Consider the following 228,055-nt stretch of genomic DNA (forward strand, 5'->3'; position numbering starts at 1 on the left):
CCTGCGTCCGCAGCAGAAGCGTGCGAAAGAGCATAAAAAGCTGATGGATTCCATCTCCAAAGGCGATGAGGTGTTGACCACCGGCGGTCTGGTAGGTCGCGTGACGAAAGTGGCGGACACCGGCTATATCGCTATTGCCCTGAACGATAACAATGAAGTGGTTATCAAACGTGATTTCGTGGCTGCCGTCCTGCCGAAAGGTACGATGAAGGCGCTGTAATTATTTGTTTTCCCTAAGGGAACTGCCGTGTTAAACCGTTATCCTTTGTGGAAATACATTATGCTGATCGTGGTGCTTGCCGTCGGTCTGCTGTATGCACTTCCTAACCTGTATGGAGAGGATCCGGCCGTTCAGATCACTGGCGCGCGCGGAAGCGCCGCCAGTGAGCAAACGCTGGACCAGATCCAAAATGTATTAAAACAAGAGCATATCCAGAGCAAATCCATTGCGCTGGAGCAGGGCGCCATTCTGGCGCGTTTCGCCAATACGGATGTACAGCTGCGCGCCCGTGAAGCGCTGATGAAGACGCTGGGCGAAGATTATGTCGTGGCGCTTAACCTCGCCCCGGCCACGCCTAAGTGGCTGGAAATGCTGGCGGCGCAGCCGATGAAGCTCGGCCTTGACCTGCGCGGCGGCGTTCACTTCCTGATGGAAGTCGATATGGACACCGCGCTCGGCAAGCTGCAGGAGCAGAATACCGACAGCCTGCGCAGCGACCTGCGCGATAAAGGCATTCCTTACACCAACGTGCGCAAGATTGATAACTACGGCGTGGAGATCCTGTTCCGCGACGCCGCCGCGCGCGACAACGCCGTCAGCTACCTGACGACCCGTCATCGCGACCTGGTGATCAACAGCCGCGGCGATAACGCGCTGCGCGCCGTCATGAGCGATGAGCGTCTGCGTGAAGCGCGCGAATATGCAGTTCAGCAGAACATCAACATCCTGCGTAACCGCGTCAACCAGCTGGGCGTCGCCGAGCCGCTGGTGCAGCGTCAGGGTTCCGACCGCATCGTGGTTGAACTGCCGGGCATTCAAGACACCGCGCGCGCGAAAGAGATTTTGGGCGCGACCGCGACGCTGGAATTCCGTCTGGTAAATACCATCGTTGACGCTAACGCCGCCGCCAAAGGCCGCGTGCCGGGCGATTCTGAAGTGAAGCAGACGCGCGAAGGGCAGCCGGTCGTGCTGTACAAACGCGTGATCCTGACCGGTGACCATATCACCGACTCCACCTCCAGCACTGACGAATACAATCAGCCGCAGGTTAACATCTCGCTCGACAGCGCGGGCGGCAACATGATGTCGACCTTCACCAAAGACAACATCGGCAAGCCGATGGCGACGCTGTTTGTCGAATATAAAGACAGCGGCAAAAAAGACGCCAACGGCCGTGCGATTCTGGTGAAACAGGAAGAAGTGATCAACGTGGCGAACATTCAGTCGCGTCTGGGCAACAGCTTCCGCATCACCGGCATCAATAACCCGAATGAAGCGCGCCAGCTTTCTCTGCTGCTGCGCGCCGGCGCGCTGATTGCGCCGATTCAGATTGTTGAAGAACGCACCATCGGTCCGACCATGGGTCAGCAGAACATTACGCAGGGGCTGGAAGCGTGCCTGTGGGGGCTGATCGCCTCCATCGTCTTTATGGTGGTTTACTATAAAAAGTTCGGCGTTATCGCCACCACCGCGCTGGTCGCCAACCTGGTCCTGATTGTCGGCATTATGTCGCTGCTGCCTGGCGCCACCCTGACGATGCCCGGCATCGCGGGAATTGTGCTGACACTGGCGGTCGCCGTCGATGCGAACGTGTTAATAAACGAGCGTATTAAAGAGGAGCTGAAGAATGGGCGCACCGTTCAGCAGGCGATTCATGAAGGCTATAAAGGCGCGTTCTCCAGTATCATTGACGCCAACGTCACCACGCTGATTACCGCCATTATTCTTTATGCGGTCGGCACCGGCTCCATTAAGGGCTTCGCCATCACCACCGCGATTGGCGTGGGCACCTCGATGTTCACGGCGATTGTCGGTACGCGTGCCATTGTTAACCTGTTGTATGGCGGCAAACGCATCAACAAGCTGTCTATCTGAGGAGTAGGTTGTGGCACAGCAATATAGTGTTGAACAATTAAACTATGGCCGTAAAGTCCATGACTTTATGCGCTGGGATACGCTGGCCTTTACCCTTTCGGGGCTGCTGCTGATCGCGTCGGTGATCATCATGGGCGTGCGCGGCTTCAACTGGGGGCTCGACTTCACCGGCGGCACCGTGATTGAGATTACGCTGGAGCAGCCGGCCGACCTCGATACGCTGCGCGGTTCGCTGGAAAAATCGGGCTTCGTCGAACCGCAGGTGCAGAACTTCGGCAGCAGTCGCGACGTGATGGTGCGTCTGTCGCCGAACGCCGGTAACGCGGGTCAGGAGCTGGGCAACAAGGTCGTCTCGGTAATTAACCAGGCGGCGGGTCAGAACGCCACCGTGAAGCGCATTGAGTTCGTCGGCCCCAGCGTCGGCAGCGATCTGGCGCAGGCGGGCGGCATGGCGCTGCTGGTGGCGCTGATCTCTATCCTGATTTACGTCGGCTTCCGTTTCGAGTGGCGTCTGGCGCTCGGCGCGGTACTGGCGCTGGCGCACGACGTGATCATCACGCTCGGCATCCTGTCGCTGTTTCATATCGAGATCGACTTAACCATCATCGCCTCGTTGATGTCGGTTATCGGCTACTCGCTGAACGACAGTATTGTGGTCTCCGACCGTATCCGCGAAAACTTCCGTAAGATCCGTCGCGGCACGCCGTATGAGATCGTCAACGTCTCGCTGACGCAGACGCTGAGTCGTACCATCATGACCTCGGCGACGACGCTGGTGGTGGTGCTGATGCTCTTCATCTTTGGCGGCGCGCTGCTGGAAGGCTTCTCACTGACCATGCTGATCGGCGTTTCCATTGGTACTGTCTCTTCAATCTACGTAGCTTCGGCGCTGGCGCTGAAACTGGGTATGAAGCGAGAGCATATGCTGCAGCAGAAAGTGGAAAAAGAGGGTGCCGATCAGCCTTCGATTCTGCCGTAATCTCTACTCAGCCGTAATAAAAAGGCCGCGCAAGCGGCCTTTTTTATTGCGCCAGAGGCAAGGCATCGCCTCAGATTACGGCTGCGCAGAAGAAGCCGCCCCGTTTTGTTTGACAGCGGGCGCGCTGTTCGGCGCGGGCGTCAGCGGCTCGATGTCATGCACCCGCACGTAACCCAGCTGTTCCGGCGGCAGCCCGCTCAGGCGCAGCGGTACTGGCTGCTCGCTTTTCGGCAGCAGGGCATTGCGCACTTCAATGGTTTGCGACAGCGCGCCAGTGCTGAGCGGTTTGCCGGTGGCGGCGTCCAGCTCGCCCCATTCCACCTGCATCCGCAGGTTCTGCAGCGGCCTGTCGCCGGCGGCGCGCAGCGTAAGCAGGGCGCGCGTGCCGCTGGCTTCCGGCTCGATGCGCGTCAGCGACAGCATCAGCGGACCGGCGAGGCTTTGCAGCTCGACGCGGGTGCTGGCGGCAGGCAACAGCCAGGCGCCCTGGGTTGAGTGGCTGTTAAGCTGGTTTTGCAGCTCCAGCGCGCTGGCCTGACGCGTAAGCTGCGAGACCTGTTGGTTCAGCTGGCCAACTTCGCTATGCAGCGCCTGTGTGCTGGCGGACGGCGGCGCGGCGCAGCCGTTCAGCAGCGCGGCGCTCAGCAACGGCAGCAGGAAAAGCCCTTTTCTCATCTTCGTTCTCCTTTTAATGCGTTTACTCCCATAAGCTTAGGCGAAAGCGCGCAGGAGGGCGAAAAGGGCGGCAGGACGTGTCCGGACGCGCAGAAAAATGCGCTGACCACCCGCCGAGGCTTTGGTTGTCAGGGGCTTCAGGGTACACTAAGGTTTAATTTCGTGAAGAATCAGGATACGTCATGCATTGCCCATTCTGTTCCGCTGTGGATACCAAAGTGATTGATTCCCGTCTGGTCGGCGAAGGCACTTCAGTACGCCGTCGTCGTCAGTGCCTGGACTGTCATGAACGTTTTACCACCTTTGAAGTGGCGGAACTGGTAATGCCGCGCGTGATCAAAAGCAACGATGTTCGCGAACCCTTCAATGAAGATAAGCTGCGCAGCGGCATGGTGAAGGCGCTGGAGAAGCGTCCCGTGAGTTCAGACGCGGTTGAAAACGCCATCAGCCATATCAAAACGCAGCTGCGCGCCACCGGCGAGCGCGAAATCCCCAGTAAAATGATCGGCAACCTGGTGATGGACGAGTTGAAAAAGCTCGATAAGGTCGCCTATATACGCTTCGCCTCCGTTTACCGCAGCTTTGAAGATATTCGCGAATTCGGCGAAGAGATCGCCCGTTTACAGGATTAAGCCATGCGTGATGAAGAGTTTATGGCGCGCGCGCTGGAGCTTGCGCGGCGCGGTCGTTTTACGACGACGCCTAATCCCAACGTCGGCTGCGTGATCGTGCGCGACGGCGTTATCGTCGGCGAAGGGTGGCATCAGCGCGCCGGCGAACCGCACGCTGAGGTGCATGCGCTGCGCATGGCGGGCGACCGCGCGCGGGGCGCCACCGCCTACGTGACGCTGGAGCCATGCAGCCATCATGGACGCACGCCGCCCTGCTGCGACGCGCTGATCGCTGCCGGGATAAGCCGCGTGGTGGCGGCGATGCAGGACCCGAATCCTGAAGTGGCCGGCCGCGGTCTTTATCGCCTGCAACAGGCGGGCATCAACGTCAGCCACGGCATGATGATGGCGGAAGCGGAAGCGCTGAACCGCGGCTTTTTGAAACGGATGCGCACCGGCTTTCCCTTCGTGCAGCTAAAATTAGGCGCGTCGCTGGATGGCCGTACGGCGATGGCCAGCGGCGAGAGCCAGTGGATAACTTCGCCGCAGGCGCGACGTGACGTGCAGCGCCTGCGCGCGCAGAGTTCGGCGATCCTCAGCAGCAGCGCGACCGTGCTGGCGGACGACCCGGCGCTGACGGTGCGCTGGGACGAGCTGGGCGAACGGATTCAGGCGGACTATCCGCAGGAGAATTTACGCCAGCCGGTGCGGGTGGTGATCGACAGCCAGAACCGCGTGACGCCGCAGCATCGGTTGCTGCATCAGCCGGGCGAGACCTGGCTGGCGCGCCTTGAGGCCGATGAGAGCCAGCCGTGGCCGCCGACGGCGCGACAGCTGCGCGTGCCGGCGCGCGACGGCCGCGTTGATCTGGTGTCGCTGATGATGCTGCTGGGCAAGCAGCAGATTAACCACGTGTGGGTAGAGGCGGGCGCGCAGCTGGCGGGCGCACTGCTGACAGCAGGCGTGGTGGACGAGCTGATCGTTTATCTGGCGCCGAAATTATTGGGCGACGGCGCGCGCGGCCTGTGCGCGTTGCCGGGCCTGGCGCGTTTACAGGATGCGCCAGCCTTTCGCTTTAGCGAGGCAGTGCAGGTGGGTCCCGATCTGCGCCTGACGCTCCGACCGGTTTAGCGCCCTGCGGAAAAGCGGAAGCAGAGTGCGAAAGAGTATGATAGAATTCGCCCCCCTGCGGGGCCAATCAGAACCCTGAAAGGAAAACTATGAAAATTATCGAAGCTGCTGTTGCCACGCCAGAGGCGAAAGTCGCCATCATTATCGCGCGTTTCAACAACTTCATTAATGAGAGCCTGCTGGATGGCGCGATCGACGCACTGAAACGCATCGGTCAGGTGAAAGATGAAAATATCACCGTTATCTGGGTGCCGGGCGCCTATGAATTACCGATGACGGCGCGCGCCGTCGCCAATGCCGGCAAGCACGACGCGGTTATTGCCTTAGGCACCGTGATCCGTGGCGGCACCGCGCACTTCGAATATGTTGCCGGCGAAGCCAGCTCTGGCCTTGCCAGCGTCGCGATGAACAGCGACATTCCGGTCGCCTTCGGCGTCCTGACCACGGAAAATATCGAGCAGGCGATTGAACGCGCCGGCACGAAAGCGGGCAACAAAGGTGCGGAAGCCGCACTGACCGCGCTCGAAATGATTAACGTATTGAAAGCCATTAAAGCCTGATTTTTGTAAGGGGATTTTTGTGAAACCTGCTGCTCGTCGCCGCGCCCGTGAGTGTGCTGTCCAGGCGCTTTATTCCTGGCAGTTGTCCCATAATGACATTGCTGATATTGAATATCAGTTTCTCGCGGAACAGGATGTCAAAGACGTTGATATCAACTATTTCCGCGAGCTACTGGCTGGCGTTGCGACCAACAGCGCATACCTTGACGGTCTGATGAAGCCTTACCTGTCGCGCCAGCTGGAAGAGCTGGGACAGGTGGAAAAAGCTATCCTGCGCGTTTCTCTGTATGAACTGAGCAAGCGTAGCGATGTGCCCTATAAAGTGGCCATCAACGAAGGTATTGAGCTGGCAAAAGTATTTGGCGCTGAAGACAGCCATAAGTTTGTTAACGGCGTGCTGGACAAAGCCGCTCCGCAAATCCGCCCCAACAAGAAATAATCTATCGAGGCCGGAGAATATCCGGCCTTTTTCATTCAGGTTTAGCGGAAATTCATTATGTCATGTGGCGAATTTGAACTGATCGCGCGTTATTTTAATCGCGTGACAAGCTCACGTCGCGATGTGGAAAAGGGTATCGGCGACGACTGCGCATTATTAAACGTGCCGGAAAAGCAGACCCTGGCCATCAGTACCGATACGCTGGTGGAAGGTATCCACTTCCTGCGCGACATTCATCCTGCCGATCTCGGTTATAAAGCGCTGGCGGTCAACCTGAGCGATCTGGCTGCTATGGGCGCCGATCCCGCCTGGCTGACGCTGGCGCTAACTTTGCCGGACGTGGACGAGACGTGGCTGAAAGCCTTCAGCGACAGCCTGTTTGAACTGCTGGATTATTACGATATGCAGCTGATCGGCGGCGACACCACGCGTGGGCCGCGCAGCCTGACGCTGGGCATTCACGGCCTGGTGCCTGCGGGCAGGGCGCTGCGACGCAGCGGCGCGCGGCCGGGCGACTGGATCTACGTTACCGGCACGCTGGGCGACAGCGCGGCGGGCCTGGCGCTGTTGCAGCATCGCATGCGCATTACCGATCCGGCGGCGCACGAGGCGCTGATTAAACGCCATCTGCGTCCCATGCCGCGTATTTTGCAGGGCCAGGCGCTGCGCAACCTCGCCAGCGCGGCCATCGACATCTCCGACGGGCTGGTATCCGATTTAGGCCACATCCTTAAAGCCAGCGAGTGCGGCGCCCGCGTTAACCTTGACGCGCTGCCGCTCTCCACCGTGCTGCGCGATCATTTTGACAGCGAGCAGGCGCTGCGCTGGGCGTTAAGCGGCGGCGAAGATTACGAGCTCTGCTTTACCGTGCCGGAGATTAACCGCGGCGCGCTGGATGTGGCGTTGGGGCATCTTGGCGTGCCCTATACCTGCATCGGCCAACTGGGGCCAGAGTCGGAAGGGTTGGTGCTGTTACAGGACGGGAAGCCGACGACACTCAATCTGAAAGGATTTGATCACTTTGACGCGCGATAAAGATTTGGCGAAAAGCCGCCTGCGCCTGAGCAACCCGTGGCATCTACTGGCGACCGGCTTCGGCAGCGGCTTAAGCCCTTATGTGCCGGGCACCATGGGATCGCTGGCAGCAATTCCGTTCTGGTGGCTGATGGCCTTTCTGCCGCCGGATATCTATTCTCTGCTGGTGATGTTCGGCATCTGTATCGGCGTCTATCTTTGCCATCGCACGGCGAAAGATATGGGCGTTCACGATCACGGCAGCATCGTCTGGGATGAGTTTATCGGTATGTGGATCACGCTGATGGCGATTCCGGCAATGACCTGGCAATGGGTGCTGGCCGGTTTCGTGATTTTCCGCATACTGGATATGTGGAAACCCTGGCCGATCCGCTGGTTCGATCGCAACGTGCATGGCGGCATGGGAATTATGGTGGATGATATTATCGCCGGCATTCTTTCCGCCGTGCTGCTGTGGTGGATGGGTCTGCACTGGCCGCTATTTTGATGAAGGTATGCGGCGAATCCTGCTCGTCGCATACCCGTTACTGACATCCTGCCTGGATGCTTCTGATAATCTGTTCCCGCTATTTACTCTTCTGTTTCTAAAACGATTTTCTGTAGTCACGAAAAAAAGCGATGAGTTCTTCCGCATAGAGCTCAGGTTCTTCCATGGCGGCAAAATGACCGCCGCGAGGCATGTCTCTCCAGCGACAGATATTGTAATTTTTTTCTGCCCAGCTTCGCGGCGGCGGCAGAACATCGGCAGGGAAACAGGCTATGCCTGTTGGCACCTCGCTTTTTTGCAGCGGGGGAAGCGAATGGAGGTTTTCATAATAGATATTGTTGGACATTGCTGGCGAGCCGGTGAACCAGTACAACGAAATATTGGTCAGGATGTCATCCCTGCTGAAGCGGCTGAACAGGGCTTCATCGCAACCGCTCCACGACCCGAATTTTTCAACTATCCATGCGGCAAGGCCGGCTGGCGAATCATTAAGCCCGAAGGCCAGGGTACGAGGTTTGGTGGCTTGTATGGACATATAGCCACCTTCCTGGCTGATCCATCGAATCGCCGAGCGGCGATATGCCTGTTCTTCTTCCGTCAGCGTTTCCGGTTCCGCATGCGCCATCAAATCTCTTACGATGCCGATATCCGTAAGATGTATTGCGGTAAGGCGCTCAGGGTAGAATGCTGCCAGGTAACGGGTTACGCCTGAACCCAGGTCGCCGCCAGCGGCATAAAATTTTTCGTATCCGAGGATGTCTGTCATAAGCGTTAGCCACAGGCTGGCTACCTGGGCGTTATTGAGCCCTTCAGGCTGCGGACAGGAAGAAAAACCAAATCCTGGAATAGAGGGAACGATAACATCAAAAGCCTCTTCCGGGCTCCCGCCGAAGCGGGCTGGATCGGTTAACCGCGGGATAATCCTTTGATAACGTATAAATGAGTCAGGCCAGCCATGCGTAAGAATCAGGGGAACAGGCGAGGGGCCTTTTCCTCGCATGTGAATAAAATGGATAGGGTACCCATCTACTTCGCTACGGTAATGAGCAAAACGATTTAATTCGGCTTCCTGCTTACGCCAGTTAAATGCTTCTCGCCAGTATTCCACTAGCGGCTTCATAAAATTTACCGGTGTGCCTTTCCCCCAGGTTTCTTCAACTGGCCAGCAAGGCCACCGGGTATTTTTAAGCCTGAGGTTGAGATCATCAAGCTGTGATTGCGGAATATCAATCGTAAAGCGCTCTATAGCCATCATTATTCTCCTGCCGCCGATTTCAGCACGCCGTGAAAGGGAATATTGCTGCATTGTCAGTTCAGCTTAAGCGCGCCGAAAAATAAGAGCAGGACATTCTGGCATCATTTCAGGACAACTTTTCCGCGCCGAAGCGTTGGCGGTACTCGGAAGGCGTTAATTTCAGTCCACGCTCAAAGGCGCGGCGCATCTTCAGCACATTTTTGAAACCGGTTATGGTCGCTACCTGCTCTATTCTTAACGGGCTTTGTTCAAGCAGCGCTCTTGCCGCATCCAGTCGCGCAGCCTCAACATACTTTGCCGGGGTGGTGCCGGTTTCGCGGGTAAATACGCGGACGAAATTGCGCGGGCTCATCGAAACTCGACTGGCAAGAGAATCAATCGTCAGATTTTCAGCAAGGTTTTCCAGTATCCAGACCTGAAGATCGCGCACGGGCCCAGGCTGAACGGCCTGATTAACCACATACCGGCTAAATTGTGATTGCCCTCCGGGACGCTTCAGGAACATAACCATATCCTGAGCAACGCTACGTGCATGCTGAAAGCCGTAATCTTCTTCAATCAGAGCCAGCGTAAGATCGAATCCCGCGCTAACGCCTGCCGAGGTCCATATTTTACCGTCACGGGTATAAATAGAATCCTCATCCACCTTTACGTTGGGAAAACCGGTTTTAAGTACATCCAGAAGCTGCCAATGCGTGGTTGCCTTGCGCCCGTCCAGCAATCCACTTTCAGCCAGTAGCAATGAACCACCGCATATGGATACCACCCGACGCGCATAAGGCTCAGCTTGCCTGAGCCAGTTTGCTATCAGACGACGTTCATCCTTATCCATACCCCGACCGGTCACAATTATCGTGTCCCAACCCGCGTTTACGCTGAGATCGGAAAGGTAATGATTAACCGAGAGGCGAATGCCTGAAAAGCCTTTTACCGCCGTGTTGCTTTTACCCGCCGTTATGCTCACCTGGTAGGCTTCTCCGCCGCCTGTAAACCGACCGGTGCGGCTGGCATGCGATAAAATTTCAGCAATCCCCGCGGCCTCAAACAGCATGCCGCCTTCAGGAATAATAATAAGAACTTTTATCATGAGAATTTCGTCATGAGACATTCGAGGGCCATTCAGAACGCCTATTATACTCGGAAACGGTATCCATTATCGTCAGCGCGAGATGGTTGCATGCTGAAGAGAGTTGCTTCTGCGCCCGTACTGGCTTTACCAAAAGGAAGGCGCGTGGGAGAGAGCAGGGACGCTTCGCGTCTGAAACGCCGGCTGGCTTATTGCGACTCCGATGCTTCGTAGGGCAGCATGCTTGTCATGCGCAGGCGGAGAGCGAAGAGGGATGTGGTAGCAATACAGGAAAGGGCCGACGCGTGGCGTGCGAATAAAAGGCTGCAAAAAACAAAGCCAGGCATAACGCCTGGCTTTTTACTGTGTTGCGGCTGTTCGCTTTTAGCTAACTGGCGGCTGAGCATTTGCAGCGCCAGTCAGCATAGCGGCGAAGTGACGCGTACCGGACAGGCGATTACTGCGCCAGCCAGCGCTCGATCTGCTGCTGAATGCCGACGGCGTCAAGCTGGTAGTCATGACGGATCTCTTCCTGGGTGCCCTGCGGGATAAACTCATCCGGCAGGCCGAGATTCAGCACCGGCGCCAGCACGCGCTTCGCCATCAGCAGCTCGTTAACGCCGCTGCCAGCGCCGCCTTTAATCGCGCCTTCTTCCAGCGTCACCAGCGCTTCATGGCTGGCTGCCATCTCCAGCACCAGCGACTCATCCAGCGGCTTCACGAAACGCATATCCACCAGCGTGGCGTTCAGCGCTTCCGCCGCCGCCCGCGCTTCCGGCAGCAGCGTGCCGAAGTTCAGGATCGCCAGCTTTTCGCCCTGACGTTTCACCACGCCTTTGCCCAGCGGCAGCGAGGCCAGCGGTTCCAGCGTTGCTCCGGTGCCGGTGCCGCGCGGATAGCGCACCGCGCTCGGACCGTCCTGATAGTGATAGCCGGTGTAGAGCATCTGGCGGCATTCGTTTTCGTCGCTGGGCGTCATGATCACCATGCCCGGAATGCAGCGCAGGAAAGCGAGGTCGAAGGCGCCCTGATGGGTTTGCCCGTCGGCGCCGACGATGCCGCCGCGATCGATAGCGAACAGCACCGGCAACTGCTGAATAGCGACGTCATGGATCAGCTGATCGTAGGCGCGCTGCAGGAAAGTGGAGTAGATCGCCACTACCGGCTTGTAGCCGCCGATCGCCAGCCCGGCGGCGAAGGTAACCGCATGCTGTTCGGCGATGGCAACGTCGAAATATTGTCCCGGATACTGGCGTGAAAAGCCGACCATGCCGGAGCCTTCACGCATCGCTGGCGTCACCGCCATCAGCTTATCGTCGCCCGCGGCGGTTTCACACAGCCAGTTGCCGAAGATAGTGGAGTAGCTCGGCAGGCCGCCCGCGCTTTTCGGCAGCGCGCCGCTGGCGGGATCGAACTTCGGCACCGCATGCCAGGCGATCGGATCGTTTTCCGCCGGCGCATAGCCTTTGCCCTTTTTCGTCATGATATGCAGGAACTGCGGACCTTTCAGGTCGCGCATGTTGCTCAGCGTATGCACCAGCGTCAGCACGTCGTGTCCGTCCACCGGACCGATATAGTTAAAGCCCAGCTCCTCGAACAGCGTGCCCGGCACCACCATGCCTTTCAGGTGCTCTTCAGTGCGACGCACCAGCTCTTTAATCGGCGGCAGGCCGGTCAGCACTTTTTTGCCGCCCTCGCGCAGACGCGCATAGGTTTTGCCGGAGAGGATCTGCGCCAGACGATTGTTCAGCGCGCCGACGTTTTCTGAAATCGACATTTCATTGTCATTCAGGATCACCAGCAGGTCGGCCTTGATATCCCCGGCGTGGTTCATCGCCTCGAACGCCATGCCGGCGGTGATCGCGCCGTCGCCGATAATGCAGGCGGTGCGGCGGCCTTTGCCCTCTTTGCCGGCGGCGACCGCCATACCGAGGCCCGCGCTGATAGAAGTAGAGGAGTGGCCGACGCTCAGCACGTCATACTCGCTCTCGGCGCGCCACGGGAAGGGGTGCAGGCCGCCTTTCTGCCGGATAGTGCCGATGCGATCGCGGCGGCCGGTCAGAATTTTATGCGGGTAGGCCTGATGACCCACGTCCCAGACCAGATGGTCGAACGGGGTGTTATAGACATAGTGTAGTGCTACGGTCAGTTCAACCACGCCGAGGCCGGAGGCAAAATGACCGCTGGAGCGGCTTACGCTGTCCAGAAGGTACTGACGCAGCTCATCACACAGCGCGGGCAGTTTCTCTTTTGGCAGTTGACGTAGTTCTTGCACGGAATCGGCAAGCGCCAGCGTCGGGTATTTTGCAGTATCAAAACTCATCAGAGACTCATCGTGGAGGTTATTTATCACGTTCGATTACGAAGCTTGCCAGAGCACGCAGCGTGGTCGTATCCAGGGAAAGCGCGGTCAGTTGATCCAACGCATCCAGCGCTTCCTGATACAGCGCCTGGGCCTTCTGACGGGCGTTATCCAGCCCCATTAACGCCGGGTAGGTGCTTTTTCCCAGCTGCTGGTCGGCGCCCTGCTGTTTACCGGTGACGGCGGTGTCGCCTACCACGTCGAGGATGTCGTCCTGCACCTGGAAAGCCAGCCCAATAGCGTTCGCATAGCGGTCAAGCAGCGGCAGCGCATGACGCCCGCGTTCGCCTGCCGCCAGCGCGCCAAGCCGTACCGCAGATCGAATCAGGGCGCCGGTTTTATGACGATGAATCGCTTCCAGCGCCGTCAGGTCGATCTGCTCTCCTTCAGCCGCCAGATCCAGCGCCTGACCGCCGCACATGCCAGCCACGCCGCTGGCCTGAGCCAGCTCGGAAATCATCGCGATGCGATCCTGCGGCTGTACGTTGCGCATCGGCGCATCGGCAAGAATGGAAAAGGCCAGCGTTTGCAACGCGTCGCCCGCCAGGATAGCGGTATCCTCGCCAAATTTTATATGGCAGGTAGGTTGCCCACGACGCAGGCTATCATCATCCATGGCGGGAAGGTCATCATGAATTAATGAATAGGCGTGGATGCATTCAACGGCGGCGGCGGGGGCATCAAGGCTCTCTGCATCAACGCGCAGCATATCGCCGACAACATAAACCAAAAAAGGGCGCAGTCTTTTACCGCCCAATAATGCCCCATATTGCATAGCATTAACCAGAGGAGAACTCTGAAAGGGCAGGGGAGAAATAAAGCGCGCCAGCGCGCCGTTCACCCGTTCATGATAGTGGGCGAGTAATTGAGCGAAATCCATTATTCAGCGTCCGGCGTGAAAGGCGTCAGGGCAGCGTCTTTATCATCGTTAAGCAGGATCTGCACGCGCTGCTCCGCCTGCTGCAGCGTTTTTTGTCCTACCCTGGCCAGTTGCACGCCGCGCTCAAACTCGTTCAGCGCCTCTTCCAGCGGCAGATCGCCGCTTTCCAGACGGGTGACTATCTGTTCCAGCTGCTGCAGGGAAGTTTCAAAACTGATCGGCTGTTCGGCTTTTTTTGGCATAGTGATTTTTGGCTCACAGGTTTTTTATCTTATAGCAATCGGACATGGTAGCCGACTCGAAATGATTAGCAAAATAATGATAGAGCATGGCAGTAAAACAGGCAGCCCGCAGACAAAGGTGATATACTGTCGCGCCTCGGAAGCAAAGGACACTAGTTACTTTGCAATTCATTGATTTTATCAGTTAAGTGCTGCCTTTTTTAGCACTTAATTGTCTCAGAGCTGCGCTGTCATGAAGTTTATCATTAAATTGTTTCCCGAAATCACCATCAAGAGTCAGTCGGTGCGTTTGCGCTTTATCAAAATCCTTACGGGGAATATTCGCAACGTATTAAAAGATCTTGATGAGACGCTGGCTGTCGTGCGTCACTGGGACCACATCGAAGTCCGTTCTAAAGATGAAAGCCTGCGTGAAACCTTTATTGATGAGCTGACGCGCATTCCCGGCATTCATCATGTCCTGGCGGTGGAAGATCGCGTCTGGACCGATATGCATAATATTTTTGAACAGGCGATGGCGGTCAACCGCGAGCGGCTGGAAGGGAAAACCTTTTGCGTACGCGTGAAGCGTCGCGGGCAGCACCCGTTCAGCTCGCAGGATGTGGAGCGTTACGTCGGCGGCGGCCTGAATCAGCATATCGCCAGCGCGCAGGTGAATCTCTCGAACCCGCAGGTCACGGTGAGTCTGGAGATCGAAAACGATCGCCTGCTGTTGGTGACCGGTCGCTATGAAGGATTGGGCGGCTTCCCGATCGGCACGCAGGAAGATGTGTTGTCACTGATTTCCGGCGGCTTCGACTCGGGCGTTTCCAGCTATATGCTGATGCGCCGCGGCTGCCGCGTACACTACTGCTTCTTTAACCTGGGCGGCGCCGCGCATGAGATCGGCGTGCGTCAGGTGGCGCACTATCTGTGGAATCGTTTTGGCCGCTCGCACCGCGTGCGTTTCGTCGCTATCAATTTCGAGCCGGTAGTCGCGGAGATTCTGGAAAAGGTAGACGACGGTCAGATGGGCGTGGTGTTGAAGCGCATGATGGTGCGCGCCGCTTCGCAGATCGCCGAGCGCTACGGCGTGCAGGCGCTGGTTACCGGCGAAGCGCTGGGCCAGGTTTCCAGCCAGACGCTGACCAACCTGCGACTGATCGATAACGCCTCCGATACGCTGATTCTGCGTCCGCTGATTTCACACGACAAAGAACATATCATCAATCTGGCGCGTAAGATCGGTACGGAAGATTTCGCCCGCACCATGCCGGAGTATTGCGGGGTGATTTCCAAAAGCCCGACGGTAAAAGCGGTGAAGGCGAAGATCGAAGCGGAAGAGGAAAACTTCGATTTTACGGTACTGGATCGGGTAGTGCAGGAGGCGACCAATGTCGATATCCGCACGATCGCCGAGCAGACGCAGGAGGAGGTAACCGAAGTAGAAACCGTCGCCTCTTTCTCCGCCAACGATGCGCTGTTGGATATTCGTTCACTGGACGAGCAGGAAGATAAGCCGCTGAAGGTCGACGGCATTGAAGTGACCTCGCTGCCGTTTTATAAGCTCGGCACCCAGTTTGGCGACCTCGATCAGAGCAAAACCTGGCTGCTTTACTGCGATCGCGGCGTGATGAGCCGTTTGCAGGCGCTCTACCTGCATGAGCAGGGCTTTAAGAATGTGAAGGTCTATCGCCCGTAACCTGCATTAATCAGGCCAGCCGTCAGACTGGCCTTTTTTATCCTACGCCATCGGCGTTTCGCTTATTCGCGATAGTCGTAAATGCCCGCCGCGAGCACCAGCTGCGAGGCGACCTCCGCTGCTTTCTCTTTTCCCACCAGCAGGTCGATAAGCTTCAGCGCAAAGTCCATCGCGGTGCCGGGCCCCTGGCTGGTCAGCAGATTAACGCGCGGGTCCCAGACCACGCGCTTTTCCACCCACTTATCTTCCGGGATGGTCTCTTTCAGGCCGGGAAAGCCGGTCATATTGCCGATGGGAAACAGGTCGTGCGGCACCAGCACCGTGCCTGCGGCGGCGCAGATCGCCGCCACGATGCGGCCCGACAGATGAAACTGCTGCACCGCTTCCACCAGCAGCGGACTGTCGCGGAACGCTTCCGCGCCTTTCAGACCGCCCGGCAGCACGATGGCGTCATAATCGTTGTCCGCCACGTCCACCAGCCGCGCATCCGCCAGCAGCTTCACGCCGCGCGAGCAGACAATCTGCCGATCGCCGTCGCCGTTAACGCTGGCCGTGGTCACCGTAATACCGGCGCGCACCAGCAGATCGATCACGGTCACCGCTTCGATCTCTTCAGTGCCATGTGCCAGGCAGACCAGCGCCGATACGTTCGCGCTCATAATTTTGCTCCTTTCGCTTAATCAGTTCGTACAGCCGGGTATTTTCAGGGACGGCAATGCCCTGCGCCCGCGCCCGTTGCAGTAAATAGCCGGTGATATAGTCAATTTCCGTGCGGCGCTGGGCGCGCACGTCCTGCAGCATCGACGAAACATTCTGCGCGGTGCTGGAGATAACCGCATAAACATAGTCCCGCAGCTGCTGCGCGCTGGTATGCACCCCTTCGCGCGCCATCACCGTCGCGACCTCATCGCACAAACGAGTAATCTCCTCCGGCCAGGCGACCAGATCTCCGTTCAGACAGTCGTGCAGCGCGCTGAGCGGATTGATGACGCAGTTTACCGCCAGCTTTTGCCAGCAGGCGGCCAATACGTCGTTGTGCCAGGCGACATCCGGCAACGCCTGATGCAGCGTTTCCGCCAGATCGCTCTGCGCGGCGCTTTCCGGCGAACCGGGGCCGATATGGGTGATGCCGCTGGCGACATGGACAATGACCGTGCCGTCGCGTTTTGCCGCATGCGTCGTGACGCCGCGCAGCAGGGGCTGGGTTAAACCGCGCAGCTCCTCCAGCGTGCCCATGCCGTTATGCAGCAGCAGGATGGGACACTGGGCCGGCAGCAACGTTTGAATATTTTTGATGGCGCCTGAGATCTGCCAGGCCTTAAGCGTGACCAGCAGCAGATCGCTGCTACCGAGAAACAGCGGATCGTTGGCGATAAAGGTTTTATTGATCGCGGACCCCTCGGTATCGATAAGGTTAACCGAACAGTAAGGCTGAGGTACGCGTAGCCAACCCTGAACCTCATGTCCCTGTCGATCGAGCGCGGCCAGCCAAAGCTGACCCAGCGCGCCGCATCCGAGCACCGTAATTTTCATGCGTCCTCCCGCGGGCGCTTACCGGCGAGTTAATTGAGTATAGCTGTGCATATGGGCTGTTTTCTTTGCCGTACACAAGCAGGTATTATGCATGTCACGTTGGAGTCTGGAGAAAAAATTATGCCATCTTTCGATATCGTTTCTGAAATCGACATGCAGGAAGTGCGAAACGCCGTTGAAAACGCCAACCGCGAACTTTCAACCCGCTTCGATTTTCGCAACGTTAGCGCCAGCATCGAGCTGAATGAAAAAGCGCAAACCATCAAAGTGACCACCGAGTCCGATTTTCAGGTGAAGCAGCTGGTGGATATCCTGCGGGAAAAACTACTCAAGCGCGGCATTGAAGGCGCGGCGCTGGACGTGCCGGAGCAGATTGAACATAGCGGGAAAAACTGGAGCCTCGATCTCAAGATGAAGCAGGGCATTGAGGCCGATATGGCGAAAAAAATCGTCAAGCTGATTAAAGAGAGCAAAATCAAGGTGCAGCCGCAGATTCAGGGCGAAGAGGTGCGCGTGAACGGCAAATCGCGCGACGATCTGCAAAGCGCCATTGCGCTGATTCGCGGCGGCAACCTGGGGCAGCCGTTCCAGTTTAAAAACTTCCGCGATTAATTCCCGCCGCGGCGGAATGCGGCCTTCAGACTGCACTGAAACTTAAGGCGCAGGAAGACCAGGCCGGGGAGTAAAGCGTCCCACGCCAGGGATGGCGCGGGCCGAGCCGTCAGGGATGACGTTTTTGCGTCTTTACGATCGGACTGGTCTTCCTGCGCGGGAGCCATGTCCTTGTCTGAAGGCTGCACCGTGCGGCGCTGGCGATATATGACCCTCAGGCGCTGGCGATCAACGCCTCCAGTTCAACCCGACTGGTCACCTTGCTGTCGATTTTAACGTAGGCGCTGCGCTCTTCCGGCACGATAAATACCGATGAAACGCCCGGCTGCGCCTTCAGCTTCTGTTCCAGACGCGCGTCGTTAAGCGCGTTGTCGTCCAGCACGATGCGAAGGCTGCTGACGTACGGCGGCTCCTGCATCGTGGTGCTGAGCAACAGCCACAGCGTCGCTACCACGGCGCCTAATAAGAACACCGTCTGTGCGTCAAAGCTGTCGAACACCCAGCCGCCGAGACTGCCGCCGATCGCCACGCCGAGAAACTGGCTTGTGGAGTAGATGCCCATCGCGGTGCCCTTATAGCCCGCCGGCGACTCTTTACTGATCAGCGACGGCAAAATCGCCTCCATCAGATTGAAGGCGAGAAAAAAGAGCTGTACGCCAATCGCCAGGGTCCAGAAATGGTTGCCGGAACCCCACAGTACAATTTCTGCGATCAGGATCAGCGCGACGCAGGAGATAAATACCCGTTTCATGCGCCGTTTGACTTCGGCATAGATAATGAAAGGCACGACGGCGACAAAAGCCACCAGCATGGTCACCAGGTAAACCTTCCAGTGCTGCTCCGCCGGGAAGCCTGCCTGTTCAAACTGGCCGGGCAGGGCGACGAAGCTCGACATCAACAGAATATGCAGGCAGAGAATGCCAATATTGAGCTTCAGCAGGCGCGGCTGCATTAGCACTTCACGAATACTGCCTTTCACCATGCCCGATTCGCGGTTCAGCATATGATGCGGCGCGTTAGGCACCACCAGCAGCGTAATGACAATGCCGCAGCTGGCCAGAATCGCAATCATCCAGAACAGCGCATGCAGGCCGAAAGCATGAGTGATAATCGGCCCCAGCACCATGGCGATGGCGAAAGTAATGCCAAAGCTGATGCCGATAAACGCCATCGCCTTGGTGCGATTCTGCTCGCGGGTCAAATCGGAAAGCAGTGCCATTACCGCGGCAGCGATAGCGCCGGAGCCCTGCAGCGCGCGGCCGAGAATGACACCCCAGATAGAGGTGGTGCTGGCGGCGATCACGCTGCCCAGCACAAAAACCAGCAGGCCGCCGACGATCAGCGGCTTGCGGCCGATGCGATCGGAGAGCAGGCCGAACGGAATCTGAAAAATCGCCTGCGCCAGGCCATAAATGCCGATGGCCAGGCCAATCAGCGATTCGCTGGCGCCCTGCAACGCCATGCCATAGGTCGTTAGCACGGGCAGGACCATAAACATGCCCAGCATGCGTAACGAGAAAACGGTGCCTAAACCCCAGGTTGCTCGCAGTTCAACCGGTGTCATTTTATTATCGTTCATTACAACCTCAGTCTTATCACTGACAATATTTTAAGGAGCGGGGCAGGGCGGGTAAAACAGAAGTTTTTAAGCAGTCGTAACAAAAAGAAAGGGCGCACGAAGCGCCCTTGATGATGTAGCTTGCGGTTAACGTACGTAGGTCAGTAGGTTCTGTGAAGCCGGGGCCATAAAGTCCACCGACATCATCACGCTCAGCGCGGTAATGGCGACGATGGAGAACACAAACAGCTTACGTGCCCAAACGCGATCGTTTGAGGTTTTGTAACCTGAAAGCGCCATGCCCAGCCACCACACGCTGACTGCCGCCGCAACCACCAGATATTTGTAGCCAGCGTAGCCGCCCAGTGACAGCATCAGCGTAGCGATCATAAACGCCAGAATGTAGAGCGTAATATGATTCTTCGCCACGGAAATGCCTTTTACCACCGGCAAAACCGGAATGTTCGCTGCCTGGTAATCTTTAAAGCGGAAGATCGCAATCGCATAGGAATGCGGCATCTGCCACAGGCTAAAGATAGCCAACAGGATCAGCGCGCCAGCATCAAACTCGTTAGTCACCGCACAGTAGCCAATGACCGGCGGCGCAGCGCCGGAAAGACTGCCGATCAACGTACCGTAGACTGATTTACGCTTCATGTAGAGGCTGTAAATGCCGACGTATACCACGAAGCCCATCACCGCCAGCCACATGGCCAGCGGGTTAGCTCCGAAATACAGCAACGCAAAGCCAGCAATACCTAATGCGGTTGCATAAACCAGGCTTACTTTCGGAGAGATGAGGCCTTTAACCAGCACTCGATTCTTGGTTCTCTCCATTTTTCTGTCGATGTCGCGGTCGATAAAGTTGTTGTAAACACAACCTGATGCGACCACCAGTGAAACACCAACGAGGGCGGTGAGAAACAGGGTGTAATCAATGCTGCCTTTTGACGCCAGCAGAAAACCCCCGATAACAGAAATTAAATTCCCGAAAATAATTCCTGGTTTTGTTACTTGCAGGTATTGCTTAATCATCACGTACGACTCTTTAGTGGGACATCATCATGTTGTAGTTGAGGTTCCACATGATCCACAGCGAGCCGACGACGACAATCAGGATAATGATGGCGGCAAAGACAATCGCCACCATATTCCAGCCGCCTTCAGATTTGGTATCTAAGTGCAGGAAGAAGCCCAGGTGAACCAGCACCTGAACTACCGCGCACACCAGAACCACGCTGAGAATGGTGCCATGCGAAGCGCCGCCATCCATTACCATCCAGAACGGGATGCCCGTCAGGATGACAGAGAGGATGAAGCCGATCATGTAAGACTTCACGCTACTGTGAGGAGTGACGCCATGTTGGTTAGCAGAATGACTCATTACATGACCCCCATCAGATAGACAATGGTAAATACGCAGATCCAGACCACATCCAGGAAGTGCCAAAACAGGCTCAGGCACATAACGCGGGTGCGGTTGGTCTCGGTCAGGCCGTTTTTCGCCAGCTGGAACATCAGCACCAGCATCCAGATCAGACCGGAGGTAACGTGCAGACCGTGGGTGCCGACCAGCGTAAAGAAGCCGGACAGGAAGCCGCTACGATCCGGACCAAAGCCTTCCGCGATCAGATGATGGAACTCATAGATTTCCATCGCGATAAAGCCGAGACCGAACAGGAAGGTCAGCGCCAGCCAGCGGTTAACCGCGCCTTTGCTGCCGTTGTTCATGCCGATAACGGCCATACCGTAAGTAATGGAGCTCAACAGCAGCAGCGCGGTTTCGGCCAGTACAAACGGCAGTTCGAAGATGTCTTTACCTGCCGGGCCACCGGCAGTGTTGTTGACCATAACCGCATAGGTCGCAAACAGCGTTGCGAAGATAATGCAGTCACTCATCAGGTAGATCCAGAAACCAAAGATTTTATTGGCTCCTGCATCGTGATGCCCATGCTCCGCATGAGCGTCGTGCTGTTTAGACAGTGTTTGTGCCATTATTTCAGACCTGCTTTGCTGATGTCTTTGAAGTGCTGATTTTCAATTTCTTCGATCTGTTTGACCGGAACATAGTAATCAACATCTTCGTCGAAGCTTTTAACGATCCAGCTCACAATCATCGCGACAAAAGACAGACCCAGCAGCCACCAGATGTGCCAGATGGCGGCGAAACCAAAGACCGTGGCGAACAGGGCGATAATCAGACCTGCACCGCTGTTTTTCGGCATATGGATCTCTTCGTAATGCGCAGGCTGCTTGTACGCCTCGCCTTTTTCTTTCATTTCCCAGAAGGCATCGCGCTCGTTGATGTGCGGAACCACTGCGAAGTTATAGAACGGCGGCGGAGAGGAAGTTGACCACTCCAGCGTACGGCCGCCCCACGGGTCACCGGTCAGATCGCGGTTTTCGTGACGGTCACGTACAGATACCCAGAACATGATCAGCTGGCAGAGAATACCCAGCGCGATCAGGCCAACACCAACGGCGGCTACAACCAGCAGCGGATGGAACTGCGGATCGATATCCTGGCTCAGACGACGGGTCATACCCATAAAGCCCAGCGCGTACAGCGGCATAAAGGCAACGAAGAAGCCGATAATCCAGAACCAGAAGGCGCGTTTACCCCAGGTTTCGTTCAGGGTGAAGCCAAACGCTTTCGGGAACCAGTAGGTTACGCCAGCCATACAACCGAACACCACACCACCGATAATTACGTTATGGAAGTGCGCGATCAGGAACAGACTGTTGTGCAGAACGAAGTCGGCACCCGGAACCGCCAGCAGAACACCGGTCATACCACCTACGGAGAAGGTGACCAGGAAGCCTACGGTCCACAGCATGGCAGAGTGCATCTGAATGCGGCCCTGGTACATGGTGAACAGCCAGTTAAAGATCTTAACGCCGGTCGGGATGGCGATAATCATCGTCATAATGCCGAAGAAGGCGTTAACGTTCGCGCCCGCACCCATAGTGAAGAAGTGGTGCAGCCAAACGATAAAGGACAGTACGGTAATCACCACGGTCGCCCACACCAGAGAGGTGTAGCCAAACAGGCGTTTTTTCGAGAACGTCGCAACCACTTCTGAGAACACGCCGAAGACCGGCAGAACCAGAATGTATACTTCCGGGTGGCCCCATACCCAAATCAGGTTGACATACATCATCATGTTGCCGCCCATATCATTGGTAAAGAAATGGAAGCCCAGATAACGGTCAAGGGTCAGCAACGCCAGCGTGACGGTCAGCACCGGGAACGAAGCGATGATCAGCACGTTAGTACACAGAGACGCCCAGGTGAACACCGGCATTTTGAACATGGTCATGCCCGGCGCACGCATTTTCAGGATAGTAACGAAGAAGTTAATACCTGTTAATGTCGTACCGATACCGGAAAGCTGCAAACTCCAGATCCAGTAATCAACCCCTACGCCCGGACTGTATTCAGCCCCCGACAGCGGCGGATAAGCCAGCCAACCGGTCTGCGCGAATTCACCCACGCCCAGAGAGAGGTTAACCAGGATCACGCCAACGGCGGTGAACCAGAAGCTCAGGTTGTTAAGGAAAGGGAACGCCACGTCGCGCGCGCCGATCTGCAGAGGAACAGCAATGTTCATCAGACCAACAACGAACGGCATCGCTACGAAGAAGATCATGATAACGCCGTGGGCGGTAAAGATCTGATCGTAGTGATGAGGCGGCAGGAAGCCTGCTTCCCCGGCAGAAGCCAGCATCTGCTGGCCGCGCATCATGATGGCGTCGGCAAAGCCACGCAGCAGCATGACGAATGCCAGGATCACATACATGATACCCAGCTTTTTGTGGTCGACTGAGGTCAGCCATTCCGTCCACAAGTATTTCCACTTACCGAAGTAAGTCAGCGCAGCGACAAGGGCCAGACCACCAAGAATGATGGCGGCCACCGTAATCATGATAATGGGTTCATGATACGGCACTGCATCCAGTGTTAATTTTCCGAACATCGTATTATTCCTCGGCTCCCGCGTGAGAGGCTTCACTCATGTCCATGCCTTCATGACCTGACATGTCCATCTTCCCGTGGCTCATCTTGAATTTTTCAATAACCTGCTTGAACAATTCAGGATTCGCGTTGGAGAAATACTCAACCGGATGATTTTCGCTTGGCGCTGCCAGTTTCTCGAATTCATCCATGGTGGTTAAGGTATTCGGTGCCTGTTTGACTTTCGCTACCCACTGCTCAAAACCTGCCTGATCGGGGGTGGCAATCGCCTGGAACTTCATTCCTGAGAAACCGCGGCCGCTAAAGTTGGACGAGATACCTTTAAAGGTTCCCGGCTCGTTGGCGATCAGGTGCAGTTTGGTCTGCATCCCAGCCATGGCGTAGATCTGGCTGCCAAGGGTCGGAATGAAGAAGGAGTTCATGACGGAGTTAGAGGTGATCCTGAAATTCACCGGGGTGCCTTTCGGGAACGCAATTTCGTTAACCGTCGCAATACCCTGTTCCGGATAGATGAACAGCCATTTCCAGTCCAACGCCACAACTTCGATCTCAACCGGTTTCACGTCAGAAGCGATAGGCTTGCCTGGCTCCAGAGCGTGGGTCGATTTCCAGGTCAACACGCCAAGGAAGAGAATGATTAGGATCGGAACGGTCCAGACCACCGCTTCCACTTTATTGGAGTGGGACCAGTTAGGGCTGTATTTTGCATTCGTGTTGGACGCACGATATTTCCATGCGAACACCACGGCCATCAGAATTGCGGGTATAACGACGATCAACATCAAGCCAAAGGCTGTCAGTATCAGCGAACGTTGCTCCATTGCAATCTGTCCTTTGGGATTTAACAACGCACTGTCACAGCCACTTAACAATAAAGTGCCTGCAATTAATGACAAAATCCCCAAACTTTTATTGTATTTCCTGAGTCTCATTTAACGACCTCAATGACAAGGGCTCTATTGTCGTTTAAGTGTGGCGGCATTTTACGGGAAGGTTTATGCAGTGTAAACCAGCTTAAGAACGTGTCAGAACAGTGTTGACACCTTTTGCCAAGGGTGTCACATCTGTTGCGGAAGGTAACAAATTATTAATGAGGGCAGGTATTTGGGTTAATATAACGAAAAAAGATGACTCTAATCGTCTATAGGAAGGGATGAATCTAAACAACGTAATCAAGCCTCAATAGTTTAACAATTTTGCATCATTTAGGTGATGATTATTAAACATAAATAATTACGCACCGTTTTTTAATATTAGACAGGGATTGTTAAACCGGCTGGATAATTTTTTGGACTGGGTCGGACAATATAATTTACATGCGGAGATTATTTTCACCACCGGACGACAATTTATTTTCGCCGTCCGGTTTTATTTGGCTTAGGCCGCTTCGCGCTGCGCCAGATAGTCGAGCAGCGTGCCGGTAAATATCCCAAGCAGCATGACGATGCATCCTGTGTTAAATAACGCATAGAGCGGCAACGACAGCGCAACCAGGCCGCTGGCGTTCAGCGCCAGCGCGAGCAGCCAGAGCGCTAACAGCGCGGCGCCGCCCGCCAACAGGCGCAGCGCCCAGCGATAACCGGATGCCCAGCGGCGACGCAGGGCGAAGCGCTGCGCCTCCTGCGACTGTTGCAGGCTGTTTTTACCGGCGGCCAGCAGCAACAGTCCCGGCAGCGCAGCGGCTACCGAGAATGCATAAAAGGTGGGCCATCCCCAGAGTTCCACCAGCCAGCCCGCCGCCGGACCGACATAAACGCGGCCCACCGCCGACAGCGCGGAAAGCAGCGCGAACTGCGTGGCGGAAAATGAGCGATTGCAGAGGCTCATTAATAGCGCGACAAACGCGGCGGTGCCCATGCCGCCGCACAGATTTTCCGCGAACACCGCGCTCGCCATGCTCCACATATGGGGCGGCGTGACCGAAAGCAGCCACCAGGCGAGGTTAGAAAGCGCCTGCAGAATGCCGAACAGCATCAGCGCCCGAAACAGGCTCAGGCGCTGCATCAGCATCCCGCCGTACAGCGCGCCGATAATGGTGGCCAGCAGCCCGAGCGATTTATTGACCAGCCCGACGTCGCCCGCGGAAAAGCCGACGCCGCGTATCAGGAAGGTGGTGGTCAGGCTGGCGGCGAAAGCGTCGCCCAGCTTATAAAGTACAATCAACGAGAGCATCAGCCAGGCATTGTCGCGATTAAAGAAATCACGCAGCGGCGCGATGACCGCTTCTTCCAGCGTGTGCGGGCGCGCGATCGTATCGCCGGGCTCGCGCGCCAACAGCGTGGCGATCAGGCCCGGCAGCATCATCAGCGCCATCAGCCAATAGGTCGCCTGCCAGCCCAGGTAGCGATCCGCCAGCCACAGCGCCAGCCCGCCGGAAACCAGCATCGCCAGGCGATAACCCAGCACGGTAATCGCCGCACCGCTGCCGCGCTCTTCCGGCGACAGAATATCGGTTTTCCAGGCGTCGAAGACAATATCCTGCGATGCGGAGCAGAAGGCGATCAGCACCGCCAGCGCCGCCAGTAGCGTTAAATGACGCGCTGGCTCCATACAGCCCATCAGCGCGATACCGCCAATAAGCAGCAGCTGAGTGAGAAGAAGCCAGCCGCGACGCCGGCCCAGGAAAGGCGGCGTATAGCGGTCCATCAACGGCGACCAGAGAAACTTAAAAACATAGGCCTGTCCAACCAGCGAGAAAAAGCCGATGGTTTTAAGATCCACGCCCTCTACGGTCATCCATGCCTGCAGCGTGCCGGAAGTCAGCGCAAGGGGAAGGCCGGAGGCGAAACCCAGCAGCAGCAAAACTGCCGCGTTGCGCTGAGTGAAAATACGCAAGAGTGAATTATCCATAACTGCCTTTTTGTGTAGACAGGCCCGGCGATCCTGCCGGGCCGTTAAAGATGATTAACGTGCGTTCTGCTTGATAAAGGCGCTGACGCTGGTGTCCTGCGCCATATCGCTGATAACGTCGCTCAGCGTTGCGTTGACCGCTTTAGTGATTTTATCGTTAGTGGCGTTGAACGCCCCTTCGATGCTGTAGGTCTGACGATAGTTTTTCACCTGTTTATTGCCATTTTTCGCGCTGGCGATAATGGAAATATCCGCCTTGGTGGTGATGCTGTAACGCAGGTTGCCCTGAGTCACGTCGGCATAAAGATTGTTAACCACGATCTGCAGATCGACCGCGCCGTTCGGGCCGACCATATAACCGCGCGCGGTCATCTGTTTCTCCAGCACTTCCTGCAGCAGAAAACGCAGGTCGCGGCTCGGCGTCAGGGTCACCAGCTGGTTGTCGCGGGTGACTTTCGCCAGCGCCTGGTCGGCGCGTTGGTCGGCACCGTTAATGCTGACCGTTACGCCCATCAGGCCAGGGTCCTGTTGGGGAAGCTGAATCGTCGGCTGTACATCAAGCGTATTGCTGTTGGTGGCACAGCCAGCCAGAATAAAGGCAGCCAGCAGGGGGAAAAGGAGTTTTTTTAGCATGCTTATTTTCTCATAGGTCTGAAGGATATTGCTGACAAAACAGCGGCCATCATATCATCGCCTCTCTGTGAAAAAAGCCCTGACGGCGCGTAAATTCATCATCCTGCTTGTTTTTTCATCGGGGTTAAGGGGAGCACGCCGCTGAGCCTGTTGCGACGGCGGCGTTGATAAAGTAACAAGCGGGACAGTTTTTTTCGCCTTATGCAGGGAAACGGGTGAAAACCGACTAATATTTAAAGAGATGAGGCGTAGCTCTCTGCCGTAGAGGAGTGGAAGTCATGATTCGCGAACAAATAGAAGAAAAGTTAAGAACGGCATTTCAACCGGTTCACCTGGAAGTTCATGATGAGAGTTATCGTCATAATGTGCCTGCGGGATCGGAGAGCCATTTTAAAGTGGTGATCGTCAGCGACAGCTTTGCCAACCAGCGCTTTCTGATGCGTCATCGTGCCATTTACAGCACGCTGAGCGAAGAGCTGGCGGGCAGCGTTCATGCGCTGGCGCTGCATACCTATACCCTGAAGGAGTGGGAAGGGTTGCAGGATACCGTACTGGCCTCGCCTAACTGCCGCGGCGCCGGCATGCTGGTCTGAACCTCACTGAATGGTTTTAACGAAACGGCCTGCGGGCCGTTTTTTTTATCTGAATTTTTGACTTTTCGCGGCTGCGTTTGCGCGTTTTCCGCTTATTTTCCGCCAAACTGCGGGTCGGTGCCCGGTTTGCGTTCTCGACGCGGTAAAATGATGCCGCTATAATGCGGCGTCTATTTTTCCGGAATTGCTTCGGGACGCTTCTGGTAACAGGGAATGGGTTCTTCATCAGAGGCCGTCCCGGTTGTTGGATAGCGCAGGCGATGACAGCGTGCGCTATCTGAAGTTGACCGAGCTCGTGATTTTTTGAGGTAACAAGATGCAAGTTTCAGTAGAAACCACTCAGGGCCTGGGCCGTCGCGTTACGATTACTGTCGCTGCTGACAGCATCGAGAACGCTGTGAAAAAAGAGCTGGTCGAAGTAGCGAAGAAAGTCCGTATCGACGGTTTCCGTAAGGGCAAAGTGCCGATGAGCGTAGTGGCTCAGCGTTACGGCGCCTCTGTTCGCCAGGATGTGCTGGGCGACCTGATGCAGCGCAACTTTGTTGACGCCATCATCAAAGAGAAAATCAATCCGGCCGGCGCGCCGAACTACGTGCCGGGCGAATATAAGCAGGGCGAAGACTTTACTTACTCCGTTGAGTTTGAAGTTTACCCGGAAGTTGAGCTGAAAGGTCTGGACACCATCGAGGTTGAAAAACCGATCGTTGAAGTGACTGACGAAGATGTGGACGCCATGCTGGACACGCTGCGCAAGCAGCAGGCGACCTGGAAAGAGAAAGAAGGCGAAGCGGCCGCTGAAGATCGCGTTACCATCGATTTCTCTGGTTCCGTAGACGGCGAAGAGTTTGAAGGCGGCAAAGCCTCTGATTTCGTTCTGGCGATGGGCCAGGGCCGCATGATCCCAGGCTTTGAAGACGGCGTCGTGGGTCACAAAGCGGGTGAAGAATTCACCATCGACGTGAAATTCCCGGAAGATTACCACGCGGAAAACCTGAAGGGTAAAGACGCGAAGTTCGCTATCGTGCTGAAGAAAGTTGAAGAGCGCGAGCTGCCGGAACTGACCGAAGAGTTCATCAAGCGTTTCGGCGTGGAAGATGGCTCCGTTGCCGGTCTGCGCGCTGAAGTGCGTAAAAACATGGAGCGCGAGCTGAAAGGCGCGGTGCGCAACCGTGTTAAAACGCAGGCGATCGACGGTCTGGTGAAAGCGAACGAGATCGACGTGCCTTCCGCGCTGATCGACAGCGAAATCGACGTGCTGCGTCGTCAGGCTGCCCAGCGTTTCGGCGGTAACGAGAAGCAGGCGCTGGAGCTGCCGCGTGAGCTGTTTGAAGAGCAGGCGAAACGCCGCGTTGTCGTGGGTCTGCTGCTGGGCGAAGTGATTCGCACCAACGACCTGAAAGCCGACGAAGAGCGCGTAAAAACCCTGATCGAAGAAATGGCTTCCGCGTATGAAGATCCGCAGGAAGTTATCGAGTTCTACAGCAAAAACAATGAGCTGATGAACAACATGCGCAACGTCGCTCTGGAAGAGCAGGCGGTTGAAGCGGTGCTGGAAAAAGCGAAAGTGACTGAGAAAGCCACAAAATTCCAGGATCTGATGAACCAGACCTCTATGGCCTGATTTTCACGCTTTGTCTGCTGAAAGCCCGCTGCCGTAAGGAGCGGGCTTTTTATTTATCGTTTCCAAAAATGTCTTTTTGTGCGCCTGTTTGGCTAATTAAGCGCCAGAATATCCGGTATCATATTATTCCTGGTTAGCGATTGAAGAAAACGTTGTTATGCTTGAAACAGCGGGGGCACGCCCCCAGATAGCTTTTCGAGTATCTTGAAGAATGTAAGGCTGGCTGATTAACCGTCCGGGTAGCGTCGGAGAGTGGCAGCGTGAAGCGTGGTTTTCATGTTCTCACTTAAGTAGAATCGGTACAGTGCCAATGAAATTTATCCAGGAGACGGTAATGTCATACAATGGCGAACGTGAATTTTCCGCACCTCAGATGGCGCTGGTGCCCATGGTGGTCGAACAAACCTCGCGCGGCGAGCGTTCTTACGACATCTATTCCCGCCTGTTAAAAGAGCGCATCATTTTCCTTACCGGTCAGGTTGAAGATCATATGGCGAACCTGATCGTCGCCCAGATGCTGTTTCTGGAAGCGGAAAACCCTGAGAAAGATATCTATCTGTATATCAACTCCCCAGGTGGCGTGATCACCGCCGGGATGTCGATTTATGACACGATGAAGTTTATCAAGCCGGACGTCAGCACCATCTGTATGGGGCAGGCCTGTTCAATGGGCGCGTTCCTGCTGACGGCGGGAACCAAAGGCAAACGCCACTGCCTGCCTAATTCCCGCGTGATGATCCACCAGCCGCTGGGCGGTTATCAGGGCCAGGCGACCGATATTGAAATTCATGCGCGTGAAATTCTGAAAGTGAAACAGCGCATGAATGAGCTGATGGCGGAACATACCGGCAAATCGCTTGAACAAATCGAGCGTGACACCGAGCGAGATCGTTTCCTCTCGGCGAGTGAGGCAGTAGAGTATGGTTTAGTCGATTCCATACTTACGCATCGCCAATAAGACTCCATCCCGCAGCATGCGCTATAGTTAGAGCGGATAACGGGTGAAGAGTGGCACGAATGAGGGCAGTCAGACTGGCTGCCATCGCCGCATACAGTGCGGACGAAGATAAAAGAAGAGGTTAGCTGATGACAGATAAGCGCAAAGACGGTTCAGGAAAGCTGCTGTACTGCTCTTTTTGCGGTAAAAGCCAGCATGAAGTGCGCAAACTGATTGCCGGGCCGTCAGTGTATATCTGCGACGAGTGTGTTGATTTATGCAATGACATCATTCGCGAAGAGATCAAAGAAGTTGCGCCGCATCGTGAACGCAGCGCGTTGCCGACCCCGCACGAGATCCGCCAACATCTTGACGATTACGTTATCGGTCAGGAAAGGGCGAAAAAAGTGCTGGCGGTGGCGGTCTACAATCACTACAAACGCCTGCGCAACGGCGACACCAGCAACGGCATCGAGCTGGGCAAAAGTAATATTCTGCTGATTGGTCCGACCGGTAGCGGTAAAACCCTGTTGGCGGAAACCTTGGCGCGGTTGCTTGACGTGCCTTTCACTATGGCCGACGCGACGACGCTGACCGAAGCGGGCTATGTGGGTGAAGATGTCGAGAATATTATCCAGAAACTGCTGCAGAAATGTGACTATGACGTGCAGAAAGCGCAGCGCGGCATTGTCTATATCGATGAGATTGACAAAATCTCCCGTAAGTCGGACAACCCGTCGATTACGCGTGACGTTTCTGGCGAAGGCGTGCAGCAGGCGCTGCTGAAACTGATCGAAGGCACCGTCGCGGCCGTTCCGCCGCAGGGCGGACGCAAGCATCCGCAGCAGGAATTTTTGCAGGTTGATACCTCGAAAATTCTGTTTATCTGCGGTGGCGCTTTCGCCGGCCTGGATAAGGTGATTTCCCAGCGTGTAGAAACCGGCTCCGGCATTGGTTTCGGCGCGACGGTAAAAGGGAAATCGCAGAAGGCGACCGAAGGCGAGCTGCTGGAGCAGGTCGAGCCGGAAGATCTGATCAAATTTGGTCTGATTCCTGAGTTTATTGGTCGTCTGCCGGTCGTGGCGACGCTCAGCGAGCTGAGCGAAGAAGCGCTGATCCAGATTCTGCGCGAGCCGAAAAACGCCCTGACCAAGCAGTATCAGGCGCTGTTTAACCTGGAAGGCGTGGAGCTGGAGTTCCGTGACGAAGCGCTGACGGCGATCGCCCAGAAAGCGATGTCGCGTAAAACGGGCGCGCGCGGTCTGCGCTCCATCGTTGAAGCGGCGCTGCTGGACACCATGTACGACCTGCCCTCTATGGACGACGTGGAAAAAGTGGTGATTGACGAGTCCGTCATCGAAGGGCAGTCAAAACCGATGCTGATCTACGGCAAGCACGAAGCGCAGCAGGCATCTGGCGAATAATTCGTCAACGCAACCAGCAAGTTAGTCAATAAAAGGGGGAATTTGTCCCCCTTTTGTTTTTCTCACGCTACTGACATTGAATGTCTGGCAAACATCCCCATATACTCAAATACCTGTGGGTTCCCTGGCACATAGCCTGCACTATGCGGTACCCATCACCTGGCGGACTTTAAACTAAGAGAGAGCTCTATGAATCCTGAGCGTTCTGAACGCATTGAAATCCCTGTGTTGCCGTTGCGCGACGTAGTGGTTTATCCGCACATGGTAATTCCGTTGTTTGTTGGTCGGGAAAAATCGATTCGGTGCCTCGAAGCCGCAATGGATCATGATAAAAAGATCATGCTGGTCGCACAGAAAGAGGCTTCAACGGATGAACCTGGCATTAACGATCTCTTCTCTGTAGGGACCGTTTCCTCTATTTTGCAGATGCTGAAGCTGCCGGACGGCACGGTAAAAGTGCTGGTGGAAGGGTTGCAGCGCGCACGCATTACCCAGCTTGCCGACAATGGCGAGCACTTTTCCGCACAGGCGGAATATCTGGTATCGCCGGAGATTGAAGAGCGCGAGCAGGAAGTGCTGGTTCGTACGGCTATCAATCAGTTTGAAGGCTATATCAAACTCAATAAAAAAATTCCTCCTGAGGTACTGACCTCGCTGAACAGCATTGACGACGCCGCGCGTCTGGCCGATACCGTGGCTGCGCATATGCCGCTTAAGCTGGCGGATAAGCAGTCCGTGCTGGAAATGTCCGACATTAATGAACGTCTGGAATATCTGATGGCGATGATGGAGTCGGAGATTGACCTGCTGCAGGTTGAGAAACGCATCCGTAACCGCGTCAAAAAACAGATGGAAAAAAGCCAGCGCGAATACTATCTGAATGAGCAGATGAAGGCGATTCAGAAAGAGCTGGGCGAAATGGATGACGCGCCGGACGAATATGAAGCGCTGAAGCGTAAAATCGAAGCGTCCAAAATGCCGAAAGAGGCGCGCGAAAAAGCGGAAGCCGAGCTGCAGAAGCTGAAAATGATGTCGCCGATGTCTGCGGAAGCGACGGTCGTGCGCGGCTACATCGAATGGATGGTTCAGGTGCCATGGAACGAGCGCAGCAAGGTGAAAAAAGACCTGCGTAAAGCGCAGGAAACGCTGGACCGCGACCATTACGGCCTGGAGCGAGTTAAAGATCGCATCCTGGAATATCTGGCGGTCCAGAGCCGCGTAAATAAAATCAAAGGGCCGATTCTGTGCCTGGTGGGGCCGCCGGGCGTGGGTAAAACCTCGCTGGGACAGTCCATCGCCAAAGCGACCGGACGCAAATATGTGCGTATGGCGCTGGGCGGCGTGCGCGACGAAGCGGAAATCCGCGGCCACCGCCGCACCTATATCGGTTCAATGCCGGGCAAGCTGATTCAGAAGATGGCGAAGGTCGGCGTGAAAAACCCGCTGTTCCTGCTGGATGAGATCGACAAAATGTCATCCGACATGCGCGGCGATCCGGCTTCCGCGCTGCTGGAGGTGCTTGATCCAGAACAGAACGTGGCGTTCAACGATCACTATCTGGAAGTGGATTACGATCTCTCCGACGTGATGTTTGTCGCGACCTCTAACTCGATGAACATCCCGGCGCCGCTGCTGGACCGTATGGAAGTGATTCGTCTCTCCGGCTATACCGAAGATGAAAAACTGAACATTGCGAAACAGCATCTGCTGCCGAAACAGATTGAGCGTAACGCGCTGAAAGAGAATGAAATCAGCGTTGATGACAGCGCGATTGTCGGTATCATTCGCTACTATACGCGCGAAGCAGGCGTGCGTAGCCTTGAGCGTGAACTGTCGAAGCTGTGCCGTAAGGCGGTGAAAGCGCTGCTGCTGAATAAAGATCTGAAGCGCATCGACATTAACGGCGATAACCTGAAAGATTTCCTCGGTGTACAGCGTTTCGACTACGGCCGCGCCGATAGCGAAAACCGCGTAGGCCAGGTGACCGGCCTGGCGTGGACCGAAGTCGGCGGCGATCTGCTGACCATCGAAACCGCCTGTGTGCCGGGCAAAGGCAAACTGACCTACACCGGCTCGCTGGGCGAGGTGATGCAGGAGTCGATTCAGGCGGCGTTGACCGTAGTGCGCGCGCGTGCGGAGAAGCTGGGCATCAACGGCGATTTCTATGAGAAACGTGATATTCACGTTCACGTGCCGGAAGGCGCGACGCCGAAAGATGGCCCAAGCGCCGGTATCGCCATGTGCACGGCGCTGGTCTCCTGCCTGACGGGCAACCCGGTGCGCGCCGATGTCGCCATGACTGGCGAGATCACGCTGCGCGGTCAGGTATTGCCTATCGGCGGCCTGAAGGAGAAACTGCTGGCGGCACATCGCGGCGGTATTAAAACCGTTGTGATCCCGGATGAAAACAAACGCGATCTGGAAGAGATTCCAGAAAACGTGCTGGCGGATCTGGATGTCCATCCGGTTAAGCGTATCGAAGATGTGCTGGCGCTGGCCCTGCAAAATGCGCCGTACGGCATGCAGGTCGCTACCGCAAAATAGTGATTTACGACAAAATCATTTAAAAAGCGCAGCTGGCAAGTCAAATCAGACTTGCCAGCTTTTTTTTGTGCCGCTAATTTAGAGGGCTGTTGAAGCAGCGACCAAGAGGATTCCCGTTGTTTCGGCTCAACAACCTTGATATAACTGGCTGCGCGTTCGCGGCTGGCTGGAAGCCGCCGCGATAGTGAATAATAAAAGAGGGGATGAATAGAGTGAATAAGTCACAATTGATCGACAAGATTGCCGCAGACGCTGATATTTCTAAAGCGGCAGCTGGACGTGTTTTAGATGCTTTTATTGGTTCTGTTTCTGATTCTCTGAAATCAGGCGAGGAAGTAGCACTGGTTGGCTTTGGCACCTTCTCGGTACGCGAGCGCTCTGAGCGCACCGGCCGTAACCCTCAGACAGGTAAAGAAATTACCATTCCGGCAAGTAAAGTACCGGGCTTCCGTGCCGGTAAAGCGCTGAAAGACGCGGTGAACTGATTTACAGTCGGACTCCATTGCGGCATTTTCTTCGGTGGAGTGAGGACTGACAATGCGTTCTCATGTAACATACGGGCACATCAGGCAATTGATGTGCCTTTTTTTATCCTGTTGCGTGACAAACGCCAGCAGCGAATGTCAGAGCATGGTCGATAATGTCGACCTGAAAAGCAGCAACGCGCACGCCTGCAAGGATGGGGCGCCAGCGTGAGGTTTACATTCACACTACAGCGGAGTGTTGTCATACCATGATGGACAATTTACGCGCGGCGTCGAACCATGTCGTGCTCAAGATTATTCTGGGACTGATTATCCTGTCATTTGTGCTGACCGGGGTCGGCAACTATCTGATTGGCGGCAGCGGCGACTACGCGGCGAAAGTGAACGGCCAGGAGATCAGCCGCGCGCAGCTCGATCGCGCCTTCAACAACGAGCGCAGCCGCCAGCAGCAGATGCTGGGCGAACAGTTCTCTCAGCTGGCAGGTAACGAAGGCTACATGCAGCAGATGCGTCAGCAAGCGCTTTCCCAGCTGGTGGATGAAATGCTGCTCGACCAGTACGCGAAAGATCTGAAACTGGCGATCAGCGATGAGCAGATCAAACAGGCGATCTTCAGCCAGCCGGCCTTCCAGACCGACGGTAAATTCGATAACGCCAAATATCTCGGCATCATCAACAGCATGGGGTTTTCCGCCGATCAGTATGCGGAAGCGCTGCGTAAGCAGCTGACCACGCAACAGCTGATTTCCGCTATCGCCGGCACCGATTTTACCCTGAGCGGCGAGACCGATGCGCTGGCGGCGCTGGTTTCTCAACAGCGCGTAGTGCGTCAGGCCACCCTGAGCGTGGATGCGCTGGCGGCGAAACAGCAGGTCAGCGACGATGAAATTAAAAACTACTACGCCCAGCATAAAAACAGCTTCCTGACGCCGGAGCAGTTCCGTGTCAGCTATCTGAAACTGGACGCGGCCAGCATGCAGCAGTCGGCCAGCGAAGCGGATATTCAGAGCTGGTACGATCAGCATAAGGCGGATTACGTTCAGCCGCAGCGTAATCGCTACAGCGTTATCCAGTTGAAAAGCGAAGCGGACGCGCAGGCGGTGCTGGATCAACTGAAGCAGGGCGGTGATTTCGCCGCGCTGGCGAAAGCGAAATCGATCGATCCGATCTCCGCGCGCAAGGGCGGCGATATGGGCTGGCTGGAGCCTGCCACCACGCCGGACGAACTGAAAGAGGCTAACCTGACCAGCAAAGGTCAGCTGTCAGGCGTTGTGAAATCATCCGTTGGTTTCCTGATTGTGCGTCTTGATGATATCCAGCCGGAGCAGGTTAAGCCGCTGGCTGAGGTGCATGACACCATCGCGGACAAAGTGAAGCAGGAGAAAGCGCTCGACGCTTACTATAAATTGCAGCAGAAAGTCAGCGACGCGGCCAGCAACGATAACGCATCGTTAGCCAGCGCAGAGCAGGCGGCGGGCGTGAAAGCGGTGGAAACCGACTGGTTCAGTCGTGATAGCGTGCCGGAAGCGCTGAACTTCAAGCCGGTGGAAGAGGCGATCTTTAATGGCAGCCTGCTGGGCGCGAACGGTACGCCGGGCAGCAATTCCGATATGATTACCGTCGACGGCGACCGGGCGTTTATTCTTCGTATCAACGAACATAAACCGGAAACGGTAAAAACGCTGGATGAGGTAAAAACGCAGATCGCCGATACGCTGAAGCACAACAAAGCGTTGCAGGAAGCCAAAGCGCAGGCGGAGAAGATCCTTGCCGAGCTGAAAGCGGGCAAACAGGATGCGCTGACGGCGGCGGGCCTGAAGTTTGGTGAAGCGAAAACGCTGACCCGTAACGATCAGGACGCCAGCGTGCAGGCGGTTTTTGCATTGCCGCAGCCGCAGGCGGGCAAACCGGTTTACGGCACCAGCGAAGATATGCAGGGCAACGTCGTGCTGCTGGCGCTGGATGAAGTGAAGGCCGGGAATCTGCCGGACGCGCAGAAAAAAGCGATGGCGCAGGGCATTGCCCAGAACAACGCGCAGATCGCCTTTGATGCGCTGCTGAGCAATCTGCGCAAAGAGGCGAAAATCAAATACGGCGCTGCGGTACAACTGCAGTAAGCCGCGCAAAATCAATGCAAGCCACTGCAAACCAAAAGGCCGCTTTCGCGGCCTTTTCCACATCTGGACTTTGCCTTTTGTATTCATAAAAGCGCGCCGCTACCGTTGCTCCTGCTGTTACACACAAGGAGAAATCAGCATGAATAAAAACACCCTTTCGGCGCTCTGTTTATCATTATCCCTGGGCGCATCCTGCTGGTCGCTGCCCGTTTCGGCGGCAGAAACCGGCGAGGCAGCGGCCGTCAGCGTCGTCAGCCCGCCCGCCGCCGATGGCGCGGTCAGCATTAATACGGCTTCGGCTCAGGAGCTGGCGGCGGCAATGAACGGCATCGGCATCAAAAAGGCGGAGGCGATTGTCAGCTACCGCGATCAGTTCGGCGCCTTTACCGAGCTGGAGCAGCTTAAAGAGGTGCCAGGCATCGGCAGCGCGCTGGTAGAACGCAACCTGCCGCGGCTTAAATTGTGATCCTGTTCCCAGCGCTGGCCGTTCTCATTTCAGTCGCACCGAACGGCTGCTAATCTCTAAGAGGTCATACCAGATGGTGTGATCTCTTACAACAATAAGGCACCCGCGCTATGCAGACTCTGATAAAAGTTCGTGGTTATCATCTGGATGTTTATCAACACGTTAATAACGCGCGCTACCTGGAATTCCTTGAGGAAGCGCGTTGGGAATGGCTGGAACAGGCAGGCGCGTTTCACTGGCTAATGGAAAACAAGCTGGCTTTTGTCGTGGTGAATATCAATATCAATTACCGCAGACCAGCATTGCTGGGCGACGTATTAATCGTCAGAAGCCGACTGGAGCAACTCAACGGCAAAAGCGGCGTTATTCAGCAGGAGGTGCTGCTGGAAGGAGATGGAACGCCCGTCGCCGATGCAGCATTAACCTTTGTCTGTATCGATCTACGGACGCAAAAAACGCTGCCTCTGGAAGGCGATCTGCGCGCGCGTATGGAAACGCTGCTGGAGTGAGAACAAGACGTTTGCGTGGCGGAATCCGGTCAGTCACGCATGGCGGCGGTATCGCGGCAGAAAGAGTCAATGGAGAGGAAAGGGCGTTTTGGCAAACAGCGTCTTGTATAAACAAAAACAGCCGGGAAAATCCCGGCTGTTTCATGGCCAGCAGGCTTAGCGCAGGCCGGTTTTCTGCTTCATGCTCTGCATAACGCCAGGCATATCGTCCTGATAGCTTTTCAATCCGTTGGCGCGCAGATGGCAGGCGGCGCACTCGCCGCAGCCGTCTCCCTGAATGCCGTTGTAGCAGGTCAGCGTCTGCTGGCGCACCAGCGGCAGTTGCTGCCAGTAGTCGGCCAGCGCCCAGGTTTCCGCTTTGTTGAGCCACATCAGCGGCGTTTCAAAACGCACCGCTCTGGCCATGCCAAGCTCCACCGCGTGGTTTAACGCTTTAACGAATTCATCGCGGCAGTCAGGGTAGCCAGAGAAGTCCGTTTCGCAAACGCCGGTAATCACCGCTTCCGCTTCTACCTGATAAGCGTAAATAGAGGCCAGCGTCAGAAAGAGGATATTGCGTCCTGGCACAAAGGTACTGGGCAGGCCAGTCGCGTTGGCGTCATAGTCCGGCACCGGAATGTTATCGCGCGTCAGGCTGCTGATTGCCAGTTCATTCAGCAGCGTTACGTCCAGCACCTTATGGGCGCGTGCGCCAAGCTGAGCGGAGAGCTTGCGCGCCACGTCAATTTCCTGACGATGACGCTGACCGTAATCAAAGGTCACGCAATGCACTTCATCGTACTGCGCCAGTGCCTGAATCAGACAGGTTGTGGAATCCTGTCCGCCGCTGAAAACCACTACTGCACGTTTCATTTGTTCACCTTGATTATCTTACTGGCGCTTATGGTACTTTCGGACAAAGAAGAAAAACAGTCCGGCATTCATTGTTCCTGGGCGACAGAGAAGGAGATGGCGGAAACCGTTATTGCATCTGCTCCAGCCAGGGCGTCAGATCGCCGACGCGCTCAGCGACCCATTCGGCATCGTACCAGGTGTCGAGATAGCGCTCGCCGCTGTCGCACAGCAGAGTGACGACGGCGCCTTTACGGCTTTGCTGTCGCATGCGCTGCGCCGCCCGTATCGCTCCCCAGAAGTTGGTGCCGGTGGACGGCCCCACTTTTCTGCCGAGGATCTGCGCCAGATAGTGCATGGCCGCGGCAGACGCGGCGTCAGGTACGCGCATGACCTCGTCAATAACGTCGGGAATAAACGAAGGTTCGACGCGAGGCCGCCCGATGCCTTCGATGCCACTGCCGCGAGCGCTGCGCAGGCCAGCGTCGCGCGTATGCCAGTAATCGTGAAACACTGAATTTTCAGGATCGACCACCAGCAGGCGCGTCGCATGGCTCTGATAGCGCAAATAGCGGCCGATCGTGGCGGAGGTGCCACCGGTGCCCGCGCCCATTACGATAGTATCCGGCACCGGAAAAGGCTCGCTGGCCATCTGGCGGAAAATGCTGTCGGCGATATTGTTATTGCCGCGCCAGTCGGTGGCGCGTTCGGCATAGGTAAACTGATCCATAAAGTGGCCGTTGAGATCGCGCGCCAGCCGTTCCGATTCTTCGTAAATGACGCAGGGGTCCTGCACGAAATGACTTCGTCCGCCATAAAAGGCGATCTGTTCGACTTTGCGGCGCGCGGTGCTGGCGGGCATGACGGCAATAAACGGCAGACCAAGCAGCCGGGCGAAATAGGCTTCGGAAACGGCGGTGCTGCCTGAGGAGGCCTCGATTACCGGCCTGCCCTGTTTGATCCAGCCATTGCACAGGCCGTAAAGAAACAGAGAACGGGCCAGGCGATGTTTCAGGCTGCCGGTTGGGTGGGTGCTTTCATCTTTGAGATAAAACCAGATGCCCGGAAAGGTGGGCAGAGAGAAACGAATCAGATGCGTTTCGGCGGAACGCTGAAAATCGGCGTTGATCTCGTTGATCGCATAATTCACCCATTCACGGCTCATGTTGATTTTCCTCTTATGGCTCAGCCCAATAAGATTAAGGCATTCACAGGAAAAAAAGTTTGCTTTATTTACTGTACAATGCGCCTTTTGTAGCAATATTTTCTCTGGAGGGGCGATGCTGGATAAAACGGATCGTAAACTGCTGGCGCTGTTGCAGCAGGACTGTACGCTATCATTACAGGCGCTGGCGGATGCGGTTAATCTCACCACCACGCCCTGCTGGAAGCGGCTGAAAAAGCTGGAAGATGACGGTATTATCCGCGGACGCGTGGCGCTCCTCGATGGAGAAAAGCTGGGGCTGTCGCTTACCGCCTTTATGCTGATCAAAACCCAGCAGCACAACCGTCAGTGGTATCAGGAATTTGTCGGCGTCGTGCAAAGCCTGCCGGAAGTGATGGCGTTCTATCGCATGGCGGGCGAGTATGATTATCTGTTACGCATTCAGGTCGCCGATATGAAGCAATATGACGCCTTTTATAAACGTCTGGTCAACGGCGTCAGCGGTCTGATCGACGTAACCTCAAGTTTTGCTATGGAAGAGATAAAATATACGACGGCGTTGCCTGTTGAATCCTGATCTTCTCCGCAGCCTTTTCAGGCGCATCAATTAACCATGCAGGACAATTTTTTGTGCGATTGTTTAGCCAGTTAAGTTGGTATTTCCTCCGCGAGTGGCGACGTTACCTCGGCGCGGTATCCTTACTGATCATTATTGCCATTTTGCAGCTGCTGCCGCCGAAAATCGTCGGCGTGATTGTCGATGGCGTCACCCAGCATCGCCTGAGCAGCGGCGCCGTTCTGATGTGGGTCGGCATTATGCTGTTTACCGCGCTGGTGGTTTACCTGCTGCGCTACGTCTGGCGCGTCTTGCTGTTTGGCGCTTCTTATAAGCTGGCGGTGGAGCTGCGGGAAGATTTCTATCGCCAGCTCAGTCGACAGCACCCGGAATTCTACCTGCGTCACCGCACCGGCGATCTGATCGCGCGCGCAACCAACGATGTTGACCGCGTGGTCTTCGCGGCCGGCGAAGGGGTATTGACGCTGGTAGACTCGCTGGTGATGGGCTGCGCGGTGCTGATTGTGATGAGTACGCAGATCAGCTGGCAGCTTACGCTGCTGGCGCTGGTGCCGATGCCGGTGATGGCGATGGTGATCAAGCGCTACGGCGATCAGCTGCATCAGCGCTTTAAACTGGCGCAGGCGGCCTTTTCCTCGCTGAACGATCAGGCGCAGGAGAGCCTCTCCAGCATTCGTATGGTAAAGGCGTTTGGTCTGGAGACGCATCAGTCTCAACAGTTTGCTGATATCGCCACCGACGCCGGTGAGAAAAACCTGCGCGTCGCGCGCGTCGACGCGCGCTTCGATCCTACGATTTATATCGCGATCGGTCTGTCGAACCTGCTGGCTATCGGCGGCGGCAGCTGGCTGGTCTGGCATGATCAGATGACGCTCGGCCAGCTGACCAGCTTTGTGATGTATCTGGGCCTGATGATTTGGCCGATGCTGGCGCTGGCGTGGATGTTTAATATTGTCGAACGCGGCAGCGCAGCCTGGAGCCGCATCCGCGCGCTGCTTAACGAGGCGCCGGCGGTGGAAGATGGCAGCAAAGTTTTGCCGGAAGGACGCGGCGTGCTGCAGGTGGCGATCCGCGAGTTCAGCTATCCCGGCAGCCAGCAGCCTGCGCTGTGCAATCTTAATTTCCAGTTGAAGCCGGGGCAGATGCTGGGATTGTGTGGGCCGACCGGCGCGGGTAAAAGCACGCTGTTAAGCCTGATACAGCGCCATTTCGATATCGCGCAGGGCGATATTCGCTATCACAATATTCCGCTGACCCAGCTGCGCATCGACAGCTGGCGCGGTCGGCTGGCAGTCGTCAATCAGACGCCGTTTCTTTTTTCCGACACCGTCGCCAACAATATCGCGCTGGGGCGGCCTAACGCCAGCCGCGAAGAGATTGAGCGGGCGGCGATGCTGGCGAGCGTCCACGAAGATATTCTGCGGCTGCCGCAGGGCTACGATACCGAAGTAGGCGAGCGCGGGGTGATGCTCTCCGGCGGGCAGAAACAGCGCATTTCCATTGCGCGCGCGCTGCTGTTGAACGCCGAGATCTTGATCCTTGACGATGCGCTTTCGGCAGTGGATGGCCGCACCGAACATCAGATCCTGCACAATTTACGTCGCTGGGGCGAGGGACGCACAGTGATCATCAGCGCGCATCGCCTGTCCGCGCTGACCGAAGCCACTGAAATTCTGGTGATGCAGCATGGTGTCGTGGCGCAGCGCGGCGATCATAACGCGCTGGCGCAGCAAAAGGGCTGGTACAGCGATATGTATCGCTACCAGCAGCTTGAGGCGGCACTGACCGAGGATGAGGATAATCGCAGTAAGGAGAAGAGCCGTGGCTGACAGCAAAAAACTCTGGCCCACGCTAAAGCGGCTGCTTTCCTACGGCAAGCCGTGGCGTAAGGCGCTGACGCTGGCGGTACTGATGCTCTGGATCGCGGCGGCGGCGGAAGTGCTGGGGCCGGTACTGATCGGTTATTTTATCGATCGTCTGGTGGCCCGTCACAACATGCCGGTGGGCCTGGCCGTCGGGCTGGCATTCGCCTTTATTTTTCTGCAGGCGCTGGCGGCGCTGCTGCACTACTGGCAGGCGCTGCTGTTTAATCAGGCGGCGGTCGGCGTTGTGCAGCGTCTGCGCGCCGACGTGATGGATGCGGCGTTGCGCCAGCCGCTCAGCGCGTTCGACACTCAACCGGTTGGGCAGATCATTTCACGCGTCACCAACGACACCGAGGTAATTAAAGATTTATGGGTGACGGTGGTGGCGACGGTGCTGCGCAGCGCGGCGCTGATCGGCGCGATGCTGGTCGCCATGTTTAGCCTGGACTGGCGCATGGCGCTGGTGGCGGTGGTGATTTTCCCGCTGGTGTTGACCGTGATGTTTATCTATCAGCGCTACAGCACGCCGATTGTGCGGCGCGTGCGCAGCTACCTGGCGGATATCAATAACGGCTTTAATGAAGTCATCAACGGCATGAGCGTTATTCAGCAGTTCCGCCAGCAGGCGCGCTTCGGCGAGCGCATGGGGGAGGCCAGTCGATCGCACTATCTGGCGCGCATGGAGACATTGAGGCTGGATGGCTTTCTGCTGCGTCCGCTGCTGAGCCTGTTTTCCGCAGCGATCCTCTGTGGGCTGCTGCTGCTGTTCAGTTTCTCTTCTGAAGGTGTATTTGAGGTGGGCGTGCTTTACGCCTTCATCAGCTATCTGGGAAGGCTTAATGAGCCGCTGATTGAGCTGACCACCCAGCAGTCAATGCTGCAACAGGCGGTCGTAGCCGGAGAGCGCATTTTCGAGCTGATGGATGCGCCGCGCCAGCATTACGGCAGCGACCGGCAGCCGCTACAGAGCGGCCGCATCGATATCGAACGTCTGAGTTTCGCCTATCATGAAGGGCGCAACGTACTGGAAGATATTTCGCTGGCGGCGCCGTCGCGCAGTTTTGTCGCGCTGGTCGGGCATACCGGCAGCGGAAAAAGCACGCTGGCCAGCCTGCTGATGGGCTACTACCCGGTGAAACAGGGAACGATTCATCTCGATGGCCGACCGCTGAATCAGCTGAGCCATGAGGCGCTGCGGCAGGGCGTGGCGATGGTTCAGCAGGACCCGGTGGTGCTGGCGGACAGCTTTTTCGCTAACGTGACGCTGGGACGCGACATCAGTGAACAGGCAGTGTGGCAGGCGCTGGAAACCGTTCAGCTGGCGGAGCTGGCGCGTAGTCTCACCGACGGAATTTATACGCGCCTGGGAGAGCAGGGCAATAATCTTTCCGTTGGGCAGAAGCAGCTGCTGGCGCTGGCGCGCGTGCTGGTGGCTGAACCGCAAATCCTGATTCTGGATGAGGCGACGGCCAATATCGATTCCGGCACTGAACAGGCGATTCAACGCGCGCTGCGCGAGGTGAGGAAAAAGACCACGCTGGTGGTGATTGCGCACCGCCTTTCCACCATTACCGAGGCCGATACCATTCTGGTGCTGCATCGCGGTCGGGCGGTGGAGCGCGGCACTCACCATCAGCTACTGGCGCAGCAGGGCCGCTACTGGCAGATGTATCAGTTGCAGCAGGCGGGCAGCGTGCTGGAGGCGGGCGCACCGGAAAGCGTCTGAAATGGGTTTGCACCTTTTTCTGGCGCATTTATCGGAATTATCCGTATGGATGCACGTTAATTGACCGTGACGCACCTTTATGGTGCGTTTTTTCTTTGATCCTCACTTCTTTTTCATTTATCGCCTTCTTTCTTGCCTTCTCCAGACGCCGCGCGCGCCTGCCGTCACCTTTTCCATACCTGGCACAGCCTTTGCTTTAGTCACGAGGTGTCGGGTGAGAAACGAATCTTATTCTGGTGAGGGGAGCGTATGAAGCTGGTTACCGTAGTCATCAAACCATTCAAACTGGAGGATGTGCGCGAGGCGCTTTCTTCTATTGGTATTCAGGGATTAACCGTAACTGAGGTCAAAGGATTCGGCCGACAAAAAGGCCATGCGGAGCTCTATCGCGGTGCGGAATACAGCGTCAATTTTCTGCCTAAGGTCAAAATCGACGTAGCGATCGCTGACGACCAGCTGGATGAAGTTGTTGATGTCATCAGTAAGGCCGCCTACACCGGCAAAATCGGCGACGGCAAGATTTTTGTGGCAGAGCTTCAGCGCGTTATCCGTATTCGTACCGGTGAAACCGACGAAGCCGCTCTTTAAGCCCGGACTCTTTATCTTGTGATGGGATGAAATAAAATGAACAAATTAATGACCAAAATCCTGACGGGTGCGGCGCTGACACCATCGCTGGCGATGGCGGCTCCGGCCGTTGCCGATAAGGCGGACAACGCCTTTATGATGATTTGCACCGCACTGGTGCTGTTTATGACGATTCCAGGGATCGCGCTGTTTTACGGTGGTCTGATTCGCGGTAAAAACGTGCTGTCGCTACTGACGCAAGTGGCGGTGACCTTTGCCATGGTCTGCGTGCTGTGGGTAGTGTATGGCTACTCGCTGGCCTTCAGCGAAGGCAACGATTTTTTCGGCGGCCTTAACTGGGTGATGCTGAAAAATATCAGCCTGACCGCGCTGACCGGCACGTTCTATCAATATATCCATGTGGTTTTCCAGGCCTCCTTCGCCTGTATTACCGTCGGACTGATTGTCGGTTCGATTGCGGAACGCATCCGCTTCTCCGCTGTGCTCATCTTTGTCTTTATCTGGCTGACGTTGGCCTACCTGCCGATCGCGCATATGGTCTGGGCGGGCGGTTTCCTGGCGAAGGATGGCGCGCTTGATTTCGCTGGCGGCACGGTAGTGCATATCAATGCGGCGGTCGCCGGGCTGGTGGGCGCGTATCTGGTGGGTAAACGCACAGGCTTCGGCAAAGAGGCGTTTAAACCGCACAACCTGCCGATGGTGTTTACCGGTACGGCGATCCTTTATGTCGGCTGGTTTGGCTTTAATGCAGGGTCTGCGGCGGCGGCAAACGAAATTGCGGCGCTGGCCTTTTTAAATACCGTCGTTGCCACGGCCGGCGCTGTGCTTTCCTGGACCTTTGGTGAGTGGGCGCTGCGCGGCAAGCCGTCTCTACTGGGCGCCAGCTCCGGCTTTATCGCTGGCCTGGTCGCCATCACGCCCGCCTGTGGCTACGTTGGCGTGGGCGGTGCGCTGTTTATCGGCCTGATTGGCGGTCTGGCAGGTATCTGGGGTGTGACGACGCTGAAAAAATGGCTGCGCGTTGACGATCCGTGCGATGTTTTCGGCGTTCACGGCGTGTGCGGCATTATCGGTTGTATCCTCACCGGCGTCTTCGCTTCAGGCTCGCTGGGCGGCGTCGGCTATGCGGAAGGCGTCACCATGGGGCATCAGGTATGGGTCCAGCTGTTGAGCGTGGCGCTGACTATCATCTGGACCGGCGTGGTGGCGTTTATCGGCTTTAAAGTGGCGGATATGCTGGTAGGCCTGCGCGTGCCGGAAGAACAGGAGCGCGAAGGACTTGACGTCAACAGCCATGGCGAAAACGCCTATAACCAGTAAGCGTCGGGCTTAAAGAACAGGACGCTGCTTTCGGCAGCGTCCTTTTTTATGCGTTAGCTACTTTTATGCGTTAGCTACGCTGGCGCATGACGCCTTCCTGCACCGTTGAAGCCACCAGCACGCCATCCTGGGTATAGAATTCGCCGCGCACAAAGCCGCGCGCGCTGGAGGCGGAGGTGCTTTCCACGCTGTACAGCAACCACTGATTCAGGTCGACCTTGCGATGGAACCACATAGAGTGGTCTATCGTAGCAACCTGCATGCCCGGCTCCAAAAATCCTTTGCCATGCGGCTGAAGCGCAACCGGAAGGAAATTAAGATCGGAGGCATAGCCCAGCAGATATTGGTGCGCGCGCGCATCGTCGGGCATCGGGCCGTTCGCGCGCAGCCAGACCTGACGCGTCGGCTGATCGACGTGCCCCTTGAGCGGGTTGTGGAAGGTAACGGGGCGTATTTCCAACGGCTTTTCAGCCAGAAATTTAGCTTTTACTTTTTCGGGCAGATGCGCCGCCAGCTGATGCGCGATCTCGGTCTCGCTGGGCAGCCCCTCCGGGCCTTTCACCTGCGGCATCGTTTTCTGATGTTCAAAGCCTGGCTCCGGCGCCTGGAAAGAGGCGGTCATGTAAAAAATCGGCTGCCCGTTCTGAATCGCCGCGACGCGACGGGCGCTGAAGCTATGGCCGTCCCGCAGGGTTTCCACATCATAGATAATTGCTTTCTGACTGTCGCCGGGACGCAAAAAGTAGCTGTGAAAAGAGTGAATATTGCGTTCAACCGGCACGGTCTGTTTAGCCGCATGCAGCGCCTGGCCAACAACTTGTCCGCCGAAGACCTGACGCAGGCCCAAATCTTCGCTCTGGCCTCGAAACAGGCCTTCCTCAAGCTTTTCCAGTTGTAACAGATTCAGTAAATTTTGCAGTGCCTGGCTCATGGGTCGTTCCTCGATAAGGTTACCGCTGTAGTTTGCGAGATCCGACCAGCGCCTGCAACCGCTGTTCTTACTTCCGGCCTGAGGCAAAAAAGGAAAAGGGTTGATGCCAGGCAAAATAGCTAAACCTGTGCCAGAATTAAGCACATACAGCGTTTTTAGCTGTTTCGGCCAACTTGTCGCCGATACCACATTGGATCAGAAGGAGAAGATATCAATGAAATTCTGGCATGTCATGAGCGGAGCAGCGCTGGCCGTTGCCCTCGCAGGTTGTGCTGATAAAAGCGCAAATATTCCCGTACCTGTACCGGGCGCCGAAAACACCGGTCAGCCGGTGATTGCTCAGCCTAACGTAAGCGGCTCTATCTATATTCGGCAAAAAATCGCTCTGCCGCCGGACGCCGCGTTAACGGTTACGCTGTCGGATGCTTCACTGGCTAATGCGCCGGCTAAAATACTGGCCCAGCGTGTAGTGCGTACTGAAGGCAAGCAGGCGCCGTTCCACTACACGCTGCCGTTTAATCCGGCCGATATTCAGCCGGACGCGCGCATTCTCTTGAGCGCGGCGATCACCATCGATAACAAGGTGGTGTTTATGACCGATTCGATTAAACCGGCGATCAACAGCGGCGGCACGAAAGTGGACCTGACGCTGGTACCGGTGCCGTCAGTCGCTATGCCGACCCAAAGCAGCGGCGGTGCGGCTACTACCGTACCTTCTACCTCGCCTACCCAGGTTACGCCGTCTTCATCTATTCCGGCGCCCACCCAGTACTAAGCTTCTTTAACCGGGTCGGCTCATGGCTGGCCCGCTACCACTCCCAGCGATAGCGCCTGAGATCGACTTTGCCGTCATCGCTAATTTCAATGCCTTCCGCTTCCAGCGCGTCACGTTGGCGCAGCAGATCGTCTCCCTGCAATGAAATTTGTCCATGACGGTTAATAATGCGATGCCACGGCAGACGACTGTCGGCAGGAAGACGCTTTAGCAGGCCACCTACCTGTCGCGCAGCACGCGGCGCGCCAGCCAGTCGCGCCACTTCGCCATAGGTGGTGACGGTGCCGGCGGGAATCGCGGCGATAACCTGCAAAACACGCTGTTTAAATGAGTCAGTTTCCATAGACGGCTCCGGCTTTAGCTGTGCGTCTTATCCTGGCAAATAATGGAAAATGATGAAACAGTTAGCATGTATCAGAAGGGAAAAGGGCGAAAAGAGAGAAAATAGGCGGATTGTTTAATAAAACAACGGTCGCCAGGCGGCGGCTTGCATTTACGCCAGGCATCATTGATAATGCCTGCGCTCTGTAACCAGAGCACGTCAATGGGGGCCCTGTTGGTTCTCCCGCAACGCTAACTTGTGAACTCGGTCAGGTCCGGAAGGAAGCAGCCGCAGCAGGTAACGCGTGTGCCGGGATGTAGCTGGCAGGGCCCCCACCCATTTCCGCTCCATCCAGGCCTTTATTCAACGAACGTATTTCCACACCGAAACGGGTACTTTATCGTACAGTTTATTCATCGTTAATTCCGCAAGGCGATGATCGGCCGCAGAATAAAACACAGCCAACTCATCATCAGGCAATTCATATTTATTTTTTTCAATGACTCGCTCAAGCGTATCGATTGATCGGCAGCGTCTTAAGCGCATCAGATAGTCAGTCTTGGTCATAATTTTTTCTGTCATGGTTTAACCGTAATAAAATGAGCGGTTGCTTAAAACGAATGGCTTGGCTGTAAAGGGAGCTGAGCGCACTCTTCTGCGAAAAGATTAAACAAACGTCGGGCGGAACGCTGCCAACGTTGTAGATCCTGAACATTAATCCCGTAATTACTGAATAACATAAAGGTATCGTCGAGGTAGTCATCAATCTGAACGATGAGATCCTCATCTTCAGCATGTTTTATTTTGTAATTCATGGTAAACGAAGCAATATGTTCAATCAGCTCATTCAGCTGTATGTTGGTCGCAGATGTAGGATCGTTGACCCAGCCATGGTGGCTGTCTCCCAGTGTGGCCATACTTTCGTCGTATAGATTTTCACACAAGAAATTGAGCTGAGCAATATCATGCCGTTTCGGCGAATATTCGTCCATCTTTTTTCCCTCCATACATCGACCATTGTCTGCATGTGAAACAGCGAAAAAAGCAGCGTAATCTACATTTAATATTAAGAGCCGTTAGTTAATCAGACAAGGTAAATATAACGTATGTTTGCTATTTTCAGATAAGGTATTACTGAATCAGAACTCGTCGGCAGTGGAAGGGCGCGTATTATCAATGAAATCGAAGGCCAGCGCGCCGGTAATTACCTCAAATTCAATGCTTTCCTGGCTGGTTTCCGTCTGATTAATGTCAAGACAGGGATTGAATACATTCCAGTCGAACTGATAGTGCATTTTATATCGATGATGGTGTTGCAATTCTACAGAAATAATTTTTATCGTTCCAGGAACTAAAAGCGCATTTTGAGAAAACCATTGTAAGTCGCCGGTTAACAGTTTTTCTATTTTGGGAATATTCTGGTGAATAATACTTTTTAATTTTAGCGGATCTTCTTCAGCTTGCAAAATATCGCACGGTATAATTTTACGCACTTTCCCTCCGAAGAGTTTATCTTTGCTTAAGCAATCAGTATGACAGAAAGCCAAAGTCTTTAATTAATGCGCTGCCTATCTCTCTGATTCAGAAAAGCTTAGCAGGGTATAACCTCACGTCCAGCGGGCGTTGATTAGTTATTTGAATTTTATTGTTTTAGCCGCTGCATAACATGCATTTTGGCAACATATGCGACACAAACGGATACAATTATTTTTATCAAATAATAAACATGCTGTTTAATAGCCCTGAGAAAAGAAGGGTATTAACGAGTCACCGATGATGAGGCGTTGAGAGAGATTTTACAGGGAAAAGGGCCGTTGTGGCTACGGCCCTGTGATGCGTTAGCGTTTTTTCTTTCTGCCCTGAACGGCTTTAAAGCGTGGATTGCTTTTGCAAATAACGTAGATGCGGCCGTGGCGGCGCACCACTTTACAATCTTTATGGCGCGCCTTTGCCGCGCGCAATGAGCTGAGTACCTGCATGACCCTTCCTTATTGGCCTTTACCGAGAAAACGGCCATAGCGCTGATTAAAACGTGCGGTGCTGCCTTCACGGCTGTAATCCTTTTGCTTGCCCGTATAGTGCGGATGCGAAGCGGAGGAGACATCCAGCGCGACATACGGGAAGGTTTCGCCATCAATATCGATGGTACGATCGGTTTTAATGGTTGAGCCGGTTTTGAAATAGTGATCGACGCTGGTGTCATGGAAGACAACGGTACGATAGTGAGGATGAATACCTGGTTTCATCATGATCTCCTTTTGATATGTTATATCATAACAATTAGTATGCACTTTTCTGCATGTCAATGCAATGCCTCTCTGAGGAAGGCGCTATCACAGCGATGCAGGGCCGCAGAGAGTGAACCGAAAGAAGAATGCGAAAAAGGGAAGGAACAGACGAGGTGCCACGCCGCAAACGGCCTGCAAAAAAAGAGGCCACCTGATGGTGGCCTCTGAATCAATGCGTTTTACTTAGTGCTGGTGTTCAACAGGATGGCCCTGTTCCAGCTCTTCTTTATGCTTGCTGAAGCGGCGGCGAACCACCACGAAGAAGACCGGCACAAAGAAGATAGCCAACACGGTCGCAGTAACCATACCGCCCATTACACCGGTACCTACCGCATTCTGCGCGCCGGAGCCTGCGCCAGTACTGATAGCCAGCGGCAGTACGCCCAGAATAAAGGCCAGTGAGGTCATCAGGATGGGACGCAGACGCATGCGTGTCGCTTCCAGCGTCGCTTCCACCAGGCCTTTGCCCTCCTTCTCCATCAGATCCTTGGCGAATTCCACAATCAGGATGGCGTTCTTCGCCGACAGGCCAATGGTTGTCAGCAGGCCTACCACGAAGTAAACATCGTTGCTCAGACCGCGCAAGGTAGTGAAGATCAGCGCGCCGATAACGCCCAGCGGCACCACCAACATTACGGCGAACGGAATCGACCAGCTCTCATAGAGCGCGGCCAGACACAGGAACACCACGATGAGAGAGATAGCGTACAACGCAGGCGCCTGGTTGCCGGAAAGGCGTTCCTGATAGGACATGCCCGTCCAGTCATAGCCGATGCCCTGCGGCAGCTGAGAAGCCAGCTGTTCCATCAGCGCCATCGCGTCGCCGGAGCTGCGTCCCGGCGCGGCCTGACCCAGAATTTCCATGGACGGCAAGCCGTTATAGCGCTCCAGACGCGGCGAACCATATTGCCAGCGCGCCGTTGAGAAGGCGGAGAAGGGCACCATATCCCCGTTAGAAGCGCGTACGTACCATTTATTGATATCGTCCGGCAGCATACGAGAATCAGCCTTACCCATCACATACACTTTCTTCACACGACCGCGATCGATAAAGTCGTTCACATAGGAGCCACCCCAGGCGGCGCCCAGCGTCGTGTTGATATCAGAGATGGAGACGCCCAGCGCCTGCGCCTTCTCTTGATCCACCGTCAGCTTATACTGCGGCGTATCTTCCAGACCGTTAGGGCGTACGCCGACAACGGTATCCGGATGCTGCGCCACCATGCCTAACAGCTGGTTACGGGCCTGCGTCAGCTTATCGTGACCCAGGTTCGCCTGGTCGATCAGTTCAAAGTCGAAGCCGGTGGCGTTACCCAGTTCGATAATTGCCGGCAGGTTAAATGGAATAACCATGGCGTCTTTGATGGTGCTCAGCGCCTGCATGGCGCGGCCTGCGATTGCGGGCACCTTGTTTTCTGAGCCGCCACGCTCGTCCCACGGCTTCAGACTGACGAAGGCGATACCGGTATTCTGACCGCGACCGGCAAAGCCGAAGCCGTTAACCGTAAACACCGACTGCACGCTGGCTTTCTCTTTGGTCAGAAAATAATTACTGACCTGGTCGAGAACTTTCTGCGTACGCTCCTGCGTGGCGCCAGCGGGCAGCTGCGCCTGGGCCAACAGCAGACCCTGGTCCTCTTCCGGCAGGAAGGAGGTAGGGAGACGCATAAACAGCACTGCCATGCCGACCACGATAAACAGGTAGATCAGCAGATAACGACCAGTGCTGCGGACGATATGCCCCACGCTGTCTACGTAGTGGTTGGTGCTCTTGTCGAACAGGCGGTTAAACCAGCCGAAGAAGCCGGTCGTCTTGCCGTGATCGCCTCGCTTAATCGGCTTAAGCAGGGTGGCGCAGAGCGCGGGCGTCAGGATCAGCGCGACGATGACCGACAGCACCATGGCGGAAACGATGGTGATGGAGAACTGACGGTAGATAACCCCGGTCGACCCGCCGAAGAAGGCCATCGGGATAAAGACCGCAGAGAGCACCAGCGCGATACCCACCAGGGCGCCCTGGATCTGGTCCATCGATTTGCGCGTCGCTTCTTTCGGCGGCAAACCTTCTTCCGCCATGACACGCTCGACGTTTTCCACCACGACGATGGCGTCATCCACCAACAGGCCGATGGCCAGCACCATCCCGAACATCGTCAGCGTGTTTATCGAATAGCCGAACGCGTTAATGATAGCGAACGTACCCAGCAGCACCACCGGCACTGCAATGGTTGGGATCAGCGTGGCGCGGAAGTTCTGCAGGAACAGATACATTACCAGGAACACCAGCACGATCGCTTCAAAAAGCGTTTTCACCACCTCGAAAATGGAGATTTTAACAAACGGCGTGGTGTCATAAGGGTAAACCACCTTCAGGCCTGCCGGGAAGGTAGGCGAAAGGCGTGCCAGCTCTGCTTTTACCGCATCCGCAGTATCCAGCGCGTTAGCGCCGGTCGCCAGTTTGATCCCCAGACCGGAAGCTGGTTGTCCGTTAAAGCGCGCAATGATCTCGTAGTTTTCCCCGCCCAGCTCAATAGTGGCGACATCGCGCAGACGTACCTGCGAGCCATCCGGGTTAACTTTCAGCAAAATTTTACCGAACTCTTCCGTTGAAGTCAGACGCGTTTGCGCAATGATCGAGGCGTTAAGCTGCTGGCCTTTCACCGGCGGCGTACCGCCAAGCTGACCTGCGGCGACCTGGGCGTTCTGGGTGGAGATAGCGTTTACGACGTCGACCGGCGTCAGCTGATAGTTATTCAGCTTATGCGGGTCCATCCAGATACGCATCGCATACTGCGCGCCAAACAGCTGGGTATCGCCAACGCCGGTGGTGCGGCTGATGGGATCCTTGATGTTAGAAGAGACGAAGTCGGCGATATCGTTCTGCGACATGCTGCCGTCCTCACTCACGAAGCCGGCGACCATCAAGAAGCTGCTGGACGATTTCTCTACCTGGATACCCTGCTGCTGCACTTCCTGCGGCAGCAGCGGCATCGCCAGCTGCAGTTTATTCTGCACCTGCACCTGGGCGATATCGGCGTCAGTGCCGGACTGGAAAGAGAGCGTCAACTGCAGCGAGCCGGAAGAATCACTGTTCGAGGACATATACATCAGTCCGTCGATACCGTTCATATTCTGCTCGATAACCTGCGTGACCGAATCCTGCAGCGTTTTCGCATCGGCGCCGGGGTAGTTTGCACTAATCTGTATCGCTACAGGAGCAACATTGGGATATTGCTCAATCGGCAGCTTAAGAATCGATAGCGCACCCGCCAGCATAATAATGATGGCGATGACCCACGCGAAAATGGGGCGATCGATAAAGAACTTAGCCATGAATCAGTGGCTCCTGTTTAAGACTGAGATTGTTCAGACTGCGACTGCGGCTGCGAGGGTTGATTAGCTTTCGCATCCTCTGTCACTTCCTGCGGCGTAACCTGAACGCCAGGCTTCGCACGCTGCAGTCCAACAGAAATCACGCGATCGCCAGCCTGCACGCCCTGCGTGACCAGCCATTTGTCGCCAATTGCCTGCTGCGCCGTCACGTTGCGAACCGCCACCTTGTTGTTCTGATCGACCACCATGACCGTCGCCTGACCGGTCGGCGTACGGGTCACCGCCTGCTGCGGCACCAGTATCGCGTTCGGGTTGGTGCCTTCTTCCAGACGCGCGCGCACGAACATGCCCGGCAACAGAGTATGGTCAGGATTCGGGAACACGGCGCGCAGCGTAATGGAGCCGGTGGTTTCATCGACGGTCACATCAGAAAATTCCAGTGTGCCCGGCTGCTTATATTCGCTACCATCAGGCATCATCAGCGTGACATTCGCTTTACCGTCGGTCTGTTTCAGCTGACCAGACTCCAGCTCCTTGCGCAGGCGCATATATTCATCGCTGGACTGGGTGACATCGACATACATCGGATCGAGCTGCTGCACGGTGGCCAGCGCCGTGGTCTGGCCGGTTTGCACCAGCGCGCCCTCGGTCACGGCGGATTTACCGATGCGGCCGCTGATAGGGGAGGTCACTTTGGTATAGGCAAGATTAATGCGCGCCGTTTCCAGGCTCGCCTTCGCGACCGCCACGGCCGCAGCCGTCTGGCTCTGCGTGGCGACCGCCTGATCGTAATCCTGCTGGCTGATATATTTGGTGCCCAGCAGCGGCTGATAGCGTTTTACCGTTACGGCGGCGATTTGCGCATTAGCCTGCGCCTGTGCTAAATCGCCTTTGGCGCTGTTATAAGCGGCCTGATAAGGCGCCGGATCGATCTGATAAAGCGATTCGCCCGCTTTAATATCGCTGCCTTCAACGAAGTTGCGTTTCAAAATAATGCCGGAAACCTGCGGCCGCACTTCCGCTACGCGATAGGCTGACGTTCTGCCCGGTAGCTCGGTCGTAATTTTCAACGGTTCGCTTTTTAATGTTACTACGCCGACTTCAGGCGCCTGTTGCTGTTGACCAGCCTGCTCAGACTTATTGTCACATCCTGTTAGCGCAAAGCTGCCTGAAAGCATCAGGACGGCCGCCAGAGGCGTTAACCCTCTGTTATTTTTCATAAATCAACCTCGATTGTTCGATATCGATTGGTCAATGGATCACAAACCGTTGAGCCATTGCTGCGTTTAAATTATGGTCATGCTATGGTACATACATTCGCAAATGTATGTAAATCCGCCGCCTGGTAAAAGCACTCACTATGGCACGAAAAACCAAACAGCAAGCCCTTGAAACACGGAATCAAATTCTTGATGCCGCGATTGCGCGTTTCTCTGAGTTCGGCGTTTCAGCAACCTCCCTGGCCGATATCGCTACGGCGGCTGGCGTAACGCGGGGCGCTATCTACTGGCATTTTAAAAACAAGACCGATCTGCTGAATGAGATCTGGGCGCAGTCTGAGTCTGGCCTGGAAGATGTTGAGCAAGAGTATCAGTCAAAATACCCTGACGATCCACTTTCCCTGATGCGCGCCATGCTGCGCTACGTCTTTGAAGCGACCGCGCGCGACCAGCGGCGGCGCTCTTTGCTGGAAATTATCTTCCATAAGTGCGAATTTGTGGGCGAGATGCTGCCGCTGCAAATCATGCAGCAGAACCTCTATCTTGAATGCTATGAGAAGATTGAAGAGGTGCTCGGCAACTGCATTAGCGCGGGGCAGCTGCCGGCGGGGCTGAACTTGCGCCGCGCGGCGATCATCATACGCGGCTACATTACCGGCATTATGGAAAACTGGCTGTTTATGCCCGACAGCTTCGATATTGAACAGGATGCGCCGATGCTGGTGGAAACCCTGATTGATATGCTTAAGCACAGCCCCAGCCTGAGCCAGCCGGCGGTCAGCCCAGGCTGAACGCTCAGGACGCGACGGGCGACTGTTGCTTATTTTCATAATCGCGGCGCACGATCTCCAGCGCCGCCAGCACGGTTTCGGGCGCGACGTCGCTCTGTTCCAGCAGCATAATCAGATCGACCGCCAGCTTGATCTCATCCGGTGCGCTTTCCAGTGACATGATGTGCTCCTTAATGACGAATAATGCGCGCCACGCCTGGCAGCACCAACGCGCCGGCCAGCGCCAGCAGCAGCGCGCGTGGGTGCAGGCTGGCCAGCGTTCCCCAGTTAAAATAGACGCTAATATAGCCGCCCACCAGAGCGCCGATCGTCGCCAGAATCAGCGTCGGCAGCCAGCCGCCGCGTACGGCGAAAAATTTGCCCGCGATCAAGCCCACCAGCACGCCGATAACCAGCCAGGATAACAGTCCCATATCTATGTCCTTAAAAAGCGATTGCGAATCGGTAATGTTGCTATTGATAAAATAGCCGCTTAACGGCTGAGGAACAGCTTACCGCCTGTGATAAAGTGATCCGGTTGGCTCTTTAGCAGGATATTTCATGCAGCGCATTATATTACTGATTATTGGCTGGTTGGCTATTGTACTGGGGGCGCTGGGCGTCGTGCTGCCGCTGTTGCCGACGACCCCGTTTATACTGCTCGCCGCCTGGTGCTTCGCCCGTTCGTCGCCGCGCTTTCATCACTGGCTGCTTTACCGCTCCTGGTTCGGCAAATATCTGCGCCACTGGCAGCAGCATCGCGCGCTGCCGCCGGGCATAAAGGGACGCGCCATGCTGCTGACCGTCGCGACTTTCGCCCTTTCTCTCTGGCTGGTGAAGCTGTTCTGGCTAAGGGTCATGCTGCTTTGTATGTTGGCCGCGCTGCTGCTGTTTATGTGGCGGATGCCGGTAGTGACGGAAAAAGAAAAAGGCGAGCGCTGACCGGCGTTTTCAGATTTACCTTAGCGTTTTTCAAACACTTACGCTATCAGGATGGCGATCGGTATTGCATTTATCCTGCAGTTTGCTTAGATTTGTTCGTTTTCGTGCGCGGCTTCCCTTGTTTCACTCTTTTCCGCCTGCGGCGCTGCCCGTCAGCGTAAGGCGAAGCTGCGCGAGTCAGTTTAGTATTCACCAGGCATAACATTATGACCGCGACTGCGCAGCAGCTTGAGTATCTTAAAGACAGTATTAAAAGCGTACCGGACTATCCGAAGCCGGGTATCCTGTTTCGTGATGTCACCAGTCTGCTGGAAGATCCGCAAGCTTTCGCAACAACTATCGATCTGTTTATTGCGCGTTTCCGCGATCGTGGCATCACCAAAGTGGTGGGCACCGAAGCGCGCGGATTCCTGTTCGGGGCGCCGGTAGCGCTGGGTTTGGGCGTCGGCTTCGTGCCGGTGCGCAAGCCGGGCAAACTGCCGCGCGAAACCTGGAGCGAAACCTACGATCTCGAATATGGCAGCGACCAGCTTGAGCTGCATCGCGACGCCATCAAACCGGGCGACGTGGTGCTGGTGGTGGACGATCTGCTGGCGACCGGCGGCACTATCGAAGCGACGGTAAAACTGATCCGCCGCGCCGGCGGCGAAGTGAAAGATGCGGCGTTCGTTATCAATCTTTACGACCTCAACGGCGAAGCCCGTCTCAATGCGCTGGGCATCGAATGCTACAGCCTGGTCTCTTTCCCCGGCCACTGAGTTTCCCGCCTTCAGCCTCGCCGTCGCGGCGGGGCTGTGTTAGCATGTCCTACTGGTTTTCAAGACATCTCGTGAACGAATGAGTTATCAGGTTCTGGCCCGAAAGTGGCGTCCACAAGCGTTTTCCGATGTCGTTGGTCAAGAGCATGTTTTAACTGCGCTGGCGAACGGCCTGTCGCTGGGACGAATCCACCACGCTTATCTTTTTTCCGGCACCCGCGGCGTCGGAAAGACCACTATTGCGCGTTTGTTGGCCAAAGGGCTCAATTGCGAAACCGGCATTACCGCCACGCCATGTGGCGTATGCGACAACTGCCGTGAAATCGAACAGGGCCGCTTTGTCGATCTGATTGAAATCGACGCCGCGTCGCGCACTAAAGTCGAAGACACGCGCGATCTGCTGGACAACGTGCAGTACGCCCCGGCGCGCGGTCGCTTTAAGGTCTACCTGATCGATGAAGTGCATATGCTGTCGCGCCACAGCTTCAACGCGCTGTTAAAAACCCTCGAAGAGCCGCCCGCGCACGTTAAATTTTTGCTGGCGACCACCGATCCGCAAAAATTGCCGGTCACCATTCTTTCCCGCTGCCTGCAGTTCCATCTTAAAGCGCTGGACGTCGATCAGATCCGTCAGCAGCTGGAATATGTATTGCAGCAGGAGAACATCAACGCCGAGCTGCGGGCGCTGCAACTACTGGCGCGCGCGGCCGACGGCAGCATGCGCGACGCGCTCAGCCTGACCGATCAGGCCATCGCCACCGGCCAGGGGCAGGTAACGACGGAAAGCGTCGCCGCGATGCTCGGCACGCTGGACGACGATCAGCCGCTGGCGTTGATCGAAGCGCTGGCCGCCGCCGACGGCCAGCAGACCATGTCTTTGCTGCAACAGGCGGCGAGCCGCGGCGTAGAGTGGGAAGCGCTGCTGGTGGAGATGCTGCGTTTGCTGCATCGCATCGCCATGATTCAGCTGCTGCCTTCTGCGCTGAGCGACGAATACGCCGCGGTTGAACAGCGTCTGCGCGAGCTGGCGCGCATCGTGCCGCCGGCCGACGTGCAGCTCTATTACCAGACCATTTTGATGGGCCGTAAAGAGCTGCCGCTGGCGCCGGATCGCCGCATGGGCGTGGAGATGACTCTGCTGCGCGCGCTGGCGTTTCATCCGCAGGTCGAGATCGCCGAGCCGGTTACGCGCCCGGTGATGACGCCGCAGACTAATGTACAGGTGCCGCCTTCCGCGTCCGCCGCCGCGTTTGCCGCGCCGGAAGCGCCGAAACCGGCACCGTCACCCGCAGCGGCCACTTCTGTCCCGGATATTCCTCTGCCTGACGCCACCAGCCAGCTACTGCAGGCGCGTACACAGCTGTTGCGTCAGCAGGGAGCGAACAAACCAAAAAAGAGTGAGCCGGCAGCGCACAGTGCGCGGCCGGCAGGCTCGGCGCTGGAACGTCTCGCTCAGGTAACCGAGCGGGCCAGCAAACGACCTGCGGCGGAAAACACGGCGCCGGTCAAGAAAGAGGCCTACCGCTGGAAGGCGCAGAACACCGTCGTCGAGGCGGAGGCGCCGCAGGTCGCCACGCCGAAAGCGCTGCGCTCGGCGCTGGAGCATGAAAAAACGCCTGAACTGGCGGCGCGGCTGGCGGAAGAGTCGTTGCAGCGCGACGCGTGGGCGGCGGAGATCGCTACGCTGACGCTGCCCAAACTGGTGCAGCAGCTGGCGCTCAACGCCTGGAAAGAAGAAACGGCGCAGGGCGTCTGTCTCCATCTGCGCAGCAGCCAGCGTCACCTTAACTCCGCTTCGGCGCAGCAGGTGCTGACCGATGCGTTAAGCCAGTCCAGCGGCAAGCCGGTTGAACTGACTATTATTGAAGATGATAATCCAGCGGTGTTGACGCCGCTGGAATGGCGACAGAAGATCTATGAAGAAAAGCTGGCGCAGGCGCGTCAGTCCATTATCGCGGATAGCCACATTCAGACTCTTCGTCGCTTTTTCGACGCCGATCTGGATGAGGAGAGTATTCGTCCCGTTTGAATCGCCGCATAAACCTGATGGCTTATGCGGCCCGAGCAAAGAGAGAAGAGTATGTTTGGTAAAGGCGGTTTGGGTAACCTGATGAAACAGGCCCAGCAGATGCAGGACAAAATGCAGCAGGTGCAACAAGAGATCGCTGAAATGGAAGTGACCGGCGAATCTGGCGCGGGCCTGGTAAAAGTGACCATCAACGGCGCGCATAACTGCCGTCGCGTCGAGGTGGACCCAAGCCTGCTGGAAGACGACAAAGATATGCTGGAAGATCTGGTTGCAGCGGCGTTCAACGATGCGGCGCGCCGCATTGCCGAAGCGCAGCAGGAGAAAATGGCCTCCGTCTCCTCCGGCATGCAGCTGCCGCCGGGCTTTAAGATGCCGTTCTGATGCAAACCAGCCCTTTGCTGGAGTCGCTAATGGAAGCGCTGCGCTGCTTACCGGGCGTCGGCCCGAAATCAGCGCAGCGTATGGCGTTTCAGCTATTGCAGCGCGATCGCAGCGGAGGCATGCGCCTGGCTCAGGCGCTTACGCGCGCTATGTCGGAAATTGGTCACTGCGCGGATTGCCGCACCTTTACCGAGCAGGAGATCTGCACCATCTGCGCGAACCCGCGTCGCCAGCAGAACGGGCAGATTTGCGTGGTGGAGAGTCCGGCGGATATTCACGCCATTGAGCAAACCGGGCAGTTCGCCGGGCGTTATTTTGTGCTGATGGGGCATCTTTCTCCGCTGGACGGCATCGGCCCGCAGGACATCGGGCTCGATCGTCTTGAGCAGCGTCTGGAGAAAGAGACCATTCAGGAGCTGATCCTCGCCACCAACCCCACGGTGGAAGGCGAAGCGACCGCCAACTATATCGCCGGGCTCTGCGCGCAGTATGGCGTCGAGGCCAGCCGCATCGCACACGGCGTGCCGGTCGGCGGCGAGCTGGAAATGGTGGACGGCACCACGCTGTCGCACTCGCTGGCCGGACGGCACAAGATTAAATACTGACCACTTGCTGGCACATTCCGTTGTGCCAGCTTGAAAATATTTTTCCCATCCCCACATCTCCCTCAACGTTCGATAAACCTGTTTCAGTTGAGGTAGCCAAACCATGAAAGGACAAGAGACGCGTGGTTTCCAGTCAGAGGTTAAACAGCTTCTGCATCTGATGATCCATTCCCTCTATTCGAATAAAGAGATCTTCCTGCGCGAACTGATTTCCAACGCCTCCGATGCGGCGGATAAGTTACGTTTTCGCGCGCTCTCCACGCCTGAACTGTATGAAGGCGACGGTGAACTGCGCGTAAGGGTCTCTGTCGATAAGGAAAACCGCACGCTGACCCTGAGCGACAACGGTATCGGCATGCGTCGCGATGAGGTGATTGAGAACCTCGGCACCATCGCCAAATCAGGCACCAAGGCGTTTCTTGAATCGCTGGGCTCCGACCAGGCGAAAGACAGCCAGCTGATTGGCCAGTTCGGCGTCGGATTCTACTCCGCGTTTATCGTCGCCGATAAGGTGACCGTACGCACCCGCGCCGCCGGCGCGGCGCCGGAAGAGGGCGTATTCTGGGAATCCGCCGGCGAAGGCGAATACACCATCGACGATCTGACGAAAGCGGATCGCGGCACAGAGATCACTCTGCATCTGCGCGAAGGCGAGGATGAGTTCCTCGACAGCTGGCGCGTGCGCAGCATCATCAGCAAATATTCCGATCATATCGCGCTGCCGGTTGAGATCGAAACCAAAGATGAAGAGAGCGACACCACCAGCTGGGAAAAAATCAACAAGGCTCAGGCGCTGTGGACCCGCAATAAAGCGGAAGTCACGGACGAAGAGTACAACGAATTCTATAAGCACATCGCGCACGACTTCAGCGATCCGCTGACCTGGAGCCACAACCGCGTGGAAGGCAAGCAGGAATACACCAGCCTGCTTTACATTCCGGCGCGCGCGCCCTGGGATATGTGGAACCGCGATCATAAGCATGGCCTGAAGCTCTATGTGCAGCGCGTCTTTATTATGGACGACGCCGAGCAGTTTATGCCGAACTACCTGCGTTTCGTGCGCGGCCTGATCGACTCCAACGATCTGCCGCTGAACGTGTCGCGTGAAATCCTGCAGGACAACCGTATCACGCAGAATCTGCGCAACGCGCTGACGAAACGCGTTCTGCAAATGCTGGATAAACTGGCGAAAGATGATGCGGAGAAATATCAGCAGTTCTGGCGCGAGTTCGGCCTGGTGCTGAAAGAGGGCCCGGCGGAAGACCACGCCAACCAGCAGGCGATCGCCAAACTGCTGCGTTTCGCTACCACCAGCAGCGAAGGCTCAGCGCAGACCGTTTCGCTGGAAGAGTATGTCAGCCGCATGGTGGAAGGGCAGGAGAAGATTTACTACATCACCGCCGACAGCTACGCCGCCGCGAAAAGCAGCCCGCACCTGGAGCTGTTCCGTAAGAAAGGCATCGAAGTGCTGCTGCTCTCCGACCGCATCGACGAATGGATGATGAGCTACCTCACCGAGTTCGACGGCAAGGCGTTTCAGTCGGTCAGCAAAGCGGATGAAACGCTGGATAAGCTGGCTGACGAAGAGAACGAAGCGCAGAAAGAAGCGGAAAAAGCGCTGGAGCCGTTTGTCGATCGCGTCAAGACGCTGTTGGGCGAGCGCGTGAAAGAGGTGCGCCTGACGCATCGTCTCACCGACACGCCGGCTATCGTCACCACCGACGCTAACGAAATGAGTACCCAGATGGCCAAGCTGTTCGCCGCGGCCGGACAGGCGGTGCCGGACGTGAAGTACATCTTCGAGCTGAACCCGGATCACGCGCTGGTGAAACGCGCGGCCGATACGCAGGACGAAGCGCGCTTCGCCGAGTGGGTTGAGCTGCTGCTGGATCAGGCGCTGTTCGCCGAACGCGGCACGCTGGAAGATCCGAATCAGTTCATTCGCCGGATGAACCAGCTGCTGCTGGCCTGATCGTTATCCGTCCCATAAGCCGGCCCTCGCGCCGGCTTTTTTACGGCTGCGCTCTGTCTGAAAAATGGCGATTATCCGATGCCGGACTGGATTCTATGGACGATCCGGTTGATGATGATCCCAGACATATATTGTTACTCGCCAGAGCCGCCTCCCGCCCCGTTTCCTTGTGGTAGCCGGGGCTTAATGGTATGTTCTTGGCCTTCTCAGTTAGATCAAAGCAATTCGCAAGGGGATTTACGCAATGCGTATTATTCTGCTCGGCGCTCCGGGCGCAGGTAAGGGCACTCAGGCTCAGTTCATTATGGAGAAATACGGTATTCCGCAAATCTCTACGGGCGACATGCTGCGTGCGGCGGTAAAAGCCGGCACGGAGCTGGGCAAACAGGCGAAAGCCATCATGGATGAAGGCAAACTGGTGACCGATGAGCTGGTCATCGCGCTGGTCAAAGAGCGTATTGCGCAGGAAGACTGCCGCAATGGTTTCCTGCTGGACGGCTTCCCGCGCACCATTCCGCAAGCGGATGCGATGAAAGAAGCGGGCATCAAAATTGACTGCGTGCTGGAGTTCGACGTGCCTGACGAGCTGATCGTCGAGCGTATCGTTGGCCGTCGCGTACATGCGCCGTCAGGCCGCGTTTATCACGTGACCTTCAATCCACCGAAGGTGGAAGGTAAAGATGACGTGACCGGCGAAGAGCTGACCACGCGTAAAGACGACCAGGAAGAGACCGTGCGCAAGCGTCTGGTGGAATACCATGAAATGACCGAGCCGCTGGTCGCTTACTATCAGCAGGAAGCGCAGGCGGGCAACACCCAGTATCATAAAATCGACGGCACGCGCAAAGTGACCGAAGTCAGCGCTGAGCTGGCGAAGATTCTGGGCTAATCTCCGTTAATCCGCCGCCGGGCGTTCTCCCTGTATGCCCGGCGCGTTTTTCCTCACGCTTATCCTGACTAAGCCGCTCCCGCAGCGCTTCTTTCCTCACTTTCCCCTATACTTTGCCGCTTAGCGCTTTTTTCTCTCGCAGGGAAAGGTTTTACCGGCGAGCTAATCCGCGCCAGACAAGGTAAAATACATGGCGAAAAATAAGTTAGAGCCTATCCCAGTAAGCGTTATTGGCGCAGGCAGTTTAAACACGGACAGCGCACAGAAACCGGAGCGTACACGCAGTACGTGAGGATTTCGAGCACTGCCCAGGTTAAAAATGGCAAGCAAAATAGCCCTACTGGGATAGGCTCTTAAACCATTTAGATAACAGGGATATACGATGAGGCAAGATAAACCCGGCGTCTTGCTGGTTAACCTGGGGACGCCAGATGCGCCAACCACGCCGGCGGTAAAACGCTACCTGAAACAGTTTCTCAGCGATAAGCGCGTCGTCGATACCCCGCGCTGGCTGTGGTGGCCGATCCTCAACGGCATTATTCTGCCGATCCGCTCACCGCGCGTCTCGAAGCTCTATGCCTCCGTCTGGATGGAGGAGGGATCGCCGCTGCTGGTTTACAGCAAACGACAGCGCGACGCGCTGGCGGCGCAGCTCGATATCCCCGTTGAGTTAGGGATGAGCTACGGCAATCCCAGCCTGAAAAGCGCGATGGACAGCCTGATGGCGCAGGGCGTGACGCGTCTGATCGTGCTGCCGCTTTATCCACAGTTTTCCTGCTCCACCGTGGCGGCGGTCTGGGATGGGCTGAGCAGCGTCTTCGCTGGCTACCGCTCGATGCCTGACGTGCACTTTATTCGCGACTATGCTGAACATCCCGCCTATATCGCCGCGCTGAAGGCATCTGTTGAGCGCTCGTTTGCGAAAAACGGCAAACCGGATCTGCTGGTGTTGTCGTTCCATGGCATTCCACAGCGCTTCGCCAACGAGGGCGACGACTATCCGCAGCGCTGCCGCGACACCACCGATGCGCTGACGCGCGCGCTGGGACTGAGCGAAAACGAAGTGATGATGACCTTCCAGTCGCGCTTTGGCCGCGAGCCCTGGCTGACGCCTTATACCGATGAAACCCTGCGCGGTCTGCCGGCGAAAGGCGTGCGTCATATTCAGATCATGAGTCCGGGCTTTTCCGCCGACTGTCTGGAGACGCTGGAGGAGATCAACGAGCAAAACCGAGAATTCTTCCTGCACGCCGGTGGCGAAAAGTTTGAATATATTCCGGCGCTCAATGACGATAAAGAGCATATCGCCATGATGCTGGCGCTGGTAAACGCGCATCGCTGAGTAACGGCGGGGAGTGTGATATCATTCTCCGCCTGTTTTATTCTGAAGCCAACAACCATGAAATTTCCCGGTCAACGCAAATCCAAACACTATTTTCCCGTCAGCGCCCGCGACCCGCTAATCCAGCCCGTTCAGCCCGAAAGCGAAACCGGCACCAGCTGGGTCGTCGGCATCGATCAGACGCTGGTGGATATCGAAGCGAAAGTCGATAACGCCTTTGTAGCGCGCTACGGTCTTAGCGTTGGTCACTCGCTGGTGATTGAGGATGATGTGGCGGACGCGCTTTATGCGGAGCTGATGCGCGACAATCTGATTACGCACCAGTTCGCTGGCGGCACTATCGGCAATACCATGCACAACTACTCGGTGCTGGCGGACGATCGCTCCGTGCTGCTCGGCGTGATGTGCAACAATGTGCAGATCGGCGGCTACGCCTATCGCTATCTCTGCAACACTTCCAGCCGCACCGATCTTAACTATCTGCAGGGCGTCGACGGCGCTATCGGCCGCTGTTTTACACTGATCGGCGATAACGGCGAGCGTACCTTCGCCATCAGTCCCGGCATGATGAACCAGCTGCGGCCGGAAAGCATTCCGGAAGCGGTGATCGCCGGCGCCTCCGCGCTGGTGCTGACCTCCTATCTGGTGCGCTGCAAGCCGGGCGAACCGATGCCGGAGGCGACCATGAAGGCGGTCGCCTGGGCAAAGCAGTACAACGTGCCGGTAGTGCTGACGCTGGGCACCAGGCATGTGATCGCCGAGAATCCGCAGTTCTGGCGCGACTTTCTGCGTGAAAACGTCTCTATCCTGGCGATGAACGAAGAGGAAGGGCTGGAGCTGACCGGCTACGCCGATCCATTGCAGGCGGCTGACAAGGCGCTGGAGTGGGTCGATTTAGTGCTTTGCACCGCCGGGCCCAACGGTCTCTATATGGCGGGCTACACCGAAGAGAGCGCGAAGCGCCAGACCAATCACCCGCTGTTGCCGGGCGCGATCCCGGAATTTAACCAGTATGAGTTCAGCCGCGCCATGCGCTATCAGGATTGTCAGCAGCCGCTGCGCATCTATTCGCATATCGCCCCTTATATGGGCGGGCCGGAGAAGATCATGAACACCAACGGGGCGGGGGATGGCGCGCTGGCGGCGCTGCTGCACGATATTACCGCTAACAGCTACCATCGCAACAACGTGCCGAACTCCAGCAAACACCAGCGCAGCTATTTAACCTACTCGTCACTGGCGCAGGTCTGCAAATATGCCAACCGCGTCAGTTATCAGGTGCTGAATCAGCATTCGCCGCGTCTGACGCGCGGGCTGCCGGAACGTGAAGATAGCCTGGAAGAGGCGTACTGGGAACGTTAAGCCGAAGATTGCGCGGCGCAGAGCGCCGCGCAGAAAGATCAGTTCGGATGCTGCGGCGTCAGCAGGGTCGGCGTCGCGTCCAGCCCCGCTTTTAACATCGCCAGCATGCTGTTGGCAATTTCCCGCTCGCCCATAATCACATTGTCCGCGCCGCGTTCGAGGATGTAGTGCACCTCGTCGTCGTAGTGCGCGCGGGCGATAATTTCCAGGTGCGGATGTTTTTCGCGCGCCGCCGCGATAATCTCGCCCGCCTCATAGCCGTTAGGAATGCTCATCAGCAGCCAGCGGGCGCAGTCCAGACGCGCCAGCTCCATGGTTTCGACGCGCGCCGCATTGCCTAATACCGCCCGAACGCCCTGTTCGCGCAGCGCCTCGACGCGCGTGCGCGCGTTCTCCACCACCACAATCGGGATCTCCGCGTCGATCAGTAGCTCGCTTACCAGGCTGCCGACCCGGCCATAGCCGACAATCACCGCATGGTTGCAGATATTAACTGGGATCTGTTTCTCTTCTTCCGTCGCCTCTTCCATGCTCTGCTCCTCGAAGTTTTCATGCTTATCGAGATAGCGCTCCAGCAGGGTAAAGAGGATCGGGTTGAGCATAATCGACAGAATCGCGCCCGCCAGCACCAGGTTGCGACCCTCTTCGCTGAGCAGGTTCAGCGAAATACCCAGGCCCGCCAGAATAAAGGCGAACTCGCCGATTTGCGCCAGACTGACGGAGATAGTCAGCGCGGTGCGGCGCGAGTGGCCAAGCAGCGTTACCAGCAGCCAGGCCGCCAGCGATTTGCCCAGCACGATAATCGCCAGCGTGCCCAGCACCGCCAGCGGCTGCTGGATGATGATCATCGGATCGAACAGCATGCCGACCGACACGAAGAACAGTACCGCGAAGGCATCGCGCAGCGGCAGCGTATCGTGCGCGGCGCGATGGCTCAGCTCAGATTCGTTCAGCACCATGCCAGCAAAGAAGGCGCCCAGTGCAAAAGAGACGTCAAAGAACTCCACTGCGCCAAAGGCGATGCCCAGCGCCAGCGCCAACACCGACAAGGTAAACAGCTCGCGCGAGCCGGTGGCGGCGCTGCGCGCCAGAATCCACGGCACGACGCGGCGGCCCACCACCATCATCAGCACCATAAAGGCAGCGACTTTGCCGATGGTCCACAGCAGATCCCACGCCAGCAGCGACAGGCTGGCGTTGCCTTTTTCCAGCATGCCGGCGATGGCGGGCAGCAGCACCAGCGTCAGCACCATCACCAGATCCTCGACGATCAGCCAGCCGATGGCGATCTGCCCGCGCTGGCTGTCGATCAGCTGCCGTTCTTCCAGCGCGCGCAGCAGCACTACGGTACTGGCCGTGGAGAGACAGAGCCCGAACACCAGCCCGGTCATCCAGTCCCAGCCAAGCGCCGTGCTGAGCCCGATGCCCAACAGCGTGGCGACGGTAATTTGCGCGACAGCACCGGGAATGGCGATGGTTTTTACCGCCATCAGATCCTTCAGAGAAAAGTGCAGGCCCACGCCGAACATCAGCAGAATGACGCCCAGCTCCGCCAACTCAGGCGCCAGTTTGGTATCGGCGACGAAACCCGGAGTAAAGGGACCCGCCAGAACGCCCGCAACTAAATAACCCACCAGTGGGGAAATGCGTAGACGACTGGCGAGCATTCCCAGGAGAAAAGCGAGGACAAGGCCTCCGACGATAGTGGTAATCAGCGGGGTGCTGTGGTGCATGCTGTCTCCTTCTGTGTGCAACTGTGTCCGGTTATAACCAGTGTAAAACAAAATGGAGACGCACAGGTGAGAATAAAGGGAGAGAAAGTGAAAAAAGTGCGGGAAATCTAAAAAACAGCCGGTGTGGGCCATTTTTTTTACTTATGACCCTACACCCTTGATGAATGCTGTTGATGACCGTCATTTTTTTGCAAAAACAGCATGCTAAAAAGCACTTCTTTATCACATAAGGTTAATAAAACCGATGCAAGGCGTTGAAAAGCAAAATTAGCGGCTGTTTTGCACGTAATATTTCATCGGCTTAAAAAAGTTTAACCGCTTTTCATGCGGAAGATTGCGACAGCGCCAGGCTTCAGGCATAACTAGCGTTATTCTGACGGCGGCGCCTGGTTCGCCGTCGCTGATTATTATGGCGGCGACTGCCCGCTCAGCGGGCGGGGCGGCCTGAAGGCTTGTCGACAAGGAGAATGACGTTGCGCTTTATCAATACCTTTATTATTGGCGGGATACTCTCCCTCAGCATGCTCTCCTCCCAGGCGCTGGCCTGGGAAAAGGGGCGCGTTTACAAATTTACCGTTTTGCATACCAACGACCATCATGGGCGTTTCTGGCATAACGAACAGGGAGAGTATGGTCTGGCGGCGCAAAAAACGCTGGTGGACAGCATTCGCTATGATGTGCAGGCGCACGGCGGCGGCGTGCTGATCCTCTCCGGCGGCGATATCAATACCGGCGTCCCGGAATCCGATCTGCAGGATGCGGAGCCCGATTTTCGCGGCATGAACCTGGTGGGCTACGATGCGATGGCCATCGGCAACCATGAGTTCGACAATCCGCTTTCAGTGCTGCGTCAGCAGCAGAAGTGGGCCAAATTCCCGCTGCTGTCCGCCAATATTTATCAAAAAAGCAGCGGCAAGCGTCTTTTCCAGCCTTATGCCCTGTTTAATCGCATGGGACTGAAAATCGCAGTTATCGGCCTGACCACTGACGACACGGCGAAAATCGGCAATCCTGAATACCTGACCGATATTGAGTTCCGTCCGCCTGCCGCCGAGGCGAAAAAAGTGGTGGAGGCGCTGCGCGCCGATGAGAAGCCGGACGTGATTATCGCCGCCACCCATATGGGGCATTACGATAACGGCAACCACGGCTCCAATGCGCCGGGTGATGTAGAAATGGCGCGCGCGCTGCCGCCGGGTTATGTCGATTTGATCGTTGGCGGCCACTCGCAGGACCCGGTCTGCATGGCGAAAGAGAATGTGAAGCAGGTGGATTACGTGCCAGGCTCGCCCTGCGTGCCCGATCGACAGAACGGCACCTGGATTGTGCAGGCGCATGAGTGGGGCAAATATGTGGGCCGCGCCGATTTCACCTTTAAAGACGGCGTGCTGACGCTGGATAACTATCAGCTGATCCCGGTTAACCTGAAGCACAAGGTGAAAAACAGCGAAGGCAAAGAGGAGTGGATCAACTATCAGGCTGAAATCGCGCCGAACAGCGCGATGATGAAGCTGCTGACGCCGTTCCAGAAAAAGGGCGAGGCGCAGCTGAATGTACAGGTCGGCAGCGTCGACGCCCGTCTTGAAGGCGATCGCAGCAAGGTGCGCTTTGTGCAGACCAACCTGGCGCGTCTGATTCTGGCGGCGCAGATAGAGCGCACCAAAGCGGACTTCGCTGTGATGAGCGGCGGCGGCGTGCGCGACTCCATCGCGGCGGGGCCGATCAGCTATAAAGACGTGCTGAAAGTGCAGCCGTTCGGCAACACGCTGTGTCAGGTAGAGATGACCGGGCGCGAGGTGGAGAAATATCTCGCCGTGGTGGCGAATAAGCAGGTCGACTCCGGCGCCTATGCGCAGTTCGCCAACGTCAGCCTGGTGGCGGACGGCGAGGGCGTCAGCGAGATAAAAATCAACGGCGAGCCGTTGCAGGCGGATAAAACCTACCGCATGGCGACGCTAAGCTTCAATGCCAACGGCGGCGACGGCTATCCCGTGATCAATACGCTGCCGGGCTTTGTGAATACCGGCTTTGTCGATGCGGAAGTGCTGAAGCAGTATATTGAAAAGCACTCTCCGCTGAAGGCGGCGGATTACGCGCCGCACGATGAAATCGTACATCTCAGCGAGGCGGAAAAGGCGGCGCGGCAGAAGCAGGAATCCCATCGCCGCAGCTATCCGCAGATGATCCTCGCCTGGCTGACCGGCAAGGAGTAAGCGGAGAGGCCTGATGCGATCGCCGATCCGCGCGTCGCATCAGAGCGGCGAATTTAACCATGATGGCAGGCGTGACGCGCCTGCCATTTTTCCCGCGCGCGATCCCACAGCCAGTTATACGCCACGGTATAGGGCAGGAAGAACAGGAAGAAACCGATCTCCAGCAGAAACGCCTGCCACAGCCCGATGCCTAACATCGCCGCCGCTACCGGCAGGCCGATAAGAATAAAGCCGCCTTCAAAGCAGAGCGCATGCACGATGCGCAGCCCCACACCGCGTTTGACTTTGGCCGGTGGAAACAGGCGGTCAAATAGCGCGTTGTAGATGATATTCCACACCATGGCGATAGTAGAAAGCGCCAGCGCCACCGCGCCCATCTGAAACAGCGGTTTATTCATCAGTATCGCTGCCAGCGGCGACACGATCATAATAGCTAACGCCTCAAAGCCTGTGGCGTGAAGCAGGCGTTCTTTCAGCGAACGGGTTTTCATAACGTCTCCTTAATATAACGGACGCGCATTTTCTGGCTTTCTTCAGATAAAATAAAATGACCTCCCATCGATAAAAGCGATAGAAATATGCGTTATTCACCGGAATCTTTGCAGGCTTTTGTGCTGGCGGTCGAAAAAGGATCCTTCTCCGCGGCGGCGCGCGCGCTGGGGAAAAGCCAGTCAACCGTCAGCGCCGCGATCGCCAACCTGGAGGCGGATTTAGGGTTTAAACTGTTTCACCGCGAAAGCCGGGAACCGGTATTAACCGAAGCGGGCGGGCGCGCCCTGCGGCAGGTAGAGGAGATCCTCGCCGCCAGCCAGCGGCTGGATGAGCTGGCGATCAGGCTGTCAGACAACGTTGAACCGCGCCTCAGCATGGCGATCTCCGATTTCTGGCAGGCCGATCATCATGAGCAGCTGCTGAAGCAGTTTGCGACGCGCTATCCCCATATCGAATTCGAATGCATGATCGCCGAAGATGAAGATGTTATCGATCTGCTGCAAAGCGGGCGCATTCATCTCGGCGTGATACGCGTGCAGTCACGGCTGCCTGCGACTATCGCCGCGTCGCGTTTGCAGGTGCAGCCAAAGATGGAGGTTTTTATTCATCGCGCGCATCCGCTGGCGGCCCAGAAAGAGGTCAGCCAGGCGGAGTTGAATCGCGTCAGGCAGTTGCAGCTGAATACCTGGATCGGCAGAGAGAATCGGGCGCGCGGGCCGGTGTGGTCCGCGCCTTCCTATCTGCTGCTGCTGGAGATGGCGGAGCAGGGGTTCGGCTGGTCGATTCTGCCGCGCTGGCTGGTAGAGCAGTTTGGTCATGGCGTCCTGCAGGCGCTGCCGGTGGCAGGCTGGCCGCAAAGCATCGCGGTGGATGCAGTATGGTCGACCCGCACGCCGCCGGGACCGGCGGGACGCTGGATGATCGATCGGCTTTGCGCGCAGCGCGCCTAATCGCGACGGGCGATGTCAGCCAGCGCCGCGTCCAGCAGCGTAGCCAGATCGCTGGCGGCCAGCTCAATATCCAGGCCGCGCTTGCCGCCGGAGATAAACATAGTAGGAAAGCTGGCGGCCTGCGCGTCGATCACCGTCGGCAGGCGCTTTTTCTGCCCCAGCGGACTGATGCCGCCAATCAGATAGCCGGTCACGCGCTGCGCCAGCTGCGGATCGGCCATCTCCGCTTTTTTCGCGCCGAGCGCCTTCGCCACTTTTTTCAAATCGAGCTGACTGGCGACGGGCGTCACCGCGACGGCAAGCTGTTTGGCGTCGCCGTTCAGCGCCACCAGCAGGGTTTTAAAAACCTGCCGCGCATCCAGATTAAGCTTGCGCACCGCCTCATCGCCGAAGTGGGTTTCATGGCTGTCATGTTCGTAAGGGTGCAATGTGAAAGGGATTTTCTGCTTTTCCAGTAGTTTTATCGCCGGGGTCATCGCTTTTTCCTGACAGTGAAAACTTACAAATGGGTTAAAAATAGCGCTGGTGAAATCGCAGGCTTTAAGGGAAAATTACCCTCGCGTCAGCGATGCATTTGCTGATGAATAACCAAAATCATAAACAAATTCCTCTTTGACGGGCCGATAGCGATATTGGCCTTTTTTTTATTTACGCCTCAGCAGCGCAGGTAAATTATTCTCGCCGTACAGATGCAGCGCGCCGACCGCCACCACATAGCGTCCCGGCGGCAACGCGCGCAGCTGCGTATCCCAACGCTGGTTGCGCTGGCTCATCAGCACATCGTTTAGCTCGTTGCTGAAGGTGTTCGGCAACGCCGCCCGGCGCTGTAGCGGCGGCTTCTCCAGCCACCAGCCGATCATGGTTTGCAACAGACGGGCGTTGGTGTGCCAGTGCTCCAGCGTGTCGGCCAGCAGCAAACGGCCATTCTCCGGCAGCGTTTTCAGCAGGTCGAGCTGCTCGCCGGCTCCTTCCAGCTCAATCACCCGACGTCCCTGCGCATGAGCCGCCTGCAACAGCTGATAATCGATGCCGTAATCAGGACGCAGACCGAGCCGCTGCGCCTGCTGCGCCTGCAGCATCAGCGCAACCTGCCAGGCGGGGAGAGGATCGAACTGTGTCAGAGTGAGTTGAAACTCGTCGCACAGGCGGCTCAGACGCTGCAAGGTGGCCGCGTCCAGCCTCTCCGCCAGCGGCGGCTGCGGTTCGCTGTAGCTGAACGGAGAGGCGCTGCCGGTGATATCCGCTTCAACAATCAACGCGTCCGCCTTTTCCAGGCGGCTCAGCAGGCCGGGCGGCAGCGGCATCATATTGCGCGTGCCCATATGGATGCTGCCCACCAAATGCAGCTGCCGGTTGCCCGGCAGCCAGACGTCGGTTGCCGGCCAGCTGTAATGCGTCGGCGCCAGCCGGTGATACAGCGCCTTCAGGTTGTAGAGCCAGTTATCCATTCTTCCACCCGATTCCACCCGTAAACGATCCATGCTAGCGGTTTCATCTGCCGATGAACAGGTGAAAGCGTAAGCGTATTATTCAGTCGGGGGTTGATAGCGCAGCAGCCGGTTGGCGTTGCTGACCACGGTAATCGAAGAAAGCGCCATGGCGGCGCCGGCAATCACCGGGCTTAGCAGTGTGCCGGTCAACGGCCACAGCACGCCAGCGGCAATCGGTATTCCCAGCGAGTTATAAATAAACGCGCCCAGCAGGTTCTGCTTCATATTACGCAGCGTCGCTTTCGCAATCGCCAGCGCATCGACTACGCTGTGCAGATCGTGACGCATCAGGGTAATGGCTGCGGTCTCAATCGCCACATCGCTGCCGCCGCCCATGGCGATGCCGACATCGGCCTGGGCCAGCGCCGGCGCGTCATTGATGCCGTCGCCGATCATCGCAACCTTATGGCCCGCCTGCTGCAGGCGACGAATGGCGTCTGCCTTGCCGTCCGGCAGTACGCCGGCGATCACCTCATCCAGCCCGGCCTCCTGCGCAATGGCTCTCGCGGTCACCTCATTATCGCCAGTCAGCATAATCAGCCGGTAGCCCAGCCCGTGCAGGCGTTGCAGCGCGCGCATGCTTTCATCGCGCAGCGGATCGCGGATCGCCAGCAGGCCCGCCAGCTTGCCCTCAACGGCAAGAAATACCGGCGTAGCGCCTTTTGCCGCCAGCTCATCGGCCAGCGCGGCGGCGCGCTCGGCGCTAACCTGCTGCTGCGCCAGCAGCGCCGCATTGCCCAGCAGCATCGGTTTACCTTCCAGCGTCGCGCTAAGGCCCATGCCGCGCAGGGTGCGGAACTGCGCGCCTTCCGGCAGCGCGCCTTCACCGGCGCGGTCGCGTATCGCTTTTGCCAGCGGATGATTCGAGCCCTGTTCCAGCGCCGCTGCCCATCGCAGCACCTGCGTTTCGCTGAAACCCTCAAAGGCGACGATCTGCGTCACCTGCGGCGCCCCCTGAGTAAGGGTGCCGGTTTTATCAAATACCAGCGTATCCAGCTCGCTGGCGCGTTGCAGGGCGTCGGCGTCGCGCACCAGCACGCCAAACTCCGCAGCGCGTCCAACGCCAGCGATGATCGACATCGGCGTGGCGAGGCCCAGCGCGCAGGGACAGGCTATAATTAATACAGTGGTGGCGATCACCAGCATATAGACCAGCGACGGCTGCGGTCCGAAGAAATACCAGACGGCGGCGCTGAACAGGGCGATCAGCACCACGGCCGGAACGAACACCGCCGAGATGCGGTCAGCCAGCTGCCCGATAGCAGGCTTGCTGCTTTGCGCCTGGCGCACCAGCTGAATAATGCGCGACAGCGTGGTATTTTTTCCAATCGCGCTGGCGCGAAGCAGAATCGCGCCATCCTGCACCAGCGTACCGGCATGAATCGACTCGCCCTGCGACTTATGCTGCGGCAGCGCTTCGCCGGTCAGCATCGACTCTTCCATCCAGGCTTCGCCTTCGCTAATCACGCCGTCAACCGGCACGCGATCGCCCGCCGTCAGACGCAGGATCATGCCCAGCTGCACGTCGCTTAACGGCACGGTTTTCTCGCCGCTCTCCGTTATCACGCGCGCCGTCGCCGGGGTTAAGTCCAGCAGGCGCTCCAGCGCTTTCGACGATCGCTGGCGCGCGCGCTGCTCCAGCGCATGACCAAGGTTTATCAGGCCGATGATCATGGCGCTGGCTTCATAATAGAGATGGCGCGCGGCGGCTGGAAAAAAGTCGGGCCACAGATTGACGCTGATGGAATAGAGCCAGGCGGTGAGCGTGCCGAGCGCCACCAGCGTATCCATTGTGGCTGAGCCATTGCGCAGGCTGCGCCATGCGCTGCGATAAAAATGACCGCCGGCGACCACCATCACCAGCAGCGTCAGAACGCCAATCACCAGCCAGCCGCTGCGGTTGCTGGCGGTCAGCATCATATTGTCACCGAACAGGCCGTAAACCATCAGCGGCACGCCTAACGCCAGCGCCAGCGCCGACTGCCAGCTGAAGCGGCGCATCGCCTGGCGCGCGCTTAACTGTTGTTTCTCGCGCCGTTCGCTTTCGTCGCCGATCACCTCCGCGCCATAGCCAGCGTTCACCACGGCGGATACCAGCGCTTCCGGCTGCGGCGAGCCGATAACCAGCGCGCTGCGTTCGGCAAGGTTGACGCGCGCCTGATGCACGCCGTCGACCTGCGCCAGCGCCTTTTCCACCCGGCTGACGCAGCTGGCGCAGCTCATTCCTTCAATCAGCAGCTGGTAGTTTTCCGCCGCCGTATCGGCCTGCGCCGGAAGCGAAGCGTTCTCTGCTGGCCTGCTTTCCTCCGGAAGCGGGGCGTTCCCCGCTGGACGGTTTTCTGCCGGTTGCAGGATGTTCTTCGCTGGCTGAGTCTCTGCCGGAAGCGTGGAGTTGTCCGCTGTCAGCGCTTCCGGCGTCGGTTCTGATACTGTCAGCGGTTCAGCCTTTGGGCGCGAGCTGTCCTGGCTGCTGGCCTGATATCCCGCCTGTTCAACGGTGGCGATCAGCGCTTCTGCGGATGCGTCGCCGGTTACGCGCGCTTCGTTCAGCGTCACCTCGGCCTGTTGCACATCGTCGCGCTGTTCCAGCGCATCTTTAACGCGTTTAACGCAGTGGCCGCAGGAAAGGCCGTCCAGCGTTAACAGAGTGGTATGTGACATAAAGCATCTCCTTTCTGCCTGCGCAGAATCAATGACTGAAGTAATAAGGGTAAACCTTCCTTTAAGGGGAAGGTCAAGTTTCCTCAGATAAGATTTTACCGGGGCGGCAGCGAGCGTCATATGCGTAGACGCGGGGCACAGAATTAACCGGCATAACGCAAGAGGCCAGAAGCGCCGTTGGTCTGTGGTTAAGCGGGGTTCGTCTGCGGTGATAAATAAAAAAGGATATGTTGGCTGCGATCATGCCGCGGCTATCTTTTTATAATAATGGCGCGTTTTATACCGCATCGCGCCACCTTACCAACAATTAACAGCCTTATTTAACGCTTTTTACTAACCCTATTTACGGGCAACGTTTTTCGGCCTCTTTTGATCAACATCACGTTCAGCAGGTAAAAAAGTATAACGGCCTGGGCAGGTAGGTTAAGGACGGAAAATAAAAATCATTATCGGCCACAGTCGTAAACAGCCGCGTCAATAATCCATAAAAAAAGCGATGGCGGCGTCTTAAAATGTTTGTTTGCCGATCGAACTTGCTGCGATGCGGCGGCCAGCGCTTGAAGGGCGGGTTTCAGTTTCCGTCGCTGACAAATAGCGTTATAAATGGGAGGCGTCGGCCTCAGGCTGCCGGAGCGGGAAAGAGAGACTGCCCGTAATCAACCGAAGGGGGATAAGATGAATATTAGCGATGTAGCGAAAAAAACCGGTTTAACCAGTAAAGCGATCCGCTTCTATGAAGAGAAAGGGTTGGTGACGCCGCCGCTGCGCAGCGAGAATGGTTATCGCAGCTACACGACGCGCCACCTGGAGGAGTTAACGCTGCTGCGCCAGGCGCGTCAGGTCGGTTTTAACCTTGATGAGTGTCGGGAGCTGGTGCACCTGTTCAACGATCCGGCGCGCCACAGCGCGGATGTAAAAGCGCGCACGCTGCAAAAGGTAAAAGAGATCGAGGCGCATATATTTGAACTGAACCTGATGCGTGAACGGCTGTTGGCGCTGGCGGAAAGCTGCCCCGGCGATGAGCGCGCGGACTGCCCGATCATTAATAACCTTGCGGGCTGCTGCCATCGCGCGGACAGCTAACGCGTCGTTTCCAGCGGCGCAATCCGCAGGGTAACGCCTTCCACGCCGGTGACCACGACCCGCGTGCCGGCAGGCAGATCGTGATCGGCCTGCACGCGCCAGCTGCCGTCGCCGATACGAACATGCCCCAGTCCGTTCACCAGCCCTTCCGTCAGCGTCAGCGACATGCCCGTCATCTGCCGCGCGCGCTGATTGAGATGCATATCAGGCTGCCGCTGCTGTCGGTATGCCAGCCAGCGATACCAGAGAAACGCGGCGATCAGCGTCAGCAGGGCGAACAGTACGCCCTGCGTCTCCCAGGTGAAGGGCAGCAGCCAGCGAATCAGACCTACCGTTAGCGCGGCGATGCCGCTCCACAGCAGGTAGCCGTTGGAGCCCAGCATTTCGGCAATCAGCAGCAGTCCGCCCAGCGTCAGCCAGAACCAGTGCGGATGATTGACGATGGCGGCCAGCATTATCTGTCGCTCCGCGTGGGCCGCGTTTCATTCAGCAGCTCGCTGATGCCGGCGATAGAGCCCATAATGCTGGTGGCGTCCAGCGGCATCAGCACCACTTTGCTGTTGTCGGCGGAGCCGATTTTTTGCAGCGCGTCGGTATATTTCTGCGCCACGAAGTAGTTTACCGCCTGTACATTGCCTGCGGCGATCGCCTCAGAAACCATGGTGGTAGCGCGCGCTTCCGCTTCGGCGGCGCGTTCGCGCGCCTCCGCCTGTAAAAATGCCGCCTGACGCTCGCCTTCCGCCTTCAGGATTTCCGACTGCTTCTCGCCCTCGGCGCGTAAAATCGCCGCCTGAGGGATGCCTTCCGCCGCCAGAATATCGGCGCGCTTGGTGCGCTCCGCCTTCATTTGGGCATTCATCGCCGCGATCAGCTCCTGCGGCGGACGCACGTCGCGAATCTCGATACGCGTTACCTTTACACCCCACGGGTTGGTCGCTTCATCAACAATATGCAACAGGCGGGTATTGATGCTGTCGCGCTGCGACAGCATTTCGTCCAGCTCCATCGAACCCAGCACCGTACGGATATTGGTCATAATGCCCTCATAATAATGATTATAAATCTAACATTCTGAAAATATCAGTGTGATGTTTAATAATAGGGGCAATAAAGATGACTACGAATATACACAAGATGACACAGGCAATCAGCTACGTCCGTTACTCAAGCAAGATACAGCAGGAAGGGGATTCAGATAGAAGACAGAATGAGCGAGTTGCAAAGTGGCTCTCAGAACACTCAGGCTTTAACTTGGTTGAAGAGTACAGTGATGAAGGCTTGTCTGCTTTTAGTGGCGCACACCTTGCAGCAGGTTCTGATCTGAATCGACTGTTGATGGACTGCAAACGAGGTATCTATCAACAGGGTGCTGTCATTTTGATCGAGGCATTCGATAGATTGTCCCGTGGTGGGATTGATGCTACCCAACAGCTTGTACGTGAAATTCTTCTGACAGGGATGAGGATCGTTATTCTTCAGGACAACCCTGATAAATTCTATGACCGTTCAGATCTCAATGATGCATTTGCAGTTATCACCATTGCCATCAAAGCACAGGCTGCTTTTGAGGAATCAGAGAAGAAACAAAAACGCGGTCTGATTAACTGGTCACAGAAAAGGCTACTTGCAGCACAGGGAAAGATCATGACTCGTGCTTGTCCTGCATGGTTAAGGGTAGATGAAGAAGGTACACGCTTTGAACCGGTAGAGCCTCATCTGTCAACTGTACGCAGGATCTTCAAACAAAGGCTTGCAGGTGATTCTATGTCACGTATTGCCAAAAGCCTTAATGATGACCTCACACCAAACTTCAAAGGTGGTGTGCAAAAGTGGAATCAGACGACGATACAGCAGCTATTGAAGAATCCCGCTGTCTACGGGTGTAAGGTTGTTTCTTCTCAGGCAACAAAGGATGTCAAAGCGTCTGCTGAGCCAATTGAAAACTACTACGTCTGGACGAACAAGCTGACAGGTAAGCCTGAAGTAGCTATACCTTTGCATGAGTTTCAGCAGGTGAACCAGATTGTTACTGCATGGGCAAAAGGGCGTTCAGCAGGTAGCAAAGACGATGCACGCTTAGTCAACGTATTCAAGACTGTGCTGGTATGCGCTCACTGTGGCGCGTCAATTATCCAGTCCAGTATTAAGCCTATGAACCCTAAGCATTACACCTACGGGTATTACGTCTGCTCTAACAAACGGTTAGGCAGATGCAAGGAGGCTAAAGCTATCCGCCGTGACGATGTTGAAAACGCCATCATACAGGGGCTGTTGTATAACACCAAAAGGCTACTGTCTGGAACAAAGGCTACTGAGAATGAACTCGTTCAGATGCAGGCAGAGGAAACGCTGATCCAGGACAAGCAAAGGAAACTTGTTGATCTATTGCTGGATGACCGTATTGATAAAGAAACCTATAACACACGGTACGATGCTCTGACGGCAAGCCTTGACCAGCTTCAGAAGCAGATTAATCAACACCGTCAAACGGTCTCCTGTGACTTCCCCACAGAGTTTGTGCGGAACATCGATCTGAACGATAAAGTGAATCGCCACGGATAATCTAGACACTTCCGAGCCGTTGATAATACTGGTTTTCATATTCTGTCGGTGACATCTGTTCGCTAGAACCATGCCGACGCTTACTGTTATAAAACATTTCGATGTAATCAAAAATATCACTGCGGGCTTCTTCCCGCGTTCCGTAGATCTTTTTCTTTATCCGTTCACGTTTCAACAACTGGAAAAAACTTTCTGCAACCGCATTATCATGGCAGTTACCGCGACGGCTCATGCTACCCTCCAGGCCGTGTGATTTCAGGAACGACTGCCACTCATGGCTTGTGTACTGACTGCCCTGATCCGAATGAACCAGCACCTGTTTTTCGGGATTACGCCGCCATACAGCCATCAGCAGTGCGTTCAGGACAATGTCCTTTGTCATCCGGGATTGCATGGACCAGCCGATAATTTTGCGTGAGAACAGATCAACAACAACGGCAAGATACAGCCAGCCTTCGTGGGTCCTGATGTAGGTTATGTCCGTTACCCAACGCTCATCAGGAGCATCCGGATTGAACTGTCGCTGGAGCCTGTTGGGTGACACGATACTGGCCTCGCCTTTACGTGCCCGCGGGCTTCGGTATCCGACCTGAGCCTTTATTCCGACACGTTTCATCAGTCTCCAGACTCTGTTTACTCCGCACTGTTGCCCGCTGTCACGCAGATCCAGATGGATTTTGCGATAACCATAGACGCATCCCGATTCCAGCCAGAACTGTTTAATCTGTCCTGTCAGTCTCAGGTCTGCCTGATGGCGTTGTGAATGCGGCTGCTGAAGCCAGGCGTAAAAACCACTGGGATGAACATCCAGCACCCGACAGAGCAGGCGAACAGGCCAGCAACAGGAGTTGTCACGGATAAAGGCGTACCTCAGTCGGACAGCTTTGCGAAGTACGCCGCGGCTTTTTTTAATATGTCCCGTTCGTCGGTAACCCGTTTCAGCTCTTTCTGGAGACGGCGGATCTCGGCCTGAGCATCTGACTGTTCTTTATTAGTGGAAGAATCCGGACCGTACTTCTTTATCCAGGCATAAAGGCTGTGGGTGGTGATATCGAGACGTGTTGCAACGCTGGCAACAGAATAACCGCGATCAACAACCTGTTTGACTGCTTCAGTTTTAAACTCTTCGGGATAACGCTTACCGCTCATGGGCACCTCTCTTTAAGCCATCTTAAATGACTCTGAGGTGTCTGTTAAACCCGTGGCGATTCAATAACCGCATTATTCGTGATTCTCATACGAACATCTCCCTATGTTAATTAACTCCCGACAGGGTGTTTCCTTGATGCTCTGTCACAGCTATAAGGCTCTATAAGATGACAACTAAAAACCGTGATCACCTGTTTAAACCTGGTCAATCTGGAAATCTTAAGGGGCGTCCGAAAGGTTCAGGCAGCAAGTTCAAAGGCACACTCTCACAGCTTCGTCAGCTTGATGACCTGGATCTGACCCGTCAGTTTCTCCGTGCAGTGGTAACCAGTGACATCAAAGTTCTTGAAAAGCTCGGTATTACAGATGCGCCCACCGTTACAGCAAAGATTACTGCTGCAAAGGAACTTAACAAGGTCAATGCTGAGATTGCTCAAAAGGACAAAGAATCCAAAGCACAGCAGGCTGAAACTCAGACAAAGACTTCTGATACAGCACGCCCGCAATTCACCACAGTCGCAACGATCAAGACAGGTACAAAATAATGTTCAACAACTCCGTTTCTAAAGAATTCAAAGACAAAGCAGGTGATACAGTGACCCTGAAAATTCAGCTTGTGCCTGGTAAGAAAGGTGTAGCACTCGCCTCAAAACTCATGGCTGTAGCTGGTGGTCTTTTCCAGTCTGACCAGCAGTTTTCTCTTGCATCTGCTCTTATGGCTGTTGCTGACAAGATTGACTTCTTTGAAGTCGCCTCAGTCGTGTTTGAAGGCGCAGTAGTCCAGTCTGCTCAGTCCAACTATGAAGATTTCCCTCTGAACGCTGACAAGTTCTTCGCTGGTAACTATGGGATGTTTGTTGACATGCTGGCGTTTGCACTGGAGGCAAACTTCGGAAGTTTTTTCGAATCTCAGATGTTGGGTATGAAGACCCAAGCTTGAGACTGAATTGGGGTAAGAACGCTACAAACCCAGAAGTGTTAGCACCTGCTTTTCAGTCGTTCGACAAGATGAAAGACAAGATCGATCAGGTCGATATATTCATCCTTAACATCTATAGCAACAAGGAATGTCGTGAAACGCTAACAGCACTCTATGACATGACTTTTCCTGACCTCGTCAAACTTCATAACTACCTAATTTTCAAAGCATCTTTGACCACGCTTCAGCAGCATGCTCAGCACCTGAAGCTTGAGCAAATTCACAATTCTAAATAGTCCCCGCTCGAAGCAATTTACCCTACAAGGATCATCACAATGGCTGGTGATAAACAAGTTATTGAGTCGTTTAGTATTGACCTGCTACTGAACTCTCCCAAATTTTTACAACAATTACAATCAGTTGAAAAAAAAGTTAACGAGGCTGCTCGACGTATTGAAAAGCGTCTGACAAATGCGTTTAACCTACGCAACAAGGGTGCTGCTAACGTACAAAAAGATCTTAACAAGATCGTCAAATCTACAGAGACCGCTGCAAAGCAGATGAACCGATCTCTGACAAATGCGTTTAACGTTCGCAGTAACAACGGTAATTTTCGCCAGTGGGTTCAGAACGCTGAACGCAGCGCTAAACGTGTTACCAATGTAATTGACCGTGCTAATCGTCGCATGGGTGCTAATGGTGGTGTTCATACCGGTGGCACTGGTGGTGGTCAACCTCGCCTGACATCTGAACAGCGTCTTGAGCGTCAGTATCGTAACCGTATCGCTCGTATGGCTGATAATGTTCACGCTCAGTTCTATGGCTCGACTATGGAACGTTTACAGCGTGGAGGCCATACACAGCAGGTTAACCAGTTCAGATCACAGATCCGTGACGCTTATCTTCGTAATCGTGCTTCTGGGGACACAGCAGCATTCAGACGCGAAGTGAGAGAAGCTACACAAGCACAGCGTATGTTTCTTAACTCTCAACGTTCATCAGCTTCTACTACAACTCGTCTAACTGGCGAAACGGAAGGGCTGATCGGTAAGTTCTCTACACTGGCTGTGGGTATTCTTTCTGTACAGGCTGCACTTGAATATTTCAAACAGTCTCTTGTTGAAGGTAATGAGCGTACTCAAGCAGGGATCATGCTCGGTGCTGCTTACCAGGATAACGCTCCTGCTATCACTCAACAGGTTAATGAGTACGCACAGAAATTCGGTGTCAACAAGACACAGGCTCAGCAGCAAGCAGCCATTTTACGCCAGACACTGCCAACCAGTTTATTCAAAGATGAAGAAATCCCGCGCCTTATGCAGACGGAAAGCATCTTTGGGCATCAGACAGGGGCAAATAATGAAGCAATCGCGCGACTAAACTATGTGCTGCCTCAGATCGCGAGTTCATCAAGCCTCATGGGACAAGATTGGCTTCAGGTCAGTAACAGTGTGCCTGCCATCGTCCGTCCATTATTAGAACTCACCAAGACAAAAAACGTTGGCGAACTGAAAAAATACGCTAAATCTATCTCTGGCGCAGAATTCGCCAAATTGATGATTCAGGCAATGGAAACGCTCGCTAATGACGCTAAGGTCACCGCAGCAGCGATGAACTCCATGCAAGCTAATATTGGGCGTTATCAGAATGCTGTACAGGATGGTCAGGTACGCTTCTTCAACGGTTATAGCGACGGCTTTAAAGCACTTCTTCAGTCCCTGACAGGTTTCTTCAACGCCTCTAACAGTAGCCTTGAAACGCTTGGTCGTGGTGCTGGTTATGTCTTTGAAAACCTCGCTACGATGGTAGATAACATCGGTGTTATGGCTATCCGTGCAACCGGATATTTCAACGAGTTCAAGCAGATTGCTGACGATCTTTTCAAGAAACTCCCAAAAGGCGTACAGGATGCACTGAATGATTCCGGTAATACCGCTACTCAGGCACTGACAGTATATGCTGCATACAAAACCCTGAGCGTAGTTGGTAGGAAATTCCTGAGCCTTTTCTCAGGGACAGCCGCAACAGTTGCTTCTACAGAGGCTGCTACCGTAGCTGCTACAGGTGCTTTAGGGCGTTTGTCTGCCTTTTTTAGTGGCTCCCTGTTACCTTTCTTGGCAATGGTTGAGCTTGCTGCTAATGCCGACAAATTGATCGGTTCTGCTAACAGCCTGCGGGAAAAGATGGGCTTCAGTGATACCAAAGGCTTCAGCGAAAGAGCAGAGTCACCTGATGCCACATGGCTCGATAAACTACTTGGTTATAACCCGTCTCAGATGTGGGATTGGTTCAAGGGTAACATGCAAGATACACCTGCTTTTCAGGGGAACTGGACAGGTGCAACATCTCCAGCAGGCATCACACCAACTGTACCTTTCATGCCTCCAATGCTCCCACCTAACAAGATTGATGGAAGCATCAAGCTAACAATTCAGGACAGTAACGGTAAGGTCATGTCACAAGGCATTCTTAACCAGGGTAACGGTTTCAGCCTGTCACTTGACGCTGACAGTATGAATAACCCTTGGCAGAGTGATATTTCTAACTACTCGTTTGAACAATATTAATAAGGGCTTGTTAATGGCTACTCTATCGGGCTACCAAGTGCAGCCCTTAAGTTTTTCGAACAAAGACGGAATTCTCTTCAGTCCAATGGATGACCTTTCAGTGTTCTTGAATATGTCAGCTACGACTGAAATGAACTACAACACAACAATGAACGTTACAACCTCACCTGTAATGTCAGGGGCAAACGTAGCTGATAACTTCAGCCGTCAACCTAAGCGTATTGATCTTTCTGGTGTAGTAGTGCCTCAATACAATGGCGTTTTCTTCATGACACAGGATTCAGGATCTGTTGAAGATTTCATCACTACGGTGGAACTCTGGAGAGACCAGAAGCGCCTCGTACATGTGATGTGTCAGGATGGTATCTCATTGGACAACTGTGTGATTGCAAACTTCTCAGCCAGAAAAGACAAAGCAATCACCAATGGTCTCAACGTGGATATGAGTTTCGTACAAATCGACATTGTTAAAGAAGCGACTAAAACCACTGTTAACGGCGTACCTGCTGAGAACGTAAATGGTAGTAAAGCTGGTGCAAAGACGAAGACAAAAGCTGTTGAAAGCCTGAAGAGTGCAGGTAAAGCGTCTACCACAGAGACACAATCAACCCTGAACTGTAAGGCACTTCTTGGTCAGTCTGCTGAATGGCTCGATAAACACCAGAAAGCATTGTCAGCAAGAAACTCCTGTCAGCAGTCTGCTGAGAAGGGTGCTTCTCACGGTCAGTACATCTACACCTTCAGCCCATCAGAAGAGGTTATGTCAGATGTCCGTAATAGCCTTAATTCTCAGGGTGTTAACCAAACCATGAAGGAGGGGTCACATTAATGAGTTATGAAATTAACGTACCTTCCTCTTCGTGGAGTACCCAAACTGTGACGCTCGACGGAAACCTTTTCCGTATTGAACTGAAGTACAAAGAACGTACAGAACGCTGGTATATGACGCTGAAAGACAATACTGGTGTGGACATCCTGACTGAGAAGAAACTTGTAGACGGTCAGGTGATTACAGGTCTTTGGGATCTTCCAGGCGTACAGGGTGCAATTGCTGTTCAGCGTAACTACGGTACAGATGTTTACCCGACCTATAACACGCTTGGCCCAGGTAAGCAGTTCTCTTTGGTCTACCTGACTGAAGATGAATACACACTTCTCCTTCAGACTGAAGATAACTCTAACTTTGTTGCGCGAGGTAACTGATAATGGCACAGGGCGTACCTATTCGCGTTTATCAGGTTACCATTGGGACTGAAAGCGCAACGTTCAGCAACACACCAGGACAACATAACTCATCACAGATGGATGCTGTGATCTTCAATAATATCAGGATGGAAGGGCGCGTATCGGTTGATAACAGTCCGACCACTACGAGCAGCGATGACGTTGAGTTTCGTTTCTACAACCTGAACAAGACAACCCGTCAGGCTTTGATGCAAGAGAATGCAACACTGATGATCAAGGCTGGCTATGACACGTCATGGCAACGTGATTCTGAAGGTAACATTATTACTGAGTATGACAGCCTACCGATCATCTTTATTGGCGGTATCGTTCACGCTTATACGAAGAAAGACACTGGCTCAAACGATGTTGTGACAGTGGTCAACTGTAGTTCTGACCATAAAATCCGCAACATGACTAAGGTGTCTGTAGCCTATAAGCCAGGTACTACCAAAGCTGACGTTATCAAAGACCTCGTTAAGCGTCTTGGTTTCCCTGTCAGCCGTATGGAACTGAGCAGCCTTGGTGATACCGCTTATCCATCTGGTAAGTCTGTTTATGGACAGCTTGATCATGCTCTGACCCGTATCTGTAAGGAATGTGGTCTTCAGTACAGCATTCATAACGGTACAATCAGTGTTCTTCGGTCTGATAACCAGCCAGCAAAGGGAAGTAACACCAGTGTTGATGCCTGGTTATACACACCCGCTCAGATTATGGAACTTGACGCTTACTTTGAACAGAAATCTGTAAAGCTGGTGGCAAAGAAGACTGGTTCAAATCGTGGTAAGTCAAAAACGCCTGAAGACGAGACAGTCACCACTAAGAACGGTGTCCGTACAAAAACCCGCCACGGGATCATGATGAAGTCTCAGCTTAACGGTAATGTGAAAATGCATGACTTCGTTAAGTTGGATGGACTGAACGCGGTAATGCCCGATGGTTCAGACGGTGATCTAAAGGATGGTGTCTACCGTATAATCAGGATCGACCATTCGATCAATTGGCCTGAAGGTGAGTGGTCAACAGGGTTAAAACTTGTAGAGGTACAGTAAGTTGGCTGCACTCTTAACAGAGTGTGGTCTTTTTTTGTATCTGGAATAAGCATGTATTTAGTATGAAAAATACACATATTGTTATTAATCTATTGAAAATTATATGATTAATATTATCGTTGAATATTGGTCATCGTCAGGTTAATAATCGCCTGCACCAGATTGCTGACTTCATAAGCGGCGCGCGCCGGATCGACGACCTGAATAAAGCAGACGGCGTCGATGGTGACGTTGGCATTATCTTTAGAGATGACTTCCTGCGATGGCACATCCAACACCTGCTCCATCATATTGATTTTGCGGCCGATGCGATCCATAAAGGGAACGACGAGATTGAGGCCCGGCTGCAACGTTTTGGTATAGCGGCCAAAACGCTCAACGGTCCACTGATAGCCCTGCGGCACGATTTTCACGCCTGCCCAGACGACAATCAGCGCGACAACAATAAGAACGGGAATAACGGCGAACATATAACCTCCAGACTGTCGTAAGACGGGCCGTTTCCCTGGCCCGTATTAGCGGATTAGTAGAGCAGGGAGTATAACAGGCGACGATATTTGGCCGCCAGCGCGTCGCCGGTGCCCAGCGCCGCCAAAATTTCCTGGAGCATCTTGCGCGCCTGGCCGTCCGCTGCGTTCAGATCCTTTCTCAGATGGCCGTACAGCAACGCCAGCGCTTCTTCGTTGCGGCCTACCTGATGCAGTTGCAGCGCCAGCTTGCTGGCCAGATCGGCGTTATCCGGGTCGCTTTCCAGCTGCTGCTGCAACTGCTGGATTTCCGGCGTGTCTGCCGCCTGCTTCAACAGATCGATTTGCGCCATCAGCCCCTGATAGCGGGTATCCTGATCCTGCAAAGGCACCACTTTCAACACCGCTTCCGCTTCATCGCTGCGGTTAAGGCTGATCAACACCTCGGCCAGCAGGAAGCCGATTTCGCTCGACTGGTTGCTCAGCTGCCAGGCTTCTTTCAACAGCGGCAGCGCGTCCAGCGTTTTCCCCTGCTGCACCAGCGCCATAGCCTGCTGCGCCTTTAACTCTTCCTCGCGCGGCAGCACTTTTTGCAGCAGCGCGCGGATCGCCTCTTCCGGCTGCGGCCCCTGGAAGCCGTCTACCGGCTGGCCGTTCTGGAACAGATAAACGGTAGGGATGGCGCGCAGACCGAACTGCGACGCCACCATCGGCTCATTATCACAGTCGAGCTTCGCCAGCAGGAATTGTCCCGCATACTCCTGCGCCAGCCGTTCCAGCACCGGCGTAAGCTGCTGGCAGTGCTGACTGCGATCGGACCAGAAATAGAACAGCACCGGCACCGTCATGGACTGCTCCAGCGTCTGCTGCAGGTTGGATTCGTTGATATCGATAATCGAAGCGTGTAGTGACATGTATGCGTCTCTTTGTCTGATGACTTTGTTACGATATTGGGGCGCTACGCCCGGCTTCAAGCAGAATTTGCATTATCGCGCGCGTTGCCGCGTAAAATGCGATCCAGCATCCAGCCTGGCAGCAAGCGTCGCAGCCAGCTCATGGCATGCGCGACCAGCGTCACAGGATAGCGCAGGCGCGGGCGACGGCTCTCCAGCGCATGGCGCAGCTTAGGCAGGATCGCTTCCGGCGGCAGGGTAAAACGCGCCGCAATGCCGGGATTCCGCACCGGTTTATCGCGCTGCGTCTGATTCACATTGTCCGTAAAACGGGTATGGACAGGGCCGGGCTCGATCAGGCTGACGCGCACGCCGCTGCCGTGCAGCTCCATGCGCAGAGCGTCAGACCAGGCTTCCAGCGCATATTTGCTGGCGGCATAGGCGCCGCGTCCGGGTGTAGAAATCAGCCCCATCACTGAACTGGTATTGATAATGCGCGCCTCGCCGCTGGCGCGCAGCGCTGGCAGCAGCAGCATCGTCAGCTGATGCGTGCCGAACAGGTTGCTGGCGAACTGCTGTTCCAACTGACGGCGCGACAGGCTTTCCAGCGGGCCGTAAACGCCGTAGCCGGCGTTATTGAATAACCCGTAGAGCCGGTTGCCGGTCAACGCAATGACCTGTTCAGCGGCGCGGGCAACGCTCGCTTCATCGTCTAAGTCGAGCTGGATGCCGCAAAAGCCCAGCGCCTCCATGCGCGCCACGTCCGCTTCTTTGCGGCAGGCGGCCAGCACGCGATAGCCGCGCATCAATAAATCGTTGGCTGCCGCCAGGCCGATGCCGCTGGAGCAGCCGGTGATTAACACGTTTTTTTGCATAACTTTACGTCTCTGGCTTCGTTGCCGTTCAGGACTCGTGTTTAACTAGTGGCGTCAGCGCCTTATCCATCAGCTCGGTAATAAAGTCCTGCGCATCGGGCGCCGGATGAATGCCGTCCTGCTGCATCCATTGGGGCTGAAGATAGACCTGTTCCATAAAAAAGGGCACCAGCGGCACATTGTACTGCTGAGCCAGTTTGGGATAGATATTGCTGAAAGCTTCGGTATAGCGGCGGCCATAGTTCGCCGGCAGACGAATCTGCATCAGCAGCGGTTCGGCGTTGGCGGCCTGCACCGTAGTGATAATTTTGCGCAAATCCTGTTCAATATTTTGCGGCGGGAAGCCGCGCAGCCCATCATTACCGCCCAGTTCGATCAATACCCAGCGCGGTTTGTGCTGCTGTAGCAGCGCCGGCAGACGCGCCAGGCCCTGCGCCGCCGTGTCGCCGCTGATGCTGCCGTTCACCACCTGCGGCTGCTGCCGCCACTTTTTATCCAGCAGCGCGGGCCAGGCTTCACCAGCGGACATGCGGTAGCCGGCGCTCAGGCTGTCGCCCAGCACCAGCAGGGTATCGGCTGACGCGACGCGCGCCAGCAACAGTAACAACAACAGGAAGGGATAATGCCAGCGGAAAACATTGTTGAAGTTCATCATCTTACTAAATCCGTCGGTGAAGGGGAGCATCAGCTGTTCATCCTTACCGGAGTTGACCTGGTTGTCAAACCAGGGGAGAGCATCGCCCTGATTGGCGAATCCGGCTCAGGCAAGTCGACGCTGCTGGGCATTCTGGCCGGGCTGGATGATGGCAGCAGCGGCGAGGTGCGTCTCTGCGGCCAGTCCCTGCCGCAGATGGATGAGGAGCAGCGCGCCGCATTGCGCGCGCGTCATGTCGGCTTTGTCTTTCAATCTTTTATGCTGGTGCCGACGCTGAGCGCGCTGGAAAATGTACAGCTTCCGGCGCTGCTGCGCGGTGAATCGGACCGGCTAAGCCGCGAGCAGGCGCAAAGTCTGCTGGCGCAGCTCGGCCTGGGCAAGCGGCTGCATCACCTGCCGACGCAGCTTTCCGGCGGCGAGCAGCAGCGCGTGGCGCTGGCGCGCGCCTTTAACGGGCGTCCCGACGTGCTGTTCGCCGATGAGCCGACCGGCAACCTCGATCGTCAAACCGGCGACCGCATCGCTGACCTGCTGTTTTCCATGAATCGCGACAGCGCCACCACGCTGATCCTCGTCACGCACGACGCGCAGCTGGCGGCGCGTTGCGATCGTCGGCTGCGCGTCCGCGACGGTAAGCTGTGGGAGGAAGCATGATCTGGCGTTGGTTCTGGCGCGAGTGGCGTTCGCCCTCGCTGCTGATCGTCTGGCTGGCGCTGACGTTGTCGGTCGCCTGCGTGCTGGCGCTGGGTACGCTCGGCGACCGCATGGAGAAAGGGCTGACCCAGCAGAGCCGCGAGTTTATGGCGGGCGACCGCACGCTGCGCAGCAGCCACAGCGCGCCGCAGGCGTGGCTGGAGCAGGCGCAACGGCAGGGGCTCCAGCTCTCCGCTCAGCTCACCTTTATGACCATGACCTTTGCGGGCGACAGCCCGCAGCTGGCGGCGATCAAGGCGGTAGACGCCAGCTATCCGATGTTCGGCAAGCTGCGCACCGAACCGCCGGGCCTGAAGCCTCAGCCGGGCAGCGTGCTGCTGGCGCCGCGGCTGATGGCGCTGCTGGCGGTGAAGCCCGGCGACGAACTGGAGGTCGGCGATGCTCGTCTGCGCATCGCCGGCGCGATTTTACAGGAGCCTGACGCCGGGTTTAATCCTTTTCAGACCGCGCCGCGCCTACTGATGAACCTGGCGGACGTGGAGAAAACCGGCGCGATTCAGCCCGGCAGCCGCGTAGCCTGGCGCTATAAGTTCGCTGGCGACGCCGAGGCGCTCAGCCGCTATGACCGCTGGATTACGCCGCAGCTGAAAAGCGATCAGCGCTGGCTCAGCGTCGAGAATTCCGAAGATGCGCTGGGCCGTTCGATGCAGCGCGCGCAGCAGTTCCTGCTGCTATCGGCGTTGCTGACGCTGCTGCTCTCGGTCGCGGCGGTCGCGGTGGCGATGAGCCACTACTGCCGCAGCCGTTACGACTTGGTGGCGGTGCTGAAGACGCTGGGCGCCGGTCGCGGCGCGCTGCGGCGGCTGATCGTCGGACAATGGTTCGCGGTGCTGCTGCTAGCCGCGCTGGCTGGCGGCGTGCTGGGCGCGGGGTTTGAGGCGCTGCTGCTGCGGATGCTGCGGCCGGTGTTGCCAGGCGAACTGCCGTCTGCCGGGGTCTGGCCCTGGATTTGGGCGCTGGGCGCGCTGTTTGTGATTTCGCTGCTGGTGGGGCTGCGTCCTTATCGGCTGCTGCTGGAGACCCAGCCGTTGCGCGTGCTGCGGCAGGACGCCATCGCGCCGGTCTGGCCGCTGCGTTACTATCTGCCTGTGATGGCGCTGGTGGTGGTTGCGCTGCTGGTACTGCTGGTGGGCAACAGCAAACTGCTCTGGGCGCTGCTGGGCGGCATTGTGCTGCTGGCGCTGCTTTTGGCCGCGCTGGGGTGGGGCGCGCTCTGGCTGCTGGGGCGTCTGACGCTGCGCAGGCTGGCGTTGCGGCTGGCGGTGAATCGCCTGCTGCGTCAGCCCTGGGCGACGCTGAGCCAGCTGGCCGCCTTTTCGCTCTCCTTTATGCTGTTGGCGCTGCTGCTGGTGCTGCGCGGCGATCTGCTTGAACGCTGGCAGCAACAGTTGCCCGCCGACAGCCCCAACTATTTTCTGCTGAATATCAGCCGCGACCAGGTGGCGGACGTGCAGCGTTTTCTGGTTCAGCGCGAGATTCATCCCGGCACCTTCTATCCCATCGCCAGGGTGCGCCTGACGGAGATTAACCATCAGAAGGTCGATCCGCGTCGCGACAGCGCGCTTAACCGCGAGTTGAATCTGACCACGCTGTCGCATCGGCCTGAGCATAATCCGATCGTGGCCGGCGAGTGGCCGCCGCGCGCTGGCGAGGTCTCTATGGAAGCGGAGCTGGCCGACCGGCTCGGCGTCAGGCTCGGTGATACGCTGACCTTTACCGGCGATACCCAACAGTTCAGCGCTAAAATCAGCAGCCTGCGTAAAGTGGATTGGGAAAGCCTGCGTCCCAACTTCTTCTTTATCTTTCCGCCGGGTGCGCTGGATGAACAACCGCAGACCTGGCTTACCAGCTTCCGTCTCGACGGGCATCCTGAAACGCTGGCGCAGCTTAACCGCGCCTTTCCGACGCTCAGCCTGCTCGATATCGGCGCGATGATGCGTCAGATCGGCCAGATACTGACGCAGGTCAGCCAGGCGCTGGAAATCATGGTAGTGCTGGTGACCGGTTGCGGCATTCTGCTGCTGCTGGCGCAGATACAGGTAGGGATGCGGCAACGACGCCAGGAGCTGGTGGTCTATCGCACACTGGGCGCGGGTAAAAAGCTGCTGCGCGCGACATTATGGTGCGAGTTTGCCCTACTGGGCGTGGTGGCTGGCGGCGCGGCGGCGCTGGGGGCGGAGGCGGCGCTGTGGGGATTGCAGCGCAAAGTGTTCGATTTTCCGTGGCAGCCGGATTACCGACTCTGGATAGTGTTGCCGCTGAGCGGCGCGCTGCTGCTTTCGCTGTGCGGCGGCTGGCTGGGCATTCGACTGTTGCGTGGCAAAGCGCTGTTCCGCAGCTTCTGATAAAAACGGCCCGCATGCGCGGGCCGTTGAGGTTCAAAAACGCTGGGGCTGGCTGTCTTCATGGACAGCGCACGCCTTACCCTAAAAGGCTCTGCGCCCAGGCGATGCCGCTGGCGTACTCCGGCGGCAGCATCGGCGTCAGCGCCGTCAGCGCGGCGGCGATACGCTGGCCGTCAGGATCGCTGAGGTTCAGGTGTCCCACCTTGCGACCCGGACGCACCTCTTTCTCATACCAGTGCAGATGCACCAGCGGCTCGCTTAGCCACTGCGGATTCACATCGGTGCCGATCAGATTGATCATCACCGACGGCGTGCTGACCACCGGCGTCGGCAGCGGCAGGTCGAGAATGGCGCGTAAATGCAGCTCAAACTGGCTGACGGACGCGCCGTTTTGCGTCCAGTGGCCGCTATTGTGTACGCGCGGCGCCAGCTCGTTAATCAACAGCCCCGCGGGCGTGACAAAGCACTCCATTGCCATGACGCCGACATAGTTCAGCTCATGCAGAATGGCGCTCAGCATTTGTTCCGCCTGCTGTTGCTGCGCCTTGTCCGGCTGCGGCAGCGCCACGCTGGTGCGCAGAATGCCTTCCTGATGCAGGTTGTGCGTCAGCGGATAGAACACCGTCGCGCCGTTATGTCCGCGCGCGCCGACCAGCGACACCTCGCCGGAAAAGTTGATGCCCTGTTCAACGATGCACTCCCCGTAGCACTCGTCCGGCAGCGCGGCGGTTTCCGCTGCGCGCAGACGCCACTGGCCGCGCCCGTCATAGCCGCCGGTGCGACGCTTCACGATCGCCAGTTCGCCCAGACGGGCGAAAACCTGCGGCCACTCCTGCGCAGAGGAGAGCAACTGCCAGGGCGCGGTCGCCAGGCCCAGCCGATCAAGTAGCTGCTTTTGGGTTAACCGATCGGCAAGCAGCGGAAAAATCTCGCGGTTCACAAACGCCGGATGGCGCGCCAGCTCACGCGTCAGGGCGGTTTCCGGCCAGCGTTCGATTTCAGCGGTGATCACGCTTTGCTGAATCGGCAGCGCTTCCGGCTCGGCGTCCAGCCCCACCGGATAGACGGCGATGCCCAGCGGTTCGCCCGCCTGACGCAGCATACGGCCCAACTGACCATTTCCTAATACGCAAACTGGCTTCATGCTTCCTCCCGCGGATCGGGATTATTCAATACGTCGTCGGTCTGCGCCTGACGCCAGGCGGCAAGGCGCGTCGCCAGTTCGCCGTCATGGATCGCCAGAATCTGTGCGGCCAGCAGGGCGGCGTTGGCGGCGCCCGCTTTGCCGATCGCCAGCGTGCCCACCGGGATGCCGCGCGGCATCTGTACGATGGAGTAGAGACTGTCGACGCCGCTCAGCGCGGCGCTCTGCACCGGCACGCCCAGCACCGGCACCAGCGTTTTCGCCGCCAGCATGCCCGGCAGGTGGGCCGCGCCGCCGGCGCCTGCGATAATCACCTGATAGCCTTTTTCCGCCGCGCCTTCGGCAAAGCTGAACAGCTTATCCGGCGTGCGGTGAGCGGAAACGATTTCAACATGGAAGGGAACGGCCAGAGCGGTAAGGATCTCCGCAGCGAACTGCATTGTGGCCCAGTCACTTTTGGAACCCATGACGATGGCGATGCGGGTCGGGGCGGCGTTAAGAGACATGCGGATCTGACTCCTGTGATTATGCAAAGGTCACCGGCGTGGTTGCCACGCGGTCGGGAAGGGCACAGAGAATAGCATGTCTCTTCGGCAAGGAAAACGGTTGCGTAGCCCGATAACGGGCGCTGAAGCGGGATCTTTTCCGCTTCAGAAAGGGAAGTGAATCAGGTTAATCGCCTGCGGGGTAACTTCAATCATCGAACCGGCGCTGTGCCAGGCGCCCAGCACCAGCCGCTCTGCGGGCTGGCCGTTCGCCGTCAGCGTATGGACCGCCGGACGATGGGTATGACCGTGGATCAACCACTGAACCTGATGGCGCTGCATCGCCTCGCTGACCGCCTGCGCATTGACATCCATAATTGCCGTGGACTTCTGGCTGTTGGCGTTTTTGCTGCCGTCGCGCATACGCAGCGCGATACGCTGACGCAGCCGCAGCGGCAGGGCGAGAAACAGCCTCTGCAGCCAGCGCTGATGCACCTTGCGGCGAAAGCGCTGATAGCCTTCATCGTCGGTGCAGAGCGTGTCGCCATGCATAATCAATATCGAACGACCATAGAGATTCAGCACCTGCTCCTCAGGCAGCAGCGTCATGCCGCTGGCGCGGGCGTAGCGCTGGCCGAGCAGAAAATCGCGGTTGCCGTGAATAAACCAGACCGGCAACGGCAGCGTGCGCAGCGCCGTCGCGATCTGCTGATGAAGCGGATTGGGATCGTCATCGCCGATCCAGGCTTCAAACAGGTCGCCGAGAATATAGAGCGCGTCGGCGGTTTGCGCTTCGCGCTGCAAAAAACGCAGAAAACCGGCAGTAATTGCCGGTTCTTTCTGGCACAGATGCAAATCTGCGATAAACAGCGTGCGTGACATTACTCGCTAACGATGACTTTCTGAATGATCACGTCTTCTTTTGGCACATCCTGATGCATGCCGCTGCGGCCGGTGGAAACGGCTTTGATCTTGTCGACCACGTCCATGCCTTCCACCACTTCAGCGAACACGCAGTAACCCCAGCCCTGCAGGCTTTCGTCACGGAAGTTGAGGAAGTCGTTGTCTGCAACGTTGATGAAGAACTGCGCGGTGGCGGAATGCGGAGCGGAAGTACGCGCCATCGCCAGCGTGCCGCGGGTATTTTTCAGACCGTTGTTAGCTTCGTTGCGGATTTCCGCTTTGGTCGCTTTCTGCTTCATGCCCGGCTCAAAGCCGCCGCCCTGAATCATAAAGCCATTGATCACACGGTGGAAAATGGTGTTGTCGTAGAAACCTTCACGGCAATAATCCAGGAAGTTCTGCACGGTCGCAGGCGCTTTGTCATCAAACGTTTTGATCACGATATCACCATGATTGGTCTGGAAAGTAACCATAATCTCGTCCTGTAAAGGTTGGAGTTCTTAAGATACTGCGCCCGCCTGCGCGGGCCAGTTTTAACAGACGCTTCTTATAACATAATTTCCGGGGCGGCGTCAGTAAGCGCAAAGGGGCTTTACAGGGACTCCCGGTGCGCTTTTGCCGCCGCGCGCCTGTGTCCTTTCTTGCATTGCGTAGCGCTTACGTGAAAAATAGACCCTCTTAGTTTCGTTTATCCGCACACGCTTATACGGAAAGTTCAATGCTGAAAATTTTTAATACCCTGACGCGCCAAAAAGAGGAATTTAAACCGATCCATGCCGGTGAAGTGGGCATGTACGTGTGCGGTATTACCGTTTATGACCTGAGCCATATCGGTCACGGCCGAACCTTCGTTGCCTTCGATATCGTGGCGCGTTACCTGCGTTACTGCGGCTATCAGCTGAAATATGTGCGCAATATCACCGATATTGACGACAAAATCATCAAGCGCGCCAATGAGAATAATGAAACGGTGGAAGCGCTGACCAACCGCATGATCGCCGAGATGCACGCCGACTTCAGCGCGCTGAATATTCTGCCGCCCGATCTGGAGCCGCGCGCTACCCGTCACATCAGCGAAATCATCGAGCTGGTGGAAAAACTGATCGCCCGTGGACACGCTTACGTGGCGAGCAACGGCGACGTGATGTTCGCCGTCGACAGCGATCCTGAATATGGCTGCCTCTCGCGCCAGGATCTGGAACAGTTGCAGGCGGGCGCGCGCGTGGAAGTCGCCGACGTCAAGCGTAACCCGATGGACTTCGTGCTGTGGAAAATGTCGAAGGCGGATGAGCCAAGCTGGCCTTCGCCGTGGGGCGCCGGGCGACCGGGCTGGCATATCGAATGTTCCGCCATGAACTGCAAGCAGCTGGGCGAGCATTTTGATATTCACGGCGGCGGCTCCGATCTGATGTTCCCGCATCACGAAAATGAGATTGCGCAGTCCACCTGCGCCCATGACGGCCCTTACGTCAACTACTGGATGCATTCCGGCATGGTGATGGTCGATCGCGAGAAGATGTCCAAATCGCTGGGCAACTTCTTCACCATCCGCGACGTGTTGCAGCATTTTGACGCTGAAACGGTGCGCTACTTCCTGATGTCCGGCCACTATCGCAGTCAGCTTAACTACGGCGAAGAGAATCTGAAACAGGCGCGCGCCGCGCTGGAGCGTCTCTATACCGCGCTGCGCCATACCGACGCCAGCGCCGAACCGGCAGGCGGCGAGGCGTTTGTTGCACGCTTCCGCGAGGCGATGGATGATGACTTCAACACCCCGGAAGCTTACTCCGTGCTGTTCGATCTGGCGCGTGAAGTGAACCGTCTGAAGGCGGAAGATAAGGCCGCGGCGGACGGGCTGGCGGCGCGTCTGCGCGAACTGGCCGGCGTGTTGGGTCTGTTGGCGCAGGACCCGGAGCAATTTCTGCAAGGCGGTGCGGCGCAGGATAACGACGAAGTAGCCGAGATCGAAGCGCTGATTAAAATGCGCAACGACGCGCGCAAGGCGAAAGACTGGGCGCAGGCGGATGTCGCGCGCGACAAGCTGAACGCGTTAGGCATCGTGCTGGAAGATGGCCCACAGGGCACCACCTGGCGCCGTAAGTAATATTCTCCCTCAGGGCTGGCGTTGACCAGCCCTTTTTCTGCGTCCGGTCGTTTTCTGCGGATGATTTTCCGCCTGCCGCCACTCCCGGCGTGCTTTTGCGACTACTCTCTCTAATGCCTGACCCTCCATCAAAAAGATCCTTTTGATCCCTCTTTTGCTGTTATTTGCCGTTTTTTGCAGTATATTGCTGCAAAGGAGGATCGCTATGCATAAAGTTGCGCGTCAAAAAGCGCTGTTAGGGCTGTTAAGCGAGCAGGGACAGCTGGGCGTGGCGGAGCTGGCCCGCACGCTGCGGGTATCGGTCGACACTGTACGCCGCGATCTTAACGATCTGCAACGCCAGGGGCTGGCGCAGAAAAACCACGGCGGCGCAATTGCGCTGGATGTGCCCGCGATGTCGCGCAATGCGCGCAGCGGCGTGCTTAACGCAACCAAGCAGCGGCTGGGCAGGGCGGTGGCCCAGCAGATCCCGCCAGGCAGCACGCTGATGCTGGACGCCGGCAGCACCGTTTTGGCGGTGGCCGCCGCGCTTACGGTTCCTGCGCGAGTGATCACCGCATCACTCGATATCGCCTGGGCGCTGAGCGGTCGGGCGGATATTGAACTGATTTTGCTGGGCGGGCAGTGGGATAACAGTCAGCGCCTGTTTGCTGGCGCCGCCACGCTGGCGGCGCTGCAACGCTATCGCGCCGATATCGCCATTTTCGGCGCCTGCGCGGTCGACGCCAGGCTGGGCATTAGCGCCAGCCAGGAAGCCGATGCCGAAATTAAACGCGCCATGCTGGCGTTCAGCGCCCAACGCTGGCTGGTCGTCGATCATTTAAAACTGGACCGCTGCCAGCCGCATCGGGTAGCGGATTTAGCGGATATGCAACGTCTGTTTATCGATCGTCCCTGGAATGCGCTGCCCGCTATGCCATCCACCGACGTTTCAGTTATCGCCGAAGGAGAACAACATGAGTGACAACGCAATGATCAACGTGGCGCTGATTGGCTACGGCTTCGCCGGAAAGACCTTTCACGCACCGCTGCTTTCCGCCACGGCGGGACTGAACCTCTACGCTATCGTTTCCAGCGACGCCGCCAAAGTGCAGGCTGATTTTCCCGGTATGCGAGTGATCGCCGATGCGCAGCAGGCGATCGCCGATCCGAATATCGATCTGGTGGTGATCGCGTCGCCCAACACCACGCATGCGCCGCTGGCCAGAGAGGCGCTGGAGGCGGGCAAACATGTGGTGGTGGATAAGCCTTTTACGCTGAATATGCAGGAAGCGCGCGAGCTGATCGCATTGGCCGAAGAGAAAGGACAGCTGCTGTCGGTATTTCACAATCGCCGCTGGGACAGCGACTATCTCGGCGTGCGCCAGGCGATAGAGCAGGGGCTGGTGGGCAGGGTCGTGCAGTTTGAATCTCATATCGACCGTTTTCGTCCGCAGGTACGCGTACGCTGGCGCGAGCAGAACGTGCCGGGCAGCGGCCTGTGGTTCGATTTAGGCCCGCATCTGATCGACCAGGCGTTACAGCTGTTTGGCCTGCCGGAAAGCGTGCAGGGCAATATCGCCACGCTGCGTGAACAGGCGGAGGTGAACGACTGGGCGCATGTTGTGCTGAACTATCCTGAGCATCGCGTTATCCTCCATTGCAGCATGCTGGTTGCCGGCGGCGTATCGCGCTTTAGCGTGCATGGCGATAAAGGCAGCCTGATAAAAGCGCATGCCGACCGCCAGGAGAGTCAGCTACTGGCGGGGGTGACGCCCGGCAGCGCAGGCTGGGGCGCGGACGACGACGCGATGGTGCTCTACAGCGGAGAAGAAGCGCCGCGCCAGCTACCGACGCCAGCGGGCGATCAGCGTCAGTACTATATACAGATCGCCAACGCGCTGAACGGTCAGCAGGAGAATCCGGTGCCGCCGCAGCAGGCGCTGGCGGTAATGGCGGTGCTGGAAGCGGCGGTAAAAGCCTCGGAGAGCGGCCAGGCGCAGCAGCCCGCATTAAGCGAAGCGGAAAAAAGCGCGCTGCGTTTACAGCAGGCACAGTAATCGACAGCAGAGAGCGCTTTCAGCAGGGACGCTGACGCGCGGCAGAAAAAACAGCCGGTTTAACCGGCTGTTGTCGTCTCAGGCAGTGACCTTGACGCGCTGTCCGTCAAACTCCACCGTTTGTCCGGCGATAATCTTGCAGCGCTTACGCGTTTCAACCTGACCATCTACCGTCACCAGACCATCGGCGATGAGATTCTTCGCCATCGCGCCGCTTTCTACCCAGCCTTCCAGCTTCAGCAGATCGCACAGGTCAACGTGCGCATGTTTACCTAAAGAAAACGTGGCCATTATGCGGCTCCTTTATCATGATACTCTTCGCACGCCTGCAGCGTATTTTGAATCAGCGTTGCGACCGTCATCGGCCCAACGCCGCCCGGTACCGGCGTAATCCAGGAAGCGCGTTCGGCGGCGACGTCAAACTCCACGTCGCCTACCACTTTGCCGCTTTCCAGACGGTTAATCCCTACGTCGATAACGATCGCGCCGGGTTTAATCCACTCGCCAGGGATAAAGCCCGGCTTGCCGACCGCGACCACTAACAGATCGGCATGCTCAATATGATGACGCAGATCTTTGGTAAAGCGGTGCGTCACGGTGGTGGTGCAGCCAGCCAGCAGCAGCTCCAGGCTCATCGGACGGCCGACGATATTCGAGGCGCCGACCACCACCGCATTCAGGCCGTAGGTATCGATATTATAACGCTCCAGCAGCGTGATGATGCCGCGCGGCGTACAGGGGCGCAGCAGCGGCGCGCGCTGACAGAGGCGGCCGACATTATAAGGGTGGAAGCCATCGACATCTTTATCCGGCGCGATACGCTCCAGCACCTTGACGTTATCGATGCCCGCCGGCAGCGGCAGCTGCACCAGGATTCCGTCAATTTCGCTGTCGTTATTCAGCGTATCGATCAGTTCAAGCAGCACGCTTTCGCTGGTGGTTGCCGGCAGATCGTAAGAGCGGGAGATAAACCCCACCTCTTCGCAGGCGCGACGCTTGCTGCCGACATAGATCTGCGAGGCGGGATCTTCGCCCACCAACACTACCGCCAGGCCCGGCGCGCGCTTTCCGTCCGCCAGCCGCTGTTTCACTTTTTCAGCAACCTCAAGGCGCACCTGCTGCGCAATCGTTTTACCGTCAATAATTTTTGCTGCCATCAGGGAAGGAATCCATCTGTGTGAGTGAATCGGGGAATGCGGCGTATTTTGTCAGAAGCGCGCGCCGCTGTCAGTCCCTGAATCGCGCTGTCTGGTTACATCTTCGGCGAAGCGCGCGGCACGGCTGTAAAAACGTTGACTCGCTGCCTTTGCGTCGTATAATTCGACCCAACTCACCAAGGCGCCCTTAGCTCAGCTGGATAGAGCACCGGCCTTCTAAGCCGTAGGTCACAGGTTCGAATCCTGTAGGGCGTGCCATTAAATATCAATCACTTATCACTCACCTCCAGCTTTCAGATTTTCAACGTGGGACAGATTTGGGACACGACTGCTAAGAATCGCGTCAATTTTCCTTGCGTGTTCGGTTAGGTGGTTAGGTGCCAGATGTGCATAACGCTACACCATCTCGATGCTTTCCCGGCCACCCATTTCCTGCAGCGCCGAAAGCGGAACTCCTGACTGAATGAGCCAGCTTGCCCAGGTGTGTCGCAAGTCGTGAAACCGGAAGTCCTCAATACCGGCTCTTTTTAACGCTGCTCGCCATGCAGTGTTTGAATCGACGCGCATCTTTCTGACTCCGGCCGTTGTCGTTCCGTCATTTCGCTTCACAGCCTCGGTGTGTACAAACACCCAGTTGTGATGCTTGCCAAGCTGCTGCTTCAGAACGGCGCAGGCTGTGTCATTCAGTGCAACGCCAATTGCTCTGCCTGACTTGCTTTCCTCCGGGTATATCCATGCCACCTTGCGCTGCATGTCAATCTGCTGCCATTTCAGATCGACAATGTTCGACCGGCGCAACCCTGTCGCCAGTGCAAACTCTACGGTAGACTTGAGCGGCTCAGGGCATTCATCAATCAGCCGCTTTGCTTCAGCGGGTTCGAGCCACCGTACCCGCTTATTTCTTTCCTGCGGCACCTTGATGACAGGTGACTTCTCGATCCACTTCCATTCCCTTTCGGCTGCACGCATCAGCGCCTTCATGAGCGCCAGATGCTTGGCCTTCGTAGATGTGGATACCGGCTCCGGCTTATATACCCCAATATCGATTCCTTTCTTCTGCATCGATGCAGCGCGCTGTTTCCATCTTTCCTCTGATTTACGGTTGGTCATCCTGCTGACCGCAGCGTAAATTTTCGCCTCGCTGATATCCTTCAGCAAAACTCCTTCAAAATGCATGAGCCAGAATCCAATCCGGCCCTTATCTGCATCCAGAGATTTCTTATGCGCTTTCTCTTCCAGCCAGCGCATGCAGGCTTCTTCGAACGTTACATCAGGAAAGTCACCAAGGCGCTCTATTCGCCACAGTTCAGCCTTCCTGCGGTCGTACAACTCCTGTGCTTGCTTTCGGTCCTCTGTGCCAAGAGATTCCTTAATTCGCTTGCCGCCCGGCGTCGTGTAACTCCCGTACCAGACGGAGCCCCTGCGGAAGATGGACATGATAATTTCTCCTCATATGCACCTGCCGCGCTCACTGCGACAGTGTGCATTGGATTATTGAGAGCGGCAATACATGCCTGGCGGGTGACGAGATAGGGTGACTTCGGTTTGGACGGGTCTTTGCGTGTTGCTGTCAGGCGTCCCGACCGTATCCAGTTGCTGGCCGTGGATCGGGAGATGCCGAGAAACGCGCAGGCCTCATCCAGGGTAAGCGCGTAAGCTTCCATGAATGACCTCTACAGGTAGTTGAATATTGCTCTGGCGATGATGAACGCAATGATTGTGATGATGAGGTGGAGTGGGGTGATCATTTAGCGCTCAGAATGCTGCTAAACTTCTCATCCATTTCACGCCTGAAGCGGGCTATATCATTATCCATGTTTTTGAACGGCACTTTCTTTCGGCTTCGCTGCAAGGTATAGCCACAGCGGGCCATGTACTCGCCACTTTTTAGCCATTCGTAAAGTATATCTCTGGACATAACAACTCCTCACGCATAGCGCGATAGTGAATAGGAGGATGGGAGTTAGCGGCTGCGGAAGCCGTTGCAGTCGCGCAGGAATTCGATGAGGTAAGCTTTCATTCTGGCATGTGAGCGGTGGTCATTTCCGTTAACCCAGCCATCTGGCGGCGTCCACGCCTCTATCAATGCTGCCATTTTCTTTGCCTTGCCTGGCGTGATATCCAAAAGGTCATTGGTATGCTGCGTATCAACGAGCTTCTCCATGCCTAGTATGCCCAGCACTTTAAACCATGTGCCGTTAGGCAATCCCAGTCCTCTTATACGCTGTCCCGGGCGACGTTTATCGATTAATTCAACTGACATGTTTTATCTCCTTATCAACCTGACGCACATAAAACGATAACCAGCGCTTGGCCGGAAATGTATTAGGCGGTAGGCATTGAACGGTTTTGGCGTGTTTATCGAGAAGGGTGGTGATAATGTTGTCGTGGTCTGACTTTGGCTGGCCGTCGATGGCGTTGGTGATTTCGCTCCTGCACTTACGCGCTACGGCCCTTAGCGCGTTTTTGGTTTCCGGTTCCACGCTTCTTTACTCCGGATCCAGGCAATAAAAAACCGCCCGTGGGCGGCTTAGTGGGTTATTTAACCTTCACTCAAAATTTTCTGCTTCAACGAAACCGCCCCATACTCTCATATTGATTAGTTGCTCAATTGAATAAGCCTTCGAAATCCTTTTTTCGTCGAACTCACTGACCCTACTAAATGGCTGATGGTTAATGCCATTAATGGCGATTAAGCTGTTTTTATCTGTGATTAATTGATAATTAGGCCTGATTCCTTCACCTGTCATTCCAATCCTAACCGTCTCAGCATTATGAAAGCGGGCCGCCTCAATAATCCCTTCAATGTGTCCGGAAACCCATTTCCTTACTTCCATTCTAAGGTTCATACTTCAGCTCCATTTTTTATATCTGGCTGCGCTTAAAAATAAAGAATTTTGTTTTAATCTCACACCAACTTGGTCAAGTGCGTATCCACGCTCTTCCATTATCTGTCTGACCATTTTCCCCAACATCTGCTTGACGCGATCCCTTTTAACTTCATCACCGAACCTCTCTAAGAGGCTGGGTTGTAAAGGCTCCAGTGCCGGTTTTGACAGATAGCTTGCAGTTTCCATCATTATTAATGATTCATGAGATGTCAGGAATGCCCACAACTCCTTTCCTAGGTTGGTATCGGCAATGTCAGAAAAACTTCCAGTAATGAATTCCATATATACCCCCTGTTTGTATAGTGTATATATGACATATATGAATTGACATGTCAAATTAATGATGTTGTATTGGCGTGAATACATCTCGGCGTTAAATACGGTTGGAAGCTCTTCCCCTTTCATTTATGTTATACTGGCCGCCTTTTAAACCAGTTCTTCCAGCTCACTGGCTGCATCATTAATGTCTGCGCGCATGGGATACCTCCGGGGTTTAGGTGCAAAAAAACCGCCTCGGTGGGCGGTTGGTATTTTTAGACCAGATGATTAGTCCTTCGTTAGATACTTGTATGCTCCCCAAGCTGCAAGGCCAGTTAATGCTGCGCCAGCTACCGCCCACCCAACTACTGGAACTACGGCACTACTTGCTGCTGCTGAAGCTATAGCTGTGACTCCTCCTGCCATTCCTGTGCCGCCTGCTGCGATTGCACCACCGCCAGCAGCAGCCAACCCCGCAGTTGTTGCAGAAGCGCTACCTGCAACAACCGCGGCGGCGGCGGTAGCTTCGGCAGCAGCAATAGCACCGCTTACGCCTATCGCAGCACCAATTCCTGCCCCAGCACCGGCACCAACGCCAACCGCAACGCCTTCACCGATTTTTTTGATTCCGTCCTTATCAACGTTGAATTGTCCTTTACTCATCTAAAATTCCTATTGATTCACCGGGATTAGCCCCGTCAACTCTTAATCGACTTCTCTAGGAAAAACTTTACTTGGAACGGTAAACAGGTGAGGTATCAGGTGATCTCTGTGGGCTTGGTATACAAAAGCCTGGTTGGTACGCCGTACTTTTTGCAATCTTGATATTGTGACTTTGTTACTGAAGACATGACTCCGTTAATCTCAGCTTCATGCACCGCGGGCTCACTAAACGCCTTCCGTAGCGCCAGTAGCTCGCGGGCCATCTCCACCACGGCGCTGGGTGCTACTCCATATCCATTACCTTTAATGAAATCATTAAGCATTTCATTCGGAGCCATAATTATTTCCTTACCTCACCACATTCCAGCTGAGCCAACGGCCGACGCTCATTTACGCGACGCTTCATGAACTCGCATTCTGCTTTGGTGGGATAGATTTTATCGGTCAGGGGTAGGGCGTGAGAGTGAGCGGTAATGAGGAGTATGAAGCCTGCTAACATTCATTCTCCTTACTTTCGTCTGTTGGAATTCCCGCTAAAACGTCCCGCATCTTATAGGCACATTTTAATCTGACCTTTCTGGCTATTCTCTCAATGGCCTTTGCAGACTTTCCTATTGACCAACAGACGATAAACGCCGGAAGAAGCATGGTGAGGGAGTATTTGAATCTGGTCACTGTCCCTCCGGTTTCGGTGCTGCGGCGAGCATTGCATCCCATACCTGCTTTGTAGCCAGCTGCTTATCACCAGCGTCATACATTTCCGCTGTCGGCTCGACCGGCACCAGTTGCCAGCCAGGAGGCGCAACGTGATGCACAATTACTGTTTTCTCCGGGCCGCCTGCCGTGTCAAATCTTGCCAGCGCCTCATACTGCGGCGCGGTGTTGTCGATTGGATTGGCGTACAGAGCCACATCAGTGGGCTTTTCATTGCCAGGCGGCCACATATATCCAACTCCCCCGCCAAATCCATCAATGTTGCTTTGCGCTGTAAATGCAACTGGCTCAGCGGTTAATGCCGCCAGGGCAATAAGGGCCAGCTTAGCAATTTCAGTGTCTTTTACGCTGAATGCTTTTGGGTGATTAGGCTTAGAATACTCTGTGTATATTTCTGACACTCGCTCAATCAGCGCCTGCCGTTCCTGATTATTCATCTGCCACCTCCACAACAACGCCTGCCGCTTTGAGTATTCCAATTACGTCCTGCTGGTAGTTGTAAACACCATCTGACCAGGTGTAGCGCTCACCAGAAATCGTCTGCTTCAGGCTTGGCAACTTAACCGGCGCTGGCGGCGCGGCAGTCAACGACAGCGCACCATCAGCCCAGCTACGATCAAACCCCGGCATAGCTGGCAGCGACGCAACAACGTCAGACGGCAGCGCGTCGATATAGTCCAGCGCGGCGCGGGCCACCTCTGCGACTTCATTCTGCACTACCGGCGCTGGCGGCGCGGCGTGGAGGAACAGCGGCACAGGGCTTACTTGGCGAGCGTCCGGGCAGACTGTAACTGTCCCCAAGTATCCCTTAGAAAGCGCCTCTATGACTCGACTAACCGTATATGCCACCGGCGGCTGCTTCGCCAGCGCTGCTATCTGCGCGTCACGCTGCGACAGTGCATCGAGCATCGCATCAACGTCCGCAGCAGCGCGTAGAGCAAAGTCAGTTATGCTCAACTCACATTCCGTCTCTTTGCCGTTTTCGTTCCCATGCGTTACAGCGAATGAATCACTGTCGATTTCGTTATCTGCCAAATGCCGCAACAGCGTAGTGGTTTACTGAATTTGGCCACCTGAACAGAGGTGATATGCTCGCCTCAGAACAATACAGGTGCCCAAATGAAAAAAAGAAATTTCAGTGCAGAGTTCAAACGCGAATCAGCCCAGCTTGTCGTCGATCAGAATTACACCGTTGCTGAAGCGGCTAAAGCGATGGATACAGGGCTTTCTACCATGACGCGCCGGGTTAAACTGTTGCGTGATGAACGTCAGGGCAAAACGCCAAAAGCCTCGCCGATAACGCCGGAATAAACTGAAATTCGTGAGCTGAAGAAAAAACTTCAACGTATTGAAATGGAAAACGACATATTAAAAAAGGCTACCGCGCTCTTGATGTCAGACTCCCTGAACAGTTCCCGTTAATCGGGAAGCTCAGAGCGCGTTATCCCGTGGCGATACTGTGCCATGTGTTTGGGGTTCACCGTAGCAGCTACAAATACTGGAAAAGTCGTCCTGATGAACCGGATATCAGGCGGACAGCGTTGCGTAGCCAGGTGCAGGAGTTATACAGCATCAGTCATGGCTCAGCGGGCGCAAGGAGCATTGCCACTATGGCAACACTTAAAGGCTTCCGTATGGGGCGCTGGCTTGCTGGCAAGCTCATGAAAGAGCCGGGACTTGTAAGTTGCCAGCAGCCAACACACCGGTATAAGCGCGGTGGACAGGAACAAATCGCTATACCGAACCACCTTGATCGTCAGTTCGCGGTCATCGAGCCCAGCCAGGTATGGTGCGGCGACGTGACTTATATCTGGACAGGAAAACGTTGGGCATATCTTGCTGTTGTTCACGACCTGTTCGCCAGAAAACCCGTGGGCCGGGCAATGTCATTCTCACCGGACAGCAAACTCACTATGAAAGCGCTGGAAATGGCCTGGGAGCGTCGGGGAAAGCCAGGCGGAGTGATGTTCCATAGCGATCAGGGTAGCCATTACACAAACCGGCAGTTCAGGCAGTTACGGTGGCGTTGCAGGATAAAGCAGAGCATGAGTCGGCCGGGATATTGCCGGGATAACAGCCCAATGGAGCGGTTCTTCCGGAGCCTGAAAAATGAATGGGTTCCCGTGATGGGATACATGAACTTCAGTGAAGCCTCTCATGCGATCACAGATTACATCGTGGGTTACTACAGCACGCTCAGACCGTATGAATATAACGGTGGATTGCCACCAAACGAATCGGAAAACCGATACTGGAAAACTCTAAAGCGGTAGCCAATTTTAGTTGACCACTACACTCCAGACAGCACTGACTTACCCTACGCCTTATTCTGCAAGATTGAACCGTATGACGCTAAACGCAGCCTGTTCCGACTTTTTTGCCGTTTGTGGGAACCACAGGGTTTATTTATCCACTCAGCATAATCGTTGAAGAGACATAACCGGCATACATAAATACCACCGACCGGTTTGCATCTGCTATCAGGAGTACTATACCCATGCTTGCTGTTTCACGACATCAGCCCCGCCAGACCGATACCGCAACTTCCTCAAGCGCCAAAAACACTTCAGTAGGGAAACCTTCATCAACCCTGAATAACCTGACATCTTCAGAAAGCAACACGGCTGCCAATGGTACGCCTTCTCCCGGCTTACCGCGGACGCTGACCGTTGGCGGAGAGGAATACTGTAATGGCGCACTTAAAGGCAGATACAGTTCTGAACAGATGGCTTATCTGATCTCCGCAGGCACGCCTGATGAAAACAAACCCGTGACACACCGTGCTGATGGCAGTAAGGAATATGGTTTTAGTCATAACGAGGATAAAAACTGTATGGCTCGCTTGTATGCCGATAAGGAAAACTCAGTTACTGCTCTGACCATAAAAGACGGACAGGGTAAGGCGATCGTAAATGCGCAATACGATAAAAACTTTTCGGTAAATGGTATGCCTGACAGGCTTAATTTCCACAGGCCCGCCGTGACCATACCGCCTGGTGCGATCTTTAATGGAAGCCTGCCTCCATATCATCCCGATGGCGAGCGCTATCAGGTTATGCCGTTCAGGAACCCCGGCAGTAAAGATCCACTCATGGTGATGGGGTTACGGCATCCCGGCGGCAACCATTTTACGGTTTATGACAGTACCAGCCATCAGCCAGTGACGCAGTTATCCATAGTGACCAGCAGAGAGGAGAGCGGTTCCGGAAAAGATGTGCTGGTCAGCCCTGAGATGGCGCGTCTGCCTGGTGGGATGCGTCATTTTAAAAGCACGGCTGAGGGGGTGAAAACCAGCCAAAGTTCTCCCTCCGGCTTCAAGCGGAAAAGCGACAATCAGCCCTGCGATCGTTATGGAAACCTTTTATCCGCGCCGTCAACATCGCAGGCAGCAACCTCGTCCGCTTCCGCTGTCAGACCATCCAGAATGACCGTAGAAAATATTATTGCAAAGGGGGCCGACCCCACTGACCGCATTGAGCCGACCGGCTTTCAGTCCATTGAACAGTTAAGGAAATACGTCAGAGATAATCCTGTTCCCCGGCTGGTTTATCGCGCGCACGACGCTGACGCTGAAGAAATCAGCTATAGCGGTCTGGAACGGAATTTTCTTTCAGACAAAAAAGAAGGTGACGACTATCTTGCAGATATTATTCGGCACACGGCCGCCACAGGCGGATCCGGGGAAATGTGCTTTCACTTTCAGGCGAAGTTTCAGTAGCGAACCGCTTTCTCCATAATGGCAGGAGCCTGGCGAAAATTGACACGCATCAGCTGCCGGGACGTTTTAAAAGCGCAGCGCAGATCCTGTTAGAAGATGGGGACAGGCTGATTGACAGCGGAAAGGTCAATGTTGCCATGGTGAGGAAGGCACTTGAAAACCTGCTGAGTGAGGGAGAAAAAGAAATTTTCTGTCTGGACGGGGATATTCCCCCGCATGCTGTGTCAGTTTTACGCTGACAGAGTTAATCGACGTGAAGGAGCGGGTAATGTAGCTATCCCCGATCGCGCGGCCATAGCTGGAAAACGCTCGTCCTGGCAGCCGGCAGGATGTAACCAGACTCGGCTGATTCATCAAACAGCGCCGTGGCTTGCTCATGAATCAGCCTTGATTTTACGTGCATCCAGGGCCGCTTTCAGCGCGCCTGCCGACAGCAGGCTGCGTTCCGCTTAAGGTTCACCATTCTGGCTGCGCTGCACAGGCCTTACGAAAACTCATTCCATTCATGGCCTTCGCGCGAGATATTCTCTACCGACGCCAGCGGTCCCCATGTCCCAGCCTGGTAAGGCCTTAACGGGGTATTATTAGTGTCCCAGGTATGGGTAATGGAATCGACCCACTCCCACGCCGCCTCCACCTCATCGCGGCTGAGAAACAGCGCCTGAATGCCGCGCATGCACTCCAGCAGCAGCCGATCGTAAGCATCGGCAAGCTTCGGCTCCGCAAAGGTATCGGAATAGCTCAGATCCAGCTTGGTTATCTGCAAATGATGCTTATGATCCAGACCGGGGATTTTATTAAGAATCTCCAGATCCATGCCTTCATCAGGCTGCAAACGTATCGTCAGCTTGTTTTGCGGCAGCTCCTTATGCGATGCGGAAAAGAGGTTCAACTGCGGCTTTTTAAAATAGATCACGATTTCTGACATTTTTACCGGCATCCGCTTGCCGGTACGCAGATAGAAGGGCACGCCAGCCCAGCGCCAGTTGTCGATATCCACCCTGACCGAAACAAAAGTTTCCGTCTGACTCTTCTTATCCGCGCCTTCTTCTTCAAGATAGCCGGGTACTTTCTGGTCGTTGATCAGGCCGCCGGTATATTGTCCTCTGACCACCTTATCGCGGATATTGCTGCGGTCGATGCGGCGCAGCGAACGTAGTAATTTGACTTTTTCATCACGGATGGCGCGGGCGCTCAGATCCGGCGGCGGCGACATGGTCACCATCGTCAATATCTGCAAAAGATGGCTCTGCACCATATCCCGCATCTGGCCGGCGCGGTCAAAATAACCCCAGCGGCCTTCAATGCCCACCTCTTCAGCGACGGTAATCTGGACATGCTCAATCGAACGGTTATCCCAGTTATTTAAAAACAGAGAATTAGAGAAGCGCAGGGCAAGCAGGTTAAGGACGGTTTCTTTACCGAGATAGTGGTCGATACGGTACACCTGGCTTTCATCAAAATAGCGGTTAACCACATCATTGATCTCTCTGAAAGTCTCCAGAGAATTTCCCAGCGGCTTTTCCATGACGATGCGCGTCGGCGGAAGGTGCAGAGAGGCGGATGCCAGACCTTCGCAGATAGCGCTAAACGTGGCGGGCGGCATGGCAAAATAGTTAATGGTGATGCGTTTTTCCTGGTCGACTTTTTCTTTCAGCGCGCTAAACCCTTCCGCGTCGTTCACATCAAGCGGGCAAAAATCGAGTCTTTCGGCAAACCGCGACCAGACTTCTTCATCCATCTCTTCTTTTAAAAAAGCGTTCAGCGCCTCTCTGACGAATTCAACATAGGTTTTTCGATCCCAGTCGGCGCGGCCTACGCCGGTAATGGTGCTTTCGGCATGCAGGCTACGGGATTTTTCCAGCCGGTAAAGGGAAGGGAGAAGCTTACGACGGGCAAGGTCGCCTTTGGTGCCAAAAATAACGAGATCGCAGGCCTGAACGGGTTCGTTGTTTGACATAATATTTTCCTGACTTGCTGATGGGTTGAAGAAAAGCGAAGGCGCCTGTCGAAACGTTACTGTTGCCATATCGCTTCCATTTCAGTAACCGTTACAGAATTTAAACCGTCTGACGCCCCAGGCCCGGCATGTACGTATGTCGAGAGAGTAGCAGGCAGCGTAAAAATGATAAGTATAGCCGCGTCCATCTGGAAAAAAGCCAGCGCCTTATGAGGCGCGCCTGCCCAGGCACATCGGCAGGCGACTAACCGTCAGGTAAAATTGGAGAGCAGGAAAGTGCATCCCAGCGCGTCATGGAGGCGATCGGCGTCGCGGTGGTGTGGTCGCGAAGAATACAGTGATTTTCAGCAGTCGGGCGATGATCTCTTTAAATGGCGTCGAAACACTAGGGAAATACGAAACTGTAAAGGACTGACGGTCTGGTTACGCCGCCCGAGCGGTCCACAAAAACAAGCATCTCTTTAATAATTTCTTCCTTCATTGCCGTTACGGCGATAAAGGAGGTTAAATCATTACTGCCGTGATGTTCTTTATTGCCTTTATAAGGCGATTAACGCGTCAATTATTATGCTAAGCAGTGCCGTTTAAGCGGCTGCATTCTTCTGTCGTCAACATTTTGCCGGGAGCGCCCAATGACCGATTTTCAGAACAAACTCAGAGCCACACCCGTTGTCGACGAACTTAAAGCTTTGCGCGAAGCCATCTGGTTTAACGATGGGGTGAAGCCCGCCCGCGAAGGGCTGCTGCGCGTCGGGCTGACGCAGGCCGACGTGGAAGATGCTCAGGCCAGGCTACGCCGGTTTGCGCCGCTTATCGCCGCGGCTTTCCCGGAAACGGCGGCGACCGGCGGCATTATCGAATCTGACATGACGCCTGCGCTGAATATGCAGGCGAAGCTGGCGGAGCGCGCGCCGATCGCAGGCCGCCTGTGGCTGAAAAAAGACAGCCATCTGCCGATTTCAGGTTCGATCAAGGCGCGCGGCGGCATCTACGAGGTGCTGGCCCACGCTGAGAAACTGGCGCTGGCGGCGGGGCTGATTACCCTGACGGATGATTACAGCATTTTGCTTTCGCCAGCCTGCCGTCAGTTTTTCAGCCAGCATAAAATCGCCGTCGGCTCTACCGGCAACCTGGGATTATCCATCGGTATTATGAGCGCGAAGCTCGGTTTTCACGTGACCGTACATATGTCCGCAGACGCGCGGCAGTGGAAGAAAGACAGGCTGCGCGCCCACGGCGTTGAAGTAATGGAGTATGAACAGGACTACGGCGTCGCCGTTGAGCAGGGGCGTCAGGCGGCGGCATCCGATCCCGCCTGTTTTTTCATTGATGATGAAAACTCACGCACGCTTTTCCTCGGCTACGCCGTCGCTGGTTTGCGGCTGCCTGCGCAGCTGCGTGAGAAGGGCATCGTCGTTGATGCCGATCACCCGCTGTTCGTTTACCTGCCGTGTGGCGTCGGCGGCGGCCCCGGCGGGGTGGCGTTTGGAATGAAGCTCGCCTTTGGCGACCACGTTCACTGCTTCTTCGCCGAGCCTACGCATTCGCCCTGCATGCTGCTGGGCATGAGCACCGGCCTGCATGATGCGATATCGGTGCAGGATATCGGCCTTGATAACAAAACCGCCGCGGACGGTCTGGCGGTAGGTCGCGCCTCCGGCTTTGTCGGCCGCGCCATGGAACAACTGATCGACGGCTGCTATACGCTGAGCGATGAGTCGATGTATGACCTGCTGGCGCTGCTCTACCAGACTGAAAACCTTCAGCTGGAGCCTTCAGCCCTGGCCGGTATGAGCGGGCCGCAGCGCATCACCGCCAGTCAGGAATATCAGGCTCGCTATCAGCTGACGGCGACGATGATGGAAAATGCGACGCATCTGGTCTGGGCGACCGGCGGCGGCATGGTGCCGGCCAGCGAAATGCAAGGCTATCTGGCACGCGGCAGATCTAACGCGTAACGGCGCAGGAGTAAAACGTTAAAAACAGGCCCTCCCGATCGCGGAGCGCCTGTTTTGTGTGATAAGGAAACGTATCACGCAGCGAGGTCACGCCGTCAGCCGGTCATATCTCCGGTAGCGGTAATTCAGCACGGAAAGCCCCCAGATCGCCACAAACATCGCCACGGAAGCGTAGCCGACCACGCCCATATGTTCGTTCAGCATCGCTATCCGATCCCACAACGCGCCATGCAGCTCGAGTTTGTCCGCCAGCAGCGCCAGACCCAGACCCTGAGGGGGCGCCGCTTCCTTCTGCCGTAACTGCCGATGCGGCGGTCGCGGTCGCTAAAATCATCGGCTAAGCTGAGGCTCAAACAAGTCGAGCGGGAGAGAAGAGGATGGCAGAGGTGAAGCTGGTGGCGGTGGATATGGACGGCACCTTTCTTGATGACGGAAAAAACTATAACCGCGCGCGTTTTCAACGGCAGTACGCGCAGCTGAAGGCGCGCGGCATCCGTTTTGTCGTTGCCAGCGGCAATCAGTATTATCAGCTGCGCTCTTTTTTTCCCGGCATCGCCGATGAGATCGCGTTTGTGGCGGAGAATGGCGCTTATGTCGTCGAAGCGGGCGGAGATCGCTTTGTTGGCGAATTTACCCGCGATGACGTGATGAAAATTATCGATACGCTGCGACACGGCAGCTATCCCGGCCTGAAATTCGTGCTGTGCGGCTATCACAGCGCCTGGTATTTCCCGGACGCGCCCGCCGCCTATATCGAAAAGATGCGCCGCTACTGTCACCGGCTGCGGGCGGTCGCGCATCTGGATGAGATCGACGATCGTCTGTTTAAGTTTGCGCTGAACCTTTCCGATGATTATGTACCGACTCTGATAGCCGATATTGAACGACATCATGCGGGCGTGGCGACGGCGGTCAGCAGCGGGCACGGCTCGGCGGATTTGATTATTCCGGGGCTGCACAAGGCGCACGGTCTGGCGCTGTTGCAGCAGCGCTGGGACATCGATCATCAGCAGGTGCTGGCGTTCGGCGACGGCGGCAACGACCTGGAGATGCTGCATCAGGCGGGCTTCGGCTTCGCCATGGCCAATGCCCCGGAGCGGGTTAAGGCGGCGGCGCGCTATCAGGCGCCCTCGAATAATCATGAGGGCGTACTGGAGGTGATTCAGCAACTGCTGGATGGTCGCGGCCCGTTTGCCTGAGCGAGGCCAAAAATGCCGGTGCGTGCGTAAAGCAGCGCCCGGCGTTGACGTTCAGGACGCGCTGAGAGCGCGGGGATTAAACGGCGCAGCGATACGCCTGCGCCAGCATTTCGCGCATTTGCGTTTCACTGTAATCGACCAGCGCGTTTTTGCTGTTGGCGCGCGTCACGATCCAGCTGACCTCTTCCGCGCTCAGGGGTTGCGGCTCGCGCCAGAATGGAAAAATCGCCTGTTCCTGTAGCCACTGCGCCAGATAGCGTGCGGGTTCAGAATGCGCGGCGCCAAACAGCGCCCGATCCAGCTCCGCCATTAGCGCCCGCTGTTGTGGATGGTCGCTGCTCTCCAGCAGGTCGAGAAAAGGCAGCAGCAGCCGACCGCACACCTCGCCATGATGATAATCTTTGATGGCGCCCAGCTCTCCGGCGATGCCGTGGATCACGCCAAGTCCCGCCATACTCAGGCTCAGGCCGCCAAACCATGACGCCATCAGCATCGCCTCGCACGCCGTTTCTCCCTGTCCATCCTGGCGGTTAAGCGTCGGCCAGGCCTGAATAAAATGACGTATGCCGCTCAGCGCAGTTTGCCGGGTGAAAAAATTGCCCTTCGCCGACAGCCAGGCTTCAAACAGATGGGTAAAGGCGTCGATGGCGCAGCAGGCCAGGATGCGATCCGGCGTGTTGTCGAGCAGGTTGGCATCGAGAATCGCGACCGGCGGCACAAAGTTGGCGTGGCGCAGCGAGGCCTTCACCTTAACATCGCCTTTGTCCGTCACGACGGCGTTCTGCGTCACTTCGCTGCCGGTGCCCGCGGTGGTGGGGATGGCGATCACTTGCAGCGTATCGCCGCTAATCGGCGTATCGCCCACTTTCTCCAGATAGCGCAGCGTTTGCAACGGATGCTGGCTGACCGCCGCGAACGCTTTCGCCGCGTCCAGCACGCTACCGCCGCCGATGGCGACCACGCGCCTTACCTGACCGCGCCAGCGCGCGACCCAGCGGTCAATCTCGTCCGGCGAAGCTTCATGAGCGACAATTTCATGGCCGACCAGCAACGGCGTCAGCGTTGAGCTGAGCGCGGCGTAATGCGGGCCGTTAAGAAAGGAGGCGCCGCAAAACAGCAGGGTGGGCTGAGGCTGCTGTTGCAGCAGAGCGGGCAGTTGTTGCAGGCTGCCGCGGCCAAAAAAGGTTTGTCGGTTAGCGATCGTCTGGCTGGTTAACACATTTATTCCCGCCGCACTATGATTGAGGTGACGACGAGTGTAGCAGCGTATGACGTGCCGGCGAAAAGCCACAATCCATTAACCGGGCCGCAAAAAGTTGATCATCTTCGCAAATTAGTAATTCTGCTTACTCCCCTCATTCCGGTGACAAATTGTTATCGTTACCATGTTATCGGTAACACGCACTGTAACCCTGTCGCGCAGCGCGCTGCCGACGTACCCCACAATTAAAACAGAGGCCGTCGCCCTTGAGCGGCCATTCACCGGAGAAAAGTTATGCCATTAGTTATCGTTGCGGTAGGGGTGGCTCTGCTGCTCCTGCTTATGATTCGCTTCAGACTAAATGGATTTATCGCGCTGATTCTGGTTGCGCTGGCGGTGGGCATGATGCAGGGCATGCCGGTCAATAAGGTTATCACTTCGATTAAAACCGGCGTGGGCGGCACGCTCGGCAGCCTGGCGCTGATTATGGGCTTCGGCGCGATGCTGGGTAAGCTGCTGGCCGACTGCGGCGGTGCGCAGCGCATCGCCACGACGCTGATTGCGAAATTCGGCCAGCGTCATATTCAGTGGGCGGTGGTGCTGACCGGTTTTACCGTCGGCTTTGCGCTGTTCTATGAAGTCGGTTTCGTGCTGTTGCTGCCGCTGGTGTTCAGCATCGCCGCGTCGGCGCGCGTGCCGCTGCTTTATGTCGGCGTGCCGATGGCGGCGGCGCTTTCCGTCACCCACGGTTTTTTGCCGCCGCATCCGGGTCCGACCGCTATCGCCACTCTGTTTGACGCCGATATGGGCAAAACCCTGCTGTTCGGCACGCTGTTGGCGATCCCAACGGTGATCCTCGCCGGGCCGGTTTATGCGCGCTTTCTGAAAAATATCGATAAGCCGATCCCCGAAGGGCTTTATAACCCGAAAACCTTCAGCGAAGCGGAGATGCCGAGCTTTGGCGTCAGCGTCTGGACCTCGCTGGTGCCGGTGATTCTGATGGCGCTGCGCGCCGTGGCGGAAATGATCCTGCCGAAAGGGCATGTGCTACTTCCTTGGGCGGAATTTTTCGGCGATCCGATTATGGCGACGCTGATTGCCGTGTTGATCGGCATCTTCACCTTTGGTCTGAACCGGGGCCGCAGCATGGACGAGGTGATGAATACGCTGGGTGATTCCATCAAGATCATCGCCATGATGCTGCTGATTATCGGCGGCGGCGGCGCGTTCAAGCAGGTGCTGGTAGACAGCGGCGTGGATAAATATATTGCTGGCCTGATGCATGAAACCAACGTGTCGCCCATCTTCATGGCCTGGTCGATCGCCGCGGTGCTGCGTATTGCGCTGGGGTCGGCGACCGTCGCGGCGATTACCGCCGGCGGCATCGTCGCGCCGTTAATTGCCACCTCCGGCGCCAGCCCGGAACTGATGGTGATCGCTGTCGGCGCGGGCAGCGTGATTTTCTCTCACGTTAACGATCCGGGGTTCTGGCTGTTTAAAGAGTATTTTAACCTGACCATTGGCGAAACGCTCCGCTCCTGGTCGGCGCTGGAGACCATTATTTCCGTTTGCGGGCTGGTAGGCTGTCTGCTGCTTTCCGCTATGATTTAAGAAGAAAGGAAACGCTCGCTGCGCCGTTCTCTCTACGCTTTTTACTGAATCAGGTTTCAGGGAAGCGGCGCGCAGCGGGCAAAGACGCGCAGAAAACAGAAGGGTCACCTGCGGTGACCCAAAATCAGTCAGTGCGGCTGTTTAAAACCGGCTTTGATCATCTCATCGCGCAGCGCTCGCGTAATATCGCGATTGCCGCCCGTCACCGGATAGATGACGTTGTTCACCACATCGTCCAGATAATGCTCGTCAAACTCCTGTAAAGAGAGCTGGCCGCCGCCTTCGTCATTAATGGCTATCGAACCTTTAATGTGATCGCCGGCATTTTTCGCCTTCAGAGAATATCTCCCCATACTGGTATTAATGCTGCTCATAGGGCCTCCTTTTTACAGGCTATAAGTAGATAACGAAGCACCGAACGGTTTCGCGCTATAAGTTTAGTGTTCTTTTTTTAATCGGTTGGATGTCCGGCAAAGCAAAAGAGAAAGGCGCGATCCAGCTCGCAAAATGCAGAACCTGTAACTTTCACTATACTTACCGGACAGGTGCCGTTGCGGTTGTTATCGGTCTACTGTGCAGCCTGACGACGCCATGCCGCAACGCAATTTACTCAAGGGCCGGAGCGATCTGAAGACCGGCCAGAAGGGAGGATGGAATGAAAATTATACTGTGGATTATCGCAATTATCTTTATCGTCGGCCTGCTGACGCTGACCGGCGTATTCAAGATTCTGTTTTAACCGAATCAGGCGGCGCTCTTTGTGAGACGCCGCCTGTTTAACATCTAACCTGTGCTGCGTTGTCCAATAAGACATCGGGTAATAGGATCTAATTCTGTTATCGGTAGTACGTCCTGAACGGTAAAGGGTTTAAAACAATAAGCACATACCGCGCCGTGGTGGAATTTCCCTTTCTGGTCTCCGGTAGTATAACGAAACCGCTTACTCCCACAGGCGGTACATCTTATTTTCATGACCATCCTTATCTTCCTTACTGCTGATTTCGCGGCGAGCATCATTTTAGCAAAAACACATGAAAGATCTATAAATTTACTTTATATGTTTAATGTGGTTATGGTAACAGTGTAAATCAATGAAAAATAAGTAAATTTAATGATTGTTTTTATCTGCCCGCGCTTTTCTCAGGCTGTTAAAGGCAAATTCAATGATATTTATCAATAAATAAGCGAAAAGTTATTACTTTTTGCCATTTTTTGGTTCCAAAAGTTAACGTAATCTTAAGTGCTTATATAGTTAAGATAAGATGTTGTTACAATGCATTGCGAAAAAGTAGAAGCTTTTCTGTGAATTATCGCTTCGGGGGGCGGTCAGGCTGCGGCATAGAAGCAGGCGATATCAGGCGACATATGATGAATAAAACAGGCACTTTTGAGGTCGCCAAATCCAGAACAAAAAATAGAAAAGCAAGAACGCGCGTCTGAAGCATGAAAAATCAGGCGCAGCGATAAAAGATCACAAAAAAATGGTTTTATTTCCTCTCAGGGCCTGGGCGCAGCAAAGCATGCCGATTCGGTTGTTAAATGCGTTATTTTATAAACGATTATCGAAATAAATGGCAAAGCTCAGCTGGTAAACGGGCTGGCCGCGGGCGGTTTTCAACGGCGTTAAACGCGTCGGTCATGAAAAAATAGCGATATTTATCACTTTTTCTTCACGACGCACTGGACAAAACGCGCAGCAATTGCTGTACTTAACCCCGACACAGTTTAGTGTCCATTTTTCATGTAAAGGTAATATAGATGTCCAAGATCAAAGGTAACGTTAAGTGGTTTAATGAGTCCAAAGGATTCGGCTTCATTACTCCGGAAGATGGCAGCAAAGACGTATTCGTACACTTCTCTGCTATCCAGAGCAATGGTTTCAAAACTCTGGCTGAAGGTCAGCGTGTAGAGTTCGAAATCACTGACGGCGCAAAAGGCCCATCTGCTGCTAACGTTATCGCTCTGTAAGTTAACAGTCAGAATTTTAAAAACCCGCCTCCTGGCGGGTTTTTTTTCGCCTGAGTTTAACGATAAACGTACAGGGCGACAAAGAAAATCAGAGAGAAACAGCTCAGCATCAATGCAAAAAGTTCAGAAAAGCACTGCGGTATCATGTTTTTCATTTCATCGTCCACCTCATCAACCTTTTGCTCAGTTTGTCAGCGCAAGATTAAGGAAACATTAATTGTTGCGCCGCTGCACATAAAAAGCATTCGTCACGTTTTGCAATCACCATTGCCTTGCTTCAACGCCTTCGCTGCGGCTATAAACAGATATCCCCTACGCGTCCGGCGTACCTGAAGGAGTCGCCATGAATATTCGCCCAGCTCAGCCTGAAGACCGCTTTGCTCTTATCTCGTTACTGAATGAATTGGGCTACGGTAATACCGATAGCTTTATGGACAGACGTCTGCGTCAGCTTACAGATCATCCCGATGAGGTTCTGCTGGTGGCGGAAGATCGCCAAACCGTGCTTGGTTTCTTGTCGCTGCACTTTATTCCGCAGCTGGCGCTGGAGGGCGACTTTGCCCGCATCAGCTACTTCTGTATCGCGGAAGGCGAGCGCAGCAAAGGATTGGGACAGCATCTGTTACAGTATGCCGAGCAGCTGGCGCGCGAACGCGGCTGCGACCGCCTCGAAGTGCATTGCCATGAGAAACGCATTAAGGCCAATCAGTTTTACGCGCGTGAAAACTATATCGAATCGCCGCGCTACCTGATTAAGCAGCTGGCGCCCTGAAACCCTTCGCTGCGGGCGTTACAATGGCGTCTGCGTCATCATAAGGAGAGAGAATGAACGTTGCCATGGGACAGTTCGCCGTCAGCCGTGAATGGCGCGAAAACGCGGCTACCTGCGTCCGTCTGATGCGGCAGGCGCAGGCGCAGGGCGCCGCACTGCTGGTGCTGCCTGAGGCGGTGCTGGCGACCGATATGAGCGACCCAGGACTGGCAGTGCGGGAAGCGCAGCCGCTTGACGGCCCCTTTATGGCCGAACTGCTCTCGGCAAGCCGTGCAAACGCCCTGACCACCATACTGACTATCTATATCCCGGATGGGCCGCAGCGCGCGATTAACGCCCAGCTTGCTGTACGGGACGGCGAGATCGTCGCCCGCTACGATAAGCTGCATCTTTATGACGCCTTTACCATGCAGGAGTCACAGCGGGTTTCCGCCGGTAACGCCGTGCCGCCGCTGGTTGAGGTGGGCGGCATGAAAGTCGGCATGATGACCTGTTATGATATTCGTTTCCCGGAGCTGGCGCGCCGTCTGGCGCTTGATGGCGCAGATGTGCTGGTGCTGCCGTCCGCCTGGGTCAGAGGGCCGTTAAAAGAGATGCACTGGGAGGTGTTGGCGACGGCGCGGGCGCTGGAGAACACCTGTTATTTAATCGCGGTAGGCGAATGTGGTCCGCGTAATATCGGCAGCAGCCTGATTATCGATCCGCTGGGCGTGACTATCGCGCGCGCCGCAGAGACGGAGGCGTTGGTTTTTGCCGAACTGGATGCGGAGCGGCTGGCCAGCGCACGACGGATGCTGCCGGTGCTGACGAATCGTCGCTTCGCTCGACCGGCGCTCAATAAAGAGGCCTGAGAACGCCGGCAGGTTATAAGCCGCGCCGCGCATGCGGCGCTGAAGGGAAAAATTAGTAATCTGTTACATGTCGCTGTTGTATTAATCAGCGTTCTGCGCGTTAATAGCGGCAGTTGTCTTCCCTGTTAATGTAAGAAGGTGTTATGGAAGGTATCAGTATTGCCAAGTTACTGGTTATCGGTGCGTTGATCGTACTGTTGTTTGGCACGAATAAACTCCGTTCGCTGGGTGGCGATTTAGGTGCCGCCATTAAAGGCTTTAAAAAAGCGATGAAGGATGAGGATACGGCGGCCCCTGCTAAGGCTGAAGAGATGCCGGCAGAGCGCGTAACCCACAAAGAGTAATATTCGCGGCGGCATTAAGTTACAAAATGTAACTTGCCCCTCAGATTAAAAGCCAGCGGTTGCTGGCTTTTATTATGGGCGCTATTCTGCTTCTGCTTCTGCTTCTGCTTCTGCTTCTGCTTCTGCTTCTGCTTCTGCTGCCCCGGTTTCCCTTTATCCGCCAGGCTTATGTTATCCAGCGTTTTTATGCGCGCCGCTGGGCATTCGCTCATTTCCGACGCGCATAAAAAAACGCAGCCTGAAGCTGCGTTTTCTCAACGGCAAAAGAGAAGATATTACTTCACTTCCAGCCCTTTGGCTTGCAGGTCGGCGTGGTAGGACGAACGCACAAAAGGTCCGCAGGCAGCATGGGTAAAGCCCATCGCCATCGCTTCCTCTTTCATCTCATCAAACTCTGCCGGACTGACGTAGCGCTGCACCGGCAGGTGATGACGGCTCGGCTGCAGATACTGACCCAGCGTCAGCATCGTTACTCCGTGACGGCGCAGGTCGCGCATCACTTCGACGATTTCCGCGTTGGTTTCGCCCAGGCCCACCATCAGACCAGACTTAGTGGGAATATCCGGGTGCGCTTCTTTAAAACGCTCCAGCAGCTTCAGCGACCAGTCGTAGTTGGCGCCGGGGCGCACCTGACGATACAGGCGCGGCACGTTTTCCAGGTTGTGGTTAAACACGTCTGGCGGCGTTGCGGTAAGAATCTCCAGCGCGCGGTCCATACGGCCACGGAAGTCAGGCACCAGCGTTTCGATTTTAATCGTTGGATTTTTTTCGCGGATAGCGCTGATGCAGTCGGCAAAGTGCTGCGCACCGCCGTCACGCAGATCGTCACGGTCAACGGAGGTTACGACAACGTAACGCAGGCCCATATCGGCAATGGTTTGCGCCAGTTTGGCCGGCTCGTTGCTGTCGGGCGTTAACGGACGTCCATGTGCCACGTCGCAGAACGGGCAGCGTCGCGTACAGATAGCGCCGAGGATCATAAAAGTCGCGGTGCCGTGGTTAAAGCATTCCGCAAGGTTAGGGCAGGAGGCCTCTTCACAGACAGAGTGCAGACCGTTTTTACGCATCGCCGCCTTGATCCCCTGAATACGACTGGAGTCGGCAGGCAGCTTGATTTTCATCCACTCCGGCTTGCGTAATAACTCCTGACGCTCGGTGACCACGGTCTTCACCGGGATTAACGCCATTTTATCTGCGTCGCGATACTTAACGCCGCGTTCCATCTGAATCGGTTTACTCATAAGCGTGCAGTTTCCAGGTTGGATTGCAGTTTGAAAAGAGGCCGTAACTCAATGAGTCGTTTGCTTTTTCAACTTTATTTGAAAAAATCGCAAAAATTATATCATTTCAGCGCCTGACAAACAGCCTGCCGGACGGTGAAAACGTTGCAAAATTGTAAAGTCGCACGCACGGTTACAATACGTCGAGTCCGTCGTCGGGTTGCCAGCTGGCTGACGGGATCGCCAGCTGCTGTAAAAATTTCTCAATCAGCACCGGCTGCACCGCTGCGGGCGTAACGCCTTCGCGGAAGGCGCTGAGCTGCGTCATCTCCAGCCCGGCGTAACCGCACGGGTTGATGCGCAGAAAGGGCGCCAGATCCATCGCGATGTTTAATGCCAGGCCGTGAAATGAACACCCCTGACGGATGCGTAAGCCAAGCGAACAAATTTTTTTCCCCGCCACGTAGACGCCAGGCGCATCGGGACGCGCGTAGGCTTCAACGTCGTAATGCGCCAGCGTGTCCACTACCGTCTGCTCAATGGCGGTCACCAACTGACGCACGCCCAGCTTGCGGCGCTTCAGATCGATCAACACATACATCACCTGCTGACCGGGTCCGTGATAGGTGACCTGACCGCCGCGATCGCTCTGGACCACCGGAATATCGCCGGGCATCAGCAGATGTTCAGCTTTGCCGGCCTGGCCCTGAGTAAAAATCGGATGGTGCTCCACCAGCCAGAGCTCGTCAGGCGTATCGGCGTCGCGTCGATCGGTAAACTGGTGCATAGCAAGAGAGACAGGTTCCCAGGGGCGCAGGCCCAGCTGGCGAACAATAAGGAGAGGCTGCTGCAAAACGTGCTTCCCGCTTCAAAGAAAGAAAGAAGTATAACGCCAGCCGTGGGCGAGTACTACCCGCCCTGGCCGGTGTAGAAGTTACAACACCATGCGTACGATCTCAATTTTACCCAACTCTTCATAGAGCGTTTCGATCTGCTCGATATGCGTCGCGTTGATGGTAATGGAGACGGAATGGTAATTGCCTTTGCTGCTGGGTTTCACGTCGGGCGTGTAATCGCCCGGCGCGTGACGCTGCACCACTTCTACCACGTGATCAACCAGCTCCGGTTGCGCCAGTCCCATGACTTTGTAGGTAAAGGAACAGGGGAATTCGAGCAGTTCATTCAGTTTGGTTTTCATATGGACTCCGGTGCGAAAAAAGACTCCCGCCGTGGCGGGAGTGTACTGATACTCTGGTTATATGGGCAACTGACGCCAATATCAATGGCTGGAAGCCTGTTAGCCGAACCAGTGGTGGAACATCAGCTTGATATAATCAACGATACGGCTAAAGAAGCCACCTTCCGGCACTTCATTCAGCACCACCAGCGGACGCTGTTCAATGGTTTTACCGTCGAGCTGGAAATTGATCGTGCCGACCACCTGATTTTTCTTCAGCGGCGCGTGCAGTTCAGTGTTGCTGAGTACGTAGCTGGCCTTCAGATCTTTCATGCGGCCGCGCGGGATAGTCAGATACATATCTTTATCAACGCCCAGCTGAACGCGATCGCTGTTGCCGAACCAGACCGGCTCAGAGGCGAACTCTTTGCCCGCCTTCAGCGGCGCGACGGTTTCAAAGAAGCGGAAGCCCCAGGTCAGCAACTTTTTACTTTCAATTTCGCGGCCTTTGTAAGTATGGCCGCCCAGCACCGCTGAGATCAGACGCATCTGGCCTTCCGTCGCGGAGGCGACCAGGTTATAGCCAGCGGAGGCGGTATGACCGGTTTTGATGCCGTCCACGTTCAGGCTGGTATCCCACAGCAGGCCGTTACGGTTAGTCTGACGGATATTGTTGAAGGTAAACTCTTTTTCTTTATAAACCGCGTACTCTTCCGGCACGTCGCGGATCAGCGCCTGGCCGATTAGCGCCATATCACGGGCGGAGCTGTACTGGCCTTCGGCATCGAGTCCGTGAACCGTCTGGAAATGGGTATTCTGTAAGCCCAGCGCCTTAACGTAGTTGTTCATCAGGCCGACAAACGCATCCTGACTGCCCGCCACGTAGTCCGCCATCGCCACGCAGGCGTCATTGCCGGACTGCAGTACGATGCCGCGCGTCAGCTGGGAAACCGGCACGCGATCGCCCGGCTTCAGGAACATCAGCGAGGAGCCGCGGAACACCGGGTTGCCGGTCGCCCAGGCGTCCTGGCCAACGGTAACGATATCATCCTGATGAATTTTGCCCGCCTTGACCGCCTGTCCGATGACGTAGCTGGTCATCATTTTGGTCAGGCTGGCCGGATCGCGACGCGCGTCGGCGTTTTTCTCGGCCAGCACCTTTCCGGAGTTGTAGTCGATAAGGATATAGGCTTCTGCGTCAATATCCGGTACGCCAGGGATCATGGTCTTGATATTAACGTCTTCGGCCAGTGCGGCCTGACTCAGGCTCAGGGCAATCACGGTGCCCGCCGCCAGGCGCTTAAAATAGTGACAGGTTTTCAGCGTATTCATGTTAGAGACAACAACATCCGTGGAGGTTAGTGAAAAAAGTGCCTTACTATAGCAAAAGGCGTTTTTGCCGGCATCCAACTTCACGCTGACGCGATAAACAGGCGTTGCCGCCGCGTCAGCGCGAAGTGTCGCCGTTGTGCGTTACATACCGCCGGTTGCGGTAATAAAGGATTGCTGATTCGCTTCGCTGAGCAGACGATGCTGCAACGCCGCCGCCTCCTGGCGAGAAGCGAAGGGGCCCAGCTGTACGCGATAAAGTTTCCCGCTGGGCGCAACGTTGCCCGGCACGCCGAACTGCGATTTTAACTTATCGGTCCACTGGTTGGCGCGTCCGGCGTCGCTTAGCGCGCCGACCTGCACCACATAGTTGCCCGCTGCGGCAGGCGCGGCGGCTGAGGGCGCCGCGGACGGGGCGGCCACGGGCGCAGACGACGCTGGCGTTTCCGGCTCGCTGCCTTCCAGCACGCCCGGATGCAGCGGCGTCGGCGCGCCGAGGAAACCGCTGCTGCGTACCGGCGCGCCCATTTGGTCATCGCTGGTTAACGTGCTGTTGTCCACCGGCTGAATATCCTGCGGCTGAGCGGCAGGCGCGGCTGCGCCGCCGCCCATCACCATCATGCCGCCGCCGATATCGGGACGCGACGGCAGCGCGTAGCTCTGTTTCGCTACTACGGTGCCGATGGTGCCGGGACCGGAAAGGCTGCCGTCGGGCGCGACTTTAATGTAATCGATGCGCACGCGCGTATTGTTCGACATATTCAGCCGGTCGCCCGCCGCGCGTGACAGATCGATAATGCGTCCCGGCGTGTAAGGGCCGCGATCGTTGACGCGCACCACCAGCTGTCGGCCGTTGGCGAGGTTCGTCACGCGCACATAGCTGGGCAGCGGCAGAGTAGGGTGCGCTGCGGTCAATGCCTCAGGATCGAAGGCTTCGCCCGTCGCGGTACGGGTGCCGTTAGCCTCTTCGCCATACCAGGCCGCCAGCCCGGTTTCGCTGTAGTTGGAGGGATCTTTGATAATTTTGTAGGTCTTGCCGTTAACGCTGTAATCCTGGCTGGTAGCCGGATTGATCGGCTCGTAGCGCGGTTCAACGCCGCCAATTTCCACTACGGGGCCGTTATAGACCGGCTGCTGCGGCGCCGACGTCTGCTGTTCTGTAGTCGTACAGGCGGCTAACAGCAGCGAGGCTGCACCCACCCAAAGCCAATCCTTACGCATCGAAAGCCTCTTAAACGCTTTTAGACAACAATTTACGGTGTGTGTGGATCGACATCACAATGCCGAATCCCGCCATCAGTACAATCAACGCTGAACCGCCATAGCTCACCAGCGGCAAAGGTACGCCGACCACCGGTAAGATACCACTTACCATGCCGATATTAACGAAAACATATACAAACAAAATCAACATCAGGCCGCCAGCCATCACGCGACCAAAGGTAGTTTGCGCCCGTGCGGCGATAACCAGACCACGCATAATTAGCAACAGATAGAGCGCCAGCAGGATCAGCACGCCGACCAGCCCCAGCTCCTCCGCCAGCACGGCGAAGATAAAGTCGGTATGGCGCTCCGGCAAAAACTCCAGCTGCGACTGGGTGCCGTGCAGCCAGCCTTTGCCGCGCAGTCCGCCGGAACCGATAGCGATTTTAGACTGAATAATATGGTAGCCAGCTCCCAGCGGATCGCTTTCTGGATCGAGCAGCATCATCACGCGGTCACGCTGGTAGTCATGCATCAGGAAGAACCATAGCACCGGAATAAAGGCGGCAACCAGCAGAACGGCGATGCCGATCAGTTTCCAGCTCATGCCGGATAAAAACAGCACGAACAGGCCGGAGGCGGCGATCAGAATCGATGTGCCGAGGTCAGGCTGCGCCGCTACCAGCAGCGTCGGTACAAAAATCAGCACCAGCGCGATGCCGGTATTCTTTAACGTCGGAGGGCAGACATCGCGGTTGATAAAGCGCGCCACCATTAGCGGCACGGCGATTTTGGCGATTTCGGAGGGCTGGAAGCGCACCACGCCGAGGTCGAGCCAGCGCTGCGCCCCTTTACTAATATGGCCGAAGGCGTCCACCGCCACCAGCAGCACCACGCAGACCAAATAAAGATAGGGCGCCCAGCCTTCATAGACGCGCGGCGGCACCTGCGCCATCGCGACCATTACCGCCAGCCCCATAAAGATCTGGCCGATTTTACGCTCCATCATGCCGGGATCCTGGCCGCTGGCGCTCCACATGACGAACGCGCTATAAATCAGCAGACAGGCGATGATGATCAGGAACAGCGGATCGATATGTATCTTGGTCCAGATCGATTTTTTCTGGGGGCTATCGTTCATGGACATCGTTATTCACCTTCATAACCGGGCGGCGTCGGCGCGGCTTCCGGTAGCGCCGTATTGTTGTCGCCTAACATTATATGGTCGAGAATTTGACGCATTACGGTGCCTACCGCCGGACCGGCGCCGCCATTCTCCAGAATCATCGTCACCGCCACGCGAGGTTTATCATAAGGAGCGAACGCGGTCATCAGTTTATGGTCGCGCAGACGTTCGGCGATTTTGTGCGCGTTATAGGTTTCGTTCTCTTTCAGACCGAAAACCTGCGCGGTGCCCGATTTCGCGGCGATCTTATAGGGCGCGTCGGCAAAGCTCTTATGGGCTGTGCCGTTAGGCCGGTTCGCCACGCCGTACATGCCGTCTTTGGCGATTTCCCAGTAGCCGGAGTGAATATCGCCGATGGGCGTCGCCGGCGGCTGACGATAAGGCACCAGCAGATTATTCTCACGCGTGGCGCGCAGCAGATGCGGGGTTCTGATGATGCCGTCGTTAATCAGGATCATCAGCGCCTTGTTCATTTGCAGCGGCGTCGCCGTCCAGTAGCCCTGGCCGATGCCTACCGGAATGGTATCGCCCTGGTACCACGGTTTTTTGAAACGCTTCATTTTCCATTCGCGCGTCGGCATATTGCCGGGGTTCTCCTGCGGTAAATCGATGCCGGTGCGTTCACCGTAACCAAATTTATTCATCCACTCCGACAGACGATCGATGCCCATATCGTAAGCGACCTGGTAGAAGAAGGTATCCGCCGACTCCTCCAGCGACCTGGTGACATTCAGGCGGCCATGCCCCCATTTTTTCCAGTCGCGGTAGCGCTTTTCAGAGCCGGGCAACTGCCACCAGCCGGGATCGAACAGGCTGGTGTTGCGGTTGATCACGCCAGCGCTGAGCGCTGAGACGGCGACGTAAGGTTTCACCGTCGACGCGGGCGGATAGGCGGCCTGGATGGCGCGGTTATAGAGCGGACGGTTCTCATCCTGCAATAGCGCCTTGTAATCTTTACTGGAGATGCCGTCGACAAACAGGTTCGGATCGTAGCTCGGCGTGGAGACCATCGCCAGAATCTCGCCGGTGCGCGGATCGCTGACCACTACGGCGGCGCGGCTGCCGGTCAGCAGCGTTTCGATATACTGTTGCAGTTTAAGATCGATGGTCAGCCAGATATCGCGTCCAGCCTGCGGCGACTGTTCATGCAGCTGACGGATCACGCGGCCGCGGTTATTCACTTCCACCTCTTCGTAGCCGGTTTTGCCGTGCAGCACATCTTCGTAGTAGTTTTCGATGCCCAGCTTGCCGATATCGTGCGTCGCGGCATAATTCGGCCATTTGCCCTCTTTATCGAGGCGTGCGACATCGCGATCGTTAATCTTGGAGACGTAGCCGACGACATGCGTCAGCGTCTGACCGTAAGGATAGTAGCGCCGCTGGTAACCTTTCACCTCGACGCCAGGGAAGCGATACTGATTCACTGCGAAACGCGCTACCTGCACATCGTTCAGCGCCGTTTTCAATGCGATAGAGGTAAAGCGCCGCGAACGTTTACGCTCTTTCTCGAAGTTTTCAATATCGTCGTCGGTCAGATCGAGAATAGGGCGCAGATCCTGCAGCGTCTGCTTCAGGTTATCGACCTTTTCCGGTACCAGCTCCGCCTGATAAATCGTGCGGTTCAGCGCCAGCGCCACGCCGTTGCGGTCATAAATAATGCCGCGGCTCGGCGCCACCGGCACCAGCTTAATGCGGTTTTGATTGGAACGGGTGCTGTAATCTTCGAAGCGTAAAATCTGCAGGTGATACAGATTGACGACCAGGATGCCAGAGAGCAGCAAGATACCGACGAAAGCGAGCAGGGCTCGCCGTACGAAAAGTGTCTGCTCGGCAGTATAGTCACGAAAAGAGTTGCGTTGAGATTTCATCCGCTGTTCGGTTGTCCGGTTTGCCTTATCGGATTATTCACGGTGATAAGGATGATTCGCAGTAATGCTCCATGCACGATACAGGCTTTCTGCAACCAACACGCGTACCAGCGGATGAGGCAGCGTCAGCGCGGAAAGAGACCAGCTTTGTTCTGCAGCGGCTTTGCAGGCGGGCGCCAGCCCTTCAGGGCCGCCGATCAGCAGGCTGACGTCGCGGCCATCCTGTTTCCAGCGTTCCAGCTGTTGCGCCAGCTGCGGGGTTTCCCAGGGTTGCCCTGGTATATCCAGCGTGACAATCCGGTTGCCTTTGCCAACCGCCGCCAGCATCGCTTCGCCTTCTTTTTCGAGAATACGCTTGATATCCGCGTTTTTACCGCGTTTACCCGCTGTGACTTCGGTCAGCTCCAGCGGCATATCTTTCGGAAAGCGGCGCAGGTATTCCATAAAGCCGGTTTGAACCCAGTCCGGCATTTTGGTGCCTACGGCGACAAGCTGCAACTTCACTGCTTAGCTCCAGAGCTTTTCCAGCTCATACAGATGACGACTCTCTTCCTGCATGACGTGAACAATAACCTCACCGAGATCGACCACTACCCAGTCAGCGGCGTTTCTGCCTTCCGTGCCCAATGGAATCAGGCCGGCGGCGCGCGATTCTTCAACCACATGGTCGGCGATCGACATCACATGGCGAGAAGAGGTGCCGGTACAGATAATCATGCAATCGGTGATGCTGGATTTACCCTGCACGTCGAGAGAAACGATATCCTGACCTTTAAGATCATCAATCTTATCAATAACGAAGTCTTGGAGTGCTTTACCTTGCAAAAGGTTCCCCCTTGGGTAACTGTTTCTGTTGACTGCCAGGCGCGCCGAAACGGGGCGCCTGAAAATTTAGCGGCGCAGTATACCATGCGCTTAACAAGGGCGATATAAGCCCTGATGATTGATATAGTCGATTACTGCGGCGGGCAGCAAGTCATCGCAGGAGATGCCCTGATGACGGCGCTGGCGAATGTCGGTGGCCGATACCGGCACCAGCGGCGTATCCGCCAGCCAGATCAGGCCAGCAGGCTGCCGATGCAGCGCGTCGGCATCGTGGGTTTGATGCTGCGTCAGCCAGCGCTGTAGCTCTGGCGTCGGCATTTCGCTGGCATAGCCGGGACGCTGACAGACCAGCAGATGACAAAGATCAAGCAGCGACTCCCAGCGATGCCATTTATGCAGGCTGAGCAAAGAGTCCTGGCCGATGATAAAGGCCAGCGGCTGCGCCGCGCCGCGTTCCGCGCGCAGCTGTTCCAGCGTTTCCACCGTCCATGAAGGCGTTTGCCGCGCCAGCTCGCGCGTATCAAGATTGAACAGCGGACGATCGGCGATCGCCAGCTCCACCATTGCCACGCGTTGCGCCGCGCTGGCTTCTGGCTGTGGGCGATGAGGCGGCACATTGTTCGGCAGCAGCGTCACCTGACGCAGGCCGACCTGACGCGCCAGTGCCTCCACCGTTTGCAGATGGCCGTAGTGGATAGGGTCGAACGTGCCGCCGAACAGCGCCTGAAGTGAAGCCATTAAAATTCGCCTAATTCCGCCGGTAACGCTTTATTACAAAGCAACAGCGAGAGGGTTTCCAGTTCCGGCCAGAGGCGCTGACCATAATCCTGCTTTAATGTGATTTCCAGGCGGGTCAGTAGCTGAATCGCCTGCCGAATCTGCAGCAGCGACAGGCGTTGCAGCGCGTCGCTGAATAACGCGCGACGGTTTTGCCAGACGCGATGCTGATCGAACAGCACGCGCAGAGGCGCTTTATCCTGCTGACGCTGTAAGGTCAGCAGCAGCAGCAGTTCGCGTTGCAGAGTACGGATCAGGATCACCGGCTCGCTATCTTCCGCGGCGAGCTGTCGCAAAATATGCAGAGCGCGTTTGCTTTTGCCCGCCAGCAGCGCATCGACCCAGTGGAACGGCGTAAAGTGCGCCGCATCGCTGACTGCCTGCTCGACGCGCGGCAGCGTCAGTTTGCCGTCCGGCCAGAGCAGGGAGAGGCGTTCCAGCGCCTGAGACAGCGCCAGCAAATTGCCTTCGTAGCAGTAACACAACAGCTGACAGGCCGCCTCGTCGAGGTCGAGCTTCATCCCTTTAGCGCGCGCGGCGACCCAGCGCGGGAGCTGGCCATGTTCGGGCGTGGCGCAGGGCACCAGCACCGCCTGAACGCTAAAGGCTTTAAACCAGGCGCTGTTTTCCTGGGCTTTGGTTAATCTGGCGCCGATGATAATCGGCAGCATATCGCTGTGCAGCAGCGTGCTCAGCTTTTCCAGCTGGGCGGCGATCGCTGCGTTGGGGCCGTTTTCCGGCAGCGTCAGCGTCAGCGTTTGACGACTGGCGAACAGGCTCATCGACTGGCAGCTGCTGAAAACGGCGTCCCAGTCGGTACTGTTATCCAGCACAACGTTGAAGTGTTCAGTAAAACCCTGCTGCTGCGCACAGGCTTTAATCGCATCATGGCTTTCCTGCAGCAGCAGCGGTTCGTTGCCAATCAGCAGATAACAGGCGCGCAGCCCCTCGCGGAGCTGCGCGTGCAGTTGTTCAGGGTAAATCCTGATCATTGCAGACTGGTGGCTGAAGAGGATGAGACTTCCGGTGAATCCTCACCCGGCGCCAGCACATCAGGCTCTGGCAGGGTAGTTTTATCGTTCAGCTGAGCGGCATGCACCGTCAGCAGCTTACGCACCAGCTGTTCGGCCAGACGTTGACGCATTTCATCACGAATGATGTTCTGCTCGGCGTCTTTCGCCAGCGCTGCCAGCGGGTTATCGAAGAAGGAACGATAAACGGTAGCGCTGATCGGGTAGATACCCTTTTGCGGAATCACCACCTGCGCGCTGACCGACATCACCATAGAGTATTCCGCCGTTACGCCGTTCTGAAACACCGATGCGGTGTCGCGGCCCTGGCGTTCGCTGGAAAGGCGCAGCGTTGGCAGGTCGGTACGCGTACCGGCGTCCTCCGCCTCCACGATAGTGATATTGTTCAGGCGCAGCTGCTGACGCACCGTACGCGCCAGCGGACCATAGGGATCGCCGCTCTGCAATACCAGCGTGCGCAACTCATGGGGAACCTGAGTGGTGCTGCGCAGATGGAAGCCGCACCCGGCGGTGACAAGCACCGCCAGGCCGAGTAAAAAGGTAAAAATCGGATGTCGCACAGTTCCTCCTGAACTTAACCCACAACCAGGTTAAGCAGTTTGCCCGGGACGTAAATCACTTTACGAATAGTGACGCCGTCCAGGTATTTTGCCACCAGATGTTCCTGCGCGGCACGCGCCTGAACCTGCTCCTGAGTGGCATCCGCCGCCACGGTAATTTTACCGCGCACTTTGCCGTTAACCTGTACTACTACCAGCACGGAGTCTTCAACCATAGCGGATTCATCCGCAACCGGCCAGGGGGCGTTGTCGACGTCGCCTTCGCCGCCCAGCGCCTGCCACAGCGTAAAGCTGGCGTGCGGGGTGAACGGGTAGAGCATGCGCACCACGGCCAGCAGCGCTTCCTGCAGCAGCGCGCGATCCTGCTCGCTCTCCTGCGGCGCGCGCGCCAGTTTGTTCATCAGCTCCATAATGGCGGCGATGGCGGTATTGAAGGTCTGACGACGACCAATATCATCGGACACCTTGGCAATGGTTTTGTGCAGATCGCGACGCAGCGCTTTCTGATCGTCGGTAAGGCCGTTCAGATCCAACGCGGCGACAGCGCCTTTCTGGCTGTGGTCGTAAACCAGCTTCCAGACGCGCTTCAGGAAGCGGTTGGCGCCTTCAACGCCTGATTCCTGCCACTCCAGCGTCATTTCCGCCGGGGAAGCGAACATCATAAACAGACGAACCGTATCGGCGCCGTAACGCTCTACCATCAGCTGCGGGTCGATGCCGTTGTTTTTGGACTTCGACATTTTGCTCATGCCTGCGTAGATCACTTCGCGGCCAGAGGCGTCGACAGCCTTCACGATACGGCCTTTCTCGTCGCGTTCGACGGTGACATCTACCGGAGAGACCCAGTTGCGCTCGCCGTTGGCGCCGACATAGTAGAAAGCGTCGGCCAGCACCATGCCCTGACACAGCAGACGTTTCGCCGGCTCGTCGGAGTTAACCAGGCCTGCGTCGCGCAGCAGCTTGTGGAAGAAGCGGAAGTACATCAGGTGCATAATGGCGTGTTCAATGCCGCCGATATACTGATCGACCGGCAGCCAGTAGTTCGCCGCAGCCGGATCGAGCATGCCTTTATCGTAATCTGGGCAGGTATAGCGCGCGTAGTACCAGGACGATTCCATAAAGGTATCGAAGGTATCGGTTTCACGCAGCGCCGGCTGACCGTTGACGCTGGTTTTCGCCCACTCAGGATCCGCTTTAATCGGGCTGGTAATGCCGTCCATGACCACATCTTCCGGCAGCACCACCGGCAGCTGATCTTCCGGCGTCGGCATCACGGTGCCGTCTTCCAGCGTCACCATCGGAATCGGCGCGCCCCAATAGCGCTGACGGGAAACGCCCCAGTCGCGCAGACGGTAATTGACCTTGCGCACGCCGACGCCTTTTTCCGCCAGCTTATTGGCGATGGCGTTGAAGCCCGCTTCGTGATCGAGACCGTTAAATTCGCCGGAGTTGAACAGCGCGCCTTTTTCAGTCATTGCGGCGGCGCTGACGTCCGGCTCGCTGCCGTCCAGGTTCAGCACGACAGGTTTGATCGGCAGATCGTATTTAGTGGCGAACTCCCAGTCGCGTTGGTCGTGCGCCGGCACCGCCATTACCGCGCCGGTGCCATATTCCATCAGCACGAAGTTCGCGACCCATACCGGCACCTTATCGCCGCTCAGCGGGTGGATGGCAAACAGGCCGGTCGGCATGCCTTTTTTCTCCATGGTGGCCATTTCCGCTTCCGCCACCTTGGTGTTGCGGCATTCAGCGATAAAGTCGGCCAGCACGGGATTATTCATTGACGCCTGGGTCGCCAGCGGATGACCCGCCGCCACGGCGACATAGGTGGCGCCCATAAAGGTGTCGGGACGCGTAGTGTAGACGGTGACTTTCTCTTCGCTTTCCGCCACGTCAAAAGTGATTTCTACCCCTTCAGAGCGGCCGATCCAGTTGCGCTGCATGGTTTTGACCTGTTCCGGCCAGTCTTCCAGCTTGTCCAGATCGTTCAGCAGCTCATCGGCGTAATCAGTAATCTTAATAAACCACTGCGGGATCTCTTTGCGCTCGACTTTGGTGTCGCAGCGCCAGCAGCAGCCGTCGATAACCTGTTCGTTGGCCAGCACGGTCTGATCGTTCGGGCACCAGTTCACCGCCGAGGTTTTTTTGTAAACCAGGCCTTTTTCATACAGTTTGGTGAAGAACCACTGTTCCCAGCGGTAGTAGTCGGGTTTACAGGTAGCCAGTTCGCGACTCCAGTCGTAACCAAAACCCAGCAGCTTCAGCTGGTTCTTCATATAGTCGATATTGGCATAGGTCCAGGGCGCGGGCGCCGTGTTGTTTTTAACCGCCGCGCCTTCCGCAGGCAGACCGAACGCGTCCCAGCCGATCGGCTGCAGCACGTTTTTGCCCAGCATGCGCTGGTAGCGGGCGATCACATCGCCAATGGTGTAGTTGCGCACATGGCCCATATGTAGGCGGCCAGAAGGATAGGGCAGCATCGAGAGGCAGTAATATTTCTCTTTGCCTTCTTCTTCGGTCACTTTGAACGTCTGTTGGTCATCCCAGTGTTGCTGGACACGGGATTCTATCTCTTCCGGGCGGTATTGCTCTTGCATGGCAGCCTGTGGTCCTTTATGAATAGCGCGAAGCCTGAACTGTGTAGATTAAGATCCGCATAGCATAGCCGATAAGGCTTTGCCGCAACAACACCTGACGGCCGCCGTCGGTCCATTTCTCTGCAAGCTGGAAGAACGCCTGCAAAATTTTCAGCGAAACGCGGCGCGGGCGAAGCAAATCCGCGATAAGCGCTAGAATTAAACGGAGGTTCACCGCGGATAACAGGAGAAAATATGAATAAGGTGGCGCAGCATTATCATCAGCTGGTCTCTTCCCTGAGCGAGCGCTTGCTGCAGGGAGAGCGGGATATTGACGGCATGGTCGAACAGGCCCGGCAGCAGCTGATGATGGAAGGCGATTTATCACGCAGCGAAGTTAACGACGTCACGCGTGCGGTGCGGCGCGATTTAGAAGAGTTTGCCCGCAGCTATAACGAAAATGAAAGCGATCTGACCGACAGCGTGTTTATGCGCGTGGTGCGTGAAAGCCTGTGGAAAGAGCTGGCCGATATCACCGATAAAAGTCAGCTTGAGTGGCGCGAAGTGTTTCAGGATCTCAATCATCACGGCGTCTATCAGAGCGGCGAAGTGGTGGGGTTGGGCAACCTTGTATGTGAAAAATGCCATTTCACCCGCGCTATCTATACCCCGGAGACGCTGACGCTCTGCCCGGAGTGTGGGCACGACCATTTTCAACGTCAACCGTTTACGCCCTGAACGCAGGCGGCCTCAGGCCGCCGAAGGTAATTGACAACGTGCCATATCAGGCGTCATGGCTGATTCGCAAAGATGCAAAAAACGGCATCTCTGCCTGATTGTCCCGTGCCGTTTATGGCGCGGGATGCTTCGCTCACAGGTCTGTGACATCTATTGAAGTTTGTTAGCGGTCTGCGACGGCCGCAGGCCGCCTGTGATCTTAGTGCAGAATCTTCGCCAGAAAATCTTTAGCGCGGTCGGACCGTGGGTTGGCGAAAAAGGACTCTTTTTGCGTATCTTCGATAATCTTTCCTTCGTCCATAAAGATCACCCGGTTGGCCACCTTGCGCGCAAAGCCCATTTCATGGGTCACCACCATCATGGTCATGCCTTCATGAGCCAGCTCGACCATCACATCCAGCACTTCGTTAATCATTTCCGGGTCAAGCGCGGAGGTGGGTTCGTCAAACAGCATCGCCACCGGGTCCATACAGAGCGCGCGCGCGATGGCCACGCGCTGCTGCTGGCCGCCGGAAAGCTGGCCGGGGAATTTATTGGCGTGCGCCGACAGGCCGACGCGATCCAGCAGCTTGAGCCCTTTTTCGCGCGCAGCGTCTTTGTTGCGCTTCAGCACCTTTATCTGCGCCAACGTCAGGTTTTCGAGAATGCTGAGATGAGGAAACAGTTCGAAATGCTGGAAAACCATGCCCACTTTAGAACGCAGCTGCGCCATATTGGTTTTCTTATTGTTTAGCTGGATGCCGTTGACTTCAATCGTGCCCTGCTGAATTGGCTCCAGACCGTTAACGGTTTTAATCAGCGTTGACTTGCCGGAGCCGGAAGGGCCGCAGACCACCACGACTTCGCCTTTATTTACCTGAGTTGAGCAATCGGTCAGCACCTGAAAGTGACCATACCACTTTGAAACGTTTTTCAGGGTAATCATTTATACCGTCCTTTTTCTTTTTAGATAGCTGACCAGCGTTGAAGCACTAATACTGATAACGAAATAGACCAGACCGGCGAACAGGATCATCTCAACCTGCGTACCGTCACGTTCGCCGATAGAGGAAGCGGTGCGGAAGAAGTCGGCCAGGCTAAGGACATACACCAGCGAGGTATCCTGAAACAGGACGATGCCCTGTGTCAGCAGCAGCGGCACCATAGCGCGAAACGCCTGCGGCAGAATAATGAGCCGCATGGTCTGAAAAGGGGTCATGCCCAGCGCCAGTCCGGCGTTGCCCTGGCCGCGCGACACGCTCAGGATGCCCGCGCGGATGATTTCCGCGTAGTAGGCCGCCTCAAACAGCGAGAAGGCGACCATCGCCGATATCAGGCGAATGTCGGTTTTGGGCGACAGCCCCAGCACCTGCTGAAGAAAGCTCGGCACCACCAGATAGAACCACAGCAGCACCATTACCAGCGGTACGGATCGGAACAGGTTGACGTACAGCCGGGCGAACCAGCTGATCGGCTTAAAGGCTGAGAGGCGCATCACCGCCAGCAGGGTGCCCCAGATAATGCCGAACACCACCGCCGTTACGGTGATTTTAAGGGTAATCACCAGGCCGTTAAGCAAATAGGGCAGGCTGGGAATGATGGAACTCCAGTCAAACTCGTACATTATTTGCTCCCTGTATTGCCTGGCAGTCGCACCTTACGCTCTACCAGGCTCATCACCAGCATAATCACCAGGTTAATAGCGATATAGGCCAGGGTAATTGCGGTAAAAGATTCATAGGCATGCGCCGAATAGTCCAGCAGCTTGCCTGCCTGCGCCGCCATATCGACCAACCCGATAGTGGAGGCGATAGCGGAGTTTTTCACCAGGTTCAGCATTTCCGAGGTCATCGGCGGCACGATGACGCGATAGGCGTTAGGCAGCAGCACATACCGATAGGTTTGCGGCAGCGTCAGCCCCATTGCCAGCCCTGCGTTGCGTTGCCCGCTCGGCAGCGACTGAATCGCCGCGCGCACCTGCTCGCAAACGCGCGCGGCGGTAAACAGGCCGAGGCAGATGGTGGATGAAAGGAAAAACTGCAGATTAGGATCGAGTTCCGATTTAAACCACATCCCCAGATCTTCGCCCACCAGCTCCGGCGCCACCAGATACCAGAAAAAGAACTGCACAATCAGAGGAATATTGCGGAACAACTCGACATAACAGGTGCCGATGGCGGAAAACAGACGGTTGGGCGTGGTACGCAAAATGCCGAAAAAAGAGCCGACAAAGAAGGCGATAATCCAGGCGCAGACTGAGACGGCGAGCGTGGTTTGCAAACCTGACCACAGCCAGCCGAGGTAGGTGGTGTTGCCGAACGGGGCCTGTTCGAAAAAGATGCCCCAGTTCCAGTTAATACCCATAACTAACTCCGGTAAAAAAGGGTAGCTAAGCTACCCTGAAGATTGATGAGAGGCTTCTGTGGAACGCCTGTCGGGGAACGACCGACGGGCGCTGTCTGTCCGAGCCTGTTTTCAGCAATCGAGTGGGCGACGAATCGCCCCTGTTTTCGTTGTAATTAATTTAAAGCTTTATCATTCGGCGATTTGAACAGCGCTTTCATATCTTCGGAAAGCGCAAAGTTCATATTGAGATTTTTCGGCGGAATAGGCTGCTTGAACCAGGTATCAAACCATTTTTCCGCCTGGCCTGAGGTCTGCGCTTTAGCGATGGTTTCATCGACCAGCGTCTTAAACGCCGGATCGTCTTTACGCAGCATACAGCCGTAGGCTTCTTTCGATTGCGGCGTGCCGACAATTTCCCAGTTGTCCGGCTTCTTCGCTTTAGCGCGTTCGCCAGCCAGCAGAGCGTCATCCATCATAAAGGCCACGGCGCGGCCGGTTTCCAGGGTGCGGAAAGAGTCGCCGTGATCTTTCGCGCTGATAATGCGCATTTCCATTTTTTTCTCATCGTTGAGCTTGTGCAGCAGCACTTCAGAAGTGGTGCCGGAAGTCACAACGACAGTTTTGCCTTGCAGATCGGCGAAATCTTTAATTGGACTGCCTTTTTTCACCAGCAGGCGCGTGCCGATAACGAAAATGGTGTCTGAGAACGCGGCCTGTTTCTGACGCTCCAGGTTATTGGTGGTCGAGCCGCATTCGAAGTCATAAGTGCCGTTTTGCAGCAGCGGAATACGGTTCTGCGAAGTGACGGGCAGCATTTTCACCTGCAAATCGGGCTTGTTCAGCTTTGTCTTGATCGCTTCAACAATGGCGTTGGAGTAGGCCTGCGAGTAACCGACCACTTTTTGCTGATTGTCATAATAAGAAAAGGGAACAGAAGACTCGCGATGGCCGACCACGATAACGCCGTTATCATTGATTTTTTTCAGCGTGCCGGTGAGTTCTTCTGCCTGGGCTGCGCCTGCCGCTGCACTGAGCAACAGAAGAGACAGCGCCGCTTTACGCATCTGCATGTTCCAACTCCTTTGTCGTTTGGTCGCCTGATACAGGGACCGAGATAATGTTGTGTATGGCCTGCCGCTTTTCTTGTCGTGTCTTTCCAGAAAGGATCTGAATAGCTCTTAACATAGCGGAATGTTAACGTAATGAAACAAAAAAGTTTGTTTTTTGCGAAGCTCGCCGCACCAAATTAATGCATTTTTTTTCTGCCGCCCTAAAGCGGAGCAGGCACTGACCCTAATAAGTGCATTAGCAGCTGCGGCCGGACTTCAACCCGGTTAAATGCGGTTTCGCTACTCAGGTAATGCAAAGGCTGTGCCATCCACGTTAAGAGGCAAAGATGTCGTTTTGATGAAAACAGGCAGAAAAGAGGGAAGGAGAACAGGCGAAGCGCATTGGCTTCGCCTGTAGTCAGAACCTTAGCGACGCAGGCGACGCGCTGTAACGACCGACGCCAGCGTAAAGAACAGGGTCAGCAGCCAGACGGTAAGGTTGCCGGTGCGGGCATACGGCGTCAGGCCGGTTGTGGGCGCGACGCGTGCTTCCAGCACCTGACGCGTAAACTGCGGGATAATCTGCTGTACGGCACCGTCCGCGCCAACTACGGCGGTAACGCCATTATTGGTACTGCGCAGCAGCGGACGGCCCAGCTCCAGCGCCCGCATGCGCGCCATCTGGAAATGCTGCCAGGGACCGATAGAGTGGCCGAACCAGGCGTCGTTGGAGACGGTCAACAGAAAATCGGTATCGGGGCGGAAATTATCGCGCACCTGCTGTCCCAGCACGATCTCATAGCAGATCGCCGTCGTCAGGTTATAGCCCGCCGCCTTCAGCTGCGGTTGAATATAGTCGCCGCGACTGAAAGAGGACATCGGCAGATCGAAGAAGGGCGCCAGCGGTCGCAGCAACGCCTCCAGCGGCACAAATTCGCCGAAAGGCACCAGATGATTCTTCTGATAACGGTTGCCGCCGTAATAGTCATAAGGTTTGTTGCCGCCCAGCACGATAACCGAGTTGTAATCGTAATAGCGATTGCTCTCCAGCCGGGAATCGACAATACCGGTAATCAGCGTGCTGTCGCCGCCTCGCATCGCGCTATCCAGCCCGTGTAAAAACGGCTGCTGGTTGACTTCCAAATCGGATATCGCCGACTCAGGCCAGATAATTAACGGCGCTTTGCCAATAAAAGGGCGGCTGCTGTCGCTGTAGATGCGCAGCGTATTGCGCAGCTGCTCTGGGTCCCATTTCAGCGATTGGGGGATATTGCCCTGCACCAGCGCGACATCCACCGCGCGCGTCGGCTGCGGCTGATACCAGTTGATATAGCGCAGCGGCCAGGGCAGCAGCAGCAGCGCCAGCGCCGCCAGCGCCGGCCACAGACGACGCTGCGCCAGCGCGCAGGTTGCCAGCCCGGCGATAATCATCAGCACGAACGTGACCGACTCCACGCCAGCCAGCGGCGCCAGGCCTTTCAGCGGGCCGTCGATCTGGCTGTAGCCGAACTGCAACCAGGGAAAGCCGGTCAGAATCCAGCCGCGCAGGAATTCGCTCACCTGCCAGGCGACCGGCGCCAGCAGTGTCAGCCTTAGCAGCGTGGCGCGCGGCGCGAGGCGATTGAGCACCGCCGCAAACAACAGCGGGTAGAGCGCCAGATAAGCGGCCAGCAGAATTACCAGCAGCACGTTAACCGGGCCGGGCATGCCGCCGAAAGTGGCGATGCTGACGTAAACCCAGTTAATGCCGCTGCCGAACAACCCGAAACCCCAGGCGAAGCCAATGGCGGCAGCCTGCGGCGTGGTGCGCTGCAATGTTAACGCCTGTAGCCCAATAAGAGAGATTAGGGCGGCAGGCCAGAAATCATAGGGGGAAAAAGCAAGGGTGCCGGCGGCGCCAGCAAACAAAGCCAGCAGCAGGCGAACCTGCTGACGGGCATAAACAGAGGCGATAGCCATAAATATGTTATTTATCCAGAATGGAGGCGATAGCCATTAATGCATTATTCATCCAGCGTAGGCAGCGGCGCATTTTCCGGTATTCTGACATGAACCTGGATGATACGACGACTGTCTGACATCGCGACTTTAAACTGATAGCCCTCAATCTCAATGCTTTCGCCGCGCGCCGGCAGATGACCGAAGCCCTGCATCACCAGACCGCCGATGGTATCCACCTCTTCATCGCTGAAATGCGTCTCGAAGACCTCGTTAAAGTCCTCAATCGGCGTCAGGGCGCGCACGGTAAAGGTATGGCGGCTCAGCTGACGAATATCGCGATCTTCTTCGTCGTCATACTCATCTTCGATTTCGCCGACGATCAGTTCAAGGATATCCTCGATGGTCACCAGACCCGATACGCCGCCGAACTCATCAATCACAATCGCCATATGATAGCGCTGCGAGCGGAACTCTTTCAGCATGCGGTCGACGCGTTTGCTTTCCGGCACCACGACCGCCGGACGCAGCACCTTTTCCATGCTGAAAGGTTCGGAGCCGCTGCTCATAAAGGGCAGCAGATCTTTCGCCATCAGAATGCCTTCCACGTGATCTTTATCTTCGCTGATCACCGGGAAACGGGAGTGGGCGGATTCGACGATAACTTGCAGGCACTCTTCCAGACTCTGATTACGCTTCAGGGTAATCATCTGGGAGCGGGGGATCATGATATCTCGCACGCGCTGCTCGGCGATATCCATGACGCCTTCCAGCATGTCACGCGTATCCTGATCGATCAGCTCGTTCTGTTCGGAATCACGAATAAGTTCCAGCAACTCTTCACGGTTCTTTGGTTCGTCGTGAAAAAGCTGGTTGAGAATGAGGGAGAAAAATCCCTTTTTGCTACTGGGACTGTCGCTGTTTTGTGAATGGTCGTCGCTCATGGCGTTCTGTTATGGGTCTCTCTTTATAAGAATCGGCCTGCCAGCGCTTCGCCGGCAGGGTCTGACAACAGGCTGCCTGTTACGGCGCCTCTTTCTCCGAAATGTACGGATCGGGATAACCAAGAGCAAGCATTATCTCAGTCTCCAGCGATTCCATCTCTTCGGCTTCATCATCTTCAATATGGTCGTAGCCAAGCAAATGCAGGCTGCCATGAATAACCATGTGCGCCCAGTGCGCCCCCAGCGCCTTCTCCTGCTCCTGCGCTTCCTGTTCAACAACCTGGCGGCAAATGATCAGATCGCCCAGCAGCGGCAATTCTATGCCGGCCGGCGCTTCAAACGGGAAAGAAAGCACGTTGGTGGGCTTATCTTTCCCGCGATAGGTAAGGTTAAGCTCATTGCTTTCCGCTTCGTCGACAATGCGGATAGTGACTTCGCTTTCCGGCTGAAACTGTGGCAGCACCGCCTCCAGCCAGCGGCGAAAATCCGCTTCGTCGGGAAGCCCTTCAGCCTGCTCGCAGGCAAGCTGTAAATCGAGAATAACCTGACTCATTTCTGTTCCTGTGCCGCCTGCATCGCCAGCGCTTCGCGCTTGCGTTCTTCCGCCTGCTTATCGCGGCGTTTTTGGTCCGCTTCTTCCCACGCCTCATAGGCGGTAACGATGCGGGCGACCACCGGATGGCGCACCACATCTTCGCTATGGAAGAAGTTAAAGCTGATCTCTTCGACGTCCGACAGCACTTCGATCGCGTGGCGCAGGCCCGATTTGGCGTTGCGCGGCAGGTCGATTTGGGTGATGTCGCCGGTAATGACCGCTTTCGAGTTAAAGCCGATGCGCGTCAGGAACATCTTCATCTGTTCGATGGTGGTGTTCTGACTCTCATCGAGAATAATAAAGGCGTCGTTCAGAGTGCGGCCGCGCATATAGGCCAACGGCGCCACTTCAATGACGTTGCGCTCCATCAGTTTCTCGACGCGCTCAAAGCCCAGCATCTCAAACAGCGCGTCATACAGCGGGCGCAGGTAAGGGTCAACCTTCTGGCTTAAATCGCCCGGCAGGAAGCCCAGCTTTTCACCCGCTTCGACCGCCGGACGCGTCAGCAGGATACGGCGTATCTCCTGACGCTCCAGCGCATCCACCGCCGCCGCGACCGCCAGGTAGGTTTTACCGGTACCGGCCGGACCGACGCCGAAGGTAATGTCATGGTCGAGAATATGGGCGATATACTGCGCCTGATTCGGCGTACGCGGCTTGATGACGCCGCGCTTTGTCTTGATGTTCACCGCTTTGCCATATTCCGGCACGCTTTCCGCCGTCTGCTCCAGCACGCGGCTCTCTTTGATCGCCAGATGAATCTGCTCCGGCTCAATGTCCGGGATCACGCCGCGCACCGGCGCGGTATCGACATAGAGATTACGCAGGATATCCACGGCGGCGTTGACGCAGATGGCGCGTCCGACCAGCTTAAAGCTGTTATCGCGGCGGCTGATTTCAATGCCTAACCGGCGCTCAAGCTGTTTCACGTTATCGTCAAACGGGCCGCACAGGCTTTGCAGGCGCTGGTTATCCGCAGGTTCTAACACTATTTCACGAGTTTCGATATTCAAACTAATCCTTTGGGTCGCTCAGGGCCAGGTTGAGAAATAACAGGGTACTTACGCCTGACAGGCAGGCTAGCCATAGCTGAAGTATTTATGTCATGACAGAAAGGCGCAAGCCATAAAGCGGATATTTGGGCGCGGCTTTCAGAAAGCAAGCGTAATGAAATGAAATAGTGCGGCGGGCAAGGGCGCCCGCCGCAGGTCGCAGTCGCATCAGGGCTGCCAGACGCCTACGCCGATTTCGTTCTCTTTGCGCGTGCGCGCGATGACCGATTCAGGGCTTTCCACTACGCGCAGACCCATCTGATCTTCGGTACGCACCACCACGCCGCGCAGCGAGTTGGTGTAAACGTCGACAATTTCCACATCGACGAATTTGCCGATCATCTCCGGGGTGCCTTCAAAGTTCACCACGCGGTTGTTTTCGGTACGGCCAGAGAGCTCCATCACGTTCTTACGCGACGGGCCTTCCACCAGGATGCGCTGCACGGTGCCAAGCATGCGGCGGCTCCACGCCATCGCCTGCTGGTTGATGCGATCCTGCAGGATATAAAGGCGCTGCTTTTTCTCCTCTTCGCTGACGTCGTCCGGCAGGTCGGCCGCCGGGGTGCCCGGACGCGCGGAGTAGATAAAGCTAAAGCTCATATCGAAGTTAACGTCGGCGATCAGCTTCATAGTTTTTTCAAAGTCTTCCTGCGTTTCCCCAGGGAAGCCGATGATGAAATCGGAGCTAATCTGAATATTCGGGCGCGCCTCTTTCAGCTTGCGAATAATCGCCTTGTATTCCAGCGCGGTGTGGGCGCGCTTCATCAGCGTCAGAATGCGGTCGGCGCCGCTCTGCACCGGCAGATGCAGGAAGCTCACCAGCTCCGGCGTATCGCGATAAACTTCGATAATGTCATCGGTGAATTCGATCGGATGGCTGGTGGTAAAGCGAATGCGATCGATGCCGTCGATCGCGGCGACCAGACGCAGCAGCTCTGCGAAGGTGCAGATGCCGCCGTCATAGGTCGCACCGCGGTAAGCGTTGACGTTCTGTCCCAGCAGATTGACTTCACGCACGCCCTGCGCCGCCAGCTGCGCGATCTCCAGCAGAATGTCGTCGCAGGGACGGCTGACTTCTTCGCCGCGGGTATAGGGCACCACGCAGAAGGTGCAGTATTTGTTGCAGCCTTCCATGATGGAAACAAACGCCGTCGGGCCTTCGGCGCGCGGCTCCGGCAGACGGTCGAATTTTTCGATCTCCGGGAAACTGATGTCCACCACCGGGCTTTTCGTGCCGCGTACGGAGTTGATCATCTCCGGCAGGCGATGCAGGGTTTGCGGACCGAAAACGATATCGACATAGCTGGCGCGCTGACGTATATGGTCACCTTCCTGCGAGGCGACGCAGCCGCCCACGCCGATAATTAATTCCGGGTTGCGCTCTTTCAGCGTCTTCCAGCGGCCCAGCTGATGGAACACCTTCTCCTGCGCTTTTTCGCGGATGGAACAGGTGTTAAGCAGCAGAATATCAGCCTCTTCCGCTACGTCCGTGAGGGTATAGCCGTGCGTACTATCCAGCAGGTCGGCCATTTTAGATGAATCGTATTCGTTCATCTGACAGCCCCAGGTTTTGATATGCAGTTTTTTACTCATCTAACTTGCCATTTATCAGTGCAGGAAGGATTGCAGGGCGCGTATTGTAATGCTTTGCTGCTGTTGTGACCAGTCTCGAGGCTTTTCTGTTTTTCGCGCGATTTCCGGTACACTTTATCTGACAGGTTCGCTGACCTGCCGCAGCGAGACGGCAGGGCACAGAAGGATACATTTATGCACCAAACGCATTTCGATATCGTCGTCGTGGGCGGCGGCATGGTGGGCGCGGCGTTAGCCAGCGGGCTGACGCAGCAGGGGTTTCAGGTAGCGGTGCTGGAGCGCGAAACGCCGCCTGAATTCAATGCGGAAGCGCCGCCCGACATTCGCATTTCCGCTATCGGCTGCGCCTCGGTGGCGTTGTTGAAGTCGCTGGATGTATGGCAACGCGTGGAGCAGATGCGCTGCGCGCCCTACCGCAAGCTGGAAACCTGGGAGTGGCAGACGGCGCGCGTGCAGTTCGACGCCGCGAGCCTGGGATTGCCGGAGCTGGGTTATATGGTGGAGAACAGCGTGCTGCAGCTGGCGCTGTGGCAGCGGTTGCAGGAACAGCCGGTCACGCTGTTCGCGCCGGCGAAACTGCAAACGCTTGAACAGCATAGCGGCGGCTGGCGGCTGGGATTAGCCGATGGGCAACAGCTGACGGCTCGTCTGGTCATTGGCGCCGACGGCGCAAATTCGCAGGTGCGTCAGCTGACCGGCATCGGCATTCAGGGTTGGAACTACAGCCAGTCCTGCATGTTGATAAGCGTTGAGCTGGATCATGACGCGGGCGACACCACCTGGCAGCACTTTACGCCGGACGGCCCGCACGCGCTGTTGCCGCTCTATGGCCGCTGGGCGTCGTTGGTCTGGTACGATCATCCGGCGCGCATCCGCCAGCTGCAGTCGCTGCCGCCGGAGCAGCTGCAAAAAGAGGTGGCGCGCTGTTTCCCGGCGCGGCTGGGCCGCTTTCGTGTTCAGCAGGCCGCCTCGTTCCCGCTGGTGCGTCGCCACGCCAACCACTATGTTCTGCCAGGGCTGGCGCTGGTCGGCGACGCGGCGCACACCATTAATCCGCTGGCGGGGCAGGGCGTTAATCTCGGCTATCGCGATGTCGACGCGCTGATCGATGTGTTAACCGAGGCGCGCGATCGGGCCGAGGAGTGGGCCTCCGAGCGCGTGCTGCAACGCTATCAGCGCCAGCGGCAGAAAGATAATCTGCTGATGCAGAGCGGAATGGATCTTTTTTATTTCGCCTTCAGCAATCGTCTGCCGCCGCTGCGCCTGCTGCGCAATATCGGGCTGATGGCGGCCGAGCGCGGCGGCCTGCTGAAGCGTCAGGCGCTGCGTTACGCGTTGGGATTATAAAAAGCATGACGGGCAGGCGATCTGCCCGTTGATTTTTCACAGTGCGCAGACGCAAAAAAGCCCGCAGAAGCGGGCTTTTTCACACTGTTTGGCTGGGGTGCAGGGATTCGAACCCCGGAATGCCGGAATCAGAATCCGGTGCCTTACCGCTTGGCGACACCCCAATAAATTGGGATAAACAGTTTGTAATTGGCTGGGGTACGAGGATTCGAACCTCGGAATGCCGGAATCAGAATCCGGTGCCTTACCGCTTGGCGATACCCCAATAATATGGTGGCTACGACGGGATTTGAACCTGTGACCCCATCATTATGAGTGATGTGCTCTAACCAGCTGAGCTACGTAGCCAGATTTACTGCTTTCTGGTGTGGCTGGGATACCTGGATTCGAACCAGGGAATGCCGGTATCAAAAACCGGTGCCTTACCGCTTGGCGATATCCCAATATCCGAACACGTATCTGTGTTACACCAGAATTTATGGCTGGGGTACCTGGATTCGAACCAGGGAATGCCGGTATCAAAAACCGGTGCCTTACCGCTTGGCGATACCCCATCCGTTGCCGATGACTGAAATGGTGCGGGAGGCGAGACTTGAACTCGCACACCTTGCGGCGCCAGAACCTAAATCTGGTGCGTCTACCAATTTCGCCACTCCCGCAAAAAAGATGGTGGCTACGACGGGAATCGAACCTGTGACCCCAGCATTATGAGTGCTGTGCTCTAACCAGCTGAGCTACGTAGCCATCTTTTTTCGCGTTACCTTCATCGGCGTTGCGGGGCGCATTATGCGTATTGCGCTCAACAGCGTCAACAAGTTTTTTGCCGATTTATACCTTTCACGCGTCGTTTGACTGGCTTGTAACCAGCATGACGATAAAAACATCAATTCTTGATCGCAACTTCAGCAGAGGCAATAAAAAACGGGCCGCAGAGGCCCGCTTTTACAACAGCTTAAGCGTAAATCATTTATAGGCGGACTGGTGAACGCCTACCGCGCGGCCTGACGGATCGTCCATTTTTTTGAACGCTTCATCCCACTCAATCGCTTTGGCGGAAGAGCAGGCCACGGACGGACCGCCCGGCACACATTCCGCCGCGCTCGGCAGCGGGAACAGCTCTTCGAAAATCACGCGATAGAGATAGGCTTCTTTCGACGCCGGCGTGTTGTACGGGAAACGATAGTGCGCGGTTTGCAACTGCTGATCGGTGACCTGCTGCGCCGCCACTTCTTTCAGCGTATCGATCCAGCTGTAGCCAACGCCGTCGGAGAACTGCTCTTTTTGGCGCCACGCCACGCTTTCCGGCAGATAAGAGGAGAAGCATTCGCGCAAGATATGTTTTTCCATCTTGCCGTTGCTGCCGCACATCTTATCCTGCGGGTTGATGCTCATCGCCACATCAAGGAATTTCTTGTCCAGGAAGGGCACGCGCGCTTCCACGCCCCAGGCGGACATCGCTTTGTTGGCGCGCGCGCAGTCATACATATGCAGCGCCAACAGCTTACGCACGTTCTCTTCGTGAAACTCTTTGGCGTTCGGCGCCTTATGGAAGTAGAGATAGCCGCCGAACACTTCGTCGGCGCCTTCGCCGGAAAGCACCATCTTAATGCCCATCGCCTTGATCTTGCGCGACATCAGGTACATCGGCGTGGAGGCGCGAATCGTCGTCACGTCATAGGTTTCGATGTGATAGATCACATCGCGGATCGCATCCAGCCCTTCCTGCACGGTGAAATGAATTTCGTGATGCACCGTGCCGAGATGATCGGCGACGGATTTCGCCGCTTTTAGATCGGGCGATCCTTCCAGACCGATGGCGAATGAGTGCAGCTGCGGCCACCAGGCGTCGCTCTGATCCTGATCTTCCACGCGCTTCGCCGCAAAACGTTTGGTCACCGCAGAGATAATGGAGGAATCAAGACCGCCGGAGAGCAGCACGCCATACGGCACGTCGGACATCAGATGGCTTTTTACCGACTCTTCCAGCGCGTTTTTCAGCGCGGCGGCGTCAGTCACCTTATCCGCGACATTGTCATACTCCATCCAGTCGCGCTGGTAGTAGCGACGAATTTCGCCGTCGGTGCTGGAGAGGTAGCTTCCCGGCGGGAATTCTTTGATAGTGCGGCAGACCGGCACCAGCGCTTTCATTTCTGAGGCGACGAACTGGTTGCCATGCTCATCAAAGCCCATATAGAGCGGGATGATGCCGATATGGTCGCGGCCGATAAGCCAGCTTTTCTTTTCACTGTCATACAGAATGAAGGCGAACATTCCCTGCAGGTCGTCAAGGAAGTCGACACCTTTTTCCTGATACAGCGCGAGGATCACTTCGCAGTCGGAGCCGGTCTGGAATTCATAGCGGTCGCTCAGCTCTGCGCGTAGCGCCTGGTGGTTGTAGATCTCACCGTTAACGGCCAGAACATGGGTATGTGCGGCGTTGTAAAGAGGCTGCGCGCCGTTGTTGACGTCGACGATAGAAAGACGCTCATGCGCCAGAATGGCGTGGTCATCGGCATAGACGCCAGACCAGTCCGGGCCGCGATGACGCATTAAACGTGACAGCTCCAGCGCTTTCTTACGCAGCTCTGAAGGGTCGCTTTTCAGATCGAGTACACCAAAGATTGAACACATAACCTACTCCTGATCTCACCTTAACGGCGATGTTGTCATTGCATAATATTGGATAAGCAACGCCTGTCGTTGCGTGATGAATAAGAAAATGCGCTATTTGCTGCATACAATGCAAGCGTTTTCCTTTTTTCCTGATAAAAAGGTTGTTGCTCAAGGTGGAATGTTGAATATCATCTAATAAAAAGCGGTAAAAATTATTGGATCGGCAAAAAACAGCGGGGTGAGCTTAAAAAACGACCAGAATGGGGCGCAGGCGAAAAAAAACCAGCCGCTCAGGGCTGGTTTGCGCTGTCACTCTTCAAGCAGACGTTGCAGTAAGGTGCCGTTCAGCATCGCTCGCTTCGCCAGCGCAAAAGCGCCGATCGCTGAACGATGATTCAGCGCTGAACGCACCACCGGCAAGTTTTTGTGAAACGCCTTCAGCGTCTGCGTGTTAATACAGCTTTCAATAGCGGGGAACAGTACTTTTTCCGCTTCGGTGATCTCGCCAGCCAACACAATTTTTTGCGGGTTAAACAGGTTGATGGCGATGGCGATCGCTTTACCGAGATAGCGGCCGGCATGCTCAATGACTTCTGTCGCCAGCGCATCGCCCCGATTCGCCGCTTTGCTGATGGCCTGAATCGAACAGTCATCCAGCGTAAGCGTGCTGGAATAACCCTGCTGAAGCAGATGGCGCACCCGATTTTCAATCGCGCTGTTGGCGGCAATGGTTTCCAGGCAGCCAAAATTGCCGCAGTGGCAGCGTTCGCCTAACGGATCGACCTGGATGTGGCCTATTTCGCCAACGTTACCGTTGCTGCCCAGGAAGATTTGGCCGTTAGCGATAATGCCCGCGCCCGTGCCGCGATGTAAACGCACCAGAATAGAGTCCGCACAGTCGCGGCTTGCACCAAAATAGTGTTCCGCCAGCGCCAGGCTGCGGATATCGTGGCCGACAAAGCTGGTCACGTTGAACCGCTGACGCAGGTTGGCGACCAGCGGCCAGTTATTGACCGTAATATGCGGCATATAGCGGATGATGCCGTTATCAGGATCGACCAGACCGGGCAGGATAACAGCGATGGCGATCAGCTCGCGCATCTTACGCTGGTGGGCCGCGCAAAAATCGGCAATAGCGTTGAACAGTGCCTGCTCCAGCGTTTCCTGCGTCCGCTGCGGCAGCGGGTAGTGCTCTTCCGCCAACGCTTTGCCGCTTAGATCATACAGCGTCACCGTGGCGTCATTGCGGCCAAGACGGACACCGATGGTGTGAAAGCCGCGGGTTTCGGTAATGATGGAAATTGCGCGGCGGCCGCCGGTGGACGCCTGCTGATCCACCTCTTTAATCAGGCCGCGTTCAATCAGCTGGCGGGTAATTTTTGTGACGCTGGCGGGCGCAAGCTGGCTCTGTTCCGCAATCTGGATACGGGATATCGGCCCCTGCTGGTCAATCAGGCGGTAGACCGCTGCACTGTTTAACTGTTTTACGAGGTCGACATTTCCTATTTGTGCCTGGCCGCCAGTGGTCATCAATGATTACTCGCTGAAGACGTCGTTACCGTTAACGATAGTCTTGATAATGTGAAAATCGCGCGTAAACAGCGTCAGGTTCGCTACTTTTCCAGCTTCAATCGATCCTAACTGCTTATCTACGCCCATCGCGCGGGCTGGATAGAGCGTCGCCATTCTCAAGGTTTCATCCAGAGAAATGCCGACATGTTCAACGCAGTTACGCACCGCTTCAATCATAGTCAGCGCCGATCCGCTCAGCGTTCCGTTTTCGTCAACGCACAGCCCGTCCCGATAGTATATTGTTTTGCCAGCAAAAATGAACCGATCAATGTTCGCACCAGCTGGCGCGGTCGCGTCGGTCACCAACACCAGCTTATCGCCTTTAATGCGTTTGGCGTTGCGTACGTTGGCGTAATGCACATGCAGACCGTCGGCGATAATGCCGCAGTAGACTTCCGGCGTATCAAGCAGGGCGCCGAGCAGCCCCGGTTCGCGTCCGGTCAGCGTCGGCATCGCATTATATAGGTGGGTCGCAAAGCTGACGCCAGCGGCGAAACCGCTGCGTGCCTCAGCATAGGTAGCGTGAGAGTGACCGGCGGAAACGATAATGCCGGCGTCGCGCAGCTGGCGGATCACTTCCGTACCGGCCATTTCCGGCGCCAGCGTCACTTTCGTAATCACATCCGCGTTATCGCACAGGAATTTCACCAGCGCGGGCTCAGGCTTGCGAATCAGCTCCGCGTGGTGCGTGCCTTTTTTCGCGACGTTAAGCCAGGGACCTTCCAGATGCAGGCCCAGCGCCTGATGCTGATGATGCGTCAGCCAGCTGCGCATCACTTCCACCGCGCGGATCATCAGCTCATCGGAACTGGTGATAAGGGTGGGCAGGAAGCTGGTGCAGCCCGATTTCTCATTGGCTTTCTGCATGATGGCGAGCGTTTCAAGGCTCAGCGCGTCGAGACTGTCATTAAACTGGACGCCGCCGCAGCCGTTTAACTGAACGTCGATGAAACCGGGAGAGACCAGCGCGCCGCTCACGTCGCGCTGTTCGCATTCCGCGGGCAGTTCGCTGGTAGGGCAGACGCGCTCAATCAGGCCGTCTTTAATCACAACGGCATGATCATCCAGAATTTCATGACCGGTAAACAGGCGGCCATTCACTAAAGCGTACATAATATTCTCCCGACTAAAGCGGCATCTGCCCGGCACGCTGGCCGGACAGGTTGTCAAATCACTGTTTATAAACCCTGCATATTTTCCGCTTCCATCTCGCGGAAATATTTAACCGTTTTGACCTTCAGCTCCATGGTGGAAGGCTCATCGCAAACCACAACGGCTTTCGGGTGCAGCTGCAGGCAGCTAATGGTCCACATATGGTTAACGTTGCCTTCTACCGCTGCCTGAAGCGCCTGCGCCTTAACATGGCCGGTCACCAGAATCATCACCTCCTCCGCATCCAGCAGCGTGCCGACGCCGACCGTCAACGCATATTTCGGCACCTGATTCACATCGCCGTCGAAGAAACGCGAGTTCGCCACGCGCGTGTCGTGCGTCAGCGTTTTAATACGGGTGCGGGACGCCAGCGAAGAGGCCGGTTCATTAAAGGCGATGTGTCCATCATTGCCGACGCCGCCCATAAAGAGATGAATTTTTCCATAGGCGCGAATCTTCTCTTCATACTGGCGACATTCTGCGTCAATGTCCTCAGCATTTCCATTAAGAAGATTAATGTTTTCGCGAGGAATATCAACATGATCGAAAAAATTGCGATACATAAAGCTGTGGTAGCTTTCCGGATGCTCTTTCGGCAGGCCGACATATTCATCCATATTGAAGGTGACGACATGTTTAAAGCTAACCTGGCCCGCTTTATGCATTTCGATAAGATGCTTGTAGGCTTCGAGCGGCGTGCCGCCGGTAGGAAGGCCAAGAACGAAAGGACGTTCTGCCGTTGGTTTAAAGGCGTTGATGCGGTTTACAATGTGGCGTGCGGCCCATTTGCCTACCTGGGAAGCGTTCGCCAGAGGAATCAGTCTCATAGTTTACCTCGTTTAAGCAGTTTTCAAACCGGTGGTGGACGGTTGTGCCAACAAACCTAAGCGTAGGGTGACTTTGCTGCCCTGACAGCAAAGGAGAGCGCCGTCCTGATATTTCAGATCATAAAATAAGTGGCGGAGGATAGCCAGTGGTACGGCGACCGCAAATAAGATTATGGTGATAAAAGTCACAGACAGAGCGCGTTTAATTTGCGTAGCGAATTAAATTATTTTTACACTGCACCTTAAAGCAGCAAATTTCGTCAGGTGATCTGAGGAATGTGATAATAACAGTAACAACCTCAGACGCCTTTTTGATTCTCACAGGGGGAAATAGTGAATATTCTCAGTTATTTGCAGAAAGTAGGGCGGGCGCTGATGGTGCCGGTGGCTACGCTGCCGGCCGCCGCGATACTCATGGGCGTCGGCTACTGGCTCGATCCTGACAGCTGGGGCGCGGGCAATGCGCTGGCGGCGCTGCTGATCAAGTCGGGCGGCGCAATTATCGAAAACATGGCGGCGCTGTTTGCCGTCGGCATCGCTTACGGTATGTCGAAAGATAAAGATGGCGCCGCGGCGCTTTCCGGCTTCGTCGGTTTTCTGGTCGTCACCACGCTCTGCTCGCCAGCGGCAGTGGCGATGATTCAGCATATGCCGCTGGAGCAGGTGCCCGCCGCCTTCGGCAAAATCAACAACCAGTTTGTCGGTATTCTGGTCGGTATCCTCTCCGCTGAGGTTTACAACCGCTTCAGTCACGTAGAGCTGCCGAAAGCGCTGTCGTTCTTTAGCGGACGCAGGCTGGTGCCCATTCTGGTCTCCTTCCTGATGATTCTGGTTTCCTTTATTCTGATGTACGTCTGGCCGGTGATCTTCGATGCGCTGGTGAACTTCGGCGAACATATTCAGAAGCTGGGTTCAGTCGGCGCTGGCGTCTATGCCTTCTTCAACCGTCTGCTGATTCCGGTTGGTCTGCATCACGCGCTCAATTCAGTATTCTGGTTTGACGTGGCCGGCATTAACGATATCCCGAACTTCCTCGGCGGCGCGCAGTCTATCGCCAGCGGCAAAGGGATTGTCGGCGTCACCGGACAGTATCAGGCCGGTTTCTTCCCGATTATGATGTTCGGTCTGCCTGGCGCGGCGCTGGCGATTTACCAGTGCGCCCGTCCAGAAAACCGCGCCAAAGTCGGCGGCATTATGATCGCGGCGGCGTTTGCGGCCTTCTTTACCGGCATTACCGAACCGCTGGAATTCTCCTTTATGTTCGTGGCGCCGGTGCTGTATGTCATCCATGCGGTGCTGACCGGCATCTCCGTCTTTATCTCCGCCAACATGCACTGGATCTCCGGCTTCGGCTTCAGCGCCGGTCTGGTAGATATGGCGCTGCAATCGCGCAACCCGCTGGCAACGCAGTGGTATATGCTGATCCCGCAGGGTCTGGTGTTCTTCGTCATCTACTATCTGGTGTTCCGTTTCACCATCAAAAAATTCAACCTGATGACACCGGGCCGCGAGTTGGCGGTGTCAGGCGATGAAAGCGATGGCTACGATGTGAACGTGGAGAGCGGCGTAAGTGGCGAAACGGAAACCGAATCGCTGGCGCGTCGCTATATCAGCGCGGTGGGCGGCTCCGATAACCTGACGCACATCGATGCCTGTATCACCCGTCTGCGCCTGAATGTGAAAGACAGCGCTACGCTGAATGAGGGGCTGGCTAAACGTCTTGGCGCGTCGGGCGTAATCCGTCTGAATAAACAGAGCGTGCAGATTATTGTCGGCACCCAGGCGGAATCGATCGCCTCTGCGATGAAAAAAGTGTTGGCGAAAGGCCCGGTAGCAGCCTCAGGCGCGGCGGCGCCGGTCGCTGATGCGGTGAAAAGCGCGCCGGTCGCTGCGCCAGCAACGACCGCGCAGCACGCCTTCGCCAAGCTGCTGGCGCCGGTGAGCGGCGAAATCGTGGCGCTGGATCAGGTACCGGACGAGGCGTTTGCCAGCAAAGCGGTGGGCGACGGTCTGGCAATCAAGCCTACCGGCAACATCGTGGTGGCGCCGACCGCAGGCACGCTGGTGAAAATTTTCAACACCAATCACGCGTTCTGCCTGGAAACGGCGGACGGCGTGGAGATTGTGGTGCATATGGGGCTGGATACTGTTGCGCTGGCGGGCAAGGGCTTTAAGCGTCTGGCGGAAGAGGGCGCGACCGTTAGCGCCGGTCAGCCGGTGCTGGAAATGGATCTTGATTTCCTTAACGCGAATGCCCGCTCAATGATCAGTCCGGTAGTGGTCAGCAACATCGACGACTTCGCTGGCGTGGCGTCGCTGGCGACGGGAACGGTGGTTGCAGGCGAAAGCAAACTGTACGAAATCCGCAAATAACGCCCCCCTGGCATTAAACCTCTCTAAGGCAGGAAGCGATTCCTGCCTTTTTTCTGCCCTGGCGCCAACAAACGGTTGTTTCCCTTGCGCGCTTTGTGGATCATAATCCGTTATTTCATGGTTAAACCAACCAGACATTTTGTGTTGAGGATACAGTGATGAGTGAGGCTGAAGCCCGCCCAACTAACTTTATTCGTCAGATCATCGACGAAGATCTGGCGAGCGGCAAGCACAGCAGTGTGCATACCCGCTTTCCACCGGAGCCGAACGGCTACCTGCATATTGGTCACGCCAAGTCGATCTGCCTGAACTTCGGCATCGCCCAGGATTATCAGGGGCAGTGCAACCTGCGCTTTGATGATACCAACCCAGCAAAAGAAGATATCGAGTTCGTTGAGTCCATCAAGCGTGACGTGCAGTGGCTGGGTTTCCAGTGGAGCGGCGAGGTCTGTTACTCCTCTAATTATTTCGACCAGCTTTATCAGTACGCTATTGAGCTGATCAATAAAGGCCTGGCCTATGTCGACGAGCTGTCGCCAGAGCAGATCCGCGAATATCGCGGCACGCTGACGTCGCCGGGTAAAAATAGCCCTTACCGCGATCGCAGCGTAGAAGAGAACCTGGCGCTGTTTGAAAAAATGCGCAACGGTGAATTCGCCGAAGGCGCGGCCTGCCTGCGCGCAAAAATCGATATGGCGTCCAACTTTATCGTAATGCGTGACCCGGTGCTGTACCGCGTTAAATTCGCCGAACATCATCAGACCGGCAACAAATGGTGCATCTATCCGATGTATGATTTCACCCATTGCATCTCCGATGCGCTGGAGGGGATCACCCATTCGCTCTGTACGCTGGAGTTCCAGGATAACCGTCGTCTTTATGACTGGGTGCTGGACAACATCACCATTCCGACACATCCGCGTCAGTATGAGTTTTCGCGTCTTAATCTCGAATACGCCATCATGTCCAAGCGCAAGCTGAACCTGCTGGTGACCGAGAAGATTGTGGAAGGCTGGGACGATCCGCGCATGCTGACCGTTTCCGGTCTGCGTCGTCGTGGCTATACCGCCGCCTCGATCCGTGAATTCTGCCGTCGCATCGGCGTCACCAAGCAGGACAACATCGTTGAAATGGCGTCGCTGGAATCCTGTATTCGCGACGACCTGAACGAGAACGCGCCGCGCGCGATGGCGGTGCTCGATCCGCTGAAGATCGTGATCGAAAACCTGCCTGCCGGACATGAAGAGATGATTGAGATGCCTAATCATCCCAACAAGCCGGAAATGGGCCAGCGCACAGTGCCGTTCAGCCGTGAAATCTGGATCGATCGCGCCGACTTCCGCGAAGAGGCCAACAAGCAGTACAAACGTCTGGTATTGGGTAAAGAAGTGCGTCTGCGCAACGCTTACGTTATTCGCGCCGAGCGCGTGGCGAAAGATGAAGAAGGCAACATTACCTGCATCTTCTGCACCTGCGACGTGGATACGCTGAGCAAAGATCCGGCAGACGGACGTAAAGTAAAAGGCGTGATCCACTGGGTTTCCGCAGAACATGCGGTGCCGGCCGAATTCCGTCTTTACGATCGTCTGTTCAGCGTGCCGAATCCGGGCGCGGCGGAAGATTTCCTCGCCACCATTAACCCGGAATCGCTGGTGATCAAACAGGGCTTTGTGGAGCCTGGCCTGAAGCAGGCGGAAGCGACTTCGCCTTACCAGTTTGAGCGCGAAGGTTATTTCTGCGCCGACAGCGTCTATTCCAGCCCGCAGCATCTGGTGTTCAACCGAACCGTTGGCCTGCGCGACACCTGGGCGAAAAGCGGCGAGTAAAACCGCGTAATTGTCAGCAAGGCGGCTCAACGAGCCGCCTTTTTTACGCCTGTCGTCCCATCGGGCGAGAAGGGCGCTCCCGTTCCGCTGGTAAACGTCAGGTTTCCGCCGATGCCATTCCGCCATTAGCCTGCGCCACATCAAAATCGTTCCTTGTTATGTACTAGTTCATGAGTTCACTCTGAGGTAGAATGTCTGCCTGAGCGGTGGTTCTGCCAGACAGAACGCCAGCTGAATATAAAATGAACAGATATCATTCTAAGGACGCGTTATGGGAACAGCGGTTTCCGCCAGCAAACTCCCTTCTGTACTTTGGGGCACACTGATTATTACCGGCACCGTGGTCGGCGCCGGCATGTTTTCCCTGCCGGTAGTGATGTCCGGCGCCTGGTTTAGCTGGTCGGCGGCAATGTTGCTGCTCACCTGGCTCTGTATGCTGCTTTCCGGACTGATGTTTCTGGAAGCCAGCCTGCATTATCCCACCGGCGCAGGTTTCGACACCCTGACGCGCGATCTGCTGGGGCGGCGCTGGAATCTGATTAACGGCGCTTCAATCGCCTTCGTGCTGGGCATTCTGACCTACGCCTATATCTCCGCAAGCGGCGCTATTTTGCAGCATACCTTCGCCTCGCTGGGCATGCCGGTGTCGGCCCGAATCGCCGGGCTGGGCTTTACGCTGCTGGTGGCGCTGTTTGTCTGGTTGGGCACTGCCGTCGTCAGTCGCGTCACGCTGATTTTTCTCGGCGCGAAGGTAATCACTTTCTTCCTGCTGTTCGGCGGCCTGTTGGGGCATGTAAAGCCTGCGCTGCTGTTCCCCAGCGGCGGCGAGGAGGCGCGCTATCTGCGCTATCTCTGGATGGTGGTGCCTTTTTGCCTTGCCTCGTTTGGCTATCACGGTAATATTTCCGGCCTCATCGGCTATTACCAGCGCGATGGCAAAAAGGTGGCGTGCTGCCTGTTGCTGGGTACCGTCGCCGCGCTGGCGATCTATCTGGTATGGATTATCGGCACCATGGGGAATATTCCGCGCGCAGATTTTATCGCCATTGCCCAGCGCGGCGGTAATATCGATGCGCTGGTGGAAGCGCTGGGCGGCCTGCTGCAAAACGCCTCGCTTAGCGCGCTGCTGACCATCTTCTCCACCTTTGCTGTCGCCAGCTCGTTTCTTGGCGTCACGCTGGGGCTGTTTGACTATCTTGCCGATCTGCTGAAATTTAATAACGGCGCGACAGGCAGGCTGAAAACCACGCTGGTCACCTTTGTCGTGCCGCTTGTCGCCGCGCTGATCTGGCCGAACGGTTTTCTGTTGGCGATCGGCTATGCCGGGCTGGCAGCCACCATCTGGGCGGTGATTACCCCGGCGCTGCTGGCGTACCGCGCCAGACAGCGTTTCCCTGAAGCGCAGGGCTGGAAACTGAAAGGCGGCCTGTTTCCCCTTGTACTGGTGCTGCTGTTCGCCGCGCTGAACATTGTGGTGTCGCTGCTCAGCTACGTCGATCTGCTGCCGGTATACGCCAGATAATTCATTCCTGCAGGACAGGCGTTTTGTCCTGCATTTAATTATTTTTATATGCCGCAAAAGCGTTAATTGAATATCCTTTAGATTTTAATTAACGTAATAACTATTTTATTACTGGTTAATAAAATAAATAGGAAGCTCATATTTATATTGCGATGAGTCTTTGTCTGTTTATCCCGCCATTATTTATCTTTTTTATGTGTTCCGGGTCATAATTTAATAACTCAGTCACTCGTTCCTGTTGATAATTCGCGTTGCGAAAAATATCCTTGAATTTGTCAGGGTACGCTTTGATTACCCGCTTTTTTTATTGTTTTCGATTTTTCCGTCAAAGAGGAATAACCTATGCGCACCTTAACAGGCGGGCGTAAGGGGCTATGCTGGGCGCTATCCATGCTTACCGCGCTTGCCAGCTTTATTATTACGCCTTCGATTCACGCCAGCGGTTTTATCGATGATGCTTCATTAAACGGCGCTGTATATTACTGGCAGCGACAGCGTGACCGTAAAGAGATGAATAAAGAGAGCGAACATTACGGTCAATATCAGCCCAATTTACATCACGCCACCGTTAACGGCAGCCTTGATTTTAATTCGGGTTACGCTGCCGATATTATTGGACTGGATCTCGCGCTGTTTGGCGCGATTGAAATGAGCAATAGCGGCCCGGCAACGCCGAATGAAATTGGCTTCAGCCGGGCAAAACATCGCTGGGAAGAAGAGTGGGGAGGCGATCGTAGCGGCGCCAGCCTGTATAAAGCCGCGCTGAAAATGAAGGCTGATGATTACTGGCTGCGGGCTGGCTATATTCAGCCGCAGGGACAGACGCTGTTCGCGCCGCACTGGAGTTTTCTGCCTGGCACCTATCGCGCGATAGAAGCCGGCGCAAGCAGCGATTTTACCGATGCGGGGAGGCTGGACATCTCCTGGATGTGGACCGATCGCTATAAAGCGCCCTGGTATCGTAATTTCTATACGTTTCGTAAAGCCGATGGAAAAACCGGCATCCCCTGGATGCAGGCGATCGGCGCCCGCTACGATTTTAAAAACCAACTGATCCTGGAAGCGTCATGGGGGCAGGCGGCGGATTATATGGACCAGTACTTTGCCAAAGCCTCCTGGAGCATGCCGCTGGGCGATCGCGCTCTACGCACCAGCTACCAGTTTTATGGCGCAAAAGATCACGAAAGCGGCGGTGCGGCAAACAGCAATGATGTTTATGACGGCCTGGCCTGGCTACAGGCGCTGACGTTTGGGTATGTCTGGGGCCTTTTGATTTACGCCTGGAAGGAACCTGGGTGAAGGCGGAAGGCAATCAGGGCTTTTTTCTGCAACGGATGACGCCTTCCTGGGCCAGTTCTAACGGGCGGCTTGATATCTGGTGGGATGCGCGTTCGGACTGGAACGCCAACGGTGAAAAAGCGCTGTTTGCTGGCGTCACGTACGACCTGGCGGGTTGGAATCTGCCCGGTTGGGCGATTGGCACATCGTATGCCTGGGGATGGGATGCGAAACCCAGCACCAGTCCGCAATGGGATCAAGGCCAACGGCTGCGTGAATCCGCCTGGAATCTTGATCTGCTCTACACCATCCAGCAGGGCAGGGCAAAGGACACCCTGTTTAAGCTGCACTTCACGCGTTACGACAATCACAGCGATATCGCCAGCTATGGCGGCGGGTTCGGCAATATTTTCCAGGATGAAAAAGATGTGAAGTTTATGATTATCGCGCCCTTCACCCTTTTTAAACAGAGCGGGCGGTAGACGCCGCCTTAACAAACGGCTGTATCGGTAATCGCCTGAGGCTGTTCGGAAGCCCACGCGACAGGGAAGCATAAGGGGAAAAAATGAAATGTCTCACGTTGTCAGCATTAATCATCGCCGCACTGGCGGGATGCAGCTCGTCCGGCATGCAGGCGCAGCGGGTTGTGGATCAGATAAGCCAGTTCGACGTGCGTTATCAGGTCACGGATAATCTGGCTAACCAGCATGGCGTCGACTGCGCTGCGCTGGGGGCGGACTGGGCCGCCTGTAATCGGGCGACGATCACGCTGACCAATAATGGCCCTGCGCTGAAAAGCCGCAGCTGGGCTATTTATATGAGCCATGTCCATGCGACGCTGAAAGTGGAAAGCGACAAGTTTAAGCTGACCCATTTGGTGGGCGATCTGGTGAAGCTGGAGCCGACGGAGAAATTCACCGGACTGGCGGCGGGCGAATCGGTGGATATTCCGCTTATCAATGAGTACTGGCAGCTGTTTATTACCGACGTCATGCCGCGCTGGTACGTGACGGCGGATAATGCTGAGCCGCGCATTATCGCCAGTACCGATACCGAAGATCTGACGCAGTTCGTTGCGCCAGTCGGCCCCCACTGGAAGCGCATCGCTGACGATAAAAACCTGTTAATGCAGCCTGCCAGCCGCTTTGTTAAAAATGGCGATATTCATCGGCTCCCCGCCGCCGCGCTGCGCGGGCAAATCACGCCGACGCCGTTAAGCCTGACGGTTCATCAGGCCGATCTCGACCTCAGCGGCGGGATCGCGTTTGATCTTGCTGCGCTGCCTGCGGATCAGGCGGCGGCAGTGCGCAACCGCTTCGCCTTGATGAACGTCAACGCCAGCAAGCGGGGCGTGCCGCTGACGACGCGTATCGACGCTGCCCAGTTCGCCAATGCCGGGGCGGTAAGCGGGGCGTATCGTCTGCGCATTACGCCGCAGGAAATCGCGGTTACCGGCTATGATCGGGCAGGGCTGTTTTACGGTTTGATGTCGGTAATCTCTCTTCTGCCAGCCGGAGGCAAGCCGGTTGTCGCCACGCTTGATGCCTGGGACGCGCCACGCTTTGCTTATCGTGGCGCTTTTCTGGACGTGGCGCGCAACTTTCACAGCAAACAGGCGATCGTGCGTCTGCTGGATCAGATGGCCGCCTGGAAACTGAATAAATTCCATTTCCATCTCAGCGATGATGAGGGCTGGCGCATTGAAATCCCCGGTCTGCCTGAATTGACGGAAATCGGCGCGCGTCGCTGTCACGATCTCAGCGAGCAGCGCTGCCTGTTGCCGCAGCTGGGGTCCGGCCCTTTCAGCAATAATAACGGCAGCGGCTTCCTGAGCCGAAGCGATTATATCGATATCATTAAATACGCCCGGGCGCGACATATTGAGGTCATCCCGGAGTTCGATATGCCCGCGCACGCACGTGCGGCGGTTATCGCTATGGAAGCGCGCTATCAGAGACTGATGCGGCAAGGAAAGGAGCAACAGGCGAACGAATATCGTCTGCTTGATCCATCGGACAGCTCTAATACCACCTCCGTACAGCTATACGATCGCACCAGCTATCTCAATCCCTGTATGCCGTCCAGCCTGCGATTTGTCGATAAAGTGATCGCTGAAGTGCAGGCGATGCACCAGGCGGCGGGACAGCCGTTAACAACCTGGCACTTTGGCGGCGACGAGGCGAAAAACATTCGATTTGGCGCGGGCTACAGCGACATAAAACAGCCGAAGCCGGGCACCGGCGTTATCGATCAAAGCAAAGAGAACCGCCCGTGGGAAAAATCATCCGTCTGCCAGACGATGATCGCCGCAGGAAAAATGAAAGATTTGGATCATCTGCCCAGCGACTTTGCGCTGGCCGTCAGCCGCCAGCTGCGGTCACACGGCATTCAACGTATGCAGGCCTGGCAGGATGGCTTGAAACATGCGGACAATGCCGCAGCGTTCGCCACGCCGCAGGTCGCGGTAAACTTCTGGGATACGCTCTACTGGGGCGGGTTCGACAGCGCTAATGACTGGGCGAACAAGGGCTATGATGTGATTATCTCCAGTCCCGACTATGTCTATATGGACTTTCCGTATGAAGTGAACCCGCAAGAGCGCGGTTATTACTGGGGCACCCGTTTTAGCGATGAACGTAAAATGTTCAGCTTTGCGCCAAATAACCTGCCGCAGAATGCGGAGACCTCTGTCGATCGCGACGGTAAACCTTTCAGCGCCCGCTCTGACAAGCCCTGGCCCGGCGCCTGGGGCCTGTCGGCTCAGCTGTGGAGCGAAACCGTACGCACCGATGAGCAGATGGAATATATGATTTTCCCACGCCTGTTCGCCGTCGCCGAACGCGCATGGCATCGTGCCGAATGGGAGCAGGAATATCAGCCGGGACGGGAATATGTCGGCGGCGTAACGCAGCGGGTCGATCGCGCCGCGCTCAACCGCGACTGGCAGCGTTTCGCCAACCTGTTAGGACAACGCGAACTGGCGAAGCTGGACAGAGCGGGCATCGCCTGGCGTCTGCCGGTGCCGGGCGCGCGCATTCATAACGGTTTTCTGGAAGCGAATATCGCATTGCCGGGCCTGGCTATCGACTACTCGCTGGACGGCGGACAAAGCTGGCTGCGCTATGATGAAGACAATAAACCCGAATTGAAGCGGGCAGGAGGGTAGAGGTGCGCAGCGTCAGCCCGGATGGGCAGCGCGTCAGCCGCAGCGAAGCGCTTTAAGCCTGCGTTGTGGTAAACGGCTTGTGGGCCAAAGCACCATCCCAGCCATAAAAAAAACCGGCGCGTCGGCGCCGGTTTTTCATTACTGCATAGCACAATTGATTATTTATCGTGTAAAGAGTCGTCTTCGCGACAGTCGCCCAGCGCGCAATGACCATACAGATAGAGGCTGTGGTTGGTCAGTTTGATGCCGTGACGCGTGGCGATTTCACGCTGGCGGGCTTCAATGGATTCATCGCTAAACTCAATGACTTTGCCGCAGTCCAGGCAGATCAGATGATCGTGGTGATGCTGCTGAGTCAGTTCGAAAACGGACTTGCCGCCTTCAAAATTATGACGCGTGACGATACCGGCATCATCAAACTGGTTCAGCACGCGATATACCGTCGCCAGCCCAATTTCTTCACCCATATCAATCAGGCGCTTGTACAAATCTTCCGCACTGACGTGATGGCACTCAGGTTCCTGAAGCACTTCCAGGATTTTTAGTCGCGGAAGCGTAACCTTCAGGCCGGCCTTCTTTAATGCGGTGTTATTGTCAGTCATGCGGATATTGTCCTGTTACTTTGCTAGTCACAATGTGGCTGAACAGCCATGAACATCGGTCGACGCTAAGTTAATAGCGTCTCATTATAGAACTGATGCTTCGAAATGAAAACCGTAAGGGGATGCGTGAAGTCGCAAGTGGAAGTATGAAAAGATCGCTACGTCCGGCGTTGTTCATGCTCATTAATGCTGCGTTTACATTTCGCTTAATCCTGCCGCTTTACAGCACGACGGCAGAAAAGCGTGTGACCGATACGGGTATTCTACCGACTCACTGGTAAAATTTTCAAACCCGTACCTATCATTCCTATAGGAAAAACCTGTTACGCAATGTGATACAGCACACAATAAGCCGTAAAATCAGGCTTCCAGAATTTCCTGCAGATGCAGTTCTTCATAAATCTGCTTCACCCACTTCTCGACGCGTTCGTTGGTCAGCTCAGGCTGACGGTCTTCATCGATCGCCAGGCCAAGGAAGTGCTTGTCGTCGGCCAGGCCTTTAGAGGCTTCGAAGTGGTAGCCTTCGGTCGGCCAGTGGCCAACAATCACCGCGCCGTTCGGCTCGATGATGTCACGAATGGTGCCCATCGCATCGCAGAAATATTCAGCGTAATCTTCCTGGTCGCCGCAGCCAAACAGCGCCACCAGCTTACCGTTGAAGTCGATCTCTTCCAGCGTCGGGAAGAAATCATCCCAGTCACACTGCGCTTCGCCGTAATACCAGGTTGGAATGCCTAACAGCAGGATATCAAACGCTTCCAGGTCTTCTTTACTGCTCTTGGCAATATCATGCACTTCGGCAACATCGCTACCGAGTTGTTTCTGGATCATCTTCGCAATGTTTTCTGTATTGCCGGTATCGCTGCCAAAGAAAATGCCTACGATTGCCATGAGTTTAATAACCTCTTGAAACTTAAATATATGGTAACTGCCCGTGGTATGCAGATTACGGCAATAATAGCAGAGACCGAATGGAGGCGGAACTCGTAAAGCCGCTGCATTTGTTCCTGAGTGCGCTTCTTCCAGCCGTTTAAAGCGCCTTTAACTGGGCGAGGATCATCTCTTCAATCAGCTCGCTTCGGCTTACGCCGCGCTCGGCGGCCATCGCGTTAAGCGCTTCCACCGCTTCGCTGTTCATCTTCAGTTCAACGCGCCGCAATCCGCGTACTTTGTCACGTTTCAACTGGTTGCGCTTGTTGATACGAAGTTGCTCATCACGCGACAGCGGACTGGTTTTCGGGCGTCCCGGGCGACGTTCATCTGCAAACAGATCGAGCGTGGTCCGGTCCGTATGTTCTTTTGCCATAGAATCGTGATACTGAATGGGCTGCGCGTTTGCGCCGCGCATGGTGACGTTTTGGGCCGGTTTGCCGCCGTTTTAGCAGCGGCAAAATTTTAGCGCGCCATCATACCCTGCGAAAAGTTTGAGAACAATCATTGTCGGCCTGTTAACGCTTTGCTTTTACAGCGCTAAAAAACGCCGCACCGCGCGCAATACTACATCGGGCTTTTCCGCATGCACCCAGTGCCCGGCGCCGGCGATGACATGCGCGCGCGCCTGCGGGAACTGCGCCAGCAGCGCATTGCGATGAATATCATCCAGATAGGGAGAAAGCCCCCGCGGATAAATAGCGCCGGGCCTGACCAGGAGGGCACCGTTTCCCAGCCGGAGATAGCCGAATAGTTAGCCCACAGGGCAGGAACATTGAAGCGCCATTCGCCTTCAAAGAACGACTTCAGCAGGAACTGGATGACGCCTTCTTCTGTAATGACCTCGCGCATCACTTCGGCCGCCGCGCTACGCTGCGTCACGCCTGCCGCCGTCACCGCGTTCACTGCGGCGAAAATCGCGTCGTGACGGCGGGTCTGATAATCCACCGGGGCGATATCGATCAGCACCAGCTGTTCGATGCGTTCGGGCGCCAGCGCCGTCATGGTCATGGCGATTTTGCCGCCCATGGAATGACCGATAACCGTCACCTTATCAATGTCGTGTCGATCGAGCGTTTCCAGCATATCCTGCGCCATCGCGCGGTAAGACATCTCTTCGCTGCGCGGCGACAGGCCGTGATTGCGCACATCAACCTGAATCAACGGCCGATCCGCCTTTAAGCCGCGCGCCAGCACGCCCAGATTATCCAGGCTGCCGAACAGGCCGTGAATCAACAGTACAGGGGTGGCGTCCGCGACGGACTGCTCAGTTTGCAGTCGAGTATTCAAATTCATGGCAAAGTTCTTACAGTTGAAAGGAAAGCTTAGGTTATCATGGTTTTCACTATCCCTGCCGATCGGTCAATGGTTGTTTGCCGGGGGGCTTTGCGGCATATTCTGACTTTTGCCTGCAAGCGCCAACGTCGCTACCGACCCGCAGGATTTAACTTTATAATCCTTATGTTAGAACGCCGACGCAGACTGTTTCGCTTTTTTTAGCGTCCGCTCGCCGCGCCGGGTTCTGCCACAAGCAATTACCGTACGGATGAAGATGAAAACGATTGAAGTCGACGAAGAGCTATACCGCTACATTGCCAGCCACACGCAGCATATCGGTGAAAGCGCCTCGGATATTTTACGGCGTATGTTGAAATTTACCGCCGGTCAGAGTGCTCCGGCAGCGGCAGCTGTCCCGTCTGCCGCCCCGGCTCCGGCAATGGCTGTCAGCGTCAGTCAGGAAAATGAAGCGAGCAAACCGGCTCCCCGTTCACAGGATCGGGTGCGCGCCGTGCGTGAGCTGCTACTCTCTGATGAGTACGCCGAGCAGAAAAAGGCGGTGAACCGTTTTATGCTGATTCTGTCGACACTCTATAATCTTGATCCCAACGCATTTGCGGAGGCCACTGCTTCGTTGCAGGGACGCACCCGCGTTTACTTTGCCGGCGACGAACACACACTGTTGCAGCATGGCACCCATACCAAGCCGAAGCATGTGCCCGGCACGCCGTACTGGGTGATCACCAACACTAACACAGGTCGCAAATGCAGCATGGTGGAACACATTATGCTGGCAATGCAGTTCCCGCAGGAACTGACTGATAAGGTTTGCGGCACCATTTAACTGAAGCGTCAGGGAGAAGCGCCAATGGCCAATCACCCCCGTGCCGGGCAGCCAGCCCAGCAGAGCGATTTGATTAACGTTGCACAATTAACATCTCAGTATTACGTTCTGCAGCCAGAAAAAGGAAATGCGGAACACGCGGTGAAGTTTGGCACCTCAGGCCATCGCGGGAGCGCCGCGCGTCGCAGTTTCAATGAAACGCATATTCTGGCCATTGCGCAGGCGATAGCGGAAGAACGCAAGAAAAATGGCATTACCGGGCCTTGCTACGTCGGTAAAGACACGCATGCGTTGTCAGAGCCCGCCATTATCTCCGTGCTTGAAGTGCTGGCGGCCAACGGCGTTGATGTGATTGTGCAACAGGATAACGGCTATACGCCGACGCCGGCGATCTCCAACGCGATTCTTGAGCACAATAAAGCGGGCGGCGCGCAGGCTGACGGCATTGTGATTACGCCGTCCCACAACCCGCCGGAAGATGGCGGCATCAAATATAATCCGCCTAACGGCGGCCCGGCCGACACCAATGTCACCAAAGTGGTGGAAGATCGCGCCAACCAGCTGATTCAGGGCGACCTGAAAGAGGTGAAGCGTCTGCCGCTCGATCAGGCGTGGGCCAGCGGTCATATCCAGGAAAAAGATCTGATCCAGCCGTACGTTGAAGGACTGGCGCAGGTAGTGGATATGGACGCGATTAAAAAAGCAGGCCTGAAAATCGGCGTCGATCCGCTTGGCGGCTCCGGCATGGCGTACTGGAAGCGCATCGCTGAACACTACCAGCTCGATCTGACCATCGTTAACGATGCGATCGATCAGACTTTCCGCTTTATGCATTTAGATAAAGATGGCGCGGTGCGCATGGACTGCTCGTCCGAATGCGCAATGGCGGGCCTGCTGGCGCTGCGCGACAAGTTCGATCTCGCGTTCGGCAACGATCCTGACTACGACCGTCACGGTATCGTCACGCCGGCTGGCCTGATGAATCCGAACCACTATCTGGCGGTGGCGATCAACTATCTGTTCCAGCACCGCCCGCAGTGGGGCAAAGAGGTCGCCGTGGGCAAAACGCTGGTTTCCAGCGCCATGATCGACCGCGTGGTCAACGATATCGGTCGCAAGCTGGTGGAAGTGCCGGTAGGCTTTAAATGGTTTGTTGACGGCCTGTTCGATGGCAGCTTCGGCTTTGGCGGCGAAGAGAGCGCCGGCGCCTCTTTCCTGCGCTTCGACGGTACGCCGTGGTCTACGGATAAAGACGGCATTATTCTCTGCCTGCTGGCGGCGGAAATCACTGCGGTCACCGGCAAGAATCCGCAGCAGCACTACGACGAGCTGGCGCAACGCTTCGGCGCGCCGAGCTACAACCGTTTGCAGGCTTCCGCGACGTCAGCGCAGAAAGCGGCGCTGTCTAAGCTGTCGCCGGAAATGGTCAGCGCCGACACCCTGGCGGGCGATCCCATTACCGCACGTCTGACCAGCGCGCCGGGCAACGGCGCCGCGATCGGCGGTTTGAAAGTGATGACCGAAAACGGCTGGTTCGCCGCGCGTCCGTCCGGTACGGAAGACGCCTACAAAATCTACTGTGAAAGTTTCCTCGGCGCGGAACATCGCGAAAAAATCGAGAAAGAGGCGGTAGAGATCGTCAGCGCGGTGTTGAAAAACGCCTGAGTCTGAAGGTGAAAAAAGGCGCTGATCTTCAGCGCCTTTTTTATTGGCCGCGCGGCGGGTCAGGGCATAAAACGATAGCCGATGCCGGTCTCCGTCAGCAGATGCGCAGGACGCGTAGGGTCCTGCTCCAGCTTCTGTCGCAGGTGTCCCATATAAATGCGCAGGTAGTGGCTATGCTCAACGGCGTTCGGGCCCCAGACATGGTTCAGCAGTTGCCGCTGGGTCAGTACTTTGCCGGGATTATTCAACAACAGCGCCAGCAGGCGAAATTCGGTTGGCGTCAAATGCACGGTTTCGCCGTCGCGCGTAATATGATGCGCCGCCAGGTCGACCTGCACCAGACCAAACTGCACGACGCTGTTCGGCGTTTGCTGACCGGCATAACGACGCAGCGCGACGCGCACCCGCGCCAGCAGCTCCCCCACGCCAAACGGCTTCGTCAGAAAATCATCCGCACCGGCGTCCAGCGCCACGATTTTATCCTGCTCATCGCTGCGCGCGGAAAGCACAATGACCGGAATGCTGCTCCACTGCCGCAGGTCGCGGATAAAATCGATGCCGTCGCCGTCGGGCAGTCCAAGATCGAGGATCACTAAATCGGGTTTGCGCGTCGCGGCTTCGATCAGACCGCGTTGCAGCGTATCGCTGTCGTAAACGCGCAGCGCCTCGCTTTCCAGCGCTACGCGCAGAAAACGGCGGATCTCTTTTTCATCTTCAACAATCAGTACGCTGGTCACATCCACGACTCTCCATCGCCACGCCAAAATGACGAAAGCAGCACTTTAACAAAACCCGTTGCGTTTTGCGTCTGCTTCCATCTGCGGCCTGAATAAACATACATGCTGTTTATATTTAACATTTTTGTAACTCAGTTACGTTGTTTATACGCTGCTGCGCTTTTTTTCCGCAATTTAGTGGTCGGATGAGTAGTAAAATTACACAATCAGGCTTATCATCCTTCTTAAGAACGTTGCTGTTCATTCATCTCAGGAGGCCCAGGTTATGTATGCTGTTTATCCCCTGCCTAAAATTATCCTGCGCCGCGCGGCGGTGTTGTTGATAGGCGTGCTGGCGCTGCCGGTTATGCTGTTTCGCCGCGACAGGGCGCGTTTTTACAGCTATCTGCATCGCATCTGGAGTAAAACCAGCAGCAAGCCGGTCTGGCTGGCGCAGGCGGAAGCGGCAGGCGGCGATTTTTACTGACCGCCATGCATGTCGCAGGCCGTTTCGCCAGAAATGGTTATCTTATCATCCTGCCTTTCGGTGGGATTTTTTTGTCTTAACGCCCGGCCTGGCTGGATTTTAAGTGCGCCGCATCCCGGCTTCAGCTACACTTAAAATTATACAAGCTTTAAGAGGTTGTACAAGTATGAGCGAGAAAATACCGGTAGGAATCAGCGCCTGTTTGCTGGGAGAGAGCGTCCGTTTCGACGGTGGCCATAAACGCCTGACCTTCGCTACAGACGAACTCGCCCCCTATGTCCGCTATGAGCCGATCTGCCCGGAAATGGCGATCGGTTTGCCGACGCCGCGTCCGGCGCTGCGCCTGGTGAAAAAAGAGGATGAGGTCGCGCTCTGTTTCAGTAAAACCGGCGGCGAAGAGATCACCTCGCAGATGCAGGATTTCGCTACGCGTAAAGTTGCCGGTCTGCATCATCTCTGCGGCTATATTCTCTGCGCGAAATCCCCCAGCTGCGGTATGGAGCGGGTGCGCATTTACGAGCCTGACAGCAACAACAACCGCAAAGAGGGAATTGGCATCTTCACCCAGGCGCTGCAACGTGAAATGCCCTGGCTGCCGATGGAGGAGGATGGTCGTCTGCATGACGACGAGCTGCGGGAAAATTTCGTCAGCCGTGTCTATGCGCTGCATGAGTTTAACCAGCTCTGGAAAGAGGGGCTGACGGCGCATGGCCTGATGGCGTTTCATACCCGCTATAAATTGCTGTTGCTCGCGCACTCGCAGCAGGAATATCGCCAGCTGGGCCCTTTTGTCGCTTCTATGCACACCTTCGATTCGCTGGACGCGTACGCGACGGAATACCGTAACCGCTTGATGCATTTGATGTCGCATCGCGCCTCACGGCGTAATCACACCAACGTTTTGATGCACGTTCAGGGTTATTTCCGCCGTCAGCTTACCTCCGCGCAGCGTCAGGAGCTGGCGTCGTTGATCGATCGCTACCGTCAGGGCCTCCAGCCTTTACTGGCGCCAATTACGCTGATCAAACATTACATGAAAGAGTATCCGCACGAATGGCTGTCGCAGCAGCGCTACTTTGAGCCCTGGCCTGAAGCGTTGCGCTTACGTTACGGTCGTTGAGAGAACAGGAGACAGAATGGCCACTCATCTGGTCTGGCTGCGCAACGATCTACGCCTCAATGACAACAGCGCGCTCTGGGCTGCCTGCCGCCGCCGTGAGGATCGCGTTATCGCGCTATTTATCGCCACGCCTGAGCAGTGGCGGCGGCATAATATGTCGCCGCGTCAGGCCGACTATATCTGGCGCAGCCTGCAATTGTTGCAGCAGGGATTAGCGGAGAAGGGCATCGCGCTGCACTACCATCAGTGCGACGATTTCAACGCCGCCGTCAGCTATTTGCAGCAGTTTTGCCGTGAACGGCAGGTGAAGGCGCTGTTTTACAACTATCAGTATGAGTTCAACGAGCGGGAAAGGGACGCGGCGGTAGAGCGTCTGTTGCCGCAGCAGGGCGTGACGGTACAGGGATTCGACGACGGCGTTCTGCTGCCGCCGGGCAGCGTGCGCACCGGCAATCAAAAAATGTATAAGGTGTTTACGCCGTTCAGCAGGGCCTGCCTTAAGCGCCTGCGCGACGATTTGCCGCCCTGCCTGCCAGCGCCGGAAGCGCGCGCCGACGCGACCGCTGACGAACCGTCGACGCTGACGCCTTTCGATTACCCGCGACATTCCATTGACGAGCAACTTTTCTCGCCCGGCGAAGCCGCCGCATTGCGCCGCCTGCGCGAGTTTTGTCGCCAGCAGGTAGCGGATTATCCTGCGCGGCGCGATTATCCGGCGTATGAGTCCACCAGCAGGCTTTCTGTTTGCCTGGCCGTCGGCACGCTGTCGCCGCGCCAGTGTCTACATCGTCTGCTGCGCGAACAGCCGCACGCGCTGGAGGCGGGGCCGGGCAGCGTCTGGCTCAATGAGCTCATCTGGCGCGACTTTTACCGGCACTTACTGGTCGCTTTTCCGGCGCTGTGTAAAAACCAGCCGTTTATGGCATGGACCAAACAGCTCGCCTGGCAGCAACGGCCTGAGCAGTTTAACGCCTGGTGCGAAGGAAAAACCGGCTTCCCGATTGTGGACGCCGCGATGCGCCAGATGAACGCTACCGGCTGGATGCATAATCGCCTGCGCATGATTACCGCCAGCTTTCTGGTTAAGGATCTGCAGATCGACTGGCGGCGGGGCGAACGCTATTTTATGTCGGTGTTGATTGACGGCGACTTAGCCGCTAATAACGGCGGCTGGCAATGGGCGGCTTCCACCGGCACTGACGCAGTGCCTTATTTTCGCATTTTCAACCCAACCACGCAGGGCGAACGCTTCGACAAGCAGGGCGAGTTTATCCGGCGCTGGCTACCGGAGCTGGCGGCGGTGCCGGACAGCGCCATCCACGACCCGCACGGCTGGGCAAAGAAAAATCATCAACGGCTCGATTATCCGCAGCCGATCGTGGAACATAAGGCAGCGAGACAACAAACCTTAGCGATTTTTGAAGCGGCGCGGAAGGCGTCGCCTGTGATATCCCCGGAGCAGGTGAATGAACAATTTTGAACTGGAGCAGATCGTCAACCAGCAGCTTAACAGCGCCGCGTTTAGCGACTATGCGCCGAACGGTTTGCAGGTTGAAGGACGCGAGCACGTCAAAAAGATTGTGACCGGCGTAACCGCCTGTCAGGCGCTGCTGGATGAGGCGGTGCGGCTGCAGGCGGATGCGGTGATGGTGCATCACGGCTACTTCTGGAAAAACGAGGCGCCGGCGATTAAAGGCATGAAGCGTCGCCGACTGCGCACGCTGCTGGCGAACGACATTAATCTCTACGGCTGGCATCTGCCTCTCGATGCGCATCCTGAGCTGGGTAACAACGCGCAGCTGGCGCAGGCGCTTGGCATCCATGTTCAGGGCGACATTCAGCCGCTGGTGCCGTGGGGCGAACTGCAAGAGACGCTGAGCGGCGAGGCGCTGGCGGCGCGCATCGGCGAGGCGTTGGGACGTCAGCCGCTGCACTGCGGCGATAACGCGCCGGCACAGATCCGTCGTATCGCCTGGTGCAGCGGCGGCGGACAGGGCTTTATCGACAGCGCGGCGGCGTTCGGCGTCGACGCTTTTATCACCGGCGAAGTGTCGGAACAGACGATTCACAGCGCCAGAGAAAACGGCCTGCACTTTTTCGCCGCCGGGCATCACGCCACCGAACGCGGCGGCATCCGCGCCTTAGGCGAGTGGCTGGCTGCACAGCATCAGCTGGATGTCACCTTTATCGATATCGATAATCCCGCCTGAAAATCGGCTTTTCTGCTTTACGGCGGGAGGCTTCCCGCCGTCATATCCGCATCACATATCCATGCAAACCGGTTGACACTCAGCCAGCATCCCCGCATAACTATTTGTTCAAAATGAATAAGTCATAATATTCCGTTATGTCAGGAGGTGAGTTTTGCAAAGGGCACGTTGTTACCTGTTGGGGGAACGCGCGGTCGTGCTTGAGCTGGAACCGCCCGTCTCGCTGCTGAGCCAGCAGCGAATTTGGGGATTAACGCAGCGGCTGCGTGACTATCCGCAGGTGCTGGAAGCGATCCCCGGAATGAATAATCTGACGGTGGTGCTGCGCGATCCGCAGCATCAGGCGCTGGACGCCATCGAACGTTTGCAAACCTGGTGGGAAGAGAGCGAAGCCGCGGTGCCTGAGTCGCGCGAGGTCGCGATTCCGGTCGTTTACGGCGGCGAGGCCGGGCCCGATCTGGACGTCGTGGCGCGCCACTGTCAAATGACGCCGCAGCAGGTGGTCGAGGCGCACGCCGCCGTCCTGTATGACGTCTATTTTATCGGCTTTCAGCCCGGATTCCCTTATCTGGGCGGGCTGGACAGCCGTCTGCATACTCCGCGTCGCGATGAGCCGCGCGTACAGGTGCCAGCTGGATCGGTGGGCATCGGCGGCAGTCAGACCGGCATTTATCCTCTCGCTTCGCCCGGCGGCTGGCAGCTGCTTGGCCGCACCACGCTACCGTTATTCGATCCGCAACAGCAGCCGCCGACGCTGCTGCGCCCAGGCGATCGCGTCCGCTTTGTGCCGCAGAAGGAGGGCATATGCTGAACATCATTCGCGCGGGTATGAGCGCGACATTACAGGACGGCGGACGCAGCGGCTGGCGACAGTTCGGCATCAGCAGCGGCGGCGTGCTGGACGATCCGGCGATGCGCACGGCGAATCTGCTGGTGGGCAATCCGCAGCAGCAGGCGGTGCTGGAGATTACGCTTGGGCAGTTTTGCGCCGAGTTTGGACGCGACGGCTGGTTTGCGCTGACCGGCGCGGGCTGCAACGCCGATCTGGACGGCCAGCCTGTCTGGACCGGCTGGCGGACGCCGGTTAAAAAGGGGCAGCGGCTGACGCTCTCGATGCCGGTGCGCGGCATGCGCAGCTATCTGGCGATCAACGGCGGCTTTGCGGTGGAACCCTTGCTTGGCTCCTGTAGCACCGATCTTAACGCCGCTTTCGGCGGCTGGCAGGGGCGGCGGCTACAGGATGGCGACGTGCTGCCGCTGGCGGCGCCGACGCGTGACTTCAGCAAAAAAGCGGGCGTGCGCCAGCTGCTGTGGGGCAACCGCCTGCGCGCGCTGCCAGGCCCGGAATATCATGAGTTCAGTCGCGAATCGCAGGAAGCGTTCTGGCGCGTTTCCTGGCGGCTCGATCCGCAGAGCAACCGCATGGGTTACCGCCTGCAGGGGCGGCCTCTGGCGCGCGACAGCCGACGCGAGCTGCTCTCGCACGGCCTGCTGCCCGGCGTGATTCAGGTGCCTCATAACGGCCAGCCGATCGTGCTGATGGCCGATGCGCAGACCACCGGCGGCTATCCGCGCATCGCCTGCGTGATCGAAGCCGATCTTTATCACCTGGCGCAGATCCGCCTTGGTGAACCGATCCATTTTATCCACTGTACGCTGGAAGAGGCGTTGCAGGCGAAACAGCAACAGCAGCAGGTTCTTGAACGCATGTCATGGGGGCTGGAAGATGAAAATTGATTTAAACGCCGATTTAGGCGAAGGCTGCGGCAGCGATCGCGAACTGTTGCAGCTGGTCAGTTCAGCAAACATCGCCTGCGGTTTTCACGCGGGCGACGCGCAAACCATGCTGCAATCGGTGCGCTGGGCGCGAGAGTTTGGCGTGGCGATTGGCGCGCACCCCTCTTTCCCCGACCGTGAGAATTTCGGCCGTAGCGCCATGCAGCTGCCGCCGGAGACAGTCTACGCACAGGTGCTCTATCAGATCGGCGCGCTAAAAGCGCTGGCGGAGAGCGAAGGCGCAAGCCTGACGCACGTTAAGCCGCACGGCATGCTCTACAACCAGGCGGCGCGCGATGCGCAGCTGGCGGATGCCATCGCGCGCGCGGTTAAGGCCGCAGGCGGCGATCTGCTGCTGGTGGGGCTGGCGGGCAGCGAGTCGGTACGGGCCGCGCAGCATTACGGCCTGCGCACCCGTGAAGAGGTCTTCGCCGATCGCGGCTATCAGGCGGATGGTTCGCTGGTGCCGCGCGGCCAGCCTGGGGCGATGATTGAAGAAGAAGAACAGGCGATTTCTCGTACGCTTTCGATGGTTCAGCATGGCAAAGTCGAAAGCGTGACGGGGGAGTGGGTTGCGCTACGGGCGCAGACCGTTTGCCTGCACGGCGATGGCCCGCATGCGTTGGCCTTCGCTCGTCGTCTGCGCGACGCTTTTGCCGCGCAGCATATTTTGGTCAGCAGCGACTGCTGACAGCTTGCCCCGGCCGTGCCGGGGATTTCATCAGGAGAAAAACATGCAACCTCTGGTTAATTTATGGCCGCTGCTTGGCATCGCAGCCATCGTGGTCGGTTTTTTACTGCGATTCAACCCGGTGCTGGTGGTGATCATTGCCGGCATCATTACCGGCGTGGCGGCGCATATGCCGCTGGCCGATATTCTCGAAAAGCTGGGATCGGGCTTTCTCAGCACGCGCAACCTGCCGTTTATTTTGCTGTTGCCGCTGGCGGTTATCGGTCTGTTGGAGCGGCATGGGCTGAAAGAGCGGGCGCAGGCGTGGATAGCGACCATTAAAACCGCCACCGCCGGGCGTCTGTTGACGATTTATCTGCTGGTGCGCGAAGCGACGGCGGCGCTGGGGCTGACCAGCCTGGGCGGACATCCGCAGATGGTGCGTCCGCTGCTGGCGCCGATGGCGGAAGGGGCGACGGAAAACCGCTACGGCGAACTGCCGGAAGCGGTGCGTTACCGGCTGCGCGCCATGTCCGCCGCGACCGATAATGTCGGATTGTTCTTCGGCGAAGATATTTTCGTCGCCTTCGGCGCCATTATCTTTATGCACAATTTTATGCTGGAGTCGGGCGGCATTCAGACCGAGCCGCTGCATATCGCGCTGTGGGGCATTCCTACGGCGGTATGTGCCTTCATTATTCACGCTCTGCGCCTGCGTCGACTCGACAAGAAGCTGACGGCTGAGCTTAGCGCGCTGAACCATGCGGCGCTGCAACAGAAAGGAGGCCGCTAATGTTTCAGCAACAGTATCTGTTTTACCTGGCCGGCCTGATCCTGCTGGTGGTAGCGCTGATGTCGTGGCGCGACAAAGCGAATCCGCGACGTTTCACCACCGGACTGTTTTGGGGACTTTACGGGCTGATGTTTTTTATCGGCGACTGGGCGTATCGGCTGGCGGAGCAGTTTATGGGCGACGGCGAAGCGGGCGCGCGCGGCCTGCATATCGTGGTCGGCGCGCTGGTGGTGCTGATGGCGCTGATCGCCGGTTTTGGCGGCGTGCGTCTTGGCCGCTATCATCAGCGCAGTGAAACGGAGCGGCAGCAGGCTGCCAGCCGTCTCGGCAACCGCCTGTTTTTGCCCGCGCTGGCGATCCCGCTGGTGACGGTGGCTGGCGTACTGGCGTTTAATCATATTCCCGGACTGCAAGAAGGGCTGTTTGGCGCAGGCAATCACGCCACGCTGGTGACGCTGTTTTCCATGACCGTCGGCTGCTTCGTCGGCTGGCTGGTGGCGCTGAAAATGAGCCGCGAGAAACCGGCGCAGTCGCTACAGGAGGCGCGCCGCCTGTTGGACGCCATCGGCTGGGCTTTTATTCTGCCGCAGATCCTCGCCACCCTGGGCCTGCTGTTTACCACGGCGGGAGTAGGATCGGCCATTGCCCACCTCACTGAACACTACCTGGCAGTCGATAACCGCTTTATCGCCGTGGCGGTGTTTGTGCTGGGCATGGCGCTGTTGACGATGATTATGGGCAACGCCTTCGCCGCTTTTCCCATCATTACCGCTGGTATCGGCATTCCTATTCTGGTTTTACAACACGGCGGCAATCCAGCCGTGATGGCGGCGATCGGGATGTTTTCCGGCTACTGCGGCACGCTGATGACGCCGATGGCGGCCAACTTTAATATTGTGCCAGCCGCGCTGCTGGAGTTGCCGGATCGCAACGCGGTGATCAAGGCGCAGATACCAACCGGCGTGCTATTGTTAATTGTTAATGTATTCCTGCTCTATTTCCTGATGTTCCTGTGAGGCGATAATGAGAACTGTACTGATTACAGCGTTCGCGCCTTTTGGCGGCGAGCAGATTAACCCCTCATGGGAAGCGGTGCGCCAGCTCCATGAGCGGATGGTATGCGGTTGTAAAGTCGTCGCTAAAGAGCTGCCCTGCGCTTTCGGCGATGCGCTGACTGCGCTGTACGCCGAAATGGAGGCGCTGCAACCGGAGCTGGTGATCGCGGTAGGGCAGGCGGGCGGGCGGGCCGATATCACCGTGGAGCGCGTCGGCATCAATATTGACGATGCGCGCATCGCGGATAACAACGGCAATCAGCCGATCGATGAGCCGATCGTTCCCGACGGACCGGCGGCCTATTTCTCTACGCTGCCGATCAAAGCTATCGTGGCGGGCATTCGCGAAGCGGGCATTCCCGCGTCGGTCTCGCAAACCGCTGGCACCTTCGTCTGCAACCATGTGATGTATGGCCTGCTGCACCGTCTCGCCCAGCAGGGCAATAACGTGCGCGGCGGGTTTATTCATATTCCTTATCTGCCGGAGCAGGCGGTAAATCATCCCGGCGCGCCCAGCATGGCGGCACAAACCGTCATACTGGCGCTGGAAATGGCGGTTACCATCGCGTTACGAACGGAACAGGATCTGCGCCAGGCAGGCGGCGCGACGCACTAACAGGATAACGCTATGCCAGAAGGACCAGAGATTCGCCGCGCGGCGGATCGGCTGGAGGAAGCCATTGTCGGCAAACCGTTGACGGATGTGTGGTTTGCCTTTACGCAGTTGAAAACCTATGAAAAGGCTCTGATCGGCGAGACGGTCACTGCGATAGAAACGCGTGGCAAGGCATTGCTGACGCACTTCTCCAACGGGCTGACGCTCTACAGCCATAACCAGCTGTATGGCGTCTGGCGGGTGGTGGAAACCGGCAGCGAAGCGCAGACGCAGCGGGTGCTACGGGTGCGCCTCGCCTGCGTGGACCAGACGATTCTGCTCTACAGCGCATCGGATATTGAGATGCATAACAGCGATACGCTGGCGGCGCACCCGTTTTTACAGCGTATCGGCCCCGATGTGCTGGATATGCGCCTGACGGAGGAGGAGGTGCGCGAGCGTCTGCTTTCGCCGCGTTTCCGGCGGCGTCAGTTCAGCGGTCTGCTGCTCGATCAGGCTTTTCTGGCGGGGTTGGGCAACTACCTGCGGGTGGAGATTTTGTGGGAGGCGGAGCTGGCGCCGCAGCATCGCGCGCAGGATCTGACCGAGCCGCAGCTGCGGCGTTTATCGCAGGCGCTGCTGGCGATTCCACGCCATTCCTACCGCATGCGCGGCACGATGAAAAGCGCGCACCACGAGGCGGCCTTTCGCTTTAAAGTTTTTCATCGCGCGGGTAAAACGTGCGAACGCTGCGGCGGCGTCATTGAAAAGAGCACGCTCTCTTCGCGCCCCTTTTACTGGTGTCCCGGCTGCCAGCTTTAGCGCGGTTCAGACAATAAAAAAGGGCCCGCAGGCCCTTCAGACGCCGATGCCTAAGCGCGGGAGACAAGGACCGAAGAGCAAAGCGTCCCGCGCCAGGGAAGGCGCGGGACGAGCTGGCAGGGATGCCGTCTTTTGCGTCTTTGCGAACGGACCTTGTCTCCCGCGCGATCGCCTGAAAATATTTAAGGGCCCGCAGGCCCTTTTTCTTTGGCAGAAAAATTATTTCTGCAGCTGGGATTCGAACTCGCGCTGTTCGTAACCGGTATAGAGCTGACGCGGGCGGGCGATTTTCATGCCTTCGTCATGCATCTCTTTCCAGTGCGCAATCCAGCCGACGGTACGCGCCATGGCGAAGATCACGGTAAACATAGAGGACGGAATTCCCATCGCTTTCAGAATAATGCCGGAGTAGAAATCGACGTTCGGATAGAGTTTGCGTTCAATGAAGTAGGGGTCGTTGAGCGCAATGTGCTCCAGCTCCATCGCCACTTCCAGCAGATCGTCCTTCATGCCCAGTTCATTCAGCACTTCATGACAGGTTTCACGCATCACGGTGGCGCGCGGATCGTAGTTTTTATAAACACGATGGCCGAAGCCCATCAGGCGGAAAGAGTCGTTTTTATCTTTCGCGCGACGCACGAATTCCGGGATATGCTCTTTATGGCTGATCTCTTCCAACATACGCAGGCAGGCTTCGTTCGCGCCGCCGTGCGCCGGTCCCCACAGCGAGGCGATGCCCGCAGCGATACAGGCGAACGGGTTGGCGCCGGAGGAGCCTGCGGTACGAACGGTAGAAGTAGAGGCGTTCTGCTCATGGTCAGCGTGCAGGATCAGAATACGATCCATCGCGCGCTCCAGCACTGGGTTTACCTGGTATTCTTCGCACGGGGTGGCGAACATCATATGCAGGAAGTTGCCGGCGTAGGAGAGGTCGTTGCGCGGATAAACAAACGGCTGACCAATCGAGTATTTGTAGCACATCGCAGCCACGGTCGGCATCTTGGAGAGCAGACGGAACGCGGCGATTTCACGGTGGCGCTCGATGTTAACATCCAGTGAGTCGTGGTAGAACGCCGCCAGTGCGCCGGTTACACCGCACATTACCGCCATCGGATGAGAGTCGCGGCGGAAGCCGTGAAACAGACGGGTGATCTGCTCATGAATCATGGTATGGCGCGTAACGGTGGTGCGGAACTCTTCAAACTGTTCCTGGGTCGGCGCTTCGCCGTTCAGCAGGATATAGCAGACTTCCAGATAGTTAGAGTGGGTGGCGAGCTGATCGATAGGATAACCGCGGTGGAGCAGGATACCCTCATCACCGTCGATATAGGTGATCTTCGATTCACAGGACGCAGTAGAGGTAAAACCGGGGTCGAACGTGAATAAGCCTTTTGAGCCGAGGCTTCGTACGTCAACAACGTCCTGGCCCAGCGTGCCGTGTAGCACGTCCAGTTCGACAGGAGCTTCACCGTTCAGGGTTAGCGTCACTTTTTTATCAGACATTTACAGTCTCCTTAGCGCCATATTTGGTGGATCTTTGACACCAAAATTACCATCATGCTGCGGATTGCGTGAAAGAATGCAGACTATCAACTCTGTGGCATGTTGTCGCGTGCAGGGTACAGAGTGACGGGCGCGGTTGGAAGCTTCCGGCAAACATGATGCTAATGCGTTCTGCGGTTGTTAAAGATCCGTTCTGGTCATTATAGAATTTTAACTAATAACCTGATGCATTTAGCAATTTATTTAATCACTGTTACATAACTTGTGTTTAGGGGAAAGTGTATCCCCATAACTTTTGCGCATCATAGGACTTTTGTGCGTTAGTTTGTAACTGAAATGTTGAAGTTTTGTCAAATCAGATAATTAAATTTGTTTAAAATGTGAAATTTGAGAGATCGATCACTGTTCTGCCTAAATGTTTCCAAAGCGTTTGTAGGGGAATTGTAATAAGAATGTGATCGTCCTATACTGCCGCCAGGTCTCCGGAATACCCTGACACCAGGAGCCACCCAGCGTTTTTATCGCTTCAATTAACACTGGATGTTGCTGTTTTGGTGCCGGTGCGCAGTCTGACCACGCCCGTGATCGGCTTTCACCTTCAGGACCGGAGGAAGCAAAATAAGAAAGGCTGTGTGGGCAAAACCGTGAAAAAACAAAGACCTGTCAACTTGGATCTCACTACGATCCGGTTTCCCGTTACTGCAATTGCGTCCATTCTCCACCGCGTTTCCGGCGTCATCAGTTTTGTGGCCGTCGGTATTCTGCTCTGGCTACTGGGTCTCTCGCTCTCCTCACCCGAAGGCTTCCTGCAAGCATCTGCCGTAATGAACAGCTTTTTCGCTAAGTTCATTATGTGGGGCATCCTTACCGCACTGGCCTGGCACACTGTCGGCGGCATTCGTCACATGCTGATGGACTTCGGTTATTTGGCTGAAACCCAGCGCGTCGGCAACAGCTCTGCGCGCATCGGCTTCGGCATTACTATCGTGCTTTCAATTCTGGCTGGAGTCCTCGTATGGTAAGCAATGCTACTGCACTGGGGCGCAATGGCGTTCAGGACTGGCTGCTGCTGCGCGCCACTGCAATCCTCATTACGCTCTATACCCTGTATATCCTCGGCTTCTTTATTATGTCGGATACCCTGACATACGATATCTGGCGCGCCTTCTTCGCCTCTTCCTTTACCAAGGTCTTTACGCTGCTGACGCTGTTCTCCACCGTCATCCACGGCTGGATCGGCATGTGGCAGGTATTGACGGACTACATTAAGCCGCTGGCGTGGCGCCTGCTGTTGCAGCTGGTGATTGTCGTCGCGCTGTTGGTCTATGCGATTTATGGAACTGTTGTGGTGTGGGGTGCGTGAGAATGAATTTGCCAGTCAGAGAGTTTGATGCCGTAGTGATCGGGGCAGGCGGCGCAGGTATGCGCGCGGCCCTACAGATTTCCCAGGCGGGGCAGAGCTGCGCCCTGCTGTCTAAAGTTTTCCCTACCCGTTCCCATACCGTGTCTGCGCAGGGCGGTATCACCGTCGCGCTGGGCAACAGCCATGAAGATAACTGGGAATGGCACATGTACGATACGGTGAAAGGTTCCGACTATATCGGCGACCAGGACGCGATCGAGTATATGTGTAAAACCGGCCCGGAAGCGATTCTGGAGCTGGAGCATATGGGCCTGCCGTTCTCCCGCCTTGACGACGGCCGCATTTATCAGCGTCCGTTCGGCGGCCAGTCGCGCAACTTCGGCGGCGAGCAGGCTGCGCGCACCGCGGCGGCAGCCGACCGTACCGGCCATGCGCTGCTGCATACCCTGTATCAGCAGAACCTGAAAAATAAAACCACTATTTTCTCCGAATGGTACGCGCTGGATCTGGTGAAAAACCAGGATGGCGCTGTGGTGGGCTGCACCGCGCTGAGCATTGAAACCGGCGAAGTGGTCTACTTCAAGGCGAAAGCCACGGTGCTGGCCACCGGCGGTGCGGGCCGTATCTACCAGTCTACCACTAACGCGCATATCAATACCGGCGACGGCGTCGGCATGGCGCTGCGCGCAGGCGTGCCGGTGCAGGATATGGAGATGTGGCAGTTCCACCCGACCGGCATCGCGGGCGCGGGCGTACTGGTGACCGAAGGCTGCCGCGGCGAAGGCGGCTACCTGCTGAACAAGCACGGCGAGCGCTTTATGGAGCGTTACGCGCCGAACGCCAAAGATCTGGCGGGCCGCGATGTCGTGGCGCGTTCGATGATGATTGAAATTCGTGAAGGCCGCGGCTGCGAAGGCCCATGGGGTCCGCACATTAAGCTGAAGCTGGATCACCTGGGCAGCGAAGTGCTGGAGTCGCGTCTGCCGGGTATCCTGGAGCTGTCGCGCACCTTTGCCCACGTCGATCCGGTAAAAGAGCCGATTCCGGTTATCCCGACCTGCCACTATATGATGGGCGGCGTTCCGACCAAAGTGACCGGTCAGGCGCTGACCCTGAATGAAAAAGGCGAAGATGTGGTGGTGCCGGGCCTGTTCGCCGTCGGTGAAATCGCCTGCGTATCGGTGCACGGCGCCAACCGTCTCGGCGGCAATTCGCTGCTGGACCTGGTGGTCTTCGGCCGCGCCGCCGGCCTGCATCTGCTGGAATCTATCCAGGAGCAGGGCGAGCTGCGCGACGCGACGGCGGATGACATCGATGCCGCGATGGCGCGCTACCGCCGCTGGGATAACAACACCACGGGTGAAGATCCGGTTGAGATCCGCAAAGCGCTGCAAAGTTGCATGCAGAATAACTTCTCGGTATTCCGTGAAGGCGACGCAATGGCGAAAGGGCTGGAGGATCTGAAGCAGATCCGCGAGCGCCTGAAGCACGCGCGTCTGGACGATCGCTCCAGCGACTTCAACACGCAGCGTGTTGAATGTCTGGAGCTGGATAACCTGATGGAAACCGCTTTTGCTACCGCCGTGGCAGCCAACTACCGCACGGAAAGCCGCGGCGCTCACAGCCGTTTTGACTACCCGGATCGTGACGATGAGAACTGGCTGTGCCATTCGCTCTATCTGCCGCAAACCGAAAGCATGACGCGCCGTGAGGTGAACATGCAGCCGAAACTGCGCGCCGCTTTCCCGCCGAAAGTGCGTACCTACTAATTTGCGGAGAAAAAACGATGAGACTCGAATTTTCCATTTATCGTTATAACCCGGATGTGGATGACGCGCCCCGTATGCAGGATTACACCCTGGAAGCGGAAGACGGACGCGACATGATGCTGCTGGACGCGCTGATTAAGCTGAAAGAGAAAGATCCGTCGTTGGCGTTCCGCCGCTCCTGTCGTGAAGGGGTGTGCGGCTCCGACGGTCTGAACATGAACGGCCGCAACGGGCTGGCGTGCATTACGCCGGTTTCGGCGCTGGGCAACGGCAAAAAGAAAATTGTCATTCGTCCGCTGCCGGGCCTGCCGGTAATCCGCGACTTAGTCGTGGACATGGGGCAGTTCTACAAGCAGTATGAGAAGATTAAGCCTTACCTGTTGAATAATGGCGAAAATCCGCCCGCGCGCGAGCATTTGCAGACGCCGGACGAGCGTGCGCATCTGGATGGACTTTATGAGTGTATCCTCTGCGCCTGCTGCTCAACCTCTTGCCCGTCGTTCTGGTGGAACCCGGATAAGTTCGTTGGGCCTGCGGGACTGCTGGCTGCCTATCGCTTCCTGATTGACAGCCGCGACACAGAAACCGACGCGCGTCTGGACAACCTGAGCGATGCTTTCAGCGTATTCCGCTGCCACAGCATCATGAACTGTGTCAGCGTTTGCCCTAAAGGGTTAAACCCTACAAAGGCAATCGGCCACATTAAGTCTATGCTGTTGCAACGTAACGCGTAACGAAAATGCCGTCCGGGAACTCAGGTTCCCGGATGTTTTACGGAGACCCCGGTAAGGTCTGTCAGGGCGAAAATGCGCCGCCGCGACAAACCTTACCAAGGTTCCCTTACGGGCCAGGGCATCGGTTGCCCACAGCGCTCGTATCGATGAACTGGATCTGGCTGTGCCGCGCGCCTCACAAGCAGGCGCGGGACGCAGCGTTGGGCAAGCCGGTAATCCGGCAACAATGAAACCTCGAAAAAAGCATGAAATGCTTAAGGGATCACAATGCAGAACAGCGCAATGAAGCCCTGGCTTGACTCCTCCTGGCTGGCCGGCGCGAACCAATCTTACATAGAGCAGCTCTATGAGGATTTTCTCACCGATCCTGAATCTGTTGATGCTGTGTGGCGCGACATGTTCCAGCAGCTGCCCGGCACCGGGCTCAAGCCTGAGCAGTTCCACTCCTCGACGCGCGACTACTTCCGTCGCCTGGCGAAAGACACCTCACGCTATGCCGCCTCCGTTGGCGATCCCGATGCCAATGCCAAACAGGTTAAAGTCCTGCAGTTAATCAACGCTTACCGCTTCCGTGGACATCAGCACGCTAACCTCGATCCGCTGGGCCTGTGGCAGCAGGAGCAGGTGGCGGATCTCGATCCCGCCTTTCACGGCCTGAGCGAAGCGGACTATCAGGAAACCTTCAACGTCGGCTCCTTCGCTATCGGTAAAGATCGTCTGCCGCTTGGCGAATTGATCAACGCGCTGAAGCAGACCTACTGCGGTTCGATCGGCGCGGAATATATGCATATCACCAATACCGAAGAGAAGCGCTGGATCCAGCAGCGTATCGAATCGGTAGTGGGCCACGCCGCCTTCAGCAACGAAGAGAAAAAAGGTTTTCTGAAAGAGCTGACCGCGGCGGAAGGGCTGGAACGTTATCTGGGCGCGAAATTTCCCGGCGCGAAACGCTTCTCGCTGGAAGGCGGCGACGCGCTGGTGCCGATGCTGCGCGAAATGATCCGCCACGCCGGTAAAAACGGCACCCGCGAAGTGGTCATGGGCATGGCGCACCGCGGCCGTCTGAACGTGCTGATCAACGTGCTGGGCAAAAAGCCGCAGGATCTGTTCGACGAGTTCGCCGGCAAGCATAAAGAGCATCTCGGCACCGGCGACGTGAAATATCACATGGGCTTCTCCTCCGACGTAGAGACCGAAGGCGGCATGGTTCACCTGGCGCTGGCGTTCAACCCGTCGCACCTGGAGATCGTCAGCCCGGTGGTGATGGGCTCGGTACGCGCGCGTCTCGATCGTCTGGATGAGCCGGTCAGCAATAAAGTGCTGCCGATCACCATTCACGGCGATGCGGCGGTTATCGGCCAGGGCGTGGTGCAGGAAACCCTGAACATGTCTCAGGCGCGCGGCTATGAAGTGGGCGGTACGGTGCGTATCGTGATCAACAACCAGATCGGTTTCACCACCTCTAACCCGAAAGACGCCCGTTCCACCCAGTACTGTACCGATATCGGCAAAATGGTGCAGTCGCCGATCTTCCACGTCAACGCTGACGACCCGGAAGCGGTGGCCTTCGTCACCCGTCTGGCGCTCGATTTCCGCAATACCTTCAAGCGCGACGTCTTTATCGACCTGGTTTGCTATCGCCGCCACGGCCATAACGAAGCGGACGAGCCGAGCGCCACGCAGCCGGTGATGTACCAGAAAATCAAAAAGCATCCGACGCCGCGTAAAATTTACGCCGATCGTCTGGAAGCGGAGCAGGTGATCAACCTGGAAGACGCCACTGAGATGGTCAACCTTTACCGTGACGCGCTTGATGCGGGCGAATGCGTGGTGCCGGAATGGCGTCCGATGAGCCTGCACTCTTTCACCTGGTCTCCTTATCTCAACCACGAGTGGGATGAGAGCTACCCGGAGAAAGTAGACATCAAACGTCTGCAGGAACTGGCTAAACGCATCAGTCAGGTGCCGGAGTCGGTGGAAGTGCAGTCGCGCGTGGCGAAAATTTACAATGACCGCGCCGAAATGGCGGCGGGCAATAAGCTGTTCGACTGGGGCGCCGCGGAAAACCTGGCCTACGCCACGCTGGTGGACGAAGGCATTCCGGTGCGCATCTCCGGCGAAGACTCCGGTCGCGGCACCTTCTTCCATCGTCATGCAGTGATCCACAACCAGGCGAACGGCTCGACTTACACCCCGTTGCAGCATATTCACAACGGCCAGGGGCAGTTCAGGGTCTGGGACTCCGTGCTGTCGGAAGAAGCGGTGCTGGCGTTCGAGTATGGCTACGCCACGGCGGAACCGCGCACCCTGACTATCTGGGAAGCGCAGTTCGGCGACTTCGCCAACGGCGCGCAGGTGGTGATCGACCAGTTCATCAGCTCCGGTGAGCAGAAATGGGGCCGGATGTGCGGCCTGGTGATGCTGCTGCCGCACGGCTACGAAGGGCAGGGGCCGGAACACTCCTCGGCGCGTCTGGAGCGTTATCTCCAGCTTTGCGCAGAACAGAATATGCAGGTGTGCGTGCCGTCCACGCCGGCGCAGGTTTACCACATGCTGCGTCGTCAGGCGCTGCGCGGTATGCGCCGTCCGCTGGTAGTGATGTCGCCGAAGTCGCTGCTGCGTCATCCGCTGGCCGTTTCTTCGCTGGATGAGCTGGCGAACGGCAGCTTCCAGCCTGCTATCGGCGAAGTCGACGACCTCGATCCGAAAGCGGTGAAACGCGTGGTGCTGTGCGCCGGCAAGGTCTACTACGATCTGCTGGAGCAGCGCCGCAAAAATGAACAAAACGATGTCGCCATCGTGCGTATTGAGCAGCTCTATCCGTTCCCGCATAAAGCGGTGCAGGAAGCGTTGCAGCCTTACGCGCACGTGCATGATTTCGTCTGGTGTCAGGAGGAGCCGCTGAATCAGGGCGCCTGGTATTGCAGCCAGCACCACTTCCGTGAAGTGGTTCCTTTTGGTGCTTCTTTACGTTATGCCGGTCGTCCGGCTTCCGCTTCACCTGCTGTAGGTTACATGTCCGTACACCTGAAACAGCAGCAAGACCTGGTTAATGACGCGCTGAACGTTGATTAAATAAGGAAAGATAATGAGTAGCGTAGATATTCTCGTTCCCGACCTGCCTGAATCTGTTGCTGACGCCACTGTAGCAACCTGGCATAAAAAACCGGGCGATGCGGTAAGCCGCGATGAAGTGCTGGTTGAAATCGAAACGGATAAAGTTGTTCTGGAAGTGCCTGCTTCCGCTGACGGCGTGCTGGAAGCCGTACTGGAAGACGAAGGCGCCACCGTGACCTCGCGTCAAATCCTGGGCCGTCTGAAAGAAGGCAACAGCGGCGGCAAAGAGACCACCGCCAAAGCGGAAAGCAACGAATCGACTCCGGCGCAGCGTCAGTCCGCGTCGCTGGAAGAAGAGAGCAACGACGCCCTGAGCCCGGCGATCCGTCGTCTGATTGCCGAGCACAGCCTGGACGCGACAGCCATTAAAGGCACCGGCGTCGGCGGCCGCATCACCCGCGAAGATGTGGAAAAACATCTGAAGCAGCAGCCGGCTGCGGCGAAAGCCGAACCGAAACAGGATGCCGCTCCGCAGCAGCCGCTGGCGGGCCGCAGCGAGAAGCGCGTACCGATGACGCGTCTGCGTAAGCGCGTCGCTGAACGCCTGCTGGAAGCGAAGAACAGCACCGCGATGCTGACCACCTTCAACGAAGTGAACATGAAGCCGATCATGGATCTGCGCAAGCAGTACGGCGACGCCTTCGAGAAGCGTCACGGCGTGCGTCTGGGCTTTATGTCCTTCTATATTAAGGCGGTTGTGGAAGCGCTGAAACGTTACCCGGAAGTGAACGCCTCTATCGACGGCGACGATGTGGTTTACCACAACTACTTCGACGTCAGCATCGCCGTTTCTACGCCGCGCGGTCTGGTGACGCCGGTGCTGCGCGATGTCGATACGCTGAGCATGGCGGATATCGAGAAGAAAATTAAAGAGCTGGCGGTAAAAGGCCGCGACGGCAAGCTGACCGTTGAAGAGCTGACCGGCGGCAACTTTACCATCACCAACGGCGGCGTCTTCGGTTCGCTGATGTCCACGCCGATCATCAACCCGCCGCAGAGCGCTATTCTGGGCATGCACGCCATTAAAGATCGTCCGATGGCGGTCAATGGTCAGGTAGTGATTCTGCCAATGATGTATCTGGCGCTCTCTTACGATCACCGTCTGATCGATGGCCGCGAATCCGTCGGCTATCTGGTTGCAGTGAAAGAGATGCTGGAAGATCCGGCGCGCCTGCTGCTGGACGTCTAATCTTGCCGGGCGCGGTTAAGCCGCGCCCAACGTTATTAATCTTTTCAGACCTGAATGGATAGAACATCATGAACTTACACGAGTACCAGGCGAAACAGCTGTTTGCACGGTATGGCTTACCGGCACCCACCGGTTACGCCTGCACTACGCCACGTGAAGCAGAAGAAGCGGCCTCTAAAATCGGCGCAGGCCCGTGGGTAGTTAAATGTCAGGTTCATGCCGGCGGCCGCGGTAAAGCGGGCGGTGTGAAAGTGGTTAAGAGCAAAGAAGAGATCCGCGCCTTTGCTGAAAACTGGCTGGGTAAACGTCTGGTCACTTACCAAACGGATGCGGAAGGACAGCCGGTAAACCAGATTCTGGTGGAAGCTGCAACCGATATCGATCAGGAACTCTATCTGGGCGCCGTGGTAGACCGCAGCTCGCGTCGCGTGGTGTTCATGGCCTCTACTGAAGGCGGTGTAGAGATTGAGAAAGTGGCGGAAGAAACGCCGCACCTGATTCATAAAATGGCGCTCGATCCGCTGACTGGCCCGCAGCCTTATCAGGGACGCGAGCTGGCGTTCAAGCTGGGTCTGAGCGGCAAGCAGGTGAATCAGTTCACCAAAATCTTTATGGGCCTCGCCACCATGTTCCTGGAGCGCGACCTGGCGCTGGTTGAGATCAACCCGCTGGTTATTACCAAACAGGGTGATCTGATCTGCCTGGACGGCAAACTGGGCGCTGACGGTAACGCCATGTTCCGCCAGCCGGAACTGCGCGAAATGCGCGATCCGAGCCAGGAAGATCCGCGCGAAGCGCACGCGACGCAGTGGGAACTGAACTACGTTGCGCTGGAAGGCAACATCGGCTGTATGGTGAACGGTGCCGGTCTGGCAATGGGCACCATGGACATCGTGAAACATCACGGCGGCCAGCCTGCTAACTTCCTTGACGTGGGCGGCGGCGCAACCAAAGAGCGCGTGACCGAAGCGTTTAAAATCATCCTGTCTGACGACGCGGTGAAAGCAGTATTCGTTAACATCTTCGGCGGCATCGTACGCTGCGACCTGATCGCCGACGGCATTATCGGCGCGGTAGCCGAAGTGGGCGTCAACGTGCCGGTCGTGGTGCGTCTTGAAGGGAACAACGCTGAGCTGGGCGCACAGAAACTGGCGGACAGCGGACTGAACATTATTGCAGCAACCAGCCTGACCGACGCGGCCCAACGCGTTGTTGCTGCAGCGGAGGGTAAATAATGTCCATTTTGATCGACAAAAACACCAAAGTTATCTGCCAGGGTTTCACCGGCGGCCAGGGTACATTCCACTCTGAGCAGGCGCTGGCCTATGGCACGCAGCTGGTTGGCGGCGTGACGCCGGGCAAAGGCGGCACCACCCATCTCGGTCTGCCGGTGTTTAACACCGTGCGCGAAGCGGTGGAAGCCACCGGCGCGACCGCCTCTGTGATCTACGTTCCGGCTCCGTTCTGTAAAGACGGCATCCTGGAAGCGATCGATGCGGGCATTAAATTGATCATCACCATCACCGAAGGTATCCCGACGCTGGATATGCTGACGGTGAAAGTGAAGCTGGATGAAGCGGGCGTGCGCATGATCGGCCCGAACTGTCCGGGCGTTATTACTCCAGGCGAATGTAAAATCGGCATCATGCCGGGTCACATTCATCAGCCTGGCCGCATCGGCATCGTTTCTCGCTCCGGCACGCTGACCTATGAAGCCGTCAAGCAGACCACCGACATCGGCTACGGTCAGTCCACCTGCGTGGGCATCGGCGGCGACCCGATTCCGGGCTCCAACTTCATCGATATTCTGGAGATGTTCCAGAACGATCCGCAGACTGAAGCCATCGTCATGATCGGCGAAATCGGCGGCAGCGCCGAAGAAGAAGCGGCCGCTTACATCAAAGAACATGTCACCAAACCGGTTGTGGGCTACATTGCGGGCGTGACTGCGCCAAAAGGCAAGCGTATGGGCCACGCTGGCGCCATCATTGCGGGCGGCAAAGGTACGGCGGATGAGAAGTTCGCTGCGCTGGAAGCGGCTGGCGTAAAAACTGTTCGTAGCCTGGCAGACATTGGCGACGCTGTAAAAGCTGTTCTCCCTCTCAACTAATCTGTGTCAGATTATTCAGCCTATTGGCCACCTTCGGGTGGCCTTTTTTATGTTCCCGTTGAGTGTCCTGCGCCTGCTGCTTTAATGCTCTCTGTTATTTCCCGTTAACGCTTAGCGTGTATAGGGTGCGTCTAACCGTTTTACCTTCATTGTCCAGATTTTTTGTTAATAAAGGGTAATCAACAGGCTAATAAGTGTAAAAATTAAATATTTTTAATTAACATTAATAGCCGGGAAATAATAAATAAAAGGCTTATTAAGAATGATTATTTCTGGGTTTTTATTAAGGACTCACTGGTCATATAACTGGAAAATAACTTATATAATCTTTTGTTTAAATAATTAAAAACAAATTTTTTACTTTTTGTGGTTTTGATTTACTCAGGTTTAACTGTTACGCTATTTTTTATAACTTACTGAAATTAAAGGATAATTAATCATTTTTCGTTTTTTTAATTAATTTGAGCTATATCAAGTTCATCCTTATAACCCTTTTTCGTTAAATGCGAACCTGGATCAAAAAATATTTTCCAGGTCACACTAATTTTTCTTTACCGTATCGTTTGTATGGGTATGATATTCCCGTCTCACTCTGGAAGTGATTATTAAATTCAATTCAACCGCTGGTGAGCGGTCAAAAGCGTTCGTCCGTTAACCAGTAATAAAAACAGCTTTTTTTATTCAGCAATCAGCATGGCGCTATTTGTCCGCTGCGGCGCTCAATACACACCATGTCTTAAATGCTTTCAGCAAAAAGCAAGGGGTTAAGATGTTTGATATCGTCGAACTGTCGCGTTTACAGTTTGCCCTGACGGCGATGTACCATTTCCTGTTCGTGCCGCTGACGCTGGGGATGGCGTTTCTGTTAGCGATCATGGAAACCGTCTATGTCCTGTCGGGTAAACAAATCTACAAAGACATGACCAAATTCTGGGGCAAGTTGTTTGGCATCAACTTTGCGCTGGGTGTCGCAACGGGCCTGACTATGGAATTCCAGTTTGGCACCAACTGGTCTTATTACTCTCACTATGTCGGCGATATCTTCGGTGCCCCGCTGGCGATCGAAGGCCTGATGGCCTTTTTCCTCGAATCCACTTTTGTCGGCCTCTTTTTCTTCGGCTGGGATCGGCTGGGCAAAGTACAGCATATGGCCGTCACCTGGCTGGTCGCGCTGGGGTCCAACCTCTCCGCGCTCTGGATTCTGGTCGCTAACGGCTGGATGCAGAATCCTGTCGCTTCCGAATTCAACTTCGAAACCATGCGCATGGAGATGGTGAGCTTCTCCGAGCTGGTGCTGAACCCGGTGGCGCAGGTGAAATTCGTGCATACCGTTGCGGCGGGCTACACCACCGGCGCCATGTTTATTCTCGGCATCAGCGCTTACTACCTGCTGCGCGGCCGCGATCTCGCCTTCGCTAAACGTTCTTTCGCCATTGCGGCCAGCTTCGGCATGGCGGCGGTGTTGTCGGTGATCGTGCTGGGCGATGAATCTGGTTATGAGATGGGCGACGTGCAGAAAACCAAGCTGGCGGCAATTGAAGCGGAATGGGAAACCCAGCCCGCGCCGGCCGCCTTTACGCTGTTTGGCCTGCCGAATCAGCTGACGCAGGAGAACGGTTACGCCATCCAGATTCCTTACCTGCTGGGCCTGATCGCCACCCGTTCGGTGGATAAGCCAGTTATCGGCCTGAAAGATCTGATGGCGCAGCATGAGGTGCGCATCCGCAACGGCATGAAAGCCTATCAGCTGCTGGAGGAGCTGCGCGCTGGCAATACCGATCCGGCAGTGCGTGAAGCGTTCAACGGCCATAAACAGGATCTCGGCTACGGTCTGCTGCTGAAGCGTTATACGCCGAACGTCACCGACGCGACGGAAGCGCAGATCAAACAGGCGACGCAGGATTCCATTCCACACGTCGCGCCGCTCTATTTCTCTTTCCGCATCATGGTGCTGTGCGGCGTGTTGATGCTGGGCATCATCGGCCTCTCTTTCTGGAGCGTGCTTCGCAACCGCATCGGCAAAAACCGCTGGCTGCTGAAGGCGGCGCTGTATGGCATTCCGCTGCCGTGGATCGCCGTCGAAGCGGGCTGGTTCGTGGCGGAATATGGCCGTCAGCCCTGGGCGATTGGCGAAGTGCTGCCGACGGCGGTCGCCAACTCGACGCTGACGGTCGGCGATCTGCTGTTCTCCATGGGCCTGATTTGCGGTCTCTACACGCTGTTCCTGGTGGTGGAGATGTACCTGATGTTCAAGTTCGCTCGTCTGGGCCCAAGCAGCCTGAAAACCGGACGCTATCACTATGAGCAGTCCACTGTCGCTTCGCAGCCGATGCAGTAAAGGAGCCAGCTATGTTGGATTATGAAGTTGTACGTTTTATCTGGTGGCTGCTGATCGGCGTGTTGCTGATTGGCTTCGCGGTCGCCGACGGTTTCGATATGGGCGTGGGAATGCTGTCGCGCATTCTGGGTCGCACCGATACCGAACGCCGCATCATGATTAACAGTATCGCGCCGCACTGGGACGGCAACCAGGTGTGGCTGATCACCGCCGGCGGCGCGCTGTTCGCCGCCTGGCCAATGGTCTATGCGGCGGCCTTTTCCGGCTTCTATGTGGCGATGATTCTGGTGCTGGCCTCGCTTTTCTTCCGCCCGGTCGGTTTTGACTACCGCTCTAAAATCGAAGATATGCGCTGGCGTAAGCTGTGGGACTGGGGCATTTTCCTCGGCAGCTTCGTGCCGCCGCTGGTGATTGGCGTGGCGTTCGGCAACCTGCTGCAGGGCGTGCCTTTTCATGCCGACGCCTATCTGCGTCTCTACTACACCGGTAACTTCTTCCAGCTGCTGAACCCGTTCGGCCTGCTGGCGGGCGTCGTCAGCCTGACGATGATCCTGACGCAAGGCGCCACTTATCTGCAGATGCGCACCGGCGGCGAGCTGTATCTACGCGCCCGCGCGGCGGCGCAAATCAGCGCGCTGGTGATGCTGGCGGCGTTCGCGCTGGCGGGCGTCTGGGTCATGTACGGCATTGACGGCTACGTGGTGACCAGCGCTATCGATCGCGCCGCGGCCTCTAACCCGTTAAATAAAGAAGTCGCGCGCGAAGCGGGCGCCTGGCTGCTTAACTTTAACCGCTATCCGCTGCTGTGGCTGATCCCGGCGCTGGGCCTGCTGTTCCCGCTGTTAACGGCGCTCTGCTCACGAATGAAGAAGGGCGCCTGGGCGTTTCTGTTCTCCTCGCTGACGCTGGCCTGCGTCATTCTTACCGCCGGGGTGGCGATGTTCCCCTTCATTATGCCGTCCAGCACGCAGCCGAACATGAGCTTGACGCTGTGGGATGCTACCTCAAGCCTGATGACGCTGAAGCTGATGCTTTATGTGGCAATGGTATTTGTGCCGGTCATTCTGATTTACACCAGCTGGTGCTACTACAAAATGTTCGGCCGCATCACCAAAGAACATATTGAAAGCAACACACATTCACTCTATTAACGGAGGCGTTTAGCCATGTGGTATTTTGCCTGGATTCTTGGAACGCTGCTCGCCTGCGCCTTCGGTATTATCACCGCGCTGGCGCTGGAGCATGTGGAAGAGACGGCGCAACAGGATAAAGCTTGATGCGTCAGCGGTTGCAACGGTTCTATAACCTGATGGATAAGCGCCCGCTGCGGGCGCTTTCCCTGGCGCTGGCGCTGTTGCTGGCGGGCTGCCTGTTTTGGGACCCGACGCGCTTCGCCGCCCGCACAAGTCCGTTAAGCATCTGGCAGGGGTTCCTGCTGATTTGGGCGACCTGCGCGGGTGTGGTGCACGGCGTTGGCTTTCGTCCGCGTCGGCTTCGCTGGCGCTGCTTTTTCTCTCCGTTGCCGGCACTACTGGCGCTGCTATGGGGAAATCTCTTCTTCTTCTTTTAATCTTAATTGTATTCGGAGCCTGGCGCTGTCGCTTCCGGCTCCGCTAACAGTGAAAAGTTCTGTCAGCAAACCTCTGTTTATCCCCACCTTACGCCACGATATATTCCGAAAATTTTGTCAATAGTTTCCATTTGATAATTATTTTCTCCGCGCTTCGGCGACCCATTCCAAAGCCGATTGCACTTGCGTATAGTAGCAACGTTTAAAAGCATTACCGGGATGTAAAGTGAGTACAACGCTGTTTCGATGGCCGGTGCGTGTCTATTACGAAGATACGGATGCCGGTGGTGTGGTTTACCACGCCAGCTACATTGCTTTCTATGAACGGGCACGTACTGAGATGCTGCGCCAGCACCATTTTAATCAGCAGTCGCTGCTTGAACAGCAGATTGCTTTTGTCGTGCGTCGGATCACGGTTGACTATATTGCCGCCGCGCGTCTGGACGACCTGCTTGAAGTGCAGAGCGAGGTTTCGTCGATGGGTCGCGCGACCATGACATTCAGGCAACGTATCGTCAATGCGGAAGGCAAGCTGCTCAATGAAGCAGAGGTTCTTATTGCCTGCATCAACCCACACCTAATGAAGCCGATAGCGCTTCCCAAGTCTATTGTCGCGGAGTTCAAGCAGTGACTGACATGAATGTTCTTGATTTGTTCCTGAAGGCGAGCCTTCTGGTCAAACTTATCATGTTGATTTTGATCGGGTTTTCCATTGCGTCCTGGGCGATCATTATCCAGCGCACCCGCATACTCAACGCGGCGGGACGCGAAGCGGAAGCGTTTGAAGATAAATTCTGGTCGGGCATCGAGCTGTCGCGCCTGTATCAGGAAAGCCAGGGACGTCGCGACGAGCTGAGCGGCTCAGAGCAGATTTTCTACGCCGGCTTTAAAGAGTTTGCCCGTCTGCACCGCGCCAACGGCCATGCGCCGGAAGCGGTCGTGGAAGGCGCCACCCGCGCGATGCGCATCTCGATGAACCGCGAGCTGGAAGCGCTGGAAAACCATATTCCTTTCCTGGGCACCGTCGGATCAATCAGCCCGTATATCGGCCTGTTCGGTACGGTCTGGGGGATCATGCACGCCTTTATCGCGCTGGGCGCGGTGAAGCAGGCCACGCTGCAAATGGTTGCGCCGGGCATCGCTGAAGCGCTGATCGCCACCGCTATCGGTCTGTTCGCCGCGATCCCTGCGGTCATGGCCTATAACCGTCTTAACCAGCGCGTGAACAAGCTGGAGCAGGGCTATGACAACTTTATGGAAGAGTTCACGGCTATCCTGCACCGTCAGGCATTCTCCAGCGAGAATAAAAAGTAAGCAGAGGTGACGTATGGCCAGAACGCGTGGTCGCGGTCGTCGCGATCTGAAGTCTGAAATTAACATCGTTCCGCTGCTGGACGTGCTGCTGGTGCTGCTGCTGATCTTTATGGCGACGGCGCCGATTATCACCCAGAGCGTTGAAGTCGATCTGCCGGACGCGACCGATTCAAAGACGGTCTCCAGTGATGATAATCCGCCGGTGATCGTGGAAGTTTCCGGCGTAGGGCAGTACAGCCTGGTGGTCGATCACGATCGTATGGAGCAACTGCCTTCCGAGCAGGTAGTGGCGGAAGCGCAGCGTCGACTGGAAGCGAACCCGAAAACGGTGTTTCTGATTGGCGGCGCGAAAGATGTCCCCTATGACGAAATTATCAAGGCGCTGAACCTGCTGCATCAGGCGGGTGTGAAATCAGTTGGCCTGATGACGCAGCCAATTTAATTATTCCGTAACCGTTTTTTGGGAACCGAGCGTGTCGAAGGCATCCGAACAAAACGATAAGTTAAAACGCGCGATAATCATTTCAGTGATATTGCATATCGTCATGATTGCATTACTGATTTGGAGCTCGTTTGACGAGAAAATCGAGGCCAGCGGCGGGGGCGGCGGCAGCGATATTGATGCTGTCATGGTCGATCCGGGCGCTGTGGTTGAACAATATAACCGTCAGCAGAACCAGCAGAGCGACAGCCGTCGCGCCGAGCAGCAGCGGCAGAAACAGGCGCAGCAGCAGGCGGAAGAGCTGCAGGCGAAACAGGCCGCTGAACAGCAGCGGCTGAAAGAGCTGGAAAAAGAGCGTCTGCAGGCGCAGGAAGAAGCGAAACAGCAGGCTCAGGCGCAGGCAGAGCAGCAGCGTCAGGCTGAAGAAGCGACGAAGCGCGCGCAGGAGCAGCAGAAAGCGGCCGAAGCCGCCGCGGCGAAAGCCAAAGCGGAAGCGCAGGAACAGGCGAAGGCCGCTGCCGCCGAGGCGAAAGCTAAAGCGCAGGAACAGGCGAAGGCCGCCGCTGCGGCCGCGGCGAAAGCGAAGGCGGAAGAACAGGCCAAAGCGGCTGCCGCCGATGCGAAGAAAAAAGCGGAACAGCAGGCGAAGGCCGCTGCGGAAGCGAAAGCCAAAGCGGACGCCGAGGCGAAAGCGCAGGCGGCGGCCGAAGCGAAAGAAAAAGCGGAAGCCAAAGCGAAAGCGGCGCAGGAGGCGAAAGCGAAAGCGGCGGCCGAAGCGAAGGAAAAAGCGGCGCAGGAAGCGAAAGAGAAGGCTGCAGCCGAGGCGAAAGCCAAGGCCGAGGCAAAAGCCAAAGCAGCGGCTGAGGCCAAAGCGAAGGCGGCTGCGGACGCGAAGAAAAAGGCGGCGGCAGCGGCCAGCGACAGCAGCGCGGTAGACGATCTGCTGGGCGGCCTGACCTCAGGCAAAAACGCGCCGAAGACCGGTCAGGCTGGCGGCGGCGCGGCGGGGCAGGGCACGCAGAAGAAATCGGGCGCGTCCGGCGCGGCGATTGACAGTTATCTGGGTCAGGTGAAGGGGGCGATAGAAAGCAAATTCTACGACGCCGACACCTTTAAAGGGCGCACCTGCGACGTTCGTATTAAGCTGGCGCCCGATGGCCTGTTGATTTCCGCGACGGCGGCCGGCGGCGACGCGGCGCTCTGCCAGGCGGCAATCAACGCCGCCCGTATGGCGAGAATGCCTAAGCCGCCAAGCCAGGATGTCTGGCAGGCGGTGAAGGACGCTACGCTGGAATTCAAGCCTTAAGAATGCAGTAACAAATGGCAGGTTGAACTATGGTTAGCTTGCCATACTCTGTATGGTCTTAGTTAATCGTCGTCAGGAACAGTGCGAATTATCATGAACACGACGTTCAGATAAGGGAGAGAAAATGAAGCAGGCACTACGTGTAACCTTAAGCTTTTTTCTTCTGCTGTGGGCAGCGATGCTGCATGCAGAAGTGCGCATCGAAATCACCCAGGGGGTGAATACGGCGCGTCCGATTGGCGTGGTCCCGTTTAAATGGGACGGCCCAGGCGCGGCGCCGGAAGATATCGGCGGCATCATCGCCGCAGACTTGCGCAACAGCGGCAAATTTAATCCGCTGGATCGCTCTCGTCTGCCGCAGCAGCCGACCAGCGCGGCGGAAGTACAGCCGGCGGCCTGGACCGCTCTGGGCATTGACGCGGTGGTGGTTGGGCAGATCCAACCCGGCGCCGACGGCAGCTATACCGTTTCTTACCAGCTGGTGGACACCTCCGGTTCGCCGGGCACCGTGCTGGCGCAGAACCAGTATAAAGTGACTAAACAGTGGCTGCGCTATGCGGCGCATACCGCCAGCGATGAATCCTTTGAGAAGCTGACCGGCATCAAGGGCGCCTTCCGCACCCGCATCGCCTATGTGGTGCAGACCAATGGCGGTCAGTTCCCGTATGAGCTGCGCGTCGCGGATTACGACGGCTACAACCAGTTTGTGGTGCATCGTTCGCCGCAGCCGCTGATGTCTCCGGCCTGGTCGCCGGACGGCAGCAAGCTGGCCTACGTGACCTTTGAAAGCGGTAAATCCGCACTGGTTATCCAGACGTTGGCCAACGGCGCTATTCGTCAGGTGGCATCGTTCCCGCGTCACAACGGCGCGCCGGCCTTCTCGCCGGACGGTTCTAAGCTGGCGTTCGCGCTCTCTAAAACCGGCAGCCTGAACCTGTATGTCATGGATCTCGGCTCTGGTCAGATTCGTCAGGTGACCGACGGCCGCTTTAACAGCACCGAGCCAACCTGGTACCCGGACAGCCAGAACCTGGCCTACACCTCCGACCAGGCTGGACGTCCGCAGATTTATAAAGTTAGCGTCAATGGCGGCGCGCCGCAGCGCGTAACCTGGGAAGGTTCACAAAACCAGGATGCGGATGTTGCCACTGACGGCAAATCTATGGTGATGATCAGCACCAACGGCGGTGCTCAACACGTCGCCCGACAAGATCTGGAAACGGGAGCCGTTCAACAATTAACGGACACGTTCCTGGATGAGACGCCGAGTCTCGCACCTAACGGCACGATGGTAATCTATAGCTCTACTCAGGGGATGGGTTCCGTGTTGCAGTTGGTTTCGACAGATGGGCGTTTCAAAGCGCGTCTTCCGGCTACCGATGGACAGGTCAAATTTCCTGCCTGGTCGCCGTATCTGTGATGCATGTGTAAATATGTATAGCAACTCATAACAGGATTTAGAAATGCAACTGAACAAAGTGCTGAAGGGTTTAATGCTGGCTCTGCCGGTAATCGCTGTAGCTGCATGTAGCTCGCACAAAAACAACAACAACGACCAGACCAACGGTATGGGCGCTGATGGTGCTTACGGCAGCGGCAATGGCATGAACGGCGGCAACATGTCTTCTGACGAGCAGGCGCGTCTGCAGATGCAGCAGCTGCAGCAGAACAACATCGTTTACTTCGATCTGGACAAGTACGACATCCGTTCTGACTTCGCTCAGATGCTGGATGCGCACGCTGCTTTCCTGCGTAGCAACCCGTCCTACAAAGTGACCGTAGAAGGTCACGCGGATGAGCGCGGTACGCCGGAATACAACATCGCGCTGGGCGAGCGTCGTGCTAACGCCGTTAAAATGTACCTGCAGGGCAAAGGCGTTTCCGCCGATCAGATCTCTATCGTTTCTTACGGTAAAGAGAAGCCGGCTGTTCTGGGTCATGACGAAGCGGCATACTCCAAAAACCGTCGTGCCGTACTGGTATACTAAGAGAGTCACATGATTAGTAGCTTCAGATCTCACCTGTTGAGTCTGTCGTTACTGATTGGCGTAGCGGCCCCCTGGGCCGCTAATGCCCAGGCATCAATCAGTAGCGTCGGCTCTGGCTCGGTGGAAGACCGTGTCACCTCTCTTGAGCGCATCTCCAATGCGCAGGCTCAACTTCTTCAACAGTTACAGCAGCAGCTTAACGCTACGCAGAGCGATATCGATTCGCTGCGCGGACAGATTCAGGAAAACAGCTATCAGCTGAATCAGGTTGTTGAGCGGCAAAAGCAGATTTACCAGCAAATCGACAGCCTGAGCAGCGGCGCGTCAGCGGGCGCCAGCGCCGGCAACGCAGCCTCGTCAGGCGATAGCGCGGCGGCGGCGGACAGCGGGACGTCAACCTCTGCGACAGCGGCGCCGGTGCAAAGCGGCGATGCTAACAGCGACTACAACAACGCCGTGGCGCTGGTGCTGGAAAAGAAACAGTACGATCAGGCGATCGCGGCGTTTCAGGCGTTCGTCAAAAAATACCCTGATTCAACCTATCAGCCGAACGCTAACTACTGGCTGGGTCAGTTGAATTACAACAAGGGCAAGAAAGACGACGCGGCTTACTATTTCGCCACCGTGGTAAAAAACTATCCCAAGTCGCCGAAAAGCCCGGAAGCGTTGTATAAAGTAGGCGTGATCATGCAGGACAAAGGTGACAACGCCAAGGCGAAAGCGGTTTATCAGCAGGTGGTCAAACAGTACCCGAACACCGAAGCGGCTAAACAGGCGCAAAAACGCGCCGCCACGCTTTAATTGCGTAAAGTTGACCAGATATCGCTGGATTTCTGGTCTTAACGCATGAAAGGTAAGCAGTTGAGCGCGCGCGGGGAAAATAGTGGTTGCGCTGAAAACGTAAATCAGTAATATATGCCGCCGTTGACGAGGCATAAGTAATTGTGTTTCGGATGCTTAAAGTGGGTCGTTAGCTCAGTTGGTAGAGCAGTTGACTTTTAATCAATTGGTCGCAGGTTCGAATCCTGCACGACCCACCACTTTAAAGCGGTATCCGGTGTAAACCGGCGGATGAAAGCCTCAGGGAAGCATCCAAAGCAGCAAACCGCACGGCGGGTCGTTAGCTCAGTTGGTAGAGCAGTTGACTTTTAATCAATTGGTCGCAGGTTCGAATCCTGCACGACCCACCAATTCAAAGCAGTACCCGGTGTAAACCGGCGGACAGAAACCGAAAGGTTTTTATCCAATCCAAAGCAGTAAACCGCATTGCGGGTCGTTAGCTCAGTTGGTAGAGCAGTTGACTTTTAATCAATTGGTCGCAGGTTCGAATCCTGCACGACCCACCACTTCAGGGCGGTATCTGGTGCAAACCGGCAGACAGAAACCGAAAGTTTTTTATCCAAAGCAGTAAACCGCATTGCGGGTGATTAGCTCAGTTGGTAGAGCACCTCCCTTACAAGGAGGGGGTCGGCGGTTCGAGCCCGTCATCACCCACCATCGGGTCGTTAGCTCAGTTGGTAGAGCAGTTGACTTTTAATCAATTGGTCGCAGGTTCGAATCCTGCACGACCCACCAGTGTAGAAAGGCGCCCTAAAGGCGCCTTTTTGCTATGTAAAATCGGCAGGATGAGAACCTGCAGCAGGTTCGGGTCGAGCTTCAGCGAGACAACGTTGCCAGCGGCAACGGCCCGAAGGGCGAGGCGAAGCCGCGTCATCCTGCACGACCCACCAGTGTAGAAAGGCGCCCTAAAGGCGCCTTTTTGCTATGCGAAATCGGCAGGATGAGAACCTGCAGCAGGTTCGGGTCGAGCTTCAGCGAGACAAGGTTGCCAGCGGCAACCGCCCGTAGGGCGAGGCGAAGCCGAGTCATCCTGCACGACCCACCAGTGTAGAAAGGCGCCCTAAAGGCGCCTTTTTGCTATGCGAAATCGAGCTCTATTTTTTTACCGGCGCCAGATTTTTCCAGATATGCATCACCGCATAGCTGCGCCACGGCCGCCAGGCGGCCGAAATGGCCTCTGCCTGCTTTGCCGTGACTTTGCCAAGATTGTTGCGCACCACAATATCACCGGCAGGAAAGGCGTCGGGCCAGCGCAGCGCGCGCATGGCGATATAGGCGGCGGTCCAGTCGCCGATGCCGGGCAGCTGTTTCAGTTTTTCCATCATCGCTTCCGGGTCTGTGCAGGCGTCCAGCTGTAGATCGCCGCTGGCGCAACCGACGGCCAGCGCCAGAATCGATCGCGCCCGCGCGCTGACGATGCCTAATCGGGCGATCTCATCAATGCTTGCCGTCATTACCCGCTGCGGCGTCGGCGCCAGGCAGGTCAGCGCCGGGAACGGCGTGGCGAACGCTTCGCCAAAGGCGCCGACGAAGCGTCCTCCCAGTGTAGTGGCCGCTTTCACCGTAATCTGCTGTCCCAGCACCGCGCGCACCGTCATCTCAAAGCCGTCGAACGCGCCCGGCACCCGCAAGCCAGGATCGCGTTCGATACTCGCGGCCAGCAGCGGATCCTGTCGCAGACGATCGTCAATAGAGTGCGGATGCGCGTTTAAATCGAACAGTTTACGCAGACGGCGCAACAGGGCGGGGAGGGCGCCGGTCAGCGAGTGAGAAAATTCAACCTGCAGCGCATGCTTTTGCGGCGCGTGCGTCACGCGAATCCAGCCGCGAAAGCGTCCCAGCTGCACGGTGCGCGCATAGCTGTCGTCATCCACCCACTCAACATCCTTCAGCGCGCGCAGGCGCAGGAAATCGAGCATTGTTTGCCAGTTATAGGGAGGACGATAGCCCAGCAGCAGCGTAGAAGCGTCATCCGGCCCGTTGAGCGGTTCGCCTGCGGCGGCCTCTCTACGCAGGCGGCTGGGCGCCATACGGTAGCGCTTGTTAAACACGTCGTTAAAACGCCGCAGGCTGCTGAAGCCGCTGGCGAAAGCGACTTCCGTGACCGGCAGGCGCGTTTCCGTTAGCAGCTGCTTGGCCAGCAACAGGCGTCGGGTTTGTTTCAGCTCCAGCGGCGAAACGCCTAACTCCTGCTGCACGATGCGTCTTAGCTGACGCAGGCTCAGGTTAAACCACGCGGCGACTTCTTCGAGACTGTTTGTTTCGTCAAGCATGCCTTCATCGATGCGCTGCAACAGCAGATCGGTGATGCGCCAGGCGCTGTCGACCGGCGCGTTGCCCGGCGCCAGCTCGGGACGGCAGCGCAGGCAGGGACGGAAATCCGCCTTTTCCGCCGCTTCGGCGCTGGCGAAGAAAAGGCAGTTCTCCCGACGCGGCGCTTTTACCGGGCAGACGGGGCGGCAATAAATCCCGGTCGACGTGACGCCAACGAAAAAGAGGCCGTCGAAACGCCGGTCTTTGGACGTTAATGCCTGATAAGCCGTGTCGCCGTTAATCATTTTTCAACTCCGTGACGGGTTACTACCGTTACCATACGATTGCTTTCAGTATAAAACTCGCCATTTTCGGACAGCGATATTTTTTATTTTGGTGACCGAAAACAGCCGGTAACCGATAAAAAATGCGAGATAATAAGCCCGAAGTGCAGATGAATGCGGAGGGGAAGATGAGCTATTACAGCAAAAAAATGGCGTCGCCGGTGGGCGAATTGACGCTGCTGGCCAGCGAGCGCGGCCTGGCGGCGGTGCTGTGGCCGAATGAGATGGCGCGCATCCGGCTGGGGCCGATTACTGAAGATCCGCTGCATCCGGTGCTGATCGAAACCGAGCGGCAGCTGCGCGCCTACTTCGCCGGCGAGCTAAAGCAGTTCACCGTGCCGCTGGATTTCGTCGGCACCGAGTTTCAGAAAAAGGTGTGGCAGGCGCTGGTCGCTATTCCCTATGGCGAAACGCGCAGCTACAGCGAGATTGCGCGCGCCATCGGTCATCCTGCCGCCGTCAGGGCGGTAGGCGCCGCGAATGGACGCAATCCCATCTCGATTATCGCGCCCTGCCATCGGGTGATCGGCGCTAACGGCAAATTGACTGGCTTTGCCGGTGGGCTGGATGCCAAGGCGTTCCTGCTGGCTATTGAGAAACCCGATCTGTTAAGCCTGTAAAACTACGTTGCGCGGCTGATTCAGCGCCGCGCCGCGTAAAATCAGCGACAGCGACCCCGTTTTCCATTATCTTGTTTAGCATACAAAACCGATGTGGCTTTTATGCCGTTAATAAGCGGTAAAAATGCTGGATAAGTTAAGTTGATAAAACGAGAACCCCTGATGAGCCTGTTGCCTGAATCTGACACCTTCTATCCTTTTCCGCCAAAGCCGGCCCGCCTCTCCCCTGAAGAAAAAGCCGCGTATCGGGAGAAAATCAAACATCTGCTGCGCGAACGCGATGCGGTGATGGTGGCGCACTACTATACCGACCCGGAAATTCAGGCGCTGGCGGAAGAAACCGGCGGCTGCGTGGCCGATTCGCTGGAGATGGCACGTTTCGGCAGCGCCCATCCCGCTTCGACGCTGCTGGTCGCCGGCGTCCGTTTTATGGGCGAAACGGCGAAAATCCTCAGCCCGGAAAAAACCATTCTGATGCCGACGTTACAGGCTGAATGTTCGCTCGATCTCGGCTGTCCAGAAGAGGATTTCGCCGCCTTTTGCGATAGCCATCCAGACCGTACCGTAGTGGTCTACGCTAATACTTCGGCGGCGGTGAAGGCGCGCGCCGACTGGGTGGTCACCTCCAGCATCGCCGTGGAGCTGATTGAGCATCTCGACAGCCTTGGCGAAAAAATCCTCTGGGCGCCGGATCGTCACCTTGGACGCTATGTACAGCAGCAGACCGGCGCCGACGTACTCTGCTGGCAGGGCGCCTGCATCGTACACGATGAGTTTAAAACCCAGGCGCTGCAGCAGATGAAAGCGCTTTATCCGCAGGCTGCGGTGCTGGTTCATCCTGAATCGCCGCAGGCGGTGGTGGCGCTGGCGGATGCCGTCGGCTCTACCAGCCAGCTGATCCAGGCGGCGAAAACCCTGCCGCATCCGCAAATGATAGTTGCCACCGATCGCGGCATTTTCTATAAGATGCAGCAGGCGGTGCCGGAAAAAACGCTGCTTGAAGCGCCGACCGCCGGCGAAGGCGCCACCTGTCGCAGCTGCGCGCACTGCCCATGGATGGCGATGAACGGCCTGCAGGCGATTGCCGAAGGGCTGGAGCAGGGCGGCGCGGCGCATGAGATCCATATCGACGCCAGCCTGCGCGCGCGTGCGCTGCTGCCGCTCAATCGCATGCTCTCTTTTGCCGCGGAGCTTAAACTTAACGTTAAAGGGAATGCCTGATCGGCATCGCCCGGAGTGCCAATATGGAATTTTTCAGCACGCAAAACATTCTGGTTCATATCCCGCTCGGCAAGGGCGGCTACGATCTCTCGTGGATCGAGGCTGTCGGCACGCTGGCGGGGCTGCTCTGCATCTGGCTGGCCAGTCGGGAGAAGATCGTTAACTATCTGTTCGGGCTGATTAACGTCACGCTGTTCGCGATCATCTTTTTCCAGATTCAGCTTTATGCCAGCCTGCTGCTGCAGCTGTTTTTCTTCGGCGCCAACCTTTACGGCTGGTACGCCTGGAGCCGTCAGAACAGCGATAACCAGGCGGCGTTGCAGATACGCTGGCTGCCGCGTAGAAAAGCGATCGGCTGGACGGCGGGCAGCCTGATCGCCATCGCGCTGATGACGGTCTGGATCGATCCCTTCTTCGCTTTTCTGACCGAGCTGGCGGTGGTGCTGATGCAGGCGGCAGGTTTGCAGGTCGCGATGCCGGAGCTGCAACCGGACGCGTTCCCGTTCTGGGACTCGACGATGATGGTGCTCTCTATCGTGGCGATGATTCTGATGACGCGCAAATATGTGGAGAACTGGCTGCTGTGGGTGGTGATTGACGTTATCAGCGTCTGGATTTTCGCCCGCCAGGGCGTTTACGCCATGTCGCTGGAGTATCTGATCCTGACGCTGATTGCGCTGAACGGCAGCTGGCTGTGGATTAAAAGCGCGCGCCAGTACCGGCCGCGCGCTAACGCTTAATGATGGTGATGAGGATGGGCGTGCTGAGGCGCGCCCAGCGTCAGTCCGCAGTCTTCCCCTTCGCAGCGCTGATATTCCATCTGCACCGTCGCGTGATCGATCTGATAGCGCTCATGCAGGTAGTGATGGATGCGCTGCAGCAGGGCGTCGTGATCGTAGGGCGGCACGACATGCACATGCAGCGTCACGATCGGCTTCTCGCCCACCTGCCACAAATGCACATGATGCACATTGCGCACCTCTGGAATATTCAGCGTCAAATCCCGCTTCAGCTTGTCGGCGTCAATGGCGACCGGCGCGCCTTCCAGCAGCTCGTGCAGGCTTTCTTTCATTAGCGACCAGGCGCTGCGCAGCACCAGCGCCGACACCAGAATCGACAGCAGCGGATCGATGGGCGTCCAGCCGGTGTACATAATAATCAGCGCTGCGGCGATAGCGCCGACGGAGCCAAGCAGATCGCCCAGCACATGCAGCGCCGCGGCGCGCACGTTCATGTTGCTTTCGCCGCTGCCGCGATGCAGCAGCCAGAACGAAAGCACATTCGCCAGCAGCCCGGCAACGGCGATAGCCAGCATGATGCCGCTGGCGACCGGTTGCGGGTGATAAAAGCGCTGCACCGCTTCCCAGACGATCAGCACGGTGATCACCAGCAGGGCGATGGCGTTGACGAACGCCGCCAGCGTCGTCAGGCGCAGCCAGCCGAAAGTGTGGCTGGCGTTAGGCTTGCGTTGGGCGAACCGCACCGCCAGCAGCGCCATCAGCAGCGCCGCCGTATCGGTCAGCATATGACCGGCGTCGGCCAGCAGCGCCAGCGAGCCGGAAAACAGGCCGCCCGCCACCTCCGCCAGCATAAACAGGGCGGTGACGATAAAAGCGGCGCGCAACCGGGCGTGGTTGCCGTCATGTTCGTTGTGCGAATGTTGATGCGTCATAGTCATCCAGTCTGGCCAGTAAACTTCGGGTTAATAATAACAGTAAATTACCTGTTTCCGCGCAGTCATCTTGCGTTAGCGCCTGTTCGCCCAGCCGCTGGCAAAGCTGTTCGCCTTCGCTGATGCCCAGCAGCAGCCAGCTCCCTTTCATTCGGTGCGCGCGCTTCGCCAGCGCTTGCCACTGACGCTGCGCGAGCGCCAGCGCGATGGCGTCGCTGTCCTCCTGCAATGTCTGGCGCAGCGTGGCGATAACCGCAGGCAGAAACGCGCGGTCCTGACTGGCCAGCTGCCAGATCTGTCCCTCCAGTCCGGCCAGCGCATCCGGTAACGGCTGATTGCTCAGCGAGGCGCGCAGCGCGCTCAGGCCGATCGGTTTGAGCAACACTTCATCCGCGTCGCGCCAGGCCTGCGTATGGTGCGGCAGCTGTGCGTCGGCGCTGCAATAGATCAGCCGCGTGCGGCGCGCGGCGCGGCGTTCGCGGCGGCGCAGAATGCGCGCCACCGTCGGGCCATCCGGGCGCGGCATATTATAGTCAATCAGGATAATATCGAAGCGCGTCGCGGCCGCCGCCCGCAGCAGCGCGCGACCGTCGGCAAAGACCTGCGCCTCAACGCCGAGCCAGTTCAACTGCTGTTCCATCACCAGCAGGTTGGTGGGATGATCGTCGACCACCGCCACACGAAGCGGCGGCAGCGGGTGCGTTTCTTCCTGCACCGCGTCGGGACAGGGAAGGTGGGATGCCAGCATTAACGGCAGCGTCAGGGTGACGCGCGTACCTTCACCGGCAACGGAATGCAGCTGAATCTCGCCGCCCATGCGCAGCGCGATTTCCCGACAGATAGAGAGGCCCAGGCCGCTGCCCTGCACCGAACGGGCGCGGCCCGAAGGCGTCTGGTACCAGGGTTCGAACAGCCGGGCCTGTTCGTCGGGCGGAATGCCGCTGCCGCTGTCGGTAACGCAGAGCGTTAATTGCCCGTCGCGGGCGGCCAGCGTCAGGGCAATTTCTCCCTCGGCGGTGAACTTCACCGCATTGCTGATCAGGTTGGTGGCAATCTGCTGCAGGCGACCGCCGTCAAGCAGCACGCGCCGCGGCAGAGGCGTCAGCGCCGTTACGCTAAAGCGCGGGCCGCCTGGACGCATCAGCGGCGCCCAGAAGTTTTCCAGATCGCGCAGCCACTGCGTCAGTTCGAGCGGCGCAGGCTGCAGGCTAAAGGTATGACTTTCAATGCGCGAATGATCCTGCAGATCGTTCAATAGCGTCATCAGCGTGGTGGCGCTGCTGTGGATCAGCGCCAGATTTCCGGCACGCGGCTGACGCGCCAGTTCCATCTCCAGCAGTCCCAGAATCGCCTGCATCGGCGTGCGCAGCTCATGGCTAACGCTGGCGAGAAACTGGCTCTTCATCTGATTGGCGCGCTGCGCCGCTTCGCGTTCCTGTTCCAGACGCTGCCGCTGCCGGGACGCCAGCCGCTCCTGCCGCCAGCGGCGGATTAACAGCGCCAGCAGAATGACAATCGCCGCCAGCGCGACGGCCCCCAGCGACAGCAGCAGCGGCGTCGAAATAGCGCGATCCACGCCGCCGGGCTGATTTTCATTGCTCCAGGCGTCGCGCATACGCTGCTGGGTATCAGGCGGGATCTGCTGAAGACCTTTATCAAGAATGGCGCGCAACAGCGGCTGCTGCGCGCTAACGCCGATGGCGACGGGCCAGGCGGTATCGCTGGCGGCGAAGGCGAAATGGATCGACTCGCTGTAGCGGCTCTGAATTAGCCAGCGCGCCGACAGCACGTTATCCACCACCGCATCAAGCCGTCCATTGGCCAGCGCGTTATAGAGCGACTGGGCATCGTCGAAGGGCTGTACCGTCAGGTCGCGCGGGATCAGCTGCTGGGCCAGATCGCCGCGCCGCACGCCGATGCGCATGCCCTGCAAATCCTGCCAGCGGGTAATGCCGGTTGAAGCGCCGCGCATATATACGCCCCACAGCGCGCGCCACACCGGCAGCGTGCTGCTCTCGCCATCGCTGCCGCCGGTCAGCGGCTGCACCAGCTCAATCAGCGCCTGGCCGTCCGCCACCCGATCGCGTGCCTGCTGCGGGTTATTCACCCACAACGGTTTAAAGCGCAGTCCGGTGCTTTGTCCGATGGCGTTCAGCAGATCGACGCTGTAGCCGCGCGCCTCGCCGCTGTCGCTGCGGTAGCTCCAGGGGTAGTTGTCCGCCAGCGCGCTGTAGACAATGTGCGGATGCCGCCGCAGCCAGGCTTTTTCCATTGCCGTCAGGTGCAGCGTATTGGTGTCCAGATAGCGCGGCAGCTGCGCGCTCCAGCGGCTCTGAATGCCATTGACGATCTCGACCGGCAGCTGGCGAATAGCCTGATTCAGCGCATCGCGCAGCGCAGCCTGCGAGGTAACGGCATACAGACTCAGTTCGCCCGGATCGATCGGCGAGGCGATTTGATAGATTTGTCCCTGTTGCAGCTGGCTGAGAAGAAAGCCGGCGCTGGTTTCATCCGCCACCACATAGTCGTTCTGCTGATTCAGCAGAGTATAGAGCGCCTGCAGGTCGCTGCTGTAGGTTTCCCAGCGATGACGCCGCACGAAGTCAGGAGTGATCTGCTGCAACGTGCCGACGCTGACGGCGATGCGCGCATCCTGCGAGTTGAACATCACCGGACGTCGGTTCTGACGGCTGCGGTAGACGCGCAGCGGCGTACTATACCAGGCGCGCGTGGCGTAAAGCCCGGCGGGCAGCGGCTGCTGCGGCAGACCAAACGCCAGGTCGGTTTCGCCCTTACGCAGCGCATTCAGCAGCGCAGCGCTGTCGGGATAGCTTGAGAGGGTGAATCGTGCGCCGGTGAGGTTGCCGAGCGCTACCAGATAATCGGCGTTAATACCGTAGAGATCGTTGCCGACGAACATATTCCACGGCGCGCTGCGGGTCTGCAACACGCCGACCCGCAGCGTTTTGCCCTGCCACGGCAGGGTTTCGCCGCTCGGCATCATCAGCTCCTGCGGCAGCGGCATGCTGCTTACCGGTCGCCATTCGGCGGCGGCGGCGGCGGCGCTGAACAGCAGCGTCAGCAGCAGAAACAGGCGGGCTATTGTTGCGCTTTCCATAGGGCGGCAAGATCCAGCACCGAAGTGGCGCCGGTTTTTTCCAGAATGTTTTTTTTATGGGTGCTGACCGTCTTATTACTGATATGCAGCTGCTGAGCGATTTGCAGATTAGAGTAGCCGCGCGCCAGCAGCGAGAGGATCTGCTGCTCTTTACTGGTCAAGGGCAGCCCGCCCGTGGCCGCTAACGCCATATTCGACGGAAACGCCGTTTTGCCGCCCAGCACCGCCAGAATGGCGCTCACCAGCTGCGGCATGCTTTGACTTTTCACGACATAGCCCGCGGCACCGGCGGCCTGCGCCAGCTGCATATAGAGACGCTCGGTTTGTGCGGAATAGATCAACACCGGTAACGAAGGGAAACGGCGCTTCAGCAGCTTCAGCATTTCCAGCCCATCGCTGTCGGGCAGACTGATATCAAGAATAACCAGCTGGGCAGACTGCTGCTGCAACGCCTGAAAGGCCGCCTGTTCATTATCCACGGCGGTCAGGCTGAGCGAAATGGGCGCGGTGGCTAAAGCGGCTTGCAGTGCGACTTGCACCAGCGGATGATCATCAATCAGTAACAGATGGGCCATATCTTTGCTTCATTATTAACAGGAAGTTCAGAATAGCGGAAAAGCCTGTGGAAGCAATCATTAAGCAAAGAAGTTAAAGCGGAAGAAGTAATGATGAAAATAATATCGCGCCGAAACGGGTCTGCATAAAATAAAAGAGAGCCGCAGCTCTCTTTTATTTTCTCAGACGCAATAGCGCATAACGCAATTATTGCGTAGTGCCGTCGGTTTTACGATCGACCTCGCCGCCGCCCTGCTGGGTCTGAACTTTCTCATTTACGTTCGGGCATTTGCCATCTTTACACTGGGCGTTTTGATCCATTTCATCAGCGCTCATGCCATTGCTGCCTGCGGTCGGCGAGCCGCTTGCGCCAGGGGCAGTATTGGTGCTGCCGTTATTAATCTGGCTATTATCAACGTTATTCGGCGGCAAATTTTCTTTTGCGCCCGGCGCTACAGCGCCCGCGTCCGCCGCCTGGTTGGCGGTGCCGTTATTTCCCTGTGCCGCCAGCGCTGCGCCGCTGCCCAGTGTCATTGCTGCTGTCAGGACTGCAATTGCAAACTTATTCATAATTATGCTCCCGTTAATTATTATTGGTAGCTGCTGCCGAAACCCAATAGAACTTTAGAAGCCGTCTTTTTATGTGGGCGAGATAATATCTCGCCGGGACAACTTCTGACGAAAACTTGTGGTGCAAATAATAAATTTTCAAGAACTAACGATTAAAAGTGTAGTAAGGAACCAAAGAAACGCAAATCGCGCAGGCGTAGCGACAACGGAAAGTCGATTTACAGCGCGGTATTGAAGGGATAAATTGTTCAGGTGGTGCCCGCTGCGCCCGAAAAAAATATTAAATGGATAGCTTATGAATTACCAGAATGATGATTTAAGAATCAAAGAGATAAAAGAACTTTTACCGCCGGTCGCCCTCCTGGAAAAATTTCCGGCGACTGAAAAAGCCGCCGCTACCGTCGCCGCTTCGCGTCAGGCGATCCACAAAATTCTGAAAAATGAAGATGACCGCCTGCTGGTGATCATCGGCCCCTGTTCGATTCACGACGTCGATGCAGCCAAAGAGTACGCGTCGCGTCTGCTAAGCGTGCGCGAAGCGCTGAGCGGCGAGCTGGAAATCGTTATGCGCGTCTATTTTGAGAAGCCGCGTACTACGGTGGGCTGGAAAGGGCTGATTAACGATCCTCAGATGGACGGCAGTTTCCAGATTAACGACGGCCTGCGTATAGCGCGTAAGCTGCTGCTGGAAATCAACGATACCGGTTTGCCTGCGGCGGGCGAATTCCTCGATATGATCACGCCCCAGTATGTGGCTGACCTGATGAGCTGGGGCGCCATCGGCGCGCGCACTACCGAATCGCAGGTGCACCGTGAGCTGGCTTCCGGCCTCTCCTGTCCGGTCGGGTTTAAGAACGGCACCGACGGCACAATTAAAGTGGCTATCGACGCCATTAACGCCGCTGGTTCGCCGCACTGCTTCCTTTCAGTGACCAAATATGGTCATTCCGCTATCGTTGAAACCAGCGGCAACGGCGACTGCCATATCATTCTGCGTGGCGGAAAAGAGCCAAACTACAGCGCCGAACATGTCCGCGCGGTCAAAGCAGGGCTGGAGCAAGCGGGTCTGACGCCGCAGGTGATGATCGATTTCAGCCACGCCAACAGCAGCAAGCAGTTCCAGCGTCAGATGGTGGTGGCCGACGACGTCGCGCAGCAGATTAGCGGCGGCGAGAAGGGCATTATGGGCGTGATGATTGAAAGCCACCTGGTAGAGGGCAATCAGAGTCTGGAAAGCGGCGAGCCGCTGGTCTACGGCAAAAGCATCACCGACGCCTGCATCGGCTGGGAAGATACGGAAAAGGTACTGCATCAGCTGGCCGCCGCGGTAAAAGCGCGCCGGGGCTGATTGAGCCGCGTGCTTAAGCGCCCAGCAGAGCGAAAAAAAAACCCGCCGGTCGGCGGGTTTTTTATGCAGAACGAATTACTTCGCTTTGCCCTGGTTTGCTACCGCTGCGGCTTTCGCTGCGATTTCGTCAGCGTCGCCCAGATAGTAGTGTTTGATCGGCTTGAAGTTTTCATCGAACTCATACACCAGCGGTACGCCGGTCGGGATGTTCAGTTCGAGGATCTCTTCTTCGCTCATGTCGTCCAGGTATTTCACCAGCGCGCGCAGTGAGTTGCCGTGCGCGGCGATGATCACTTTCTCGCCGCTTTTCAGACGCGGCAGAATGGTTTCATTCCAGTAAGGGATCACGCGTTCGATGGTCAACGCCAGACTTTCAGTGGTCGGCAGCTGCTCGGCGGTCAGTTTCGCATAGCGCGGATCGTGGCCCGGGAAGCGCTCGTCGCTGCGGTCCAGTTCCGGCGGGGTAACGGCGAAGCCGCGGCGCCACTGTTTAACCTGCTCGTCGCCGTATTTTTCAGCGGTTTCCGCTTTGTTCAGACCCTGCAACGCACCGTAGTGACGCTCGTTCAGACGCCAGGATTTTTCTACCGGCAGCCAGGCCTGATCCAGTTCGTCGAGAATGTTCCACAGGGTGTGGATCGCGCGCTTCAGCACGGAGGTGTAAGCGAAGTCGAAGGTGAAACCCTCTTTTTTCAGCAGCTGACCTGCTGCTTTCGCTTCTCCGCGGCCCTTCTCGGACAGGTCAACATCGTACCATCCGGTAAAGCGGTTTTCGTTGTTCCACTGGCTTTCGCCGTGGCGCACCAGAACCAGCTTAGTTACAGCCATAGCTTAACTCCTTTACGCTCGTATGATAATGAAAGCATTATATTGCCGTCGCGCGCGGCTCGGCAATTGATAGTGCCCTACCATAGCGGAATTATTGACACCGCGTAAGTGCTGAACCGACGCGGTGCGCGTTTTTCAGCCTGATGTTATTCCGCCGTTAACGTATAGCGGGTAACGCTGTGATACGTTTCGCCGGGTTGTAACCAACAGCTGGGCTGAGGCCATTCGGGATGGTTCGGCGAGTCGGGCAGAAACTCGCTTTCCAGCGCGATGCCCTGAAAAGCAGTATAGCTGCCCCGATCGCGCGCGGGCGTCCCTTCCAGATAATTGCCGCTGTAAAACTGTAACGCCGGCGCGGAGGTATGCACCGTCAGCTTCAGCTTGCTGTCCGAAGACCAGAGCTGCGCGGCGGGCTGCTGTGCGCCGCGTGGATTAAGCAGGAAAGCGTGGTCGTAACCCTGTACCAGGCGCTGATCCTCATCCTGCAGAAAGTCGCGGCTGATGCTTTTCGCGGTACGGAAATCAAAGCCGCTGTTTTCTACCGTCTGCAACGGCGCGCGCGGAATGCCTTCGCTGTCTACCGGCAGATAGCTGTCGGCGTCGAGCTGTAGCTGATGCTGACGGGCGTCGCCGTGGTGCGCGTCCAGGTTGAAATAGGCGTGGTTGGTCAGGTTAACCGGGCAGGGCCGATCGACCTGCGCCTCCCAGTTAATCGTCAGGCAGTTGTTATCGTCGAGACGATATTCGACCTGTGCGATAAGGTTGCCCGGATAGCCCTGATCGCCGTCCGGCGAGTCGATGCGGTAGAGTACGCTGTTCTCGCTCTGGCTGACAATCTGCCAGCGACGGCGATCGAACCCTTCCGGCCCGCCGTGCAGCTGATGCGGCCCCTGGTTCGCCGTCAGCGCGATATTGGCCTCGCTGAGCCGCGCGTTGGCGATGCGGTTGGCGTAACGACCCACGGTGGCGCCCAGATAGGCGGTTTGATTAAGATAATCCGCTGGCGTGGCGCAGCCCAACAGCGCTTCGCGCACTGTGCCGTCTTTCATCGGCACGCGCGCCGACAGCCAGGTGGCGCCCCAGTCCATAAAGGTGGCGACCATCCCGTGCTGGTTGCGCAGCACGGTGATGCGCCACGGCTGGCCGTCTGGCGCCAGCGACGTAGCCTGATTTAGCATTGTCCCGCTCCTTCCGATGCGGTGCAGACGTAGAAGGTCTCTTTGATGCCGGTCGCGGCCTCGTACTGGCTGGCGACCGCCGCTTTCACCGGCTCCACCAGATCGAACGGCATCAGCGCCACCACGCAGCCGCCGAAGCCGCCGCCGGTCATGCGCACGCCGCCTTTATCGCCGATGGTCGCCTTGACGATCTCCACCAGCTTGTCGACCGGCGGCACGGTGATTTCAAAATCGTCGCGCATTGACGCGTGCGATTCCGCCATCAGCTCGCCCATGCGCTTCAGATCGCCTTTGCTCAGCGCTTCCGCCGCTTCCAGCGTGCGCGCATTTTCGGTCAACACATGGCGGACGCGTTTGGCGACCTGCGGATCCAGCTCATGCTCAACCGCGCGGAACTGTTCGATATCGACATCGCGCAGCGCCGGCTGGCTGAAGAAGCGCGCGCCGGTCTCGCACTGTTCGCGGCGGGTGTTGTATTCGCTGCCGACCAGGCTGCGGCGGAAGTTGGTATTGATGATCACGACCGCTACCTCTTTCGGCATCGGCACTGCGCGCGTGCCGAGCGTGCGGCAGTCGAGCAGCATGGCGTGATCTTTCTTGCCCAGCGCGGAGATCAGCTGATCCATAATGCCGCAGTTGCAGCCGACAAACTGGTTTTCCGCTTCCTGACCGTTAACGGCGATGTCGGCGCCGTCCAGCGGCAGATGATAAAGCTGTTGCAAAACGGTGCCGACCGCCACTTCCAGCGAGGCTGAGGAGCTGAGGCCGGCGCCCTGCGGCACGTTGCCGCTGATCACCATATCCACGCCGTTAAATTCGCCGCTGCGCTGCTGCAGATGTTTCACCACGCCGCGCACATAGTTAGCCCACATCGGCTCTTCGATGCGCATAATCGGCTCGTCCAGCGAGAAGCTGTCCTGCTCGCTGTCGTAGTCGGCGGCGATCACGCGCACCTGACGATCGTCGCGTTTCGCGCAGCTGATCACCGTCTGGTAATCGATGGCGCACGGCAGCACGAAGCCGTCGTTATAGTCGGTGTGTTCGCCGATCAGGTTGACGCGGCCCGGCGCCTGAATAGTGTGGGTCGGCTGGTAGCCAAACTGCTGCCGGAAAATCTGTTGGGTGGTTTCTTTTAAGCTCATGCTGAATCTCCCGTCTGGCGGAAATGAATATCGCTGACGGAACGCAGACGTTCCGCCGCCTGTTCCGCGGTTAAATCGCGCTGGGTTTCCGCCAGCATTTCGTAACCCACCATAAATTTGCGCACCGTGGCTGAACGTAGCAGCGGCGGGTAAAAGTGAGCGTGAAGTTGCCAGTGGTCATTCTCTTCGCCGTTGAACGGCGCGCCATGCCAGCCCATAGAGTAGGGGAAGGAGCACTGGAACAGGTTATCGTAGCGGCTGGTCAACTTTTTCAACGCCAGCGCCAGATCGCTGCGCTGCGCTTCGGTCAGATCCACCAGGCGTTTGATGTGTGTTTTCGGCAGCAGCAGGGTTTCAAACGGCCAGGCCGCCCACCAGGGCACTACCGCCAGCCAGTGTTCGGTTTCAACCACGGTACGGCTGCCGTCGTTCAGCTCGCGCGCCATGTAATCGACCAGCATCGGCGAGCCCTGTTTGGCGAAATAGTCGCGCTGATGAAGATCTTCGCGCTGCGCCTCATTCGGTAAAAAGCTGTTGGCCCAGACCTGCCCATGCGGATGCGGGTTAGAGCAACCCATCGCGGCGCCCTTGTTTTCAAACACCTGCACCCAGGGATAGCGCTGGCCTAAATCGGCGGTTTGCTGCTGCCAGGTGGCGACCACCTCTTCCAGCGCCGCGAGGCTTAGCTCCGGCAGCGTTTTGCTGTGATCCGGCGAAAAGCAGATCACCCGGCTGGTGCCGCGCGCGCTTTCGCAGCGCATCAGCAGATCGTCGCTTTGCGGCGCTTCCGGCGTATCGGTCATCAGCGCGGCGAAATCGTTAGTAAACACGTACGTACCGGTATAGTCAGGGTTTTTATCGCCGGTTACGCGCGTGTTGCCCGCGCACAGAAAGCAGTCCGGGTCGTGTTTGGGAAGCTGCTCCAGGGCGGGTGACTCCTGCGCGCCCTGCCACGGACGCTTGGCGCGATGCGGAGAAACCAGTACCCACTGATCGGCCAGCGGGTTGTAACGGCGATGCGGATGATCGACCGGATTGAATTTTTCCATGTTCTGTCCTGATTGCTGACTTAAGCGGTAATCGCAGAGTAAAAAATAGCACAGTGTAAAAAAGGAAAGCGTGATCCAGTCTGGATAAATGGAATCGTTTACACAAGCTGAAAATTCTGACTTGTCAGTAATAATAGCACCTGGAGAGCAGGGCTAAGTAGATCGAGGCTTAAATTATGGTAACGGTTACATGCTGCGTCAGTCTGTTTTACCGCAGTGATGACGTCATTCCCAAATCCGCTGGCGGGTAGAAAGCGTGAAGGGAGACGATAAGAAGAGGCGTTGCGTTGAACAACGCGCCGCAGCGCAAAGAGCTGACGATGCAACCTCACGGGTAGCCCAGCTCATGCGGACGACATAACAGGACGTAGAGACCCGGCGTCGCCGGGTCGGGAGATTATTTCAGCGTTTCTGTGGGATAGACATAATGGTTGCCCTGCGGCACAAAACTCAGACGATGGGTAATGCACTGCGGCGCATCTTCCGCATGGTGGGAAACGAACAGCAGCTGCGTTTGTCCTTCCGCAATCAGTACATCCACAAAGCGACGCACCAGCTGCCGGTTGAGGGGATCGAGTCCCTGCAACGGCTCATCCAGAATCAGCAGCGTGGGATGTTTTACCAGCGCGCGGGCGATAAGCACCAGCCGCTGTTGTCCCCAGGAGAGACTGTGAAACGGCGCATCGGCTTGCGCCTGCATGCCTAACAGCGCCAGCCAGCCGTTTGCCAGGGTGCGCTGACGGTCGGAAACCGCCTGATAAAGTCCGATTGAGTCAAAATAGCCGGAGAGGATCACGTTACGCACGCTAATCGCCACGCGGTAATCAAGATGCAGGCTGCTGCTGACGTAGCCGATATGCTGTTTAATCTCCCAGATGGTCTCGCCGCTGCCGCGCCGCCGCCCAAACAGCGTCAGATCGTTGCTGTACCCCTGCGGATGATCGCCGGTCACCAGGCTCAGGAGCGTCGATTTGCCCGCGCCGTTCGGCCCGATAATCTGCCAGTGTTGGCCCGGCAGCACTTCCCAGTTCAGGCCGTGCAGCACCGGTTTGTCGTTGTAGCTGACCACGCCATTTTTCAGCACGATGCGCGGCGCGTCGGGCGGCAGCTGCGGCAGCTGGTCGGGATTGTCCGCTTCCGGCAGCGCCATGCCGTCCAGACGTTCGCTGTGCGCCAGCTGCGCGACCAGCGCTTCCGCCAGCACCGTCGCGCGATCGCCGATATGGGTCAGATGGCACTCCGCCAGCACGCCGACGCGATCCACAAACGATGGAATATCGTCGAAGCGGTTCAGCACCAGCGCCAGGGTATAGCCCTGCTGATGCAGTCTCTCCAGCAGCGCCGCCAGGCTGGCGCGCGACGCGACGTCAAGCCCGTCGAACGGCTCGTCCAGCACCAGCAGGTCGGGCTGCGCCATCAGCGCCTGACAGAGCAGCGTTTTGCGCGTTTCGCCGGTAGAGAGATACTTAAAGCGGCGCTCAAGCAGATATTCGATGCCAAACAGCCGCGCCAGCTCGCGGCAGCGCGCGGCATCTTTCACCTCGTCCTGAATCATCTCTGCCGCGGTGCGGCCGGTGTCGTCTTCGCCTTCGCTGAGCAGATCGGTGTTGTTACGCTGCCATTCCTCTTCCACCAGCTTTTGCAGCTTCTCCAGCGACAGCAGCGTCGGCCGTTTGAAGTCACTGTGAAAGGCGCCCTGCAACGGCGGTAGCTCGCCCGTCAGCGCCTTCGCCAGCGAGGATTTACCGCTGCCGTTGGCGCCGACGAAGGCCCAGCTTTCGCCGCCGCGCAACGTTAAATCGTTGAGGGTTAATATTCGGGTATCGCTAAGACGAAACGTGCCTTGCGAAATTTGCAATGTAGCCATTTTTTATTCCGTTTTTTGCAGCGTAAGCTTCTGTTTTTAGCGACTGGCCGCAGGCATGTCAAACGGTGACCACAGATTCAGAGCAGCGTCGCGATAATCACCCGATCGGCGTTAAAATGTGCTATCACTGCCGCGCCAGGCTGCAGATTTTGCTGTTCAACCTGCTGATTGCTCAGCGTAGCGCACAGCGTCTCGCCGCTGCCTAGCCTCATCAGCACTTCGCTTTGCTGTTCGCCGCGCTCAATAGCGCTGATGGCGCAGGGCAGCTGGTTATCGGCGTTAGAGGGTTCGCGGCTGACGTCGATCCACGGCGCCTTAATCAGTAACAGCACCTCTTTGCCGGCGCTAAGCTGCAACCGATCGGCGCTCTGGCGCGTCAACGCCGCCTTCAGGCGCGTTTGTCCATCGGCAAGCAGTACGTCGACATGCTGCTGCACCCGTTCCGCGTCGCGGTGGACAAGCGTGCCGAACAGCTGGTTGCGGGCGCTGGTCTGTAGAGAAAAACGGGCGATGGCCGCCAGCAGGCTGTCGAGCGGCAGCTGGTCATCCTGCAGCACGTCAAACGCCTTTTGCTGAATCTGTTCCAGCAGGCGAAACAGTTCGATCAGCCGTTCGCCGTAGCGGGTCAGCTGCGCGCCGCCGCCGCCTTTGCCGCCGGTAGCACGTTCCACCAGCGTGCGTTCCGCCAGCTGGTTCATCTCGTTGATCGCGTCCCATGCGCTTTTGTAACTGATGCCCGCCAGCTTTGCGCCCTGGCTGATAGAGCCGGTCTGTTTAATCTGCTGTAACAAGGCAATGCGGCGCGGATCGGCGAACAGCTTCTGCTGGAGTCGAATAATAAGGGAGATGTCAGCCTGCATGCTAAGCCTCATAAAGTGGTTTGATTTAATTGTAAAAGAGGCGACGAGGGGTGTCACGGCGTTAAGCCCGCGTCAGCGGCGCTTCAGGAAAAGTAAAGCGCACAAAAGGACAGTGCGTTTTTTATCATGCTGGTTAAAATGATCTTTTTACCGTAATAAACGAGGCAACTATGCTGGAGTTATTAAAAAGCCTTGCTGTCGCTGTGATCATGGTGCCGATCGTGATGGCCATTATCCTTGGCCTGATTTACGGCCTGGGCGAAGTCTTCAACGTGATTTCTAAATTCGGTCACCGCAACGACCGCACGGCGAAGCCGCGTCAGTAAGCGCGCCGCATTCAGCTTTCTCTTAACAGGGTCGACATCGCGTCGACCCTGTTGCTTTTCATTCGCCTGATTTCCTTTTGATCAAACGTATGACAGCGTTCGCCGTCTCGTTATAGTATGCATTACATAACGTAACCCGGAGAAATGCTATGTCTGTTGTTAAGTGGAATCACTGGTTAGGCGCTGCGGTTATCGGCCTCAGCCTGTCAGGTCATGCCGTGGCCGCCGATAACGTCACCGTCTTTGCCGCCGCCTCGCTGACCAATGCCCTGCAGGATATCATCGGGCAGTATGAAAAAAACAAACATGAGATTAAAATCGTCACCTCCTACGCTTCATCTTCCACGCTGGCGCGGCAGATAGAGCAGGGCGCGCCCGCCGACCTGTTTATTTCCGCCGATCAGCAGTGGATGGATTACGCGGCTGGCAAAAACAGCATCGAAGCCGATTCGCGCTATACGCTGCTGGGCAACGATCTGGTGCTGATCGCGCCCGCCAGCGAAAAGGCGAAGCCGGTGCAGATTGACAAAAACACCGACTGGAAAAGCCTGCTGAAAGGACAGCGTATCGCGACAGGCGACCCGGACCACGTTCCGGCAGGAATTTATGCGAAAGAGGCCTTACAAAATCTTGGCGCGTGGGATACGCTGTCGCCGATTATGGCGCGCGCCAACAACGTCCGCGCGGCGCTGGCGCTGGTGGAACGCAACGAAACGCCTTACGGCATCGTGTACGGTTCCGACGCCGTCGCCAGCCATAACGTGACGGTGGTGGGGCATTTCCCGGAAAACAGCCATAAGCCGGTGGAATACCCGATGGCTATCGTCAAGGATCATCATCAGCCTGCGGTCAGCGCTTTTTATGACTACCTCAAAGGACCGGAGGCAGCGGCAATATTCAAAAAATATGGATTTACCCCACGCTAATGATATTGAGTGATGTTGAATGGCAGGCTGTGGAACTCAGCCTGAAAGTTTCTGCCATTGCTGTGATCGCCAGTCTGCCTTTTGGCATCTTTCTCGCCTGGCTGCTGGCGCGCTGTGAATTTCGCGGCAAAGCGCTGCTGGATAGTCTCATTCATCTGCCGCTGGTGCTGCCGCCGGTCGTGGTCGGCTATCTGCTGCTGCTGACGCTGGGGCGCCGCGGCTGGATCGGTTCCTGGCTGTATGACTGGTTCGGCATCAGCTTCGCTTTCAGCTGGCGCGGCGCGGCGCTTGCGGCCGCGGTGGTGGCGCTGCCGTTAATGGTGCGCGCCATTCGCCTCGCGCTGGAGGCGGTCGATCCTAAACTCGAACAGGCGGCCCGCACGCTGGGCGCGGGTCGCTGGCGCGTCTTCTTCACCATCACGCTGCCGCTGACGCTGCCGGGCCTTATCGCCGGCACCGTGCTGGCCTTCGCCCGTTCGCTGGGCGAATTCGGCGCTACTATCACCTTTGTTTCTAATATTCCGGGCGAAACCCGCACCATTCCGCTGGCGATGTTCACGCTGCTGGAGACGCCGGGCGCCGAGAGCAACGCCGCCAGGCTTTGCCTGATCGCCATCGCGCTGGCGCTGGTTTCGCTGCTGCTGTCGGAATGGCTGGCCCGCTGGGGTCGTAAGCGTCTGGGGGCTGATGCTGGAACTTAATTTTACCCTGCAGCAGGGCGACAGCCTGTTGCAGATAGATACGGAATTGCCCACCAAAGGCATCACCGCCATTTTCGGCGTCTCCGGCGCCGGGAAAACCTCGTTAATCAACGCGATCGCCGGACTGGCGCAGCCGCAGCAGGGCTATATTCGTTTGAACGGCCGCACGCTTAGCCATGCCGAAGAGTCTGTCTGGCTGCCGCCGGAAAAGCGCAGCGTCGGCTACGTGTTTCAGGAGGCGCGCCTCTTTCCGCACTATCGGGTGCGCGGCAATCTGCGTTACGGCATGGCGAAAAGCCGTCAGGGACAGTTTGATACGCTGGTGGATCTGCTGGGACTGAACGATTTGCTGGACCGGTTTCCCTGGTCGCTCTCCGGCGGCGAAAAGCAGCGGGTGGCCATAGGACGCGCGCTGCTGATGGCGCCCGATATTCTGCTGATGGATGAGCCGCTGGCGTCGCTGGATATCCCGCGCAAACGCGAGCTGTTGCCCTGGCTGCAAAAGCTGGCGAAGCAGGTGGATATTCCGTTGCTCTACGTCTCACACAGCCTGGATGAGATTTTGCAGCTGGCCGATCGGGTGCTGCTGCTGGATAAAGGAGAGGTAAAGGCGACGGGCACGCTGGAGCAGGTCTGGAGCAGCAGCGCGCTGCGTCCCTGGCTGCCGCGCAGCGAGCAAAGCACCGTGCTGCGCGTTCAGGTGCTGGAACAGCATCCCGACTACGCCATGACCGCGCTGTCGCTGGGCGATCAGCATATCTGGGTCAGCCGCATAGAGGCGCCGCAGAAGACGCCGCTGCGCATTCGCATCCAGTCGTCGGATGTCTCTTTATCGCTACAGCCACCGCTGAACAGCACCATCCGCAACGTGCTGCCGGCGCAGGTCAGCGAACTGGTTGAGGTGGATAATCAGCAGGTCGAGGTGAAACTGCGCATCGGCGCCAGCGAACTCTGGGCGCGCATTACGCCCTGGGCGCGCGACGAGCTGGCGATCAAGCCCGGCATGTGGCTGTTCGCCCAGATTAAAAGCGTTTCCATTACCGCATAAGAGAAACGGGGCGACAGAGAGCTGAGGTTTAATCTCTGTGTTTCCATTGCCGGTTTATCAGCAAATCAATGGGGCCATCCGGCCCGCCAGATAACAGAAGGCGAGGCGCCGCAGCTTTTGCGGCCCCGTCTTTTCAGCGGTTACAGCACTTCGCGGCGAATGGTTTCCGCAATGCCCGGCTCCAGGTTGGTGCCGATAACGCGCGCGGCGCGCGCTTTGATCGCTTCGTCGGCGTTGCCCATCGCCACGCCCAGGCCGACGTTTTCCAGCATGCTGAGATCGTTATAGTTGTCGCCGAACGCCAGCACATCCTTCATCGTCATCCCCTGCGATTCAACCCATTCCGCCAGCCGCTTGCCTTTGCTGTTGCCCGCCTGGGCGATATCCACCTGATCGTGCCATGACCATTCGCAGGCCAGCCCCAGCGTCTGTTCGACATTGTCGGCGAACTGCTGCAGGGCGCGCGTATCGGGATGGGAAAGGGCGAACTTCCAGATGGCCTGCGCCTCGCGCGCGGCGTCAGCGAGATTCGGCACCTGCAAAAACAGCGGACGCTGATGCGCCGGCAGCGACTCCGCCCACAGCAGGGTGCGCTCAACGTGTCCGGTCGGCGTCTGGTAGAGCATCGCGTCATCCACGTAGAGCAGCCCGTGGATCGCCTGCTCGTCGAGCATGTCGATGACCTTCAGCGCCTGCGATTTGTCCAGCGGATCGGCAGAGAGCACTTTTTTTGCCTGATAATCATACAAATAGGTGCCGTTACAGCAGATTGCAGGTGTATCCAGCGCCAGCGCCTGATAAAAAGGATGGATGGCGCAGTGGTGGCGCCCGGTCACGATAAGGATTTTGACCCCGGCCCGTTTTGCCTCGGCAAGCGCCTCCAGCGATTCGGGAAGAATGGTTTTACGCGGCGTCAGCAGCGTACCGTCCAGGTCGAGGGCAATTACGCGATAGCTCATAATTAATTCCGCCAGTCATTATTCGCAAAGCAGCGATGTTACACCCTGCGACGCCTCGCCGCCAAATCGCCGCAGCAGAAACAATCCAACGGGCTGCGGCAAAACGCGCTAACCTTTGCCACAGGCCAACCATTACAGGTAATGAGATAAGGAGAATTCATGAAGCAAGTTGTTTACACCGCCAGTCCGGAAAGCCAGCAGATTCACGTCTGGCGAATGAATGAAGAGGGCGCGCTGACGCTGTTGCAGGTCGTGGACGTGGCGGGGCAGGTGCAGCCGATGGTGGTGAATCCGACTCAGCCGTTTCTGTATGTTGGCGTACGACCGCAGTTCCGCGTGATCGCTTACCGCATTGCTGACGACGGCACCCTGACCGAAGCGGGCCAGGCGCCGCTGCCGGGCAGCCCGACCCATATTTCTACCGATCTGCACGGCAATTTCCTGTTTTGCGGCTCCTATAATGACGCCTGCGTCAGCATCAGTCCCATCGGCGCCGACGGCGTACCGCTGGCGCCGAGCCAGGTGATCGACGGCCTGGAAGGCTGTCATTCGGCCAATATCGGCAGCGACAACCAGACGCTGTTCGTCCCTGCCCTGAAGCAGGATCGTATCTGCCTGTTCGACGTTCACGCCGCGGGCAAGCTGACGCCGCACGCGCAGCCGCAGGTTACCACCGTCGAGGGCGCAGGCCCGCGCCATATGGTGTTCCATCCTAACCGCCAGTACGCCTACTGCGTCAACGAGCTTAACAGCACGGTCGACGTCTGGCAGCTGAGCAACGCCAACGGCCAGGTAGAGCGCGTGCAGAGTCTGGATATGCAGCCTGCGGATTTCACGGGCACGCGCTGGGCCGCCGACATCCATCTGACCCCGGATGGCCGTCATCTCTACGCCTGCGATCGCACCTCCAGCACGCTGACCATTTTCAGCGTCAGCGAAGATGGCGGTCTGCTGACGCTGGAAGGCCATCAGCCGACCGAAACTCAGCCGCGCGGCTTTAATATTGATAAAAGCGGGCGCTATCTGGTCGCCGCCGGACAGAAATCGCACCACATCGAAGTCTATCGCATCGGCGAAGGGCAGGGACTGCTGACGCCGCTGGCGCGCTACGCGGTCGGCCAGGGCCCGATGTGGGTGGTGATCCACGCGCTGTAAAACTTGGGCCGCCTCGCAGTTTTGTCTGCGCGGCGGCGCAATCCGGCGCGTCAGCAGGTGATTCTGCAACGCGGGCTGGAAAGTGGCGAAAGCCGGGTAATTTGCGGCTATTACTGGGAGAGCGACATCGACGCCGCGCGCGTAATGGCCGCCGCGGTAGTGGCAAGGCTGCGCGCTAAAACAAAATTTAATCAGCAGATGGAGAAAGCGAAGGCGGAATTTAAGCGCCTGAGCGTGGGCAGGGGGTCGTCGGCTGAAAATGTGTTTGAACAGGAACAGATTAAGTATTAAAAGTTAACTTCAGGCGCTCGTTTTCACTGACAGCGAGCGCCTGTACAGGCCCTGAAAGCGTTTTACCTTGCAGTCAGCTTGGACAAGGAAAAATTGGGCGTCTATGAATATTAAATTTTTCGTTCTGATATTTTTATTCGGCCTGGTTGATAGGTCTGATTAGCCAAAGTGTGGATAGTTTCCTGAAAATAATATAATGGCGGTAGACGTTCCGGGATTACAGTATATATTATTGGCGCCTGTCCATTCTTCTACGTTATTACCTCTACTATCAAAGATATTGCTGGAGTGGCGTAATCCATTTAAATTCATGGCGCCAGCTATTTTTTCAATTCTGCTTCATTTGGTTTGTTCATGCATTTCTCCTTTTTCTAAATATCACAGCCATGTTCTTTTATCTTTAAAAACATAACTCCGAATTCTTCTTTTCTTAATATATCGCCCTGTAAAACGGTGACACTCCCATGATGAGGTTTGAAGGCATTCAACCACTTCCTGTCAATTCGCCACAATCCACAGGCGGCATACAGCTTCGCTTCATTCGTTGCCTTATTTGAGGTTAATATTTTCTTGAATGTCGCCTCGCTTTTTTTACCCAGACGAGCTATCTCTTGATAGTAATATTCTCCAGAGGATTTTTTTCCAGCGAAGCCCTGGTATCCCAGAGAGAACCAGGTTACCTCAGATAGCTTAATCTCTGCATCTGTGGCGTAAGCCTGAAACGATAAGCTTATAAGCAAGCACGTTGATAATTTATTCATCCTGACCGCTCCTTTAAATTTTTTTATAATAAAAGAAGATGAGTAACATTTAAGCCCGTCACATAACGATCTATTATCGGGTTAGGTGATGATTGATAGGGAATTTAAGATGAATTATAAGGAAGGATATATAAACTGTGGGGGAAAAGATCACCGATTAATATAACCCACCGCCCAATTCCAGGAAATAACGCTGATATTTATTGGTCGGTAAAAAGTGCCCGTTAATACATTCGGGGCAGCTCGCCGGGCGGGGCGCAGTCGCGCCCCGCAGGCAGCGTTAGCTGTACATCACGGTAATCGAGGCGCTGGCGAGACGATGGAAATGGACGTTAAAGCCCACCATCGCGCCGCTGGCGTTTTCGTCCACCTCGATTTTGTCCACGTCCAGCGCGTGAACGGTAAAAATATAGCGGTGGCTTTCGCCCTGCGGCGGCGCGGCGCCGCCGTAGCCCGCCTTACCGAAGTCCGTGCGCGTCTGAATCGCCTCTTCCGGCAACGCCGCCTGGCCAGAGCCAGCGCCCTGCGGCAGCACCGTGACATCGGCGGGAATATTCGCCACCACCCAGTGCCACCAGCCGGAGCCGGTCGGCGCGTCGGGATCGTAGCAGGTGACGACGAAGCTTTTCGTGCCTTCCGGCACCTCGTCCCATGCGAGGTGCGGGGAAATATTATCGCCCTGGTAGCCCATGCCGTTGAAGACGTGGCGCGCCGGCATCTTCTCCCCGTCGTTGAAATTGTGACTGTAAATCCTCATCGCATCTCCGTTTTATTGATGTAAAAACTTCAGCAGTTCTTCTGCGGTAACGGCTGATGAGGTGGGGTTCTGACCGGTAATCAGATGCCCGTCGGTAACGGCGAAAGCGCCCCAGTCTTCAGTGCGCTCAAACAGTCCACCCTGTTTTTTCAGCTCATCCTCCACCAGGAAAGGCACCACGTTCGTCAGCCCAACGGCCTCTTCTTCGCTGTTGGTGAAGCCGGTCACCCGTTTGCCCGCCACCAGCGGCGTGCCGTCCGGCTTTTTCACATGGCGCAGCACGCCGGGCGCATGACATACCGCCGCCACCGGCTTGCCGTTGGCGAACAGATTCTCAATCAGCGCAATGCTGTGCTTATCCTCGGCCAGATCCCACAGCGGGCCGTGACCGCCCGGATAAAATACCGCGTCGAACTTGCTGCCATCAATAGTTTCAAGACGTTGTGTATTCGCCAGCGCCTGCTGAGCGGCGACGTCGTGACGAAAACGGTTAGTATCATGCGTCTGAGCGTCCGGCTCGTCGCTTTTCGGATCGAGCGGCGGCTGTCCGCCCTGCGGCGACGCCAACACCACGCTGATGCCGGCATCTTTAAAGATGTAATAAGGCGCGACAAACTCTTCCAGCCAGAAACCGGTTTTTTTGCCGGTTTCGCCCAGTTTGTCGTGGGAGGTTAACACCATCAAAATTTTCATTACTGCTCTCCCGGTTGATCTGACGCGACACGAATGACCAGCTTGCCGAAGTTTTTACCTTCCAGCATGCCGGTAAAGGCCTCCGGCGCGTTCTCCAGATCGTCAACGATATGTTCACGGAATACCAGACGATCTTCCGCCACCCATTGGCTCATCTGACGGAAAAACTCGTCAAAGCGATCGCCATAATCCTGATTAATGATAAAGCCCTGCACGCGCAGCCGTTTACGCAGGATCGCGCTTTGCAGCAGCGGCAGATGATCGCGTCCCTCCGGCAGGTCGGTGCTGTTATAGTCGGCGATCAGGCCGCAGACCGGAATGCGCCCTTTGGTGTTCATCAGCGGCAGCACCGCGTTAAACACTTTGCCGCCGACGTTTTCAAAATAGACGTCGATGCCGTCAGGGCAGTGCTGTTTCAGCTGTTCCGCCAGATCGTCCTGACGGTGGTCGACGCAGTGATCGAAGCCCAGCGTCTCTTTGGCGTAGCGGCACTTTTCCGCGCCGCCAGCGATGCCGACGACTTTGCAGCCTTTCAGCTTCGCGATTTGACCCACCACCGAGCCGACGGCGCCGGTCGCGGCGGCCACCACTACGGTTTCGCCCGGCTGTGGATTGCCGATATCCAGCAGGCCCATATAGGCGGTAAAGCCGGTCATACCCAGCAGGCTCAGCCCCCAGGAAGGATGCTCCAGTACCGGCCCTTGTAATTTAACCAGGCCTTTGCCGTCCGACAGGGCGTAATCCTGCCAGCCGCTCTGGCTGACCACCCAGTCGCCCGGCTGATAGTCGGCATGTTTCGACTGTTCGACAATCGCTACCGTGCCGCCGCCCAGCACATCGTCGACGGCGAAAGGTTCGACATAGGAGGGCGCGTCGCTCATGCGGCCGCGCATATAGGGATCGAGCGACAGGTACACCGTCCGCAGCAGCACTTCGCCGTCGTCGGGCGCAGGCACCGGCTGCGTGTCAAAACGGAAGTTCGCTTCGGTCGGCGCGCCGTGCGGGCGCGAGGCCAGAAGCACGCGGCGATTGCGCTCTTTTTGCTGTGGCATGACTTACTCCTTTAGCTTGCGGGGATGCTAAAAGCGTAGTGCATCACGCCACGGTGCGCTCAAAGGACATCCACGCTCACGCCGGCAAAAAGAGATCGGGGCGATCCAGCGCCGCTTCAATAGCCTGCGTCAGCCGCGCCAGCCGATCGGCATCGATCACATAGGGCGGCATCAGATAGATCAGGCGGCCAAAGGGCCGGATCCAGACGCCCTGATCGACGAAAAAGCGCTGGATGGCGGCCATATTGACCGGCTGGCGGCTCTCAATCACGCCGATGGCGCCCAGCACGCGCGCGTCTTCAACCTGCGGATGAGAGGCCAGCGGCAGCAGCGCCGCGCGCAGCTGCCGTTCAATCGCCGCGACCTGCTGTTTCCATTCGCCTTCCTGCAACAGCGCCAGGCTCGCCTCCGCCACCGCGCAGGCGAGCGGGTTGCCCATGAAGGTCGGGCCGTGCATAAAGCAGCCCGCCGCGCCGTTGCTGATGGTGTTAGCCACCACGCGCGTAGTGAGCGTGGCGGAGAGCGTCATGGTGCCGCCGGTCAGCGCTTTCCCCAGACAGAGGATATCGGGCGCGATGTCAGCATGATCGCAGGCGAACAGCTCGCCGGTGCGGCCGAAGCCGGTGGCGATCTCGTCAGCAATCAGCAGCACCTGATGGCGATCGCACAGCTCGCGCACCCGCTGCAAATAGCGCGGATGATAAAAGCGCATTCCGCCCGCGCCCTGCACGATCGGCTCCAGAATGACCGCCGCGATGCTGTCCGCATGCGTCTCCATCAGCGCGGCGAACTCGGCGATATCTGCCTCATCCCAGCTGTCGTCAAAGCGGCGCTGCGGCGCCGGCGCGAACAGATGATTCGGCAAATAGCCCTGCCACAGGCTGTGCATGGAGTTATCCGGGTCGCAGACCGACATCGCGGAAAAAGTATCGCCGTGGTAGCCCCGGCGCAGCGTCAGAAAGCGCTGGCGCCGTTCGCCGCGCGCCTGCCAGTATTGCAGCGCCATCTTCATCGCCACTTCTACCGCTACCGAGCCGGAATCCGCCAGAAACACGCACTCCAGCGGTGCGGGCGTCATCGCCACCAGGCGGCGGCAGAGCGCCACGGCGGCAGGATGGGTAATGCCGCCGAACATGACGTGCGACATCTGCGCCATCTGCGTTTGCAGCGCCTGGTTGAGGCGCGGATGGTTATAGCCGTGAATCGCCGCCCACCATGAAGACATGCCGTCCACCAGCTGACGGCCGTCAGCCAGCTGCAGATGAACACCCTGCGCGCTGACCACCGGATAGCAGGGAAGCGGTTCGCTCATGGAGGTGTAAGGATGCCAGATATGGTCGCGGTCGAAGGCGAGATCGTCAGAAGTCATGATCACTTGTAAACCAAAAAGAAAAGATTTAGTTTACAAGTATAATTCGGTTCCACAATAAAAACGACACTTTCTGGAGTAAGCAATGGCGATGCGCTGGACGCTGGCAGAGGCTCAGGCCCTGTTTAATAAACCTTTTCTTGAACTGATGTTTGAAGCGCAGCAGGTCCACCGGCAGCACTTCGATCCGCGACAGGTGCAGGTCAGTACGCTGTTGTCGATCAAGACCGGCGCCTGCCCGGAGGATTGCAAATATTGCCCGCAGAGCGCCCGTTATAAAACCGGCCTTGAGTCGGAGCGCCTGATGGAGGTGGAAGAGGTGCTGGCCTCGGCACGTAAGGCGAAGGCGGCGGGATCGTCGCGTTTCTGCATGGGCGCGGCGTGGAAAAACCCCAACGACCGCGATATGCCTTACCTGGAAAAGATGGTGCAGGGCGTAAAGGCGTTGGGGATGGAAACCTGCATGACGCTGGGCACGCTGAGCGACGCGCAGGCGCAGCGGCTGGGCGAAGCCGGACTCGATTTTTACAACCATAACCTCGACACCTCGCCGGAGTTTTACGGCAATATCATCACCACGCGCACCTATCAGGAGCGTCTCGACACGCTGGACAAGGTGCGTGAAGCGGGGATTAAAGTCTGTTCGGGCGGCATCGTCGGCCTTGGCGAAGAGGTGAAAGATCGCGCGGCGCTGCTGGTGCAGCTGGCGAATTTGCCGACGCCGCCGGAAAGCGTGCCGATCAATATGCTGGTGAAGGTCAAAGGCACGCCGCTGGCGGAAAACGAGGATGTCGATCCGTTCGATTTTATCCGCACCATCGCGGTGGCGCGCATTATGATGCCGACCTCCCACGTACGCCTTTCCGCCGGTCGCGAGCAAATGAGCGAGCAGACCCAGGCGATGTGTTTTATGGCGGGCGCCAACTCCATTTTCTACGGCTGCAAGCTGCTGACCACGCCGAACCCGGAAGAGGATAAAGATCTGCTGCTGTTCCGCAAGCTGGGCCTCAACCCGGAGCATACCCATACCCGCGCGGGCGATAACGAGCAGCAGCAGGCGCTGGCGCAGCAGCTGGCCAATGCCGACACCGCGCACTACTACAACGCGGCGCAGTAATGAGCTGGCAACATCGCATCGCTGAGGCCCTGCAAACGCGTCGGCAGCAGCAGCGTCTGCGTCAGCGTAGCCTGCTGACGCCGGACGGCGCAGGCTGGCTGCGGCATGAAGGCCAGCGTTACCGCAACTTCGC

215 protein-coding genes, 13 tRNA genes, 3 other RNA genes, 9 pseudogenes and 1 other annotated feature (2 of these 241 running past the window's edge) are annotated in these 228,055 nt (G+C 56.6%); of the genes and pseudogenes, 122 read left to right on the forward strand and 118 right to left on the reverse strand.

All coding sequences use genetic code 11. From position 1 onward, the window contains the following. The 3 genes in view from yajC to secF are tightly spaced (at most 27 nt apart) and all read left to right on the forward strand, a layout consistent with a single transcriptional unit that may run on beyond the window. On the forward strand, positions 1-220 hold the 3' portion of the coding sequence (yajC, locus tag C2E16_RS05590; RefSeq protein WP_038627644.1) for a preprotein translocase subunit YajC. The gene continues 113 nt to the left of window position 1, outside the view; 220 of the gene's 333 nt are visible here — the last part of the coding sequence; its start codon lies off the left edge, out of view; it ends in the stop codon at positions 218-220. A gap of 27 nt (positions 221-247) precedes the next feature. After that, on the forward strand, positions 248-2,095 hold the full coding sequence (gene secD, locus C2E16_RS05595; protein ID WP_071883699.1) for a protein translocase subunit SecD: 1,848 nt from the start codon (positions 248-250) through the stop codon (positions 2,093-2,095). A gap of 10 nt (positions 2,096-2,105) precedes the next feature. After that, positions 2,106-3,074, forward strand: a complete 969-nt coding sequence (secF, locus tag C2E16_RS05600; protein WP_038627642.1) for a protein translocase subunit SecF — start codon at positions 2,106-2,108, stop codon at positions 3,072-3,074. Between the two features lie 75 nt (positions 3,075-3,149). Here secF and C2E16_RS05605 read toward each other — a convergent pair whose 3' ends face one another. After that, positions 3,150-3,749 (reverse strand): DUF3251 domain-containing protein, encoded by a 600-nt coding sequence (locus C2E16_RS05605; RefSeq protein ID WP_052133930.1) that lies wholly within the window; start codon positions 3,747-3,749, stop codon positions 3,150-3,152. A gap of 182 nt (positions 3,750-3,931) precedes the next feature. Between C2E16_RS05605 and nrdR the strand changes: the two genes are divergently transcribed. The 6 genes from nrdR to pgpA all read left to right on the forward strand — a co-directional run bounded on the left by nrdR (position 3,932) and on the right by pgpA (position 8,012). After that, positions 3,932-4,381 carry a transcriptional regulator NrdR gene (nrdR, locus tag C2E16_RS05610; RefSeq protein WP_038627640.1) on the forward strand — a complete coding sequence of 150 codons (450 nt, stop codon included), beginning with the start codon at positions 3,932-3,934 and terminating at the stop codon, positions 4,379-4,381. 3 nt (positions 4,382-4,384) lie between these two features. After that, positions 4,385-5,491 carry a bifunctional diaminohydroxyphosphoribosylaminopyrimidine deaminase/5-amino-6-(5-phosphoribosylamino)uracil reductase RibD gene (ribD, locus tag C2E16_RS05615; RefSeq protein WP_104951439.1) on the forward strand — a complete coding sequence of 369 codons (1,107 nt, stop codon included), beginning with the start codon at positions 4,385-4,387 and terminating at the stop codon, positions 5,489-5,491. An 89-nt stretch (positions 5,492-5,580) separates the two neighbouring features. Then, on the forward strand, positions 5,581-6,051 hold the full coding sequence (gene ribH / locus C2E16_RS05620; RefSeq protein ID WP_038627637.1) for a 6,7-dimethyl-8-ribityllumazine synthase: 471 nt from the start codon (positions 5,581-5,583) through the stop codon (positions 6,049-6,051). A 19-nt stretch (positions 6,052-6,070) separates the two neighbouring features. Continuing rightward, the gene (gene nusB, locus C2E16_RS05625; protein ID WP_038627635.1) at positions 6,071-6,490 is read left to right on the forward strand and encodes a transcription antitermination factor NusB; all 420 of its coding nucleotides are present in this window, start codon (positions 6,071-6,073) and stop codon (positions 6,488-6,490) included. 57 nt (positions 6,491-6,547) lie between these two features. Continuing rightward, positions 6,548-7,525 (forward strand): thiamine-phosphate kinase, encoded by a 978-nt coding sequence (gene thiL / locus C2E16_RS05630; RefSeq protein ID WP_038627633.1) that lies wholly within the window; start codon positions 6,548-6,550, stop codon positions 7,523-7,525. Next, on the forward strand, positions 7,503-8,012 hold the full coding sequence (gene pgpA, locus C2E16_RS05635; RefSeq protein ID WP_103790984.1) for a phosphatidylglycerophosphatase A: 510 nt from the start codon (positions 7,503-7,505) through the stop codon (positions 8,010-8,012). The genes thiL and pgpA overlap by 23 nt, the downstream gene beginning before the upstream one ends. 97 nt (positions 8,013-8,109) lie before the next feature. Here pgpA and C2E16_RS05640 read toward each other — a convergent pair whose 3' ends face one another. The 5 genes from C2E16_RS05640 to xseB form a co-directional block, all read right to left on the reverse strand. Beyond that, on the reverse strand, positions 8,110-9,267 hold the full coding sequence (locus tag C2E16_RS05640; protein ID WP_244555255.1) for an epoxide hydrolase family protein: 1,158 nt from the start codon (positions 9,265-9,267) through the stop codon (positions 8,110-8,112). 106 nt (positions 9,268-9,373) lie between these two features. Next, the gene (locus C2E16_RS05645; RefSeq protein WP_084970024.1) at positions 9,374-10,354 is read right to left on the reverse strand and encodes a GlxA family transcriptional regulator; all 981 of its coding nucleotides are present in this window, start codon (positions 10,352-10,354) and stop codon (positions 9,374-9,376) included. Between the two features lie 436 nt (positions 10,355-10,790). Then, positions 10,791-12,656, reverse strand: coding sequence for a 1-deoxy-D-xylulose-5-phosphate synthase (gene dxs, locus C2E16_RS05650; RefSeq protein ID WP_084970021.1), 1,866 nt, complete (start codon positions 12,654-12,656; stop codon positions 10,791-10,793). Positions 12,657-12,675: 19 nt separating this feature from the next. After that, the gene (gene ispA / locus C2E16_RS05655) at positions 12,676-13,575 is read right to left on the reverse strand and encodes a (2E,6E)-farnesyl diphosphate synthase (RefSeq protein WP_084970020.1); all 900 of its coding nucleotides are present in this window, start codon (positions 13,573-13,575) and stop codon (positions 12,676-12,678) included. Then, entirely contained in the window at positions 13,575-13,817 is a 243-nt protein-coding gene (gene xseB, locus C2E16_RS05660; protein ID WP_038627625.1) for an exodeoxyribonuclease VII small subunit, read from the reverse strand. The genes ispA and xseB overlap by 1 nt, the downstream gene beginning before the upstream one ends. Positions 13,818-14,049: 232 nt before the next feature. Between xseB and thiI the strand changes: the two genes are divergently transcribed. Next, positions 14,050-15,498 (forward strand): tRNA uracil 4-sulfurtransferase ThiI, encoded by a 1,449-nt coding sequence (thiI, locus tag C2E16_RS05665; RefSeq protein WP_084970019.1) that lies wholly within the window; start codon positions 14,050-14,052, stop codon positions 15,496-15,498. A 62-nt stretch (positions 15,499-15,560) separates the two neighbouring features. Here the strand turns inward: thiI and yajL are convergent, their stop codons facing one another. Further along, complete coding sequence (gene yajL / locus C2E16_RS05670; RefSeq protein ID WP_084970018.1) at positions 15,561-16,157, reverse strand: protein deglycase YajL; 597 nt, start codon at positions 16,155-16,157, stop codon at positions 15,561-15,563. Then, entirely contained in the window at positions 16,111-17,031 is a 921-nt protein-coding gene (gene panE, locus C2E16_RS05675; RefSeq protein ID WP_084970017.1) for a 2-dehydropantoate 2-reductase, read from the reverse strand. The genes yajL and panE overlap by 47 nt, the downstream gene beginning before the upstream one ends. A 120-nt stretch (positions 17,032-17,151) precedes the next feature. Here panE and C2E16_RS05680 point away from each other — a divergent pair, with 120 nt between their 5' ends. After that, positions 17,152-17,643, forward strand: coding sequence for a YajQ family cyclic di-GMP-binding protein (locus C2E16_RS05680; protein ID WP_038627618.1), 492 nt, complete (start codon positions 17,152-17,154; stop codon positions 17,641-17,643). 214 nt (positions 17,644-17,857) lie between these two features. Here C2E16_RS05680 and C2E16_RS05685 read toward each other — a convergent pair whose 3' ends face one another. The 8 genes from C2E16_RS05685 to C2E16_RS05720 form a co-directional block, all read right to left on the reverse strand. Then, complete coding sequence (locus C2E16_RS05685; RefSeq protein ID WP_038627616.1) at positions 17,858-19,222, reverse strand: MFS transporter; 1,365 nt, start codon at positions 19,220-19,222, stop codon at positions 17,858-17,860. A 126-nt stretch (positions 19,223-19,348) separates the two neighbouring features. Then, positions 19,349-20,236: a heme o synthase gene (gene cyoE / locus C2E16_RS05690; protein ID WP_038627614.1), complete on the reverse strand. Its 888-nt coding sequence runs from the start codon at positions 20,234-20,236 to the stop codon at positions 19,349-19,351. 13 nt (positions 20,237-20,249) lie between these two features. Next, positions 20,250-20,585, reverse strand: a complete 336-nt coding sequence (locus C2E16_RS05695) for a cytochrome o ubiquinol oxidase subunit IV (RefSeq protein ID WP_038627612.1) — start codon at positions 20,583-20,585, stop codon at positions 20,250-20,252. Then, positions 20,585-21,196, reverse strand: coding sequence for a cytochrome o ubiquinol oxidase subunit III (locus tag C2E16_RS05700; protein ID WP_038627610.1), 612 nt, complete (start codon positions 21,194-21,196; stop codon positions 20,585-20,587). The genes C2E16_RS05695 and C2E16_RS05700 overlap by 1 nt, the downstream gene beginning before the upstream one ends. Beyond that, positions 21,196-23,178 (reverse strand): cytochrome o ubiquinol oxidase subunit I, encoded by a 1,983-nt coding sequence (gene cyoB, locus C2E16_RS05705; RefSeq protein ID WP_038627609.1) that lies wholly within the window; start codon positions 23,176-23,178, stop codon positions 21,196-21,198. The genes C2E16_RS05700 and cyoB overlap by 1 nt, the downstream gene beginning before the upstream one ends. A 4-nt stretch (positions 23,179-23,182) precedes the next feature. Next, the gene (gene cyoA / locus C2E16_RS05710) at positions 23,183-24,109 is read right to left on the reverse strand and encodes a cytochrome o ubiquinol oxidase subunit II (protein WP_038627607.1); all 927 of its coding nucleotides are present in this window, start codon (positions 24,107-24,109) and stop codon (positions 23,183-23,185) included. Positions 24,110-24,554: 445 nt separating this feature from the next. Next, complete coding sequence (ampG, locus tag C2E16_RS05715; RefSeq protein WP_038627605.1) at positions 24,555-26,027, reverse strand: muropeptide MFS transporter AmpG; 1,473 nt, start codon at positions 26,025-26,027, stop codon at positions 24,555-24,557. 54 nt (positions 26,028-26,081) lie between these two features. Beyond that, the gene (locus tag C2E16_RS05720) at positions 26,082-26,660 is read right to left on the reverse strand and encodes a lipoprotein (RefSeq protein ID WP_038627603.1); all 579 of its coding nucleotides are present in this window, start codon (positions 26,658-26,660) and stop codon (positions 26,082-26,084) included. A gap of 278 nt (positions 26,661-26,938) precedes the next feature. On the opposite strand from C2E16_RS05720, the gene bolA reads away from it, so the two are divergent. The 9 genes from bolA (at position 26,939) to C2E16_RS05765 (ending at position 37,356) form a co-directional block, all read left to right on the forward strand. Then, positions 26,939-27,253 carry a transcriptional regulator BolA gene (gene bolA / locus C2E16_RS05725; RefSeq protein WP_038627601.1) on the forward strand — a complete coding sequence of 105 codons (315 nt, stop codon included), beginning with the start codon at positions 26,939-26,941 and terminating at the stop codon, positions 27,251-27,253. Positions 27,254-27,569: 316 nt separating this feature from the next. After that, a complete protein-coding gene (tig, locus tag C2E16_RS05730; protein ID WP_038627599.1) occupies positions 27,570-28,874 on the forward strand; it encodes a trigger factor in 1,305 nt (434 codons plus the stop codon). 334 nt (positions 28,875-29,208) lie between these two features. Then, positions 29,209-29,832: an ATP-dependent Clp endopeptidase proteolytic subunit ClpP gene (gene clpP, locus C2E16_RS05735; protein WP_084970016.1), complete on the forward strand. Its 624-nt coding sequence runs from the start codon at positions 29,209-29,211 to the stop codon at positions 29,830-29,832. Between the two features lie 128 nt (positions 29,833-29,960). Next, positions 29,961-31,235 carry an ATP-dependent protease ATP-binding subunit ClpX gene (gene clpX, locus C2E16_RS05740; RefSeq protein ID WP_038627595.1) on the forward strand — a complete coding sequence of 425 codons (1,275 nt, stop codon included), beginning with the start codon at positions 29,961-29,963 and terminating at the stop codon, positions 31,233-31,235. 189 nt (positions 31,236-31,424) lie between these two features. Next, positions 31,425-33,779, forward strand: coding sequence for an endopeptidase La (lon, locus tag C2E16_RS05745; RefSeq protein WP_038627593.1), 2,355 nt, complete (start codon positions 31,425-31,427; stop codon positions 33,777-33,779). Between the two features lie 212 nt (positions 33,780-33,991). Continuing rightward, on the forward strand, positions 33,992-34,264 hold the full coding sequence (gene hupB, locus C2E16_RS05750; RefSeq protein WP_038627591.1) for a nucleoid-associated protein HU-beta: 273 nt from the start codon (positions 33,992-33,994) through the stop codon (positions 34,262-34,264). 248 nt (positions 34,265-34,512) lie between these two features. After that, complete coding sequence (gene ppiD / locus C2E16_RS05755; protein WP_038627589.1) at positions 34,513-36,381, forward strand: peptidylprolyl isomerase; 1,869 nt, start codon at positions 34,513-34,515, stop codon at positions 36,379-36,381. A 139-nt stretch (positions 36,382-36,520) separates the two neighbouring features. Continuing rightward, positions 36,521-36,847 carry a ComEA family DNA-binding protein gene (locus C2E16_RS05760; RefSeq protein WP_038627587.1) on the forward strand — a complete coding sequence of 109 codons (327 nt, stop codon included), beginning with the start codon at positions 36,521-36,523 and terminating at the stop codon, positions 36,845-36,847. A gap of 110 nt (positions 36,848-36,957) precedes the next feature. Then, the gene (locus C2E16_RS05765; RefSeq protein WP_038627585.1) at positions 36,958-37,356 is read left to right on the forward strand and encodes an acyl-CoA thioesterase; all 399 of its coding nucleotides are present in this window, start codon (positions 36,958-36,960) and stop codon (positions 37,354-37,356) included. A gap of 156 nt (positions 37,357-37,512) precedes the next feature. On the opposite strand, the gene queC is transcribed toward C2E16_RS05765, so the two are convergent. Both queC and C2E16_RS05775 read right to left on the reverse strand, forming a co-directional pair. Next, positions 37,513-38,208, reverse strand: a complete 696-nt coding sequence (gene queC, locus C2E16_RS05770; RefSeq protein ID WP_038627583.1) for a 7-cyano-7-deazaguanine synthase QueC — start codon at positions 38,206-38,208, stop codon at positions 37,513-37,515. A gap of 109 nt (positions 38,209-38,317) precedes the next feature. Further along, the gene (locus tag C2E16_RS05775) at positions 38,318-39,352 is read right to left on the reverse strand and encodes a PLP-dependent cysteine synthase family protein (RefSeq protein WP_084970015.1); all 1,035 of its coding nucleotides are present in this window, start codon (positions 39,350-39,352) and stop codon (positions 38,318-38,320) included. Positions 39,353-39,467: 115 nt separating this feature from the next. Here C2E16_RS05775 and C2E16_RS05780 point away from each other — a divergent pair, with 115 nt between their 5' ends. The 5 genes from C2E16_RS05780 (at position 39,468) to amtB (ending at position 45,428) form a co-directional block, all read left to right on the forward strand. After that, entirely contained in the window at positions 39,468-39,929 is a 462-nt protein-coding gene (locus tag C2E16_RS05780; RefSeq protein ID WP_084970014.1) for an Lrp/AsnC family transcriptional regulator, read from the forward strand. A gap of 53 nt (positions 39,930-39,982) precedes the next feature. Further along, complete coding sequence (locus C2E16_RS05785) at positions 39,983-41,758, forward strand: SmdA family multidrug ABC transporter permease/ATP-binding protein (protein WP_104951440.1); 1,776 nt, start codon at positions 39,983-39,985, stop codon at positions 41,756-41,758. Continuing rightward, positions 41,721-43,520, forward strand: coding sequence for a SmdB family multidrug efflux ABC transporter permease/ATP-binding protein (locus tag C2E16_RS05790; RefSeq protein ID WP_373996378.1), 1,800 nt, complete (start codon positions 41,721-41,723; stop codon positions 43,518-43,520). Before C2E16_RS05785 ends, C2E16_RS05790 begins: the two co-directional genes overlap by 38 nt. Before the next feature lie 249 nt (positions 43,521-43,769). Next, positions 43,770-44,108: a P-II family nitrogen regulator gene (gene glnK / locus C2E16_RS05795; RefSeq protein ID WP_038627577.1), complete on the forward strand. Its 339-nt coding sequence runs from the start codon at positions 43,770-43,772 to the stop codon at positions 44,106-44,108. Positions 44,109-44,144: 36 nt separating this feature from the next. Next, the gene (gene amtB / locus C2E16_RS05800) at positions 44,145-45,428 is read left to right on the forward strand and encodes an ammonium transporter AmtB (RefSeq protein WP_084970012.1); all 1,284 of its coding nucleotides are present in this window, start codon (positions 44,145-44,147) and stop codon (positions 45,426-45,428) included. A 70-nt stretch (positions 45,429-45,498) separates the two neighbouring features. Here amtB and tesB read toward each other — a convergent pair whose 3' ends face one another. Next, positions 45,499-46,359, reverse strand: coding sequence for an acyl-CoA thioesterase II (gene tesB / locus C2E16_RS05805; protein ID WP_038627572.1), 861 nt, complete (start codon positions 46,357-46,359; stop codon positions 45,499-45,501). 214 nt (positions 46,360-46,573) lie between these two features. Between tesB and C2E16_RS05810 the strand changes: the two genes are divergently transcribed. Next, complete coding sequence (locus C2E16_RS05810) at positions 46,574-47,134, forward strand: YbaY family lipoprotein (protein WP_038627570.1); 561 nt, start codon at positions 46,574-46,576, stop codon at positions 47,132-47,134. Between the two features lie 34 nt (positions 47,135-47,168). Here the strand turns inward: C2E16_RS05810 and C2E16_RS05815 are convergent, their stop codons facing one another. Next, a complete protein-coding gene (locus C2E16_RS05815; RefSeq protein WP_038627568.1) occupies positions 47,169-47,477 on the reverse strand; it encodes an MGMT family protein in 309 nt (102 codons plus the stop codon). A 211-nt stretch (positions 47,478-47,688) separates the two neighbouring features. On the opposite strand from C2E16_RS05815, the gene ffs reads away from it, so the two are divergent. Next, an RNA gene (gene ffs / locus C2E16_RS05820) (signal recognition particle sRNA small type) lies at positions 47,689-47,785 on the forward strand. 34 nt (positions 47,786-47,819) lie between these two features. Here the strand turns inward: ffs and C2E16_RS05825 are convergent. The 7 genes from C2E16_RS05825 to C2E16_RS05855 form a co-directional block, all read right to left on the reverse strand. Further along, positions 47,820-48,038, reverse strand: coding sequence for an HHA domain-containing protein (locus C2E16_RS05825; RefSeq protein WP_071883698.1), 219 nt, complete (start codon positions 48,036-48,038; stop codon positions 47,820-47,822). A gap of 29 nt (positions 48,039-48,067) precedes the next feature. Then, positions 48,068-48,448, reverse strand: a complete 381-nt coding sequence (gene tomB / locus C2E16_RS05830; protein WP_038630095.1) for an Hha toxicity modulator TomB — start codon at positions 48,446-48,448, stop codon at positions 48,068-48,070. Positions 48,449-48,595: 147 nt separating this feature from the next. Beyond that, on the reverse strand, positions 48,596-48,949 hold the full coding sequence (locus tag C2E16_RS05835) for a hypothetical protein (protein ID WP_038627564.1): 354 nt from the start codon (positions 48,947-48,949) through the stop codon (positions 48,596-48,598). 345 nt (positions 48,950-49,294) lie between these two features. Continuing rightward, positions 49,295-49,435 carry a type B 50S ribosomal protein L36 gene (ykgO, locus tag C2E16_RS05840; protein ID WP_038627562.1) on the reverse strand — a complete coding sequence of 47 codons (141 nt, stop codon included), beginning with the start codon at positions 49,433-49,435 and terminating at the stop codon, positions 49,295-49,297. 9 nt (positions 49,436-49,444) lie between these two features. Further along, entirely contained in the window at positions 49,445-49,702 is a 258-nt protein-coding gene (locus C2E16_RS05845; RefSeq protein WP_038627560.1) for a type B 50S ribosomal protein L31, read from the reverse strand. 225 nt (positions 49,703-49,927) lie between these two features. Continuing rightward, positions 49,928-53,077, reverse strand: coding sequence for a multidrug efflux RND transporter permease subunit AcrB (locus C2E16_RS05850; RefSeq protein WP_084970011.1), 3,150 nt, complete (start codon positions 53,075-53,077; stop codon positions 49,928-49,930). Positions 53,078-53,094: 17 nt separating this feature from the next. Then, a complete protein-coding gene (locus C2E16_RS05855; RefSeq protein ID WP_084970010.1) occupies positions 53,095-54,297 on the reverse strand; it encodes an efflux RND transporter periplasmic adaptor subunit in 1,203 nt (400 codons plus the stop codon). 140 nt (positions 54,298-54,437) lie between these two features. Between C2E16_RS05855 and acrR the strand changes: the two genes are divergently transcribed. Continuing rightward, entirely contained in the window at positions 54,438-55,088 is a 651-nt protein-coding gene (gene acrR, locus C2E16_RS05860; RefSeq protein WP_038627554.1) for a multidrug efflux transporter transcriptional repressor AcrR, read from the forward strand. 4 nt (positions 55,089-55,092) lie between these two features. On the opposite strand, the gene rsmS is transcribed toward acrR, so the two are convergent. Next, positions 55,093-55,248, reverse strand: a complete 156-nt coding sequence (rsmS, locus tag C2E16_RS05865) for a pleiotropic regulatory protein RsmS (RefSeq protein WP_071883697.1) — start codon at positions 55,246-55,248, stop codon at positions 55,093-55,095. A 10-nt stretch (positions 55,249-55,258) separates the two neighbouring features. Then, a complete protein-coding gene (locus C2E16_RS05870; protein ID WP_038627552.1) occupies positions 55,259-55,501 on the reverse strand; it encodes a GlsB/YeaQ/YmgE family stress response membrane protein in 243 nt (80 codons plus the stop codon). A 127-nt stretch (positions 55,502-55,628) separates the two neighbouring features. Here C2E16_RS05870 and C2E16_RS05875 point away from each other — a divergent pair, with 127 nt between their 5' ends. The 9 genes from C2E16_RS05875 (at position 55,629) to C2E16_RS05915 (ending at position 65,347) form a co-directional block, all read left to right on the forward strand. Continuing rightward, the gene (locus C2E16_RS05875) at positions 55,629-56,009 is read left to right on the forward strand and encodes a DUF454 family protein (protein WP_038627550.1); all 381 of its coding nucleotides are present in this window, start codon (positions 55,629-55,631) and stop codon (positions 56,007-56,009) included. A gap of 206 nt (positions 56,010-56,215) precedes the next feature. Further along, entirely contained in the window at positions 56,216-56,767 is a 552-nt protein-coding gene (apt, locus tag C2E16_RS05880) for an adenine phosphoribosyltransferase (protein ID WP_084970009.1), read from the forward strand. A 79-nt stretch (positions 56,768-56,846) separates the two neighbouring features. Next, entirely contained in the window at positions 56,847-58,796 is a 1,950-nt protein-coding gene (dnaX, locus tag C2E16_RS05885) for a DNA polymerase III subunit gamma/tau (protein WP_038627545.1), read from the forward strand. Continuing rightward, positions 58,138-58,199: a sequence feature (DnaX frameshifting element), on the forward strand. It overlaps the preceding gene by 62 nt. A 51-nt stretch (positions 58,797-58,847) precedes the next feature. Beyond that, positions 58,848-59,177 (forward strand): YbaB/EbfC family nucleoid-associated protein, encoded by a 330-nt coding sequence (locus tag C2E16_RS05890; RefSeq protein ID WP_038627543.1) that lies wholly within the window; start codon positions 58,848-58,850, stop codon positions 59,175-59,177. Beyond that, the gene (gene recR, locus C2E16_RS05895) at positions 59,177-59,782 is read left to right on the forward strand and encodes a recombination mediator RecR (RefSeq protein ID WP_038627541.1); all 606 of its coding nucleotides are present in this window, start codon (positions 59,177-59,179) and stop codon (positions 59,780-59,782) included. The genes C2E16_RS05890 and recR overlap by 1 nt, the downstream gene beginning before the upstream one ends. Positions 59,783-59,885: 103 nt before the next feature. After that, on the forward strand, positions 59,886-61,754 hold the full coding sequence (htpG, locus tag C2E16_RS05900) for a molecular chaperone HtpG (protein ID WP_038627540.1): 1,869 nt from the start codon (positions 59,886-59,888) through the stop codon (positions 61,752-61,754). A gap of 244 nt (positions 61,755-61,998) precedes the next feature. Then, entirely contained in the window at positions 61,999-62,643 is a 645-nt protein-coding gene (adk, locus tag C2E16_RS05905; RefSeq protein ID WP_038627538.1) for an adenylate kinase, read from the forward strand. A 382-nt stretch (positions 62,644-63,025) separates the two neighbouring features. After that, positions 63,026-63,985, forward strand: a complete 960-nt coding sequence (gene hemH, locus C2E16_RS05910) for a ferrochelatase (RefSeq protein ID WP_084970008.1) — start codon at positions 63,026-63,028, stop codon at positions 63,983-63,985. A gap of 57 nt (positions 63,986-64,042) precedes the next feature. Next, positions 64,043-65,347, forward strand: coding sequence for an inosine/guanosine kinase (locus tag C2E16_RS05915; RefSeq protein ID WP_084970007.1), 1,305 nt, complete (start codon positions 64,043-64,045; stop codon positions 65,345-65,347). A gap of 38 nt (positions 65,348-65,385) precedes the next feature. Here the strand turns inward: C2E16_RS05915 and ybaL are convergent, their stop codons facing one another. Beyond that, positions 65,386-67,080: a YbaL family putative K(+) efflux transporter gene (gene ybaL / locus C2E16_RS05920; protein WP_084970006.1), complete on the reverse strand. Its 1,695-nt coding sequence runs from the start codon at positions 67,078-67,080 to the stop codon at positions 65,386-65,388. 521 nt (positions 67,081-67,601) lie between these two features. Here ybaL and ushA point away from each other — a divergent pair. Continuing rightward, positions 67,602-69,293, forward strand: coding sequence for a bifunctional UDP-sugar hydrolase/5'-nucleotidase UshA (gene ushA / locus C2E16_RS05925; protein ID WP_244555256.1), 1,692 nt, complete (start codon positions 67,602-67,604; stop codon positions 69,291-69,293). A gap of 53 nt (positions 69,294-69,346) precedes the next feature. Here ushA and C2E16_RS05930 read toward each other — a convergent pair whose 3' ends face one another. Continuing rightward, complete coding sequence (locus tag C2E16_RS05930; protein WP_038627530.1) at positions 69,347-69,784, reverse strand: multidrug/biocide efflux PACE transporter; 438 nt, start codon at positions 69,782-69,784, stop codon at positions 69,347-69,349. 87 nt (positions 69,785-69,871) lie between these two features. Between C2E16_RS05930 and C2E16_RS05935 the strand changes: the two genes are divergently transcribed. After that, complete coding sequence (locus C2E16_RS05935; RefSeq protein WP_038627528.1) at positions 69,872-70,735, forward strand: LysR family transcriptional regulator; 864 nt, start codon at positions 69,872-69,874, stop codon at positions 70,733-70,735. On the opposite strand, the gene ybaK is transcribed toward C2E16_RS05935, so the two are convergent. From ybaK to copA, 3 genes are all read right to left on the reverse strand, one after another. Further along, positions 70,732-71,211 (reverse strand): Cys-tRNA(Pro)/Cys-tRNA(Cys) deacylase YbaK, encoded by a 480-nt coding sequence (ybaK, locus tag C2E16_RS05940; RefSeq protein ID WP_038627526.1) that lies wholly within the window; start codon positions 71,209-71,211, stop codon positions 70,732-70,734. The two genes, C2E16_RS05935 and ybaK, sit on opposite strands and share 4 nt — an antisense overlap. A 168-nt stretch (positions 71,212-71,379) precedes the next feature. Beyond that, positions 71,380-72,183, reverse strand: a complete 804-nt coding sequence (locus C2E16_RS05945; protein WP_038627524.1) for a TraB/GumN family protein — start codon at positions 72,181-72,183, stop codon at positions 71,380-71,382. 78 nt (positions 72,184-72,261) lie between these two features. Continuing rightward, entirely contained in the window at positions 72,262-74,886 is a 2,625-nt protein-coding gene (gene copA / locus C2E16_RS05950; protein WP_084970005.1) for a copper-exporting P-type ATPase CopA, read from the reverse strand. Between the two features lie 675 nt (positions 74,887-75,561). Here copA and cueR point away from each other — a divergent pair. Then, positions 75,562-75,969: a Cu(I)-responsive transcriptional regulator gene (gene cueR, locus C2E16_RS05955; protein WP_038627520.1), complete on the forward strand. Its 408-nt coding sequence runs from the start codon at positions 75,562-75,564 to the stop codon at positions 75,967-75,969. On the opposite strand, the gene C2E16_RS05960 is transcribed toward cueR, so the two are convergent. After that, complete coding sequence (locus tag C2E16_RS05960; RefSeq protein WP_038627518.1) at positions 75,966-76,424, reverse strand: NfeD family protein; 459 nt, start codon at positions 76,422-76,424, stop codon at positions 75,966-75,968. The two genes, cueR and C2E16_RS05960, sit on opposite strands and share 4 nt — an antisense overlap. Next, a pseudogene (locus tag C2E16_RS05965) lies at positions 76,424-77,005 on the reverse strand (SPFH domain-containing protein); the annotation flags it as partial. The pseudogene C2E16_RS05965 and the gene C2E16_RS05960, both read right to left, overlap by 1 nt. A 98-nt stretch (positions 77,006-77,103) precedes the next feature. Between C2E16_RS05965 and C2E16_RS05970 the strand changes: the two are divergent. Continuing rightward, positions 77,104-78,531 (forward strand): recombinase family protein, encoded by a 1,428-nt coding sequence (locus C2E16_RS05970; protein WP_167401657.1) that lies wholly within the window; start codon positions 77,104-77,106, stop codon positions 78,529-78,531. Between the two features lies 1 nt (position 78,532). Here the strand turns inward: C2E16_RS05970 and C2E16_RS05975 are convergent. Next, positions 78,533-79,680, reverse strand: a protein-coding gene (locus C2E16_RS05975; RefSeq protein WP_085949497.1) for an IS3 family transposase whose coding sequence is annotated in 2 segments (ribosomal slippage) — positions 78,533-79,443 and positions 79,443-79,680 — 1,149 coding nt in all. Because the reading frame shifts where the segments join, the coding sequence is not laid out codon by codon here. A gap of 167 nt (positions 79,681-79,847) precedes the next feature. Between C2E16_RS05975 and C2E16_RS05980 the strand changes: the two genes are divergently transcribed. The 6 genes from C2E16_RS05980 to C2E16_RS06010 all read left to right on the forward strand — a co-directional run bounded on the left by C2E16_RS05980 (position 79,848) and on the right by C2E16_RS06010 (position 85,445). Further along, the gene (locus tag C2E16_RS05980) at positions 79,848-80,225 is read left to right on the forward strand and encodes a hypothetical protein (protein WP_084971780.1); all 378 of its coding nucleotides are present in this window, start codon (positions 79,848-79,850) and stop codon (positions 80,223-80,225) included. Next, the gene (locus tag C2E16_RS05985) at positions 80,225-80,620 is read left to right on the forward strand and encodes a phage tail assembly chaperone (protein WP_084971782.1); all 396 of its coding nucleotides are present in this window, start codon (positions 80,225-80,227) and stop codon (positions 80,618-80,620) included. Before C2E16_RS05980 ends, C2E16_RS05985 begins: the two co-directional genes overlap by 1 nt. A gap of 314 nt (positions 80,621-80,934) precedes the next feature. After that, entirely contained in the window at positions 80,935-83,166 is a 2,232-nt protein-coding gene (locus tag C2E16_RS05995) for a hypothetical protein (RefSeq protein WP_084971456.1), read from the forward strand. Between the two features lie 13 nt (positions 83,167-83,179). Continuing rightward, complete coding sequence (locus C2E16_RS06000; RefSeq protein WP_084971458.1) at positions 83,180-83,995, forward strand: phage baseplate protein; 816 nt, start codon at positions 83,180-83,182, stop codon at positions 83,993-83,995. Next, positions 83,995-84,369 (forward strand): phage baseplate plug family protein, encoded by a 375-nt coding sequence (locus tag C2E16_RS06005; protein WP_084971460.1) that lies wholly within the window; start codon positions 83,995-83,997, stop codon positions 84,367-84,369. The genes C2E16_RS06000 and C2E16_RS06005 overlap by 1 nt, the downstream gene beginning before the upstream one ends. Positions 84,370-84,371: 2 nt before the next feature. After that, positions 84,372-85,445, forward strand: coding sequence for a hypothetical protein (locus C2E16_RS06010; RefSeq protein ID WP_084971462.1), 1,074 nt, complete (start codon positions 84,372-84,374; stop codon positions 85,443-85,445). A gap of 119 nt (positions 85,446-85,564) precedes the next feature. Here C2E16_RS06010 and C2E16_RS06015 read toward each other — a convergent pair. The 4 genes and pseudogenes from C2E16_RS06015 to tesA all read right to left on the reverse strand — a co-directional run. Continuing rightward, positions 85,565-85,915 (reverse strand): annotated as a pseudogene (locus tag C2E16_RS06015) (SPFH domain-containing protein); the annotation flags it as partial. 53 nt (positions 85,916-85,968) lie between these two features. Continuing rightward, positions 85,969-86,826 (reverse strand): co-chaperone YbbN, encoded by an 858-nt coding sequence (locus C2E16_RS06020; RefSeq protein ID WP_038627514.1) that lies wholly within the window; start codon positions 86,824-86,826, stop codon positions 85,969-85,971. 56 nt (positions 86,827-86,882) lie between these two features. Beyond that, a complete protein-coding gene (locus C2E16_RS06025; protein ID WP_038627512.1) occupies positions 86,883-87,680 on the reverse strand; it encodes an SDR family oxidoreductase in 798 nt (265 codons plus the stop codon). Positions 87,681-87,708: 28 nt separating this feature from the next. After that, positions 87,709-88,335, reverse strand: coding sequence for a multifunctional acyl-CoA thioesterase I/protease I/lysophospholipase L1 (tesA, locus tag C2E16_RS06030; protein ID WP_244555351.1), 627 nt, complete (start codon positions 88,333-88,335; stop codon positions 87,709-87,711). Between tesA and ybbA the strand changes: the two genes are divergently transcribed. Both ybbA and ybbP read left to right on the forward strand, forming a co-directional pair. Then, positions 88,303-88,989, forward strand: coding sequence for a putative ABC transporter ATP-binding protein YbbA (gene ybbA / locus C2E16_RS06035; protein WP_084971464.1), 687 nt, complete (start codon positions 88,303-88,305; stop codon positions 88,987-88,989). The genes tesA and ybbA overlap by 33 nt on opposite strands. Next, on the forward strand, positions 88,986-91,394 hold the full coding sequence (ybbP, locus tag C2E16_RS06040; protein WP_104951443.1) for a putative ABC transporter permease subunit YbbP: 2,409 nt from the start codon (positions 88,986-88,988) through the stop codon (positions 91,392-91,394). Before ybbA ends, ybbP begins: the two co-directional genes overlap by 4 nt. Positions 91,395-91,470: 76 nt before the next feature. Here ybbP and purK read toward each other — a convergent pair whose 3' ends face one another. From purK to ppiB, 4 genes are all read right to left on the reverse strand, one after another. Beyond that, a complete protein-coding gene (purK, locus tag C2E16_RS06045; protein ID WP_084971723.1) occupies positions 91,471-92,538 on the reverse strand; it encodes a 5-(carboxyamino)imidazole ribonucleotide synthase in 1,068 nt (355 codons plus the stop codon). Continuing rightward, complete coding sequence (purE, locus tag C2E16_RS06050) at positions 92,535-93,044, reverse strand: 5-(carboxyamino)imidazole ribonucleotide mutase (protein ID WP_104951444.1); 510 nt, start codon at positions 93,042-93,044, stop codon at positions 92,535-92,537. The genes purK and purE overlap by 4 nt, the downstream gene beginning before the upstream one ends. A gap of 144 nt (positions 93,045-93,188) precedes the next feature. After that, the gene (gene lpxH, locus C2E16_RS06055; RefSeq protein WP_084970565.1) at positions 93,189-93,905 is read right to left on the reverse strand and encodes a UDP-2,3-diacylglucosamine diphosphatase; all 717 of its coding nucleotides are present in this window, start codon (positions 93,903-93,905) and stop codon (positions 93,189-93,191) included. Next, the gene (gene ppiB, locus C2E16_RS06060) at positions 93,905-94,399 is read right to left on the reverse strand and encodes a peptidylprolyl isomerase B (protein ID WP_038627502.1); all 495 of its coding nucleotides are present in this window, start codon (positions 94,397-94,399) and stop codon (positions 93,905-93,907) included. The genes lpxH and ppiB overlap by 1 nt, the downstream gene beginning before the upstream one ends. A gap of 245 nt (positions 94,400-94,644) precedes the next feature. Between ppiB and cysS the strand changes: the two genes are divergently transcribed. From cysS to C2E16_RS06075, 3 genes are all read left to right on the forward strand, one after another. Next, complete coding sequence (cysS, locus tag C2E16_RS06065) at positions 94,645-96,030, forward strand: cysteine--tRNA ligase (RefSeq protein WP_038627500.1); 1,386 nt, start codon at positions 94,645-94,647, stop codon at positions 96,028-96,030. Positions 96,031-96,235: 205 nt separating this feature from the next. Further along, a complete protein-coding gene (locus tag C2E16_RS06070; protein ID WP_038627498.1) occupies positions 96,236-96,994 on the forward strand; it encodes a DeoR/GlpR family DNA-binding transcription regulator in 759 nt (252 codons plus the stop codon). After that, complete coding sequence (locus tag C2E16_RS06075; RefSeq protein ID WP_038627496.1) at positions 96,987-98,069, forward strand: oxidoreductase; 1,083 nt, start codon at positions 96,987-96,989, stop codon at positions 98,067-98,069. The genes C2E16_RS06070 and C2E16_RS06075 overlap by 8 nt, the downstream gene beginning before the upstream one ends. 78 nt (positions 98,070-98,147) lie before the next feature. Here C2E16_RS06075 and ybcJ read toward each other — a convergent pair whose 3' ends face one another. Both ybcJ and folD read right to left on the reverse strand, forming a co-directional pair. Next, positions 98,148-98,360, reverse strand: a complete 213-nt coding sequence (ybcJ, locus tag C2E16_RS06080; RefSeq protein WP_038627494.1) for a ribosome-associated protein YbcJ — start codon at positions 98,358-98,360, stop codon at positions 98,148-98,150. Next, a complete protein-coding gene (gene folD, locus C2E16_RS06085) occupies positions 98,360-99,226 on the reverse strand; it encodes a bifunctional methylenetetrahydrofolate dehydrogenase/methenyltetrahydrofolate cyclohydrolase FolD (protein ID WP_038627492.1) in 867 nt (288 codons plus the stop codon). Before folD ends, ybcJ begins: the two co-directional genes overlap by 1 nt. Positions 99,227-99,407: 181 nt before the next feature. Between folD and C2E16_RS06090 the strand changes: the two genes are divergently transcribed. Further along, a tRNA-Arg gene (locus tag C2E16_RS06090) sits at positions 99,408-99,484 on the forward strand. Positions 99,485-99,502: 18 nt separating this feature from the next. Here the strand turns inward: C2E16_RS06090 and C2E16_RS06095 are convergent. The 11 genes and pseudogenes from C2E16_RS06095 to C2E16_RS06140 form a co-directional block, all read right to left on the reverse strand. Further along, positions 99,503-100,663, reverse strand: a pseudogene (locus tag C2E16_RS06095) (tyrosine-type recombinase/integrase). A gap of 131 nt (positions 100,664-100,794) precedes the next feature. After that, positions 100,795-100,890: pseudogene (locus C2E16_RS21085) on the reverse strand (helix-turn-helix domain-containing protein); the annotation flags it as partial. Between the two features lie 80 nt (positions 100,891-100,970). Further along, the gene (locus C2E16_RS20750; protein ID WP_167401658.1) at positions 100,971-101,144 is read right to left on the reverse strand and encodes a hypothetical protein; all 174 of its coding nucleotides are present in this window, start codon (positions 101,142-101,144) and stop codon (positions 100,971-100,973) included. A 45-nt stretch (positions 101,145-101,189) separates the two neighbouring features. Beyond that, positions 101,190-101,489: a DUF7739 domain-containing protein gene (locus C2E16_RS06105; protein ID WP_084970567.1), complete on the reverse strand. Its 300-nt coding sequence runs from the start codon at positions 101,487-101,489 to the stop codon at positions 101,190-101,192. Beyond that, on the reverse strand, positions 101,479-101,709 hold the full coding sequence (locus C2E16_RS06110; RefSeq protein WP_084970568.1) for a hypothetical protein: 231 nt from the start codon (positions 101,707-101,709) through the stop codon (positions 101,479-101,481). Before C2E16_RS06110 ends, C2E16_RS06105 begins: the two co-directional genes overlap by 11 nt. A gap of 66 nt (positions 101,710-101,775) precedes the next feature. Next, positions 101,776-102,075: a hypothetical protein gene (locus C2E16_RS06115; RefSeq protein ID WP_084970569.1), complete on the reverse strand. Its 300-nt coding sequence runs from the start codon at positions 102,073-102,075 to the stop codon at positions 101,776-101,778. Between the two features lie 3 nt (positions 102,076-102,078). Next, positions 102,079-102,399: a hypothetical protein gene (locus tag C2E16_RS06120; protein ID WP_133052072.1), complete on the reverse strand. Its 321-nt coding sequence runs from the start codon at positions 102,397-102,399 to the stop codon at positions 102,079-102,081. A 264-nt stretch (positions 102,400-102,663) separates the two neighbouring features. Then, positions 102,664-103,038, reverse strand: a complete 375-nt coding sequence (locus tag C2E16_RS20520) for a hypothetical protein (RefSeq protein ID WP_145055386.1) — start codon at positions 103,036-103,038, stop codon at positions 102,664-102,666. A gap of 95 nt (positions 103,039-103,133) precedes the next feature. Then, positions 103,134-103,376, reverse strand: a complete 243-nt coding sequence (locus C2E16_RS06125) for a hypothetical protein (protein WP_084970571.1) — start codon at positions 103,374-103,376, stop codon at positions 103,134-103,136. Between the two features lie 333 nt (positions 103,377-103,709). Next, on the reverse strand, positions 103,710-104,189 hold the full coding sequence (locus C2E16_RS06135) for a hypothetical protein (protein ID WP_084970573.1): 480 nt from the start codon (positions 104,187-104,189) through the stop codon (positions 103,710-103,712). Next, positions 104,182-104,787, reverse strand: coding sequence for a hypothetical protein (locus C2E16_RS06140; protein ID WP_133052073.1), 606 nt, complete (start codon positions 104,785-104,787; stop codon positions 104,182-104,184). Before C2E16_RS06140 ends, C2E16_RS06135 begins: the two co-directional genes overlap by 8 nt. Positions 104,788-104,871: 84 nt before the next feature. On the opposite strand from C2E16_RS06140, the pseudogene C2E16_RS06145 reads away from it, so the two are divergent. The 3 genes and pseudogenes from C2E16_RS06145 to C2E16_RS20525 all read left to right on the forward strand — a co-directional run bounded on the left by C2E16_RS06145 (position 104,872) and on the right by C2E16_RS20525 (position 107,709). Next, positions 104,872-106,039, forward strand: a pseudogene (locus tag C2E16_RS06145) (IS3 family transposase). Between the two features lie 210 nt (positions 106,040-106,249). Then, complete coding sequence (locus C2E16_RS06150; protein WP_146107472.1) at positions 106,250-107,470, forward strand: hypothetical protein; 1,221 nt, start codon at positions 106,250-106,252, stop codon at positions 107,468-107,470. Next, the gene (locus C2E16_RS20525; protein ID WP_146107473.1) at positions 107,440-107,709 is read left to right on the forward strand and encodes a hypothetical protein; all 270 of its coding nucleotides are present in this window, start codon (positions 107,440-107,442) and stop codon (positions 107,707-107,709) included. Before C2E16_RS06150 ends, C2E16_RS20525 begins: the two co-directional genes overlap by 31 nt. A 245-nt stretch (positions 107,710-107,954) precedes the next feature. Here the strand turns inward: C2E16_RS20525 and zwf are convergent, their stop codons facing one another. Next, entirely contained in the window at positions 107,955-109,430 is a 1,476-nt protein-coding gene (gene zwf, locus C2E16_RS06155; RefSeq protein ID WP_084970576.1) for a glucose-6-phosphate dehydrogenase, read from the reverse strand. A gap of 632 nt (positions 109,431-110,062) precedes the next feature. On the opposite strand from zwf, the gene C2E16_RS06160 reads away from it, so the two are divergent. Together C2E16_RS06160 and C2E16_RS06165 are read left to right on the forward strand one after the other, a co-directional pair. Next, complete coding sequence (locus C2E16_RS06160) at positions 110,063-111,388, forward strand: D-serine ammonia-lyase (RefSeq protein ID WP_038627485.1); 1,326 nt, start codon at positions 110,063-110,065, stop codon at positions 111,386-111,388. Positions 111,389-111,765: 377 nt separating this feature from the next. Continuing rightward, complete coding sequence (locus tag C2E16_RS06165; protein WP_084970577.1) at positions 111,766-112,587, forward strand: Cof-type HAD-IIB family hydrolase; 822 nt, start codon at positions 111,766-111,768, stop codon at positions 112,585-112,587. A 76-nt stretch (positions 112,588-112,663) separates the two neighbouring features. Here C2E16_RS06165 and C2E16_RS06170 read toward each other — a convergent pair whose 3' ends face one another. After that, positions 112,664-113,806, reverse strand: coding sequence for an iron-containing alcohol dehydrogenase (locus tag C2E16_RS06170; protein WP_084970578.1), 1,143 nt, complete (start codon positions 113,804-113,806; stop codon positions 112,664-112,666). Between the two features lie 276 nt (positions 113,807-114,082). On the opposite strand from C2E16_RS06170, the gene gntT reads away from it, so the two are divergent. Then, positions 114,083-115,399, forward strand: coding sequence for a gluconate transporter (gene gntT / locus C2E16_RS06175; protein WP_038627480.1), 1,317 nt, complete (start codon positions 114,083-114,085; stop codon positions 115,397-115,399). Positions 115,400-115,527: 128 nt separating this feature from the next. Here gntT and C2E16_RS06180 read toward each other — a convergent pair whose 3' ends face one another. Continuing rightward, positions 115,528-115,773: a hypothetical protein gene (locus C2E16_RS06180; protein WP_038627479.1), complete on the reverse strand. Its 246-nt coding sequence runs from the start codon at positions 115,771-115,773 to the stop codon at positions 115,528-115,530. Positions 115,774-115,972: 199 nt separating this feature from the next. Here C2E16_RS06180 and C2E16_RS20760 point away from each other — a divergent pair, with 199 nt between their 5' ends. The 5 genes from C2E16_RS20760 (at position 115,973) to tatE (ending at position 119,334) form a co-directional block, all read left to right on the forward strand. Next, positions 115,973-116,179, forward strand: a complete 207-nt coding sequence (locus C2E16_RS20760) for a hypothetical protein (protein ID WP_167401660.1) — start codon at positions 115,973-115,975, stop codon at positions 116,177-116,179. 978 nt (positions 116,180-117,157) lie between these two features. Then, on the forward strand, positions 117,158-117,367 hold the full coding sequence (cspE, locus tag C2E16_RS06190) for a transcription antiterminator/RNA stability regulator CspE (RefSeq protein WP_038627478.1): 210 nt from the start codon (positions 117,158-117,160) through the stop codon (positions 117,365-117,367). Between the two features lie 343 nt (positions 117,368-117,710). Next, positions 117,711-118,139, forward strand: coding sequence for a GNAT family N-acetyltransferase (locus tag C2E16_RS06195; RefSeq protein ID WP_038627477.1), 429 nt, complete (start codon positions 117,711-117,713; stop codon positions 118,137-118,139). A 53-nt stretch (positions 118,140-118,192) separates the two neighbouring features. Further along, on the forward strand, positions 118,193-118,990 hold the full coding sequence (locus C2E16_RS06200; RefSeq protein ID WP_038627476.1) for a deaminated glutathione amidase: 798 nt from the start codon (positions 118,193-118,195) through the stop codon (positions 118,988-118,990). Positions 118,991-119,133: 143 nt separating this feature from the next. Continuing rightward, positions 119,134-119,334 (forward strand): twin-arginine translocase subunit TatE, encoded by a 201-nt coding sequence (gene tatE / locus C2E16_RS06205; protein WP_038627474.1) that lies wholly within the window; start codon positions 119,134-119,136, stop codon positions 119,332-119,334. 275 nt (positions 119,335-119,609) lie between these two features. Here tatE and lipA read toward each other — a convergent pair whose 3' ends face one another. The 14 genes from lipA to C2E16_RS06280 form a co-directional block, all read right to left on the reverse strand. After that, positions 119,610-120,575, reverse strand: coding sequence for a lipoyl synthase (lipA, locus tag C2E16_RS06215; protein ID WP_038627470.1), 966 nt, complete (start codon positions 120,573-120,575; stop codon positions 119,610-119,612). A 172-nt stretch (positions 120,576-120,747) separates the two neighbouring features. Continuing rightward, complete coding sequence (gene lipB, locus C2E16_RS06220) at positions 120,748-121,407, reverse strand: lipoyl(octanoyl) transferase LipB (protein WP_038627468.1); 660 nt, start codon at positions 121,405-121,407, stop codon at positions 120,748-120,750. Positions 121,408-121,488: 81 nt separating this feature from the next. Then, complete coding sequence (gene ybeD / locus C2E16_RS06225; RefSeq protein ID WP_038627466.1) at positions 121,489-121,752, reverse strand: DUF493 family protein YbeD; 264 nt, start codon at positions 121,750-121,752, stop codon at positions 121,489-121,491. Positions 121,753-121,851: 99 nt separating this feature from the next. Next, positions 121,852-123,063, reverse strand: a complete 1,212-nt coding sequence (dacA, locus tag C2E16_RS06230; protein ID WP_038627464.1) for a D-alanyl-D-alanine carboxypeptidase DacA — start codon at positions 123,061-123,063, stop codon at positions 121,852-121,854. 141 nt (positions 123,064-123,204) lie between these two features. After that, complete coding sequence (rlpA, locus tag C2E16_RS06235; RefSeq protein ID WP_104951447.1) at positions 123,205-124,281, reverse strand: endolytic peptidoglycan transglycosylase RlpA; 1,077 nt, start codon at positions 124,279-124,281, stop codon at positions 123,205-123,207. 10 nt (positions 124,282-124,291) lie between these two features. Next, positions 124,292-125,404, reverse strand: a complete 1,113-nt coding sequence (mrdB, locus tag C2E16_RS06240; RefSeq protein WP_038630089.1) for a peptidoglycan glycosyltransferase MrdB — start codon at positions 125,402-125,404, stop codon at positions 124,292-124,294. Positions 125,405-125,412: 8 nt separating this feature from the next. Continuing rightward, on the reverse strand, positions 125,413-127,317 hold the full coding sequence (mrdA, locus tag C2E16_RS06245; protein WP_038627461.1) for a peptidoglycan DD-transpeptidase MrdA: 1,905 nt from the start codon (positions 127,315-127,317) through the stop codon (positions 125,413-125,415). Between the two features lie 33 nt (positions 127,318-127,350). After that, a complete protein-coding gene (rlmH, locus tag C2E16_RS06250) occupies positions 127,351-127,821 on the reverse strand; it encodes a 23S rRNA (pseudouridine(1915)-N(3))-methyltransferase RlmH (RefSeq protein WP_038627459.1) in 471 nt (156 codons plus the stop codon). A gap of 3 nt (positions 127,822-127,824) precedes the next feature. Further along, positions 127,825-128,142 (reverse strand): ribosome silencing factor, encoded by a 318-nt coding sequence (gene rsfS, locus C2E16_RS06255; RefSeq protein ID WP_038627457.1) that lies wholly within the window; start codon positions 128,140-128,142, stop codon positions 127,825-127,827. A gap of 90 nt (positions 128,143-128,232) precedes the next feature. Continuing rightward, the gene (gene nadD, locus C2E16_RS06260; RefSeq protein ID WP_038627455.1) at positions 128,233-128,880 is read right to left on the reverse strand and encodes a nicotinate-nucleotide adenylyltransferase; all 648 of its coding nucleotides are present in this window, start codon (positions 128,878-128,880) and stop codon (positions 128,233-128,235) included. After that, the gene (gene holA / locus C2E16_RS06265; protein WP_038627452.1) at positions 128,880-129,911 is read right to left on the reverse strand and encodes a DNA polymerase III subunit delta; all 1,032 of its coding nucleotides are present in this window, start codon (positions 129,909-129,911) and stop codon (positions 128,880-128,882) included. Before holA ends, nadD begins: the two co-directional genes overlap by 1 nt. After that, positions 129,908-130,510: an LPS assembly lipoprotein LptE gene (lptE, locus tag C2E16_RS06270; protein WP_038627451.1), complete on the reverse strand. Its 603-nt coding sequence runs from the start codon at positions 130,508-130,510 to the stop codon at positions 129,908-129,910. The genes holA and lptE overlap by 4 nt, the downstream gene beginning before the upstream one ends. Positions 130,511-130,524: 14 nt before the next feature. Further along, complete coding sequence (gene leuS / locus C2E16_RS06275; protein WP_104951448.1) at positions 130,525-133,107, reverse strand: leucine--tRNA ligase; 2,583 nt, start codon at positions 133,105-133,107, stop codon at positions 130,525-130,527. Positions 133,108-133,123: 16 nt separating this feature from the next. After that, entirely contained in the window at positions 133,124-133,321 is a 198-nt protein-coding gene (locus C2E16_RS06280) for a hypothetical protein (RefSeq protein WP_084971216.1), read from the reverse strand. A gap of 20 nt (positions 133,322-133,341) precedes the next feature. Between C2E16_RS06280 and C2E16_RS06285 the strand changes: the two genes are divergently transcribed. Continuing rightward, complete coding sequence (locus C2E16_RS06285) at positions 133,342-133,824, forward strand: zinc ribbon-containing protein (protein WP_104951449.1); 483 nt, start codon at positions 133,342-133,344, stop codon at positions 133,822-133,824. 199 nt (positions 133,825-134,023) lie between these two features. Here the strand turns inward: C2E16_RS06285 and C2E16_RS06290 are convergent, their stop codons facing one another. From C2E16_RS06290 to miaB, 9 genes are all read right to left on the reverse strand, one after another. Continuing rightward, positions 134,024-134,749: an amino acid ABC transporter ATP-binding protein gene (locus C2E16_RS06290; RefSeq protein ID WP_038627445.1), complete on the reverse strand. Its 726-nt coding sequence runs from the start codon at positions 134,747-134,749 to the stop codon at positions 134,024-134,026. Then, positions 134,750-135,427 (reverse strand): glutamate/aspartate ABC transporter permease GltK, encoded by a 678-nt coding sequence (gene gltK / locus C2E16_RS06295; protein ID WP_038627443.1) that lies wholly within the window; start codon positions 135,425-135,427, stop codon positions 134,750-134,752. Beyond that, complete coding sequence (locus C2E16_RS06300; protein ID WP_038627441.1) at positions 135,427-136,167, reverse strand: amino acid ABC transporter permease; 741 nt, start codon at positions 136,165-136,167, stop codon at positions 135,427-135,429. The genes gltK and C2E16_RS06300 overlap by 1 nt, the downstream gene beginning before the upstream one ends. A gap of 155 nt (positions 136,168-136,322) precedes the next feature. Further along, a complete protein-coding gene (locus tag C2E16_RS06305; protein WP_038627439.1) occupies positions 136,323-137,219 on the reverse strand; it encodes an amino acid ABC transporter substrate-binding protein in 897 nt (298 codons plus the stop codon). A gap of 405 nt (positions 137,220-137,624) precedes the next feature. Then, entirely contained in the window at positions 137,625-139,157 is a 1,533-nt protein-coding gene (gene lnt, locus C2E16_RS06310; protein WP_038627437.1) for an apolipoprotein N-acyltransferase, read from the reverse strand. 44 nt (positions 139,158-139,201) lie between these two features. Further along, positions 139,202-140,080: a CNNM family magnesium/cobalt transport protein CorC gene (gene corC / locus C2E16_RS06315; RefSeq protein WP_038627435.1), complete on the reverse strand. Its 879-nt coding sequence runs from the start codon at positions 140,078-140,080 to the stop codon at positions 139,202-139,204. 79 nt (positions 140,081-140,159) lie between these two features. Then, the gene (gene ybeY, locus C2E16_RS06320; RefSeq protein WP_084970215.1) at positions 140,160-140,633 is read right to left on the reverse strand and encodes an rRNA maturation RNase YbeY; all 474 of its coding nucleotides are present in this window, start codon (positions 140,631-140,633) and stop codon (positions 140,160-140,162) included. Further along, positions 140,630-141,688, reverse strand: a complete 1,059-nt coding sequence (locus tag C2E16_RS06325; protein ID WP_038627431.1) for a PhoH family protein — start codon at positions 141,686-141,688, stop codon at positions 140,630-140,632. The genes ybeY and C2E16_RS06325 overlap by 4 nt, the downstream gene beginning before the upstream one ends. A gap of 207 nt (positions 141,689-141,895) precedes the next feature. Beyond that, the gene (gene miaB, locus C2E16_RS06330; protein ID WP_038627429.1) at positions 141,896-143,320 is read right to left on the reverse strand and encodes a tRNA (N6-isopentenyl adenosine(37)-C2)-methylthiotransferase MiaB; all 1,425 of its coding nucleotides are present in this window, start codon (positions 143,318-143,320) and stop codon (positions 141,896-141,898) included. 174 nt (positions 143,321-143,494) lie between these two features. Here miaB and ubiF point away from each other — a divergent pair, with 174 nt between their 5' ends. After that, positions 143,495-144,667: a 3-demethoxyubiquinol 3-hydroxylase gene (ubiF, locus tag C2E16_RS06335; RefSeq protein ID WP_084970216.1), complete on the forward strand. Its 1,173-nt coding sequence runs from the start codon at positions 143,495-143,497 to the stop codon at positions 144,665-144,667. Positions 144,668-144,756: 89 nt separating this feature from the next. Here the strand turns inward: ubiF and C2E16_RS06340 are convergent. From C2E16_RS06340 to nagB, 11 genes are all read right to left on the reverse strand, one after another. After that, positions 144,757-144,831: transfer RNA gene (locus tag C2E16_RS06340), tRNA-Gln, on the reverse strand. A gap of 26 nt (positions 144,832-144,857) precedes the next feature. Then, positions 144,858-144,932 (reverse strand) — tRNA-Gln (locus tag C2E16_RS06345). 6 nt (positions 144,933-144,938) lie between these two features. Continuing rightward, positions 144,939-145,015 (reverse strand) — tRNA-Met (locus C2E16_RS06350). 20 nt (positions 145,016-145,035) lie between these two features. Further along, a tRNA-Gln gene (locus C2E16_RS06355) sits at positions 145,036-145,110 on the reverse strand. A 36-nt stretch (positions 145,111-145,146) separates the two neighbouring features. Beyond that, a tRNA-Gln gene (locus C2E16_RS06360) sits at positions 145,147-145,221 on the reverse strand. A gap of 20 nt (positions 145,222-145,241) precedes the next feature. Then, positions 145,242-145,326: transfer RNA gene (locus C2E16_RS06365), tRNA-Leu, on the reverse strand. An 8-nt stretch (positions 145,327-145,334) separates the two neighbouring features. Continuing rightward, positions 145,335-145,411, reverse strand: a tRNA-Met gene (locus C2E16_RS06370). Positions 145,412-145,630: 219 nt separating this feature from the next. After that, entirely contained in the window at positions 145,631-147,298 is a 1,668-nt protein-coding gene (gene asnB / locus C2E16_RS06375) for an asparagine synthase B (protein WP_038627425.1), read from the reverse strand. 291 nt (positions 147,299-147,589) lie between these two features. Beyond that, a complete protein-coding gene (gene nagC / locus C2E16_RS06380) occupies positions 147,590-148,810 on the reverse strand; it encodes a DNA-binding transcriptional regulator NagC (protein WP_038627423.1) in 1,221 nt (406 codons plus the stop codon). 6 nt (positions 148,811-148,816) lie between these two features. Beyond that, positions 148,817-149,965 (reverse strand): N-acetylglucosamine-6-phosphate deacetylase, encoded by a 1,149-nt coding sequence (gene nagA / locus C2E16_RS06385; RefSeq protein WP_084970217.1) that lies wholly within the window; start codon positions 149,963-149,965, stop codon positions 148,817-148,819. A 65-nt stretch (positions 149,966-150,030) separates the two neighbouring features. Continuing rightward, on the reverse strand, positions 150,031-150,831 hold the full coding sequence (gene nagB, locus C2E16_RS06390) for a glucosamine-6-phosphate deaminase (RefSeq protein WP_038627419.1): 801 nt from the start codon (positions 150,829-150,831) through the stop codon (positions 150,031-150,033). Between the two features lie 333 nt (positions 150,832-151,164). Between nagB and nagE the strand changes: the two genes are divergently transcribed. The 5 genes and pseudogenes from nagE (at position 151,165) to C2E16_RS06415 (ending at position 161,052) form a co-directional block, all read left to right on the forward strand. Next, positions 151,165-153,204, forward strand: a complete 2,040-nt coding sequence (gene nagE / locus C2E16_RS06395) for an N-acetylglucosamine-specific PTS transporter subunit IIBC (protein ID WP_084970218.1) — start codon at positions 151,165-151,167, stop codon at positions 153,202-153,204. Between the two features lie 158 nt (positions 153,205-153,362). Then, positions 153,363-155,030 carry a glutamine--tRNA ligase gene (glnS, locus tag C2E16_RS06400; RefSeq protein WP_038627415.1) on the forward strand — a complete coding sequence of 556 codons (1,668 nt, stop codon included), beginning with the start codon at positions 153,363-153,365 and terminating at the stop codon, positions 155,028-155,030. A 271-nt stretch (positions 155,031-155,301) separates the two neighbouring features. Further along, a complete protein-coding gene (gene mtr / locus C2E16_RS06405; protein WP_084970219.1) occupies positions 155,302-156,552 on the forward strand; it encodes a tryptophan permease in 1,251 nt (416 codons plus the stop codon). Between the two features lie 342 nt (positions 156,553-156,894). Further along, a pseudogene (gene chiP, locus C2E16_RS06410) lies at positions 156,895-158,312 on the forward strand (chitoporin ChiP). A gap of 83 nt (positions 158,313-158,395) precedes the next feature. Then, positions 158,396-161,052, forward strand: a pseudogene (locus tag C2E16_RS06415) (beta-N-acetylhexosaminidase). A 102-nt stretch (positions 161,053-161,154) separates the two neighbouring features. Here C2E16_RS06415 and fur read toward each other — a convergent pair. From fur to ybfF, 4 genes and pseudogenes are all read right to left on the reverse strand, one after another. Further along, the gene (gene fur / locus C2E16_RS06420; RefSeq protein WP_038627408.1) at positions 161,155-161,598 is read right to left on the reverse strand and encodes a ferric iron uptake transcriptional regulator; all 444 of its coding nucleotides are present in this window, start codon (positions 161,596-161,598) and stop codon (positions 161,155-161,157) included. A gap of 360 nt (positions 161,599-161,958) precedes the next feature. Next, positions 161,959-162,489 carry a flavodoxin FldA gene (fldA, locus tag C2E16_RS06425; protein WP_038627406.1) on the reverse strand — a complete coding sequence of 177 codons (531 nt, stop codon included), beginning with the start codon at positions 162,487-162,489 and terminating at the stop codon, positions 161,959-161,961. Positions 162,490-162,628: 139 nt separating this feature from the next. Further along, positions 162,629-162,904 (reverse strand): LexA regulated protein, encoded by a 276-nt coding sequence (gene ybfE, locus C2E16_RS06430; RefSeq protein WP_038630088.1) that lies wholly within the window; start codon positions 162,902-162,904, stop codon positions 162,629-162,631. Positions 162,905-163,060: 156 nt separating this feature from the next. After that, positions 163,061-163,824, reverse strand: a pseudogene (ybfF, locus tag C2E16_RS06435) (esterase). Between the two features lie 256 nt (positions 163,825-164,080). On the opposite strand from ybfF, the gene seqA reads away from it, so the two are divergent. Further along, positions 164,081-164,650: a replication initiation negative regulator SeqA gene (gene seqA, locus C2E16_RS06440; RefSeq protein WP_038630087.1), complete on the forward strand. Its 570-nt coding sequence runs from the start codon at positions 164,081-164,083 to the stop codon at positions 164,648-164,650. 24 nt (positions 164,651-164,674) lie between these two features. After that, positions 164,675-166,315 carry a phosphoglucomutase (alpha-D-glucose-1,6-bisphosphate-dependent) gene (gene pgm, locus C2E16_RS06445; protein WP_038627402.1) on the forward strand — a complete coding sequence of 547 codons (1,641 nt, stop codon included), beginning with the start codon at positions 164,675-164,677 and terminating at the stop codon, positions 166,313-166,315. A 59-nt stretch (positions 166,316-166,374) separates the two neighbouring features. Here the strand turns inward: pgm and kdpE are convergent, their stop codons facing one another. After that, complete coding sequence (gene kdpE, locus C2E16_RS06450; protein WP_038630086.1) at positions 166,375-167,052, reverse strand: two-component system response regulator KdpE; 678 nt, start codon at positions 167,050-167,052, stop codon at positions 166,375-166,377. A 265-nt stretch (positions 167,053-167,317) separates the two neighbouring features. Between kdpE and C2E16_RS06455 the strand changes: the two genes are divergently transcribed. The 11 genes from C2E16_RS06455 (at position 167,318) to nei (ending at position 176,559) form a co-directional block, all read left to right on the forward strand. Next, positions 167,318-167,518 (forward strand): YbfA family protein, encoded by a 201-nt coding sequence (locus C2E16_RS06455; RefSeq protein ID WP_038627400.1) that lies wholly within the window; start codon positions 167,318-167,320, stop codon positions 167,516-167,518. 166 nt (positions 167,519-167,684) lie between these two features. Continuing rightward, a complete protein-coding gene (locus C2E16_RS06460) occupies positions 167,685-168,638 on the forward strand; it encodes a YbgA family protein (RefSeq protein WP_038627398.1) in 954 nt (317 codons plus the stop codon). Between the two features lie 16 nt (positions 168,639-168,654). After that, a complete protein-coding gene (gene phrB, locus C2E16_RS06465; protein WP_104951450.1) occupies positions 168,655-170,118 on the forward strand; it encodes a deoxyribodipyrimidine photo-lyase in 1,464 nt (487 codons plus the stop codon). Then, positions 170,105-170,848 carry a type 2 GTP cyclohydrolase I gene (locus C2E16_RS06470; protein WP_084970223.1) on the forward strand — a complete coding sequence of 248 codons (744 nt, stop codon included), beginning with the start codon at positions 170,105-170,107 and terminating at the stop codon, positions 170,846-170,848. The genes phrB and C2E16_RS06470 overlap by 14 nt, the downstream gene beginning before the upstream one ends. Positions 170,849-171,002: 154 nt before the next feature. Next, positions 171,003-171,659, forward strand: coding sequence for a 5-oxoprolinase subunit PxpB (gene pxpB, locus C2E16_RS06475; protein WP_038627394.1), 657 nt, complete (start codon positions 171,003-171,005; stop codon positions 171,657-171,659). After that, positions 171,653-172,585: a 5-oxoprolinase subunit PxpC gene (gene pxpC / locus C2E16_RS06480; RefSeq protein ID WP_038627392.1), complete on the forward strand. Its 933-nt coding sequence runs from the start codon at positions 171,653-171,655 to the stop codon at positions 172,583-172,585. Before pxpB ends, pxpC begins: the two co-directional genes overlap by 7 nt. Continuing rightward, a complete protein-coding gene (gene pxpA, locus C2E16_RS06485) occupies positions 172,575-173,315 on the forward strand; it encodes a 5-oxoprolinase subunit PxpA (protein WP_038627390.1) in 741 nt (246 codons plus the stop codon). The genes pxpC and pxpA overlap by 11 nt, the downstream gene beginning before the upstream one ends. A 43-nt stretch (positions 173,316-173,358) precedes the next feature. Continuing rightward, the gene (locus C2E16_RS06490; RefSeq protein ID WP_038627388.1) at positions 173,359-174,087 is read left to right on the forward strand and encodes a DUF969 domain-containing protein; all 729 of its coding nucleotides are present in this window, start codon (positions 173,359-173,361) and stop codon (positions 174,085-174,087) included. After that, positions 174,087-175,103, forward strand: coding sequence for a DUF979 domain-containing protein (locus C2E16_RS06495; RefSeq protein WP_038627387.1), 1,017 nt, complete (start codon positions 174,087-174,089; stop codon positions 175,101-175,103). The genes C2E16_RS06490 and C2E16_RS06495 overlap by 1 nt, the downstream gene beginning before the upstream one ends. A 7-nt stretch (positions 175,104-175,110) precedes the next feature. Next, entirely contained in the window at positions 175,111-175,758 is a 648-nt protein-coding gene (gene pcp / locus C2E16_RS06500; protein ID WP_038627384.1) for a pyroglutamyl-peptidase I, read from the forward strand. A gap of 12 nt (positions 175,759-175,770) precedes the next feature. After that, entirely contained in the window at positions 175,771-176,559 is a 789-nt protein-coding gene (nei, locus tag C2E16_RS06505) for an endonuclease VIII (RefSeq protein ID WP_038627383.1), read from the forward strand. 219 nt (positions 176,560-176,778) lie between these two features. On the opposite strand, the gene C2E16_RS06510 is transcribed toward nei, so the two are convergent. Further along, positions 176,779-178,062 carry a citrate synthase gene (locus tag C2E16_RS06510; protein WP_038627380.1) on the reverse strand — a complete coding sequence of 428 codons (1,284 nt, stop codon included), beginning with the start codon at positions 178,060-178,062 and terminating at the stop codon, positions 176,779-176,781. 632 nt (positions 178,063-178,694) lie between these two features. On the opposite strand from C2E16_RS06510, the gene sdhC reads away from it, so the two are divergent. From sdhC to C2E16_RS06640, 26 genes are all read left to right on the forward strand, one after another. Then, entirely contained in the window at positions 178,695-179,084 is a 390-nt protein-coding gene (gene sdhC / locus C2E16_RS06515; protein ID WP_038630084.1) for a succinate dehydrogenase cytochrome b556 subunit, read from the forward strand. After that, a complete protein-coding gene (gene sdhD, locus C2E16_RS06520) occupies positions 179,078-179,425 on the forward strand; it encodes a succinate dehydrogenase membrane anchor subunit (RefSeq protein WP_038627377.1) in 348 nt (115 codons plus the stop codon). Before sdhC ends, sdhD begins: the two co-directional genes overlap by 7 nt. 2 nt (positions 179,426-179,427) lie before the next feature. After that, entirely contained in the window at positions 179,428-181,194 is a 1,767-nt protein-coding gene (sdhA, locus tag C2E16_RS06525; RefSeq protein WP_038627375.1) for a succinate dehydrogenase flavoprotein subunit, read from the forward strand. Between the two features lie 17 nt (positions 181,195-181,211). Then, positions 181,212-181,928 (forward strand): succinate dehydrogenase iron-sulfur subunit, encoded by a 717-nt coding sequence (locus tag C2E16_RS06530; protein WP_038627373.1) that lies wholly within the window; start codon positions 181,212-181,214, stop codon positions 181,926-181,928. A gap of 267 nt (positions 181,929-182,195) precedes the next feature. Beyond that, entirely contained in the window at positions 182,196-185,003 is a 2,808-nt protein-coding gene (sucA, locus tag C2E16_RS06535; protein ID WP_038627370.1) for a 2-oxoglutarate dehydrogenase E1 component, read from the forward strand. Positions 185,004-185,016: 13 nt separating this feature from the next. Further along, complete coding sequence (odhB, locus tag C2E16_RS06540; RefSeq protein ID WP_038627368.1) at positions 185,017-186,234, forward strand: 2-oxoglutarate dehydrogenase complex dihydrolipoyllysine-residue succinyltransferase; 1,218 nt, start codon at positions 185,017-185,019, stop codon at positions 186,232-186,234. Between the two features lie 68 nt (positions 186,235-186,302). Next, entirely contained in the window at positions 186,303-187,469 is a 1,167-nt protein-coding gene (sucC, locus tag C2E16_RS06545) for an ADP-forming succinate--CoA ligase subunit beta (RefSeq protein ID WP_038627366.1), read from the forward strand. Continuing rightward, positions 187,469-188,344: a succinate--CoA ligase subunit alpha gene (gene sucD / locus C2E16_RS06550; RefSeq protein ID WP_038627364.1), complete on the forward strand. Its 876-nt coding sequence runs from the start codon at positions 187,469-187,471 to the stop codon at positions 188,342-188,344. The genes sucC and sucD overlap by 1 nt, the downstream gene beginning before the upstream one ends. A 769-nt stretch (positions 188,345-189,113) precedes the next feature. Beyond that, positions 189,114-190,682: a cytochrome ubiquinol oxidase subunit I gene (gene cydA, locus C2E16_RS06555; RefSeq protein WP_038627362.1), complete on the forward strand. Its 1,569-nt coding sequence runs from the start codon at positions 189,114-189,116 to the stop codon at positions 190,680-190,682. 11 nt (positions 190,683-190,693) lie between these two features. Next, positions 190,694-191,833 (forward strand): cytochrome d ubiquinol oxidase subunit II, encoded by a 1,140-nt coding sequence (gene cydB / locus C2E16_RS06560; protein ID WP_038627360.1) that lies wholly within the window; start codon positions 190,694-190,696, stop codon positions 191,831-191,833. A 15-nt stretch (positions 191,834-191,848) separates the two neighbouring features. Next, entirely contained in the window at positions 191,849-191,959 is a 111-nt protein-coding gene (gene cydX, locus C2E16_RS06565) for a cytochrome bd-I oxidase subunit CydX (protein ID WP_071883693.1), read from the forward strand. Then, on the forward strand, positions 191,959-192,252 hold the full coding sequence (gene ybgE / locus C2E16_RS06570) for a cyd operon protein YbgE (protein WP_084970224.1): 294 nt from the start codon (positions 191,959-191,961) through the stop codon (positions 192,250-192,252). The genes cydX and ybgE overlap by 1 nt, the downstream gene beginning before the upstream one ends. Positions 192,253-192,478: 226 nt before the next feature. Next, positions 192,479-192,883, forward strand: a complete 405-nt coding sequence (gene ybgC, locus C2E16_RS06575; RefSeq protein ID WP_038627356.1) for a tol-pal system-associated acyl-CoA thioesterase — start codon at positions 192,479-192,481, stop codon at positions 192,881-192,883. Then, a complete protein-coding gene (tolQ, locus tag C2E16_RS06580; RefSeq protein ID WP_038627354.1) occupies positions 192,880-193,566 on the forward strand; it encodes a Tol-Pal system protein TolQ in 687 nt (228 codons plus the stop codon). The genes ybgC and tolQ overlap by 4 nt, the downstream gene beginning before the upstream one ends. Positions 193,567-193,579: 13 nt before the next feature. Next, positions 193,580-194,008 carry a colicin uptake protein TolR gene (gene tolR, locus C2E16_RS06585; RefSeq protein WP_038627352.1) on the forward strand — a complete coding sequence of 143 codons (429 nt, stop codon included), beginning with the start codon at positions 193,580-193,582 and terminating at the stop codon, positions 194,006-194,008. 31 nt (positions 194,009-194,039) lie between these two features. Then, positions 194,040-195,314, forward strand: a complete 1,275-nt coding sequence (gene tolA / locus C2E16_RS06590) for a cell envelope integrity protein TolA (RefSeq protein ID WP_084970225.1) — start codon at positions 194,040-194,042, stop codon at positions 195,312-195,314. A 124-nt stretch (positions 195,315-195,438) separates the two neighbouring features. Beyond that, a complete protein-coding gene (gene tolB / locus C2E16_RS06595) occupies positions 195,439-196,734 on the forward strand; it encodes a Tol-Pal system beta propeller repeat protein TolB (RefSeq protein WP_038627348.1) in 1,296 nt (431 codons plus the stop codon). A gap of 43 nt (positions 196,735-196,777) precedes the next feature. Further along, a complete protein-coding gene (gene pal, locus C2E16_RS06600; RefSeq protein WP_038627346.1) occupies positions 196,778-197,302 on the forward strand; it encodes a peptidoglycan-associated lipoprotein Pal in 525 nt (174 codons plus the stop codon). A gap of 9 nt (positions 197,303-197,311) precedes the next feature. Then, positions 197,312-198,103 carry a cell division protein CpoB gene (cpoB, locus tag C2E16_RS06605; RefSeq protein ID WP_038627344.1) on the forward strand — a complete coding sequence of 264 codons (792 nt, stop codon included), beginning with the start codon at positions 197,312-197,314 and terminating at the stop codon, positions 198,101-198,103. Between the two features lie 163 nt (positions 198,104-198,266). Further along, a tRNA-Lys gene (locus C2E16_RS06610) sits at positions 198,267-198,342 on the forward strand. 74 nt (positions 198,343-198,416) lie between these two features. After that, a tRNA-Lys gene (locus tag C2E16_RS06615) sits at positions 198,417-198,492 on the forward strand. Between the two features lie 80 nt (positions 198,493-198,572). Further along, a tRNA-Lys gene (locus C2E16_RS06620) sits at positions 198,573-198,648 on the forward strand. A gap of 75 nt (positions 198,649-198,723) precedes the next feature. After that, a tRNA-Val gene (locus C2E16_RS06625) sits at positions 198,724-198,799 on the forward strand. Between the two features lie 2 nt (positions 198,800-198,801). Then, positions 198,802-198,877, forward strand: a tRNA-Lys gene (locus C2E16_RS06630). Between the two features lie 29 nt (positions 198,878-198,906). Then, a non-coding RNA gene (locus C2E16_RS06635) (RtT sRNA) lies at positions 198,907-199,032 on the forward strand. Between the two features lie 29 nt (positions 199,033-199,061). Then, positions 199,062-199,187, forward strand: a non-coding RNA gene (locus C2E16_RS06640) — RtT sRNA. Positions 199,188-199,236: 49 nt separating this feature from the next. Here the strand turns inward: C2E16_RS06640 and C2E16_RS06645 are convergent. Further along, positions 199,237-200,700: an AlkA N-terminal domain-containing protein gene (locus C2E16_RS06645; protein WP_038627342.1), complete on the reverse strand. Its 1,464-nt coding sequence runs from the start codon at positions 200,698-200,700 to the stop codon at positions 199,237-199,239. A gap of 167 nt (positions 200,701-200,867) precedes the next feature. Here C2E16_RS06645 and C2E16_RS06650 point away from each other — a divergent pair, with 167 nt between their 5' ends. From C2E16_RS06650 to pnuC, 3 genes are all read left to right on the forward strand, one after another. After that, on the forward strand, positions 200,868-201,359 hold the full coding sequence (locus C2E16_RS06650) for a methylated-DNA--[protein]-cysteine S-methyltransferase (protein WP_038627340.1): 492 nt from the start codon (positions 200,868-200,870) through the stop codon (positions 201,357-201,359). Between the two features lie 162 nt (positions 201,360-201,521). Further along, a complete protein-coding gene (gene nadA / locus C2E16_RS06655) occupies positions 201,522-202,580 on the forward strand; it encodes a quinolinate synthase NadA (protein WP_038627338.1) in 1,059 nt (352 codons plus the stop codon). 23 nt (positions 202,581-202,603) lie between these two features. Continuing rightward, the gene (pnuC, locus tag C2E16_RS06660; RefSeq protein ID WP_038627336.1) at positions 202,604-203,320 is read left to right on the forward strand and encodes a nicotinamide riboside transporter PnuC; all 717 of its coding nucleotides are present in this window, start codon (positions 202,604-202,606) and stop codon (positions 203,318-203,320) included. Here pnuC and zitB read toward each other — a convergent pair. The 4 genes from zitB to C2E16_RS06680 all read right to left on the reverse strand — a co-directional run bounded on the left by zitB (position 203,317) and on the right by C2E16_RS06680 (position 208,495). Further along, the gene (gene zitB, locus C2E16_RS06665) at positions 203,317-204,252 is read right to left on the reverse strand and encodes a CDF family zinc transporter ZitB (protein WP_038627334.1); all 936 of its coding nucleotides are present in this window, start codon (positions 204,250-204,252) and stop codon (positions 203,317-203,319) included. The two genes, pnuC and zitB, sit on opposite strands and share 4 nt — an antisense overlap. Further along, positions 204,221-207,370 carry an ATP-binding protein gene (locus C2E16_RS06670; RefSeq protein WP_104951451.1) on the reverse strand — a complete coding sequence of 1,050 codons (3,150 nt, stop codon included), beginning with the start codon at positions 207,368-207,370 and terminating at the stop codon, positions 204,221-204,223. The genes zitB and C2E16_RS06670 overlap by 32 nt, the downstream gene beginning before the upstream one ends. Beyond that, positions 207,352-207,945 carry a response regulator gene (locus C2E16_RS06675; protein ID WP_038627329.1) on the reverse strand — a complete coding sequence of 198 codons (594 nt, stop codon included), beginning with the start codon at positions 207,943-207,945 and terminating at the stop codon, positions 207,352-207,354. The genes C2E16_RS06670 and C2E16_RS06675 overlap by 19 nt, the downstream gene beginning before the upstream one ends. A 187-nt stretch (positions 207,946-208,132) precedes the next feature. Then, positions 208,133-208,495 (reverse strand): YbgS-like family protein, encoded by a 363-nt coding sequence (locus C2E16_RS06680; protein ID WP_038627327.1) that lies wholly within the window; start codon positions 208,493-208,495, stop codon positions 208,133-208,135. 295 nt (positions 208,496-208,790) lie between these two features. Here C2E16_RS06680 and aroG point away from each other — a divergent pair, with 295 nt between their 5' ends. Continuing rightward, positions 208,791-209,843 carry a 3-deoxy-7-phosphoheptulonate synthase AroG gene (gene aroG / locus C2E16_RS06685; RefSeq protein WP_084970772.1) on the forward strand — a complete coding sequence of 351 codons (1,053 nt, stop codon included), beginning with the start codon at positions 208,791-208,793 and terminating at the stop codon, positions 209,841-209,843. A gap of 75 nt (positions 209,844-209,918) precedes the next feature. On the opposite strand, the gene gpmA is transcribed toward aroG, so the two are convergent. From gpmA to modE, 6 genes are all read right to left on the reverse strand, one after another. Further along, positions 209,919-210,671, reverse strand: coding sequence for a 2,3-diphosphoglycerate-dependent phosphoglycerate mutase (gpmA, locus tag C2E16_RS06690; RefSeq protein ID WP_038627323.1), 753 nt, complete (start codon positions 210,669-210,671; stop codon positions 209,919-209,921). A 146-nt stretch (positions 210,672-210,817) separates the two neighbouring features. Further along, positions 210,818-211,849, reverse strand: coding sequence for a galactose-1-epimerase (galM, locus tag C2E16_RS06695; protein ID WP_084970771.1), 1,032 nt, complete (start codon positions 211,847-211,849; stop codon positions 210,818-210,820). After that, on the reverse strand, positions 211,843-212,991 hold the full coding sequence (gene galK, locus C2E16_RS06700; RefSeq protein ID WP_038627320.1) for a galactokinase: 1,149 nt from the start codon (positions 212,989-212,991) through the stop codon (positions 211,843-211,845). The genes galM and galK overlap by 7 nt, the downstream gene beginning before the upstream one ends. Beyond that, a complete protein-coding gene (gene galT / locus C2E16_RS06705) occupies positions 212,988-214,040 on the reverse strand; it encodes a galactose-1-phosphate uridylyltransferase (RefSeq protein ID WP_038627317.1) in 1,053 nt (350 codons plus the stop codon). The genes galK and galT overlap by 4 nt, the downstream gene beginning before the upstream one ends. Positions 214,041-214,437: 397 nt before the next feature. Further along, entirely contained in the window at positions 214,438-215,907 is a 1,470-nt protein-coding gene (gene modF / locus C2E16_RS06710) for a molybdate ABC transporter ATP-binding protein ModF (protein WP_038627315.1), read from the reverse strand. Between the two features lie 77 nt (positions 215,908-215,984). Next, complete coding sequence (gene modE / locus C2E16_RS06715) at positions 215,985-216,767, reverse strand: molybdenum-dependent transcriptional regulator (protein ID WP_038627313.1); 783 nt, start codon at positions 216,765-216,767, stop codon at positions 215,985-215,987. A gap of 170 nt (positions 216,768-216,937) precedes the next feature. On the opposite strand from modE, the gene C2E16_RS06720 reads away from it, so the two are divergent. From C2E16_RS06720 to modC, 4 genes are all read left to right on the forward strand, one after another. Beyond that, positions 216,938-217,093, forward strand: coding sequence for an AcrZ family multidrug efflux pump-associated protein (locus C2E16_RS06720; RefSeq protein ID WP_038627310.1), 156 nt, complete (start codon positions 216,938-216,940; stop codon positions 217,091-217,093). Between the two features lie 149 nt (positions 217,094-217,242). After that, a complete protein-coding gene (gene modA / locus C2E16_RS06725) occupies positions 217,243-218,019 on the forward strand; it encodes a molybdate ABC transporter substrate-binding protein (RefSeq protein WP_038627308.1) in 777 nt (258 codons plus the stop codon). After that, complete coding sequence (gene modB, locus C2E16_RS06730; protein WP_104951452.1) at positions 218,019-218,720, forward strand: molybdate ABC transporter permease subunit; 702 nt, start codon at positions 218,019-218,021, stop codon at positions 218,718-218,720. Before modA ends, modB begins: the two co-directional genes overlap by 1 nt. Beyond that, positions 218,707-219,768: a molybdenum ABC transporter ATP-binding protein ModC gene (gene modC, locus C2E16_RS06735; RefSeq protein WP_084970769.1), complete on the forward strand. Its 1,062-nt coding sequence runs from the start codon at positions 218,707-218,709 to the stop codon at positions 219,766-219,768. The genes modB and modC overlap by 14 nt, the downstream gene beginning before the upstream one ends. A 140-nt stretch (positions 219,769-219,908) precedes the next feature. On the opposite strand, the gene C2E16_RS06740 is transcribed toward modC, so the two are convergent. Next, positions 219,909-220,727, reverse strand: coding sequence for a pyridoxal phosphatase (locus tag C2E16_RS06740; RefSeq protein ID WP_038627303.1), 819 nt, complete (start codon positions 220,725-220,727; stop codon positions 219,909-219,911). A 159-nt stretch (positions 220,728-220,886) separates the two neighbouring features. Here C2E16_RS06740 and pgl point away from each other — a divergent pair, with 159 nt between their 5' ends. After that, positions 220,887-221,882 (forward strand): 6-phosphogluconolactonase, encoded by a 996-nt coding sequence (gene pgl / locus C2E16_RS06745; protein WP_038627301.1) that lies wholly within the window; start codon positions 220,887-220,889, stop codon positions 221,880-221,882. A gap of 39 nt (positions 221,883-221,921) precedes the next feature. Beyond that, positions 221,922-222,173 (forward strand): annotated as a pseudogene (locus C2E16_RS06750) (hypothetical protein); the annotation flags it as partial. 371 nt (positions 222,174-222,544) lie between these two features. On the opposite strand, the gene mchS3 reads toward C2E16_RS06750, so the two are convergent. The 5 genes from mchS3 to bioA all read right to left on the reverse strand — a co-directional run bounded on the left by mchS3 (position 222,545) and on the right by bioA (position 226,805). After that, positions 222,545-222,934: an MchS3 family protein gene (mchS3, locus tag C2E16_RS06755; protein WP_084970765.1), complete on the reverse strand. Its 390-nt coding sequence runs from the start codon at positions 222,932-222,934 to the stop codon at positions 222,545-222,547. A gap of 280 nt (positions 222,935-223,214) precedes the next feature. Further along, positions 223,215-223,691, reverse strand: a complete 477-nt coding sequence (locus C2E16_RS06760; RefSeq protein WP_084970763.1) for a kinase inhibitor — start codon at positions 223,689-223,691, stop codon at positions 223,215-223,217. 12 nt (positions 223,692-223,703) lie between these two features. Further along, entirely contained in the window at positions 223,704-224,384 is a 681-nt protein-coding gene (locus C2E16_RS06765) for a type 1 glutamine amidotransferase domain-containing protein (protein ID WP_084970761.1), read from the reverse strand. Further along, the gene (locus C2E16_RS06770) at positions 224,384-225,436 is read right to left on the reverse strand and encodes an NADP-dependent oxidoreductase (protein ID WP_038627295.1); all 1,053 of its coding nucleotides are present in this window, start codon (positions 225,434-225,436) and stop codon (positions 224,384-224,386) included. Before C2E16_RS06770 ends, C2E16_RS06765 begins: the two co-directional genes overlap by 1 nt. A gap of 76 nt (positions 225,437-225,512) precedes the next feature. Continuing rightward, positions 225,513-226,805: an adenosylmethionine--8-amino-7-oxononanoate transaminase gene (gene bioA / locus C2E16_RS06775; RefSeq protein WP_038627294.1), complete on the reverse strand. Its 1,293-nt coding sequence runs from the start codon at positions 226,803-226,805 to the stop codon at positions 225,513-225,515. Between the two features lie 85 nt (positions 226,806-226,890). Between bioA and bioB the strand changes: the two genes are divergently transcribed. Both bioB and bioF read left to right on the forward strand, forming a co-directional pair. After that, the gene (bioB, locus tag C2E16_RS06780; RefSeq protein ID WP_038627293.1) at positions 226,891-227,922 is read left to right on the forward strand and encodes a biotin synthase BioB; all 1,032 of its coding nucleotides are present in this window, start codon (positions 226,891-226,893) and stop codon (positions 227,920-227,922) included. Beyond that, a protein-coding gene (gene bioF, locus C2E16_RS06785; protein WP_038627292.1) for an 8-amino-7-oxononanoate synthase crosses the window boundary here: on the forward strand, positions 227,922-228,055 show its start. Its footprint extends 1,021 nt past the window's final position; the window shows 134 of its 1,155 coding nt (coding positions 1-134); its start codon is at positions 227,922-227,924; the stop codon falls past the right edge of the window. Before bioB ends, bioF begins: the two co-directional genes overlap by 1 nt.

The organism is Mixta calida (assembly GCF_002953215.1).
In the GTDB taxonomy this organism is placed as follows: domain Bacteria; phylum Pseudomonadota; class Gammaproteobacteria; order Enterobacterales; family Enterobacteriaceae; genus Mixta; species Mixta calida.

Excerpts from the sequence above, each read along its gene's own strand:
- tomB (WP_038630095.1), bottom strand. The coding sequence starts at position 48,448 with ATGGACGAATATTCGCCGAAACGGCATGATATTGCTCAGCTCAATTTC.
- panE (WP_084970017.1), bottom strand. The coding sequence starts at position 17,031 with ATGAAAATTACGGTGCTCGGATGCGGCGCGCTGGGTCAGCTTTGGCTG.
- C2E16_RS06005 (WP_084971460.1), top strand. The coding sequence starts at position 83,995 with ATGAGTTATGAAATTAACGTACCTTCCTCTTCGTGGAGTACCCAAACT.
- C2E16_RS05930 (WP_038627530.1), bottom strand. The coding sequence starts at position 69,784 with ATGAAAACCCGTTCGCTGAAAGAACGCCTGCTTCACGCCACAGGCTTT.
- tolB (WP_038627348.1), top strand. The coding sequence starts at position 195,439 with ATGAAGCAGGCACTACGTGTAACCTTAAGCTTTTTTCTTCTGCTGTGG.
- bioA (WP_038627294.1), bottom strand. The coding sequence starts at position 226,805 with ATGACTTCTGACGATCTCGCCTTCGACCGCGACCATATCTGGCATCCT.
- mtr (WP_084970219.1), top strand. The coding sequence starts at position 155,302 with ATGGGAACAGCGGTTTCCGCCAGCAAACTCCCTTCTGTACTTTGGGGC.
- C2E16_RS06025 (WP_038627512.1), bottom strand. The coding sequence starts at position 87,680 with ATGCAAAAAAACGTGTTAATCACCGGCTGCTCCAGCGGCATCGGCCTG.
- phrB (WP_104951450.1), top strand. The coding sequence starts at position 168,655 with ATGGCCACTCATCTGGTCTGGCTGCGCAACGATCTACGCCTCAATGAC.
- C2E16_RS06720 (WP_038627310.1), top strand. The coding sequence starts at position 216,938 with ATGCTGGAGTTATTAAAAAGCCTTGCTGTCGCTGTGATCATGGTGCCG.
- ubiF (WP_084970216.1), top strand. The coding sequence starts at position 143,495 with ATGCACCAAACGCATTTCGATATCGTCGTCGTGGGCGGCGGCATGGTG.
- dnaX (WP_038627545.1), top strand. The coding sequence starts at position 56,847 with ATGAGTTATCAGGTTCTGGCCCGAAAGTGGCGTCCACAAGCGTTTTCC.
- sdhD (WP_038627377.1), top strand. The coding sequence starts at position 179,078 with ATGGTAAGCAATGCTACTGCACTGGGGCGCAATGGCGTTCAGGACTGG.
- recR (WP_038627541.1), top strand. The coding sequence starts at position 59,177 with ATGCAAACCAGCCCTTTGCTGGAGTCGCTAATGGAAGCGCTGCGCTGC.
- C2E16_RS05970 (WP_167401657.1), top strand. The coding sequence starts at position 77,104 with ATGACACAGGCAATCAGCTACGTCCGTTACTCAAGCAAGATACAGCAG.
- zitB (WP_038627334.1), bottom strand. The coding sequence starts at position 204,252 with ATGACGCATCAACATTCGCACAACGAACATGACGGCAACCACGCCCGG.
- ybaL (WP_084970006.1), bottom strand. The coding sequence starts at position 67,080 with ATGCACCACAGCACCCCGCTGATTACCACTATCGTCGGAGGCCTTGTC.
- galM (WP_084970771.1), bottom strand. The coding sequence starts at position 211,849 with ATGCTAAATCAGGCTACGTCGCTGGCGCCAGACGGCCAGCCGTGGCGC.
- tesB (WP_038627572.1), bottom strand. The coding sequence starts at position 46,359 with ATGAGCCAGGCACTGCAAAATTTACTGAATCTGTTACAACTGGAAAAG.
- galT (WP_038627317.1), bottom strand. The coding sequence starts at position 214,040 with ATGGAAAAATTCAATCCGGTCGATCATCCGCATCGCCGTTACAACCCG.
- ybeY (WP_084970215.1), bottom strand. The coding sequence starts at position 140,633 with ATGAGTCAGGTTATTCTCGATTTACAGCTTGCCTGCGAGCAGGCTGAA.
- ykgO (WP_038627562.1), bottom strand. The coding sequence starts at position 49,435 with ATGCAGGTACTCAGCTCATTGCGCGCGGCAAAGGCGCGCCATAAAGAT.
- cydX (WP_071883693.1), top strand. The coding sequence starts at position 191,849 with ATGTGGTATTTTGCCTGGATTCTTGGAACGCTGCTCGCCTGCGCCTTC.
- bioB (WP_038627293.1), top strand. The coding sequence starts at position 226,891 with ATGGCGATGCGCTGGACGCTGGCAGAGGCTCAGGCCCTGTTTAATAAA.
- cyoA (WP_038627607.1), bottom strand. The coding sequence starts at position 24,109 with ATGAGACTCAGGAAATACAATAAAAGTTTGGGGATTTTGTCATTAATT.
- odhB (WP_038627368.1), top strand. The coding sequence starts at position 185,017 with ATGAGTAGCGTAGATATTCTCGTTCCCGACCTGCCTGAATCTGTTGCT.
- ampG (WP_038627605.1), bottom strand. The coding sequence starts at position 26,027 with ATGGATAATTCACTCTTGCGTATTTTCACTCAGCGCAACGCGGCAGTT.
- C2E16_RS06120 (WP_133052072.1), bottom strand. The coding sequence starts at position 102,399 with ATGGAATTCATTACTGGAAGTTTTTCTGACATTGCCGATACCAACCTA.
- adk (WP_038627538.1), top strand. The coding sequence starts at position 61,999 with ATGCGTATTATTCTGCTCGGCGCTCCGGGCGCAGGTAAGGGCACTCAG.
- C2E16_RS06105 (WP_084970567.1), bottom strand. The coding sequence starts at position 101,489 with ATGTCAGTTGAATTAATCGATAAACGTCGCCCGGGACAGCGTATAAGA.
- tatE (WP_038627474.1), top strand. The coding sequence starts at position 119,134 with ATGGAAGGTATCAGTATTGCCAAGTTACTGGTTATCGGTGCGTTGATC.
- C2E16_RS06740 (WP_038627303.1), bottom strand. The coding sequence starts at position 220,727 with ATGAGCTATCGCGTAATTGCCCTCGACCTGGACGGTACGCTGCTGACG.
- C2E16_RS06460 (WP_038627398.1), top strand. The coding sequence starts at position 167,685 with ATGAGCGAGAAAATACCGGTAGGAATCAGCGCCTGTTTGCTGGGAGAG.
- C2E16_RS06020 (WP_038627514.1), bottom strand. The coding sequence starts at position 86,826 with ATGTCACTACACGCTTCGATTATCGATATCAACGAATCCAACCTGCAG.
- thiI (WP_084970019.1), top strand. The coding sequence starts at position 14,050 with ATGAAGTTTATCATTAAATTGTTTCCCGAAATCACCATCAAGAGTCAG.
- C2E16_RS05790 (WP_373996378.1), top strand. The coding sequence starts at position 41,721 with ATGAGGATAATCGCAGTAAGGAGAAGAGCCGTGGCTGACAGCAAAAAA.
- C2E16_RS05980 (WP_084971780.1), top strand. The coding sequence starts at position 79,848 with ATGACAACTAAAAACCGTGATCACCTGTTTAAACCTGGTCAATCTGGA.
- mchS3 (WP_084970765.1), bottom strand. The coding sequence starts at position 222,934 with ATGAATAAATTATCAACGTGCTTGCTTATAAGCTTATCGTTTCAGGCT.
- C2E16_RS06070 (WP_038627498.1), top strand. The coding sequence starts at position 96,236 with ATGCATAAAGTTGCGCGTCAAAAAGCGCTGTTAGGGCTGTTAAGCGAG.
- clpX (WP_038627595.1), top strand. The coding sequence starts at position 29,961 with ATGACAGATAAGCGCAAAGACGGTTCAGGAAAGCTGCTGTACTGCTCT.
- lpxH (WP_084970565.1), bottom strand. The coding sequence starts at position 93,905 with ATGTCACGCACGCTGTTTATCGCAGATTTGCATCTGTGCCAGAAAGAA.
- pcp (WP_038627384.1), top strand. The coding sequence starts at position 175,111 with ATGAGAACTGTACTGATTACAGCGTTCGCGCCTTTTGGCGGCGAGCAG.
- ybcJ (WP_038627494.1), bottom strand. The coding sequence starts at position 98,360 with ATGGCCACGTTTTCTTTAGGTAAACATGCGCACGTTGACCTGTGCGAT.
- lon (WP_038627593.1), top strand. The coding sequence starts at position 31,425 with ATGAATCCTGAGCGTTCTGAACGCATTGAAATCCCTGTGTTGCCGTTG.
- dacA (WP_038627464.1), bottom strand. The coding sequence starts at position 123,063 with ATGAATACGCTGAAAACCTGTCACTATTTTAAGCGCCTGGCGGCGGGC.
- C2E16_RS06530 (WP_038627373.1), top strand. The coding sequence starts at position 181,212 with ATGAGACTCGAATTTTCCATTTATCGTTATAACCCGGATGTGGATGAC.
- C2E16_RS05845 (WP_038627560.1), bottom strand. The coding sequence starts at position 49,702 with ATGAAACCAGGTATTCATCCTCACTATCGTACCGTTGTCTTCCATGAC.
- C2E16_RS05815 (WP_038627568.1), bottom strand. The coding sequence starts at position 47,477 with ATGGAAACTGACTCATTTAAACAGCGTGTTTTGCAGGTTATCGCCGCG.
- C2E16_RS05825 (WP_071883698.1), bottom strand. The coding sequence starts at position 48,038 with ATGACAGAAAAAATTATGACCAAGACTGACTATCTGATGCGCTTAAGA.
- C2E16_RS06000 (WP_084971458.1), top strand. The coding sequence starts at position 83,180 with ATGGCTACTCTATCGGGCTACCAAGTGCAGCCCTTAAGTTTTTCGAAC.
- C2E16_RS06300 (WP_038627441.1), bottom strand. The coding sequence starts at position 136,167 with ATGGGTATTAACTGGAACTGGGGCATCTTTTTCGAACAGGCCCCGTTC.
- C2E16_RS05875 (WP_038627550.1), top strand. The coding sequence starts at position 55,629 with ATGCAGCGCATTATATTACTGATTATTGGCTGGTTGGCTATTGTACTG.
- xseB (WP_038627625.1), bottom strand. The coding sequence starts at position 13,817 with ATGCCAAAAAAAGCCGAACAGCCGATCAGTTTTGAAACTTCCCTGCAG.
- sucA (WP_038627370.1), top strand. The coding sequence starts at position 182,196 with ATGCAGAACAGCGCAATGAAGCCCTGGCTTGACTCCTCCTGGCTGGCC.
- C2E16_RS06125 (WP_084970571.1), bottom strand. The coding sequence starts at position 103,376 with ATGGCTCCGAATGAAATGCTTAATGATTTCATTAAAGGTAATGGATAT.
- gpmA (WP_038627323.1), bottom strand. The coding sequence starts at position 210,671 with ATGGCTGTAACTAAGCTGGTTCTGGTGCGCCACGGCGAAAGCCAGTGG.
- C2E16_RS06290 (WP_038627445.1), bottom strand. The coding sequence starts at position 134,749 with ATGATTACCCTGAAAAACGTTTCAAAGTGGTATGGTCACTTTCAGGTG.
- pxpA (WP_038627390.1), top strand. The coding sequence starts at position 172,575 with ATGAAAATTGATTTAAACGCCGATTTAGGCGAAGGCTGCGGCAGCGAT.
- nei (WP_038627383.1), top strand. The coding sequence starts at position 175,771 with ATGCCAGAAGGACCAGAGATTCGCCGCGCGGCGGATCGGCTGGAGGAA.
- cpoB (WP_038627344.1), top strand. The coding sequence starts at position 197,312 with ATGATTAGTAGCTTCAGATCTCACCTGTTGAGTCTGTCGTTACTGATT.
- rsmS (WP_071883697.1), bottom strand. The coding sequence starts at position 55,248 with ATGTCACTGGAAAGCGCACCGGATGAGATCAAGCTGGCGGTCGATCTG.
- tesA (WP_244555351.1), bottom strand. The coding sequence starts at position 88,335 with ATGATGAACTTCAACAATGTTTTCCGCTGGCATTATCCCTTCCTGTTG.
- zwf (WP_084970576.1), bottom strand. The coding sequence starts at position 109,430 with ATGTCAAACAACGAACCCGTTCAGGCCTGCGATCTCGTTATTTTTGGC.
- C2E16_RS05765 (WP_038627585.1), top strand. The coding sequence starts at position 36,958 with ATGCAGACTCTGATAAAAGTTCGTGGTTATCATCTGGATGTTTATCAA.
- purK (WP_084971723.1), bottom strand. The coding sequence starts at position 92,538 with ATGAAGCCAGTTTGCGTATTAGGAAATGGTCAGTTGGGCCGTATGCTG.
- C2E16_RS05945 (WP_038627524.1), bottom strand. The coding sequence starts at position 72,183 with ATGGATAACTGGCTCTACAACCTGAAGGCGCTGTATCACCGGCTGGCG.
- hemH (WP_084970008.1), top strand. The coding sequence starts at position 63,026 with ATGAGGCAAGATAAACCCGGCGTCTTGCTGGTTAACCTGGGGACGCCA.
- ribH (WP_038627637.1), top strand. The coding sequence starts at position 5,581 with ATGAAAATTATCGAAGCTGCTGTTGCCACGCCAGAGGCGAAAGTCGCC.
- sucD (WP_038627364.1), top strand. The coding sequence starts at position 187,469 with ATGTCCATTTTGATCGACAAAAACACCAAAGTTATCTGCCAGGGTTTC.
- C2E16_RS06675 (WP_038627329.1), bottom strand. The coding sequence starts at position 207,945 with ATGGCCCATCTGTTACTGATTGATGATCATCCGCTGGTGCAAGTCGCA.
- C2E16_RS06645 (WP_038627342.1), bottom strand. The coding sequence starts at position 200,700 with ATGATTAACGGCGACACGGCTTATCAGGCATTAACGTCCAAAGACCGG.
- mrdA (WP_038627461.1), bottom strand. The coding sequence starts at position 127,317 with ATGAAATCTCAACGCAACTCTTTTCGTGACTATACTGCCGAGCAGACA.
- C2E16_RS05810 (WP_038627570.1), top strand. The coding sequence starts at position 46,574 with ATGAAATTCTGGCATGTCATGAGCGGAGCAGCGCTGGCCGTTGCCCTC.
- purE (WP_104951444.1), bottom strand. The coding sequence starts at position 93,044 with ATGTCTCTTAACGCCGCCCCGACCCGCATCGCCATCGTCATGGGTTCC.
- acrR (WP_038627554.1), top strand. The coding sequence starts at position 54,438 with ATGGCACGAAAAACCAAACAGCAAGCCCTTGAAACACGGAATCAAATT.
- mrdB (WP_038630089.1), bottom strand. The coding sequence starts at position 125,404 with ATGAACGATAGCCCCCAGAAAAAATCGATCTGGACCAAGATACATATC.
- cysS (WP_038627500.1), top strand. The coding sequence starts at position 94,645 with ATGCTGAAAATTTTTAATACCCTGACGCGCCAAAAAGAGGAATTTAAA.
- tig (WP_038627599.1), top strand. The coding sequence starts at position 27,570 with ATGCAAGTTTCAGTAGAAACCACTCAGGGCCTGGGCCGTCGCGTTACG.
- rlpA (WP_104951447.1), bottom strand. The coding sequence starts at position 124,281 with ATGCGTAAGGATTGGCTTTGGGTGGGTGCAGCCTCGCTGCTGTTAGCC.
- ispA (WP_084970020.1), bottom strand. The coding sequence starts at position 13,575 with ATGGATTTCGCTCAATTACTCGCCCACTATCATGAACGGGTGAACGGC.
- queC (WP_038627583.1), bottom strand. The coding sequence starts at position 38,208 with ATGAAACGTGCAGTAGTGGTTTTCAGCGGCGGACAGGATTCCACAACC.
- C2E16_RS06010 (WP_084971462.1), top strand. The coding sequence starts at position 84,372 with ATGGCACAGGGCGTACCTATTCGCGTTTATCAGGTTACCATTGGGACT.
- C2E16_RS05855 (WP_084970010.1), bottom strand. The coding sequence starts at position 54,297 with ATGAAAAATAACAGAGGGTTAACGCCTCTGGCGGCCGTCCTGATGCTT.
- bolA (WP_038627601.1), top strand. The coding sequence starts at position 26,939 with ATGATTCGCGAACAAATAGAAGAAAAGTTAAGAACGGCATTTCAACCG.
- pal (WP_038627346.1), top strand. The coding sequence starts at position 196,778 with ATGCAACTGAACAAAGTGCTGAAGGGTTTAATGCTGGCTCTGCCGGTA.
- cydA (WP_038627362.1), top strand. The coding sequence starts at position 189,114 with ATGTTTGATATCGTCGAACTGTCGCGTTTACAGTTTGCCCTGACGGCG.
- C2E16_RS05995 (WP_084971456.1), top strand. The coding sequence starts at position 80,935 with ATGGCTGGTGATAAACAAGTTATTGAGTCGTTTAGTATTGACCTGCTA.
- C2E16_RS05960 (WP_038627518.1), bottom strand. The coding sequence starts at position 76,424 with ATGCTGGCCGCCATCGTCAATCATCCGCACTGGTTCTGGCTGACGCTG.
- ybeD (WP_038627466.1), bottom strand. The coding sequence starts at position 121,752 with ATGAAAACCAAACTGAATGAACTGCTCGAATTCCCCTGTTCCTTTACC.
- ushA (WP_244555256.1), top strand. The coding sequence starts at position 67,602 with ATGCTCTCCTCCCAGGCGCTGGCCTGGGAAAAGGGGCGCGTTTACAAA.
- cyoE (WP_038627614.1), bottom strand. The coding sequence starts at position 20,236 with ATGATTAAGCAATACCTGCAAGTAACAAAACCAGGAATTATTTTCGGG.
- C2E16_RS06765 (WP_084970761.1), bottom strand. The coding sequence starts at position 224,384 with ATGAAAATTTTGATGGTGTTAACCTCCCACGACAAACTGGGCGAAACC.
- pxpC (WP_038627392.1), top strand. The coding sequence starts at position 171,653 with ATGCTGAACATCATTCGCGCGGGTATGAGCGCGACATTACAGGACGGC.
- htpG (WP_038627540.1), top strand. The coding sequence starts at position 59,886 with ATGAAAGGACAAGAGACGCGTGGTTTCCAGTCAGAGGTTAAACAGCTT.
- holA (WP_038627452.1), bottom strand. The coding sequence starts at position 129,911 with ATGATCAGGATTTACCCTGAACAACTGCACGCGCAGCTCCGCGAGGGG.
- pgm (WP_038627402.1), top strand. The coding sequence starts at position 164,675 with ATGGCCAATCACCCCCGTGCCGGGCAGCCAGCCCAGCAGAGCGATTTG.
- fur (WP_038627408.1), bottom strand. The coding sequence starts at position 161,598 with ATGACTGACAATAACACCGCATTAAAGAAGGCCGGCCTGAAGGTTACG.
- C2E16_RS06680 (WP_038627327.1), bottom strand. The coding sequence starts at position 208,495 with ATGAATAAGTTTGCAATTGCAGTCCTGACAGCAGCAATGACACTGGGC.
- aroG (WP_084970772.1), top strand. The coding sequence starts at position 208,791 with ATGAATTACCAGAATGATGATTTAAGAATCAAAGAGATAAAAGAACTT.
- tolR (WP_038627352.1), top strand. The coding sequence starts at position 193,580 with ATGGCCAGAACGCGTGGTCGCGGTCGTCGCGATCTGAAGTCTGAAATT.
- C2E16_RS06135 (WP_084970573.1), bottom strand. The coding sequence starts at position 104,189 with ATGAATAATCAGGAACGGCAGGCGCTGATTGAGCGAGTGTCAGAAATA.
- ybgE (WP_084970224.1), top strand. The coding sequence starts at position 191,959 with ATGCGTCAGCGGTTGCAACGGTTCTATAACCTGATGGATAAGCGCCCG.
- ybfE (WP_038630088.1), bottom strand. The coding sequence starts at position 162,904 with ATGGCAAAAGAACATACGGACCGGACCACGCTCGATCTGTTTGCAGAT.
- C2E16_RS05700 (WP_038627610.1), bottom strand. The coding sequence starts at position 21,196 with ATGGCACAAACACTGTCTAAACAGCACGACGCTCATGCGGAGCATGGG.
- galK (WP_038627320.1), bottom strand. The coding sequence starts at position 212,991 with ATGAGCTTAAAAGAAACCACCCAACAGATTTTCCGGCAGCAGTTTGGC.
- C2E16_RS06160 (WP_038627485.1), top strand. The coding sequence starts at position 110,063 with ATGACCGATTTTCAGAACAAACTCAGAGCCACACCCGTTGTCGACGAA.
- C2E16_RS05850 (WP_084970011.1), bottom strand. The coding sequence starts at position 53,077 with ATGGCTAAGTTCTTTATCGATCGCCCCATTTTCGCGTGGGTCATCGCC.
- sucC (WP_038627366.1), top strand. The coding sequence starts at position 186,303 with ATGAACTTACACGAGTACCAGGCGAAACAGCTGTTTGCACGGTATGGC.
- cueR (WP_038627520.1), top strand. The coding sequence starts at position 75,562 with ATGAATATTAGCGATGTAGCGAAAAAAACCGGTTTAACCAGTAAAGCG.
- nadD (WP_038627455.1), bottom strand. The coding sequence starts at position 128,880 with ATGGCTTCACTTCAGGCGCTGTTCGGCGGCACGTTCGACCCTATCCAC.
- lnt (WP_038627437.1), bottom strand. The coding sequence starts at position 139,157 with ATGGCTATCGCCTCTGTTTATGCCCGTCAGCAGGTTCGCCTGCTGCTG.
- modF (WP_038627315.1), bottom strand. The coding sequence starts at position 215,907 with ATGGCTACATTGCAAATTTCGCAAGGCACGTTTCGTCTTAGCGATACC.
- gltK (WP_038627443.1), bottom strand. The coding sequence starts at position 135,427 with ATGTACGAGTTTGACTGGAGTTCCATCATTCCCAGCCTGCCCTATTTG.
- C2E16_RS06490 (WP_038627388.1), top strand. The coding sequence starts at position 173,359 with ATGCAACCTCTGGTTAATTTATGGCCGCTGCTTGGCATCGCAGCCATC.
- C2E16_RS06150 (WP_146107472.1), top strand. The coding sequence starts at position 106,250 with ATGCTTGCTGTTTCACGACATCAGCCCCGCCAGACCGATACCGCAACT.
- C2E16_RS06075 (WP_038627496.1), top strand. The coding sequence starts at position 96,987 with ATGAGTGACAACGCAATGATCAACGTGGCGCTGATTGGCTACGGCTTC.
- C2E16_RS06115 (WP_084970569.1), bottom strand. The coding sequence starts at position 102,075 with ATGAACCTTAGAATGGAAGTAAGGAAATGGGTTTCCGGACACATTGAA.
- apt (WP_084970009.1), top strand. The coding sequence starts at position 56,216 with ATGACCGCGACTGCGCAGCAGCTTGAGTATCTTAAAGACAGTATTAAA.
- C2E16_RS05935 (WP_038627528.1), top strand. The coding sequence starts at position 69,872 with ATGCGTTATTCACCGGAATCTTTGCAGGCTTTTGTGCTGGCGGTCGAA.
- cydB (WP_038627360.1), top strand. The coding sequence starts at position 190,694 with ATGTTGGATTATGAAGTTGTACGTTTTATCTGGTGGCTGCTGATCGGC.
- C2E16_RS06195 (WP_038627477.1), top strand. The coding sequence starts at position 117,711 with ATGAATATTCGCCCAGCTCAGCCTGAAGACCGCTTTGCTCTTATCTCG.
- cspE (WP_038627478.1), top strand. The coding sequence starts at position 117,158 with ATGTCCAAGATCAAAGGTAACGTTAAGTGGTTTAATGAGTCCAAAGGA.
- copA (WP_084970005.1), bottom strand. The coding sequence starts at position 74,886 with ATGTCACATACCACTCTGTTAACGCTGGACGGCCTTTCCTGCGGCCAC.
- modC (WP_084970769.1), top strand. The coding sequence starts at position 218,707 with ATGCTGGAACTTAATTTTACCCTGCAGCAGGGCGACAGCCTGTTGCAG.
- C2E16_RS06165 (WP_084970577.1), top strand. The coding sequence starts at position 111,766 with ATGGCAGAGGTGAAGCTGGTGGCGGTGGATATGGACGGCACCTTTCTT.
- ybbA (WP_084971464.1), top strand. The coding sequence starts at position 88,303 with ATGCCAGCGGAAAACATTGTTGAAGTTCATCATCTTACTAAATCCGTC.
- amtB (WP_084970012.1), top strand. The coding sequence starts at position 44,145 with ATGAACAAATTAATGACCAAAATCCTGACGGGTGCGGCGCTGACACCA.
- pgl (WP_038627301.1), top strand. The coding sequence starts at position 220,887 with ATGAAGCAAGTTGTTTACACCGCCAGTCCGGAAAGCCAGCAGATTCAC.
- C2E16_RS06470 (WP_084970223.1), top strand. The coding sequence starts at position 170,105 with ATGAACAATTTTGAACTGGAGCAGATCGTCAACCAGCAGCTTAACAGC.
- glnS (WP_038627415.1), top strand. The coding sequence starts at position 153,363 with ATGAGTGAGGCTGAAGCCCGCCCAACTAACTTTATTCGTCAGATCATC.
- yajL (WP_084970018.1), bottom strand. The coding sequence starts at position 16,157 with ATGAGCGCGAACGTATCGGCGCTGGTCTGCCTGGCACATGGCACTGAA.
- C2E16_RS05640 (WP_244555255.1), bottom strand. The coding sequence starts at position 9,267 with ATGATGGCTATAGAGCGCTTTACGATTGATATTCCGCAATCACAGCTT.
- C2E16_RS05645 (WP_084970024.1), bottom strand. The coding sequence starts at position 10,354 with ATGATAAAAGTTCTTATTATTATTCCTGAAGGCGGCATGCTGTTTGAG.
- nagB (WP_038627419.1), bottom strand. The coding sequence starts at position 150,831 with ATGAGACTGATTCCTCTGGCGAACGCTTCCCAGGTAGGCAAATGGGCC.
- seqA (WP_038630087.1), top strand. The coding sequence starts at position 164,081 with ATGAAAACGATTGAAGTCGACGAAGAGCTATACCGCTACATTGCCAGC.
- nrdR (WP_038627640.1), top strand. The coding sequence starts at position 3,932 with ATGCATTGCCCATTCTGTTCCGCTGTGGATACCAAAGTGATTGATTCC.
- modE (WP_038627313.1), bottom strand. The coding sequence starts at position 216,767 with ATGCAGGCTGACATCTCCCTTATTATTCGACTCCAGCAGAAGCTGTTC.
- C2E16_RS05890 (WP_038627543.1), top strand. The coding sequence starts at position 58,848 with ATGTTTGGTAAAGGCGGTTTGGGTAACCTGATGAAACAGGCCCAGCAG.
- sdhA (WP_038627375.1), top strand. The coding sequence starts at position 179,428 with ATGAATTTGCCAGTCAGAGAGTTTGATGCCGTAGTGATCGGGGCAGGC.
- nagA (WP_084970217.1), bottom strand. The coding sequence starts at position 149,965 with ATGTACGCTTTAGTGAATGGCCGCCTGTTTACCGGTCATGAAATTCTG.
- clpP (WP_084970016.1), top strand. The coding sequence starts at position 29,209 with ATGTCATACAATGGCGAACGTGAATTTTCCGCACCTCAGATGGCGCTG.
- cyoB (WP_038627609.1), bottom strand. The coding sequence starts at position 23,178 with ATGTTCGGAAAATTAACACTGGATGCAGTGCCGTATCATGAACCCATT.
- dxs (WP_084970021.1), bottom strand. The coding sequence starts at position 12,656 with ATGAGTTTTGATACTGCAAAATACCCGACGCTGGCGCTTGCCGATTCC.
- ybaK (WP_038627526.1), bottom strand. The coding sequence starts at position 71,211 with ATGACCCCGGCGATAAAACTACTGGAAAAGCAGAAAATCCCTTTCACA.
- C2E16_RS05695 (WP_038627612.1), bottom strand. The coding sequence starts at position 20,585 with ATGAGTCATTCTGCTAACCAACATGGCGTCACTCCTCACAGTAGCGTG.
- C2E16_RS06770 (WP_038627295.1), bottom strand. The coding sequence starts at position 225,436 with ATGCCACAGCAAAAAGAGCGCAATCGCCGCGTGCTTCTGGCCTCGCGC.
- nagC (WP_038627423.1), bottom strand. The coding sequence starts at position 148,810 with ATGACCACTGGCGGCCAGGCACAAATAGGAAATGTCGACCTCGTAAAA.
- lipA (WP_038627470.1), bottom strand. The coding sequence starts at position 120,575 with ATGAGTAAACCGATTCAGATGGAACGCGGCGTTAAGTATCGCGACGCA.
- modA (WP_038627308.1), top strand. The coding sequence starts at position 217,243 with ATGTCTGTTGTTAAGTGGAATCACTGGTTAGGCGCTGCGGTTATCGGC.
- ribD (WP_104951439.1), top strand. The coding sequence starts at position 4,385 with ATGCGTGATGAAGAGTTTATGGCGCGCGCGCTGGAGCTTGCGCGGCGC.
- C2E16_RS06180 (WP_038627479.1), bottom strand. The coding sequence starts at position 115,773 with ATGAGCAGCATTAATACCAGTATGGGGAGATATTCTCTGAAGGCGAAA.
- C2E16_RS05685 (WP_038627616.1), bottom strand. The coding sequence starts at position 19,222 with ATGAACGATAATAAAATGACACCGGTTGAACTGCGAGCAACCTGGGGT.
- gntT (WP_038627480.1), top strand. The coding sequence starts at position 114,083 with ATGCCATTAGTTATCGTTGCGGTAGGGGTGGCTCTGCTGCTCCTGCTT.
- C2E16_RS20750 (WP_167401658.1), bottom strand. The coding sequence starts at position 101,144 with ATGTCCAGAGATATACTTTACGAATGGCTAAAAAGTGGCGAGTACATG.
- C2E16_RS20520 (WP_145055386.1), bottom strand. The coding sequence starts at position 103,038 with ATGAGTAAAGGACAATTCAACGTTGATAAGGACGGAATCAAAAAAATC.
- C2E16_RS06670 (WP_104951451.1), bottom strand. The coding sequence starts at position 207,370 with ATGGAAAGCGCAACAATAGCCCGCCTGTTTCTGCTGCTGACGCTGCTG.
- C2E16_RS06200 (WP_038627476.1), top strand. The coding sequence starts at position 118,193 with ATGAACGTTGCCATGGGACAGTTCGCCGTCAGCCGTGAATGGCGCGAA.
- C2E16_RS05680 (WP_038627618.1), top strand. The coding sequence starts at position 17,152 with ATGCCATCTTTCGATATCGTTTCTGAAATCGACATGCAGGAAGTGCGA.
- C2E16_RS06305 (WP_038627439.1), bottom strand. The coding sequence starts at position 137,219 with ATGCAGATGCGTAAAGCGGCGCTGTCTCTTCTGTTGCTCAGTGCAGCG.
- C2E16_RS05720 (WP_038627603.1), bottom strand. The coding sequence starts at position 26,660 with ATGCTAAAAAAACTCCTTTTCCCCCTGCTGGCTGCCTTTATTCTGGCT.
- nadA (WP_038627338.1), top strand. The coding sequence starts at position 201,522 with ATGAGCCTGTTGCCTGAATCTGACACCTTCTATCCTTTTCCGCCAAAG.
- miaB (WP_038627429.1), bottom strand. The coding sequence starts at position 143,320 with ATGAGTAAAAAACTGCATATCAAAACCTGGGGCTGTCAGATGAACGAA.
- leuS (WP_104951448.1), bottom strand. The coding sequence starts at position 133,107 with ATGCAAGAGCAATACCGCCCGGAAGAGATAGAATCCCGTGTCCAGCAA.
- C2E16_RS06650 (WP_038627340.1), top strand. The coding sequence starts at position 200,868 with ATGAGCTATTACAGCAAAAAAATGGCGTCGCCGGTGGGCGAATTGACG.
- corC (WP_038627435.1), bottom strand. The coding sequence starts at position 140,080 with ATGAGCGACGACCATTCACAAAACAGCGACAGTCCCAGTAGCAAAAAG.
- ppiB (WP_038627502.1), bottom strand. The coding sequence starts at position 94,399 with ATGGTTACTTTCCAGACCAATCATGGTGATATCGTGATCAAAACGTTT.
- modB (WP_104951452.1), top strand. The coding sequence starts at position 218,019 with ATGATATTGAGTGATGTTGAATGGCAGGCTGTGGAACTCAGCCTGAAA.
- C2E16_RS05605 (WP_052133930.1), bottom strand. The coding sequence starts at position 3,749 with ATGAGAAAAGGGCTTTTCCTGCTGCCGTTGCTGAGCGCCGCGCTGCTG.
- C2E16_RS06495 (WP_038627387.1), top strand. The coding sequence starts at position 174,087 with ATGTTTCAGCAACAGTATCTGTTTTACCTGGCCGGCCTGATCCTGCTG.
- C2E16_RS05870 (WP_038627552.1), bottom strand. The coding sequence starts at position 55,501 with ATGGGACTGTTATCCTGGCTGGTTATCGGCGTGCTGGTGGGCTTGATC.
- C2E16_RS06455 (WP_038627400.1), top strand. The coding sequence starts at position 167,318 with ATGTATGCTGTTTATCCCCTGCCTAAAATTATCCTGCGCCGCGCGGCG.
- C2E16_RS05760 (WP_038627587.1), top strand. The coding sequence starts at position 36,521 with ATGAATAAAAACACCCTTTCGGCGCTCTGTTTATCATTATCCCTGGGC.
- pnuC (WP_038627336.1), top strand. The coding sequence starts at position 202,604 with ATGGAATTTTTCAGCACGCAAAACATTCTGGTTCATATCCCGCTCGGC.
- fldA (WP_038627406.1), bottom strand. The coding sequence starts at position 162,489 with ATGGCAATCGTAGGCATTTTCTTTGGCAGCGATACCGGCAATACAGAA.
- C2E16_RS05775 (WP_084970015.1), bottom strand. The coding sequence starts at position 39,352 with ATGAGCCGTGAATGGGTGAATTATGCGATCAACGAGATCAACGCCGAT.
- C2E16_RS05915 (WP_084970007.1), top strand. The coding sequence starts at position 64,043 with ATGAAATTTCCCGGTCAACGCAAATCCAAACACTATTTTCCCGTCAGC.
- C2E16_RS05780 (WP_084970014.1), top strand. The coding sequence starts at position 39,468 with ATGCTGGATAAAACGGATCGTAAACTGCTGGCGCTGTTGCAGCAGGAC.
- C2E16_RS05985 (WP_084971782.1), top strand. The coding sequence starts at position 80,225 with ATGTTCAACAACTCCGTTTCTAAAGAATTCAAAGACAAAGCAGGTGAT.
- C2E16_RS06760 (WP_084970763.1), bottom strand. The coding sequence starts at position 223,691 with ATGAGGATTTACAGTCACAATTTCAACGACGGGGAGAAGATGCCGGCG.
- C2E16_RS06285 (WP_104951449.1), top strand. The coding sequence starts at position 133,342 with ATGAATAAGGTGGCGCAGCATTATCATCAGCTGGTCTCTTCCCTGAGC.
- ybbP (WP_104951443.1), top strand. The coding sequence starts at position 88,986 with ATGATCTGGCGTTGGTTCTGGCGCGAGTGGCGTTCGCCCTCGCTGCTG.
- asnB (WP_038627425.1), bottom strand. The coding sequence starts at position 147,298 with ATGTGTTCAATCTTTGGTGTACTCGATCTGAAAAGCGACCCTTCAGAG.
- folD (WP_038627492.1), bottom strand. The coding sequence starts at position 99,226 with ATGGCAGCAAAAATTATTGACGGTAAAACGATTGCGCAGCAGGTGCGC.
- ppiD (WP_038627589.1), top strand. The coding sequence starts at position 34,513 with ATGATGGACAATTTACGCGCGGCGTCGAACCATGTCGTGCTCAAGATT.
- glnK (WP_038627577.1), top strand. The coding sequence starts at position 43,770 with ATGAAGCTGGTTACCGTAGTCATCAAACCATTCAAACTGGAGGATGTG.
- C2E16_RS06510 (WP_038627380.1), bottom strand. The coding sequence starts at position 178,062 with ATGTCTGATAAAAAAGTGACGCTAACCCTGAACGGTGAAGCTCCTGTC.
- thiL (WP_038627633.1), top strand. The coding sequence starts at position 6,548 with ATGTCATGTGGCGAATTTGAACTGATCGCGCGTTATTTTAATCGCGTG.